Source organism: Flavobacterium hydrophilum, from assembly GCF_003202405.1.
GTDB lineage: Bacteria > Bacteroidota > Bacteroidia > Flavobacteriales > Flavobacteriaceae > Flavobacterium > Flavobacterium hydrophilum.
Genome location: NZ_QJHL01000001.1, coordinates 172,871 through 403,556 on the forward strand (window position 1 = coordinate 172,871; position 230,686 = coordinate 403,556).

The following is a 230,686-nucleotide window of genomic DNA, read 5'->3' on the forward strand; positions in this document are numbered from 1 at the left end:
TTTCCTGAGAATGTGATATGCTGACAGTTAGTCCTGTTATAAGTAGGATAAGTATTTTTTTCATTTTTAATTGAGTTTAATATGTATTCAGATACGCTGAAGAAAGAAATTGTTACCTTCTTCCTCCGCCTCCGCCACCGTATGATCTTCCTCCGCCGCCGCCGCCAGATGATCTCATACTTCCACTGCTGCTTCCGCTGTTGTATGAACGGGAAGATGAAGAGCTTGGTGTTGAGTAGCTTCTTGATGAGTTGTTGTTGCTACTATTATTGTAAGTTCTGTTATTAGTAGTAGTGGTGCTTGATCTTCTGTTAGAGTAATCAGTGCTATTACTTTGAGTTGTAGTGTTTCTTCGATTCGTAAAATTCGGGCTTGAATTATAAGTTCTTCAATTTACAGAAGAATTTCGTCTGTAGTCTGAATAGCTGTTTTGTCTGCTTGTAGAACTTCTATTGGTTGTGTAGTTTCTGTTAGAAGTATAATTTCTTCCCGAGTTATAGTTTCTTCCGGTACTGTAGTTTCTGTTAGAGGCATAATTTCTTCCTCCATAATAAACAGCAGATCCTCTTCTTCCGTAGTTGTAAGAGTAGTTATTGTAGCCATAGCCGCCTCCCCAGTATCCGTAACCTGGTCCCCAATATCCAGAATAACCCCATCCAGGTCCCCAATACCCTGGGTATCCCCAGAAACCACCACCGTAGCCCCATCCATAATAAGGACTTCCCCATCCAAATCCGTAGCCCATAGACCAGTAAGGATCTGAGTAAAAGTTTACTGAAATCTCTGAGTTGGAGCTTCCCCATGAAGGATATGCAGTGGCTGTAGAAGTAGTTTGTGTACTGTCGCTTTCTGCATAGTTGCCGTAGCTGTCTACATCTGTAAAGATTTCTGTAGGCATATTGTCATCTTGTAATGACTTGAAATAATCTTGATATTGGTTATTAGCAGTACTAGTATTTGATGATTGAGCATAAGTGCGGTTGCCATAAACTCCATCATTGTCATTATATGAAGTGTTTTGGTAAGAGCCACACGATGTCAGTAGAAAACTCAGTATTCCTATTGCATAAAAATAAACTGAGTTTTGGTGAAGGTATATAGAAGTTTTCATATCTGTGGTGTTTTTTATTGTTGCACATTACAAAAATAGTTAGTTTTGTCAAACTATTTAGTTAAAAAAAATAAAACAAAATTTGTGCCAAACTATTCAATATGAGTAAGAACCTCACTACAAGATCAGAAGATTATTCGAAATGGTATAACGAACTGGTTGTTAAAGCAGATTTAGCCGAAAATTCAGGAGTAAGAGGATGTATGGTAATTAAGCCATACGGATATGCTATTTGGGAAAAAATGCAGGCTGAGTTAGACAGGATGTTTAAAGAAACCGGACATCAAAATGCTTACTTTCCTTTATTTGTGCCTAAAAGCATGTTTGAAGCTGAAGAAAAAAATGCAGAAGGATTTGCGAAAGAATGTGCTATCGTGACACACTACAGGTTAAAAAACGATCCTGATAAACCCGGAAAACTAATGGTTGACCCGAATGCTAAACTTGAAGAGGAGCTTATTGTTCGTCCAACAAGTGAGGCAATTATCTGGTCTACATATAAAGGATGGGTGCAGTCCTATAGAGATTTGCCTTTATTGATTAACCAATGGGCAAATGTGGTGCGTTGGGAAATGCGTACCCGTTTGTTTTTAAGAACGGCTGAATTTTTATGGCAGGAAGGACATACTGCACACGCTACAAAAACAGAAGCATTAGAAGAGTCTGAAAAAATGATGAATGTTTATGCTGATTTTGTAGAAAACTTTATGGCAATTCCGGTTGTAAAAGGTGTAAAAACCGAAACAGAACGTTTTGCCGGAGCTGATGAAACATATTGTATTGAGGCTTTGATGCAGGACGGAAAAGCATTACAGGCAGGGACATCACACTTTTTAGGGCAGAATTTTGCAAAAGCATTTGATGTAAAGTTTGCTAATGCCGAAGGAAAACAAGAGCATGTATGGGGTACTTCATGGGGAGTTTCGACACGTTTGATGGGAGCTTTGGTTATGACACATTCTGATGATCAGGGATTGGTTTTGCCTCCAAATCTAGCGCCAATACAAGTTGTTATTGTTCCAATTTATAAAACCGATGAACAATTAGCCGAAATTACAGCTGCGGTTAATGATTTAACAGCTAAACTTAGAAAATTAAGAATCTCGGTTAAATATGATGACAGAACGACGCAAAAACCAGGATTCAAGTTTGCTGAGTGGGAATTGAAAGGAGTTCCTGTTCGAATTGCTGTCGGTCCAAAAGATTTAGAAAACGGAACTTTTGAGGTTGCAAGACGTGATACATTATCAAAAGAAACGGTTTCTGGTGAAGGAATCGTGAATTATATAAATGACCTCTTAGAACAGATTCAGGCGGATTTATTTAACAAAGCATTAGACTATCGCAATGCTCATATTACGGAAGTAAATAGTTTTGAAGAGTTTAAAGAAGTCTTGGATGGTAAAGGCGGATTTGTTTCGGCTCATTGGGACGGTACAGCTGCTACTGAAGAAAAAATAAAAGACTTGACAAAAGCAACAATTAGATGCATTCCTTTGAGTCATGTAGAGGAGGCGGGAACCTGCGTTTTTACTGGGAATTCGTCTATGAAAAGAGTGTTGTTTGCTAAGGCTTATTAAAAAAAAAATATTTTTTTTGCATCAGGTATTGTACATCTTAAAAATAGTTGTATTTTTGCATCCGCATTAGAGAAACACACGGTCCGTTCGTCTATCGGTTAGGACGCCAGGTTTTCATCCTGGTAAGGGGGGTTCGATTCCCCCACGGACTACTTTTTTTATGCAGATGTTATTACACTTGATGTTAATGGTCCGTTCGTCTATCGGTTAGGACGCCAGGTTTTCATCCTGGTAAGGGGGGTTCGATTCCCCCACGGACTACAATTTCAATTTTATTTTAAATTGAAAAGAACTTAGAAGAAATTGGTCTGTTCGTCTAGGGGTTAGGACTCCAGGCTTTCGTCCTGGTAACAGGGGTTCGATTCCCTTACAGACTACAAAAATTAGTTGTAAATAAGTTTTGTGAAATAAAAATTGGTGTCTCTGTTTTTATTTTATTAGTTAAAACCAAAGTGATTGTTTTACAATTGTGGGAGGTTTTTCTTTTTTAACTAGTATTTATAATAATTATTACATCTAAAAATTTAAAGAAAATGGCAAATCATAAGTCAGCATTAAAAAGAATCAGAAGTAACGAAAAAAGAAGAGTTCTTAACAGATACCAGCATAAGACTACTCGTAATGCTATCAAAGCGTTAAGATTAGCTACTGACAAATCTGATGCTACTGCAAAATTATCAACTGTAATTTCTATGATTGATAAATTAGCTAAAAAGAACATCATTCATGATAATAAAGCTTCTAACCTGAAGTCTAAATTAACTAAACATGTTGCTAAATTGTAATTAATTGCAATTTACTAAAAATATAAAGTCCTCTAATGAGGACTTTTTTTGTTTTAATAAGTTTGAATTGAAACGTAATTGAAATTAAAACAGAAGAAATAGAAAACAGATTGACTTAATTGTTAATTTTGCATTCTAAAACAAATTCAGATGAAACCTGTTTTGCACACAGATAGTCCATTTAAAACTATCATCTCTTTTCATAAATTAATCGAGTCTTTTGAAGAAATCGCTTTGTCGGATGTTGATTATCGGTCAAATTATGCAAAAGCTATTTTAAAGCAAATAGAATCAATTCCGGAATTCAGAACCGGGATAGAAGATTACAGTCTTATTAAAAATCATGAGGCTTTAATCAAAAATATAATGGCTGACTTGTTTCCAACAGCTTTAACTAATAATGAGATAAAGGCAGTAACAATCCCTTTTCAAAACATTTCTTTTAATTATACCGAACGTTTTAAGAAAATTTTGCGCAATGCGGGCGATGAATTTTATATGGAAATCCGTGATTTTGATGATCACCAATTCTATATCAGTAATTGTTGCTTGATTTTGAGTAGCTATTATAAACAAAACATAGAATTTAATAAAATCTTTTTTTATGATATTCCGGATGAGAGTGGAATTGAAAAGCATTATCGTATTATGTACAATGCCGATTTTATGGAGATTACTCCAACATCTAATTCGGTAAGACTCTCACAAGACGATATTGATTTATTAATAGATAATTACAGTGACATTGATCTCTGGAAAGCTAAATTTCCACCGGGAAGCTGGGTATTAAAAGGCTTTGGAATTGTTTCTTTATTTGATGCCACTACAGAAAGTGCTATTTCAAATTTGAAAAGTAATTTGCTAAAACCGGATACAAAAACAGTGGCATCAAATGATATTATCGAAAATATCTTTAAATCAATCTTTAAAATTCCGGATCTACAAGTCGGTTTTATCATCTATAATCCTGAGGAGGAAAAATTTATCAGACCTGTTAAGTTTGATAATCAGCTGCAGAGTTTCCTGCTTTCTACGAATCAGGAAGTAGAATGCAAAAATGCTTTTTTTGGATGTTCTTTTGAAAATTTATTAGACAATAAAGAACCTTTTGTTATTTCTAATGTTCAAAAATTTAAAGAAGAATCTACAAACAAACATCTTGGGGAACATTTATTAAAGCAAAATATTCAAAGCTGTGTATTTGCTCCGGTTATTAAGGACGGACATTTGTTAGGGGTAGTGGAATTGGTTTCAAAAGTTCCAAGAGCTTTAAACACAGTAAACGCTACAAAACTGGATTTGGTTTTACCTTATCTTACCGATACAATTGACCGATATAATACCGATATGCAGCATCAGGTTGAAGCGATTATTCAGCGTGAGTATACTACAATTCACCCTAGTGTATATTGGAAATTTAAAAAGGAATCTCAAAATTATTTTCAAAATACAAATCCGGCGAAAGATTATATTTTCAAGGAAATTGTGTTTAAAAATGTATTTCCTCTATATGGGCAAATTGATATTAAAGGTTCTTCTGAACATAGGAATGATACCGTGAGAAGGGATTTGAAAAATCAGCTGAATACTATTTTACAGATTTTCGAAAATCAGAAACCAAACAGCAATCTGATGCTTTTGGAGCAGCGTAAGTTTGAATTGGAATCGTTGCGTGATGAATTGGATCAGCCTTTAAAAGCGGATACTGAACAATATATTCAACGTTATATAGAAGAAGAAATTCATCCAATTTTAAAAAATACAAAAGATACGGCTATCAATAAAAAACTGGAAGAACAATACTTTGAAAGTCTGGATGAAAAAACAGGAATGTTTTATCAGGAAAGAAAGAAGTTTGATAATGCAATGTCTATTATAAACAAAAAGCTGGCTTCTGTTCTGGATAAAAAACAAGTAGAAGCTCAGCAAATATATCCGCATTATTATGAACGTTTTAAAACTGACGGTGTTGAACATAACTTATATATAGGAGCTTCAATTTCGCCTACAAAACCTTTTGATATTATGTATCTGCATAATCTGCGTTTATGGCAATTGCAGACTTTATGTGAAATGGAGCTGGAACATCATCAGCTTAAGGAATCTCTTCCTTATGAATTGGATGTTACTTCGCTTATTTTAGTTTTTAGTTCTGCTCTTTCAATCCGTTTTAGGATGGATGAAAAACGTTTTGATGTAGACGGAACATACAACGCCAGATACGAAGTTGTTAAAAAACGTATTGATAAAGCACATATAAAAGGCAGTATAGAGAGAATTACCGAGAAAGAAAAAATAACAATCGTATATTCTCAAAATAGTGAAGAAGCTGAATATTTAAAATATATCAAATATTTACAGCATAAAAAAATACTGGAACCTGCGATAGAACAATTTGAAGTTGAAGATCTTCAGGGTGTTTCGGGTCTGAGAGCAATTCGCGTTAAAGTAATTAATAATGTTACCAGCGCTGCGACAAAGAAAATTACTTATCAGGATTTATTAGATGAGCTCAACTAAATTTGTTGAGCTTTTTTAAATGCTTTTAAAAGCGATTACAAATGCAATTACCGTAATGATAATTCCGACCATAAAAAAGTTATAGGCAATTCGGAGTAAATTGTATTTTCGCTGTAAAACCAATCCAAGATAATACAAATCTTTGATCATTGTAGAATATAGATAATCACGGTCTTTCATCATTTCATTCATTGCCCAGTCGTAATCTTCAAGAGGCATTTTGTAAAAATTCCCAAAGAACATCAAATTTACTTTTTTGGCTTCGACATCACCTCTGGTAAAAAATCCTGAAGTCACTTTAGGTCTTGTTGATAAAATAGCAAAAATGATAGTGATTACGCTCGAAATCAGCATTATGAAGGTAGGTAGAACCAAGTGAGCATTTTTTGGGCTATCTAATTTTGGAATGATAGAAGAAAGTGCAATTGAAATAATAATAGCATTTACAGATAGTAAAATATTTGCTTTGCTGTCTGCAATTCCACTTAAACGTGTATGATTTCCTAAAGTGACACGAAACAAAGTGTCAACACCACGCTCTGTTTTTTCTGATTTTTCCTTTTTTTTGTTTTCTTCTTCAATAGTAATGGCTTCTTTTATTTCCTGTTTGTTTATTTTTTTCTGAATTTTAACCAGGTTTTTTTCTTTTAAGGGCTGCCATTTTTTTTGAGCATAATCCGTGTAAAAACGATGTTTGGTCATTAAAAATTTGAAATTTTCTGTAGCCCATTCCAAATTAGAAAATTCAACAATTCCGGTATTTTTTAATTCAAGACGCAATAATTCACATGTGCTTGTATATTCAGGACTAATGATGTGAATGAAGTCAGCATCTTTAATTATTTTTTCTAAATGATTCTTCGGAACATATTCTTTAGCCGTAGCAGCTATAAGCTCTCCTGTTTTTTTTATAAAATCATCTGATTGATTTCTCTCTTTTAGGAATTCTGTAGCAATCTTTATGCTTTCATTTTCGTGATTTTCATAACCTTTTGTGTATCCAGTGTCATGAAACCATGCAGCAACCAAAAGTAATTCCTTTTCATCAGCATTTATTTTCTCTTTCTCGCACAATTCTTTTGTTGCATTTACCACACTTTGAGTATGGTTAAAATTGTGGTAAGAATATAAATTAGATAGTTTATCTTTGAGTAAATTACTGACGAAATCTTCGGATTGTTCTACTAGATTCATATAGAATATTTTTATACCACTAAATTATGAAATTGTTTTTTGATAATCATTTTATTGCTAAGATTAAAAATTTTTCTTTCGCAATATTCACAGCCTTAGTTATAATTTCCTGTGCAACGCATAAAGCGCAATACGGAAAAAATGTAAGTGCAGGTGAAACACAAAACGCAACTGATACCATAAAAATTGCACACACGTTTTATTTAGTTGGTGATGCCGGAAATGCCGATCAAGTGCAGGCTCAGCAAACTCTGGAACTACTACATCAAAAACTTAAAAAGTCAAATAAAAAAGCGACTTTATTGTTTTTAGGAGATAATATTTATCCAAAAGGTTTTCCTGCAAATGGCGAAGCTTCAGAAATAGCTTTAGCAGAAGAAAAACTTATAAATCAATTAAAGTTAACCAAAGGATTTAAGGGAAAAACAATTGTAATTCCGGGCAATCACGATTGGTACAGCGGAATCAAAGGCCTGGAACGTCAAGCCGATTTTGTAACCAAATATTTAAACGATAAAAAAGCGTTTCTGCCTAGAAAATCGTGCGCGATTGAAGATGTGAAAATTGACAGTACTATAACATTAGTAACTGTAGACAGTGAATGGTTTCTGGAAGATTGGGATGATCATCCTACTATAAATGACAATTGTGATATTAAAACCAGAGAAGATTTTTTTGATGAACTGGAAAATGTTTTGAATAAAAATCAGGAAAAAACGGTCGTTTTAGCTATTCATCATCCTTTAATGAGCAACGGATCGCATGGTGGTCAGTTTTCATTAGAAAAACAATTGTTTCCTTTAGAAAAAAAGATCCCGCTTCCGGTAATTGGATCATTTATCAATCTACTTAGAAAAACTTCAGGAGCGAGTCCCCAGGATCTTCAGAATAAACAATATACTATTTATTCAAAACGCATTAAAACACTATTGCAAAAACAAAAGAATGTGATTGTTGTTTCGGGGCATGATCATAATCTGCAATATATCAGTAAAGAGAATATCAGGCAAATTATTAGCGGTGCAGGTTCAAAATCTGAAGCAGCAAGGGCTATTAACTCAACTGATTTTTCATACGGAGGAAATGGTTACGCAACCCTGACTTTATACAAAAGCGGTGATGCAAAAGTGGCTTTTTTCGGAAATGAAAATAATAAGGAAAAGATGCTTTTTGAGCAGGAAATTATAAAAGCCAAAGAATTTAACTGGGCTTCAGAGGCTTCTAATAAATTTCCGTCAACCATTCAAACTTCGATTTACACTCCTGAAATGACAGATAAAAGTAAGTTTCATAAATTCTTATTCGGAAAACATTACAGAACGTATTACAGTATGCCCATTGAAGCCAGAATAGCGACAACTGATACTTTAATGGGAGGTCTGAAACCTATTCGGGAAGGAGGAGGTCATCAGTCTGTTTCCTTAAGAATGTCTGACTCAAAAGGGAGAGAATATGTGATGCGCGGGATGAAAAAAAGTGCAACAGTTTTTTTGCAATCTGTTGCTTTTAAAGATCAGTATGTTGTGAATGATTTTCAAAATACATATACTGAGAATTTTTTACTGGATTTTTACACTACGTCTCATCCGTATGCACCTTTTGTAACAGCCAGTATGTCGGATCAGATAGGGCTTTCGCATACTAATCCAATCTTGTATTATATTCCGAAACAGGAAGGTTTAAAAGAGTTTAATTCAAACTTCGGAAATCAGTTGTACATGGTTGAAGAACGTCCTGCGGATAACCATCTGGATGCGAAAAATTTTGGAAATCCATCTAATATTATCAGTACTGATGATATGATGAAAAATCTTCATAAGGATGAGAAATACACCGTTGATGAAAAGGAATACATAAAAGCAAGGTTGTTTGATATATTGATTGGCGATTGGGACAGACACAGTGATCAATGGCGCTGGGGCGAATATAAAAAAGGAGATAAAATTATTTACAAACCAATTCCGCGTGATCGTGATCAGGCTTTTGCAAAATATGACGGAGCTTTACTTTCTCTTTTAATGAATATTCCGGCGCTTCGTCATATGCGTACTTTTAAAGGTGATAAAATCAATGTAAAATGGCTTGGAAGAGAACCTTATCCAATGGATTTGGCTTTTTTGAGAACGGCAGAAGAAAAGGACTGGATTACACAGGCTAAATTTATTCAGGAAAATTTATCAGATGCTGATATTGATACTGCTTTCAAAAACATGCCCAAAGAAGTTCAGGATGAAACGGTTGAGGACATCAAAAATAAATTGAAAAACAGAAAAAAAGACCTTCAAAAATATGCTTCCAGGTATTTTGATGTATTAAGTCGCACGGTAATGATTGCAGGAACTGATAAAAAAGACAAGTTTGTGATCAATCATAATGCGAAAAAATCTATTGAAGTACAGGTTTTCAGAGTGAAAAAAGAAGGGGATGAGTTAGTTTATACCAAAACAGTAGCTGATGCGAAAACCAAAAATTTGTGGGTCTATGGGCTTGATGATAATGATATATTTCAGGTAATTGGTAATCAAAAATCAAAAATCAAGATTCGTTTGATCGGCGGTCAAAACAATGATACTTATACTATCGAAAATGGTAAAAAAGTTATTGTGTATGATTTTAAATCAAAAGAAAATACTTATAACTTAGATTCAAAAACCAAAACGCAGCTTACAGATGATTATGATACCAATTTGTACAATTATGAAAGGCCAAAGTATAATGTAATTGCCGGACTTCCAAATATTGGGTTTAATCCGGATGATGGTGTAAAAGTTGGGATAAATTTAAATTATACGGTTAATAATTTTAAGCAGAACCCCTATACGCAAAAACATACTTTTAACGGGTTCTATTATTTTGCAACCGGAGGATTAGAATTTAATTATGCTGCACATTTCCCGGGATTGTTAGGGAAATGGGTTATTGATGTAGATTCTCAATATACAACGCCAAATTTTGCTATGAATTATTTTGGATATGGAAATGAAACGGAGAACGATGATAAAGACTTTGGGATGGATTATAACCGGGTTCGCATTAGAAAGTTTAGTGCTGCAGCTGCAATTAGACACGTAGGGCGTTATGGAAGCGAATTTAGTGTACAGCCGATTTTTCAAAGAATGACAGTTGAAGAAACAGATGACAGATTTATTGATTTGCCGGGAATAGTAAATCCAAAAGTATTTGATAGTCAGAATTACGGAAGTTTAAAAGTAAAATATGTTTTTAAAAACGCTGATTTTGTTGCTAAACCAACCTTAGGAATACATTTTATGATTTCGGGTATGTGGACAACGAACTTAACCGATACAGAGCAAAATTTTCCAACATTAGAAAGTATTTTAGGTTTTACACATAAAATTGATCACAACGGAAAATTAGTTTTGGCAACTTATTTTAAAGGTAAAGCCGTTTTAAACAATAATTTTAATTTTTATCACGGTGCTTTTTTAGGAGGGGACACTGATTTACGCGGTTATAGAAACGAGCGCTTTTTAGGAGATTCATACTTTTCTCAAAGTACAGATTTAAGATTGAGCATTGGTAAAATTCATCGTACGGTTGCTCCGTTAACATATGGAATTCTTGGAGGTTTTGATTACGGAAGAATTTGGCTTGACGGAGAAAATTCTAAAAAATGGCATCAGGATTATGGTGGTGGATTATGGTTAAATGCAATAAACATACTGACTGCGAGAATCTCTTATTTTCAGTCGCCGGATGAGCGTGGAAGAGTGGTTTTTGGAGCGGCATATAGCTTCTAAGAGAATCAACGCAACAAAGATTTTTCCACATCTTACATAGAACTATTTCAGTTTAAACTCATAGACATTCCCGCCTACTTTGTTTGTTTTTTCATCGGCGATTAATAAAGTATTATTGTCTTTAAAAACAATGGCTTCTTTTTGCGAAAAATGATCTAAACTAATTTCTGTCTGAGTTCCTTTATGATATAAATCACCGGAGAAATCTTTAAACAAAACTATTTTATCGTGGCTTAATAGAACAACTTTTTTTCCATCCGGGCTAATGGTAGCACTTGTTAAAACACAATGATTGTAGTTGTTGCAGGTTTTAAATTCGCCTATTTTTACCGCTTTTTGAGTTCCTGAAGCGTTTTTAATTTTGTATATAAAAGCGGTACCGTCAAAACCTTTACTTCTGTTTTTGGTAAAAAGATAAAAGTAACCACCTTGTTCAAAAAAACTTTCAACATCATAGAATAGCTCTTTTTTCTTTGGCGGAAATTCAGTTTGTTCAGGATATGAAAAAGAAACTTTATATTCTGAAACGGCATTTTCTTTATTTAACTCGCCTTTGGCTACTTTGTAAATACATAAATCCTGACGTTCATTATCGTTATTGCCGAAATCGCCAATATAGATATTTCCTTCCTTGTCTTTCGTAATATCTTCCCAGTCTGTATTGACAGCATTGGTAATTGCAATGGTTTTTTCTAATTTTCCTTCTGAATTTATGGCGTAAATTTCATTTTTGTTACCACTATCCTCCAAGGTATAAATCAAATTGGTTTCCGGAAAATATGTTATTCCTGAAACTTCTTTTAACTTTTTCGGAAGTGAATAAAGCGTTTTTAAATCAGTATCAGTATTGGATTGTTGCTGGCAAGCTAATAAAGCAACAGAGGTTCCAAGTAAAAAAAACTTTTTCATAAGATTATATTTTATTTAAACCAGATTAGTGTTTTTAAAATTACGTGTTATGAATTCAAATGCTGCATACATAATATGTCCCATTGATTTGGCATTTTTAAATTTCATATCATTAGTATAACGGTATAATTCCATTTTTAGCTGATTCAGATGTTCTTCTGTTGAAATGGTATCGTGACACATTATGTTTAATAATTTTTTAATTCTGTTTTCGGCAGAGTGAATACGCTTTGCCAAAATAGCGCGCTCTTCATCTTTATACTGAAAAATAGAACGTTCTTCAAGCTTATCCTTTATCAGTTTTATCATTGGATAATTTTCCTTGAAAAACTGCGGGCGATATACCTTAAAATTGCCTTCATAACATTGCTGATCAAAATCTATTGGACGGATTTTGTAAACCACCTGATCAAAATCATGAATCGGGACAATTACATAATTATAGGCTCTCATGTCGCCCAATAACCGAATCATGCAACGCTCATTAAATTTCACAAACTCTTTTGCAATTTGTGCTTTTTCAGTTTCAGTACATTTTTCCAGCAAAGTATCCATAAAAACATCACCCGGAATCCCGATAATATGTTCTTCGATTAAAGTATCGTTGTAAACCAGAAAATTGATTTTGTCAGGAGACAGAATGTCTTCTAATTCCAGTCCGTAAATTCTGGAAGCATCCGCTTTTTTGATGTAAAAGTGAACATAATTGTCGTTAAGGATGTTTCGGACCTTAATTCGGAAAGGTTTTGAGTTTCCAAAAGTGCAATAGTCAATTGCATCAACATTGAGATACTGAATAATTTCACTGTTTCCATCAGAATGCAGAAGCGAATAGATTTTTTTGAGGTTCAGGTCAATTTCATTTCTTTCAAATTCATTGTAATAAACCCTGATCCATAAAGTGTCAACATCATGCTTATCATATACGTTTACAGAGCCCGAAAAACGCAATAAATCATCATAAAACACAGAAACTTTTGAGATCCGTTCATATCGTTCCAGATAACTTAAAAGGGATTGTGTTAAAGGGTAGGAGGGCTTTTTTAACAGCATTAATGGCTCGCTCATTTTCAATATCTTTAATGCAAATTTACATTAATTTATATTCAGGAGTAACAAAAAGAAAGTTGAAACGTCTTACTAAAAACTAAAACCGAAATAAATTTGGAAACCATACTTACAATTGAGAATCTTCATAAAAGATATGGGCGGATTCAGGCCCTGAAAAATATATCTTTTGAAATACAAAAAGGACGCGTTTATGGGATTTTAGGCCCAAACGGAAGCGGAAAATCAACAACTTTAGGAATTGTTCTGAATGTTGTGAACCGGACATCTGGTAATTATAGCTGGTTTGGCGGAAAAATGCAGACTCACGACGCCTTGAAAAAAGTGGGTGCTATAATTGAAAGACCTAATTTTTATCCTTACATGACTGCTGAAGAAAACCTGAAGCTGGTGTGCAAAATAAAAAGCATTGATTATTCTAAAATTAGTGAAAAGCTTGATTTAGTTGGTTTGACAGAAAGAAAGAATAGTAAGTTCAGTACTTTTTCACTGGGAATGAAGCAGCGTTTGGCAATTGCTTCGGCACTTTTAAATGATCCTGAAATTTTAATTTTAGATGAGCCAACGAATGGTTTGGATCCACAGGGAATTCATCAGATTCGCGATATTATTAGAAAAATCGCTTCGTTGGGAACTACCATTTTATTGGCTTCCCATTTATTGGATGAAGTCGAGAAAGTATGTTCGCATGTGGTTGTTTTGCGAAAAGGAGAGATGCTGTATTCGGGTTCTGTAGACGGGATGTCTGCAAATGAAGGTTTCTTTGAAGTTCAGTCTGAAGATAATGAAGCTTTGAAATCCGTTTTAAATGAACATTCGGCTGTTGACAGGATTACTGAAGAAGAAGGAAAAGTTTTGGTTTATTTAAAATCAGAGTTATCAGCTTCAGAACTAAATCAGTTTTTATTTTCCAGAAATATTGTACTGAGTCATTTAGTAAGACGAAAAAACAGTTTAGAAGCCCAATTTTTAGAATTAACCAAAAACGCCAGCGTTCAAAATAATTAACCATGAACAGACTTATCTCTATAGAATTTCAAAAAATCTGGAAAAATAAAGCCAGTAAAGTATTAACATTAACTTATTTCATTTTACTTTCATTTATCGCTTTAATTGCGTCAATAAAATTTGATTTGGGAATTTTTAAATTCCATTTAGCTGAAATGGGGATTTTTAATTTTCCGTTTATTTGGCATTTTAATACGTATGTTGCTGCCTGGCTGAAATTTTTTCTGGCGATTGTAATCGTTTCTATGATGGCAAATGAATATAGTTATGGAACTTTGAAGCAAAATTTGATTGATGGTTTAAGCAAAAAAGAATTTGTATTGTCTAAATTCTTTACGGTTGTCGTTTTTGCTTTTTGCTCTACAATTTTCGTTTTTGTAATGAGTCTCATTTTAGGACTTTGTTTCTCATCTTATACAGAATTCGGAATTATTTTCACGGATTTGGATTATCTCTTAGCCTTTTTTATAAAACTAACAGGATTCTTTTCTTTCTGTTTGTTTTTAGGAATTTTAGTAAAAAGATCCGCTTTTGCATTAGGTTTTCTTTTGGTTTGGAGCATACTTGAAGGGATTGCAAAAGGGCTTTTAATATTTAAAATCTTCCCGGAAAGTACTATTGGCTATACAATTATGAAATTCTTTCCATTAGAGGCAATGTCAAATTTAATTGTTGAACCATTCACAAGATTGTCTGTGATCAAAACCATTGGTACCCAAATGGGTGTTGAAAATGTTAAAGATTATAGTGTTGACTATTTTTCAGTTTTAATTGTAATGGTCTGGACTTTCTTATTTGTTTACTTTTCATATAAGTTGTTGAAAAAAAGAGATTTGTAGCGTTATTGATAATGTAGTTTTTTTCAGATTATTTGAATATATTTAGAGAAATAACTTTGTAAAAAGGGGTAAAAAAATATTTTGATTTTAAAAGTAATCTAAAAATTATTACTTTTAAAATATGCTAAAAAATATACTTTTATATCTTTCATTGCTGTTATTACCATTTTTGAGTTTTTCACAATTTAGTAAAACTCATTATATCCCACCAGTGGTGGCTTCCAGTGGTGTGCCAGTAGGTGAGCAGTATATTTATATTTCAACCCCAAGTTTAACTCCGGTTAATTTTAGTATAAACGAAATTGGAGGAGTAACTACTAAAGGAATAGTTTCCAGGGATACTCCTTATATCTTTGATATTAACGCACACAATGCGAATCAGCTTGTTCTTGAAGAATTTGAAGTAAGCAATATTCAATCTAATCGTGGCTATACTATTGAGGCAGGAGATGTTGTGTATGCGACAGTTAGAGTTATTGACAGAACAGGGAATCAGGCAAGTGAAATAGTTTCTAAAGGGTTAGCTGCATTAGGAACTCAGTTTAGAATTAGTGGTCTTACCAATAAATTAAACGAAGGTTATTCAGACAGACATTTAACATTTGCATCTGTTTTAGCAACTGAAAATAATACAGTAGTCAGTTTTAAAGATATCAAAACAGGTGCGGTTTTGATAAATAATGTTCTTACAGGAAACTCACTACCAAATATTACTTTAAATAGTGGAGAAAGTTATACTATTGCAGTCCAGGGCCCTACACCAATTAATAATGATGCGCTGATTGGAGCGTTAATTACTTCGAATAAACCTATTGCTGTCAATTGTGGTTCGTTTGCCGGATCTAATGGAGAGGTAAGGAATAATATTGACTTAGGTATTGATCAAATTGTTTCTGCAGAAAGAACCGGAACTGAGTATGTATTTATTAAAAGTACAGGTTCAGAAAACGTAGAAAAAGTGATTTTAATAGCCCATGAAGATGATACCGAAATATTTTTGAATGGCTCTGCAACTCCGGATTACTCTATTGATGCGGGTGAATATGTTTCGCTTTTAGGTTCATATTATAATGTTCAGGGTAATTTATATGTACGTTCCAGCAAAAATATTTTTGCCTATCAAAGTATTGGCGATGCTGTAAGAGGAGATGAAGCTAATCAGGAAATGTTTTTTGTACCGCCCTTAAGCTGCCAGACTCCAAAATCCATAGATAATATTCCTTCGATTGAGTCAGTGGGGAATCGTGTTTTTAAAGGCAGGGTTACGATTACAACAAAAAAAGGTTCAGATTTAAATTTTATAATTGATAAGGTTCCATACACTTTAGCTTCACTACTTCCAGAAGTAAAGGTTTTTGGACCAAGTGCCGTTACAGGCAATACAGAATATGAATGCTATGTTCTAACGGGGCTAAAAGGAAATGTCTCGGTGTTTTCGACTTCACAATTGTATTTGGCAGCTTATGGAAGTGATGATGCAGCAACATTTGGGGGATACTACTCAGGTTTTACTTTTAAACCGGAAATTAATTTTCAACAATTAAGTGTAACCCAATCAGGCTGTATTCCTAATGTCAGACTTAATGTAAGTTCCGTGGCTGGATTTGATGTATTTGAGTGGTATTTTAATGATGTCAAAATTCCAGAAGCAGTTTCAAATTCATATTCACCAACGCAACCCGGATATTACAAAGTAAAAGCGACGTTGTCCGCCTGTGGTACAGATTTCTTCTCTGATGAAATTCCGGTTAGTGATTGCCCGACAGACATGGATAATGATAAAGCAAATGATAATATAGATCAGGATAATGATGGGGATGGGATAACGAATTGTACTGAATCGTTTGGAAATAATCCTGTAGATATTTCTACTCCAAGTTCTAAAAATATTTCTATTGGTACATATACTAATTCATTCACAGGATCTGTTACCACTTCAATGACAGCCAGCAGTATTCCTTTTTTAGGAAATACTGACGGAAGTTTTATTAGTGAAGTACCTGCAGGAAAAACCAATTGGGTAAAGTACACGATGAATTTTGCTCAACCGGTCTCAGTTGGACTGGATTATATTACTGCAGGAAATACTGCTGATTTGCTGAATTCTACTGCTGAATATATTGTGAATTCAGAAATCAACAAAACAATAACCGTATTAAATCCAAACAATCAATTATTGATTGATACCAATTATGACGGTTTTTATGAAAGCGGTGTAACTGAGTTTTCATCCTTTGAAATCCGTTTCAGGTTAAATGGTGCTGTTCCATTAGCACCCGGAACCGGAACTTTTAAGTTTTTAACGAATCAGTCTAAAATGATTAGTTTTAAACATCAAAATTTATCCGACACAGCTGCAAATAAAACATCCTTAAAGTTTTATTTAGCTTGTGTTCCTAAAGATTCCGATGGCGATGGAATTTCAGATCAGTTAGATTTGGATAGTGATAATGATGGTATCCCGGATTCAGTTGAAGCACAGGCTACAAACTTAAAAGTGGTATCTAATGTAGATGCCAATCACGATGGAATTGATGATGTTTATGGAAACGGGATAACACCAGTGGATTTCGACAATGATACTATTCCTGATTATTTAGATTTGGATAGTGATAATGATGGAATTTACGATTTGACAGAATCAGGAAGTAATGCCGTAGATACAAATTTTAATGGTGCAATTGACGGGAATAATTTTGGAAGAAACGGATTAGCAGATTCTGTAGAAACTACTCCTGAAAGTGGAAAACTAAATTACAGTATAACAGATACTGATTCAGATGGTGTTTATAATTATTTCGAACTTGATAGCGATGATGATTTATGTCCGGACGTTATAGAAGCTGGATTTATTGATGTTAATAATGATCGTTTTTTGGGAGCAGTTTCTCCTGTAGTAAATAGAAATGGGATTGTTACAAGTGGAATTGGTTATACAGCTCCAAATTTAAATTATGTGATTGCAGCCCCAATTATTATTGACAAGCAACCAGAAAATAAATCGGTTTGTGAACTACAGAATACAGTTTTTACAATCACGGCTGCATCGGTCACAGGTTATCAATGGCAGGTTTCAAGAAACAATGGTGCGATCTGGACTGATTTAGTTAATAATGTAACTTATTCAGGTGTGAATTCGGCATCCTTAACAGTATCTGATGTTTTGAAATCGATGAATACTTATCAATACAGAGTGTTCTTGAACCGAGCAGGAAATTCATGCGGATTATATTCTAATACTGCAACTTTGACAATATTAGCATTACCAATAATCAATTCACCGATAACTTTAGTGCAGTGCGATGATGATACAGACGGTATTTCGACATTTAATCTGACACAGAAAAATAATAGTATTTCATTAAATTCGGCTTTAGAAAGTTTTAGTTATTATAATACTAAGGTAGCTGCCGAATCAAAAGATAATTCATTATTAATTGCAAATCCTTTAGCTTATAATACTTCTGATAAAACAATTTACGTGCGTATTGAAAATGCAAATGGCTGTTTTACTGTATCACAATTGAATCTTGTTATTTCTGTGACTCAAATTCCGAATAGCTTTAAAATTGCAGATTTTCAGGTATGTGATGATTTTGTAAATGGAATTAGTACAGATACAGATGGTATTTCGGGGTTTGATTTTAGTAATGTAACACAGCAAATCAAAAATACTCTTCCGGCTTCTGCATCAAATTATACTGTAAGTTATTATAAAAATGAAACTGATTTTCTTGCGGAAACAGATGCTTTGGGAAAATCATTAGAGATTACAGATATTTCAAATTATCGAAACACCGGATATCCAAACAATCAAAAAATTTGGGTAAGAGTAGAAAATTCTTTATCTAATGATTGTTTTGGATTTACAACTTTTAATTTAATCGTAAATCCATTTCCAAGTATAGATTTAAACACTGACGGACTGGAAAATGAAATTGTCTGTAACAATCTGCCGGAATTTATGGTGAAGCTTGAAGCAGGGATTAATGATGGTACACCAATAAATAATTACACATATCAATGGTATTTGAATGGAGATGTAATTTCTGGAGCAACAACTTATTTTGTAGAAGTTAATAAAGAAGGAACCTATACTGTTGAAGTGAAAAATACAAATAATTGTTCCAGAACCCGAACAATAAAAGTCGTGGCATCAAATATTGCTGATATTACAGCTGTTAAAGTTAAGGACCTAAGCGAGTATAATTCGGTTTCAATAGATGTAGCAGGACCTGGGGAATATGTTTATAGTATTGCAGATTCAAACGGACCATATCAGGATTCAAATTTATTCGAAAATGTTCCTGTTGGTTTTCATACCGTTTACATTAAAGACTTGAATGGATGCGGAATTGCTGAAAAAGAAATTGCAGTTCTTGGAGTTCCAAAATTTTTTACTCCAAATGGAGACAGGCATAATGATGTATGGAAAATCGAAGGAGTAAGCGCGGATTTCTTTTCAAAATCTATCATTTATATTTTTGACAGGTATGGTAAAATGATCACGCAAATTTCTGGCTCTGGTTCAGGTTGGGATGGCACATTTCAGGGAACTCCGCTTCCGGCAGATGATTATTGGTACACTGCAAAATTTGAAGATGGCCGTGAAGCAAAAGGACATTTTACTTTAAAAAGATAACATTTTAGATTCAATAAATGGTGTAAAAAAAAATCCCAAATTCCATTTTAGATTGGAATTTGGGATTTATTATATTGAACTTTAGAAATTAGAATTTAAATCTTTTTCTGTCAGTTTCTGTTAAATAGATTTTTCTCAAACGAATAGATTTTGGTGTAACCTCTACATATTCATCTTTTTGAATGTATTCTAAAGCTTCTTCTAAAGAGAAAATGATTGGAGGAATAATTCTCGCTTTTTCATCAGCTCCTGAAGAACGAACGTTAGATTGTTTTTTCTCTTTAGTTACGTTTACACACATATCATCAGCACGAGAGTTTTCTCCAATTACCTGACCTTCGTAAATTTCAGTATTTGGTTCAACAAAAAACTTACCACGATCTTGTAATTTATCGATAGAATAAGGAATTGCTTTTCCTTTTTCCATAGAAATCAATGAACCTTTGTTACGTCCGGCAATTTCTCCTTTGTAAGGCTCATATCCTATAAAACGGTGTGCCATAATAGCCTCACCAGCTGTTGCAGTAAGTAATTGGTTACGCAATCCAATAATTCCACGTGATGGTATATTGAATTTTACAATCATACGCTCACCTTTAGTTTCCATACTCAACATTTCGCCTTTGCGAAGTGTCACGAATTCAACCGCTCTTCCTGAAAGATTTTCTGGTAAATCGATTGTTAATTCCTCAATTGGCTCACATTTAACACCATCAACTTCTTTGATGATAACCTGTGGCTGACCGATTTGTAATTCGTAACCTTCTCTTCTCATTGTTTCAATAAGAACAGATAAGTGAAGTACACCACGACCAAAAACCATGAATTTATCAGCAGAATCAGTTTCACCCAGCTTCATAGCTAAGTTTTTCTCTAATTCTTTTGTTAATCTTTCTCTAATATGACGTGAAGTTACAAATTTACCTTCTTTACCAAAGAATGGAGAGTCGTTAATAGTAAACAACATACTCATTGTCGGCTCATCAATAGCAATAGATGCTAAACCTTCAGGGTTTTCATGATCAGAGATGGTGTCACCAATTTCAAAACCTTCAACTCCAACAATAGCACAAATATCTCCGGCAATTACTTCTGTAACTTTTTTACGTCCAAGACCTTCAAAAGTATGTAATTCTTTAATTCTTGATTTTGTTATAGTACCATCTCTTTTTACTAAAGATATTGGCATACCTTCTTTAAGAACACCTCTTTCAAGACGACCAATAGCAATACGACCTGTAAAAGCTGAGAAGTCTAAAGATGTAATCAACATTTGAGGAGTTCCTTCAGAAACTTTAGGCGCAGGTACATTGTCAACAACCATATCTAATAATGCTTCAACATTATCAGTTACATTTTCCCAATGATCAGACATCCAGTTGTTTTTAGCAGAACCATAAACTGTTGGGAAATCCAACTGCCATTCTTCAGCTCCTAATTCAAACATTAAGTCAAAAACTTTTTCGTGAACTTCTTCAGGAGTACAGTTTTCTTTATCAACTTTATTGATAACTACACAAGGCTTAAGACCTAAATCAATTGCTTTTTGTAATACGAAACGCGTTTGTGGCATCGGACCTTCAAAGGCATCCACTAGCAAACATACACCATCGGCCATGTTCAATACACGTTCTACTTCACCTCCAAAATCGGCGTGGCCAGGAGTGTCAATAATATTGATTTTTGTTCCTTTATATTGAACAGAAACGTTTTTAGAAGTAATAGTAATACCTCTCTCACGCTCTAAATCGTTATTATCAAGAATTAAATCACCTGTATTTTCGTTGTCACGAAATAATTGACAGTGATACATAATTTTATCAACCAAAGTGGTTTTACCGTGATCGACGTGGGCAATAATTGCAATGTTTCTAATAGATTCCATCTGTGATTTTTAATGGGTGCAAAGGTACACTTTATTTTGATATAAAAAACGTTTTGGAGATAGTTTACGTAATGCCAATGAATTAGTTTAACGAAATGGTAATAATTCTATCGATTTAAAAGTATTTCTACTTGGTTGAATTTGGTTTATTTGCCTATATTTGAGTAATGAAAAGTAAACCCAAACAAATTACACTGATATATATTATCACTTCGTTATTTATGGCTATCTTATGTCATAAATTTCTAGTTTACTACGCTTTAAAAACAGAGTTTTTTTATTTTAGTTTTATAAAGGATATCTTTTTTATCTTTTTTACAGGGCTTATTTTTAATTATATTTTATCCAAAAATGAAAGTAGAAATATTTCCATTTTAAAGAAAATGCAATTAACTAATCAAGAGATTAAGGAATCTAATGAGAAGTATGATATAGTTGCAAAAGCTACAAGTGATACTATATGGGACTGGAGAATTCAGGAAGATTACATCACATGGAATAAAGGAATCGAAAATGTTTTTGGATATAAGCAGGGAGATGTAGGCGCAACTTCCAAATGGTGGTTTGATAAAATACATCCCGAAGACAGCATCAAAATGTCTGTTAAATTATATTCTTTTATTGAACAAAAGACCGAAAAATGGCAGGATCAATATCGTTTCAGATGTGCTGATGGTACTTATAAATATGTTTTAGACAGAGGTTTTCTTTTAAAAGATGAAAACGGTAAAGCTGTCCGAATGATTGGTGCTATTCAGGATATAACAAAACAAAAAGAAGAAGAACAGAGACTTAAGCTCTTAGAAACAGTAATTACACAATCTAAAGATTCAATTTTAATTACCGAAGCAAATTCGACAGATGGAAAAATTCCAAGGATTGTTTACGTAAATCCCGCATTCACGAAGATGTCCGGATACGAATCTGATGAGATTTTGGGACAATCCCCCAATTTATTTAAAGGACCTAATTCTGATTCTGAAGCCTTAAAAAAAGTATTAAAAGCAATTAAGGATGAAAAAGAATGTTTAATTGAAACGGTAAGTTACAGTAAAAGCAAAACAGAATATTGGGTCCGGTTTTCAATGATTCCAATTTTTACTGCTGAGGGTGTTTTGTCACATTGGATATCAATTCAGCAGGACATTACTGAAGAAAGAAAATTAGAAACCGAAAAAGAACATTTAATCCGTGAATTGACCCAAAACAATAAAGATTTAAAACAATTCTCTTATATAACTTCTCATAATTTAAGAGCTCCGTTATCTAATTTAATGGGATTGTTAAATTTAATAGAGGATATTCCTGTCGAAAATACGGAGATGGAGGAAATATTGAGTGGTTTTTATAAGTCTACTCATCTCCTTAATGAAACAATTAATGATTTAGTAAAAGTTATCATTATAAAAGATAATCCCTCAATGCAGAAAGAAATGGTTTCTTTGGCTGAAGTTTTTGAAAATGTATTTGGTCAGTTATCCTTTCAAATAGAAGCACATAAGCCAATCATAAAACTTAAATTGGATAAAGTTCCTTTACTTAACACAAATAAGGCATATATTGAAAGTATATTACTAAATTTGTTGACCAATTCTATAAAATATAAATCGGAGAATCGAAAACTAAAAATTTCTATAACCGCTGAACAAATTGATCGCAGCGTTTTTTTAACATTTACTGATAATGGAATTGGTATTGATTTAGAAAGAAACGGTGATAAAGTTTTTGGATTATATCAAAGATTTCATAATTATCCTGATAGTAAAGGTCTTGGTTTGTATCTTGTGAAATCCCAGGTTGAAACTATGGGAGGAACAATTAGTGTTGAAAGCGAGGTAAACAAAGGAACCTCATTTATGATAACATTTAAAAATTAATTTATGCTGAAACAAATTTTATGTATTGATGATGATCCTATTACATTAATGCTGTCTAAAAAAGTAATTGCAAAGGCAGGGTTTTCTGAATTAATCATTACAGCTCAAAATGGTGAAGAAGCATTATCGTATTTTAATACTTTAAAATATAGTAAAGATCAGTCTGTAGAAAAGCCACAATTAATTTTTCTGGATTTAAATATGCCTGTCATGGGAGGCTGGGAGTTTTTAGATCATTTTATAACTCCTGATTATGATGAATTCAATACTATAAATGTTGTTGTTTTGTCTTCTACAATTAACCCTGAAGATTTAGCCAAAGCAAAAAAATATTCTATTATTATTGACTTTCTTTCCAAGCCTATAACGTTACAAATGCTTGAATACCTGAAAAATAAGATTGAACTATAAAAAAACGGCAATTAGTAAGTAATTGCCGTTTTTTTGTTTAAGTAAGTAATAGAAAATGAATGACTTCTTAGCTTTTTTCTTCTTTATTGAAATACACTAAGTAGTAATACATTTGTTTTTCTTCGTCCCATCCTTTTTCAACAAATTTCTCTGCGCTTTCAGGATTGATAAAATCCATTTTAATCTGAATATGGGTATCCAGATTGATGACGTTTTTAATCGATTTTCTGGCGTCAGAAACTGCTGCATTTGCAATAGGGAATGAGGTTACATCTTCGATGCTGTATTTTTCTCCTTTATCGACTTTATAGTTTTTAAATTCAGGAATTAAGTCAGGGTTATCTAATACTTCATTCAGGAAATTTTGCTCTTCGAACTGATCATTTTTAGCGAAATAGTTCACTGATCGGTTCATGAACATTACTTCTTCTTTCTTGTCTTCTGCAGGCAAAACAACGTCTTTTGCGAAGTTTTGACAGAATTTCAAATATTTTTTAGTAATGAAATTTTCATCTTCAAAAGCATCAACAGATAAAAAATGCTCTAACCAATAACGGGCATCATAGCGGTTGCTGTCGACGGTAAGGATTTTGTATCCTTCTTCTTTTTTGTAGTTGAAAATCAGGCAGCCTTTATCTAATTTACTCAGGTTGATACCCTGTTGCAAAATCATTTCAAGATTACTGTCTTTTTCTTCAAATTGTAAAAAGTCAGCCTGTAATTCACTTTTAAAGATTCCGATTGCATCTACAACATTATTGTCGATACTTAAATTAGTCAAATAGGTTATATAAACCTCTCCATTTTTAATGTGCGGATGATTAGATTGTTCAAATAAATGCGTAGTAATTTTTTTTGAAATTTCCTGTAAATTTCCAGGATTAGTAAAAATCTCAGTAGCATATTTAAACATGTCGTTATAGTCCAAATCGACTTCGTGCGCAAACTGATAATAGTTTTCTTCTTTCTCTCTAAAAGGTTTGAAAAAATACTCTTTTATCAAGGGTACAATTTCATCATTTAAATTAAAAGGCTGTTCCGATAAAAAAATCGCTTCGTTTCGGCTTTTGTTTCCTACGCGATGTATCGCAAGCGTCTCGATGTGGGTATTGAATAAGTTGATCATTTATTTTAAGTTGGGAGTGACATAGTAACAAAGAGAGAAAGGGTTATTTGCGTTCTTTTAATTTTTTTATAAAAGCACTTAACATTCGCTCTAATTCTCTGCTTTCTCCGTTTGTTTTACTGAATTGATACTCGGTTATATATTTTAGATTGAATGAAATTTCAAGCTGAGTCTGCATTTCGAATAAGGATGAAATAGAAATATTTAAGAATCTTAATAATTCAGAATTTCCATTTCTGCCATATCCTTCAGCAATATTACTTGGTATTGATATTGAACTTCTTCGAATTTGTGAAGATAATCCATAAATTTCTTCTTTCGGAAATGAATTTGTTATTTGATAAATCTCAGTTACGAGATTCATAGATTTTTGCCAGATCAAAAGGTCGCGAAAAGTTTTCATATTTTACATTTAAAAAAAAATATAAAAATAATAAAAATCCTATAAAAATAATATTCGCATTCAAAGGAAAACCTTTGCAACTTTGTCACTCTGTATCTTTGTCACTAAAAAAAATTAATTCCAATTCTCCTCAAAACCAAAATCTTCAAAGCTGTCGTCACCTTCGAACATGTCTAGATCGTCTTCGTCAAGATCATCTTCAAATTCGCCATAGATATCGTCATGCATATCCGCTTCAAAGCTTTTTTCTCCAGCTTCATCTGGCATTTCTCCGTGCGAAAACAAAGTTTCAGGGTAAGTTGCGCCAACAGTTTCTTCTTCAACAGCTGCTAATTCTACTAAGAAAGTCCACATACTGATGAAATCGTAAACGTATATAATTTTAGTATTTTCTTTGTCTAAAATACTAGACAATGGATAATCATTCATAGTTCTCATTTCACCCGGAACATCACCGGTATCAAAAAGCGGAATTTCATCCTCCTGATTCCAGGTGTCATCGCAAGTGTAAAAGGAAGCTACTTCTGACCCGTCAAAACCAAAAGCATTGAAGATTGCATTGTGTAAATCTTCAAGTGTATCGTCTTCAAGAATGGCGATGTCTCTGAATATATCTTCTTCGGCGTCCAGGATTACTCTAAATTTATAAACCATAATCTTTGTTTTTATTGAGAGGTCAAAGGTAAAATATAAAAAACGAAATACGAATTAGGAATTGCGATTTGTTGAAAAGATTTTTATAGTAAGACAGAGTTAAGTTGAGGCCCTCATTAGATTGGTGTCTCAGGCTTGGTTCAGCATGAATTTAGGTTTATTTGAATTTATTTTCTGCTCAGTCTCTTTCGAATCTTATGATAATGTTTATGGTAGGTACTATGACTGGGATATGTTCTGCTGGATGTCATGTTGTTGAAAATTAATGCTGTGAATAGCAAAATAAGAACACCAATTAGCACAGGAGAAAGCACATACATATAGCCCAAATCTTTTATTTTATCAGAGCCAATAACAGCAATAAGAGCTGTTGCGCCTCCGGGTGGATGTAGTGTTTTGGTAATCTGCATTAAAATGATGGCAAGCGAAACAGCAAGCGGAGCGGCAATCCAGATAATATCCGGGGCAAGTTTATGAACAGTAACACCAATAAATGCTGAAACTAAATGGCCGCCAACCAAATTTCGGGGCTGAGAGAACGGACTCTGAATAATTCCGTAAACCAAAACACTCGATGCTCCAAAAGAACCTATTAAATAAACCGCATCATTTCCTGAAAAGTGAATAGACTGAATGTAAGCCAAAAGTCCAATCCCGACAAAGGATCCTAAAAATGACCAAAAATGTTCTTTATAATCAATTAAAGTTTCTTTATAAAGAATATAACGTGTTTTACGATATCCCCTTTTTATTTTTTGAACAGGCATGTTTTGAACTATTAATTTGCTTAAAATTTAGCGTTATGTTTTTTAATACATTTTGCTGAATATTGTAAATCTTTTAACCTTCAGAATTTGTATTATTTTATTAGACTTGGTGAATAACTATAAACTGTATAAGGATAAATCGTTTTTGCGGTGTATTTAGAAATTAAGCAAACAACTAAAATTGGGAAAAATAAAGTGTAATCATTTGTTAATCCGCAAACTAAAAATATTGCTGTAAAAGGAGCATGAATACTGGCACTTAGAACAGCTGCCATTCCGATAATCATAAAGTTAACAGGAATTACATGAACCTGAAAAAAAGTATTTAAAACTGAAGCTAATAATAATCCTAAAAAAGCACCGATAAAAAGACTTGGTGCAAAAACTCCTCCATCACCCCCTGATGCTAATGTTATAGAAGTGACAATTGGTTTAAGAAGTAATATTCCAAGAAAAGTTAAAGCCAAAGTGAGTGTCATTATTTGATTTGGGGCAATGAAACTGGTTTTAATAGCGTGATAACCTTCGCCGTATAATTGCGGAAAAATAAATAACGAGATGCTTAAAACCGCAGATCCTATTATGATTTTGTAATAATGAGTATCTATTTTTCCAAATTGAGATTTAAAAAATAAAACGCATCGGGTTAAATAAACCGAATTCATTCCGGCCAAAATTCCCAAAAGAATAAAATAAGGGATTGCTTTTAGATGCCAGGTAACAATTGAAACGGCAAATAAAGGCTGTTCTTTTAAAATTGTAAGCAAACCAAATGCAACTGAAACCGCAATTAAATTTGAAATGATAAAAGCCCGTGTCACTTTTCTGGAAATCACTTCAAGTGCAAATAAAATTCCGGCAATCGGGCTGCTAAAAAGCGCCGTAACTCCCGCAGCAACACCTGCGCAGATTAATTCTGTTTTGTATTGACGGAAAACATTTTCTTTTTCGTGAGCTACAGAGCCAATTGTTGCTGTGGCTACTACTGTAGAAACTTCAATTCCAGTAGAACCTCCAAAAATAACCGTTAATAATCCGTTTATAAAGTGGGACGGAATTTTATAAGAAGGAAGGTTTTTTGATTTAGAACCTGTACTTTCAAAAACCTCCTTAATGCCTTTGTTTTCCTTTTTCTTAAAAAGATATTGTCTCAGAAAATAAATTACTGATAAGCCGAAAACCGGAAAAATGATATAAAAAACCGGATTTACAGATACTTCGTGAAAGAAGATTTCTTCATAATATTCAGTGATTCTTTTAAGTGAAATTCCGAGGAAGGCAGAAAGAAAGCCAATTAATACAGAAACAATAACTAATTTTCGAAACTTAATAAATTGATGATTTTTTTTGATTTGCGCCGTTTTGTTCATCAGAGTATAAATTTTTTGTAGATCGCATTTTTTATGCGGATTACAAAATTAGAGAATCAAATTGGGTTTTAAATAAAAAATACTCACTATATTATGTTAAAATTACGAATATAGGAAAAATCTTTCAGTGTGTTTTTGTTAGCATAGCGATGAAATATCTCACATGAATATATGCTTTTGAAGAGAATTATCTTTCATAAAATTCAATCGGCAGTAAATCGGGATCCGTAATAAAAGTAAAACGTTTTTCAGTCGTTTCATCAATTCTTACAGGTTCTGATGATATGTTTTTGGAATTTAAAAAAGCAATTGTTTCATTTAAATTAATTACTTCAAAAGCCAAATGGCGTAATCCAACGGACTCAGGCCGTGAAGGTCTTTTTGGCGGGTTTGGAAATGAAAATAATTCGACAATATAAGTGCCGTTGAGGGCTAAATCGAGTTTATAGGATTGACGCTCCTCGCGGTATATTTCTCTAATTATGGTTAAGCCCAAAACTTCGGTATAAAAAGTTTTAGATTTTTGATAATCAGAGCATAAAATAGCAATGTGATGGACTTTATTTAAGGTAAGCATTATATTTTTGATTCAGATTTTTGATTTAATTTACGAATAACCTTAGCCGGGTTTCCTACAGCTAATGAATTGTCCGGAATATTTTTGGTAACAACCGATCCGGCTCCAATAACACAACCTTTTCCGATAGTTACGCCTGGACAGATTACAGAATTACCGCCAATCCAGCAATCATCACCGATTGTAACCGGATAAGCATTTTCCAATGTTTTTCTTAATTCAGCATCAAGTGGGTGAGATGCAGTGTAAATCTGGACGTTTGGTGCAATAAATACATTTGACCCGATATTTACAGGTGCACAGTCCAAAACAACGCAATTCACATTGAAATAAACATTTTCTCCACAGAAAATATTATAACCGTAATCGCAATGAAAAGGAGGTTCTATATATAATCCAGCTCCAGCATTAGGAATCAGTGCTGCCAAAATTTCTTTGGCTTTTTTAGTAACCCGATATTCTTTTACATTTAAACTGTGCAAAAGATTTTTTGCGGCGCGACGACCTTTAAGTAATTCCGGATCAAAAGCGTTGTAGTATTCACCAGAGATCATTTTTTCTTTTTCTGTTTTCATAATTACATTTTCGTTCTGGCAATTTTGTCATGAATTTTTAAAGTTTCCTGTAACGCTGCGGTAGCATACCAAGGCGTTAATTCGGCTTCCAGTAAATTGGCTTTTATGGCCGGATCTGTTTCTACTAAGGCTTTTGCTTCTTCAATTGTTTCTACATTAAAAACATAAATACCACGATAATTTCGGTCGTTTTTCATAAAAGGCCCGGCTACTACCAGTTTTCCTTCTTTTGCTAATTTATTGATGTTAGCCATATGGCCTTCAAACAACTTTTTGCTTTCTTCTTTAGATGCCGTTTTATTGGTTCCCGATTTTAAAAGACAAAAAACGTATTTCTTCATTCCGTATTCGTCTGCATTCAGGGATTTGGCAAGCTTCTCATCAAACTTAACCTCAGTTTCTTGTGAAAAACTAATTAAGGCGAATAGAAAAAATACTAAAATAAAAAGTGAATTTTTCATGATGTTATTTAACGATTAAAGCATTTTCTTCAAAATAACAATCTGCCCCAAATGATAAACATCATGCTGAATAATTCCGTGAATGTGTTCGTAATAGGTATGGCCATTATTCGGATATATTTTTGCTAAATCTTCATCGTTAAAATCTTCAAAAAAAGTATTCCATGCTTCTTGTGATTTTGCCAGCGTTTGAAGTGATTGTGCCCACGCAGCTTCAGACGGATCTATAACCGGAACAAAATAATTATGGTCTGGTGTTACAATGGTTTCTCCCTGCATACGCTGCAAAATGTTTCTTCTCCATTGAATCAAATGATTGACAATTTCCCAAATCGTATTAAGATTAGGATTTATTTTTCTGTAAGCCTGCTCGGCAGTTAGGTTTTCTAATGTATGGGACAAAGTAACTTCCAGCCACGGATTTCCGTTATAAATGGATTGATACAGATTTGAAATTCTCTTACTTTCTGACATAATTGAAGGTTTTTGCTATTCTTAGCTAAGATACAAATAAGTATTTTACAACTCATCCCCAAAATTCTACAATTGGGTTATTATATATTTTTTAACAGGAATAGTTGAAATACATTTGCTTCATCAAAAATCAAAAATGATATGAAAACCAAATTACTTTTTTTAATAAGCTTTTTATTTTTTACAACTTTATTTTTTGCACAGAATACGATTTCCGGAAGAGTAGTCGATCAAAAAGGAAAACCGGTTGCAGGAGCTAATATTTATTTAGAAGGAACTTACGATGGTGCAACAAGTTCTGAAACCGGTGAGTTTTCTTTTGAAACAACTGAAACCGGCAATAAGTTTTTAGTAGTAAGCTTTCTGCTTTTCGAAACATTCAAAAAAGAAATTGATGTGGCAAATTTCAAAGATCAGACAGTTAAATTAAGAGAAAATATAAATGCTCTTGACGCTGTAGTAATTACTGCAGGAACTTTAGAATCCGGGGATAAAGCCAGAGTTTCAGTTTTAAAACCTTTAGATATTGTAACTACAGCCGGTTCTGCCGGAAATATTATAGCAGCCTTACAGACTTTGCCGGGAACACAAAGTGTAGGCGAAGATGGGAGATTGTTTGTACGCGGGGGAGAAGCCAGCGAAACGCAAACTTTTGTTGACGGAATAAGAGTTGCACAGCCTTATGGGGCAACCACAAATAATTTACCAACCCGAAGCCGGTTTTCTCCTTTTTTGTTTAGCGGAATTGCTTTTTCTACCGGAGGTTACTCTGCAGAATACGGTGAAGCTTTATCGAGTGTTTTACTTTTGAATACGCAGGACGAAGCTGATCACGATAAAACGGACATCGGGTTAATGACTGTTGGGTTAAGTTTAGGAAACACGCAAAAGTGGAAAAAAAGTTCTTTGAGCGTCAATATGGCTTATATTAATTTAGCACCTTATCAGGCAGCGATTCCTCAAAATGTTGACTGGAACAGCCCTTATCAGTCACTTGGCGGCGAAACGGTTTACCGATATAATTTCACTAACGGGATTTTCAAATTATATGCTTCTTTTGATTCTGAAAAATTCGATTTGAACCAGAAGAATATCAATTTTGAAAATCCGGTCAGAACAGATATGAACAATAATAACTTCTATCTGAATTCGTCTTACAAAGGAACTTTTGGAACTGGCTGGCAGATCACTTCAGGAATTAGTTATGGTTACAGCAAGAATAAATTGAAATATGATGTAAACGATATTGATAATGATGAAAATGCAGCACAGTTGAAATTAAAACTGAGCAAAAAAGTTTCAAACCATTTCAAATTGTCTTTTGGTACTGACTATTTCATCACAAAATTTAATGAAGATTTTGATGATAATGTATCACTTCAGGCTTCAAACGGTTACAATTCTAATATTGCAGCATTTTATACAGAAGGTGACATTCAGTTTTCTAAAAATCTGGCGGCAAAAGTAGGTTTTAGGATTTCTAATAACAGTTTGTTAGATGAAACTGCGATTGCGCCAAGAGCTTCATTGGCATACAAAGTTTCAAAAAGCAGTCAGTTTTCTTTTGCTTATGGAGATTTCTCTCAGGCTCCTGTTGTCAATTATATCAAATATTCAAAATACCATCAGTTCGAAAGTGAAAAAGCAAAACATTACATTTTGAACTACCAATTTACAAAACCAGGACAGACTTTCAGAGCCGAAGCCTATTATAAAGATTATAGTAATTTGGTTCAGTATGATACAAAAGACATTCAATACAATTCGGTTTTTAATAATAACGGATCCGGTTACGCAAAAGGATTGGATTTATTTTGGAGAGACAGCAATTTATACAAAAACCTGGAATATTGGATATCCTATTCTTACATCGATTCTGAAAGACAATATAAAAATTTCCCGACTATGTCTACCCCTAATTTTATTGCCAATCATACTTTATCTATAGTTACTAAATATTTCATCACCGACTGGAAATCACAAATTGGTTTTACAAATAGTTACAGCTCCGGACGTCCGTATAATGATCCAAACCAAACGCAATTTATGAATGGAAAGACAAAAGCATACAATAGTTTGAGTTTCAACTGGGCTTATTTATTGACCACACAAAAGATTCTTTATTTTTCTGTTTCAAACATTTTAGGAACACAAAATGTTTTTGGATACGATTATGCCAGAACACCAGATGTAAACGGAGTTTATCAAAGACAAGCTGTAGTACCAACTGCAGACAGATTTTTCTTCTTAGGATTCTTCTGGACAATCAGTAAGGACAAAAACGAGAATCAGTTGAAGAATCTTTAGGAAAAGGACAAATGGGCAAAGGTTGAGAGAAACAAAGCTTTTCTAAAGTCAAAAAAACTTTGTCGCCCGAACCTTTGCATCTTAAAAAAAACAATTCAGTCATTAAAATCAACAACTCGGTATGATTTAATTTTAAAACAGTAAAATACAGCATACTTTTGAAGTATAAATTAATAATCAGAGTTTTAATCATCAATAAAAAATTAACCTAAAAAAAAGAAATCATGACCAAAATTATCACCGCTATTACATTATTTATCTGCAGTTTATTATCTGCTCAGACACAATTTGAACAAGGAATGGGAAAAGCTTTCGGGCTTTGGAAAGAAGGGAAAAATGCTGAAGCTTCGGCAATGTTTGAAAGAATTGCTGCAGCCGATAAAAACAGCTATTTGCCAAATTATTACGTAGCTTTAATTAATACAACTGCAGCTTTTACAGAAAAAGACAAAACCAAAATCGATTTGATGCTGACAAAAGCTCAGGATGCTTTAGATGTTGAGTTGATAAAAGATCAAAACAATGCAGAATTGCATGTTTTACAAGCCTTGATCTATACGGCTTATGTAGTGGCTGACCCAATGACAAACGGAATGAAATATTCAGCAAAAGTAATGGAAGCTTACGCAAAAGCAAAAGCTATAGATCCAAATAATCCGAGAGCTGTTTTTGGAGAGGCTGATTATCAGTTAGGAGGAGCAAAATGGACAGGAGTTGATACAAAGCCACTTTGTGCGCAGGTTGATAAAGCTATTGAACTTTTTGCTACTTTTAAACCTGAAACCCCTTTTTCTCCAAAATGGGGATTAGACAGAGCATTGGAAGCACAAAAAAATTGCAAAAAATAAAAGAGTACTCAGATAATTGTAATTCAAATAACAATATTTTTTATGATAACAGTAAATCCATATTTGTATTTTAACGGCAATTGTGAAGAAGCTTTTAATTTTTATAAATCTGTTTTTGAAGTCGAATTCCAATATGTGGCACGTTATAAAGATGTTCCGCAAACAGAAAGGCATATTTTTCAGGAACAAGACAATAAAATTATGCATGTTTCCCTTCCAATTAGCAAGGAAACAATACTCATGGGTTCTGATAATTTGCAGGCACATAAACAGGCAATATCCTATACTGATTTTTCTTTATCAATTAATACAGATAAAAAAGAAGAGGCCGATAAACTGTTTGAAAAACTTTCAAAAGGGGGTAAAATTAAATTAGCAATGAATGAAACGTTTTGGGGATCCTATTATGGAATTGTCAATGATAAATTTGGAATTAACTGGAAGATTAGTTTTGAAGTAAATTAAAAGGTACTACAACAAAGAAGTAAATTGTTAATAATGAACGACTATAGAAATACATTTGGAGAATTGAGAAGCGGAACTATTATGTGTTTCAAGATTTCTATGGTCTTTACAGTGATATTTTCTGCTTTTTTAGGAGATGATTTAAATGTCAAAAACGTATTGCTTACGTTTGTTCTAAGCTGTATGTATTCTTTCGGACTTGGTTTTGGAAATGGTTTTTTAAATATTCTTTTGGATAGAAAATGGGATTGGCTGGAACAAACTAATTTGCGTGTTTATTACGGTATTTTAGTTACAATATTATATACCATACCAGTAGTTTTAGGAATTAACTATTTTATTTTTATTGTCTTGCGAAAAATGCCTTTAGATGAGTTTTTTAATCAGAACATGATATGGACACATCTTTTTTACATCATCTTATCATTAGGAGTTTCGACTTTCATGCAGGCCAGAAGTTTTATGGTGAAATGGAAACAGGCATCAAAATTTGAAATCACACAGCAAAAGATCATTGCAGGAACGGCTAATGCCAAATTTGAAAGTTTGAAAAATCAAATTGACCCGCATTTTCTTTTTAACAGCCTTAATGTATTAAGCTCTTTGATTGAAGAAAATCCGGATAATGCACAGCGGTTTACCACTTCGTTATCTAAAATCTACCGTTATGTTTTAGAACAAAAAGATAAAGAACTGGTTTCTGTTGAAGATGAATTGTCATTTGCAAAAACCTACATGAACCTGCTGAAAATGCGTTTTGAAAACAGTTTGTTTTACGAATTACCAACTACGGAAATCAATCCCGACGCAAAAGTAGTTCCGTTGTCGTTACAGCTTTTACTTGAAAATACAGTAAAACACAATGTAGTAAGTGAACAAAAACCCCTGCATATTCGAATTTTTATTAATGGAGATTGTCTGGCTATCCAAAATGATTTTCAGAAGAAAGAAGTTTTGCAGGACAGGCAAGGGGTGGGATTACAAAATATCGTAAATCGATACGCAATTATAACCAACAGAAAGGTTTTGATTGAACAAAATGAACAAACATTCACAGTTAAGATTCCGATTTTAACGAAACAAATAGCAGTTATGGAAACAAATGCAGACTATAGTGATGAAAGCAAGGCGTATTTCAGAGCTAAAAAAAGAGTGGAAGAATTAAAAGGATTTTACGCAAATGTAATTTCGTATTGCTGTATTATTCCCTTTTTAATTTTTATAAATCTTACTTTTTCTCCTGGTTTTCAGTGGTTTTGGTTCTCGGCTATAGGCTGGGGATTTGGAGTTGTAATGCATGCTTTTAAAGTTTTTGGATACAGTTCAGACTGGGAAGAACGTAAGATTAGAGAGATTCTGGAAAAAGAGAATAACAGACAAACCTGGAAATAAGTATGGAAACAAAGTATAGTGAAGCAGAACGCTATTATCAGGCTCAGGAAAAGGTAAAAGAAATTAGAAAATTTTATGAGCATCTTGCTGTATATGTTCTTTGCAATCCGATTGTAATAATTGTAAACTTTATGACTTCGCCGGGTTATTTATATTTTTGGTATTCCTTGCTTGGCTGGGGAGTTGCAATTATTCTGCACGGATTGAAAGCCTTTGATCGTTTCCCTTTTTTAAATAAGGAATGGGAAAAAAGAAAAATTGATGAAATTCTGGAAAAAGAGAACAATAAACAAAAATGGGAGTAATCATGGAAATAAATTATAACGAAGAGGACAGATACTACCTGGCAAAAAAGAAGGTAGAGAATATAAAAGGGTTTTATGGTAATTTAATCTCATATATAGGTGTTAACATATTTTTGATTTTTATTAATTTATATACAACACCTAATCATTTATGGTTTTATTGGCCGCTAATATGGTGGGGACTGGGAGTTGTTTTTCATGGTTTAAAAGTTTTCGAAGTGTTTCCTGTTTTAGGAAAAGACTGGGAAGAGCGAAAAATCAAAGAAATCATGGAGAAAGAAAAGGAGAACAGAAACAAATGGCAATAACTTTTAAATCAAAGTAAAAAATGGGACGTTTTAGAACACGTATGTACGAAGAATACCGACAAGAGTTTAATAATGATGAACACTTTGAAATAGCCTACAAAAAAGTAAAAAGAATCAAAGGTTTTTACTCGCATTTGAAAGTTTATATTATCGTTAATGCTATTATGATTATTTCAAATCTGAATCGCGATTTTATAGGAAGCAGATTTGAAGTCAATGGCTTACTGGATTGGCATACTTATTCTACAGCATTATATTGGGGTATTGCATTAGTGATTCATGCATTTACAGTATTTGGACCTGATTTATTTTTTAATAGTGATTGGGAGCAAAAGAAAATCCGGAAATACATGGAAAAAGAATCTCAAAATACTAATAAATGGGAGTAATCTTTAATCTGAATTTTTAACATTTCAAGCCAAAAAATGACCACATTAATTATAGAAGACGAAAAACCGGCTGCAAGATTGCTACAGCGAAAGCTTGAAAAAATGGAAATTGCCGTAGAAACAATGCTACATTCTGTTGAAGAATCTATAGATTGGTTTGGCAATAACGAACATCCCGATTTGATATTTTTGGATATTCAATTATCAGATGGGTTATCGTTTGAAATTTTTGAAAAAATAGATATCAAAAGCGCTATTATTTTTACAACAGCCTATGATGAGTATGCGCTAAAAGCATTTAAACTGAACAGTATCGATTATCTTCTAAAGCCAATTGATGAAGATGAATTAGAAATGGCAGTTACCAAATTTAAAGCACGTTTGCCGAAATCAAATTCAGAAAATCAAAATCTTCAGCTTGATTTTGAACAAATACGCCGAATGCTTTCAAATCCTTTTGAGAAAAATTACAAAAAGCGATTTACCGTTAAAATAGGCCAGCACTTAAAGGTCATCACTACTGATGAAATCGAATGTTTTTTTAGTGAAAACAAAGGAACTTACATTCATACTTTTGACAATCGAAATTATTTAATCGATTCGACTTTAGAAATTTTGGAGCAGGAATTAGATATGAAGGAATTCTTTCGCGTAAGCAGGAAATACATTGTTCCACTTCATGCTATTAAGGAAATTCAGCTGTATACCAACTCCCGTCTAAAAGTAATTTTGCCGAGTTATAAAGAAGATGAGGTTATTGTAAGCCGTGAAAAAGTTCAGGATTTTAAGGGCTGGTTAGGATAAAAGGCTTACTTAAAAATTAATAAAGCACAGAAAAGATAAATAAAAAAGAGCCATATAGATTTGGCTCTTTTCTGTTTGTAAATGATTCTTATTTACTCAATCGGTGCAAGGTATACGTCATAGCACTCAAAAGGAAAAACGCCATAATTTGGTGAATTAGACCTAAAGCCAATGGCACACTGTATAATAATGTGAAAACACCAAGAGCAAACTGAACAAAAACAAAAATCACCAAAATATTAATTCCGTTTGATTGTGTTGAGGTAAGTGAATATTTTTTGCTTTTGAAATACAGGAAAAGAATAATCGCAACCACAACATAAGCAAAAGTCCTGTGTACAAACTGGACACCACTTTTTCCTTCAATCAAATTCTTCATTAAAGTAGATTGTTCAATAAAAACCGATTCGTGAATAAATTCTCCGTCACTCATCATAGGCCAGTGATTGTGAATTAAACCGGCATTTAACCCTGCTACAAAACCTCCGTAAATAATCTGGATTAATAAAGCTGCTAAAGCATATCTGGCGATTTTACGAAGCGGCAGAATCTTATTGATGTTTCTTTCAGGATAAATCAAATCTAAAGCAACCCAAAGCGTATATGCGAATGTGATAAAAGCAAAAGTTAAGTGTAATGAAAGCCTGAAGTGGCTTACATCCGGATTGTCAATTAATCCGCTGCGAACCATAAACCATCCAAGAAATCCCTGAAAACCTCCCATAGCTAAAAGAACAATACATTTTTTGATGGTTGCAGTATCTAATTTCTTTTTGATTAAAAAGTAAACAAACGGAATAAAAAATACCAAGCCAATGATACGCCCGATGAAACGGTGAAACCATTCCCAGAAATAAATAAATTTATAATCTGCTAATTGAAAATCGTTGTGAATATTGATTTTTTGGTACTCTGGAAATTTCTTGTATTGCTCAAAAGCTTCGTTCCATTTTGCTTCTGTTAAAGGCGGAAAAGTATCCGTTACCAAATGCCAGTCGGTCATGGATAAACCTGAATTGGTCAAACGGGTGATACCGCCCACGACAACCATTAAAAACAATAAAACACAACCTGATAGTAACCAGATGATTACTGATTTATTTTCTTTTTTCATTTTATAAAGTACTTATTTCTCTATTTTTTTTAAGCCTAACTTTTCAGCTCTTTTAATCACAAAATCATAAGCCGCCTGATATTCATTCGGAATATCTCCTTCTAAAATTGCTTCTTTTACCGCTTCTTTTAAAACTCCAATTTCTCTTGAAGGTTTTAAATCAAACATTTCCATAATTTCTTCTCCTGTAATGGGTGGCTGAAAATTACGCACCTGATCGCGTTCTTCAACTTCAACAATTTTTCTGCGGACAACCTCAAAGTTTTTATGGTATTTTTTGAATTTTGCCGGATTCTTTGTTGTAATATCAGCTTCGCACAAAGTCATTAAGTTCTCCACATCTTCACCCGCGTCAAAAACCAAACGACGAACAGCACTGTCGGTTACAATATCTTCTGCCAAAACAATTGGACGTGAACTCATCACAACCATTTTTTGGACAAATTTCATTTTATGGTTCAAAGGCATATGAAGACGTTCGAATATTTTCTTAGCCATTTTTCCACCCAGAAATTCATGTCCGTGAAAAGTCCAGCCTTGTTTTTTGTTAAAACGTTTGGTTGGTGCTTTTCCTATATCATGTAACAATGCTGACCAGCGCAACCACACATCATCTGTATTTGGACAAATATTATCGACAACTTCAAGCGTATGATAAAAGTTGTTTTTATGCGTATGGCCTTCAATTTCTTCTACCTGATTCAATGCTGTCAATTCAGGTAAAATTAGATCTAAAAGTCCCGTTTGGTATAAAAGCAAAAAGCCTGTTGAAGGTTTTGGGGTAGAAAGAATTTTATTCAATTCATCTACAATTCTTTCACCTGAAATAATTTTGATGCGATCAGCATTTTTTGTGATCGCATTCAGTGAGTTTTCTTCAATTTCGAAATTCAATTGAGTAGCAAACCGAATTGCACGAAGCATTCGCAATGGGTCATCAGAATAGGTAATATCCGAATCCAAAGGCGTTTTTATTATTTTGTTTTCTAAATCTTCCAAACCATTGAAAGGATCCAGAAGATTGCCGAAATTATTTTCGTTTAATGAAAGAGCAAATGCATTGATAGTAAAATCACGACGATTTTGATCATCCTGAAGTGTACCGTTTTCTACAATAGGATTTCGACTGTCACGGCTATAAGATTCTTTTCGTGCGCCTACAAATTCAATATCAGTATCTTCAAAACGAAGCATAGCTGTTCCGTAGGATTTAAAAACCTGAACTTTTGGTTTGTTGGGAAGTAATTCCGAAACTTTTAGTGCTAATTCGATACCGCTTCCAACGGCTACAACATCAATATCTTTTTTAGAACCTCTGTTTAAAAGCAAATCACGAACGAAGCCGCCAATTACATAAGAGTCAACGTTTAATTCCCGAGAAGCTTTCGAAATGATGTCGAAGATTTTGTTTTGTAAAGCTGCTTTATAATTTGTTTGTATAGCCACGAATTCACTGATTTTGATAATACGATATTCCTGAAGAGAATGAACGCGTGCAAATTTACAACATAGAAAATGCCTTTTATAATCTATGGTTGACTTTTTTGAATAATTTCACAATTTTTCAATTGAATTTTATTAAAATAATATAGTGAAGCTGAATTGCACGAATTCATTCGAAGTAATACTCAAAAATTTTAAAAATAAATTCGTGAATTCGTGGCGAAAAAAAAACTATTCCACAATAAAACAAATCAATTGTGATAATCTGTTTTTAAAAATTCAATTTGTATTTTTGAATCACTTAAAAATGCACAAATGAAAATTGTTATATCGCCTGCGAAGTCATTAAATTTCGAAAAAGAATTACCTACAAATAAACATACAGAGCCTTCATTTTTAAAAGAAGCAAGAATCGTTCATAAAGTAGTAAAAACTAAAAAGCCGGCTGAATTATCTGAATTAATGTCAATCTCAGATAAACTAGCGGATTTGAACTGGAAACGCAATCAAGACTGGAAAACACCTTTTACTGCTCAAAATGCACGTCCGGCAGTTTATACTTTTGATGGAGATGTCTACACAGGCTTGGATGCATATACAATTCCGTTAGAAAAACTGGATGCATTACAGGATAAATTAAGAATTTTATCCGGACTTTATGGTCTTCTAAAACCACTGGATTTAATGCAGGCGTATCGTTTGGAAATGGGGACTAAAATGCCTGTTGCTGAATCTAAAAACCTGCACGAATTCTGGAAACCAACGGTCACAAAAGCTTTAAACAAAGAATTGAAAAAAGACGAATTATTCGTGAATTTAGCCAGTAACGAATACTTTTCTGCAGTTGATGTAAAAGGGTTGAAAGTTCCTGTAATTACTCCGGATTTTAAAGATTATAAAGACGGAAAATTAAAAATGATCAGTTTCTTTGCTAAAAAAGCAAGAGGAATGATGGTACGTTATATCATCGATACCAATGCAGAAACTATTGACGATTTAAAAGGTTTCAATTACGAAGGTTATCAATTCGATGCGAATCTTTCAAAAGGAAATCATTTGGTTTTTACGAGATAAATTTTAAATCACTAAGATTCTGAGGTATTAAGTTTTCTTTTCTTTGTGTTAATTTTACCGCAATGAACGCTAAGATTTACGCAAGGTTCGCAAAGTTTTAAAAACTTGAAACTTGAAACTTGAAACTTGAAACTTGAAACAATAAAAAATCCGTGTCACAGGAAAACTGACACGGATTTTTCGTATTATAAATAATTACTAAATATTAATGCATCGCATCTGCGGGATTAATCTTGTTCTTTCCTCTTTTGATAAAAAAGATGATCGGAATACAACATAAAAACATCACTCCTAAGTACATAAAAATGTCCATGTATGATAAGACGGTACTTTGTTTTAGAATAGAATAATCTATAGCCTGATAGGCTTTTTTCATGGCTTCATCTGCGGTAAATCCTTTTGCCATAAAGGCTTTCTGCATTCCTGCAAGACGCTGCTGAACTTCAAATTTTGCAGGATCTAAATTATTGATCAAATTTACCCGGTGTTCCTGGCTGAAACGAGTAATGAAAGTCGTAATGATAGCAATACCAAATGATCCTCCTAATTGTCTCATCATTCCGGTAAAAGCGGCTCCTTCTCCAATTTGTTTCCCTTTAAGTGTGGAAAGCGAAAGTGTTGTAATCGGAACGAAAAGTAGTCCCAAACCGATTCCCCTTAAAATTAATGGCCAGAATAAATGTTCTACTCCGGTATCGGGTGTCATTCGGTCATGCATTAAGAGTGTAAAGAAAAAGAAAACTAAAAATCCAACTGCCACCATATAACCCTGAGGAACACCTTTCTGAATCATATTACCAACAAAAGGCATCATAATCGCAGTTGTAATAGATCCCGGAATCAAAAGCAATCCGGCATCCATTGCAGTCCATCCTAAAATTGACTGGGTGTAAATTGGGATAATTAAAGTCGATCCGTACAAACCGAAGCCAAGTATAAAACACATTATAGTTCCAATTCGTAAGTTTCCATCTTTTAGAACACTTAAATTTACAATAGGATGTTTGTACGTGAGTTCTCTCCAAATAAATAAGACTAAACCAAGAACTGTTACAACACTTAAGGTTACAATGAGTGAATCGTTAAACCAATCATCCTGCTGACCGTGCTCTAAAACGAATTGTAAGGACCCGATAAAAGAGGTTAATAATATAATTCCCCACCAGTCAACCTGATTGGCTTTTAATTTTTCTCCATATTTTGGACTCCTAACAAAACTTATTGCCAAAATAGTAGCGATAATTCCCAGAGGAATATTAATATAAAAAATATAAGGCCAGGAATAGGTATCTACCAAATATCCCCCTAATGGCGGACCTAAAGTAGGACCAACAATTACACCCATTCCGTAAATAGCCTGTGCCATACCACGTTTTGCAACCGGATAACTTTCTGTAATAATAGTTTGAGCCGTTACAAGTAATGCTCCTCCGCCCATACCCTGTACGAATCGGAAAGCAACGAGTTCCCATATATTAGTAGCGTTACCGCATAAAAAGGAACAGACTGTAAATATGATGATAGAGGCCACAAAATAATTTCGTCTTCCAAATTGCTGCGATAGCCAGCTCGTCATCGGAATTACAATAACATTCGCAATTGCGTATGCTGTAATTACCCACGCCACATCGGTCAGGGTAGCCCCAAGGCTCCCTCGCATGTGCGTTAGTGCTACGTTTACAATTGTGGTATCTACAATTTCCAGCAGTGCACAAAGTACTGCGGTAATCGTAATGATAACACGTCTATAACCGTATTCTACTAAATCATCATCTGATTGTACTGCTGCTGCCATTTATTTTATTTCAAGTGTACATCTACATCAACATTCATTCCCGGACGTAATAATTTTACTTTTTCAGGATCGTTTGAAGGGTCTAAACTGATTTTTACCGGTAATCTCTGAATTGTTTTTACGAAATTTCCTGTAGCATTGTCAGGAGGCAATAGAGAGAAACGTGATCCTGTAGCAGGAGAAAAAGATGTTAAAGTACCTTTAAACTCATAATTAGGATAAGCATCTACTTTCAGGCTTACTTTTTGACCTACAACCATTTTATTCAATTGCGTTTCTTTGAAGTTAGCAACAACCCATGCTTCATTATTATTGATAATGTAGAATAAAGATTGTCCTGGCTGAACCAATTGTCCAGGCTGAATATCCACTTTAGAAACCTGTCCGTCAATCGCAGCGGTTACAACAGTGTAAGATAGATTCAAATATGCTACATCAAGCATTGTTTTTGCTTTTTTGATGTTAGCTGCAGCAACCTCTGTTTGTTTATCAGAAACTTTAGATTTTGACTGAATCACTGATTTTTGGAAAGAGCTTGCTCTTTGTTGCTGCTCTAAAACACGTACCTGATTTTCAGCTTCATCTTTTGCGGTTTGTGCCTGCTCAAATTGCTGTTTTGTAATGGTATGTGTTTTATATAAGTTGTTGTAACGATTAAAATCGTTTGTTGCTTGTCTTAATCTGATTTTTGCACTTTCGATAGAACCTCCTGCAGATCTCATTTGAGCGTCAGAAACATTAATGCTTGCGTATGCGCTTCCAATATCTGCTTTTGCGGCTTCGTATTGACCTTCAGCACCTAATAAAGCAGCATGCGCTTCATCAATTTTTAACTGATAATCTCTCTTGTCAATTGTAAACAGAGTATCTCCTTTTTTTACAAAGTCATTATCTTTTACAAATACTTTGCTAATATATCCTGAAACCCTCGGGATAATCGGATTCATTTTTTTCTCGATTTGAGCATCATCCGTTTCTTCGTGACCTTGTGAGTGAAGGTATTTTGATATTCCGTAAGTTCCGCCCACTAAAATCAAAACGGTTAATATGATGATGAATTTTTTATTTGTCTTTTTCTTTTCCATGAGAGCTATCGATTATATTTTAGAAAGATTGAATGATTGAGATAATTGTCCTGATACTGAAAGCAGTTCGTAATATTTTTGAATAATAGTGGCTTTTGATAAAGCAGTATTGATTTTAGCACTAAGATTTTCAACATCTGCCTCCACCAAATCATTAGTGTCTGATAAACCATTATCAAATTTATCTTTTACCAGTCTGTAGTTTTCAGTTGCCTGTTGAAGTGCTTCATCATAAACCACACTTTGATTAATTGCCAAGTCATAATCTTCAATAGATTTCTGAACTTCAATTTTAATATGATCTGTCATGATTGCTTCCGTATTTTTTACTTCCAAAGCTTTACTTTCGGCTTCTTTTACATGAGCGCTGTTTTTATAAATCCCGGATAAATCATAAGATAAGCCTATTCCAAAATTCATAGCATACTTTACTGTAATAAAATCTTTTAAGTCTAAAGCAGTATAACCTCCTAACAGAGCCAGAGAAGGATAATAAGCTGCTTTTGCAACTCTAATATTTGCTTCACTAGCTTTTGACTGCAAGCGAACTGCCTCTAAATCCTTTCTGTTTTCAAGTGCTGAAGCATCAGATGTTGGAATATTATTTGTTTTCAAATTAAAGAAATCCTGCTCGTTCACCTGAATTTTAACCGATGGTTCTAATTTAAGCAATGTCGTAAGATAAAAATTGATATTATTGAGGTTATTGTTCGCCTCGTCAATAGATAATTGCGTTTTAGAAACCAATAATTGTGCTTTCAATAAATCATTTCTTGGTATGATTCCATTTTTTTCTAATTCGGTAAAATCGGTGACACGCTGTTTCGCCTGTTTTTGATTTTCGCTTAAAAGATCTAATGTTTTTTGTGCTTTGTATAAGGCAGTGTAATAGGTAATCACACGCAAGGCAACATCTTCTTTTGTTTTTGCAGCATTAGCAGTTTCGGCTTCATATAAATTGTCATAGGCTTCAATGCTGTTTTGAATTTTAAAACCTGAAAAGATTGGCATACTTAAGTTCGCCATACCAAGCATTACACGATCAGGAGATGCCATTGACTCATTGCTTGCTTCATCATTGTGCATGTCGATTGAAGCTTTTGTTAAGCGTTGATATTGTCCGGAAATTTTTAAATCAGGATATTGATTATTTTTTACCGTAGACAATTCGTATTTTTTTGTGTTTACCTTAGTATTGGCCAGCGTAACTTCGTTACTTTTTTCCCAGGCCAGTTTAACGGCTTCATCTAAGGTTAAACTTGTTTTTTCTTGTGCTTCTGTTGAAGATATTCCGATAAAGAAAACTCCAAAGAGCATTAATTGACTAATTTTCATAAACAAGTAGTGCTTTTATAGTTTGTTGAATGTGCTTTTTAAGAGTAGTTTTGATATAATTGTTATACAATTCTTCTGTATTTAAATTCAGCAGTTCTACGAAGAAAGGTTTATTCATATGAAAATGAAAAAATGTTCCAATTATTGTAGGCGTGATGAGCGGAATGATAACATCTTTTCTAAAAACGCCTTTTGCCTGGCCTTGCGAAATAATACTTTCAACTGATTTAAGATTTCCTTTTTTTAATTCGGTAAAGGCGGTCATGCTTTTTTCTCTTTCTTTTGAATTGAGCTCAAAATGTAAAACTCTGAAAATGCCTTTGTTGCAATTAATTCTGGTAATATAAATTTCAATTAACTTATTGATTTTCTCGAGAGGTTCGATATTTTCGTGCAATAAGTTTTCAAGTTTTAATTTTAAATCTGAAGTTTTGTAGATAATCAGTGATTCCAGCAGCCGGTCTTTTGAACCAAAATAATACGAAATCATGGCAACATTAATTTTTGCCATTTTTGAGATATCCCGTATCGAGGTGCCTTCAAATCCTTTATCAGAAAAAAGCTTTTCTGCTACTTCCAGAATCTGAATTTTTTTGTCATTTAATTCGATGTGTGACATGGTAATGTTTTCTAATCGAATACAAAATTAAACACTTGTTTAAATTAAACACTTGTTTAATTTTTGTTTAACATAAAATTAACATAAAACGGTTTCGCAATTTTGATCATAAAAAAAGCTGAAACATTAACGTTTCAGCTTTTTTTATGTCAATCTAAAGTAGAAAATTGGATAAATCTATATTTTTATCTATCGAATTCCTCCAACAAACTCCTTAATCTTCCCACTTCCGCTTTCAGATAAATGTTTAATAAAAGCACTTCCAATAATCGCCCCTTTTGCATATTTTGTAGCCTGACTGAAGGTTTCTTTATTAGAAATTCCAAAACCAACGATTTGAGGATTTTTCAGGTTTAAGTTTGAAATTCTCTCAAAATAGGTTTCCTGAGTGTTTCCAAAACCTGCCTGAGAACCTGTCACACTTGCCGAACTTACCATATAAATAAATCCGTTTGAAACGCTGTCGATAAAACGAATACGTTCGTCTGAAGTCTGTGGTGTAATTAAAAACACATTGATCAAACCGTATTTTTCGAAAATGGCTTTGTACTGATCTGCGTAAACATCAACCGGAAGATCCGGAATAATTAAACCATCGATACCAATTTCAGCACATTTTTTACAAAAAGTCTCAACTCCGTATTGGAGCATTGGGTTAAAATAGCCCATGATAATCAACGGAATTGTTACGCTTTTGCGGATGTTTGCCAGCTGATCAAATAGAATCTGAGTTGTCATTCCGTTATGAAGCGCTGTTGTTGAACTCGCCTGAATGGTTGGTCCGTCTGCCAAAGGATCACTGAAAGGCAAACCAATTTCGATTAAGTCTACCCCATTTTTTTCTAAATCCTGAATGATTTGAACTGTGTCATTTAGGTTTGGATATCCTGCAGAGAAATAGATAGAAAGGATTTTTTTATCTTCTTGTAATTTTTGAGTTATTCTGTTCATTGTAATGTCTTTTATACTCCTGCAAGGTTGTCAAAACTTAGAGGAGTTTTATCTAAAGTAAATTTTTTATATTTTAAAGCTTTTAAAACCTGAAACAAATTATAATCTTTTGAAGATTAATTCTCAATGTAAATCCACGCAACAATTCCTGATTTCAGAGTAATTTCTACTCTTTTATAAGCATTAGACTCGAATTGATCTGCTTTGGCAAGATCTGCGCTGGAAATGCTGTAAACGATTCCGTCAACGGCATCCGATGGATTTTCGCTTGGTGTTGCTACAAAATAGTCTTCAATTCCAAATTCTTCTTCTATCTGAAGATCTTTTAGTTTGTAACCTGCCAACTGGTCCGGTGTTCCGATTAACAGCTTATTAAAAACCTGCATCTGAATTTCTTTTGACTGTAATGTTCCGTATGAGAATATCTGTTCCATAAATTTATTTTCTCGTTATTTTTTGCGTTAGGGATAGCAACGGTATCTCCCGATTTAGAAAAACAAGGCTTTTTAGGCGTAGTTTTTGTTAAGCTGGAATTTAGCGGATAGCCTCCCGATAGCTATCGGGATTGGGAACGCCTAAATTACGATTTTTATTACAATTTAAAATAATCTATGTAATTATCTAAATCTTTATCACCACGACCCGAAAGGCTGATCACCACAATATCAGTTGGTTTGAATTTCTTTTGATCTAAAACCGCAAAAGCATGCGCGCTCTCTATTGCGGGAATGATACCTTCTAATTTTGTAAGCTGTAAGCCTGCGTTCATTGCATCGTCATCGGTTACGGAGAAAAACTCTCCACGGCCTGATTGTGCTAAATGCGCATGCATAGGTCCAACTCCAGGGTAATCAAGGCCAGCAGAAATTGAGTACGGTTCTGTAATTTGTCCGTCAGCGGTTTGCATTAAAAGGGTTTTGCAGCCGTGAATAACGCCTACTTTTCCTAATTTACTGGTAGCGGCACTATGACCGCTATCTACGCCTTTTCCGGCTGCTTCTACTGCGATAATACCCACTTCAGGCTCATGTAAAAAATGATAATAAGTCCCTGCAGCGTTACTTCCTCCACCGATACAGGCTACTACATAATCAGGGTTTTCACGTCCTTCTTTTTCTTTTAACTGCCATTTAATTTCTTCGGAAATTATACTCTGAAAACGGGTTACCATATCCGGATAAGGATGAGGTCCAATAGCAGAACCAATAATATAATGTGTATCAACCGGATTGTTGATCCAGTCACGGATAGCTTCGTTCGTAGCATCTTTTAAGGTTCTTGAACCCGAAAGTGCCGGACGAACTTCGGCGCCTAACATTTTCATACGGGCTACGTTTGGAGCCTGACGGGCAATGTCGATTTCACCCATATACACGATGCATTCCATTCCCATCAATGCACAAACAGTAGCTGTTGCCACACCATGCTGACCAGCACCGGTTTCGGCAATAATTCTTTTTTTGCCTAAACGTTTTGCAACTAATATTTGCCCGATTGTATTGTTAACTTTATGTGCTCCTGTATGGTTTAAGTCTTCTCTTTTTAAGTAGACTTTTGTATTGTATTTTTCAGATAAACGTTTAGCAAAATATAATGGGCTAGGGCGGCCAACGTAATCTTTGAGCAATTGGTCAAATTCTGCTTTAAAATCAGGTTCAGCTGTAATTTTTAAATAATTCTGGCGTAATTCTTCTACATTTGGATAGAGCATTTCAGGAATATAAGCTCCACCAAATTCTCCGTAATATCCTTTTTCGTCTACGTTAAAATTCATTTTGTTTTAAAGTTTAAATGTTGACAATTTCAAATTTTCGTTTGAAATTGCTTAATAGATTTTTATTCTTTAGCCCTGGTTCGATTTCAAATTTACTATTTATATCCACAGCATAAATAGGTAAATTGCTTTTTGAAATTTCTTCAATGGCTTTTAATTCATTCATTCCGATTCCGCCGCTTAAAAAGAAAGGCTTCTTCGAATTGTATTTTTTTAATATTGTCCAGTCAAAAGTGGTTCCGTTGCCGCCGGGTAATTTTCCTTTGGTATCAAACAAAAAATAATCAGATACACTTTCAAAAGGCTTTATGATTTCAAAATCAAAATTTTCATCGGCAGAAAATACTTTTATGATTTCGGTTTTTTTTGGTAATTGTTTTTTAAGTTCCGAGCAAAATTCTATTGATTCATTTCCGTGTAACTGAACGGCTTGTAAATGGTATTTTTCGACTTTTTCCAGAATTTCTTCCTGGCTCTGGTTAACAAATACGCCTGTTTTTTTAATTGTTTTTATAAGTTCCGGAATGTTTCCATCACAATATCTTGCGGATTTATCCCAGAAAATAAACCCCATATAATCGGGCAGGAGTGAACCTACTTCGAGAATGTTGTCGGGATATTTCATGCCGCATATTTTGAGTTTCATTTTTGTTGGCTTTGGGCTTTGGACTTTGAGCAATGGGCTTTGTGCGGTGGGCCGATAACCCATCGCTGATTGCCCACAACTGAAGGCTTATAGCTGTTTAATAAATTCTGTTGCAGCTTCTCCGGCGTTATCGGTTTTCATGAAGTTTTCTCCAATTAAAAATCCTTTGTAACCAAAAGGCTTTAATTCCGAAATAGCTTCGACAGATGAAATCCCGCTTTCAGAAACTTTTACAAACTCATCCGGGATTTGAGAAGCCAGCTGTTTGCTGTAATCCAGGCTTACTTCGAAAGTTTTCAAATTTCTGTTGTTTACACCAATCATATCTAAACTTGGCATAATTGATTTTTGCAGTTCTTCAAGATTGTGAACTTCCAGTAAAACTTCTAATCCTAATTTTTTGGCAAATTCGGATAAGGATTTGATCTCTTCACGGGTCAAAACTGCTGCGATCAATAAAATCAAATCGGCTCCATGGGCTTTTGCTTCTAAAATCTGGTATTCGTCTACAATAAATTCTTTTCGCAATAGCGGAATATTTACACTCGCTCTTGCTAAAAGCAAATCGTCTAAAGAACCGCCAAAATATTTTCCATCGGTTAAAACTGAAATTCCACACGCTCCTGCATCTTCGTAACCTTTAACAACTTCTTCAACCGTGAAATTGTTGTTGATGATTGATTTTGAAGGCGAACGACGCTTATGTTCTGCTATAATTCCGGAATTACTTTCTCTTAATTTCTGACTTAGAGAAATTATTTCTCTTTCAAAAAACACTGAACTTTCCAATTGTGAAATCGGAATGATGGATTTTTTAAGAACGACTTCACGTTGTTTATCGAAGATTATTTTATCTAATATATTCATTTTAATTCTTTGTCTAATTTAGTTTGTCTTTTAAAGCCTCAATCCATATTTTATATCCTTCATCATTCATGTGTAGATTATCGGAACTAAATATATCTTTTTTAGGATTGCCATTTTCGTCGAGCATTTTACTCCAGATATTTACAAAAACGATGTTTCTTTTTTTATTTATGAAAGCTTCGATTAGTTTATTGGTTTGAATTTGTCTTTCTTTCATTTTCCATCTGGAAATGCTTGGTTTTATCGAAACATAAACTATAGGAACTTTTGGCTGCTGTTTTCTAATGTTTTCATATAAAATTTTAAAGCGATTGAAAACTTCTGCAGGTGTAATCTTTTCAGAACTTGCTAAATCATTTTCTCCACAATAAATAACTATTTTTCTAGCCTGGTATTTAAAAATAACTTCTTTTTCAAAACGAATTATATCTAATAAATCAGAACCTCCAAAAGCACGGTTTAAAACAGGAATCGTTGGGAAATCCTGCTGTAAACTAGTCCATTTTGTGAAAGAGGAACTGCCAATAAAAAGAACAGGATTCTTTACAGGAGCCTTTAAACTATCTTCTTTTTTGAAAGCCTGAATATCATTATAAAACGGAACTTTTTGAGCAAAAGAATGAATCGACAAAAAGAGTGCGAACGCAAAAATAAATTTTTTAAGCATCATAATTTTATTTGAATTGTTGAATTTTAAAGACTCAATTCTTGTAATTTTTTCAAAGAAGCCAATCCTTTTCCGGAGAATAGACTCTCTTTTGCTAATTCAAATCCTTCGAGGTGTGAACATTTTGTAACAGTTGAAATGGCCATTGCCGCATTAGCTAAAACGACATTATTTTGAGCTTCTGTCCCTTTTCCTGAAATGATATTGGTAAAGATTTCTGCCGATTCTTCGATAGTTTTTCCACCTTCAATTTCATCTTGTGATAAAAGACGAACACCAAAATCTTCCGGTTTCAACATTCCTTCCATGTTGCTGGTAATGATTTTGGTTGGACCAGTTAATGAAATTTCGTCATAACCGTCAAGCGAATGTAGGATGGTGAAATTCACATTGGTGTTTTGGTACAAATAAGCATACATTCTTGCCAATTCTAAGTTGAAAACCCCTACTAATTGATTTTGTGGAAACGCTGGATTTACCATTGGTCCCAACATATTAAAGAATGTTTTTACAGCCAGTTCTTTACGGATTGGCCCAACATGTTTCATGGCAGGATGGAATAGGGGAGCGTGCAAAACACAAATTCCGGCCTGATCGATACATTTTTCTAAAAAGGAAGGATCATTGCTGAATTTGATACCCATTTTTTCCATCACGTTGCTTGATCCTGAAATAGATGATACTCCGTAATTTCCGTGTTTAGCCACTTTTATTCCGGCACCCGCGGATACAAAAGAAGCTAAAGTTGAAATGTTGAAAGTATCTTTTCCGTCACCGCCTGTTCCGCACAAATCGATTGTATTGTAAGCTGATAAATCAACGCGGATGCATAATTCTAACAAAGCTTCACGAAATCCTGAAAGTTCGTCAATTGTAATGCTTCGCATCATAAATACGGTCAAAAAAGCCGAAATCTGACTTGGATTGTATTGACCGCTTGAAATATTAATCAATACATTTTTAGCTTCTTCTTTCGTAAGCACTTCGTGATTGATTAATTTGTTTAATATAGTTTTCATTTTTTTACTTTTAGTTTTTTTTGTTTCAAGTTTCAGGTTCTGTGCGAACTTGAAACTTATAACTTGAAACCTGAGACTTTTTTAATGTTCATTTCCCTGATAAATCCACATAGGTTCTGTTTTTCCGGCTCTTTCAAAACCATTTTTCCTGTAGAAATCAACTGATCTTCCGTCTGCCGTTAACATCTGCATGTGAAAATGACTGTATTTTTCCTGCATTTTATTCATAATCAATTTTCCGATTCCTTTTCCCTGATATTCAGGAAGAATCAATAAATGGGGATAATAAACAGTTAAAAAGCCATCAGAAATTGCATTACCTAATCCGACTAGTTTTTTTCCTTCCCAGGCAGTCACTAAAGTTTCAGAATTTAAAAGGCCATTATACAGCTCATTTGGTTTGCTGGCTGAACTCCATTCATTGGCTTTGTATAAAACCAAAATATCTTCGATATTGATTTCCCGGGTTTCTAAAATTGTTATTTCCATTGATTTTGATTTTTGTTTCAAGTTTCAGGTTTGCTTCTCCAATTCGGCTAAAGCCTCGTGTCACGCTCCAACAACTTGAAACTTTAAACCTGAAACAAAAATTAATCCTTAATCCAGTTTTCTAAAATCCTTTTTCCGTTTGGCGTTAATACACTTTCAGGGTGAAATTGTACACCGCGTACATCATAAGTTTTGTGGCGTAGAGACATTACCTGACCATGTTCTTCGAAAGAAGTTGCTTCTAAAACATCCGGTAAATCAGCATTCACAACCCATGAGTGATAACGTCCTACTTCAAATTCATCTTCAAGACCTTCAAATAAGGATTCGTCTGTAACTGCTTTTTTTACATTGGTAGCAACACCGTGATATACTTTATCCAGATTTGAAAGCGTTCCTCCAAAAACTTCTCCAATGGCCTGTTGTCCTAAGCAAACTCCTAAAATACTTTTTGTTGGAGCATATTTCCGAATAACATCTTTTAGTAAACCCGCTTCATCCGGTATTCCGGGTCCTGGAGAAAGCAATATTTTGTCGAAAGAACCAATTTCGTCAATATCAAATTCATCGTTTCTGTAAACGGTTACTTCACAGTTTAAATCTTCCAGATAGTGTACTAAGTTGTAAGTGAAACTATCGTAATTGTCTATAACTAAAATCTTTTTCATTGTGTTTGTTTTTTTGTTTCAGGTTTCAAGTTTCAGGTTTTCACGTTGCAGTTAACCTGAAACTTGAAACAAAGAAAACTTGAAACTAAATTTTTATTTTTCCCGAACGTATTTTTCAGTAATGATTCGGTTAATTCCTAATTTTTCTAATTTTTCGATTCCTTCCTGAATTAGGGTATCGTTTTGGATTTTTACTACAAATTCAAATTTGTTGTTCTCCCATGGGCGGTTATTGAAATATTCAAGGTTTTCGGTGTAAATACTGTCTTTTAAAGTATATTTTCCGCCTCCGCCAAAGAATACGGCATTTATTGAATCTTTACCATTATTCAGATCATGATTGAAAAAAGCAAAATGAGTATCATTTATAATTTTGATCATTTTTGTCTTTGGATTGAAAGTTGAAAAAGTCGAATCTTTTTCGGTCGTTTCTGCTGAAATAAGACGCCAGGTTCCTTCAATTGAATTTTGCTTTTTCTCTGAATTGCAGGAAGAAAGGATAATGATTAAAATTAAAATTGAGATTGCATTTTTCATGGTTTTTATGGTTTTTTGTTAACTGTTTCAAGTTTCAGGTTTGATTCGTATTCCAATTAAAATTGAAACTTGAAACAAAACAAACTTGTAACTAAATTTTTTCAGCCATTTCTAAAGCGGTATTCAACGCTCTTAATTTATTGTAAACTTCCTGCATTTCGCTTTCTTCGTCTGAACTGGCAACAATTCCGGCTCCGGCCTGACAGTGTAACTGATGATTTTTTGAAAGGAAAGTACGAATCATAATCGCATGGTTGAAATTGCCTTCAAAATCCATAAATCCGATTGCTCCTCCGTAGAAATTACGGTTTGTTTTTTCGTAATCTTCAATCAATTGCATTGCTCGGTGTTTTGGAGCACCGCTTAAAGTTCCTGCCGGGAAAGTGTCGGCAACCACCTGCATTGTTGTCGCTTTATCGTGTAAATGACCAGTAACTTTTGAAACCAGATGAATCACGTGTGAGAAAAACTGAACTTCTCTGTATCTTTCAACGTTCACATCATGACCGTTTCGGCTTAAATCGTTTCGCGCCAAGTCAACTAACATTACGTGCTCGCTGTTTTCTTTTTTATCTTCGGATAATTTTTTGGCCAATTCGGCATCTTTTTCATCATTTCCAGTTCTTCTGAAAGTTCCGGCAATTGGATGAATTTCGGCTTTTCTGTCTTTTACGATAATTTGTGCTTCGGGTGAAGAACCAAATATTTTAAAATCGCCATAATCAAAAAAGAATAAATACGGAGATGGATTGATGCTTCGTAAAGCACGATATACATTGAATTCATCACCTTTAAAACCCTGTGTGAAACGACGGGATAAAACCAATTGAAAAACATCGCCTCTAAAACAGTGTTTTTTAGCCAAAGCTACATTGTGTTTGAATTCTTCATCAGTTAAATTAGAGAAACCTTCGCCTTCTTTAGTGAATTTATAAGAAGCTATATTTCTGGATTGTAATAATTGTTCAATTTCTGAGATATTGTTTCTTCCGTCAACGCTATGGCAAAAAATATAGGCTTCGTTTTTGAAGTGATTGATGGCAATAATGTTTTGGTAAACGGCGTAAAAAACATCCGGGATTAAGGTTGCCGAATCTTTTTTGGCAATTTCTACCTTTTCGAAATATCGAACGGCATCGTAAGATATATATCCGAATAAACCGTTATTGATGAATTTGAAATCGTTTTTCTCTGACTTAAACTGACCCGAAAATTCCTGAATTACTTCCGGAATGTTAGTTGACGCATCAATTGAAATTTGCTCAGTTGTTCCGTCAGGGAAAGTTTTCGAAATAAGTTCGTTTTCGATTTTGATCGTGGCAATCGGATTGCAGCAGATGTATGAGAAACTATTGTCATTTCCGTGGTAGTCACTACTTTCTAATAATAAACTATTTGGGAATTTGTCTCTGATTTTAAAATAAATACTTACCGGCGTAATCGTGTCTGCCAGAATTTGTTTGTAGTGTGTGTTGAGTATAAAAGGTTTCAATGTATTTCGTTTTTTAATTTTTATATTTTCTGTTAATTAGATTTCGGCCAAAAAAAAAGGCTTGTCGTGATGACAAGCCTTTTTATATTTATAGTTTACAATACCATAGGAAGCTTTGTTCACGACGTCTGACGTAAATTCTTCCACCACCAAGTATTGTTCATTGTAATTTTCATAATCTTATTTTGATATGGCAAATATATAAATGTAATTTGAATTAGAATGCATTGAAAGTAAAAAAAAACTTTCCTTAATTTAGAAATTTGTTAAATATGTAAAAATATCAGTAGCTTTTAACGGCTTATTTTCCACTTGCAACCGCATTGTTAAATTTTGTTCTAAAGTCCGGATTTCCTTTAATATTAGGAGTTAAGAATAATTCGTCGCTTTTTATTTTTGTAGATTCTATTGCAAATTCAGGATTGCTGTACCAGTTTTTAATTCCTGCATCATTGCTTGAAGATTCGCTTGTGATTCCACCATTACAATTGTTAGCCATCACGTTTTTTAATGTAATTTTTGATAAATTTTCGTTGCCATTTCCAATATTTCCATTCAGAAGTATGAAAGGAGTGAACCCTGAAACAACACTATTAGTTAAATTGAAAAAGGTATTTTCTCCAATATGGGCAGATTCGCGCACCAGTCCCTGATTGTTTTCTTCCAGATTTACAAGTGTGATATTGCTGGCATTTATTTTGGTCATTTTTTTGGTCATATCGGTATTTTCTATTTTGTCGTACGAATCTACTTCAAAACATCTGGATCCTGAAATATCAGATGAGAAAGGATGACGAATAGCAATACTGTTGCTGATATTTATTTGTGCTCCTTGTGTAAAATCAAAATCATCATCTGTAGTTCGGTATGAAATTAAGTTGTTCATATTCAGGTCACCACCATAGCATTCAAAAGAATCATCATTAGAATAACTGATTTGAATATTGCTTAAAACTGTTTTTCTTCCAACCCCGGCTAATGAAAGTCCGTTAAGTTCTTTTAAAGCACTTAATTTTCTGCCTGAATATTCAATACGAACATATTTCAAAATTCCTGAATTGTCTTCTGCATCCTGTCCTCCGTAATGATTCAATATTTCATCTAAGTTGAAAGGCAGGGTTGCAATGCCCCCCAATTTATTGATAGGCGCTTTTCCAAGAATAATGATACCACCCCAGTCTCCTGGCTTTCTTTCGGTTGTTCCTTTATTTGAAGTAAAAATTATAGGATCAGTTTCTAAACCTTCGGCCATAATTTTTGCACCGTTTGAAATTACTAAAGTACCACAGGTTTTGTCATCGCCCCTGATAACTGTTCCGGGTTCAATTGTAAGTACAGCATTATTGGTTACATATACAATACCCACTAACTGATAGGTATTTCGTTTGGTTAGTCTGGTATCTTTGTCAATTGTTCCTGCAATAATATTTGTAGCTTCATTGTACTCAACAGCTCCTGGCTTAAAATTGGTCCAGTTGTTCATCCAGTTTGACGTTCCTATGATTCCTTTTTGTTGTTGTGCCTGAAGAAAAAAAGTGCTTAAAATTGTTATAATTGTAATCTGTATTGTAGTTTTCATAACTATCATTTTGATTTTCTAGTTTTGGATTTTTATTGTTTTTTAACAATGTCAAAATTAGAAGCCGAATGTTAATCAAAATATGTGAGCTTGTTACGAAAGGGTTATTTAAATATTAAGAACGTTATTTTTATGTTTTTATAAAAAAGAAACCCCAACAATTTAAACTGTTGGGGCTTCCTGATTCCAAATTAGTAAGTTTGAAATATTAGAATTTTAAAGATACTGCCAATTCGAAATCATCATTGATCGTTTTGTCTCCTAAGTTTTGGAAGAAGTTACCGGAATTGTATTTGATATCGTATTTAGTTCTGTCAACTTTAAATGCTGTTGTAGCAGTATTTCCATTTACAGCGATGTCAAAAGTTACAGGTTTAGTGATTCCTTTGATAGTTAAATCAGCAGTTACAGTATAAACATCTGTAGATTTAGCTCCGATAGTTTTGAAAACTAATTTTGCAGTTGGATATTTATCAGTTCCGAAGAAATCGTCAGCTTTTAAGTGACCGTTTAGTTTTCCCTGGTATTCTCCAGTTAAATCAGTTGCAGTTAATGAAGTCATATCAACTGTGAAACTACCACCAGTTAATTTTTTTCCTTTGAAAACTACTGCTCCTTCTTTGAAGTTTACTGTTCCTGAGTGTTCTCCGGTTACTTTTTTACCTACCCATTTGATAGTAGATGCTTTTACGTCGATTTTTTTAGTTTGAGCGTTTACTGAAACTGACGCTGCTGCTACGAATAATGCTATTGCAATTGTTTTTAAATTTTTCATGTTGTGAAATTAATTTTGATTGTTATTAAATAATTATAGTGTGATAAATAATTCTTCCTGAGATTTTCTGACTTTTTTGTAATGTTGAGAATCATCCTCATCATGTCTGTAACCGATAGTGGCTACAACTACTGCGTTTAATCCTAATTTGTCAAAGCCCAGAATTTCGTTGAATGCTGCAGGGCTAAAACCTTCCATAGGCGTAGTATCGATTTTTAATTCAGCTGCTGCACTTAATAATGTTCCTAAGGCAATGTAAGTTTGTTTTGAAGTCCAGATGTTTTTAGCTTCGTTTGATAAATTAGAAATAACGTTATTCATCATGTCGCTAAAACCGCCTAAAGCATCTGTAGGAACTCCTCTGGTTTCGCTTATATTTTTGATGTATGCTTCAACTGATTTTGAATCAAGATTAAGATCATTTGCAAAAATGAACAGGTGAGAAGCATCTGTAATTTGAGTTTGTCCCCATGCTTCAGCTTTTAATTTTTCTCTTAATTCCGGGTTTTCTACGATAACCACTTTAAATGGCTGTAATCCGTATGAAGAAGCAGCTAATCTAACAGCTTCTTTTAATGTATTTAAATCTGATTCAGAGATTTTTTTGGTTGCATCAAATTTTTTGGTTGCATATCTCCAGTTTAAATTTTCTAATAGTGTACTCATGATATTAATTTTGTTGGGTTCGGTATTTTTCTAATAATTGGTTTAATAATTCTAATTCTTCTGGGCTTATATTGGCAGCAAATAAACGCTCGTGTTCATCTACCTTTGGGTCTAATTCTTTTAAAACGTCTAATCCTTTTTGGGTAATTAAAACTTCAATTTTTCTTCTGTTTCCCGGACATACATTTCGGGTTACATACTCTTTTAATAATAGTTTGTCAACCAATCGTGTTGTGTTGCTGGTTTTGGCCAGCATACGTTCCTGTATCACACACATATTAGCAGGATTTCCTTTTTGTCCTCTTAATATACGCAGTACATTATATTGTTCTCCGGACAGATCATACGGTTTTATCAACTCGTTAAAATGATCCTGAATCACATTTTGTGTGTACATGATATTTAGAATAACTTTTTTCGCATTATCCATCTTAACAGTACTTTTTATAACCTCTTCAATTGTCATAGTTGTAAGTGTATAATTTGTATATACAAATGTATAGCTTTTGATTGTTGTATATACAAATGTTCTGTTAATTTTTCGTTAATTAAATTAAGCTGTTTTATTGTATACAAACCCTATGTAATTAGTATAAAAGTAATGCAATTTTTTTAATATAAAATATTGATTAAAGATAATTAATAAATATTTTATATTGAGAGAGAGTATATGCTCTATAGATACGTTGCCGGGTGCTTTCTTATTGAAATTCAGATAAGAGGTAGCATTTGGAGATTTTTTTAAAATCTGAAATTTCTTTGGTTATCCAGATTTCATCATGTCCGAGTTCTTTGGCAATTAGGCGTGCTGTTTTTTCAGAAGACTCAATTGCAGCCCTGGCGTCTAAGAATAACAAACGAACACGTCTGGCCAGAACATCATCAACAGTTCTTGCCATTTCATAACGAACAGCCCAGGCTACTTCTGCCATTGTGAATTCGTGATTGGGATGTAATTTTTCGTTTAATTCAGGTTCGCTTTTTTGTAATTCGGTTATTTTAGGAATATCAGAACCATAGATATAAAGGTGATTTTCGCGATCAGCAGTAGTGGTGGGTTTGTTTCCATGAATAGCAAGATGTTCAGTATTACATTGTTTTTTTGGCAGCTTACCGGTACTGATTGCCTTGTCTATAATATCTTCGGCAATTTTTCTGTAGGTTGTCCACTTTCCTCCGGTAATAGTGATTAAGCCGGTTTTAGAAACTAGAATTTTATGACTTCTGGAAACTTCTTTAGTACTTTTTCCTTCTTCTTTTGGCGCAGCAAGCGGACGTAAACCTGCAAAAACAGATAATACATCTGCTCTGGTTGGTTTTTTTGCTAAGAAGCGTTGCGCTGTTTCCAAAACAAATTGGATTTCACTTTCCAGTGCAACAGGCTCTAAGCTATGGCTTTTAATTAACGTGTCAGTTGTTCCCACCACCACACGGTTATGCCACGGAACTGCAAATAAAACTCTTCCGTCTTTTGTTTTCGGAATCATCAGTGCATGATCGCCGGGTAAAAAAGATTTGTCAAACACCAAATGGATTCCCTGACTCGGAACGATATATTTTTTATACACTTTATCATTGAGTTTCATTATGGCATTTGTAAAAACACCTGTAGCATTTATAATGGCTGATCCTTTAATGTCGTATTTAATTGCGGTTTCCTGATCGATTGCCTGTACGCCAAGAACAGTTTCTTTGTTGTCTTTTATTAGATTAACAACCTTTATATAGTTAATGACACAAGCACCTTTTTCTACCGCGGTCTGCGCCAGATTGATGGCTAAGCGTGAATCATCGAATTGCCCGTCGTGATAAATAACACCGTTTGCTAAACCACTTTCTTGCACATTCGGAAGCATTTCGATTGTTTTTTCTTTTGAAATATATTTTGAAGCGCCTAAACTTAAGCTGCCTGCCAATAAATCATAAATTTTTAAGCCGATAGTATAGAAATAACCGCTCCAGCGATTGTAATTCGGAATAACAAAGGATTGATTTTTGACCAAATGACCTGCATTTTGAGCTAGTAAACCTCTTTCTTTTAATGCTTCACGTACCAGATGCACATCGCCTTGTGCCAGATAACGTACACCGCCATGAACTAATTTGGTACTTCTGCTTGAAGTTCCTTTTGCAAAATCGACTGCTTCCAGTAATATGGTTTTGTAACCACGACTTGCTGCATCAAGAGAAGTTCCGAGTCCGCTTGCGCCCCCGCCAATGATTATTACGTCCCAATTTTGTGTGTTTTGTAGTTTTGATAATTGTTCAGAACGATTCATGCTTGTTTTTAATATTTACTTTTTGCGGAAGTGCTGTTAAAAGCAAACTTAACGAAATGAAATTAAAAATCGATGAAGAAAAGATGTTGTTATATTTTATTTCTGGCTTCTCCAGAAATCCCGGGATCAGGCTGATTAACTTTGAGCATATTTAACCGCAAAGTGCGCAAGGTTTATTTGTAAATAAAGCTTTTATAATGCACAAAGTTCGCAAAGCTATGTAAATAAACTTTGGGAACTTTGTGTATATCTTAGCGTGCTTTGCGGTTAAATCATTAAATCTGGAACAAATTTTAGTGTGGAAGCTTGTCTTTTATTAAACCGTAAACCCACGTTCCGGCAATTGCACTTACTAAAGTCACAACAATTACAGTGGCACCAGTACCAATTTGGGCGAACAATGGACCGGGACATGCGCCGGTAATCGCCCACCCGAAACCGAATAATAGTCCTCCGTAGATTTGTCCTTTGTTGAACGTTTTGGGTTGGATTTCGATTTTTTCGCCCTGAAGTGTTTTGATATTGAATTTTTTAATCAATTGCACTGATAGTAATCCGACAGCAACGGCACTTCCAATTACGCCATACATGTGAAATGACTCCAGATGGAACATTTCCTGAATGCGGAACCAGCTGATGATTTCGGCTTTTACGAATACAATTCCGAAAAAGATGCCGACGATTAAATATTTTAGGTTTCCGAAAGCTGATTCATTTTGCTGACTTGCATTGATTCCTTCGCCGTCTGTATTTTTATTTTCTAAATTCATTTTTGAAATTTTAAAGTGAAAGAATATAAGGCAGAATTAAAAGTGCCATTATAAAACCGCCAATCATAAAACAGATTGTGGCTACCAGAGAAGGCCATTGCAGGTTTGATAATCCCATAATCGCATGCCCGCTTGTGCATCCGCCGGCATAACGCGTTCCGAAACCTACTAAAAATCCGCCCACGACAATCATAATAAATCCGCGAAGTGTAAATAAACTTTCCCATGAAAATAATTGTGCTGGGACTAAACCGGTGTGATCTGTGATTCCGTAAGTGGCTAATTTCTCTGCTAATTCGGGTGTTATTACAACTTCATTTGGATTGGAAAGGAAATAAGCTGTGATAACTCCCCCGAGAAAAATTCCGAATACGAAGAATAAATTCCAGCTTTCTTTTTTCCAGTCGTATTTAAAAAAGGAAATATTAGCAGGAATACAAGCTGCACAAATGTGTCGCAACGACGAACTGATTCCGAAAGATTTATTTCCGATAATTAATAAAATTGGAACAGTTAATCCAATCAACGGACCTGCAACGTACCAAGGCCAAGGTTCTTTTATTATTTCAAGTATACTCATGTTTATTTTTAAGAATTAAAGTTTTTTCACCATATAAGTGATGTAAGAATTATAAGCTCGATTTTAGATTGAGCCAAACTTATATGAACTTATATAATAAGTTTAACTAGCTTATAGTTAAAACCCACCGAAATTAAATGAACTTATATAATTTATATAGTGAAAAAAAATATGTTTATTATGTTTTTAAAACCTTACTTTGACAAACGAAATCTGATTTTGGGATATTGGTTTTTACAATCGCTCCAAATCCGCCCTCAATTTCGGAAAAATTTCTGAAACCGCGTGCCTGTAAAATCGAAGCGGCAATCATACTGCGGTAACCTCCTGCGCAATGCAGATAAAAATGCTCATTCGGGTCAATGTCTTTTACCCAGTCATTAATATAAGCCAAAGGCTTGCTGTAGGCATCTTCAATATGTTCTGCCTCGTATTCTGTTTCTTTTCGAATGTCGATTATTTTGTCTTTTTGAATGTCTACTTCGCCTGCAAATTGTTCAGCTGAAATTCGGTTTACAGCATCTGTTTCGAAACCTGCTTTTTGCCAGGCTTCAAAACCGCCATCTAAATGTCCGATAATCGCGTCAAAACCAACACGGCTTAAGCGCGTTACGGTTTCTTCTTCCATACCAAGTTCTGTAACTAATATAATAGGCTGTTTTACATTAGCGATTAAAGTTCCAACCCAGGGCGCAAAATCACCATTGATACCAATATTGATAGATTGCGGGATATATCCTTTGCTGAAATCTGCGGCACTTCTCGTGTCCAGAATCAAAGCTCCGGTTTCCTCAGCTACAGCTTCAAAATCTTTAACATCAATCGCTTTCATTCCGTTATGGAGAACCGTTTCAAAGCTTTCATAGCCTTTTTTGTTCATTGCCACATTCATACTAAAATAGGCAGGAGGAGGTAATAATCCATCAGTTACTTCTTTAATGAATTCAGCTTCCGTCATATTGCCGCGTAAGGCATAATTAGTTTCCTTTTGATTTCCAATTGTCGAAACCGTCTCTTTGCTCATGTTTTTTCCGCAGGCGCTTCCGGCACCGTGGGCGGGATAAACGATTACATCATCGGCCAGTGTCATTATTTTATTTCGTAAAGAATGATATAAAATTCCGGCGAGTTCGTCCTGTGTCATATTGGCTGCTTTTTGAGCCAGATCCGGACGGCCTACATCGCCGATGAATAAAGTATCTCCTGAGAAAATCGCATGATCTTTTCCGTTTCCATCAATTAACAGATATGTTGTACTTTCCATGGTATGCCCCGGAGTATGCAGGGCTTTTATAGTAATATCACCAATTTTAAATCCCTGTCCGTCTGTGGCAACGATACATTCAAATTCAGGTTTAGCATTTGGTCCATATACGATTGGAGCCTGAGTTTCTTTGCTTAAATCGAGATGTCCTGAAACAAAATCAGCGTGGAAATGCGTTTCAAAAATATACTTCAATTTTACATTATCGCGTTGCAGACGATCCAGATAAGGCTGGATTTCCCTAAGCGGGTCAATAATGGCTGCTTCTCCGTTTGATGTAATATAGTAGGCACCTTGAGCGAGGCATCCGGTGTAAATTTGTTCGATTTTCATAATTCTGTTATAAATAATAGGATAACAAAGATAAGCTTGTTTCAGGCTAAAGTAAGTGACTAATGTTACAGAAATTTGTTTTTTTGAGATAAAAATCAAAGAAATTTTTATTAGGGAAGGAGAAGCATTTCGTAATTTTACATTTTTCCTAAAATCATTGCTATGTACACAGAAGATTTATTGAATCAGATTGCTTTTATAAAAGAAATTGATAAGGTAAAATACATTCAGCGCAAAACGAAGCTGTTTAACAGTGACCGTTGCGAAAATGATGCAGAACACAGCTGGCATTTAGCTTTGATGGCGATTGTACTGGCAGAACATTCAGATGAACCGATAGATGTTTTAAAAGTCGTAAAAATGGTATTGATACATGATATCGTTGAAATTGATGCAGGAGATGTGTTTATTTATGATACAGTAAAAAATCATTCTAACACCGATGAAGAACGATTGGCTGCAAATCGAATTTTTGGCTTACTTCCAAAAAATCAGGCCGAAGAACTAATCGCAATCTGGGAAGAATTTGAAGCAGGAGAAACCAATGAAGCCAAATTTGCAAAATCGATGGACAGATTAGAACCATTGTTGCAAAACACTTCTAACAACGGCGGAACGTGGAAAGAGTTTGGGGTCAATTATGATAAAGTTTACGAAAAGAAAAGTGTCATAAAAGAAGGTTCAAAATCAATATGGAATTACGCTGAAGGTTTGATAAATGAAAGTGTCGCAAAAGGAATTCTGAAAAAGGAGTGATTTTATTTATAATCTTGTCATTTCGACTGGAGGGAGAAATCACATCCAATATCCGACAAAGATTGGCGATTTTGATTATGGAATTTCTCGTGTGATTTCTCCTTCGTCGAAATGACAAACTTAGAGCAAATTTCCAAAAATTAAGTTTGAATTTTACTTTTTTATAATTGTTGAAAAGTTTCACAAAAATCAAGCGATAAACTTTTTTTACAGGACAGCAATTCGGGTTATAATCGGTAAATTTGTGGAACTTCATAAACAAATTACCTTATGGAAGAAATGCTCTTTTATGACCGAATGCAATTTGCCTTCACCATTACTTTTCATTATCTTTTTCCGCAGCTTACAATGGGTCTTTCGCTCATCATTGTCTACTTCAAGTGGAAATATCTCAAAACCAGTAACGAACAATACAATCACGCCACCCATTTCTGGATGAAAATTTTCGCCCTGAATTTTGCGATGGGTGTTGTAACCGGAATCCCGATGGAGTTTCAGTTTGGAACCAACTGGGCAAAATTCTCCGAATTAACCGGAGGAATCATTGGTCAGACGCTGGCTATGGAAGGAATGTTTTCGTTCTTTCTCGAATCTTCTTTTCTGGGAATCTTTTTATTTGGAGAAAAACTCCTCGGACATAAATGGCATTTTGTAACCGGAGTATTAATTATGATTGGTTCCTGGGCAAGTGGTTATTTAATTATTGCTACACATTCATGGATGCAGAATCCCGTGGGTTATGAGATTTTAGAAAACGGAAAATTTGTACTGACGAATTTTAAAGCATTGTTCTTAAATCCGTGGTTGTGGCCTTCTTATTTACACAATCAGGCGGCTTCTCTGGTAACGAGCTCATTTGTAGTGGCCGGAATTGGGGCTTTTTATATTTTAAGCAGAAAGAATGTTTCTTTTGGCAAACTGTTCCTAAAAACCGGAGTCATATTCGGATTGATTTCTAGTCTTGTTGTGGCAGTTCCAACAGGAGATTTACTGGCTAAAAACGTTGTAAAATACCAGCCGGTCACTTTTGCGGCTATGGAAGGAATTTTTCATACCGAAAAGAAAGGTTCTGAAATTGTTTTGATTGGGCAGCCCGACGTGAAAGATAAAAAACTGGACAATAAAATCGCCGTTCCCAATATCCTGAGTTTCCTGACCTATGGAAACTGGAATCAGGAAATCCAGGGATTAGATCAGTTTGAAGAAGACCTGCATCCAACCAATATTTCAGGATTGTATTATGCGTATCATATTATGGTAGGACTCGGAACCGTATTTATCGGTTTGATGGTTATTTCGCTTTTTCAATTAATCAGAGGAAAATTATTCGAAACCAAATGGATTTTATGGTCGCTTATGTTTATGATGCCGTTTCCGTATATTGCCAATACGACTGGCTGGTATACTGCCGAATTAGGTAGGCAGCCATGGTTGGTTTATAATTTGATGCGAACAGCTTCGGGTGCATCGCCAACGGTTTCTTCCGGAAATACCTTATTTACCTTATTGGGTTTTATAGGATTGTATCTGTTACTCGGAATGCTGTTTTTGCTTTTGGTTGGAAAAATTATCAATAAAGGCCCACATCATGTGGAACTTTCAACAGAAAAAATATAAGTATGGAATTTTTTTGGTACGTAGTTTTAATGGGAATCCTGGCTGTCTATCTGGTATTGGACGGTTACGATTTTGGAGCAGGAATTATTCATTTGTTTTTTGCGAAAGAAGAAAAAGATAAAAAAGCAATTACAAGCGCTATTGGACCTTTTTGGGATGCCAATGAGGTTTGGCTGATTGCAGCGGGAGGTGTTTTGTTTTTCGCTTTTCCAACTTTGTACGCCTCATCATTCAGCGGATTTTATCTGCCTTTGATTATGATTTTATGGCTGTTGATTTTCCGTGCGATTGGACTTGAAATGCGCGGACAGGTACACAATCATATGTGGGAAGCGATTTGGGACAAAGCTTTCGGAATTGCGAGTTTGCTTTTAGCGCTGTTTTTCGGAATGGCACTTGGAAATATCGTTCGCGGTGTTAATCTCGGAATGGTTCAAAATGGCGTTTCAACTCAGGAAGCACATTATTTCTTTCTGCCTTTATGGAATCCGACTTTTAGCCCGCAAGCGAATGAATTAGGAATTATCGATTGGTTTACGCTTTTCCTTGGAGTTGTAAGTGTAGTGGCACTGACGATACACGGAGCCAACTGGATTATTTACAAAACCAATTCAGCGCTGAATACACAGCTTAAAAATGTGGTTTTTAAACTAAATATCGTTTTGTTGGTTTTGGTTTTTATTTCGCTGCAGGTATGGCATTTTATTGAGCCTAAACCATTTCATAATTTTGTAGAAAACCCGATTTTGTGGTTTTTTCCTCTATTGACATTTGTTGGGATTTTAGGATTGTTTAAAGTACGCTCGTTTAAAAAAGACGGTTACGGATTTCTGTTCTCGACTTTGTTTTTAGTGGGAGGATTTGCCTCAACAGCGGTTTCGATTTTTCCGAATGTTTTGCCTTCAACTAATAATGTAAATCCGTCATTGACGATTTATAATACTGCAGCAGGCGAATATGGTTTAAATGCAGGTTTGAGCTGGTTTTTTATTGCTTTGTTTTTGGTGATTGTTTATTTTATTATTCAGTATCGTGTTTTTAGCGGGAAGATGGATGATATTGGGTATGGGGAGCATTGATTTTTTTTTAATTTATTAGACGGATAGCCCGGCCGTAGGAAATGCCCAAAACACCTTTTTTATTTATCAAATTGATAGTGACTAAATGTAAATATTTTTGTTACTACTCAATTCGTTAATGAATTACGCGATTCCTACTGCCAAACTGTTATTGCAATCCGCACCTCTCACTACCAAAGAGATTGTGTACTCAAACTGGTATGCCAGAACCCGTCAAAGTATTTCAGACCTGTACCGATGGCTCTGTCCATTGTTGAATGGGCCATCAAAATTATCCCGATGAGTATCAGTTTTCGATTTTCTTTTGCCAGTCCATACAGTCCAATGATTACAGCAGTTCCTTTAAAATGAATGAGGTTGTAAGTAATTGCACCTGCTGTCGAATTAAAAGCATAGCCTATCATGGCCAAATCGGGCACGAGCAAAAGAGCAGGAAACCACCACCATTTTAAGTTTAGACGTGAAAATAAATAGATGCATCCGAGAAACATAATTAGTTCTTCAATTTGAATTAAAATTTCCATAATATTGATTTTTAAAAGTTTATAAATAGGGATTAATAAGCGTTTTTGATTTGGTTGGTCCAGTTTTCCAGATGTTCTGAAACGGGGCTGTCTGCCTTGTCGAAAAAGAGATGTTCTGCAACCTCCAGTCCTGAGTAAGTGTAAATTCCTTTGTCTGATGTCAGCAGCAAGGCCTTATCCATTCCGATTGCTTCATATTCTGCTTTTGATTTTCCGTGGGTATTGATAATGACAGCCTTTTTGCCAGCCAGTAGTCCTTTCTGAATGCCCTGATCGTAACGGTAAGCAAATCCATAACTGAAAACGCGGTCGATATAACCTTTTAGAATAGCAGGTAATCCTGTCCACCAAATTGGGTGAATGAAGGTGATGCAGTCTGCCCAGGTAATGAAGTCTTGTTCTCGTTTTACATCTTCGGATACCAATCCGCTTCGTTGTCCTGCCAGATCCTCTAATGAAAGAACAGGGTTGAAATTCAGTGCGTATAAATCCCGAATTACGACTTCGTGATTGTTTTCCTGAAGATGTGCTGCCGTAGTGTTTTTTAAGTAGCTGTTTAAACTGTTTGGATTGGGATGGGAATAAATAATAAGATGTTTCATCGTTTTATATTTTATAATTTGATGAAACAAATGTAGGATGTGCTTATGGGCTAAAATTGTAAGAAAACGAAATCAGGATATCGGATTGCAGATATCCTGCTGGAATTTTAGGTATTGGGTAGGAGTAAGATTGATGTAATGTTTAAAGTCTTTTATGAGTTGACTTTGGTCATAATAGCCACATTCGGTTACAATTTCGAACCAATCTATTTTTGAAGTTGAGCTAGCCAGGTTTTGTATGAGTTCGATAGTTTTTAAAAATCTTTCGTACCGGTTGTACTCTTTTGCAGAATAACCAAAGTATTTTTTATGCTGAAGCTGCATATTACGTTCGGTCTGGCTGTTTTGACTCGCAACAGACTTTATAGAATTTAAAGATTGTTCCCTGAAATTGGACAGCTGTTCGGCAATTTTATTTCTGTTTGCCAGGTAAGATTCACTAAATTCAAGAATACGGTTAACTCTTCTGTCAATATTTTGTATTTGGCTAAGTTCATGGCACAGCATCCCAAAACAATCGTCGTTTACTAAATCGTCAGGACTGATGGGCAAATGTTCTGAAATAGCAGCATTGCCAAAAAAACGTGAAAAAGCATCATCTTTAAAATTGACGGTTAACATTTCGGTATCAGGAGGTAAAACGTAATCAAAAGCCTGTTTTATTGGGCCAATTATGAGGTATTTATCTACTTCTATTTTTGTGTTTTGTTTGGAAAGTAAATAGGGTTTTGCTCCGAAATTAAAAATTAATATAGTTTGATAAGAAGGCAATAAGGTTTTGGAAATGAGTTTTTCTGATTTATTTTCTGCAAAATAAAAATGAGTAAATACTTCTTCAAATCGGGATGGTATCGGTATTCTGAAGTTGTTGTATTCAGGATTTTCTTTTGTCATTTCTTTTAACTTTTACGCTTTATAAATGATTTATCAAGTTCCGGACTATCGGGTTTGTCTTTTAACTTGCCGTAGGTGTTATGGTACGTTTTTCCTTTTTTAGGATGAGTGAACTTTAATCCTGACCAGATTTCGTTAACGCTAAGACAAGTGCTTTCTACCAATCCAAAATCATAGCCCAGTTTGATTACGGTTTTGATGTTGAGGTCTGTTTCCAGTTTTTTGCCTTTTGGCCAGGAAACCCAAAGCATCCCGGTGGGTTTTAAGTGCTCTTTTAGTTTTGGAAAGAGTTTTGTAAATTCTGATTGCTTTTTTACAAAGAGATGAATGTAATCGAACTCACTGTCTAATTTGTCGGAAATATCCAGAGCAGGAAGCTTAATGTTTTTGATAGCTTCCTCATCTGAATTGAATAAAATTGCTTTGTTATTTTCTTTGATGCCCATTTTTTCGGCTACTGTTCTTTCCATTTTGTTTCATTTTTTAAGTTTATGAGTTTTTCGATTTTCCGGATTTGATACTATTTTACTTTTTCTAAAAGTAAGGGAAGAGAAAATATAATCGCTCCTATTAAAAAAATGAAAGTCAAAAGATGTATTTTGTAGTGGTTGGCTCTCAGGAAAATAAATTGCTGAATGGTACGGATTAACCAAAATAGAGAAGTTCCTGCCAAGAAATAATTTCCAAATTTAGTGTTTGCAAGTTCCGTTGGAAAAACAAAACAAACTACAGCTGTAAAAATAAAATAATAAATGATTTGAATGTTTAGGATTTGCATAATCGCCTTATTTGCAAAACTTAATTTTTTTAAATCAGTATTCCAATGAAATATTTTCCAAAAGCCAATGTGGAAAAGTGCAAATGCAATGTTATAAAAGCCGCATATAAATACTATAGTTTTCATGTAATTGTTGATTTAGATTATTCTGCATTGTAAGTTAAATGCATTCGAAAGTATTTGTAAGAACGATTTTTTCTTACACGAATATAACCAATTTATTTTTTTGATCTGTTATTATGGGGTCTCTGCGTTTGAAATAAAAGTTTAATTTTAAAATCCCAAAGCAGATTTAAATTCCTGATCCACTTCAAATTGAAAGTTTTATTTGTTGGTGTAGGTTGGTGGTACAGGTTTACTTAAAACTATATTTTAAAGTCTAATATTACCTTATAAAAAAGTAAATTTGGTTTTAATAGTAAAGAACAAAAGAGCTTCTTATGATTCGGCAATCAGTTTTATTAATATCTAGTCTTTTTATAGTTTCAGGTTTTATTGTTCCTGCAACAATTTTAAAGTCAGATACAGATCTTGTTCAGTCAAACATTTGGCATATTGCAGGGCCTGTAAATGAAAATTATGAAACAATTAATGCTGTCCGACAAAAGGAAGGTATTGTTCGGGTAACCGCTAAAGACAATCCTGTAGGCGAAATTGAACTGAATGTCCTGATTACATCGTCAGCGTCGAATGATGGAGTTCCGACTAACTTACCAGATAATTCACGTTTTGTAAAGATTACCTATAAATCGACCCAGCTGATTAAATTGCAGGCACGTGAAGGAAACGAAGCAGGAACAGACTGTGTGCATGGTGGATCTCACCCAAGAGCTGATTTGCCGGCATCTCCCAATACATTCAAAACCATAAAAATTCCATGGACCCATTTCAGGCAGGACGGATTGCCAAATGGAAAACTTTTGGATATCCACAATCTTTGCAAATTCAATTTTGTCAATTATAATCCGGTCTCAGGAGCATTGCTGGAAATAAAATCTGTTGTAATTGAAAATTGATATTTACTATAATTAAAATAAAAAAAAACAAAAACGTCATTTTACCTAAGTTTGCGTTAGGGATTACTTCACAATGATTTTATTTTTCATCGGAGTTCAGTGAACTTCGTTTGTAGCGGTATCTCCCGATTTAGAAAAACAAGGCTTTTTCAGCCGTAGTTTTTGTTGATCGGGAATTTAGCGGATAGCTTCCCGATAGCTATCGGGTAGGTAACGCCCAAAAGAATATTCTCTTTAGTAAATAAAATAAAAAAGTAAAGGCATTTTGCGTAGTATTTTTCTAAGGATTTAATTACAACTATTCGTTATATTCTATAATTTAAGTTGTAAGAAAAAAAAGAAGTTAATGCTTAATATTGCGTATCTAAAAAATTTTCCTGAAGAATCCTGAAAGAAGATTTTTGCGTAAACCTTTATTTTCTAATTATTATGTTCATAACTATTTTTACAGACACGATTAAATTTCACTACAAATCTAAAAACTGGCAGTATCATTTTAATGAAATTAAAGAACTCGGACTGCTCAAAAAAAAGAAAAAATATTTTCTTGAAAACGGTGCTTTTATTGCCGTAACCGTGGTAGCTTATTATTGTATGATTTTTTCAGACCTGATCGACTTATACTATATTATTCCGACACTTTTATGTTACACTTTTATCATAATCTTAAGATTTGATAACGCTTCAGAATTTGTGTATTTCGTATTTGTAAAAGATATTTACAGAAAAGAAATAAAGATTAAAATTGCAGCAAAGGACCGACCACTGATCGGCGAACAGATAGATCATTTTCTGGATCATCAGTTTGAAAGAAGTATAAAAAAGACTGCTTAAAAAAAATCAAAGATGTATTTACTTGGAATTTCCTATTATGATTTCATTTTCATAACGGCAGCTTTGATATATGGTTGTTTTATTACTATCAAAAAAAAATAATGAAAAACTGCATTTATCATTCCTACAATAATGCAGTTTTAGAATACCCTAAATAAGGTTTAGTTATGCTGTTAAAAAGTTTAATAGCGGGCTGTTTTAGCTATACCTGACCCCAAATTAAAAATTATGGCCACAACAATTAAAAACAAAATCAAAAACATTAGAGAGTTAAAAAATTACACTCAGGAATATATGGCAGAAAAATTAGGTGTAACTCAGGCCGGTTATAGTAAAATTGAAAAAGGAAAAACTTCTTTGAGTTACGAAAAACTGGTCGAAATAGGAAAAATTCTTGATGTAAGTGTTGAAGATATCATCAGTTTTGATTACGACAGGTACTTTAATAGTTTTAATAAAATCAGCGGAAATAATAATGGGAGTATTTTGATTAACACAGAAAATACTTCTACGATCAAAGAACTTTATGAAGACAAAATCCAGCTATTAGAAAAGCTTTTAAACAGGACAGAAATTGAGCTTGGACGTTATAAACAAAAATTTGGGGAAATTTGAAGTAACTCCAATTGAATTGCGTTCTGTTTTGGCCCAAAATTCACTTTTGGGCTAAAGCTTTTTTAGAAACGGATAAATACAATTATATATAGTGTGCGTTAGGGATTACTTCAAAATGCTTTTAGTTTTTCATCGGAGTTCAGTGAACTTCGTTTGAACCAGCGCCATTTTTCTTGTGTTTCTTTAGCAAGAAAAGATACGATCGGATAGTCTGGTCGAAGAGAACTCCAAAAAAAAATAAATTCTTAATCGAAAAAAACTTTCAAATCGCCATAGATTCCCCAATTTTCAATAATAATTGATCTTTCGTATGGTCTCTCTATTAGTATAGGGCCAAAAAGAGCATCTTTGTTTGTAGACAAAATTTGGTCATTGTTATCGACAACTATAGTGTTTCCATGAAAATCTTTTTTTTGTTTTGCCAGTATCCGGTCGTGTTTGTCTACAATTTTAATATCACCAAATATATCTTTTACTTCTTTCGCTATGATTTCTCCTTTTCCATTTTCAATCATAACATTTTTGAAAATATCTTTAACCTGTTTGGCTATAATTTTTTCGAATGGGTCTGTAATGATAATATTACCAAAGATATCTTTCTTTAAAATTACGAGTGTTCTTCCATAAGCATCTTCAATAATAGTGTTGCCAAATAAGTCGGTTTTGTAATTTACTTCCATTTTGTCATCAGTCTGGATTACAGTATGATTTAAAGAATTTGTTCTGTAAATGATATTCTGGCTGTAAGTAAAGTTAGAGAAGTATAAAAAGAGTAAAATGAGAGTAATTTTGTTCATTTGTCAGATTGTTTCACCAAGAAACACAAACTTAGTGCCAAAAGTAATTGGATAAAATGAAAGATTCGAAGCAGCTTTGTTTGAAATTTAGGCTAATTTTTAGTGTAGTTTCATCTTTGTCAAAATTCAGCACTTTGACAAAGACTACTCTACAAGTGAAACTAAATTCAAAATATTTAATGTGCGTGAAAGCCTTAAAACAAAACTTCTTTCGTAATAATATAAAGTCCCATTGCGAGGACAAACCAGCCAAAAAGAGGTTTTAACTTTGTTCCGTCTATCCTTTTGGAAAGCTGGCTTCCAATCAGCATTCCTAAAAGTGCCATTGCTGTAATACTGAATAAAAAAGGATAATTTATAGGTGTTCCGATGTATAAATCGCCTGCAAAGCCTATTGAAGAATTGATAGTAATGATCAATAATGAGGTTCCGACGGCTTGTTTCATGGGCAATTTGGCGAAAAATAATAGAGCAGGAATAATTAAAAATCCGCCTCCGGCACCCAGAAATCCGGTTATGATTCCGACTATGAAACCTATAAAAGCTAATTGAAGATAATTGGTTTCGGTACTTTTTATTTGTGGCTGTTCTTTTCGAATCATCGAAATAGCTGCTGTAATCATCAACAGTGAAAAGACAGTCATGATCAGAAAGTCTTTTGAAACGGTATAAGAAGCTACAGAAAAAAGGGTAGCCGCAATTTTTTGAAAAATAACTTCGCGGATAATTAAAATGGATATTACAGACGGAATCGCAAAATACAATGCCGATTTGAGCTTCAGATTCCCCATTTTGTAATGGCTGTAACTTCCGGACAATGCTGTTAGCCCAACAATAAACAAGGAATACGAAGTTGCCTGATCGGGATTTACTTTGAAGAGATATACTAAAATTGGAATAGTCAGTATAGAACCGCCACCGCCAATTAAGCCCAGTGAGATTCCGATAATGATAGATGCAAAATAACCTATATATTCCATTGCAATTGTTTTGCTGCAAAGGTGGTTTGTAAATTAGAAAACTACAGTAACATTTATCACATAAGGTGATTTTTGGCTACAGATTAAAAGAATTTTGGCGCTAGTACTAGCGTATGTCAATTCGAGCGGAGTCGAAAATCTATAAAGCATTTCGACTTCGCTCAATGTGACAAAATATAATTCGTGCTAATTTGTGAAATTAGTGTTTAATAGCTCGATTTGATTTCGGTTTAGTTTGACCAGGCCGCGCTGTTCCATTTTTTTGAGTAATCTCGAAACCACTTCTCTGGAGGTGTTTAATTCGGATGCAATTTCCTGATGTGATAATTTGACTTCAGAACAGCCACAGGCATCAGAATGTCTTTTCAGATAAAACTCCAAACGCTCATCCATAGAGCGGAATGCGATATTATCTACCACTTCAAGAACTTCTTCAAAACGACTTCGGTAGGTTTCAATGACAAATTCGTACCAGGATCTGTGTTCCATCATCCATTTGTCCATCATTTGCAGCGGAATCATCATAACCGTAACATCTTCTACCACTTTAGCCATAATTTTGCTTTTTTCGCTTTTTGCAGTACAGATCATCGAAATAGCACAGGCTTGTCCCGGCTGTAAATAATACATTAAAAACTCCCCCCCGTCTTCGCCTTCACGATAAATTTTTATTTTTCCTTTGGTAATCAAAACCGTGTTTTTAATGTATTGTCCGGTTCGCATCAGGATAGTTCCGGCTTTAAAATCCTGCAGGCTTCCGTTTTCTTCAATAGTCGCAATAAGTTCGCCGGAGAAATTAGGGAATATGTTTTTTAATGAATTTTGCATTGAGAATGATTTTAACACATCAGGAGGATGGAATCTTAAAAGGTTCTCCGACTCTGACATACATTAATTTTGCCTCTTAATTTTATCAAAAGGTTAAAAAAATATAATTTTTTGTAAAGATAAGAGATTGAAATGGTATAAAAATGTCAGAAAACTATTTTTAAGAACAGAATTACTAAAATGAAAAAATCCTATTTTCTATTAACATTCCAGTATGTTTTTTTGAAAATAGTGAGTAAATTTGTAAAACGCTGACAATTTTACGTTCTCTAAAACGTTTTCTCTGAATAATAATCGAAAACGTATTTTGAACGTATTTTATGTAGTAAAAACTTTTAATTTTACAAAAAACACAATACTATGAATTTATCACAAGAAGATTGGGTTGCACAATTAGAGTCTGATGAAAATGCAGTTATACTTGACGTAAGAACTGAAGACGAATTTAACGACGGCTATATTGAAAATGCTGTAAATATTGACATCAATAAAGGTCAGGCTTTTATTTATGACATAGAAGAACTGGATAAAAATAAAAATTATTACGTGTATTGCCGTTCAGGAGCGAGAAGTGCAAAAGCATGTCAGATTATGAATGAATTAGGTTTTGAGAATGCCTATAATCTGCTTGGTGGAATCCTGGATTGGGAAGGCGAAACCGTAAATCCATAAAAAAGACTAAGAGAGGCAAAAAAATGCCTCTTTTTTCTTTTAAAAAATATTAAATAACCAAAACTAAAATTACCAGATTATGAGTTTTATACCCGAAGAGTATCAAATTAAAGACCTTCTGAATCAGGATACGTATCTTGTAGACGGAGAATTAAAAAAATGGACAGGTCAGACAACCCCAGTGTTTTCAACTATTTCTTCTACAGAAAAATATACGCCTACATTATTAGGGTCTATTCCGTTTATGGCAGAAAAAGAAGCTGCTGAGGTAGTAGAAGCTGCGACTGCTGCTTATAATAAAGGTCAGGGATTATGGCCAACCATGAAAGTAATTGACCGTATTAAATGTATGGAAAATTTCGTGAGACAAATGAAGGAAACCCGTGAAGATGTGGTGAAACTTTTGATGTGGGAAATTGGAAAAAACCTTGGAGATTCGCAAAAAGAATTTGACAGAACGGTAGAATATATTCAGGATACTATTGACAGTTACAAAGAATTAAATGGGCGCAGTTCTCACTTTTCTAAAGTCCAGGGCGTAAATGCAATGATTCGTCGTGGACCTTTAGGAGTTGTATTATGTCTTGGACCTTACAATTATCCGCTTAACGAAACTTTCTCATTATTGATTCCTGCATTAATTATGGGTAATGCCGTGATTTTTAAACCGGCAAAATATGGTGTTTTATGTATTTCTCCATTATTGGAAGCTTTCAGAAGCAGTTTTCCAAAAGGGGTTATCAATATTGTATACGGAAGAGGTCGTGAAGTAGCTTCTCCAATTATGAAGTCAGGAAAAATTGATGTTTTGGCATTGATTGGAAACAGTAAGTCTGCGATTGCTTTACAAGATCAGCATCCAAACAAAAACAGACTTCGTTTGATTTTAGGTCTGGAAGCTAAAAATCCAGCGATTATTTTACCGGATGCTGACTTAGATTTGGCTATCCAGGAGTGTATTACAGGATCATTGTCTTTTAATGGTCAGCGTTGTACAGCTTTAAAAGTATTATATGTTCATGAGTCTATCGCTGAGGAATTTAACAAACGTTTTTCTGAAAAAGTAGATGCTTTGGTATTTGGAAATCCATGGGAAAAAGGAGTTTCTTTAACTCCACTTCCGGAAGAAGATAAACCAGCTTACATTCAGGGATTAATTGACGATGCTACAAGTAAAGGAGCGAAAATATTAAATGAAAAAGGAGGGAAACATTCTGAAAATTATATTTTTCCGGCCGTTTTATATCCTGTAAATAAAGACATGAGAGTGTATCACGAAGAGCAATTTGGACCAGTAGTGCCGATTATTTCTTTCAAGGATATTAACGAACCGCTTGACGATATGGCCGAATCAAATTACGGTCAGCAGGTAAGTTTGTTCGGAAAAGACATCAAAACTCTGGCTCCGCTTATCGATGCTTTGGTAAACTTAGTTTGCAGGGTGAACCTGAACAGTTCTTGCCAGAGAGGTCCGGATGCGTTCCCGTTTACAGGACGTAAAGATTCTGCAGTAGGTACATTGAGTATTCCGGATGCATTGCGTTCGTTCTCTATTCGTACGTTTGTGGCTTCAAAAGACATTGCTTATAACAATGAAATCCTTCAGGAATTATTAAACAGTAAAGAATCCAATTTCATCAATACTGATTATATTTTATAATTTTCAGGTTATATATTAATTTCAAAACCGCCTTATTCTTGTGAATTTGGCGGTTTTTTGCATTTTTGTTTTCTTCCTAAAAATGGATAGTACACAGTAAAAGTTGTGTAAAATAGATAAGAATGGGTAAAATTTACACACTGACTTCTCCCTTGTATTATGCTAATTCGTTCATTATCTGAATGAAACCTTATTGGCATGGCGCTTGTAAAATGAAATAGAACAACGTTTAGATAAACGCCATCGGAAATTAATACAAGCATAATATGGAAAGCGAAACAATTATTTCAAAACAATTTTATTCAACAGATAAAACAAATAAAAAAGAACACACTTTACAAAGTTCTATTTTTAAAATTAATCAGGAATCTTCAAAAATCAGCATAGATAAAACTTCAAATTCACTACCGATTTTTGTTCTCATAGGTACTTTTGCCGTACTATTTGCAGGTGCTTTTTTAGTTTATAAATTTCAGTCAGATTTTGAGCAGTTTCAACTGGAAAGAATAGAATCTATGATAGGTTTTCCATTTTTGATTCTGGCTACTATTTTATTTCTTTTTAAAGCCGGAGTTTTTCTGTATAAGTCATTTCTTTATTTCAAATACAAGCCTATAGAATCTGTTTCAGATGATTTACTGCCTACCTGTACAGTTATAGTTCCGGCTTATAATGAAGGCAAATTGGTTTGGGATACTTTACTAAGTTTGGCAGACAGTGATTATCCGCAGGAAAAAATGCAGCTTTTGGCTATTGACGACGGAAGCAAAGATGATACCTGGTATTGGATTCAACAGGCTAAAATAAAACTTGGAGATCGATTGTCAATCTATCAGCAGCCACAAAATAAAGGAAAACGTCACGCACTTTACAGAGGATTCAAACTGGGAACAGGCGAAATTTTTGTAACAGTAGACAGTGATTCGATTGTGAAAAAGGATACTTTAAGAAATCTCGTAAGCCCTTTCGTAAACAATGAAAAATGCGGAGCTGTTGCAGGAAATGTTCATGTGCTAAACAATAAAAAAGCGATGCTTCCTAAAATGTTGAACGTGAGTTTTGTAATGAGTTTTGAATTTGTACGATCTGCAGAAAGTGTGTTGGGATCTGTAATGTGTACTCCCGGAGCTCTGGCAGCATATCGCAATACTTCGGTTTTTGCCTGCCTTGAAGAATGGATCAACCAGACTTTTATGGGAGAACCTTCGGATATTGGTGAAGATCGTGCCATGACTAATATGATTTTGAAACAGGGTTACAAGGTATTATTTCAAAGAAATTCGGTTGTATTGACCAATGTTCCTGAAGAATATACGGGATTATATAAAATGTTTATCAGATGGGGAAGAAGCAATGTTCGCGAAAACCTAATGATGGCAAAATATGTTTTCAAAAACTTCAGAACCGAATCAAAATTAGGAACCAGAATTTTGTATTTGGATCAGACTGCGAAAATTATAATGTCTTTTCCATTCTTAATTTTCATGTTCTTCTTTATTGCAACACATCCGCTGTTATTTTTTAGCTCAACACTTTTAAGTATATTGATTATATCCAGTTTTTCAGCGTTCTTTTATGGTAAAAAACATGGTTTTTCTGAATCAATTTGGGCGTATTCCTATAGTGTTTTTTATACCTTCAGTCTGTTTTGGATTACTCCGTATGCGATTGTTACAGCTCATAAAAAAGGATGGCTCACACGTGGTTTGTCTGAAAAGAAAATAGAAGAATATGTTACTCTGGAACAATATAGCCAGATAGCCAAATAAAATAAAAAATTAGATTATTTTAGAACCGTCTTTTCCTTTGTGGATTAAGACGGTTTTTATTTTTTATATGATGATAATAAAATCAATCAAAGCTTCGGATACTTGGAAAATCAGGCATGAAGTAATGTGGCCCGATCAGCCTTTGGAATTTGTTCAGTTGGAAGAAGATGAATTTGGCTTGCATTTTGGCGTTTTTATAGATGAAAAACTGATTTCAATTGTATCCTGTTTTATTTCAGATGATGAAATGCAGTTTAGAAAACTCGCAACTTTACCCGAATATCAGGGTCAGGGAATCGCATCTGAACTTTTAAAACATATTTTTGAATTGGCCTGCAAAAAGAATTTAAAGAGAATTTGGTGCAATGCCAGATCCGGTAAAAAATCGTTTTATGAAAAACTCGGGATGAAAGATACTTTTCAAACGTTTAGCAAAGCAGGTCAGGAATTTACAATTATGGAGATTTGTTTTTGATTTCTGAAATGTGAAAAAAATCCTAATTGAGCCTGATTTATAGAAAACTTCAATTAATTATCTTAATTTAACCACAGACAAATTAATACTTTAGTTTACCATGGAGAATTCAAAAATTAAGGCTTTTATACCACTTTTATACCTTGTTTGGTCAGACGATCTTTTAACGCCAAAAGAGTTTTCGACGCTGCAGGAATTTATTACTTCTCTAACGCTACTTTCTCCTGAAGAGATACAATTTCTTCTTTCGAAAGTGGATATTTCGAATCCGCCTTCGCGAAATGAACTCACAGAATGGAAATCGGATATTGAGAAAAGTATTAAAGATAAATCGTCTATAAAGTCCATTTTTGATATCGTTGTAGCACTTTCTGATAAAGATTTGAATATTTCAGGATTAGAATTAAAATTCACAAAACTGGAAAATGATCTTGGGGTTTTAGGCGAAGAATTGATTCAGAACTTTAAAACCAAGGCAGATTCTTTTACAGCCAGTTCCCAAACCAATACTAATTTCGATGTACAGAAAATTACAGAAATTTTGGATGGTACAGAAGCCGCAATTATCAAAAAAGTAAAATCGGTTATTTCCAGACCTGAATTTGCTTATGAAACTTCTACTGATATTAATGTCTATCGCCAGACGGTTTACAATTGGTGCAAAATTTTAGCCGATGAAAACCTCGGAAATATGGCGTATCCAAAACAATACGGAGGTGGAGAAAACATAGCAGATTATTTTGCTATTATGGAAACATTGAGTTATCATGATTTAAGTCTGGTGATTAAATTTGGAGTACAGTTCGGGCTTTGGGGAATGAGCGTTCAGTCATTGGGAACCGAGAAACATTATGCAAAATATTTAAAAGATATTGGTTCATTAAAGATTCCGGGTTGTTTTGCGATGACTGAAACACATCATGGTTCAAATGTAAAAGGACTTGAAACCACAGCAACTTACAATCATAACGATCAGACTTTTACAATCCATACGCCGCACGAAAAAGCACAAAAAGAATATATTGGCAATGCTGCTGTTCACGGACAAATGGCGACCGTTTTTGCCAAACTGATTATTGACGGCCACGATTATGGCGTAAATGCTTTTGTAGTACCGTTGCGTGATACCAATGGAAATGTTTTAAACGGAATTACAATAGGCGATTGCGGTCATAAAATGGGGCTTAACGGAGTAGATAACGGAACCATCCGTTTTGACAATGTTGTGATTCCGAAAGAAAATATGCTCGACCGCTTTGCTTCTGTAAATGATAAAGGCGAATTCGAAAGTCCGATTCCGAGTGATAACAGACGTTTTTTTACGATGTTAGGCACTTTGGTTGGAGGCCGAATCGGGATTCCGCGTTCTGCTTTGGCGGCTGCGAAATCCGGTCTTACGATTGCCATTCGTTACAGCGATCAAAGAAGACAGTTCGGACCCGAAGGCGGTTCAGAAGTTCCGATTTTAAATTACAGAATGCATCAGCGCAGATTGCTTCCACATTTGGCAAAAACCTATGCGGTGCATTTTGGACTGCAATATCTCACCAGTCGTTTTTTAAACAGAACAGAATCTGAAATGCAGGATATCGAAGCTTTGGCAGCTGGTATGAAATCGTATTCGACCTGGAGCACCAGAGATATTTTACAGGAATGCCGTGAAGCTTGTGGAGGAAAAGGGTATTTGTCGGAAAACAGAATAAACGCCTTAAAAAACGATACAGAAATTTATACCACTTTTGAAGGTGATAATACCGTTTTGATGCAATTGGTCGCCAAAAACCGTCTGGCTGAATTCAGAAAGTCATTTGGCGAAATGGGATCTTTTGGCATTATCAATTATGTGTATGAAAATGCCAGAACCGCAATCGCAGAAAAAAATCCAATCATAACCCGCAAAACTGATGATGAACATTTGCTGGATAATCAGTTTCATCTGCAGGCCTTTGTACACAGAGAAAAAACAATTTTAGCATCGGCAGCAAGACGTATCAAAAAACTCATTGATGAAGGTTTAGAAGCGTATGATGCTTTTAATGTGGTTCAACACCAAATGATTGATGTTGCTGAAGCGTATTTGGAAAGAGTGGTTTTGGAACAATTTCAAATTACAATAGAAAAAGTTGAAGATGTAAAAACTAAAGAAATATTGCTGAAATTAAATCAGTTATATGCCCTTTCACAAATAGAAAAAAACAAAGGCTGGTATCTGGAAGATGGTTATATGGAAGCGGTAAAAACCAAAGCCATTCGTAAAATGGTCAATCAGCTTTGTTGGGATATCAGGCCGGATGCGGTTTCTCTGGTAAATGCTTTTGATATTCCGGAGAGTTGCCTTGCGGCTCCAATTGCGGTGTAATTATAAATCTTATTTTTTATCACTTGAAAAATTATTTTCTGTTTTTTATAACTCTTTTGGTTTCCTTTTTTGGTTATTCATCGAATAGTACAGATACTATTTTGGATAAGCTAAACGATGCCGTGAAAAATAAACAGTATTATGTCCGGCTAAAAGAAGAACGCATTTTAAATTTCAAAAAAATAAAATCAGAAGAGCTGTCAAAAGAACAAGAGTATAATTATAATCAGGCTTTATATGAAGAATATCAGAAATTCAAATCAGATTCCGCCATTTTTTATATAAAGAAAAACCTGAAAATTGCTGAAGAACTTCATAAAAAAGAGCTGCTGAATCTGGCACAATTGCAATTGGCAAACCTGTATTCATCAACAGGAAAATACAGAGAATCAGAAGCTATTATAAAAAGCATCAATAAAAAAGAATTAGAAAAATCATTACTGCCTAATTATTATGTTACCTATCGCGAATTTTATGAGCATTATAACGCAAACAGTCCTAATTGGGGATTTATTGAGCAAATAGGGAAATATCGTGATTCGTTGCTGGGCGTTTTAAACCCTAATTCTTTAGATTATAAAATCAATAAAATTCAGAAGGATATTTACCATAAGAAATTTGATGTTGCTGAAAAAGAATTACTAAGTCTGTTGAAAGGAATGAAAGACGATAATCCACAATTTGCAATGATTACCTATCTTTTGGGGAACATTTCAGAAAAGACCAATAAGATCAATTTAGTAAAAAAATATTACGCTCTTTCGGCAACTTCAGATATTAAACAAGCCATAAAAGATAATGCTTCACAACAGGAACTGGCTATGGTTTTTTATGAATTGGGAGATGTTGATATGGCATATAAACTCACACAATCTGCTATTGAAGACGCATTATATTGCAACGTGCAATTTCGAACACTTCTGATGTCACAACTTTATTCGATTATCAATACTGCTTATTTAGAACGTGAAGCCCAGCGAAAAACAGAACTCCAGGTTTATCTTTTGTGTATTAGTTTGTTATCGTTGTTTTTAATTGTCGCTGTAATTTACGTTTATAAGCAGATGGAAAAAGTATCCAGAATTCGTGGAGAACTTTATGAAACCAGTCAGAAATTAGCGGAATTAAACAAAGATATTACAGAGGCAAATAATCAGCTTCAGGAACGTAATGCTCAATTATCAGAATCCAATCATATTAAGGAGGAGTATATTGCAAATTTCTTTAGTCTGTGTTCAGCCTACATCAATAAGCTCGAAAATTATCGCGTTATCTTAAACAAAAAGGCAACAGCCAAACAGTTTGATGAAATTTACAAAATGTTGAAATCAACTACTTTGGTTGATAATGAACTGGAAGAATTATACAGAAATTTTGATACTATCTTTTTAAGTCTGTATCCTACTTTCGTAAAAGACTTCAATGCTTTGCTTATCCCCGAAGAACAAATTATAGTAAAACATGGAGAATTGCTCAATACAGAACTTCGAATTTTTGCACTTATCAGACTTGGAATAACGGATAGCGTAAAAATTGCTGCTTTTCTTCGCTACTCTTTAAGCACTATTTATAATTATCGTACCAGAGGAAGAAATAAGGCTATTGTTTCCCGAAATGACTTCGAGGAAATGGTTATAAAAATTGGTTTACTTTCTCAAAAAGCCTAATTCTTTATTTTAAAATCACTACTTTTTTTAAGGTTCATTTTAGTTTAAGGTTTTGATTTTTAGTTGTTTATTTTTTAAAATTACTACTTTTTTTTATTCAGAATTTTTACGAAGACGATATCGTTATAGCTTTACCATATTATTTAGAAAGCATTTTAAAGGGCAGATCTAAAATAGTATAGTAATGATTAATAAATAAAAAGGTATGTTTAAAAACGTTAAAGTAATAGTTGTTTTACTGTTACTGAATTCATTTGGAATTAATTCACAAAATAAAATTCCAATTTATCTTGATGATAAAAAACCTCTTAATGATCGTGTCGAAGATGCGCTTTCGCGAATGACAACTGATGAAAAAATTGCCATGATTCATGCGCAGTCCAAATTTAGTTCACCGGGTGTGCCGCGTTTAGGAATCCCTGAAAACTGGATGACCGATGGACCACACGGAATCCGTACCGAAGTAAAGTGGGACGAATGGGATCAGGCAGGCTGGACTAACGACTCTTGTATTGCATTTCCGGCACTTACCGCCTTATCTGCGACATGGAACAAAGAATTAGCCTCATTATATGGTAAATCATTGGGAGAAGAAGCACGTTATCGTAATAAAAATGTACTCTTAGGACCTGGTGTAAATATTTACAGAAGCCCATTAAACGGACGTAACTTTGAATATATGGGAGAAGATCCCTTTCTAACCTCTAAAATGGTTGTTCCTTATATTAAAGGAGTTCAGTCAATTGGTGTGGCTGCCTGTGTAAAACATTTTGCATTGAACAATCAGGAAACTAATCGTAATTCGGTAAATGTAATTGTTGATGATCGTGCCTTGTACGAAATCTATTTGCCGGCCTTTAAAGCTGCTGTTCAGGAAGGTGATGCGTGGGCCATTATGGGGTCTTACAATAAATATAAAGGACAACAATGCTGTCATAATGAGTTTTTGCTAAATGACATTCTTCGTGGTGAATGGGGTTTCAAGGGAGTTGTTGTTTCAGATTGGGGAGGAGTTCATGACACAAAACAATCAATTTTCAATGGGTTGGATATGGAGTTTGGTTCCTGGACCAACGGTCTTTCATGGGGAACTAGTAACGCGTATGATAATTATTATCTGGCAAAACCATATTCAGAAATGATTAAAAAAGGTGAAGTAGGTACTAAAGAATTAGACGAAAAAGTGCGTCGTATTCTGCGTTTGTCTTTCCTTACTAATATGAATAAAGACAGACCTTTTGGATCATTTGGAACAGAAGAACATGCAAAAGCTGGTTTGAAAATTGCTGAAGAAGGAATTGTATTGCTTCAAAATAACAACAATATTTTGCCAATCAATCTTTCCAAAACTAAAAAAATCGCTGTTATTGGTGAAAATGCCATCAAAATGATGACAGTTGGAGGAGGAAGTTCATCATTAAAAGCAAAATATGAAATCACTCCGCTGGAAGGTCTGAAGAAAAGAATCGGTAATCAGGCTGAGATTGTTTATGCACGCGGATATGTTGGAGATCCGACAAGTAATTATAATGGTGTAATAGCAAAAGTGAGTTTAGAAGACAAACGTTCACCTGCTGAATTGACTGCCGAAGCTTTGAGGGTAGCCAAAGACGCTGATGTAGTCCTTTTTATTGGAGGATTAAACAAAAGTGATAATCAGGATGCCGAAGGAGCAGACCGTAAAGATTTAGGACTTCCATACAACCAGGATAAATTAATCAGTGAGTTAGTTAAGGTAAATAAAAATATTGTTTACGTAAATATTTCAGGAAATGCTGTAGCAATGCCGTGGGTAAAAGAAGTTCCGGGAATTTTGCAGGGATGGTTTTTAGGTACAGAAGCAGGAAATGCACTGGCAAATGTTTTAGTTGGAGATGTGAATCCATCGGGAAAATTAACCTTTACTTTTCCTGTAAAATTATCTGATAACGGAGCACATGCATTAGGCGAATTTCCGGGAGGTGATGAGGTTAAATATAACGAAAGCATTTTTGTAGGGTATCGTTATGCAGATAAACAAAAAGCAAAACCATTATTTTCTTTTGGGCACGGATTAAGTTACACCACTTTTGAATACGGAAAAGTAACTGCTGATAAGAAACAAATGTCTGCTAATGATCAGATTACATTTTCTGTAAAAGTAAAAAACACAGGAAGCAGGGAAGGATCAGAAATTGTTCAGTTATATATCAGTGATTTAAAATCTTCATTGCCTCGTCCAATAAAAGAATTAAAAGGTTTTGAAAAAATTTCGCTTAAAGCGGGAGAAGAAAAAACAGTAGCTTTTACAATCGATAAAACGGCTTTGAGCTTTTTTGACGATAAAAAACACGACTGGATTGCAGAAGCGGGAGCTTTTGAAGCGATTGTTGGTGCATCTTCAACCGATATAAAATCTAAAGTGATTTTTTCGCTTCAATAATTTCATTAATTTTCTAAATTGGTTGGTTGAAAAGCTGTAATCGTAAAAAGTTACAGCTTTGCTTTTTGAAAAATAGTCAGATATAAAATGTTTAACTTTTATAAAAAAAAATAATTATGAAACGAATAGCTTTATTTGCAGCAGTATTCTTTTTAGTACAAAACCTTTCGGCGCAAAGCCTGAACAAAATGCAATGGTTTAATGAACCTGAAAAGTGGGAAATTAAAAACAATGCCTTAATTATGAACGTGACCGCTGGTAGTGATTATTGGCGTATTTCGCATTACGGTTTTACGGTTGATGATGCCCCTTTTTATTATGCAACTTATGGAGGTGAGTTTGAAGCCAAAGTAAAATTAACCGGAAATTATATTGCACGCTTTGATCAAATGGGTCTGATGATTCGAATAGATGAAAAAAACTATATTAAAACAGGAGTTGAATTTGTTGATGGAAAATTCAACATAAGTACTGTTGTAACACATGATAAAAGTGACTGGAGCGTAACAACGCTTGAAAAAGCGCCGCCATTTATATGGATAAAAGTGGTAAGAAGATTAGATGCTGTTGAGGTATTTTACTCTTTCGATGACAAAAATTATATAATGACAAGAAACGCACCATTGCAGGATAATACACCGGTGATGGTAGGTCTGATGGCCGCTTCACCTGACGGAAAAGGGTTTGAAGCTAAATTCGAGAATTTCAAAGTAACTCATTTACCGGATCAGCGCAGGTTAGAATGGTTAAAGAATCATCAAGATTAATTATCAATTATTAATTGTTGATTGTAAATAAAAAAACGAATGATAGTGTAATTAAACTTTATATTTACAATTAATAATTAACCATTAACAACTAATTACTAACCCATTGACCATTTTATGACCGACATTAAACCAAAAAAACATTATGAAATTTTAGACGGCTTACGTGGTGTAGCTGCAATTATAGTAGTCGCTTTTCATATTTTTGAAGCCTTTACTGGCGGAAACCGTTTTAAGCAAATTATCAATCACGGTTATCTTGCCGTAGATTTCTTTTTTCTTTTATCAGGATTTGTTGTAGCCTATGCTTATGATGACCGCTGGGGGAAAATGACCCAATTGGAATTTTACAAACGTCGTTTGATTCGCCTGCAGCCTATGGTTATTATGGGAATGATTATTGGCGCCATATTCTATTACTTTCAGGCTTCGGATATTTTGTTTCCGATGATTGCCGGGATGGAAGTGTGGAAGGTAATTTTAACCATGATTATTGGTTTTACATTACTTCCTGTTCCGCCATCAATGGAGATTAGGGGATGGGGTGAAATGCATCCGCTTGACGGACCTGCCTGGTCACTTTTTTTCGAATATATAGCGAATATTCTTTACGCTTTAATCTTTCGAAAATTCTCTAATAAAGTTTTAGGAATCTTTGTGTTGCTGTTTGCAGGCATGTTGATTAATTATACAGTTTTTGGTCCAAAAGGAGACGTTATCGGAGGATGGTCACTGAATCTGGAGCAAATGAATGTTGGATTTACACGTTTACTGTATCCTTTTTTCGCCGGAATTTTGCTTTCCCGATTAGGAAAATTAATTCATATAAAAGGTGCTTTCTGGGTATGCAGTTTATTGATAGCAATTGTGCTGATGATGCCAAGAATTGGAGATAAAAACAGTCTTTGGATGAACGGATTATATGAATCGTTTTGTATTATCCTGATATTTCCTTTGATAGTGTCAATTGGAGCAGGAGGTGAAACAAAAAATCCGTTTTCACTTAAAATCTGCAAAGTTTTAGGTGATATTTCGTACCCGATTTATATCACGCATTATCCGTTGATCTATTGGTACACAGCCTGGGTTGTAGATAATAAAATTTCTTTAGAGGACGGATACATAGTAGGAATTGGAGTTTTAGTTGCCAGTATTGTACTCGCTTATTTATGTCTGAAATTGTATGATGAACCCGTTCGTAACTGGCTGCAGAGTAAATTTCAAAAGCGCAAAGTTGTTGCTGCTGAATAATTTTTGAGGATAAAAATAATTTAAAAAGGGATGAACTGTTTAAAAGTTTATCCCTTTCTATTTGATCGTTGAGATGCATTTTACATCTGAATTTAAGACATAAATTGTTATTGTAAAACCAATTCTGCTAAAGCTTCTTTACTGAAACCTTTTAATTGATCCGTTTTTCCTGCTTTAATTTTTGCAACCCAATTCGGATCTGATAATAAAGGCCTTCCAACGGCAGCCAAATCAAAATCGCCTCTGTCGAAACGTCTGTTTAATTCTTCCAAAGAAGTTGGCTCAGAACTTTCTCCTGCAAAAGCTCCGAAGAAATCACTTGATAATCCGATTGAACCTACTGTTATTGTTGGTGCTCCGGTAACTTTTTTAGCCCAGCCGGCAAAGTTCAGATCCGAATCTTCAAATTCAGGTTCCCAGAATCTTCTTTGTGAACAGTGTAAAATATCTACTCCTGCATCAACAATTGGAGTAAGCCAGGCTTCTAATTCCTGAGGGTTTTTAGCCAGTTTGTAATTGTAGTCAGAAGGCTTGAATTGAGAGAATCGCATAATTACAGCAAAATCTTCACCAACTTGTTTTCTGATTTCTTTTACAACTTCAATAGCAAAACGATTACGTTCCGGAAGTGTTTTTCCTCCATAAATATCGTCACGGAGATTGGTTTCGGCTCTAAAAAACTGATCAATTAAATATCCATGCGCACCGTGAATTTCGATAGTATCGAAACCTAATCTTTTTGCATCAGCAGCCGCTTTTCCAAAAGCTAAAATAGTGTTTTCAATATCTTTTTCAGACATGGCAATACCATTTCTAAAATCAGGACGATTAAACCCGGAAGGTCCTTCAAAAGGAACAGGAGGTACCCATCCCGAGTGATGATTGTCCATGATTCCCATATGCCAGATTTGCGGTCCCATCTGACCTCCGGCTGCATGAACTTCATCAATGACTTTTTTCCATCCTTTTAAAGCCTCATTGCCGTAAAAATGCGGTACATTGGCATCGTTTGATGATGAGGGTCTGTCAATAACAGTTCCTTCAGATAATATAAGTCCCACTTCGCCTTCAGCTCTTTTTTGATAGTATGAAGCAACATGTTCGGTTGGAGTTCCGTTTGGAGAAAAGGATCGCGTCATTGGCGCCATCACAATTCTGTTTTTAAGATGTAGTGTTTTCAGATCGAATGGCGAAAACAAACTGTTTGTACTCATAATAATTTACAAATTAGATTCAATTAATTTACTGAGTGCTTCAAAGGCACTTTCGTTGCGTTTGTAGTATGTCCATTGTCCAACTCGCGTAGATTCTATAAGACCTGCACGTTGTAAAATCGACAAATATTCAGAAACTGTAGATTGAGTAAGGCCTGCTTTGGCTTGTATCTGACCAACACAAACGCCATGTTCAAATCCTGCAGTGATTTGATCCGGGAAGTTGAGTTCGGGTTCTTTTAGCCATTCCAGCATTTGTAATCTTGACTTATTAGACAATGCCTTAAAAATTTCTACTTGTTCCATACTGCAAATATATCGACTTTTCCCGATATGTAAATTAATTAAAAATAATTTTAGATAAATTTTATGATAAGCGATTAGTTTTTAGAAAATATAATGATTGATTTTGAGCCATTCTTTACAGTCATTGCTCCAAAACTGACTGGTGTCTTTTACTCCTAAGCCAAATCCATGACCGCCTTTTTCGTAAATATGCAATTCGGCTGAAATATTGTTTTTCTTTAATGCTAAATAATAATTAATGCTATTTTCAGGTATCACAGCACCATCATCTGAAGCATGCACTAAAAATGTCGGAGGCGTTTGTGAAGTGACTTTTTTTTCATTAGAAAAATTATCAATAAGAAGCTGAGATGGATTTTGACCTAATAAGCTCGTCTGTGAACCTTTATGTGTAATACCGTTTTCCATAGATATCACCGGGTAAATTAAAATTGAAAAGTCTGGCCGGGCACTCATGTTAAATTTTGATTCATATACTTTATCATCAAAATGTGTTGCTAGTGTTGATGCTAAATGCCCTCCGGCGGAAAAGCCTATCGTGCCAATTTTATTCGGATCAATATTCCATTTGGATGCATTGGATCTAACATAACGAATTGCTTCCTGAGCATCTTGCAAAGGTCCAACGGATTTATTTTTCATAATTAAATCACTGGGTAATCGATATTTTAAAACAAAAGCCACAATTCCTAAGCTATTTAGCCACTCTGCTACTTTAGTTCCTTCCTTATCCATTGATAAATGCGAATATCCGCCACCCGGAAAAATAAGAACTGCAGTTTGATCAGGCTTTGTTTCTTTAGGAATGAACACACTTAATGTTGTGACACTAACTAAGCTTGTACTTTGGATTTTGCCTTCTTTTAAAACTTCTTTTTCTTTGTAATCGGGAGCATTTATTTCATCCGGTATTTTATTCCAAAGAGATAAAATTTCAATTTGAGAATGTAAATTAGGGATGATTCCAAATAAAAAAAGGAATAAATAAAATGTTTCTTTGAAATTAGTTGCTGTAAATGTTTTCAAATTTTAAACGAATTAGATTTAAATACTTAGTACTCTACGAGTATTATGTTATTGGTTGGTAAATAATTTAAAGGACAGATTGTTTAATGAGAAATCAATAATAAAACTTTATAAAAACAAGTTTTATTTGGTATTATATCAATGTTTTATGTATTGTTTGATTTAACAAAAGTATTATTTATTATGTAATTTTACATCTGTTTTTTTACTATATATGTTTAATTTGTTGGATGAAATAATTTTATAAGTAATTTATTTGGAATATAAGTATTTAAACTTATATTTGTGCAATCGATTACATTTTTAGGTTTCTATTATAATTAATTATACTTTTGAAACTTTATAAATAATCAACGAAATCGATTTACATAAAATTGAAAATATCAGTTTTTAAAATTAATTTAAAGGTTTTATAACCAAAACAAACATAGTTACTATGAGTCAAACCAACAAATCTATTGGAAATTATCGCTGGAGTATATGCGCATTGTTGTTTTTTGCAACAACCATTAATTATTTAGACAGACAAGTTCTTTCGTTAACATGGAGTGATTTTATTGCACCGGAATTTCATTGGACCAACAATGATTATGGTAACATTACTGCGTTGTTTTCTATTTTTTATGCTGTCTCTTTATTGTTCGCAGGTAGATTTGTAGACTGGTTAGATACAAAAAAAGGATTTTTATGGGCTATTGGAATTTGGTCTTTGGGAGCTTGTTTGCATGCTTTTTGCGGTATAGCGACATCTGGAATTATTACAGGAGACTGGTTTGTAGGTTTTGAAGGAGCAAAAGACGCTATTCATACAGTTAACGATACTGCATTGGTAATTAATGTGAGTGTTACCTTGTTTATTTTTGCCCGTTTTGTCCTGGCAGTTGGTGAAGCCGGAAACTTTCCTGCGGCAATCAAAACAACAGCAGAATATTTTCCTAAAAAAGACAGAGCATTTTCAACCAGTATTTTTAATGCCGGGGCAACCGTTGGGGCTTTAGCTGCACCGATTACTATTCCGTTTATTGCTAAGGCTTTCGGATGGGAAATGGCATTTATTATCATTGGGGCCTTAGGTTTTGTATGGATGGGTTTCTGGGTTTTTATGTATGATAAACCAGAAAAACACCCAAGAGTTAGTGCTGAAGAATTAGCTTATATACAACAGGATGATATTGCGGATAGTAAATTAGAAGGCTATGTAGCTGAAACTAAAACAAAAGTTTCTCTTGCAGATTGTTTTAAATACAAACAAACCTGGGCTTTTGCTTTTGGTAAATTTATGACAGATGGTGTTTGGTGGTTCTTTTTATTCTGGACTCCGGCTTATTTAAGTTCTGTTTACGGAATGGATTCAACTGAAGCGGCATTGCCATTATTTGTATTGTACATGATTACTTTATTGTCAATTATTGGTGGATGGCTTCCAACTTATTTCGTAGAAAAGAAAGGGATGAATCCATATGAGGGAAGAATGAGAGCGATGCTGATTTTTGCTTTTTTTCCTTTGTTAGCTTTGATTGCACAGCCATTAGGGTATATCAGTTACTGGGTGCCGGTAATTATTATAGGAATCGCAGGTGCGGCTCACCAATCATGGTCGGCTAATATTTTTACAACAGTTGGGGATATGTTTCCTAAAAAAGCAATTGCAACCATTACTGGAATTGGAGGTTTAGCAGGGGGTATTGGTTCTACTTTAATTAATAAAGGTTCAGGATTATTATTCGATTACAGTAAAGATACAAACATGTCTTTTATGGGATTCCAGGGAATTGAGGCTGGGTATTTTATCATTTTTTCAATTTGCGCAGTATGTTATTTGACAGGCTGGATTGTTATGAAATCTTTGGTTCCTAAATATGCTCCGATTACTGATCTTTAAAAGATTAACACAAGCTAACTAATTAACCAACCAAACCAAACCAGATTATGAACCAAACCAACGCAGCGATAGGAAAATATCGCTGGACAATATGTAGCTTAGTTTTCTTTGCTACAACCGTAAATTATTTAGATCGAAATGTAATCAGTTATTTAAGACCTTTTCTTGCAGAAGCTTTTCATTGGACTCCGGAACAGGAAGTAATCGATTACTCTAATATAGAAATAGCTTTTAAAATCGCCTATGCATTAGGTATGCTGGTTGCAGGAGGGATTATTGATAAATTAGGTACAAAATTAGGTTATGCATTAGCAACCGGTTTATGGAGTTTAGCAGCAGTTGGTCATGCTTTAGCAACGGGTACAGGGGGATTTATAATTGCGCGTGTATTTTTAGGGATTACAGAAGCAGGAAATTTTCCTGCCGCTATCAAAGCAACAGCCGAGTGGTTTCCTCAAAAAGAGCGTGCTTTAGCAACTGGTATTTTTAACTCAGGAAGTAATATTGGAGCTATCATTGTTCCTTTATCGGTACCATTTATAGCTGAAAATTATGGTTGGCAATGGGCTTTGATTGCAACTGGCGTCATAGGGTTTATATGGCTGATTTTGTGGTTTGTTTTTTATGAAGTGCCTCAAAAACAAAAGAGATTATCACAAGCGGAGCTCGAATATATAAATGCTGATAAAGTTGATGTGATTGAAGCAGAGGATACTGAAAAAGTTTCCTGGTTGAAATTATTGAGTTTTCGTCAGACCTGGGCCTTTGCAATTGGAAAATTGCTAACAGATCCGGTTTGGTGGTTTTATTTATTTTGGTTGCCTGATTTTCTGATGAAACAATATAAGCTTTCGACTACCGAAATTATTTGGCCATGTGCTTTAGTTTATGTTATTGGAAGCGTTGGAAGTATTTTTGGAGGCTGGCTTCCGTTAAAATTAATTGAAAAAAACTGGCCAGCTTATAAAGCTCGTAAAACAAGTATGCTGCTTTATGCATTTGCAGTTTTACCGGTGTTATTTTCGCAATATTTAGGAACGATAAATATGTGGTGGGCTATTTTGGTAATTGGTTTAGCAGTTTCGGCTCATCAGGCCTGGAGTGCTAATATTTTTACAACTGTGTCCGATATGTTTCCTAAAAAAGCAACTGCTTCGGTTACAGGGATAGGGGGGATGTTTGGAGCTGTTGGTGGAATTTTATTAACCGCGGTAGTTCAAAAAAATATGTTTGTTTATTTTACTAAAATCGGTAAAATTGAAACAGGATACTTTATAATGTTCTGTATTTGTGGAGGTGCTTATTTATTAGCTTGGCTTATCATGCATATTTTAGTTCCAAAAATGAAAAAAGTAGAAGTGTAATAATTACACAAATAAATTTTCATTTGTATTATGATATTTAAATATAAAAATATAATTTTGTGCAATCGATTACATTAAAAATAAAAATATGACAAAATATAGTTCCAGATACGCATCAAGCCCAGAAGCTGTTAAAAAATATGATACTCAGGAATTGAGAAATGAATTCCTGATTGATGATTTGATGCAGGAAGATGAAGTAGTATTGGTTTATTCTCATTATGACAGATATATTACAGGTTCTGCTGTTCCTGTAAAAGGAGATTTAGTTTTAGAAACCATTGATCCCCTAAAAGCTCCATATTTTTTAGAAAGAAGAGAAATAGGGATTATTAATGTTGGAGGAAATGGTTCTGTAATTGTTGAAGGAAATGTATATGAATTAGGATTTAAAGATGCCTTATATATCGGTAGCGGTAACAAAGAGGTTATTTTTAAAAGTGATGACAGTAATAATCCGGCTAAATTTTACATCAACTCTGCACCGGCACATACAACTTACCCAACGGTAAAAGTAAGTCTGGCAGAAGCGAATAAATTACAATTGGGTACTATGGAAACTGCAAATCACCGTACCGTAAACCAAATGATTATTGGAAGTGTAGTTACTACTTGTCAATTACAAATGGGAATGACAGAATTACGTCCGGGAAGTGTTTGGAATACAATGCCGGCACACGTTCATGATCGTCGTATGGAGGTTTATTTCTATCTTGACATTCCGGAAAATCAGGCGGTATGCCATTTTATGGGACAGCCTCAGGAAACAAGACATATCTGGATGAACAATCATCAGGCAGTAATTTCTCCGCCCTGGTCTATTCACTCGGGTTCCGGAACAAGTAATTATACTTTTATCTGGGGAATGGCTGGTGAGAACTTAGATTACGGAGATATGGATGTTTGTAAAATCACTGATTTAAGATAAGAATCATGACAAATTTATTTGATATAAAAGGAAAAGTTGCCCTTATCACAGGAAGTACTCATGGTCTGGGAATGGCAATGGCAAAAGGATTAGGTCAGGCCGGAGCAACAATTGTTGTAAACGGAAATTCTTCTCAGGAAAAAATTGATGCTGCAGTAAAAGAACTTCAAAGTGAAGGAATCAATGCTGTTGGATATAAATTTAATGTAACAGAGGAAGAACAAGTTAAAAACGCTGTCCAAAAAATTGAAGGTGAAGTTGGACCTATTGATGTTCTAATTAACAACGCCGGAATTATTAAAAGAATCCCACTAATCGATATGGAAGTTGCTGACTTCAGAGAAGTAATTGATATAGATTTAGTGAGTCCATTTATTGTTTCTAAGCATGTTGCTAAAGGAATGATCGAAAGAAGGCAAGGGAAAATCATCAATATTTGCTCTATGATGAGTGAATTAGGAAGAAATACTGTTTCTGCTTATGCTGCTGCAAAAGGAGGTTTGAAAATGCTGACTAAAAATATGGCGACAGAATGGGCTAAATACAATGTTCAGATTAACGGAATCGGGCCTGGTTATTTTGCTACTGAGCAAACTAAGCCAATACGAGTTGATGGACATCCTTTTAACGATTTTATCATCAGCAGAACACCTGCTGCTAAATGGGGAGATCCAAGTGATTTAGCCGGTGCAGCAATATTTTTGTCATCAAAAGCCAGCGATTTTGTTAATGGTCACATTTTGTATGTTGATGGAGGAATTCTTGCAACAATCGGAAAACCATCCAACGAAGAATAATTTTCAAATTATATTTTAAAATAAGACATGAGCTCTAATAAAACATTCATAAACGATAATTTTTTACTTGAAAATAAATACGCTGAAGAATTATATCATAATTATTCAAAAAATCAGCCAATTATTGATTATCACAATCACTTAAATCCACAGTTTATTACCGAAGATAAAATTTTTGATAATATCACAAATGTGTGGATAAACGGAGATCACTACAAATGGCGTGCAATGCGTACATTAGGTGTTAATGAGCAGTTTATTACAGGTAATGGTTCAGATAAAGATAAATTCTTAAACTGGGCAAAAACAGTTCCGTATACAATGCGTAATCCTTTGTATCACTGGACTCACTTAGAATTAGCACGTTATTTTGATATCTACGATTTGCTGAATGAAAAATCAGCTGAAAGAATATATGAGGAAGCTTCTGCAAAAGTAAATTCAGCAGAATATAGTACACGCAATTTGCTTAAAAAAGTAAATGCTGAACTGGTTTGTACTACTGAAGATCCAATTGATACTTTAGAGTTTCACCAAAAATTAAACAGTAATCCTTTTGAAACTAAAATGAGCACGGCTTTCAGGCCTGATAAAGCTATTTTGATTTCAAATGACGGTTACAATGCTTATCTGGACACATTGGGGGATGTGTCCGGAGTAGCAATCAATACTTATGCTGATTTACTTTCGGCATTAAGAAAAAGAATTGATTTCTTTAGTGCAAACGGATGTAAGTTAAGTGATCACGGTTTAGATCAGATTTATTTTGAGAACTTTACTGAATCTGAAGTAAATGCAATTTTCAAAAAGAAAAGAGAAAATCAAACAATAACTCCGGAAGAAGCGTTGAAATTCCAAAGTGCTGTATTGTTGTTTTTGTCTGAAACATACCATGAATTAGGATGGGTTCAGCAGTTTCACTTAGGAGCTTTGCGAAATAACAATGCGCGTATGCACAGAATTTTAGGACCGGATACTGGTTGGGATTCTATTGGAGATTATCCACAAGCTCAAAAATTATCTGCTTTCTTAAATGCATTAGACAGTAAAGATAAATTAACAAAAACGATTATTTATAACTTAAATCCTGCTGATAACGAAGTGATGGCTACCATGATTGGTAACTTTAACGACGGAAGTGTTAGAGGAAAAGTACAGTTTGGATCAGGATGGTGGTTTTTGGATCAGAAAGACGGAATGACTAAACAATTAAACGCCCTATCAAACATGGGATTAATTAGCTGTTTTGTTGGAATGTTGACAGATTCAAGAAGTTTCTTATCTTTCCCAAGACATGAATATTTCAGACGTATTCTTTGTAATCTTCTTGGAGACGAAATTCAAAGAGGTGAACTTCCTGCAGATATGGAATGGATTGGAAAAATGGTTTCTGATATTTCATATAATAATGCAAAAGAATATTTTAAATTTTAATTAAATATTGATAATGAGTAAAGTAGTTGCATTCGGCGAAATAATGTTGCGTTTTTCTACAGAAAGGCATTTGCGTTTTTCTCAGGCTAAAGCGTTTACAGCGTCTTATGGCGGAGGTGAATTTAACGTTTGTGTTTCTTTGGCGAATTACGGAATTAATGCAGAGTTTGTTACCAGATTGCCTGAAAACGAAATTGGTTACTGTGCAGTGCAGGAAATGCGTAAAATGAATGTTGAATCTAAAAGTATTGTTTACGGCGGAGAACGTTTAGGGACTTACTATTTAGAAACAGGAGCAGGAACCAGAGGAAGCAATGTGGTGTACGATCGCGCGCATAGCTCGATGGCAACGATTCAAAAAGGAGATATTGATTGGAAGAAAGTACTTGAAGGTGCTACCTGGTTCCACTTTAGCGGAATTTCAGCTGCAATTTCTCAAAGTGCTGCAGAAGCTTGTCTGGAAGCAGTTCAGATAGCGCATGAATTAGGATTGACCATTTCATGTGATTTGAATTATAGATCAAAATTATGGCAATATGGCAAAACACCAAGCGAGGTTATGCCTGAGTTATTAAAATACAGTCACGTTATTTTAGGAGACATTGATACAGCTTATTTTATGTTGGGAATCCCTAAAGTAAACCCGGATTATCAAGACGAAAAATCATTACCGGCTTTATATTCTAAGTTATATGAGCTTTGTCCGAACTTAAAAACTGTGGCAACTACATTACGTTATTCCGTTAGTGCTTCTCATCAAAGAATCGGAGGTGTTTTATTTGACGGGAAAACCATTTTTAATGCTGCTGTACAGGAAGTAACTCCTGTAATTGACAGGGTAGGTAGCGGTGATGCATTTATGGGAGGATTAATCTACGGATTAGTTGAGTATAAAGAGGATAAACAAAAGGCATTAGATTTTGCAGTAGCTGCTTGTTGCTTGAAACATACAATTGCCGGAGATTACAATTTAGTTACATTAAAAGAAGTTGAAAACATGGCAGGAGGAAACTCTGCCGGATTAGTATCAAGATAAATAAAGTATGGCAAAGTATTCAAGAATTGAAGTAGCTCAGACGATGAAAGACAACGGGATGGTTCCTTTGTTTTTTCATTCGGATATTGAAATCAGTAAAAAAGTATTAAAAGCCTGTTATGATGGAGGTTCCAGATTAATGGAATTTACAAGCAGAGGTGATTTTGCTTTTGAGGTTTTTGGAGCATTAAATAAATACGCCCTGGCTGAATTGCCTGGAATGATGCTAGGTGTTGGTTCTGTTACTGATGCTGCTGCAGCTTCATTATACATGCAGCTTGGGGCTAATTTTATTGTAACTCCTGTGTTTAGAGAAGATATTGCAATAGCGTGTAATCGTAGAAAAGTGTTATGGTCTCCTGGTTGTGGAACTCTTTCAGAAATTGCAAGAGCAGAAGAATTAGGCTGTGAAGTGGTAAAATTGTTTCCTGCTGATATTTACGGACCTGAGTTTATTAAAGCAATAAAAGGACCTTGCCCTTGGACGACTATTATGCCAACAGGAGGTGTTTATCCAACTGTAGAAAGTTTATCTTCATGGTTAAATGCGGGTGCTACCTGTGTGGGTCTTGGATCACAATTGATTTCAAAGGATTTGCTGGATAAGCAGGATTTTGAAGGATTAAAAAATAAAGTAAGTGATGTGTTGAACATCATAAAAGATATCAGAAAAAAATAAATAAGGAATAATTAGTTTGTTCCTTATTGTAAAGCAGTTTTTTTTAGAGTTTTAAAGGTTGTAATTGAACATTACGCTTGAAAAATAAAGCTTGTCACTCCTCACAGCAAGCTTTATTTTAATCTTTACAAGTGTAATGTTTCTTTTACAATAAAAAACGGATAAGGGATTAATGAGGTTATTTATAACACTTTTAAGAGAAGATTTAAAATGAAAAAATTAAATAGAGTAAATACAGGATTAGAAAAATTAAATCCAATTAAAGTAGTTCAGTTTGGAGAAGGTAACTTTTTAAGAGCTTTCGTTGATTATGCTTTTCAAAGATTAAACAATGAAGTTGATTTCAATGCCGGTATTGCAATTGTTCAGCCATTGAAAGATGGTATGGTAAACATGATTAACGATCAGGATGGTCTTTATACTTTGTTTATGAACGGCATTAAAAAAGGGGAAAAAATACAAGATATTCAGTTAATTTCTAATATTGTAAAATCTATAAATCCATATAATGATTTTGCAGATTATTTAGCATTAGCAAAAGAAGAAGAACTTCAATTTATTGTTTCAAATACTACTGAAGCTGGAATTGAATTTCTTGATACAGATATTCCGGATATGCAACCGCCAGCAGCATTCCCTGCAAAGTTGACGGTTTTGTTACACGAAAGATTTAAACATTTCAATGGAGATGCTTCAAAAGGACTGACTATCATTCCATGTGAATTGATTGATTATAACTCAGAAACGCTGAAAAAATGTATCTTACAATATTGTGATTTATGGAAATTAGAGGATTCATTTAAAACATGGGTTTCAGAAGCGTGTACGTATCACAGTACTTTAGTTGACAGAATTGTACCAGGATATCCAAGAGCTGAAATTGAAGATTACAACAGCAAATTAGATTATCAGGATAATTTAATTGTTGCTGCTGAACCATTTTTCCTTTGGGCTATCGAAGGTGGTGAAGATTTAAAACAAAAGCTTCCTTTTCATAAAACGGATTTGAATGTGAAAATCGTTGATGATATACGTCCTTTCAAAATGATCAAAGTTCGTATTTTGAATGGTGCACATACCGCAATGGTTCCTACTTCACTTTTACACGGTAACAAACTAGTAATGGAAACCGTTAACGGAGATTTTACCGGGAAATTTGTAGACAATGTTATCAGTGAAATCAGCGAAACCCTTGCTATGGACAAAAATGAAATCACGGCCTATTCTGAAGAAGTAATGGATCGTTTTAAAAATCCATTTATCAAACACGCATTGGCTGATATTGCTTTAAATTCTATCTCAAAGTTCAAAGTAAGAGTTTTACCTAGTTTATTAGGATATTATAATACAAACAAAAAACTGCCTGTAAGTCTGACTTTTTCATTAGCTTCTTTAATCCAGTTTTACAAAGGAACATGGAACGGTGAAGTATTGCCTGTAAAAGATACTCCGGAATTAGTTGAAGCATTTAAAAATGCATGGCAATTAGGAGCTTTAGATTCTGTTGTAGCTGCTGTTTTAGCTAACACAGATTTTTGGGGTGAAGATTTAACAAAAATTAACGGTCTGTCTGAAGCATTAGTAGTAGCTTTAACTGAAATTGAAGCTAACGGAATTGAAAAAGGTTATGCTAATTTCAGCGCTAAAAACTAATTAAAACCTTTTTAAAATTATTATCATGCAAAAGAAATTAATAAAAGTAAATCCAATAGATAACGTAATTGTCGCTTTAACCGATTTGGTACAAAACGAACAAATTACATTTGAAGGAACTACAGTTTCACCAACAACTGATGTTAAAGCAAAACATAAAATCGCAGAGAAAGATTTTGCAATTGGTGATGAAATTATAATGTATGGCGTTTTGGTAGGAAAAGCTGTAGAACCTGTAAAAAAAGGAGAAGTAATTACCACCGAAAATGTAAAACATCAAAGTGAAAAAGTTTTTCGTAAAACTGGAAGTTTAGGTTGGACTCCACCAAATATAGATCGTTGGAAAGATAAAACTTTCAACGGATACCACCGTGCTGATGGACAAGTTGGGACCAAAAATGTATGGTTGTTTATTCCATTGGTTTTTTGTGAAAACAAAAATATCGAAAAACTGAAAGATATTTTTGAAAACGAATTATTGCCAAAAAAAGAAGTTTCTTATAAAAATTTATTACGTTCTTTAATTGAAGAAAAAAGCGTAGAAGAAGTTGCTGATAGAAAATCAAATGAAAATCTTTTAGATAATGTTGAAGTTAAATTCATTAATCATCAAGGTGGTTGTGGTGGAATTCGACAAGATTCGGAGTTGTTGGCAAAACTGCTTGCTGGATATGTAAACAATCCAAATGTTGCCGGTGCAACTGTTTTAAGTTTAGGTTGCCAAAATTTGCAAGTAGAGATTTTCAAAAACGCATTGAAAGAAATAAGTCCGAATTGTGATAAAGAAATTTTGATCTATGAGCAACAACAAATTGGTACTACCGATAAAATGTTTCAAATGGTGATTAAAGATTCTTATGAAGCCATTAAAAGAGCTAACAAAATCGAACGTAAACCTGCTCCTGTTTCAAAAATAAGTATTGGTTTGGAATGTGGTGGATCTGATGGATTTTCAGGAATTTCTGCTAATCCGGCATTAGGAGTTGTTTCCGATATTTTCGCAGCTTTAGGAGGGAAAACTATTTTGGCAGAGTTTCCGGAATTATGTGGCGTTGAACAAGAATTGATGAACCGATGTGTGGATGAAGAAAAGGCAGACAAGTTTTTATCTTTGATGAAAGCTTTTGAAAAATCAGTTGTAGATGCAGGTTCAGGGTTTGATATGAACCCGTCTCCAGGAAATATTAAAGACGGATTAATTACCGATGCCATGAAATCTGCCGGTGCATCTAAAAAAGGTGGAACTGCACCTATCGTAGATGTTTTAGATTACGGCGAATATATTTCAAAACCAGGGTTAAATCTTCTAAATACACCAGGAAATGACGCCGAATGTACCACAGGATTAGTTGGAGCGGGAGCAACAGTTGTTTTGTTTACCACAGGTTTAGGAAATCCGATGGGTAATCCAGTTGCACCCGTTGTGAAAATTGCTTCAAACACGGCATTAACTAACAGAATGTCGGATATCATCGATTTCAATGCTGGAACTGTGATTACTGGTGAAAAAAACATTACCGAAGTTGGAGCAGAAATCGTAGATTATATTATAGAATTGGCAAGCGGAAACGTAGAAACAAAAGCAGATCAACTGAAACAAGATGTATTTATTCCTTGGAAAAGAGGAGTTTCTTTATAAAATTTTCTCACCATATAAGTTATATAAGTAAATTTTATATACTATTATATTCAAAAACTAAAAGGCAGCTCATTTAAGAGCTGCCTTTTAGTTTTTGAAAACAACTTAAGTGTACTTTTTAAGCAGGATTGTATTACGAGCAAAAGTAAAATGAACTTATATAGCTTATATGTTAAAAAGAATTAAAAGGTAATTCTTGTAGAAGACTTTCGAATGTGTAATTCTGGTGCAAGGACTACCTTTTTTTCGATTTTAATAGTATCTGTTTTGTTTAATTGCTCTAAGAAAACCTTGGCAGCCATTTTTCCCATTTCAAGAGGCGACTGGTCTACTGAAGTTATGGAGAGTTCCATAAATTTAGTAAAAGGCTCGTTACTGAATCCTGCAACACAAAATTCGTCAGGAATGCTTATATTTCTTTCCTTTAATTCCTGAATAGCCCCTAAAGCAGCAAAATCACTTGAAGAAAATATGGCATCTGGAGGAGTTTCCAGTTGTAACAAAATGTCTACTGCTTCTTTTCCTGATTCTAAGCTACTTTTAATCGGAATAACATATTCTTCTTTAAAAGGTATTCCGCTATCTAATAGTGCTTGTTTGTAACCTAAAAACCTATTTTTAAAAATATCAAGAGACTGGTCACGGGAGAAGTGGGCAATATGCCTGCAGCCTTCATTAATTAAGTGTTTTGTTGTAAGGTATCCCCCTTTAAAATCATTAATTGTTACAGAACTTACCCCATCAATATGTCTGGTTCTGTCAAAGAAAATCAAGGGAACATTTTTTTGTAGTACGTTTTGAAAAGCATCATAGTTTTGATCGGTAACATCAGTAACAGACATTAGGATGCCATCTACCTGTGCGTCAATTAGAGCATAAAGATTTTCATTTTCTCTTTTTGCATCATCATGAGTTTGAGAAATAATAACATGATAGCCGTGAGGGTAAAGTTCTTCTTCAATTCCTCTAATAACTGTTCCGAAAAAATTATTATCTACGCGAGGTACTATAATACCTATATTGTTGCTTTTTCCACTTTTTAAAGCCAAAGCTAACTTGTTTGGTTTGTAGCCCATTAAATCAGCTGTTTCCTGAACTATTTCACGTGTGCTTTTTTTTATTTTTGGGCTGTTATTTAAGGCTCTGGAGACAGTGGCTGCAGTGATATTAAGTCTTTTAGCAATGTCGTAAATGGTGGTTTTTTCGCTCATTCAAAAAAAATTATTTTAGCAAAAATACCTTTTTTTTGAATAATCCAATGTAAAATGTTATCGATTGCTAAAATGATATTTTTATGCTTTTAAATCCTGTAATTATAAAGCATTTTCCTTGTTATTATGCAATAAATGCAATTATTTTACATTGAAGATAAATGATGAAAATACACTTAATTAGAGTAATTAGGAGAAAATTGCAAAATAAAGTTATTTCTCTCTGGATGTAGACTTACGAATATGTAATTCTGGTGCTAATACTACCTTTTTTTCGATTTTGATACTATCCGTTTTGGCAACTTGCTCTAAGAAGACACGTGCAGACATTTTTCCCATTTCGAGCGGGGACTGATCAACAGAAGTTATTGAAAGTTCCATGAATTTGGTAAAAGGTTCATTACTAAAACCAGCAACGCAAAACTCCTGTGGAATATTGATGTTTCGGTCTCTTAATTCCTCAATTGCCCCTAAAGCAGCAAAGTCACTGGAAGAAAATATGGCATCTGGAGGTGTTTCAAGTTCTAATAGGATATTAATTGCATTCTTTCCTGCTTCAACACTACTTTTAGACTGAATCACATATTTTTCATTAAACGTAATTCCATTATCGAGTAAAGCCTGTTTATATCCTAAAAATCTATTTTTGAAAATCTCCAATGATTGATCTCCGGATAAATGAGCAATACATTTACAGCCCTGATCGATTAATTGTTTTGTTGCGATGTAGCCTCCTTTAAAGTCGTTGATAGTAACTGAGCTTACACCGTTAATATGTTTGCTTCTGTCAAAGAAAATCAAAGGCACATTCTTTTCTAATACATTATGGAAAGCCTTGTCATTCTCATTAGTTACAGCAGTAACCGACATTAAAATACCATCAACCTGGGCATCAATTAATGTATAAAGGTTTTCATTTTCTCTTTTAGGATTTTCGTGAGTCTGACAAATAATAACCTGATAACCATGTGGGTAAAGTTCTTCTTCTATACCCCTAATTACTGATGCGAAAAAATTGCTGTCAATACGGGGAACTATAACACCAATGTTATTGCTTCTTCCGCTTTTTAGTGCCAGAGCTAATTTATTTTGTTTGTAGTTCATTGAAGCAGCTGTTTCAAGGACTAATTCTCTTGTGCTTTCTTTTATCTTTGGATTGTTATTTAAAGCTCTGGATACCGTTGCAGCTGTGATATTTAATTTTTTTGCAATATCATAAATGGTTATTTTTTCGCTCATTCAAAAATCTTATTTTGATTATTTTAACACAAAAATACATTTTTTTTAAATATACCTGTATAAAATGTTATCGATTACCTAAAATACTTTACTTGTTAAATAAAATAGGACAATAATAAAAAATTATGTTTTTTTTTAAGTTAAGTGCAATTATGTTTTATAATAAAAATTAAAAGTACAATCTTTTTTTAAATAAATTTGTTGAATTCAATCAATTTATCTATTTTCGTGTAATCGATTACATAACCTATAAAGGTGTGAATTTAATAATAAATGCTACAAAAAATGAGTGTATATAAGGTTTTAAAAAAACTTGGTACTTTTTTGGCCATGATTTCTGTTGTCTTTTTGATATCGTGTGCCACTAAGCAATCAAATGTGGCAGATGATCCATGGAATAAGATGGATTTAATTGTTAAAAGTATTCCTGAAGTTAATTTTTCTAATAAAACTTATAACGTCAAGGATTATGGGGCAGTTTCTGATGGAATAACATTTAATACAGCAGCTTTTGAGAAAGCAATAAAAGCCTGTACTGAAAATGGTGGAGGAAAAGTAATAGTGCCAAATGGTAAATATCTAACCGGTCCTATACATTTAGAGAATAATGTGAACTTACATTTAGAAGATGATGCTGAAATTCTTTTTAGTACAAATTCTAAAGATTATCCGATAGTTCATACTTCTTTTGAAGGAACGGAATTAATGAATTATTCACCACTTATATATGCCAAAAATAAAACGAATGTAGCTATAACAGGTAAAGGTACTTTAAACGGTCAGGCAAATAATAGTAATTGGTGGCCATGGTCCGGAGGGAAAGGCTACGGTTGGGAAAAAGGGAATCCTTCACAAAATGATCCGAAGAATCGTGAAGTTTTGGTAGATATGGCAGAAAAAAATGTTCCGGTTGCAGAAAGAATCTTTGGTGAAGGACGTTATTTGAGGCCTAATTTTATTGAGTTTTTTGAATGTAATACGGTTTTAATAAAAGACATTAAGGTGATTAATGCACCTTTCTGGATTTTACATCCCATAAAATCTAATAATATAATCATTGACGGAGTTACAGTAAATAGTCATGGCCCTAATAACGATGGCTGTGATCCTGAATATTCGCAAAACTTAATTATAAAGAATTGTGTATTTAATACCGGAGATGATTGTATTGCCATAAAATCGGGAAGAGATGCTGATGGAAGACGAGTAGCAATACCAAGTAAAAATATTATTGTACAGAATTGTAAAATGATAGATGGCCATGGAGGTGTGGTAATTGGCAGCGAAATATCTGCAGGTGTGAATAATGTTTTTGTTGAGAATTGTGTCATGGATAGTCCAAATCTGGATAGAGCGATTCGTATTAAAACAAATTCTAAAAGAGGGGGCATTATTGAAAACGTATATGTGAGAAATTTAGAAGTAGGAACAGTTAAAGAATGTGTTTTAAAACTAAACATGTTTTATAACGTATACGGATCTCAAACAGGTAATTTCATTCCAGTTATCAGAAATGTAAGTCTGGAGAATGTAAAAGTGAAAGAAGCTGGAAAATATGGTGTGTGGGCTGAGGGCTATAAAGAATCTCCTGTTGAAAATATCACTCTTAAAAACGTTGTTATCGAAAAAGCAGATTCCATTTATTTATTAAAAAATATCAAAAATTTTAATTTTATAGATACTTATATCAATAAAAAGAAAATAGAATCAATTAAAAACTAAAACTAATTTGTGTCTATGTCTGATGATATAAAATATTGCCCGACTCAGTTTTTGCTATACTAAAAAATAAAATATAAAAGCTAAAATATAATTTTTATGATTAAGACACTGTCTCTGGGAACTAATTTTTATAAATACGCAAGTATTTTGCTGCTTCTTTGTTGTGGTAAAACAATTGCTCAGACTCAGATTATTTCGGATAAATTAAAATGGTCAGAAAGAATGGCTCTGTCTATAATTAAAAGACATCCTGAAGCATGGAAAATTGATAATCACGAAGCACCAAAATGGGATTATAAAATAGGTATGATTTTAACGGCCTATCAGAAATTATATACCAAGACAAACGATTCTAAATATTATGATTACATAAAAGGATATGCCGATGTGTTTGTTGATGAAAGGGGTACAATTAAAAAGTTTGATACTCAAAATCATAGTCTTGACAATATAAACGGAGGAAAAATACTTTTTGATTTGTATTACAAAACAAAAGAAGAAAAATATCTGACAGCTTTAAAAATATTAAGAAATAATTTTGAGGACTATCCAAGAACCCAATCGGGTGGTTTTTGGCATAAAAAAATCTATCCTAATCAAATGTGGTTAGACGGTCTTTATATGGGAGAACCTTTTTATGCAAGATATACCTCTGAATTTGAGGGAGGAGAAAAATTAAATGATGTTGCTCATCAATTCGAACTTCTTCACGAGCATACATTTGATCAAAAAACTGACTTGTATTTTCATGCATGGGATGAAAGTAAACAAATGGCCTGGGCAAATAAAGAAACAGGAACGTCGCCCAATATTTGGTTGAGAGCACTTGGCTGGTACGGAATGGCATTAGTAGATGTATTGGATTATTTTCCAAAAGACCATCCAAAACGAAATGAATTGATTAGCTATTTGAATGAATTAGCCGTTGCAGTGACTAAATATCAGGACAAATCGGGTTTATGGTATCAAATTCCGAATTTACAAAAGCAAATAGGAAATTATTTAGAATCTTCCGGTTCTTCCATGTTGGTATATTTTCTTGCGAAGGGAGTTCATAAAGGGTATTTGCCTGCGAAATTTGAAAAAGTTGCCAACAAAGGTTTTAATGGATTAGTTACAAATGTTATTAAGGCTGATAAAAATGGTGAAATACACATTACTCAAGTATGTGGCAGTGCGGGATTAGGAGGAAATCCTTACCGGGATGGTTCTTTTGAATATTATATGAACGAAAAAATTGTAACCGATAATTCTCACGGATTAGGTGCTTTTTTGCTGGCGGCAATAGAATTAGATAAATAGAATTTCAATAAAGTCAAAATAAATCACTATGTTAAAAAACACTCTGAACACTTTAAAAGTTGCAATACTTTTTGTTTCATTCACTTTTTTTAGTTGTAAAACGGCTTCTCCAAAACCCGTAAAAACTGCTGATTCACAGAATCAAGCTATAATTTCAAAGGACTTAAAGTGGTCTGATAAAATGGCTTTAACTTTAATGAAACGTCATCCGGAATCCTGGCAGATTGACGATTCTAAAGCTGCAAAATGGGACTATGTTCACGGTCTTGTTTTATATTCATTCGAGCAATTGTATAAAAAAAATCCAGATGCAAGATACGCTTCTTATGTGCAGGGATATTTAGATGCGTTGATTCAAAATGACGGAACAATCAAAACGTATGAAATACAAAAACACAATATTGATATGATTGTTGCTGGTCGTTTGCTTTTTAATGCTTATGATAAAACAAAAGAAGACAAATACTTAAAAGCGATGCAATTATTGCGTCAGCAATTAACAGAGCAGCCAAGAACGCAATCCGGAGGATTTTGGCATAAAAAAATCTACCCTAACCAAATGTGGTTGGATGGTTTGTATATGGGAGAGCCTTTCTACGCTCATTATACAGTAACTTTTGAAAATGGAAAAAATCTGGATGATGTTGCGCATCAATTCGAACAAATTCAATTACATGCAACAGACCCGGCAACAGGCTTGTTATATCACGGTTGGGATGAAAGTAAACAAATGCCATGGGCTAATAAAGAAACCGGAAATTCACCAAACTTCTGGTCAAGAGCTCTGGGATGGTATGTAATGGCTTTAGTTGATGCATTGGATTATTTCCCAAAAGATCATCCAAAACAAAAAGAACTGGTTGGTTATCTGAACAATGTTTCAGAAAGTTTAGCGAAGTTTCAGGATAAATCCGGTTTATGGTATCAGGTAACAGACAAAATGGGTAAAGAAGGAAATTATTTAGAAGCTTCCGGTTCTTCTATGTTTGCTTATGCATTTGCAAAAGGAGTAAACAAAGGTTATTTGCCTTCAAAATTCAAAAAAATAGCAAACAAAGCTTTTGACGGATTGACAACTCAATTAATGAAAGTGGATGCTGATGGAACTATTACTTTAACTCAGGCTTGTCAGGTAGCCGGACTTGGCGGAACTCCATACAGAGACGGTTCGTATGAATATTATGTGAATGAAAAAAAGAAAGACAATGATCCTAAAGCTACAGGACCATTCATATTAGCGGCACTGGAATTAAACAGATAAAAGCAGAATATCTTCAAATGAAATTTATAAAAATAACATGTCTTTTATTGTGCTGTGTAGCAATACAAAGCTTAACTGCGCAGGAAAAAAGCGAAAATAATTTTTCAAAAGTCTGGGTTGCAGATCAGGGAGACGGAACGTATAAAAATCCTGTTTTGTATGCCGATTATTCAGATCCGGATGCTGTCAGGGTTGGTGATGATTATTACATGACAGCTTCATCATTCAATTGTATTCCGGGATTGCCGATTCTTCATTCAAAAGATTTGGTAAACTGGAAATTAATTGGACATGCACTTTCGAAACAAAAACCTTTGGATGTTTACAATAAAGCCCAGCACGGAAACGGAGTCTGGGCTCCATGTATTCGTTTTCATAAGAATGAATTTTATATTTATTATCCTGATCCCGATTTTGGAATTTATGTTGTTAAAGCCAAAAAAGCAGAAGGCCCTTGGTCAGAACCGGTTATGGTAAAAGAAGGCAAAGGATTAATTGATCCAACTCCATTATGGGACGAAGATGGTAAGGCATATTTAGGTTATGCATTTGCAGGAAGCCGGGCAGGAGTGAAAAGTGTTTTGACAGTTTGTTCAATGAATCCTGATGGTTTGTCTGCAAATAATGATGACGTTATGGTAATTGACGGACATGCAGATGAGGCTACTATTGAAGGCCCTAAGTTTTACAAGCGAAATGGCTATTATTACATATTTGCTCCGGCCGGAGGAGTTGCAACAGGATGGCAAACTGTTATGAGGTCTAAAAATGTTTATGGCCCTTATGAAAAAAGAAAAGTTATGGATCAGGGAAAATCGGCTGTAAATGGTCCTCATCAGGGAGCGTGGGTTCAGACGCAAACCGGTGAAGACTGGTTTATTCATTTTCAGGATCAGTTTGCTTACGGAAGGGTAGTTCATTTACAGCCAATGAAATGGAAAAATGATTGGCCGATAATCGGGAATGATGAAAATAATGACGGTATTGGTGAACCTGTTATGGTTTATAAAAAGCCGAATGTGGGCAAAAAATCATTTCCTATTGAAACCCCACCCGAAAGTGATGAATTTAATAGTCCTAAACTTGGACTTCAGTGGCAATGGCATGCGAACCCACAAATCGTTTGGGGGCTTCCGACTGCAATGGGATATTATAATTTAAATTGTATTCCTGTTCCCAAAGACTATAATAATTTGTTTGATGCTCCAAATCTGCTTTTGCAAAAGTTACCTGCGAATGAGTTCACTGCTACGGCAAAAATTACATTCAATTCCAGATTTGATGGTGAGTATACCGGATTGGTAATTATGGGACTGGATTATAGTTTTTTATGTTTAAAACAAGAAGATGGAAAATTGTATCTTTCACAAAAAACAGCTTTAAAGGCTGATAAAAAAGGAGTAGAATCTGAAAGCAGGAGAATTGCAATAACCGATAAAACAATATATCTGCAGGTAAAAGTAAAAGCGGGCGGAATTTGTAATTTTTTCTATAGTGAAGATGGACAAAAATTCAGCCCTGTAGGTAATATTTTTACTGCAAGGGAAGGTAAATGGATTGGCGCTAAAATAGGATTTCTGGCACTTAGAGAAGGAATTATAAATGATGCCGGAAGTGTAGCAATAGACTGGTTCAGGATAACAAACTAAAACTAAATAATTAAATAACTAAACTAAACCAATTAAATGAATCAACTTAAAAAAACAGCATTATTACTTTTAACCATTACCAGCTGTTATGTTAATGCACAGGACAAAGCCAAAAAATGGCCGGATTTAATCATAAAAAGTTACTCCGCCTGGTTTGGTTCTGAGGAAGGTAAAAAAATAGGCGAAAATGTCCTGCTTTACCAAAGAGATATCGGAGGATGGCCAAAAAATATTCCGATGCTGAACGAATTGACAGAAGATGAAAAATCTAAGTTATTGGCGCTTAAACCTGTAGGTAAAGATTGTACTATAGATAACAGAGCTACGACTCAGGAAATACTTTTCGTATCAAAAATGTATGCGCAGACAAAAGACGAAAGATATAAAGATTCATTTTTAAGAGCAGTCGATTATTTACTTTCAGCACAATATCCTAATGGTGGATGGCCTCAATATTTTCCATTAAAAAAAGGGTATTATTCACATATTACCTATAATGACAATTCAATGGTGGATGTTTTGAATGTATTGAAAGAAATAGCAAATGAAACACCATATTACAGTATTAAGCCATCGCAGGAAGTTATTGATAAAGCTAAAATTGCAGTCACTAAAGGAATTGAGTGTATTTTAAAAACACAATACAAACAAAATGGTGTCCTGACAGTTTGGTGTGCACAACATGATGAAGTTACTTTTGCTCCGGCGGATGCAAGGGCTTATGAGCTTGCTTCATTAAGCGGAAAAGAATCAGCTAAAGTTACGTTGTTCCTAATGTCTGTTGACAATCCTTCGCCGGAAATTAAAACGGCAGTTAAAAGTGCTTATGACTGGTTTGAAAAAACAAAAATCACCAATCTTAAAGAGGAACGTATTTATGATGAAAATGGAAAAGTAATCGGAAAAAAAATGTATCCTATGGAAGATGTTGCACCAATCTGGCCAAGATTTGCTGAACTTGATACAAACGAAGCCTTCTTTTGTGATCGTGACGGAATTAAAAAGAAATATATAACCGATATTGGTGAAGAGAGAAGAAACGGATATTCCTGGTATTCTAATGAGCCTAAAGAAGTTTTGAAAAAATACAAAAAGTGGGCTAAAAAAAATAATTTAGAAAAAACGGATTCAGAGTAATTTCTTTATCAGTATTGACTCTATCGGATTTCCTTATTCACTGAAAAGTGAATAAGGATTTGGATGTAAAAATAAAATTATGAATATCAGACTTCTTTTTTTTGTATTGTTTTCGGTAGTTGGTTTTGCTCAGAATAATGAATTTCCGAACGCAAAAGTAGATTCGATTGTAAATGCTATTCAATTGCCAAAATTTCAGTCTTATCAGGTCAATGTAGCAAAATTAGGAGCCAAAGGTGATTCTATTTCTAATAGTAAGCCTTTTTTTGATAAAGCAATGGCATTGTGTAAAAAGAATAACGGAGGAACTATTGTGGTTCCAAAAGGAGTTTATCTCTTAAACGGTCCAATTCATTTTGTAAGCAATGTCAATTTAAAGATTGAAAAAGGGGCAAAAATAAAATTCAGTGATAAACCCGAGGATTATTTGCCAATGGTCTTAACCAGCTGGGAAGGTACAATGCTTTATAATTACAGTCCGTTGATTTATGCCTATGATTGTACAAATATTGCTTTAACCGGTGAAGGGACTATTGATGGAGAAGGAGGTAAGACATGGAAAAGTTTTAAGGCAAAAGAAGGAAAAGGCAAAGAGCTCAGTCGTGAAATGAATCATACTAATGTCTCTTTAAAAGACAGAAAGTTTGGAACAGATTACTTCTTGCGTCCGCAAATGATCCAGTTTTTTAATTGTAAAAATATTTTAGTTGAAAATATTCGCATTGAAAATTCTCCTTTTTGGTGTTTGCATTTACTAAAATCAGAAAGTATAACTGTTAGAGGAATAAGTTATAAATCATTAAACTACAATAATGACGGTATAGATCCTGAATATGCTAAAAATGTTTTGATTGAAAATGTAAATTTCAATAACGGTGATGATAATGTGGCTATAAAAGCAGGAAGGGATCATGAAGGAAGGGCTAATGCAGCTACGCCAAGTGAAAATATCATTATTAGAAACTGTAATTTTAAAGGACTTCACGGTGTAGTAATCGGAAGTGAAATGTCAGCCGGTGTACAAAATGTATATGTCGAAAATTGTAAAACAGTTGGATATTTAAAAAGAGGTATTTATTTAAAAACCAATGCAGACCGGGGTGGTTTTATAAAAAATGTTTTTGTTAAAAATATTCAATTAGATGAAGTAGAGGACTGTCTTTACATCACCGCCAATTATCACGGAGAAGGTAAGGGATTTCAGTCTGAAATATCAAATGTGTCTTTTTCTGATATTACATGTAACAAAGCATCGGCTTCAGGAATCGTTATTCAGGGATTTGCAGATAAAAAAATCAAAAATATCTCTTTAAATAATATCGAAATTAAATGGGCTAAAAATGCCATATCAAGTACAAATGCTGAGAATGTAATCATGAATGAAGTTTTCATTGGCGAAAAAGCCACTGTTCCTTCAACAGCAAAATAGTTTAATAAAAATCAAAAATGAAACATTATATTTTAATTCTTTGGCTGGTTTCGGCCACTTGCTTTGCGCAAAAAACTACTGTTTATACAATAGGTGATTCTACAATGGCAAACAAAAAAGACCCTGATAAAAATCCGGAACATGGCTGGGCCCAGGTGTTACAGTCATTTTTCAAAGATAATATCGTTATCGACAACAGAGCTTTAAACGGAAGAAGTACAAGGAGTTTTATAGCAGAAAAACAATGGGATGCTGTATATCAAAATTTGAAAAAAGGAGATTATGTTTTTATTGAATTTGGGCACAATGACGAAAAAGATAAGGATTCATTGCGTTATACAAACCCACATACAGCTTATAGACATAATCTGATTCGGTTTGTAAAAGAAAGCCGTGCAAAAGGGGCAATTCCAATTTTATTGACGTCAATTGCAAGAAGAAATTTTAATGAAAAAGGAGTACTAATCGGAACGCACGGAGATTATCCTTTAGAGACAAGATTAGTTGCACAGGAATATAAAGTTCCGTTTATAGATTTAGAATATTATACGGAATTACTAGAGCAGTCTTACGGACCTGAAAAATCAAAACAATTGCATTTACATTTTAAAGCCGGAGAAAATCCTTTTTATAAAGAAGATAAAAATGACGACACACATCTTTCTTTGAAAGGTGCAACTGAAATTGCACAGATAGTGGTTGATCAAATAAAACTTTTAGAAGATCCTTCTGTTGAAAAACTAAAAAAAGGAATCAAATAGCTTAAATAAATTTTGCTGAAAATAAAAATCGTATCTGGATAATTATTCCGGATACGATTTTTTCGTTAGATAAGAGAATGATTTAATCTCTAATTATTTCTTTTGCAAAGGGCTAATGATTTGGACATTCTGAAAAACAATTGCTCCTTTTACCACGCCGGCAATAGTGCTTCTTAAAGCATCAATAATTTGCATTTTTAATTCACTTTTCGGATAAATTAAGCTAACCTCACGTGCTGGTTTTGGCTCCTTGAAGTTACGCAGTTTTAGTTTGTCAGATTCCTTTAAATCCATAGTATGCAAATAAGGAAGTAATGTTGTGCCTAAGCCTTCATCAGCTAATTTTATCAGTGTTTCGAAACTTCCGCTTTGGATCTGGAAGTTGTTTTGTTCAATATCTGTCCCGTTTTTGCACAGGTTCAAAATACCATCTCTAAAACAGTGCCCGTCCTGTAAAAGCAAAATTTCATTGATATTTAAATCAGAAACTTCAATTTCTTCTTTTTGAAAAACAGAATGATGCTCCGGAATATAAGCTACAAAAGGTTCAAAGTATAAAACAATTTCCTTGATTTTCTCATCTTCAAGTGGTGTCGCGGCAATGGCAGCGTCCAAATGACCATTTTTTAATTTTACAATAATCTCATCTGTATTGAGCTCTTCAATCAAAAGCTTGACTTTTGGATATTTTTTTATAAAATTATTTAAAAACATTGGTAAAAGTGTAGGCATGATGGTTGGAATTATTCCCAAACGAAATTCACCTCCAATAAAACCTTTTTGCTGCTCAACAATATCCTGAATACGATTTGCTTCGTTTACAATATTTTTAGCCTGATTTACAATTTTATGGCCAATATCAGTAAGCTGGATAGGTTTTTTGCTTCTGTCGAAAATTAAAATGCTGAGTTCTTCTTCAATTTTCTGAATCTGCATACTTAAAGTTGGCTGGGTAACGAAGCATTTTTCTGCAGCAAGTGTAAAATTCTTATGTTCGGCTACTGCTAAAACATATTGCAATTGAGTAATAGTCATTTGATAGTATTTTGTGATGCAAAAATAAGAAAATATAATTTTTAACTATAATTTTTTCAAAGAAGTTATTTTAAATTTGTAAAAAACATACTATAAAATTGAATAAAATGAAAACAAATATTTTAGGGTTACCGGTTAAAGAATCAGAATTGTTAGTAAAAGAACTAAATGTTTTGCTTGCTAATTTTCAGGTTTACTATCAAAATTTGAGAGGAATTCATTGGAATATCCGTGGAAAAAGATTCTTTGATTTACATGTGAAATTTGAAGAATTGTATACCGATTCGCAATTAAAAATCGATATGATAGCGGAAAGAGTTTTGACAATTGGAGGAACTCCGTTACATACTTTTGAAGATTATATAAAGAATAATAAATTGACAGTTGGAAAAAATATCTCAAACGATGAAAAAGCGGTTCAGTTAATTGTGAATTCCCTTTCAGATTTATTGAAAATCGAACGTGAAATTTTGAATAAATCGAATGAAATTAACGATGAAGGCACGAATTCGATGATGAGTGACTTTATTTCCGAGCAGGAAAAAACAATTTGGATGATGAATGCATGGCTTGATGAATCGCTGTAATGAGTTGTATATTAGAAAAGTAAAAAGCAGAATATTTGTCCATAAATATTCTGCTTTTTTATTTATGTTAAAATTCTATAAAAATTTTAACCAGTAGCTTTGATTTTATTTGTTTAACGCTATTTTTGTTTCGATGAAACTATTAGCCCGCATATTATTATTCATATTTATTGCTTTCTTATCGACCCCGACAATTGTTCAGGCGTTAAAGAAAAGCAATAGTGCGACTATGTCTTGTAGTTTTTCAGAAGAAGAGGTACATAAAGAGCTTAAATCTTTAGTACATCCTGTAGCATTGGAACATGAAGTTTTAATGACGGTATATATAGAGAAAAAAACGATTATATCTGAAAATATTGTAAAACTGGACAATATTTCTCCGAGCATATTTGCTCCACCTCCCAACTTGGTATAATACTTCCGATTATTTTAAACTAACTGTATTTGTAGTAAATACAGTAGATCTTTAATGTATCAATTTTTTAGTATTGTATTATGTCAAAAAAAATTAATCTTTTTGCAAACCTTAAATCTGATTTTGCTTCAGGTTTAGTGGTTTTCTTGGTGGCTCTTCCATTGTGTTTAGGTATTGCAATGGCTTCCGGAGCACCGTTATTTTCTGGAATTATCGCAGGTGTTATTGGAGGTATTGTGATAGGTTCTTTAAGTCAGTCTCATATTAGTGTATCTGGTCCTGCAGCTGGTTTGACAGCTATTATTTTAACAGCGATCACTGATTTTGGTGCCTTCGATGTATTTTTAATGTCTGTTTTTATTGCTGGATTAATTCAATTAGCATTGGGATTTTTAAAAGCCGGAAGTATTTCAAATTATTTTCCAACAAATGTTATTGAAGGAATGTTAGCGGGTATTGGTATCATCATTATCCTAAAACAAATACCGCATGCATTTGGCTATGATGCGGATTTCGAAGGGGATCAGGCTTTTATCCAAAATGATGGAAGTAATTCATTTTCTTTTCTTTTTGATGTTGTGAATCACATTCACTTAGGTGCTGTAGTTATATCATTAATTTCACTCGTAGTTTTAATTTCGTGGGATAAAGTTCCGTTTTTAAAGAGATTAAAATTAGTGCCGGGCGCTTTGGTAGCAGTTATTCTGGGAGTTTTATTAAATGAATTCTTTACAACGACAGGAAGTTCACTAGCCATCGCAAAGGAACATTTAGTTTCGTTGCCCGTCCCAAAATCTTTTGATGACTTTAAATCTATTATTATTACGCCAAATTTTGGTGCAGTTACAAATCCTCAGGTTTGGGTTGTGGGTATAACAATTGCTATTGTAGCTTCTATAGAAACATTGTTGTGTATTGAGGCTTCTGACAGAATGGATGTGCAAAAGCGTTATACCGATACAAATGTTGAATTGAGAGCTCAGGGTATTGGTAACATGATCAGCTCACTTTTAGGAGGATTACCAATGACATCTGTTGTTGTGAGATCATCTGCAAATAATAATGCAGGAGCAAAATCTAAAATGTCATCTATTATTCACGGTGTTCTTTTGTTAATCAGTGTTTTGTCAATTCCGGCAATTTTAAACAAGATTCCATTGGCAACTTTAGCAACTGTTTTAATTTTGGTGGGATATAAATTAGCAAAACCGGCAACTTTCATGCATTTCTGGGAAAAGGGAAAATACCAATTTGTACCTTTTATAGCAACATTAGTCTTTGTTGTTGCTACAGATTTGCTGAAAGGTGTTGCGTTAGGAATTATAATTAGTATCATTTTTGTTTTGAGAGGAAACTTAAAAAGAGCGTACATCTTCAAAAAAGAAGAATACGAAGATGGAGATATTATCCACATCGATTTAGCTCAGGAAGTATCATTTTTAAATAAAGCTGCCATCAAGCAAACATTAAGCGAAATTCCTGAAAACTCTAAAGTTATCATCAATGCACATGATACAGAATATATTGCACATGATGTGTTGGATTTAATTAGAGAATTTAAAGAAACACGTGCAATTGATGAAAATATCAAAGTAAAATTGAAAGGTTTTAAAGAAGCTTATGAATTAGAAAATACTCCGGATAATAATAATCATGTTTCCATCGAACATTATTATGATGTAGCAAAGAGAGTGTTAGTGAAAAATGAATCAGCAAAAGAAAAATTTTAAAACAAAATAAATTAATTAAAGTATTTCTATGACATGGGAACTATCAAATTTTAGGTAACTTTACATAGAAATACCATTCAAAAAATAGAAAAATGAGAGAATTTTATAAGCAATTATTAGAAAACAATAAAGTTTGGGTTGAAACATCATTGGCAAAAGATCCAAATTATTTTGCTGATTTGGCAAAAGGACAGTCTCCTCCGGTATTATGGATTGGATGTTCTGACAGCCGTGTTCCTGCAAATGAAATTATTGGAGCAAAACCGGGAGAGGTTTTTGTACACAGAAATATTGCCAACATGGTAGTACATTCAGATATGAATATGCTTAGTGTTTTAGATTATGCAGTAAACGTGTTAAAAATAAAACATGTTATTGTTTGTGGACATTACGGATGTGGTGGTGTAAAAGCTGCAATGGGTAACCAATCTGTAGGTATTATCGATAACTGGCTTCGTCATATTAAGGATGAATACCGTTTGCATGATAAATATCTAAATTCAATTGAAGACGAAGAGGCACGTTTTAATGCTTTTGTTGAAATCAATGCTAAAGAACAGGTTTATAACCTTGCTAAGACTTCAATCGTTCAGGGAGCCTGGAAAAGTGGCCAGGACTTAATGCTTCACGGTTGGGTTTACGGATTAAATTCAGGTTTTGTAACCGATTTGAATGTAACAATAAGTTCAAATGAGGAACTGGATCAGGTTTATCAATTAGATCTTTAATCAAACATAAAAAAAATCGCTCTGAAAAGAGCGATTTTTTTTATTCGTTTTCATCCAGATTTTCATTAAAAGCAGATGGTAGCATTGTTGGAATAAACTTTATTAAAATCGGCAGTAATAAACTTCCGCCGGGAAGTAAAAAGATCGTCAGTGACGGAATTGTTTTACAGATGTCTAAAAGCTGTTTTTTTACTTTTTTCTTTTCTTTTGCATCTAAATCCCTGGTTGTAGAATAAGCCAGAAGAATCATTAATTCTTTACTCTGAACAATTTCCTTAACCAGTCTGTTTTTGTTTCTAATAATCAATTTTACGACCGAATGTGTCATCTGATCATAAAAGTGTTTTACCGGATTTGAATAATTGAAATAAGGAATTTTGTTTTTATGAGTGGTTATAAATGTATGAGTCGTTTCGATACTATTTGTTACAAATTCATCCGAAACCTCCATCATGGAGCCTAACGAATATAAAAAATAAGCTTCTTCATTTTCGACAACACCATCACTCCATAAAGCCATTCCCGCCATGTCGATTAAATAATACTGCTCCAATTTATTGCTAAAATGGCTGAGTGGTAAAGTTTCTAAAGTATCAACAGTAACTTTTGAAAATTTAGAATAGCGTATTGAAGCTTCAAAAAGTTTAATTAATAAGTCGTCATGCTGTGATTTGACAGTTTTTGTTTTTAACGCAAGTCCAACAATTCCTAAAACAGTTTCTTCAATTCGCTTGAGATATTTTTCCGGAATTGCACCATGTTCTAAATATTGTCTAAAAGCCAGAACATCTATAAATAACAAGGCATTCGTTACGAGATGAGAAAAGTTTTTACTAATAATGCTGTCATTAGTTTGTACTCTCTGATCAATTATATTTTCTAACGATAATGAAGGTGTGTCTTTTGGAAGTAAAATTTTAAACAAATTAAACCCTTCTGGATTCATTTCGTTATAGAATTTTAGAACTTCGGAAATAAAGTTATGGGGTTCAGAATTTCTTTTTTCCAAACAAAATACATGATACAAAGTGTTGAGTAAGGCAATTTTTGAAATCTCGGTCTTGAACCAGCCTTTTATATGGATTGGAATTTTAGAATCAATAGAAATGATATGACCGTAAATAAAACCAGTTTCTCTGACTTTATAGTAAAAGGAATCCGTAGTTTCAAAAGGAATAGCTTCTGAAAACTTTTGTTCGCTAAAAAACTTATCTATCCAGCCTGGTGCCGATGGGTTAATCATTAACTTTAGTTTGAGGATACAAAGCTATATCTTTTTCTTGTGCTAAGATTAATTTTTAAATGAAATAACCACTAGATTTTGTGAAAAATAGTGGTTATTAAGTTTTATTATTTAATGATTCCTGCACAGGCTACGCGACCACCTGCATTTCCGGTTGGTTGTGTTGTAAAATCATCAGCTCCCTGATGAACAATCAATCCTTTTCCTAAGATGTTTTTTGTTTCGTCATCACCGCCAATGGCCCATTCGTCTGTAGTCAAAGTGATAGTTCCGTTTCCTTTAGCATCAGCAGTGAAATTTCCAATATCACCTTTATGATATTCGCCAACTCCCCATTTACCATGTTTTTTGAAAGTTGGGTTCCAGTGTCCGCCAGCAGAACTTCCGTCAGCAGCAGTACAATCTGATTTTTCATGAATGTGGATAGCATGAACTCCCGGCTGTAAACCTGCTATTTTTGCTGTAAAAGTTACTTTGCCATTTTTTTCTGTAAAAGTAGCAGTTCCCGTAACGGTACTATTGCTTTTTGGTTCTAAATTTATGGTTAAAGTTTTAGCATCGTTTGATTTTGTACTGGTCTTACAACCAATTATTAAGGCAGTAATTATAGCGAAGGAAGCAATTATTTTTTTCATATGTCAGGCTTTTTAAATTATTGATTAAGTAAATTTAACATAAAACAGACGATATTGTTTAAGGATTTACGTTAAAAAAATCTAAAACTATTGGTTGTGATTTGATTCACTTTAAATACAAAACTCAAAAATATTATGTAAATTCGTATAGGTTTTTAATGAAAAAAAAGCTTCTTCCTTTGTTTCTAATTCATTAATATTTAAAATTTTAAGATTATGATTAAGAATATTTTTATACTTATTTTATTTAGTTTCCTGTTAACTTCCTGTAATGTTTTCAAATGTAAAAAAAAGGATGCAGTTTCTAAGCTTGAAGGAGCATGGGAACTCACTTACATTACCGGTCCAAGAATCGCATTTGAGGGTTTGTATCCAAATAAAAAGCCCAATATAAATTTCAATACAAAAGAAAATGTGGTTTCCGGAAACAATAGTTGTAATTCTTATACAGGCAAACTTGAGGTGAAAGAAAACAAAATTGACTTTACAGGTCCTATGGTGTCAACAAAAATGATGTGTTTAGATGGTCAGGGTGAACAGGTTTTTATGAATACATTATCAAAAGTAACTTCTTATACTATTTCTGATGATGGTAAAACGCTAAATCTTATTTCAGGAGATATTGAGACTATGCGTTTCAATAAAAAATAATTTTTCTTTTTTACAGTAATTAATATTTATTCCATGAAAAGTAAATTCCTCATTTTAGTAATGATATCATGCTTTTTAAGTTGTACAATTTTGGCACAGGATAAAAATAAGAAACAACTGAAAGCGGAAAGAGAATTACAAAAACAGAAAGAAATACAAACTTTAATTGATTCTAAAAATTTTGTTTTTGAAGTGCAAAAAGTTATTCCGCAAGGTGGAAGAATTCTCAACTTAGATTTTAATGGTTATTTCTTAAAATTCAATGAAACCAAAACAATAAGTGATTTGCCTTTTTTTGGCCGTGCGTTTAGAGTTCCTTATGGAGGAGGCGACGGAGGAATTAAATTTGAAGGTATTCCTGAGGATATACAGATTAAAAAAGACAAAAAATCTTATACTATAAAAGCAGTTGTAAAAGGGAAAGATGATGTTTACAATCTTTTCTTTACTGTTTTTTTTAATGGAGGAGCATCTCTTTCAGTCAATAGTAATAACAGGGCATCGATTTCTTATGATGGGGAAATTGAGGCGCCAAAACCTGAGGAAGTTAAAAAGTAGAGTTAGTAGTTTTGGTAAAAAAAAATAAAAGCCGCATTTGTTTCGGGACAAATGCGGCTTTAACAAATTAAAAGCTAAAAAACTATTTTTGAATTAGAAGCAGTATGAATTTTCTGCAACTAATTTTTCTGCGATTTTTTCTCTTAGCGCTACTACGTTTGGCAGATTGGTGTATTTTGTAAAACGTTTTAATCCCATTAACATCATACGTTGTTCGTCACCTTCAGCGAAAGAAGCGATTCCTTCTTTTCCTCTTGAGTTTACGATATCTACTGCTTTATATAAGTATAATTTTGCCATAGCAATTTGCTCTTGTGCTTTATCTTCACCTTCTTTCTTCGCTAATTTTTCAGTTCTAAGAATAGTACTTTCAGCCATGTAGATTTCGATTAAGATATCAGAAGCAGCCATTAATAATTGTTGGTGAGAATCTAAATCCGGTCCGTATTTTTGAACAGCACTTCCTGCAACCATTAAGAAAACTTTTTTCAGGTTAGCAACGATTCCTTTTTCTTCTGCAAATAATTCAGAGAAATCCGGAGTATCAAAAGAAGGAATTCCCATTAATTCTTCCTGAACTTTCATTGCAGGACCTAATAAATCAACGTGACCTTTCATTGCTTTTTTGATCAGCATACCTACAGAAAGCATTCTGTTGATCTCGTTTGTTCCTTCGTAAATACGAGCGATACGGGCATCTCTCCATGCACTTTCCATTGGAGTGTCTTCAGAGAATCCCATTCCGCCAAAAATCTGAATTCCTTCATCAGCACAGTTTTGAACATCTTCAGAAACCGCTACCTTCAATATTGAACATTCAATAGCGTATTCTTCGACACCTTTTAATTCTGATTCCTGATGACTTGTTCCTTCTGCTTCACGAGCAGCGATTCTGTCTTCAATGTCTTTTGCAGCACGGTAAGAAGCACTTTCTCCAGCGTAAGCGCTAGTTGCCATTTCAGCTAATTTAGAACGAATAGCTCCAAAAGATGAAATAGAAGTATTGAACTGAATTCTTTCGTTCGCATATTTTACAGCTCCTGTAGTAACTCTTCTTTGAGCATCAAGACAAGCAGCTGCCAATTTAATACGACCAACATTTAAAGCATTCATTGCAATTTTAAAACCGTTTCCTCTTTCAGACAACATGTTTTCAACAGGAACTTTTGTTTCGTTGAAAAAAACCTGACGAGTAGAGGAAGCTCTGATTCCTAATTTATGTTCTTCTTCATTCATAGAAATTCCGTTAGACGGATCGTTTTCTACGATGAAACCTGTAATGTTTTTATCATCTCCAATACGGGCAAAAACGATGAATAAACTGCAGAAACCTGCATTCGAAATCCACATTTTTTGACCAGTAATTGAGTAGTATTTTCCATCTTCAGATAAAACAGCTTTTGTTTTTCCTGAGTTCGCATCAGATCCTGCTCCTGGCTCAGTTAAACAGTAAGCACCAAACCATTCTCCAGAAGCTAATTTCGGAACATATTTTTTCTTTTGTTCCTCAGTTCCATAAAGTGTAATTGGCATAGTTCCAATTCCGGTATGAGCACCAAAAGCAGTAGAGAAAGATCCTGTAGCACCAGAAATATAATCGCAAACCAACATGGTAGAAACAAATCCCATTCCTAATCCGCCGTATTCTTCCGGAACCGCAACTCCTAAAAGTCCCAATTCACCTGCTTTACGCATACTTTCTTCTGTAAAAGCGTAATCTTTGTTCTCGAAGCGATTTTTGTTAGGCCAAATTTCTTTGTCAACAAACTCCTTTACAGAGTCACGCATCATTACTTGCTCTTCTGAGAAATCTTCAGGTGTAAAGATATCCTCGCACTTTGTTTCTTTAACTAGGAATTGACCTCCTCTTGTTTTGTCGCTCATGACTTTATTATTTTAAATTTTGAATTATAAATTTTAAATTATTTTACTTCTTATGATGTTTTAATAATTTTCGTTATGATATTGATGATGTGTTCAACTTCAATTAAATAATTAGTAATCTCAATTGAGGTTAAATTTGATTTATCTAATAATCGTAACCAATATTTTGTTTCTCTTGCTTCTTTTGAAGTGATAGACATTTTGTGAATAAAATCCTTTCTGGATTGAGCAGCAATTGCTTCTTCAACATTTGCTCCAATGCTAGTGGCAGATCTTAAAATTTGTTTAGAAATTATGAATTCATTTTATTTTTTAAGTTGAACAAAAAGATTTACTATTGACAGAGCAAAATCAAAAGTTTTTGTAGCAATAATATTTTCTTTCATGTGCATTTAAAATTTATAATTCAAAATTTAAAATAATTAAAGAACCTCGTAAATCCCCGCGCTTCCTTGTCCAGTCCCCACACACATCGAAACAATTCCGTACTTATTACCTCTGCGTTTCATCTCATCAAATAACTGAACAGAAAGTTTAGCTCCTGTACATCCCAGGGGGTGACCTAAAGCTATGGCTCCACCGTTTACGTTTACGATATCTGGATTTAAACCTAACTCGCGAATTACAGCCAAAGACTGAGAAGCGAAAGCTTCGTTTAGTTCTACCAAGTCAATATCTTTCAATTCTAAACCTGCTTGTTTCAATGCTTTCGGAATAGCTTTTACCGGACCGATACCCATAATTCTTGGCTCAACACCAGAAGAAGCAAAATTTACTAATCTGGCAATTGGCTCAAGATTCAATTCTTTAACCATGTCCTCACTCATGATTAAAACAAAAGCAGCGCCATCACTCATTTGAGATGAGTTACCTGCTGTAACACTACCATCCGCAGCAAAAACGGGTTTCAGTCCAGCTAAAGCAGCAACAGAAGTTCCGGCTCTTGGACCTTCGTCTTGTTTTACAACGTATGATTTAGTTTCTTTTTTACCATTTTCATTGATGAAAGTCTGCTCAACAGTAATGGGAACGATTTGTTTGTCGAATTTTCCTTCTGCCTGTGCTTTCAAGGCTTTCATGTGAGAGTTGTAAGCAAACTCATCCTGATCTTCTCTTGAAATTTTATATTGATTGGCAACCGCTTCAGCAGTTAAACCCATTCCCCAGTAGTAATCTTCGTGACCTGCAGCAGCAACTTTATAATCCGGAGTTGGTTTGTAACCGCCCATCGGAATATAACTCATACTTTCAGCTCCACCAGCGATGATACAATCTGCCATTCCTGATTGAATTTTAGCAGTTGCCATTCCGATAGTTTCTAATCCAGATGCACAGTAACGGTTTACCGTTACACCAGGAACATCTTCAACTTTTAATCCCATAAGAGAGATTAAACGTCCAACGTTAAGTCCTTGTTCTGCTTCCGGCATGGCATTTCCTACCATAACGTCATCGATACGTTTTTTGTCAAAATCAGGCAGTTCATCCATCATAAACTGAATGGTTTCTGCAGCTAATTCATCGGGTCTTTTAAATCTAAAAACACCTTTTGGAGCTTTTCCAACTGCTGTTCTATATGCTTTTACTATATATGCTGTTTTCATAATTATTATTTTGAATTCTGAATTTTAAATTTTGAATTAATTCCAAAGCATTTAAAATTCATAATTTATAATTTAAAATTAGTTGCGAAGTGGTTTTCCTTTAGTTAACATATACTGAATTCTTTCTAAAGTCTTACGTTCAGTACATAAACTTAAAAATGCTTCACGTTCGATATCTAATAAATATTGTTCCGATACTAAAGTAGCTTCAGATAAATCTCCACCAGCCATTACGTAAGCCAGTTTGTTTGCGATTTTTTTATCGTGCTCAGAAATGTATTTTCCAGCTTGCATCTGATCTGTTCCAACTAAGAACATTCCAAGAGCTTGTTTTCCTAATACTTTCACATCTGTTCTTCTGATAGGTTGTGTATAACCAGCTTCTGCTAATAACAAAGCATGTTTTTTAGCTTCAGCAATCTGACGATCTTTGTTTACTACAATAACATCTTTTCCATGTTGAAGAAGTCCTGTATCAAAAGCTTCGTAACCAGAAGTCGAAACTTTTGCCATAGCGATGGTTAAGAAATACTCTTGAAGAACATTTAATTCCACATCATTTTTGCGGAACAAATCAGAAGCTCTCAAAGCCATTTCTTTAGATCCACCACCACCAGGAAGTACACCAACACCAAACTCAACTAATCCCATGTAGGTTTCTGCAGCAGCAACCACTTTATCCGCGTGTAAGCTCATTTCGCATCCACCGCCAAAAGTCATTCCGTGAGGCGCAACCACAACTGGAATAGAAGAATAACGAACGCGCATCATCGTGTCCTGGAACAATTTAATTGCCATGTTCAATTCGTCGTATTCCTGCTCAACCGCCATCATGAAAATCATTCCGATATTAGCACCAACAGAGAAATTCGCTGCTTGATTACCAATAACTAAACCTTGATATTCTTTTTCAGATAAGTCGATTGCTTTATTGATAGCCTGTAGAACGTCACCACCAATGGTATTCATTTTAGATTGGAATTCTAAGTTCAAAATTCCATCTCCTAAATCCTGAATGATTGCACCACTGTTGCTCCAAACTTTTTTGCTTTCGCGAATGTTGTTTAGGATAATGAATGAATCTTGTCCAGGAACTTTTGCTTGTGATTTTGTTGGAATGTTATAGAAATAAGTTGCTCCTTCTTTTACAGAGTAGAAACTTTCGCTTCCGGAAGCTAACATTTCGTTTACCCACGCAGCTGGTTCTAAACCTTCCGCTTTCATAATTTCGATTCCGTTGGCAACACCAATCGCATCCCAAATTTCGAATGGACCATTTTCCCATCCAAAACCGGCTTTCATTGCATCATCAATTTTATATAATTCGTCTGAGATTTCAGGAATTCTGTTTGAAACATAAGCAAACATTCCAGAGAAACTCTTACGGTAAAATTCTCCCGCTTTGTCTTTTCCTTTAACTAAAACTTTGAAACGATCAATTGGTTTATCGATAGTTTTAGTCAATTCAAGAGTTGCAAAACTTGCTTTTTTAGCAGCTCGGTATTCTAATGTATCTAAGTCTAAAGAAAGAATGTCTTTGTCTACTTTTTTATAAAAACCTTGACCTGTTTTGCTTCCTAACCAATTATTCTCCATCATTTTGTTGATGAAATCAGGAAGTTTGAACAATTCGTGTTGTTCATCAGTTGGGCAGTTTTCATAAATACCGTTGGCAACGTGTACCAAAGTATCCAAACCAACAACGTCAACCGTACGGAAAGTAGCCGATTTTGGACGACCGATAACCGGACCAGTCAATTTATCAACTTCTTCAATTGTTAATCCCATTTCTTTAACCAAGTGGAATAAACTCTGGATTCCGTAAATACCAATTCTGTTTCCAATAAACGCCGGAGTATCTTTAGCAACAACCGAAGTTTTTCCTAAAAATTTAGATCCGTATTCGTTTAAGAAATCCAATACTTCATTTGAAGTTTTTGGACCAGGAATAATTTCAAATAATTTTAAGTAACGCGCAGGGTTAAAAAAGTGTGTTCCGCAGAAGTGTTGTTGAAAATCTTCGCTTCTTCCTTCACTCATAAAATGAATTGGAATACCAGAAGTATTAGAAGTAACCAAAGTTCCTGGTTTACGGAATTTTTCAATTTGTTCGAATACTAATTTCTTGATATCCAAACGTTCCACTACAACTTCGATAATCCAGTCAACATTAGCAATTTTTGCCATGTCATCTGTCGTATTTCCCGTCGTAATTCGGCTTGCAAATTTCTGACTGTAAATAGGAGAGGGTTTCGATTTTAATGAGTTCGCCAAATGGTCATTTACCAAACGGTTTCGAACGGCTTTGCTTTCAAGTGTTAATCCTTTTTTAGCTTCAGCTTCTGTCAACTCGCGAGGCACGATGTCAAGCAGTAAAACTTCAACACCAATATTGGCAAAATGACAAGCTATACCTGAACCCATTATTCCGGATCCAATTACAGCAACTTTTTTAATTGTGCGTTTCATAAGTATTATTTGTTTGTATATGAATTTGAATAATTTTTAAGGTTATTCTTTTTCCGTATTTTCTGTTTGCTTCGCCAGTTCGCTGGCGCTCGGGTGATTAAATATATTTTTATCGTGAATGAGTTCATTTATAATTTCCGAAACTTCGATAAAATGTTGTAGTTTTTCGTCTGAAACATGTTTCCGAACGGTCTCATTAAATTTTAGAACTGTATTTTTAGATAATTCTCTTTTTTCTTTTCCAAATTCGGTCAGGTAGATTAAAACACCTCTTCCGTCGGTCGGATTTTTTTTGCGAACAATCAAACCTTTGTCTTCCATAGATTTTAATGTTCTTGTAAGGCTTGTAGCTTCCATTCCCATTCTTGGCCCCAAGGCTGTCGATGGTGTTCCTTCTTCCTTGTCAATACTTAAAAGTGCAAATCCGGTTGCCATTGTGGCATCGTACTTTGCAGCTTCTTCATTGTACATTCTGGAAACAGCCTGCCAGGTTGCTCGTAAAATATAATCTATCGTTTTATCTTTCATAAGTAACTATATCGATTTCAAATATAATCAAAAAATACTATGCATGCATATTATTTTAAGATAAATTTTTGGTTATTTAAAAAAAATCTCTGAATAAGAGGAGTTTGAGGTTAATTTTTAATTGAAATATACTATTCTTTTTTTATGTTTTAACAAATTTGAAGCCCTAAAAATTATTATTGTATTAAAAAAGCGTGCTCAAATTCTTAATTCTATAAATGAAATCCGGCTTAAGTTGGTTCTTCGTATTTTTGTAATGCTTTTTGAAGCGTATTTTTCATTCGCTTTCGTAAACTTTCCGGTCTCAGGATTTCAATTCCGCAGCCAAAGCCTAATAATAGCCGCTCCATCTCATAATTGGGAGCAATGAACAAATGAACGATAACACTTTTGTCTTCATTTTCCTGAATCAGTCTTTGCGTATGATGTAGCGGTTTTGTCAATACATAAGGCGCATTTTCAGCATCAATCCAAAGTTCGATTCGTCTGGGCTGCAAACCCGAATTAACCGTTACCCCAATCACATTCTTGTAAAAAAGTTCGGCATCAAAATCTTCTTCCAGATAAGGAAGATTAAAATCATAATCAATCGAAATGATCCGGTCCAAAGCGAGATTGGTAATAGGTTGGGAACCTTTTTTCTTTCCCACCAAAAACCAGCGGTTGTTAAATTCCTTTAATATAAAAGGATGGAAATGAAATTTGGTTTCCTCTCTCGATTTAAATGATTTATAAGTAATGATCAAAACCATCTTTTTAATAATCGCTTGATAAATCTCATCCAGATAATGCAAGCCTTTCAGATTTTCATTTTTATCCAGATAAATAACGGGTTTCGTATGCGACTTTTCGGCATAGATTTTATCTTCCAATCGCTGTAAAATATCCGATACATCATTAAAAAGAGAGAAATCTTTAAACTGTTTCAGCATTGATACCGTTTCGGTCAAAACATTCATATCCGTTTCTGTCAAAGGAATATCCGTAATCGAAAAATCTTCGTCTTCGTATTTATAATACTTTTTGTCGTAAACTACGATTGGCGCATTGTAACCCAACTTTTCACTCCGCATCATCTGAATATCCATCTGAATCGTTCGTTTACTAATTGGAATTTGTCTCCCTTCATATTCTTCCAATGCATGTGAACAGCATTCAATTAAATCTTCTAAAGTCCATTGTCTGTATTTATTCTGCAGACATTTATCAATGGTTTTGTACCGAATTAAGGCGTTTTTATTTTGTGACATATTATAGTTTTTTGGGCGTGTCCCTCCGGGTCGGGCTGTGCACTGTATCTTTTGTGGCGAACCCCGCCACAAAAGGATGCCGTTCCCATCCCTCACGCATTTACGTTAATAAAGAAATTTTATTTTCAATATTGGTTCTTGCTTTTTTATATAACTAATCGACTATTTAATCCACAGATAAAGACATTTAAAATCTGCTAAATCTGCCAGATCTGCGAGAAAAAAAATGTCTCTCAGCATCTTGAGAGATTATAAATTTATCAATTCAAGTTAGCAGTAAAATCTCCTTTTCAATATTTTTCCTGGCTTTTTCTTCATATAAATTCCTAAAATCATCGGTTTGAAAAATAAATTCATTTTCCAGAAAATGCTTCAAAGCTTTTGCTCTCCCGGGTTTATAAAGAAAATCAGGGTAAATTCGATATTCTTTTCTGATCTGTTCAAAATAGGTTTTATAATCCTCCCAATCTTTCGTCAGGATTTTCAAATCAAAATCAATTAACCAGTTGATATCTTCGATTGAATTGTACGAATGAAGTTGTGTTGCACAAATAGCGTCAAAAACCAATTGTCTGTTAAGGTTTGTGTTTTCGGGTAAAATAGACAATGCTAATTCGGCACTTTTGAGTTCATTGTCTTTTTTAGAACTTACATATACATAATCATGATAGAAAATAGAGAATAATATTTCGTTTGGAAACTGCAATTTGTCAAAATACGTTTCATAACTGTCAATCATTTCTTCTAAATGCGTCAGATTATGATAATACCTTGATTTTTTAGAATATATTTTTTCCAAATCAACCCAGTTTTGCTGAATCTCTTTTTCACTAAAGCCAATATTCAAAAGCAGTTCGGAATATTTATGTTTAAGGTTCATGATGTTTTTTCTCAAAAATAAGATTTCTTTTTTTACTGCGTAAAACAATTGCGTAGAAGATGATCGCAGAAATACTATTAATCATTAAAAATGATGATTTTAATAGTAGGGAAAATTTGTATTATTGCGTGTTACTTAACCTACAGAAAAACCATGAAAAAAATAATTCTATTTTTAATACTTACCCAATCGATTATTTCCTGTTCAAATTCAGATGACTCCGCTGATGACAATCCGATAAGTAGCGGAAACTACTATGCGGTGGGCAGTACATACGGAAAAAATAAAGACAATAATTTTACACAGCTTGCTTCGGTCTGGATAGATGGTGCTCCAACTATTTTATCAAATACAGCAATCTCATCTGTAGCTAATGCTGTTGCTTCCTATAATAATGATATCTATGTTGCAGGAACTGAATCGGTGAATAATGGCAATACCATACTAAAAGTTTGGAAAAACAATAGCGGTGAAAATGTAACTGACGGAAACCATCTGGTAGAGGCAACTGATCTGACTGTTAATGAGGGAAATATTTACATAGCCGGAAATGAATTTATTGGCCCCTTGAATTCCTCAATCGCAACGGTCTGGAAAAACGGACAAGCCATTCGCCTAAGTGATAAAATTTCAGAAGCGAATGCTGTTTATGTACTTAACAATGATGTCTATGTGACAGGTTACAAAGTAATCAATGATAAAAAAACAGCAATTGTATGGAAAAATGGCGTTGAAACTGTTTTAACTTCAGAAGAAGATGATTTGGAGAGTATAGCGACAGATATTTATGTGAATGCTGAAAATATTTATGTAATAGGATATTTAAGAAATTCATTTAAATCCCGGGCCATTCTTTGGAAAAATAATAGTCCTTTTATATTATCTAATGAAAATGATTTTTCACAAGCTAATGCCTTATTTGTGTACAACACAGATGTATATGTTGTCGGTTGTGATATTGATACACATAAATATGACTTTGTTGGTAAAGTTTGGAAAAACGGAACTCTTGTTAAGGAAATTAATGGGGCTAATCCTAAAAGCATCGATATTAAAAACAATAAAATTTATATTGCCGGATCCGGATTAGATGAAAGAGGAATGCATGATGAAGGCAAAATTTGGGAATCAGACTTAAACAATTTAAATTTTGTTGCTAAATACAAATTTCCCAATAATAAAGTAAATGCTATTTTGGTAAAATAATACTGAAGCAGAAAAAGAATTGATTTAGTGCATATTAGTTAATTTTGAATTGAATTTAGTGTTTGAAAAAGCGTCCGGATCCGGACGCTTTTTTTGTTTTAAAAATAATTTATTTTACTACGCAAAATAATTGCGTACTAGTTTTAAAATCTTTGTTCAAGAAATAAAAACAAACGTTCATAGAAATAAAAAAGAATAAACAGGTCAAGTTTGAGTTACTTCGAAACACTTTCCACGTACTACTTACACAATTACCTTATTATTCAAAAATTTGAAGCAGTAGCTCAGCGGTAGAGCAGGTAGTTTTGAAATTATCCTGAAAAGGTCAATCCAAACTTACTTCGTACACTTCTAATGTCCGGGTCGTGGGTTCGAATCCTATCTGCTTCACTATTAATGGTCAATTAAAAATTACTTCGGGAAATTGGTTTTTCCGGTTCGAGTCCGGCAAGTTTTAAAATAATCATTAATAAAAAACGAGGGTCAAGATTAACTTACTTCTCGGGGAAACCCACCAGATAAAATAGTTCATCAATTACACTCGAATTTAAGGTCAAGTGCTTCTTACTTCAAACACTCTTTTAGGTAGAACTCAGAAGCACCATTATCTAAATTTTAAAATTTTAAAAAAAATGAAAACAACAGCATTATTAAAAATCAGTTTACGTCAGAACGCTATTTTCATTCCATCAGAAATGATTACGAATGACGTTAAAAATTTATCAGGAACAACATCCGTTTTGTTAGCCAATGTTTCAAAACTCGGATTTACATTTTCTGAATCATTGTTGCATGTTTTAAACAATGTGAGTCTGACTTATAAAATCGAGGTTTTAGAAGTTCTAAGAGAAGTTTTAGGAACCGATAAAAACTGGACACCTTTGATAAAAGAATGGAATATTCCAACTGGAGAATCTGTTTTGGATCATATTCTAACCTATTTCTGGAATGTTTTAGGTGTGAAAAACGGAACAACTTTACAATGCGGTCATATTATCCCGGATAATACTTTCCAATTAGAAAGATACAATGGTTGTCCGTTTTGCGGAACTCCGTTTGAATTTGGAAAACTGGAAAATATCGGTCAGGGAAGCAAATTGAAAACACTTGAATTGTGGACAGAAAAAGATTTAAATGATTTCTATATATCCTTATTGCAATCAAAAACAGCTTTAGACGCTACGCAAGTTGATAGTTTAAAATTGGCTATGAAATATTTGGCTTTACCTAAAACTGAAATCGCAATGAAGGAAACTTTAATGCTGGTTATCGATCTTTTGATTGAAAATGGCACTGAAGATCTGGCTTCGCAGTTTTTGAAAACGCCAACCGATATTTTACGTTATTTATGGTATAAAAATACCGGAATGCTGCAGATTATCGAGCCAAAAACGATTATTAAAAGAGCGGCTAAAAACGGTCAGCATTTTCATAATTCATTAGATACAAGCGCTCAGGCAAGAATTGCTTCTAAAAAAGATTTGAAACTAAAATATTCCCGAAAAGAATGTTTGATGGTCGCCAATTGGTTAAATAATATGAATTTGGATGTAGAAGCAATGTGCGAAATCATGCACCCAAAAAGAGGAATGTGGGTTCGTTTTATCAGAGCATTGCGTTTGGCAGAATACAGCAAAAGAAAAGGATTTGAGAAATTGAACTTTTTAATGGATGTATTCTACAACCAGGTTTATGATGTTTGGCAAAGTAAAGTGAATTCGTCAAGATTGAAATTTGATGCCGATAAGACATTTGCTTTATTGAAGCAGCGTCCGGGTTTGTTTGCACGGTCGTTATTTTCGAATATGCTTTGGTTTGGAGCCGATGAAACCATCGTTCATTTTGAAGAAATCATCGATAAAGTTCCGGCAAGACTGGTGTTTACATTAAACATGTATGCGCAGAATTACTTTGATGTAAACATGCAGAGAAGTGTGAAACCTTTGGGTGGAACAAACAAACGTGTTGGATCAAATCCGTTGTTGAAGTTGTATGAAGATTTTATGCTGACAGATATGAAAAATCAAATCGAAGATCTGACTATTTTGGCAATGAAAAAACGATTTGCAGCGGTTTCAAACACAAACAAAACGATCTATATCGATCCGCAATTGTACAATATGCCAGTTTCGATTGGTGATAGAAGCGATACGGTTCAGGATCTGCCGGTTGCTTTGATGGGAACACGTTTTCCAATCGAAGGAAACGAAGTGCGATTGTTTATGCAATGGGGTAAAGACTTGCCGGCTCAGCATTTAGATATGGATTTAAGCTGTCATATCGCTTATGAAGATAAAGCCGATATTTGTTCTTTCAGCCGATTGACGACTACGGGTTGTCAGCATAGTGGAGATATCCGAAGCATTCCGAATAAAATCGGAACGGCTGAATACATCAACATCAACATCGACCAATTGGCGAAAGCCAACGCAAAATTTGTAACTTTTACCTGCAATGCTTACAGCAATGGAAGTATAACGCCAAATTTGGTTGTAGGTTGGATGAACAGTAAATATCCGATGAAAATTTCAGAGAAAACAGGTGTTGCGTACGATCCGTCGTGTGTAGATCATCAGGTTCGTGTGACGCAGAATGTTGCCAAAGGTTTGGTCTTTGGAGTGTTGGATGTAGCCAAAAGAGAAATCGTATGGTTAGAGATGACTTTCGGAGGTCAGGTTGTTGGAGGTTTGGATTTTAAAGGAGTTCAGTCTCTATTGGCAAAATTGACCAGCAAATTGAATATTGGTAATTTATTACAGCTTAAAGCGGAAGCTCAAGGCTTAACGATTACCGAAAATGAAATAGCTGATGAGGTGTATACAGCGCAATGGGCGATTAACCCAGCGGTTGTGACACTATTATTAATAGATTAAGTTGCAAAGGTTCATAGTAACAAAGTGACAAAGGTTTTGTAGAGGCGCACTGCTGTGCGTCTCCGCAAAGTTTGGTAAATTTAATCTCGCAAAGTCGCAGAGTCGCTAAAATTTTCTTTTTTAAAGCCACAGATTAAAGGATTAAAATAATTAAAAAGAATCTCCTTAATCTGCTCAATCTGCGAGAGAAAAAACTTAGCGATTCTGCGACTTTGAGAGAAATAAAAAAAACTACGCAAAATAACTGCGCAGTACTAAAGCAACCTTTGTACTATCAAAAAACAAAAAAAATGAAAACACAAATAAGCGGTACAGATATATTAGAATTAGGATTTCCGGAAGGAAAAATAATTGGGATTGCCTTAAAAATAAACAGCAAAAGAAACGGATTTACAAGAGACGAAATGATAACAAATTTCAAAAACGTCTTAGAAACTCCAGAGAATTATATAGACGATAAAATCTTCAGTAAACTGGCTGTGGCTTTAATCGAAAAATCGAATGAAAAACCAGAAGATTTCATTGCTTTAAATGAAAACCCAAATGCATATTCGGCTTACGGATTAGATCATATCGAAGACGGAGCCAGAAAACAAATGGAAGTTGCCATGAAACTGCCAGTTACGGTTGCAGGAGCTTTAATGCCAGACGCGCATCAAGGTTACGGATTACCGATTGGCGGAGTTTTAGCCACAAAAAATGCCATTATTCCGTATGGTGTTGGAGTTGATATTGGGTGTAGAATGGCGTTGTCAGTTTATGATATTCCTGCAGCTTTTTACTTTGAAAACGAAGCTAAATTTAAAAAAGAATTAATAGCGAATTCTATTTTTGGAGCAGGTCACGGATTTCACGGTCAATACAAATCAGATCATGCCATTTTGGAGAACGAGACATTTAATATGAATCCGTTTGTGAAGAATTTAAAAGATAAAGCCTGGTCGCAATTAGGATCTTCAGGTGGTGGAAATCACTTTGTCGAATTCGGAATCATGGAATTCGCCAAAGACGATTCAGTTCTGAATATTCCAAAAGGTAAATACGTAGCTTTGCTAACACACTCCGGTTCACGCGGAATGGGCGCCACAATTGCCGGACATTATACCAAAATTGCTAAAGACGAATGTAAACTTCCTGAAGTGGCGAGAAATTTAGCCTATTTGGATATGAATTCACAATTAGGTCAGGAATATTGGCTGGCGATGAATCTTGCGGGAGATTACGCTTCGGCTTGTCACGAGATTATCCACAACAAAATGGAGAAAGCTTTGGGCGCAGCGATTTTAGCCAAAGTCGAAAACCACCATAATTTTGCATGGAAAGAAATCTGGAATGGCGAAGAAGTAATCGTGCATAGAAAAGGCGCAACTCCGGCCGGAAAAGGCGTGATGGGAATCATTCCAGGAAGTATGACCGCGCCTGGATTTTTGGTGAGAGGAAAAGGCGAGGAGAACGCGATAAATTCTGCTTCACACGGAGCAGGAAGACAAATGAGTCGAACCCAGGCGATAAAAAACATTACAAAATCCGAGATGAAATCGATCCTGAAAGATCACGGCGTAACGCTTATCGGTGCAGGTTTGGATGAAGCCCCAATGGCATATAAAGATATCAATCAGGTAATGGAAGCACAGCAGGATTTAGTGGATGTGGTTGCCAAATTTACACCGAAACTGGTTAGAATGGCAGATGATGGAAGTCGTGAAGATTAATGGTCAGTGATCAGTTTTTTAGTGTTCAGTGTACAGACGCACTGCAGTGCGTCTAACACAACGTTTCCTAATTTTATGTCATTTCGAGGAATGAGAAATCTTCGCAAGTAACTCCGCAACGAAAGTTCAAGCTTTGTCGAGCTTCTTACGGAGATTTCTCCTCCGTCGAAATGACAAACGTTACGCAAAAAAACAAAATAATAATTCAAGGTAACTGAGAGGAAAAAACTTAGAATCTCAGCCTCTCAGAACCTTAGCAACTTTTAAAAAAATATGAAAACATACATAGACATAGGAATCAACCTAACCAACAAACAATTTCAAAACGACATAGACGATGTTGTACAAGACGCAGTCGACGCCGACGTATCGCAGATGATCCTCACGGGCACAAGCGTACGAAATAGTGAAGAATCCGCAAAGATTGCCAGGCAATATCCGGGTGTGTTATATGCGACGGCAGGAATACATCCACATGATGCGAAGAGTTTCGACGTACAGAGCATTTCGAAACTAAAGAATTTATTACAGCAGAAACAAGTCGTTTCGGTAGGCGAATGCGGACTCGATTTTGATCGTGATTTTTCGCCCCGAAACAAACAGGAAGAATGTTACAGAGCTGAGTTAGAATTGGCGATTGAAGTTCAGAAACCTTTGTTTTTGCATGAAAGAGCCGCTTTTACAAGATTTATGGACATCACAAAAGACTATCTGCCGAAACTGCCAAAAGGTGTTGTGCATTGTTTTACAGGAACACTGCAAGAAGCCAAAACCTATCTCGATAACGGATTGTATCTTGGTTTTACGGGAGCGATTTCAGATGCAAAACGTTTCAGTCATTTAAAAGAAGTAATTCAGTATGTACCGCTAGACCGAATGATGATCGAAACCGATGCGCCGTTTATGCTGCCAAAAAATGTTCCGAACAGCCTTTTGAAAAAATACCACGAACGCCGTTGCGAACCTGCTTTTTTACCTTTTGTTGCCGGAACAGTGGCACAATTTAAAGGAATTCCTTTGGATAAGGTGGCGGAGGAAACGACTAGAAATGTTAAAGTCTTTTTTGGGATTTAAGATTTTTCTAATAGGTTTTGAAATAGAATACAGCTGTCCCAACGGCAGGATGAATCACAATAGCATTTTATTATTTGTAATAAATGAGTTTAGGAAATGTAATATTTGTTTAATTTGCCTAAAAAATTTTTGAATGAAATTTATAACCAACAGAACCATAATTCTAAAATCATTTATTGCAGCAATAGCTATATTAGGAATTAAAAACTTTGTCTTTAAACACCTTTCGCTTTACGGGCAGGACTTTCACGATTTGATTGAACTGGCTGATATTTCGATTATTTTTACCGGAGCTTTTTTTGTTTTCGGATTACTGTTGGCAGCAACGATGACCGATTTTAAGGAAAGTGAAAAAATCCCCGGTGAAATAGCTTCTAATCTCGAAGCGATCAAAGATTGGATTTATCTGGCTTTCAGGGCACCCAGAACAGGAACTTCTGATTTGTGCAGGCAAGAATTAAACCCCGTTTTTTTGCGTCAGGAAATGATTGCCATTACGAATGGCATTGTGGAATGGATCAATTCTAACGGAAAAGATTCTAATGTTATCTTTCCCTTAATTCGGAAATCAAATGAGATCGCCTATTATTTTGCCGAAAGAGGTGTCGATAAAGAAGCCATAAAAGGCATACAGGAAAATACCAATGCGATGCGAAAACAGCTCACGCGTGCCTATTCGATTTCGAGAAACAACTTCATCAAGCCGGCGTATACCTTGCTCCACAGTATTTTGTTTATCGTAATGTCGCTGTTGCTGATTACCAAATTCAAAAGCCCTTCAGCGGATTATCTGGTAACTTCTGCCATCACCTATTTGTTTTGCTATTTGTACTTACTGATTAGCGGTCTGGATGATCCTTTTGATATTTTCAATGGTGATACCAATGTCGATTTGAAACCCATTGACCGATTCAGGCAGCGATTATTGTCGGATTTTTTGGTGTGAAAAAAAAGTAAGAATGGAATTTGTTTCAATAAATAATTTACATCGGATAAGTAACAAATAAACAGGTTCCTTTTAGGATAGGAAAAATTTCAAAAGTGCCGCCTATGGCTTCCATTCGTAAAGACATATTGGTGATTCCATTTCCTTTTTGAACCGTATCTGTTAGTCCAATGCCGTCATCGGTGATTGTAATTTGAAAATAAGTATCAGTTTGCTCAAATCGGATAATGATGTTATGCGCTTCACTGTGTTTGTAAACATTATGAACTGCTTCTTTAACCACTAAAAAAAGATTACGTCTTTCTTTTACAGATAAATTTGTTTGTTTTTCAAAAATATTTGAGCTGAATTGTGAATCAATTGAGGTTTTGCTTAAAAAACGTTTTACATACAAAACGGTGTATTCGATAAAATTAGCAATAGTATCATTTTTCGAGTTCAGGCTCCAGAGAATTTCCCGCATGGCCAGATTCATATCTTCAGAAGTAGTTATAATAGCTTCTAAGTCTTCGGAATAACTTTCCTGGGGCATTTTATATTTCAAAAACTCAGCCTGGAGTTTTATGGCCGAAATTCCGGCACCCAGGTCATCATGCATATCCTGCGAAATGCGTTCTCTTTCTAACTGAATCGCTTTTTGGCGTTCTAATTCCTTTTGCAGCAATTGGTTCTGGAATTCGCTTTCTTTTATTTGGCTTTCCTGTTGCTGAATAAGCTGTTTTTTGTTGTAAATAAAAACCATCATGATAATAAAGCATACAAACAACAGCATTATCAGCATAGCAATAATAAAGGTTAGTTTTATAGCTGGGTTCATTTGTCTGATTTTTTTATATTTTTTAAGATCGTCTCGTATTTAAGTAACGCTTTAAAAAATAAAAGATACATAATGCAATTGATAGCAAATAAAAATTCTATAAGTAATTCTAAAAAAGGGTTGTCTTTAATTTTTAAGAAATATCTTGGAATAACTCTAAATATAAAAAAGCAGCTCCAGAGTAGTAAGCCTGTTGAAATCCAAAAGTTTGGGTCGTCTGTAATTTTAGTTTCAGATGGAGAATTAATTTTTTGATAAAACCACATCATCGTATCTAGAATATAAAAAATTGGTAAAACGATGAATAATTCTGATTCTAAATCTTTTCCTAAAAATATTACTGAGATTAAAATATAAATCAAAGGAATTAATGATAATAAGCTGATTTTGTTTCTTAGATTTTTGTCGAATAATCTGGAATAATAAAACAAAAAAAATAAAATGCAAAATATACTATAAACAAAATAATGGAAACTATATTGGGATTTTTGATTTCTAAAAAGAATTATCTCTGATATTAGTTCTACAAGAAAAGTAGCAAGAAGATATGCAAACAAATAGTTTTGGCTAGAAAGACCAAATTTTCTAACCAAAACCATTGATTTTAAAAGGAGTAAAAGTAATATTATTTCATAGATGTAATTCATTAAGGCTTAAGGTTTCCTAGATCGTAACCGGCACTTTCTCCATAAAGGTGTTTCTTTTTACCAAATAGGACATGAACACAGAAAGCAATTCTTTTATCTCTTTCTATAAAATGGGCTGAAAGTTCTTGATCTATATTAGTAGGGGAGTACTGAAACATGTTGAATTTTAAGGCATAAATATCATGGTGTAAATTTTTCATGTCTTCTAAGTAAGAAGTAATTTCGCCTAATTTATATGAAATTAATGTATCTTTTTTGTTTTCAGGATGAGTAGGTAATTTAGCTCCTATGCCATTTACAAAATCAGTTTTCATTTCTCTGAAATCTTTCGGTGTTATAGTATCATTTTCTAAGACGTATAAAACATCATCATCAAAAAGATTGTCTCTTTTAATTGGACAATCTTCATTATTTGAAAAAGATAAGCCTAGATTTAAAGAACCATCTTTTTGAATAAGATAAAATTTGCAAAATGACTTGTTTATATTGTTTGAAATTACCTTTTCAAATATTTCTAAGTCTATAAGAAAGCTTTTAGTTAATTCTTTAATACCTAATTTATTGTAGTTCTCAATAAAAATTTCTTCAATTTCTTTTTTAATTTCTTTGATAAAAAAGTTTTTTTTATAAGTTTTTTCTTGGTTTAATTTTTCTAATTCCATAATTTCTAGTTTTTAGTGTTAAACTTATTAATAGCTTCAATTTTGTTGCTTACTTGTAGTTTTCTGTAAATATTGCCAATGTGTTTTTTGACCGTATCAATCGTCACATTTTTTTTATCGGCAATTTCCTTGTAAAGCAGTCCCTGCGCCAGCAGTTCAAGGACTTCTTTTTCAGTTACTGTAAGTAAGGCAAGACTTTGTACTTGTACTTTTGATTCCTGAAAATGTTGTAAAACGCGTTTTGCAATAGTAAAACTCATTGGTGCGCCTCCGTTATGAGCTTCAAGAATGGCCTGAATAATTTTATCAAGTGGATCGCCTTTTACGAGATAACCGCTCGCACCTGCACGCAATGCCGAAAAGATTTTTTCATCGTTTTCAAAACTGGTGCACATTATAAAATGAGTTCCGGGCATAAGTTCTCTTAATTCAAAAACAATATCAATTCCTGATAAATCCTGCAGGTTTATGTCCATTAGAACCACGTCGGGTTCTAGGGCTTCCAGTTTTTGCAACGCATTTTTACCATTAAAAAATTGGGCTGTACATTCCATGTCTTTCTGAAAATCAATAATGTTTTTCAGAGCCTGACTATAATTTTTATCGTCTTCTACTATGGCAACTTTTATTTTCATGGTTTAACATTTTCATCACAAAGTTGTACAATATCCCAGCTGCTCACAATTACCCTTTTGGGTGATATTTCAGATTTAAGCTTAACGTGGATAAACTTACAAAAAAAAGATATAGGATTTGATGAAAAAATATCACCCAAAAGTGTAATTGATTGATATAGTGTTCTCAGAATACATTTGAAGTGTTAACTAAAAACATTAGAAATCATGAAAACAATTAATTTAAAAGTTAGAATTAGTGGTGGATTAGCACCCGATTCAATTAGAGTTGAAATCAAAAACATGGATACTCGTAAAGAAATTGAGTATGAATCTCCAACTTCTTTTAATCAAGATTTTAATATAGAAAGCGGTCGATATACCCTTCAACTATTTGGAATGAACTCTATAAATGGAAAGACAGAAATTGAGGTATTGGGTAGTTTTACCAGAGGACCATTTCATAATGCAAAAAGAGTGACAACGAAGCCATTCATTACGGAATTATTTTATTTCGAAATTTAAATAAACAGATCATGAAAAAATATTTTATAAGCTTGCTACTTTTAATGTCTGTCCATGTTGTGTTAGCGCAAGACAAAGAAGTACAAAAATTCAGAGAAGCTACAGATGATTCAAAATCAGGAAATTACAAAGAGGTTTTGTCTAATTTATTTCAATTAGGAACTAGTAATTTAACAGGTCCAAACAAAAGTGTCGAATTTAATTCTACCTTATACGGTATTAAATCTATTTTTTGCGAGAATATCACGACAGATAAAGTTTTTTCTGAACAGAAATTTTCAAGAAATTTAGAGTTCAATACGAAGCTTAATTTTGATGAACAATTTAAGTATAAAGGATTTTCTGGCGGAATTACTTACGCTTTAATTAATCAGAGAGATAAAGATGTTGCCAATTTCAAAGATACAGATCTATACAAAAATTTACAATTTTTAGATAATGAATTATCTGAAATACAGTTTGGTTTTGTTGAGCAATTAACTAAAACAGATGACAAGGAGTTAAGTGCAAAAATAGAAGCGATAAATTTAGCAACCTCTATACTTATAAATAAAGAATTTGATAAAATAGATGAATTAAGTAAATCAAATATTTATTTTGATAAAATCATTACTGAGTTTGAAAACCGAAACAAATCGATAAAATTGGTAGATCATATTACGAAAATTCATGAATTAAGAGACAAAGAATATTCAGATCTTGAGAAAAAAGCATTATGGACGGTTTCTTTAAATGGAACTACTAACGATAAGGGAAATAATAAGAAACTTACTTTCGGGACTGTTTTTTTACAGGGTTTTAAGCACCTGGAATTAGATATTAGATCAAATTTAATTTACTCCGACACTTTAATAGAGAAGAGTGTTCAAAGATTAGAATCGCGAAATTCTGCTGGTCTTAACTATAAAATGTTTAAAAGAAATGATCAAAGTGTATTTGAAATAAAATTATATATGGAGTATAATTCGATTTTGAAAAATCAATTAGCTGATGAAAAAAAGAATACCTTTTTAGCAAGTTCCGATTTCAGACTTCGTGTAACCAAAGATATTTGGGTTCCTTTAACGATCAAGTATGATATTGAGAAATCTAATTTTCTTGGTTTTTTGAATATTACTTATAATTTTGGAAAAGAGGACGAAGATAAACTCGTCTTAAATGAATAAATCTTATAGTTTTTCATTGGCTAAACCACTGCTGCGCAAAATAATTGCGCAGCAGTGGTTTTATTTTGAAACTTCAAATTCAAATCACGTATTATTACCTGTTCTCAAACATTCCCGATTAATTACATTTGAAACCAGCCATGAAAGAAAAAATACTCCAAAAATTAAAACAAATAGAACTCGAAAAAGAAGTAGAAATACTCTTTGCCGTAGAATCAGGAAGCCGTGCCTGGGGATTTGCTTCTCCCGACAGCGACTACGATATTCGTTTTATCTACAAGCACAAACCCGAGTATTATTTGTCACTTTGGGAACAACCAGACGTAATTGAATTCATGACCGAAGACGATCTTGACGGTTCCGGCTGGGATTTACGGAAAGCCATAAAATTATTAGCGAAATCTAATGCACCTTTGATTGAGTGGTTGTTCTCGCCAATCGTATATTATGCAAATGATAATTTTGCAAAACAAATGCAGGAGATAGCCACGGAATGTTTTTCGCCAATAGCGGTTTTGCACCATTATTTAGGAACGACAAAAAATTTCATGGGAGTCTGCGAAATGGAAGAAGTAAAACTAAAAAGTTATTTCTACGCCTTACGCACCGCTTTAGCCGGAAAATGGATTATAGAAAACAATACCTTTCCGCCCGTAGCTTTTGCTGATTTGTTGCCAATTGCACCGAAAAACATACAAGAAAAAATACTGGAATTACAACAAATAAAAGCTACTCAGAACGAAAAATACTTACATTCAAAAGAAACTTTAATAACTGATTTTTTACTGAAAACGGTACAATTTAATCAGGAAAATGCGAGTAAGTTGGGAAGCAGGAAGAAGATGGCTGAGGAGTTGGATTTGTTTTTTAGGGGTATGATAAAATAAATAATTATGAGTACAGATGCTACACCGAGTTGGTCAGGATATATCTTTCAGGGAGAAGTCGCTTTATGTAAAGCAATAGAAAAAATTAATGAATTAGGTGATAATATACCTAATAATTGTTGCTTAAAACTAGAAGCAGATGAAGATTTCTCTTTGTTAATTAACAACATTTTAGAAGTTTTTCAAGTAAAAGCTTATTTAACTAATGATGCAAATAGAATTAGTAAGTATAAAAACGTAATTGAAGAGTTAATCAATAAATATTATTATTCAATAGATATTATTCCAGATCCCTTAGATGGGAGAAAAAGAACAACTACATATTCGATATATAAAAGAGATATACCAATTAAATGCAATTTGATAACAGATAAAACAATCATTGATTATAATATTAATTTGACAGATTTTCATTCAAGATTCAGTTGTGTCGACTTAGAATATTTTGATTTACAACATGGAATTTATACTCTTGAAAATATTACTAAAAAAACTGATGTTGCTTTAAAAGTATTATTTCCGGATTTAAATGACAGTGATATTGAGCTAAAAAGAAACTTTTGCAATTATAAAATATTATCAGCTATTAAAGAAAGGCATAGAACAGGAACTGTTAAATCTTTTCCTTTAAATGAAATAAAAGAGTGGATTTTAGATTCTGACATAGCTTTTAATGAAGAAATAGCTTGGTATGAAATAAATAAAATATTTCTTGAAGCTATAACTGAAGGGTTAGAAGAATATGATTTGGAAAGCCCTGAAGATTTATCAGTGTATAATAAAATACAATCTTTTGTTTTTGAAGTAGAACAGCTAGAATTTAACGAAATAATAAAGTTGATAGATTACTATTTAACACCACATAAAAAAATTGACAAAAACAATTTGAGAAATTCTTTTGCCAATTATATTGATCAGCCAACAATTAGAAATGTAATTCTTAGAGCTATTAAGGAAATAAACGAGAATCCAAGTTTTAATTCATTGCAATATTACATAAATGGGCAAAGAAATCAATTATTAATCCATAACAATGAGTATGATATGAATGATAATGCAGAAAAAAGATTATTTCAAAAACATTGCGAGACTATATTTAACCAACCTAATTCTAAAGATATAGATTGCTTTGTTACGAGAGGATTAAGTGCAAATTTAGATGAAATAAAATCGAGATTATATCCAATAATAAATTCAGATCTTGAAGATGATTATTTTGAGTTTATAAATATTAATGAATTTGTAAATAAGTTAAAACAATGATTAGTTTAATAGAAAATATTATTGAACAAAGTGAATTATCACTAATTAATATTAAAAAATTCAAATTTGCTTATTTTAAAGATAGAGATGATTTTTTTATTATTTATAACGCAGATAAAGAAACACTTTTAAAGGAAAATAATAATACAATTTCGGATTTAGAATTCTTAATTAATGCATTAATTGTAGATTTTAAAAATGAATCAGAGGTTACAGGTTTTAAAGAAAGATTTTTAGATGAAAATTTGTCATTTATTTTGTTATTAAATATTGGAAATGAAGAAGATGAAAACTTCACAAAAGAACTTCACAAAGTTGAAGAAAATTATAGAGTTGCTAAAAAATATATTTTACCCTATAAAAATAATGATTTTAGGGTTTTAGAAGAAAAAATATCAATTTCTGAAAATATCATTCACGAATTAAATAGAATTGCTATAGAGTATAGTAATTTACTAAACAATAAGAATGAAACTTGGTATAGGCTTTTAATGAGTTTGTTTATTAAAGTTCCTTTTCTCAATTATGTGCCTTTGGGAAATAATCAGCAATTAAGAAATATTAAGAATGAGATTGATAATGTTTTGAATGAACCTCAAAAATTATTTACGGATAAAATTTTAAACGATTATATTGAAAATTCAAATATTGAAGAATTTTTGCTAACTAACAATTTATTTATAGATGAAACAGATGAATAGATATAAAATTAGTCGGTTGAAAATTAAAAACTTCAAATGCATTAGTGAAGCTGAGTTTGATTTTGAATCAAATAATTTAATTGTTTTTGATGGGCCAAATGGATATGGTAAAACTACAGTTTTTGAAGCAATTGAAATATTGTTTACAGAATGGCCAAGAAGGTTTAGAGAAGTAAAATTAGATGCAAGATATACCTTTTTTGATAGTCCAATACATAAAAATAATGATTCAAAAATTGAATTAGAATTAATTTTAAATGATGGTATTGATATACACTCAATTAAAAGAATTTTTCCAAAAAATAATGGAAAATCTAAGCTTAATAATATAAGTCAAATTTTTAGAGATTCAGTACTACTTATAGACGATGCAGTTTCAGAATACAAAGATTTAGAAACAGTAATTGACTATCCAAATTTATATAAACTTTATTCTGTTTTAAATTATGTTGAACAAGACGAAAATACTTATTTTCTAAAAAAAGATCCTAAGGATAGATATGATTCTTTTCTTGAATCTCTGCTAGGAGGAGAAGATGAGAAAAGTGAATTAGTAAAAATCAAATTATTTAATAGTGAAGTCTATAAAAAGAGGGAGGAATATAAAGCAAGGATTGATGAAATTAAGAATTCAAATAATGATTTTTCTGGGCTAGATATTAATTTAAATTATAAGAAATTAATAGAAAATAAGGATTTTGATTGGGATAAAAATGAAGTTAAAAATACAGTTTTAGATGTTAAAAATTCATATTTAAATGAATTAGAAAAAATAAGCTATCTTTTTAAAAACAAGTCTCTACTTAGAGATGTTGAATTAATTAGCAAATTAAACAGTTACTCGAATTTTTCATTTGCAGAGGAGTTTTCAAAAAATTATTGGAGTATAACCAATTTTCAATTCCTTGAAGATGAATACTCATTAAGGAATAAGAATGATAGACAAATTAATGAAAATAAATTAAAGCTAGAAGATATTGAAAAACAAATATTTAAAAATTTAAGTATTGAATCTTTTAAAGATTTTTTAGAAAAAAAAGAAGGTTTAAAAATTGATATAAATAGTTATTTTATAAAAATTAAACTGGTAATAAACTTACTTGATAGTTTATCTATTCAAAATACTGTTTTATCAAATTTTAAAGTTAGAAGACAAGAATTAATTGATTTTAGTAAGGAACATAAAAAGCATATACATTTAAGTGATAGTGAATGTCCAACTTGTGGATTTGATTGGCAAACAAATGAAGAATTAATTAAACAAATAACCAATACTGAAGAGAAAATATTTAAAGATTATTTAATAAATAATAAAACTCTTGAAGAACAAAAAGAGTTTCTTAAAAAAGAATTTTTAGAACCAATTAAATCATTTTTACAAAAAGAAAATGAATCTTTAGAAGATGAAAATAAAAAATTTATTGAAAATACTGAATTCCAACAACTAAAAGAAAGATTTGAAAAACTTAAAAGTAAGTTTGACCATTTTTTAGAGCTATTTGAAGAAACTAAAAAAGATGAATTGATTAGTATAGTTAACAAAAGAGTTGTTGAAAATATTGAAGAAAAAACACAATCCATTTATGATCTTATAAATAATTATAAACCTAAAATTTCAGAAGAAATTGAGATTGATAATGTTCTAAATGATTTTCAAAATTATTTCGATAAATCATTAGATTTATTAGAAGTGATTTCAAATGAAGAAATTACTAATAAAAAAAGATATATTGAATTAGAATACTCAAAAGCAATTAATTCCGAATTACAAAGTTTTAAAGAAAAAAATGATAAACTGAAAGTTGTTGAAAAAAAATTAAATAAAATAATTGGTGTTTATGAAAAAAAAATAAAAGATTACACCGAAGAAATTATTAATAAAATAAGTATTCCTTTTCATATTTATACTGGTAAAATATTGCAGAATCATAGTTTAGGTTCTGGTTTGTGCATTAATTTTGAAACAGAAAAACAAAAACAAGTTTATATTAGACCAACATATAAAGACCAAGAAGTTGCTTATTTATTAAGTTCGGGTCAGTTATCTGCAACAGTTATTTCATTAATGTTAGTTTTAAATAAAGTATTCAATCAATCTAAATTAGGAACTATATTAATTGATGATCCATTACAAACTTTAGATGAGATTAACACTCATTCATTGGTTGAATTACTTAAATATAACTTTAGTGATCAACAGCTAATTCTTTCAACTCATGAAGAAAGATATTCAAAATTTATTCGTTATAAATATGAAAAATTTGGTTTAACTGGAAAAGCAATTAATATGAAAAATGAAATTTAAATGACCATCCAAACCCTAAAATCCCAAAACCTAATCCTCTTCGAAGTCATTTCGGGGAGTAAATCTTTTGGGTTAAATACACCAACATCAGATACCGATATCAAAGGCGTTTATTATCTACCAAAAGAAAAATTCTTTGGGTTGGATTATATTCCGCAGATCAGTAATGAAACCAATGATGAGGTGTATTACGAAATTGGTCGTTTTGTAGAATTACTGCTCAAAAACAATCCTAATATTCTCGAAATTCTCGCTTCGCCAGAAGATTGTATTTTGTACAAACATCCGTTAATGGAGCATTTGCAACTGGAAGATTTTCTGTCCAAACTCTGCAAAGATTCTTTTGCCGGTTATGCCGTAACGCAAATCAAAAAGGCGAGAGGTTTAAACAAGAAAATCGTAAATCCGCTGCCAAAGGAAAAGAAAAGCCTTTTGGATTTTTGTTATGTTTTAGAAGATTATAAAACCGTTTCGGTATTAGAATTTCTGACGGAAAATGATTTAAAGCAGGAACAAATTGGTTTAGTCGATCTTCCAAATTCAAAAGGAATGTTTGCAATGTTTTACGATTCCGGGAAAACATTGGGTTATAAAGGCATTATTCAAAAAGAAAACTCAAATGAAGTTTCGCTTTCATCGATTCCAAAAGGGGAAAAACTAATTGGTTATTTGTCGTGCAATCAGGACGGGTATTCCAAATACTGCAAAGAATACACCGAATACTGGAACTGGATCGAAAAACGCAACGAAGACCGCTACAACACCAACCAGCAGCACGGAAAAAATTACGACAGTAAAAATATGATGCACACCATCAGGCTTTTGCAAACCGCAGAACAAATTCTTTCGACGGGAAAATTAAATATCAGGGTTTCAAACCGCGATGAACTGCTGGACATCAAAGCCGGAAACAGAGAATACGATGATTTACTGGAAATGGCAGATAATCTAATTGCTTCAATTGAAAATCATTATACAACATCAACGCTTCCTGAAAAACCGGATGAAGAAAAAGCTATTCAGAATTTGATCAAAATTAGAGAAGAGTTATATTCGTAATAACAGCAGCCAAAGAGGTAAATATCTTAATATTAAAATCTTTATATTTGCATTATAAATTTCATGAAACATGAACTACAAAATATCATTTCAGGAAAGGGCCAGGTTAGGCATGGAGATACTATCCAAACAATCTCCAACTACCTTAGAAAAAGCAAGAGCCCAAGCGGAACGTTTGAGTCAGGCAAGCAAATCAAAAGAGAAGAAACAGCGTTAATAAAACAATTCTGTAATCGAAATAGCTTCTGGATTACTTCGATAAATATCAATGCTTTCATTTCTTCGGGAGCTGAGCAAAAAGTTTATCTTCAAAACAAGCTTAAAGTTGTTAAGTTAAATGATAGTATTTATTACGAATGCTGGGAAGATTATTTAAATAATTTATTGCTAAATAATTATTTTTTCCCCGATACCGCATATCAATTAATCGGTTTTTATGAACATGCTGATATACTTTTTGCAGTAGTTGAACAGAAATTTGTTGAATCTGATTGTGATACAGAATTAGAAAATGTAAAACATTTTTTGACTTCAAATGGCTTTGTCAACACTAGAAATAATGATTATTTTAATCCTGAATTAGGTATTATTCTTGAAGATTTGCATGATGAAAATGTTTTGACTTTTAAGCAAGGTTTATTTTTTATCGACACCGTTTTCTACATCACAGAGCAGTTTTACAAACCGTGAACATCCCTCAATAATAAATTCCCAATAAAAACCCAAACCCTGCCAATACCAATTGGCGGGGTATTTTTTTGGAATCAAAGACTACTTTTATAGTCAGGTTGTAAGCATTATTTTTAACATTAAAATAAGGTTATCTCAGTATAATCCTATTTTTTAATTTAGTATTTTACATCTTTCAAAATAAAAGCCGGTATTAATGAATATAAGCATCTCAGTTAAACAATTAGGAAAAAAACATCCGCTCCTGCAGGAAAAAAGTATAGCGCTGGCAATAGAAAATCCTGTAATTACCACACAACAACTCATAGAATCGATTGTAGATCATCAGGTACAATTATTCCATGAGTCTTCATTTGAGTTTGAAGACGAAGACAAAATCCATCTTCCAAAAGAAAATTACCTTCCCATCTTAACTGATACGGGAAAAGCAGGTTTCGGGGCAATTTACAACCACAACAAAGTCAATCTGGCAAAAGCACAGGAAACAGCGATTCAGGCTTTCGAAGACGGTTTATATGCTGTTTTCTATGGTGACGATCAACTGGAAACCCTAACGGAACAAATTGATTTGTCTCAAAATAAAGCGATTACGTTTATCAGGCTGACGTTTTTGGCTGGAAGCTATTTTTACTTGTAAAAGGTTATTTGTAAAATGTAAAAAGTTATTTGTAAGTCGTAATAAGTAAAACATAAAACATTTTGTAAACTCGATTTAAACAATCTACTTCACATATCTCACATTTTACATTTGACACAAAACAAACCACATTTCACATCTAACATCTAACATTTCACTTTTCACAAAAAAAATAAAAATATATGACAATAGAAGATCTTTTAAAAAGTAAAGTAATTGAAAATCCAATTAAGAGATTTAAAAAAGAACTGGAAGAAATCGTAAACAGCAGTCTGCTTTCGAAGTTGCTTTCAAAAACAAAACTGAAAAAAGAAGTGGCGGAGTTCGGTCTCGAACTGCTGAAACTTAAGGACAATTATTACAGTAATTATATTTCTTTAGGATCAAAAGAAGCCGAAAAGTTTGCTGCTTTGATACAAGAGAATTTGTGGGAAGACAAAAAATACTACGATTTACTGCTTTATTTTTTTGGTGAAGAAAACGCTGCTTATGTAAAAGAAGCCTGGAACAGATTGCCGCAAAAAATGTATCAGGATGGGTATACAAGACGTTCTTTTAGAGCGCCTAACCATAAAAATTATTTGTTGGTTAATCAGGTCAATTTTCTACGCTCTTTATTAAACGGACCGAGTAAATACAATTATCAGGACAGCACTACTTTTTATTATGATTTGAGTATCGAAGATGAAATTCGTTATGATACGGAGATTTCAAATTCGGTTAATAAGTTCATGGTTTGGTCGGCAGCGCTGGATGCTGGTAAAGAAGGTCTTTTTCAATTATTCGAAGACATAATCTTCAATAAAGAGCCACACGGAAAAGTGTCCAGAAATATCATCAAAGCCCTTTTAAACAGCGAAAAGCAGGAAAACTGGGAATTGGTAGAAAAATTATTGCTTGCTGCACAGCGTCAGGAAGGCTTGCGTCAGACGGTTTTAGAAGCCTTAGACGAAACGAGTATCGGAGCTTTGAAATACATGATTAAAGTGCTGATAGATAATAAGCTGACCCGTTTTTCATCGGTTGTGAGAGCAATTGATACGTGGACAGGTTTAGGCTGGGAATCTGAAAAAGAAACTACGGTTCGAAACATTATCGAATTGGCTCATGGATATTTTACCAATCCGGAAACGATTCCGAATGGTGTAAAAAGCAAAAATAATAACGAAGTGTATATGGCACTTTGGGTTCAGGGCGTTTTTGATGTAGAGAAAACAGTTCCGTATCTGAATGAATTACTACAAAACGGTACGGTTGAAAAGAAATCGCTGGCACTGAAATTTGCCGGAGAAACTAATGATCCGTATATCGAAATGCCGCTGTATTTTAAAGCATTAGAAGATGATAACCTACAGGTTTTGGCATTTGCAGTTCCAAGAATGAATGCTTTGCTGGAAGCGAACACAAAATCGAAGTTTTATATCGAAAATACAGATTATCCGAATTTCTTCGATAAAGTGTATCATCTTGCGCAAACTATTACCGAAAAAGAAAAAACGTTTGAAGGGAAAGTTTTTTCGTGGCTGAATATCAAGTTCGAAAGAGATACGCTTTTCTCCTCAGCTATTAATTTGGTGGGCGATAACAACGAAAGATTAGAAACGGTTTTAAATCATTTTGAAGGCTTTTCAATCCACTTAAGAGAAAACCTGACCAGAAATTTATTAGGCAGTTTTTACAGTTATTCTTTCAACAGCCATCAAAACAATAGAGATAAAAAAGAACCAACCGATTTTCAGAGGAGTTTTGCGCTGCGAATTCTAAAGGACAGAGGGGAATCTCTTGTGGCTTCGGCGGTTAATGTTTTGAATAATCTGAGTTTAACGGAAGAGGAATTAGCCGGTTTTCAGGAATTGTTTAAACGTAAAAATTCGAATTTAAAGAAGAATTTAACGGCAATTCTGATAAAGCAGGAAGATCAAAAAGTGATCAATTTTGTTCATCAGACTTTAGAAAAAGGCGATTTAGAACAGCGTATGTCGGTTTTGGATTTGATGCTCCAGCTTCAGAAAAATAACAAACTGACAGACAAAGTAAACGACTGGGTAAAAGAATATCAGCAAAGACCGAAAATTACCGAGAAAGAAACCAAATTTATCGAGCAATTAGAACCTTCTAAAAAGAAAGATCTTTTAAGTGCAGAAAATGGTTATGGGTTTTTTACGCCAAATGAATTTTCTCCCTACGAACTGCCAAAACCAAAAACAGATTCTTTGTATGCTAAATCAGTAAAAGCAGAACAATACGGTTTCTCCAAATCGATGTCGCATATTAAAACTGAGATTGCGAAGCTTTATAAATTGTATGAAGCGAACAGAAACTACGAATATGAAATTGAGAACTACGATAACAGCAAAACTACGGTTTTACTAGGTAATACCTTTAGAGAAATAAAATATCTGAAAGACGAAAAAGACCAGGAAGTAGCTGCAACCAATTATCCGTTGTATGAGGTTTGGGCGGACTGGTTTGAAAATTCAGGTTTAGCCGAAAGAGATTTGTTTTTAATGACGCTGGTAAGCAATTGTGATCGAAAAATCTGGAGGGATTTTCTGGAAAAACATGTTTTTTATTATAAAGAATTATTGCCGCACCAAAACAAAAGAGGTTACGATTGGGACAATGCTATTTTGCAGATTTTAAATGCTTTACAATTAAAATATTCCTTTGAAGAAAAAGCCGATTTCCTAATCGACGCCTGCAGTACTTTGTATGCTGATCTTCCGAAATCGGTAATCGAGTTTGAGTACAAACCTGCTAAAGACGAATATTACTACAATAATAACAACGGGAACGGCTGGCAGAGTCAGGGCTTTTTTGATATCTACCTGAACAAAATCGATTTACTTGATTTAACAGAAGAACAAAATACTAAAGTGTGGAATCTGCACAGGTGGAGACAATTAAACGGTTTAGAAAAAAACAGGCCTTTTGCCAAACCACCAATTCATTTGTATTGTGTTGCATTTGAGCAAAAATTAATTACCGAAGGAGAATTGTACGAAGGAATTTTAGAAAGCGAAAGAATTTCTGTTTTAACAGGCGAAGGCAAACATTACAGACATTTTGGAAGTGAAGATTTAGCGAAGAGATTTCCATTTTTGGTTCCGATGATCAATAAAATCAGGGAAACATTTTTGGATGTTGAGGTAAAAAGAGGCGATTCTAATACTTCGGTAACACATTTGGTGCAGAGTTTCCAGAAGATTTTTGGCGCCAACCGTTTGGTCGAACTAATTACAGCACTCGGAAAAGCAAGTTTGTACAAAGGTTATATCTATTCGTGGGGTTATACCGATTTAACGAAACAGAAATTATTCAGTTTCTTATTGAAAAGATGTTATCCGTTGGAGACCGATACGCAGGAAAGTTTTAACGCTTTAATTAAAAAAGCCAAAATCTCTGAAGAAAGACTCATTCAGACTGCGATTTACGCGCCACAATGGCAAAAGTTTATCAGCAGTTATTTAGACTGGAAGGGTCTGGATGAAGGAATCTGGTGGTTTCATGCGCACACCAAAACAGCGTCTTACAGTGCTACTAATTCAGAACTGGAAAGTGAAGCAGCAAGATTTTCGACTTTAGATTTACAGGATTTTAAAGATGGTGCTGTAGATAAAGACTGGTTTACATCGGCTTACAAAAAATTAGGAAGAGCAAAATGGGAACTTTTATACGAATCTGCCAAATACGTAACAGACGGAAATGGTCACAGACGTGCGAGATTGTATGCTGATACGATTACGGGAGATTTGAAAATCAGGGAAGTGACGGCCAAAGTAAAAGACAAACGCGATCAGGATTATTTAAGAGTTTACGGATTAGTTCCTTTGAGTAAGGCAAGTCCGGAAAAAGATATTTTGGCGCGTTACGAATATTTACAGCAGTTTAAAAAAGAAAGCAAAGAATTTGGTTCGATGAAGCAGGCGAGTGAAGCTTTGGCCATTCGTGTAGCTTTAGAAAATTTAGCGAGAAATGCCGGTTACCCGGATCCGGTTCGTCTGACCTGGGCAATGGAAACGAAGCAAGTTCAGAATATCTTATCAAAAGAAACTGAAGTGGTTTTAGATGATGTCACAATTAGTTTGGTCATTAACAAAGAAGGAAAAGCTGATTTGGTTACGTATAAAGGTGGGAAAGAATTAAAATCAATTCCGCCGAAATATAAAAAAGACAAAGACATTCTGGAATTAACGAATTATAGAAAAACCATGCGCGAGCAATGGACACGTTCCAGAAAAGGTTTGGAAGAAAGTATGATTCGTGGTGACGAGTTTTTATTCGCAGAAATGCAGAATCTTTTTGAACATCCAATTATTTCGAAACATTTAGAAAAATTAGTTTTTATTTCAAACGATGATCAAATTGGTTTTTATGTTGATGGAAGTTTGGTAACTGGTTTAGGAGAAATGATTTCATTAAATGAAAAGCAGACTTTTAGAATTGCACACTGTTTTGATTTGCATAAAAATAACGTTTGGACAGATTATCAGAAATATTGTTTTGATACTAAATTACAACAGCCATTTAAGCAGGTTTTCAGGGAATTGTATGTTCCAACTCCAGACGAATTGAAAGAGAAATCAATTTCAAGACGTTACGCAGGACATCAGGTTCAGCCGAATCAAACTTTAGCTTTGTTGAAAACAAGAGGCTGGAAAGTAGATTACGAAGAAGGCTTGCAGAAAGTTTTCCATAAAGAAGGTTATCAGGTAAAAATGTATGCCATGGCAGATTGGTTTTCGCCAGCAGATGTTGAGAGTCCAACTTTAGAAACAATCGAATTTCATTCTTTAAAAGATTATAAAAACATTGCTTTTGAAGATATCAATTCGAGGATTTTTTCAGAAGTAATGCGAGATATCGATTTGGTTGTAAGTGTCGCTCATGTTGGAGGAGTTGATCCTGAAGCAAGTCATTCTTCTATCGAAATGAGAGGTGTTTTATTGAGAGAAACACTTCGACTGTTTAAAGTGAAAAATGTTGAAGTCAAAGAAAACCACGCTATCATAAAAGGAAAAATGGCGGATTACAGTGTACATTTAGGCAGTGCGGTGGTGCATCAGCTTCCAGGTAAATATTTATCGATCCTGCCAATTCATTCGCAGCACAGAGGGCGTTTATTCCTTCCATTTGCAGATGATGATCCGAAATCGGCTGAAGTAATGTCAAAAGTTTTATTATTTGCGAAAGATAATGAAATTCAGGACCCAACTATTTTACGTCAGATTGATAAAACCTATGCTTAGTAGCAGTTCATTTTTGAAATTGAATTTTAAAATTTTTATCAAATTTTGTTAAATTAAGAAAGAAAGACCTACTTTTGCGCTTAAATAAAACAAAAGAAATACATATGAAACTTTCAGTAGCACAAAATTTTGACCATTTAGCAGGATATCTTCCGGCTGGAGAATCAGGATGTAATATGTATTTTTATGAAATTGAAATGTAAATTTTAGAGTTAAAACTCAACATAAAATATAAAAAGCGTCCACAAAGCAGGGCGCTTTTTTTGTTTTTCGACATTTAGATTTCGATATATAGAATCAAAAAGCATTTAGATTTTGCTTAGTATGATACAAAAATGATTAAAAATAACGCTTAACTAAAAATAAACTAAAAAATAAAAGACCAAATGTTTAATGCATAACCTAAATATTGAAATATAATCTTGAAAAGTAATCTAATGAGAGACAGTCATTTGATACAAAAAGGGATCTGCACCAGTATGCGGACAGGATTTTTATTTTTAAAATTTAAAATATAAGTCATTGATAATCAATGAAATAATTTAAAAAAATAATTTGGATAATTGATTTTTTCGACTTTATCTTTGCCGAAGAAAAATCGCAATAAAAATTGCTGACTTTTAAAAATGATTTTAAATAATACAACATATAAAATGAATTTAGAACATAACATATATAACAAACAACTGGCAAACCCGAGACTGGATCTTGGATGTTTGATAGTACAGGTGCATAGCTATAGGCGGTAGGATAATTATATCTTATTAAATCTTATGAAGCACCTTTAACCGGGTGCTTTTTTTTATGCCCAAAAAGAAATGATTTTGTAGCTCAGCTGGATAGAGCGTCTGCCTTCTAAGCAGATGGTCGAAGGTTCGAACCCTTCCAAAATCACTCGTTCTCTAGAAGGAACTGGCTCATTGGGGTTACTGGCTAACCTTCCCGACTGTCTCTCGGGAGAAACGGGTTCGACTCCCGTATGAGCCGCTGTAAAAAAGAAAAGTTTAATTAAAAAAATAAACAATGAAAAAGATAAGTACATTATTTGCTAAAAACCCTACTGATTTAGGAAGGGTAATTAATAAAATCAATATAGAAAGCAATTGGGTTTTTGATGGAGATGCCATTGCCACGAGAAAATTTGACGGTACATCTGCTGCCATTATTGGCGGAGAAATCTTTAAAAGATTCGATGCCAAAAAGGGAAGGCAAATTCCAGATGGAGCAATTCCGTGCCAGGAAGCAGATCCAATTTCAGGACATCACCCGCACTGGCTAAAATGTGACCGGTCCAAATCTGAAGACAAACATTTCTTTGAAGCTTTCGACCGTTTAGAAAACAAAGCCGATGCAACCTACGAATTGTGTGGGCCTAAAGTACAGGGAAACCCTGAAAAGTTTGAGAAACATACTTTGGTAAAACATGGTTCTGAAATAATCGATTTAGAAAATGTTGCCTTTGAAGATTTAAAAATCTTCTTAATGAATGATGAAACGGATATGGAAGGTATTGTTTTCCATCATAAATCAGATGGTAGAATGTGTAAGTTAAGAAAGTCTGATTTTGGTGTTAAGCGATTGGAAATGGTGCTTAATGAATAGTAATAGTAAAGAGTTATTAGAGAATTAGCAGTCCGTGAGTTCGGGTATTTTTATGAGATGCGAACAGCAATTTTAAAAAAAGAAAGTATCGGGGAACCTTGTGTATTTATTTAAAAATAATTAAGAATTTAGAAATCATGGTGTTATATGATAAAATTATAGTGATTGATATTGAAGCAACTTGTTGGGAAACTAAGGAGGAAACACTCTTAAATCAGAGAGAAATTATCGAAATAGGAGTATGTAAGTTAATCTTATCGTCGGGAAAAATAGAAAATAAACAAAGTTTTTATATCAAACCGGAAATTTCTCAGGTTTCTTCTTTTTGTAGCCAATTAACTGGAATTACAAATGAAAAACTACAGATAGAGGGGACTTCTCTTGAGAAAGCATTAAAGAAAATTAATTCCAGGTATTCGGCAAAGTATAGAACATTTGCAGGTTATGGCGATTTTGATCAAGAAATATTAGAACAAGAATGTAAAGCAAAAGCAATTGAAAACCCATTTAGAAATGACTATTTGAATATAAAGACACTTTTTAATTTAGTTTACCTTCAGGAGAAACCTCAGGGATTATTGAAAGAGCTAGAGCTAATAGGAGAATCTTTTGAAGGAAAGAATCATAATGGAGCCGATGACGCTTACAATGCAGCCAAATTGCTGTATAAAGTTTTACAGAGATAACAATTAAAAAAATAAAAATGAAAACTGCGCAAAATAACCGCGCAGTTGTTTTAAATCTTTGTTCAGGAAATAAAAAAAGAATAAACTTCAATAAAGAAGTTATTGAATAATTGAAGAAGGAAAACGAAATTATTTTACAAATTGGAAAATGGAGTTTTGCAAATCACTGATTTTGGGAATCATGATTAAGAGCAACACATTATCAGTCAGCTAAAAGAGATTTTCGTTAAATGAGGAAAACCGCCAGTTTATGGCTGGTGGTTTTAGAATTTAAAAATTAAAATTAAAATGAATCAAAAAATATTTTTTACGTCTGATCATCACTTTGGTCATACGAATATTATTAAGTTTAGTGAGCGTCCGTTTGCTTCGGTCGAAGAGATGGATGCAGAGCTCATTAAACAATGGAATGAAAAGGTAAGTCCGCGGGATACTGTCTATCACTTAGGTGATATTTCGCTGGCAAGACCGGAACGAACAAAAGAAATTTTGGACCAGTTAAACGGTTCTATATTTCTGGTAAAAGGCAATCACGATAAATCGGCACTGAGTTATGCGAAACGATTTGAATGGATCAAAGATTACTATGAATTAAGTGTTCCTGATGAAGAAGCGCCAAATGGAAGGCAGAAGATTATTCTTTTTCACTATGCCATGAAAGTATGGAGAAGTTTTTTTAGAGGAACCTGGCACTTATACGGTCACTCTCACGGTCATCTGTTTGATGACGAGACTTCACGCTCTTTTGACGTAGGTGTAGACTGCCATAATTATGAACCGCTTTCGTATGATGAGGTTAAAGCCCGCATTTTACAGAAAGACTGGAAAGCTCCTTTTGGAGACAGAGAATTGTAAAATTTTTTAAAAATTAGAAAAATGAAAACTACAGATAAAATTATTATTATCGATTTAGAAGCCACATGCTGGCAGGGCGAAGTCCCGAAAGGGCAGCAAAATGAAATTATTGAGATTGGTTTAGCAGTCTTAGATTCGCAAACCGGAGAAATTACCCAAAACAAAGGTATTTTAATAAAACCGCAGCGTTCAACGGTGAGTCCGTTTTGTACGGAGCTCACGACGATTACTCAGGATTTACTGGACAAAAACGGAGTGAGTTTTGAAGAAGCGATTAATCAACTGACAGATGAATACCAACCCGATTTATACACTTGGGCAAGTTACGGTCAGTACGATCTGAACATGCTGCAGAAACAATGTAGATTGTTTGGAATTCCTTATCCAATGGCCGAGGAGCATATTAATGTCAAAACCTGGTTTGCGGAAAAGTTTGGTTTAAAAAAGCCAACCGGTATGAATGGGGCTTTGCATCTGTTAAATATTCCGTTGGAAGGAACACATCACCGCGGAATTGATGATGCCAAAAACATTGCAAAAATTATGCACTGGTGTCTGCGTAATTAATTTGTTAAATTAAAACGGCTGTCTTATTAGGACAGCCGTTTTCGGTTATTATATTTTGATTAATTATTGGTTTCCGTAGATTTTTGTGTAAAGATCTTTGTAAATTTCTTTTATGATTTTACGTTTTAGCTTTAGGGTAGGAGTCAGTTGTCCTCCATCAATCGACCAGACATCCGGGGTTAATTCAAAACGTTTGATTTGCTCCCAATGCCCAAATTTCTTGTTTACTTCTTCAATTTCGCTATCAATGCGTTTAATAACATCAGGGTTTGTAGCAATTTCAGCATTCGTGCCTCCCAGAGTTATCTTGTGAATTTTCGCCCATTCTTTTACAAATTCAAAATTAGGCTGAATAAAAGCAGCAGGCATTTTTTCGCCTTCACCAATTACCATAATCTGTTCTACAAAACGGGATTGTTTCATAGCATTTTCAATAAGCTGAGGTGCAATGTATTTTCCGCCCGAGGTTTTGAACATTTCTTTTTTACGGTCGGTAATTTTTAGGAAGCCTTCACTGTCGATTTCACCAATATCTCCTGTGTGAAAATAACCGTCTTTTAAAGCTTCAGCTGTTTTTTCTTCATCTTTGTAATAGCCCAGCATGACGTTAGGTCCTTTACATAAAATTTCACCGTCTTCAGCAATTTTAACTTCAATATTACGAATTGGTTTTCCAACAGTTCCAATCTTAAAACCTTTATTTCTTTGGTCATTTACGGCAATTACAGGAGAAGTTTCAGATAAACCGTAACCTTCCATAACCGGAATTTCGGCAGCGGCAAAAACTCTTGATAAACGTGGCTGTAAGGCAGCACTTCCGGAGACCATCAAATCCAGATTTCCTCCTAAACCTTCTTTCCATTTACTGAAAATCAGTTTTCGGGCAATTTTTAACTGAAACTCATACCAGAAACCATTAGCTCCGTATGGCTCGTATTTTAAGCCTAAATCAATCGCCCAGAAAAACAGTTTTTTCTTGATACCGGTCAAATCAGATCCTTTTGCGTAAATTTTATCGTAAACTTTCTCTAAAAGTCTTGGTACCGCTGTAATTACAGTAGGGCGGACTTCTTTTAAGTTATCACTGATTTTTTCAATGGATTCTCCAAAATAAACCGAAACACCATAATATTGATAGATATATAAAATCATTCTCTCAAAAATATGGCAGATAGGTAAAAAGCTCAGAGCTGTACTTTTTCCTGCATCAAACGGAATTCTTGGCGCACTGTCCAAAACGTTTGAAACAATATTTTTATGCGAAAGCATTACACCTTTTGGCCTTCCTGTAGTTCCGGAAGTATAAATAATGGTGGCCAGATCATCCTCTTTGATACTGTCTTTTCTGGCTTCAACTTCTTCCTGATTACTTTCGTCTTCGCCAAGATGTAGCAAATCCGACCAGTGTTTACAACCTGCAATTTCGTTAAAAGAATATACTTCCTTTAATGTCGGGACATTTGCTTTTATGGCATTTACTTTCTGAAGTACTTCTTCATCAGAAACAAAACAATATATACTGCCGCTGTGGTTTAAAATATATTCATAATCTTCTTCAGAAATCGTTGGGTAAATCGGCACATTTTGCGCACCGGTCTGCTGGATACCAATATCCATGATATTCCACTCCGTACGATTGTTAGAAGTTATTAAGGCAATTTTATCGTCTTTTTGAACGCCCATTCGCAATAATGCCCTTGAAACAGCATTTGCTTTAGCAATATAGTCACTACTGGATGTTTTTTCCCAAACCCCGTTTTTTTTGGTAGCCAATGCAACCGGAAGGTTGTAAGTTTCTTGTTGATAATAAGGAAAATCAAAAAGGCGTGTGATTGTAACCATTTTATATGATATATTGAAGTTTACTGCAAATTAAATAAAAATAAGGTATGATTTTAATTTTATGAAATAAAAAACCGAAATTTTTAGGCAGGTTTATAAACCCAGCGAAAACGTTTTCATTTTGCTGTGGCTAAATATAAAAAAAACAATATTTAATTAGATTCAGGATTCTTCACTTCGGTAGTGTCTCCATAGTCTTTTACACGATCTCCCATAAGGTACATTTTTTTCTTGTTTGGAAGAATCAAAAATTGTGTATAAAGCCATTCACCGGTTCCTTTTAATTTGTACCAAAATGTATAAGCAGAACTGTCGAACCCTTCTTTATAGATAGGTATACCTTCATCACTGCATTTGATTCCCCAGACCATCTCTTTTTTAGACAGATTCTCTAATTGAAAAATACCCGTTCCATCAGCATTAATCTGGATAATCGGTTTTTTTGTTCCTTCAATTAAATAAATACCGGCTACAGGCTGACCAATGTCTGTAGTCATAAAATGTTCGTGGAATTTGTAGATGATAGAAGTAACTTTAGCTTGTGCATGCAATTGTGTGGCACCAATAAAAAGGGTAATAATGAGTAATTTTAATATTTTCATGGATGTAGGGATTTAATATTTTTTTTTGGGTATTATTTTCTGCGAATATAGTTTAAATTGGAAAAGTTATTCAATAAAATTATAAAGCTTTTTAAAATTTTATTGAATTTTAAAAAAGTGTTTTATTTTGCGCTTATTATTGTTTTTTTAGTGGTAAAATAAATATGTTTCTGTTTAATGGTTATACATTTGCAATACTAAAAAGCAATATTTGTTGTTGTATAGAAAAAGGAAATATGAAAAATTTTTTGATTTTGTTTTTAATAAGCGCTACTTGTTTTGCGCAGGATTTTAATAAAGTAGATGCCAACGGGAAAAAAGACGGTGTATGGAAAGGAATTTATGAAGTTTCTAAAAGACCCCGTTATGAAGGTACATTCAGCCACGGAAAAGAAACTGGAGTTTTTAAGTTTTTTGACGATACTAAAAAGGGAGATGTTGTAGCAACCCGTGATTTTACCGCAAATGACGGAAGTGCCTATACTATTTTTTATGACCAGAAAAAAAATATAGTAAGTGAAGGAAAAGTTGTTGGTAAAAATTATGAAGGAGAATGGAAATATTACCATAAGGCTTCTAAAGTTTTAATGACAGTTGAAAATTATAAAAACGGAAAACTGGAAGGACAAAGAACCGTTTATTATCCAAACGCAAAAGTTGCTGAAGAAATGACATATAAAAACGGACTTAAAGAAGGCGTTTATAAAAAGTTTGGACAAAACGGAATTATTTTAGAACAAACGACATATTCCAATAATGAATTTAATGGAGATGCTGTTTTTTATGATTTAGATGGAGTAGTGGCTTCCAAAGGAAAATTCCTAAAGGGTAAAAAAGTCGGAATGTGGCAATTTTATCTGAGAGGAAAATTAACTAAAGAAGTCAATATGAGTGATCCTAAAAGTAATTATAAGGCCGATTCAAAACCCAAAATGGAATAGGTTTTTTCTTTAATTTTTTTTAATTTTTTTAAACTTAAATATAGTAAGTTTATAACCTAAATATTTAATTATGAGAGTTAAAACTTTACTATTATTTTTCTTTTTCTCAGCTGCTTATGCTCAAAACAAAACCGAAGCAGATAAATTGGTAGACGAAGGTGTTGTTTTGCACGATAAAGGTGATTACGCCGGAGCAATCAATAACTATAATAAAGCTTTAGAAATCGATAAAGACAACCTGCTGGCATTGATAGAAAAAGCCATGTCTTTAAATACATCCGGTAATTATGATGAATCGATAAAAGTTGCTAAACAGGCTATCTCATCCCATCCTAAAGAAGATTTGAGTACTTTATATGTTAGTTATGCAAACTCATTAGATCATCTTCACAAACTTGATGAGGCTCTAAAAATATATGATGAAGGAATTCAGAAATTTCCGGATTATTATCAATTATACTTTAATAAGGGTATTTGTTATGCTAATTCCACGACGCCCAATGAAGCTATTGCTTACTTCCAAAAAGCACTTTTGCTGAATCCTAACCACCCGGGCTCATTAAATGCGATTGGATTTATGGAATCAGGCAGCAACAGAATTCCTGCTATTTTAGCTTTTTCAAGATTTTTAATCCTGGAACCACAAACAGCGAGGGCTAAAAAAAATCTGGAAAGCTTGCAAAATTTGCTGATGCAGGGAGTGAAAAAGTCGGGCGAAGGAATTACTATAAATATTAATTCGGATGTGATTGCCGATTCAAAAGGAAAAAAGAAAGAAAATGATTTTTCTCAGGCAGATTTGATTTTATCAATGGCTGCAGGTTTGGAATTTGATGAAAAGAATGTAAACAAAACTGATGTTGAAAAATTTATAGGAAAATTTGAAACAATCTGTGCTTCACTTGATGAAACAAAAAAAGGGAATTCCGGTTTTTATTGGGAAAACTTAACCCCTTATTTTATCGAAATGAAGAAGAAAAAATTACTTGAACCTTTCGCCTACATCGCATTTGCAAATTCCGGAAACGAAGAGGTTTCGAAATGGCTTAAAAAAAACCAGCAAGAACTGGAGAAGTTTTATACTTGGTCTACGGATTATAATTGGAAAAAATAATTAAAATATTCCGTCAGAATAATCATTCTGACGGAATATTTTAAAACGATAATTTATTTAAATTTGATTTGCTAATACTTTGATCAAATGGATTTAAACGAACTTTCAGGAAGATTTTTTTTATTGTTTTTTTCGATTTTAGTTTTGTATTTTTTCTCCAACCGAAAAGATAACGAAACCATAAATCCCTTAATGGTCATTGTTGGACTTTGTACTTTCTCTCTTTGTTATTTGTTTACCAAGATTGAAATTGGGGTAGGAATTGGTTTTGGCTTGTTTGCCATTTTCTCTATTTTAAGATTCCGAACACAATCTTTTACAGTAAATGCTATTATCTTTCTTTTTGCCACGATTACACTATCTATTTTAGACATTATGTATCCATACGAAAAAATAGAGATTCTGCTGTTTTTTCAATTGATTATAATAGGATTCTATATAGCAGCTTCAATAATAGTGAACAGAAAAGCATCCAGATATTTGAATACTGTGGATGTTAAAATTGCATTAGCCGTTGACTTTTCTTTAGACAATAAAACCATTCGACAAGCTATTCAGGATAAAATCAATATTCAGGATTTCGACTTTAAGATCATTAATATAAATACAGTTGTAAACGAAATAGATGTTTTGGTTTTTTATTGATTATTCATTAAAAGGTCTGACCTGTTTGATATATAAATCCCGGTTTTCTCCCACAATTTTGAATTCAATATCGACAGGATGGTATCGGTTTTTCTTCCAATAACGATACATTTTTTCTTCAATTTTTCTACTGACTGTAAAAAGATTATTGATTTCTTTTCTGTTTAATATTGGTTCATTATTATTAAGATTTGAATTAGAAGTATAATCTACATCAAAATCAGTATCGCTGGTTCCGGTATTAAAATGATAAATAATAAACTGTTCGCAAACTTCTCCTTTTTCAGGCTTGACAACTGAATTTTCTCCTTTTTGAACATTAACGGTAATTCCGGAAAAATTAGTTCTGAAAATATTTTTGGTTATCACAACGCCATTTGCCAACTCATCGGGGAAAGACCGATGGACCAAAACGCCCATTGCAATATTTTGCTGATCAATGCCAAAAAGTTCTCTTTCGTTATATGAAGCTTCATTCCATACACTTGCCCAAACCTGTTTGATGGCTTTTTCAAATGTTTTGATGCTGTCACCCAAAATTCCGGTTTTGGAATCGTACAAACCGGCGCCGTTAAAATCATCTAAATCTTCCGCATTTGTAGAAGACCGGAATCTGAAATTTTTGAAAGCTTTGTTTTCAAAGGTTTTATGCAGTGTGGCAATTAATTTGCTATCAACGGGTTCTTTTTTAATAGCGTCCCTGATTTTTTTGAGCTGTTGATTTACCCATTGTGCAGAATCTTTATTTTGATAGGCTAAAAGTTCTTTTATCAGAGGCGAAATACTTTTCTTTTGAATATGTTTTATGTAGAAATAAAAGGGAATTGTATGTGCGTCTTCAGGTGTTTTAAAAGAAAACTCTTTTGAAATTGCAATCAAATATGCCATATTTTGCGCCTTTGATCCAATATAATTCACACCCTTTTTAGGGATTTTTGATAAATCTATTAATTGGGTAACGCTGCTGTCAATGGTTAGTTTTTTCTTTTTCAGATTGATTTTCTGAACTATTTTTTTGTTGCTTTCTTTTATAAAAAAAGTATCGACCTTAATTTTTAATTCTACTTTTTTTGAAAGCAATCTTTTAATATTACTGTCTTTATCAACGGTTGTGTAAGCCATTATCGGAATTTTTCTGTTTTTACCCAAAAGCACTAAATGGCTTAATGGAGTTTGAAGTTCATTTACAATAATTCCTCTTACATTTGGTAAAATATCAGGGGTGCCGTCGAGAATTATAATCTCATCAGGATTTGGTTTTATTTTTTCTAAATCCTTTATTTTGTATTGTTTCAGAATACCGGTATTACTTCCTGAAACTACTTCCTGATAGGTAACTTCATTAAAAATATAATCTGATTTTACACATGGAATCTTAAATTTTTGCTGTTGAAACCACTCAATTTGCTCAGGATTATTGAGGTAGAATTTTAAATCTTTGCCAATAAAAGAAGAATGTACTATTAAATTATAAAAGCGTTCAATTAGCAGAATGGGCATATGGTCTGAAGCTGCCAGTTCAAAAATCCATTTGTCGGTTCCTTTAATATGATTCAGGTTTCCCAGTAAAAATTCCCTGCCTTTATCTGTATTACTGTAATTGTTATCATTAAAAATGTCCAGATCTTTCGGGTATCCTAAATAATTGGTCACAAAATCATAATGAAGACGTATGAGAGTGCTGTTGAAATAATACATCTTTTGCTTTTTCAAATCATAAATCACCTTTACCGATTCGATATTAGAGAATTTGTCAGATAAGGGTTTGCCTCTAAACGCTTTGTAAGCCTCGTAATCTGGTAATGAAGAACGATAACTTTGGGCACTTGAAACGGTTAAAATGATAAAGAAAATAAAAGTAAAAATGGGTTTTAGCATGATATTTTAATTGATGATTAAAAGTAATTAAAAAAGCTATAGCTTTTATCTACTCTTTCATTGCATAAACTAATCAAAAGGCGCATAATTATCTATAATTTGATTTATCTTTGCACCCTTGTAAAAATATAAACGATTTAGAATGAAACGTGTAGTTGTTGGACTTTCCGGTGGAGTAGATTCGAGTGTTGCAGCCTATTTATTGCAGCAGCAGGGATACGAAGTTATTGGCCTTTTTATGAAAAACTGGCACGATGACTCTGTAACTATTTCAAATGAATGCCCATGGCTGGAAGACAGCAATGACGCTCTTTTAGTTGCTGAAAAACTCGGAATACCGTTTCAGACTGTCGATTTAAGCGAAGAATACAAAGAAAAAATTGTTGACTACATGTTCAACGAATACGAAAAAGGAAGAACTCCAAATCCTGATGTGCTTTGTAACCGCGAAATCAAATTTGATGTTTTCATGAAAATTGCCTTAAGCCTTGGCGCTGATTATGTGGCAACAGGACATTATTGTCAAAAAAATGAAACTGAAGTTGATGGAAAAACCGTTTATCAGTTAATTGCCGGGGCAGACAATAATAAAGATCAGTCATACTTTTTATGCCAGTTATCTCAGGAGCAGTTATCTAAAGCTTTGTTTCCAATTGGAGCTTTGACTAAACCTGAAGTTCGTGAAATTGCTGCAGAAATGGAATTGGTAACTGCTGAAAAGAAAGATTCTCAAGGGCTTTGTTTCATTGGAAAAGTACGTTTGCCTGAATTTTTACAGCAAAAACTACAGCCTAAAGAAGGCAAAATTGTTCAGATTGATAAAAATGATCCAATTTATGCCATTGAAAAACCTGTTGGATTATCTTTGGAACAAGAATTGAAAATTGAAGCTCAAAAATTGAATTATCGTCCGGAGATGGGGAAATTTATGGGTAAACATCAGGGAGCACATTATTTTACTGTTGGACAAAGAAAAGGACTTAATGTTGGAGGAACAACCGATCCTTTATTTGTAATTGCTACAGATGTTGAAACCAATACGATTTATACAGGATTAACAAGTAATCATCCCGGATTGTTTAAAAAAGCATTGTTTATTGAAAAATCTGAAGTACATTGGATTCGAACTGATCTCATTTTGAATGTTGGAGAAACGATGGAAGTAATGGCAAGAATTCGTTATCGCCAGCCTTTGCAAAAAGCAATTCTGCACCAGTTTGAAGACGGAATGTATGTTCGTTTTGAAGATCCGCAATCTGCAATTACTGAAGGACAATTTGTGGCTTGGTATTTAGAAAATGAATTAGTTGGTTCGGGAGTAATTTCATAGCTTTATACTTTTTTATAAAGGTTTTCACCTTAAAAAGTATATATTATGAAAATACATTACGCTATTATACTCTTATTGATTTCCTCTGTGATGTTTTCACAGGAGGATGCGTGGGTTTATTTTAATTCAAAACCTAATTCACAGACTTATCTGAATTCTCCTTTGTTAATACTTTCACAACGGGCTATAGATCGCAGGACGAATCAAAATATTGCTTTAAATTTTACTGATGCTCCTTTGGAAATAACTTATGTCAATCAGATAAAAGCAAGTACGGGAATTACCGTTATGGCAAAATCAAAGTGGCTTAATGCTCTTCATATCAGAGGAACACAGGCTAATATTTCGGCCTTGACAGCGTTGGCCTTTGTTAATAAAGTAGTCTTCGCAAATAAATCACTCAATTTAACCGGAAAAACAGTTTCGCAAAATAAAGTTTCAGAAACAAAAAACAAGCTTGAGGCGGCAGTAAATTATAACTACGGAACTTCAGCAAATCAAATCCAGATGCTTAACGGGCATGTTTTACATCAGCAAAATTACACAGGTTCAGGAAAAATAATAGCTGTTATGGATACCGGTTTTCCTGGAGTTAATACAGCGCAGCCTTTTCAAAAACTCAGGGATAATAATCAAATTCTGGGCGGGTATGATTATGTTTCGCGAAATGCTAATTTTTATGCAGGAGGAAGTCACGGAACTTCGGTGCTTTCTACAATGGGTGGGTATAAGGAAAATGCTTTGGTAGGAACAGCGCCGGATGCTTCTTATTATCTTTTCAGAACCGAAATTGATGCCAATGAAAATCCTGTCGAAGAATCACTCTGGGTAGAAGCAGCAGAAAAGGCAGATAGTTTAGGTGTTGATATTATAAACACTTCATTAGGATATTTTGGGCAACGGGATAATTCAAATTATAATTATACTTATAGTGACATGAATGGAAGTACTACTTTTATTTCGCGTGGAGCAGAGATTGCATTTAGTAAAGGTATTATTGTAGTAGCCTCAGCAGGAAATGAAGGAGATGCAACTGAAAAACATATTGGAGCACCTGCGGATGCTGTATCTGTTATTGCAGTTGGAGCTGTTACGGCCTCCAAAGTAAGATCCAGTTTTAGTTCTATAGGGCCAAGTTATGACGGAAGAATAAAACCTGATGTTATGGCGCAAGGATCAGCAGCTGTAATATCTGATGTTTCAGGTAATATAGTTACCTCAAATGGGACATCGTTTTCAGGCCCTATTATGGCAGGAATGATTGCTTGTTTATGGCAGGCTTATCCTGAAAAAACAAATCAGCAAATTAGAAATATGGTCATTCAGTCTGCTGATAAATATTTGACTCCGGATAATAATTACGGTTACGGAATTCCAAATTTTGGTACAGCATTGGCAGTTGATAGTTTTGTAAATCACGATTTCGTTGTTTATCCCAATCCTGCTCAAACCAACATTACATTTTCTTTTTCAAATGAAATTAATAATGCTTCAGTTATTATTTATTCGATTTTAGGCCAAAAAGTACTTGACAAAAAGATAACAGGTCAAAATCCAAATCTTTCAGTTGAATCATTAAAAAGCGGAACCTATTTTTATACTTTAAAGGGAGATGGTTTGCATAAAACAGGAAAGATTATAAAACAATAATAGTTTTTGAATGAATAAAATAACTCAGCTTTTTAATATAAAATACCCAATTATTCAGGGCGGTATGATTTGGAACAGCGGTTATAAATTAGCTTCTGCAGTCAGTAATGCTGGTGGTTTAGGGCTTATAGGAGCTGGTTCCATGTATCCTGAAGTTTTACGGGAGCACATCCAGAAATGCAAAAACGCTACTGATAGACCGTTTGGTGTCAATATTCCGATGTTGTATCCAAATATTGAAGAAATCATGAATATTGTGGTTGATGAAGGTGTAAAAATAGTTTTTACTTCGGCAGGTAATCCTAAAACCTGGACTTCATTTTTAAAATCAAAAGGAATTACGGTTGTTCATGTGGTCAGCAGCAGTATTTTTGCTTTAAAAGCACAAGAAGCCGGAGTTGACGCTATTGTAGCAGAAGGTTTTGAAGCCGGCGGGCACAATGGTCGTGATGAAACCACAACATTGACCTTGATTCCGATGGTAAAAGAAAAAATTGAAATTCCAATTATTGCAGCTGGTGGTATCGCGACCGGAAAAGGAATGTTGGCAGTGATGGTATTAGGTGCAGATGGAGTTCAGGTTGGAAGCCGTTTCGCGGCCTCTACAGAATCATCTTCACACAACAATTTCAAGCAAAAGATAGTTGATATAGGAGAAGGTGATACAAAATTGACACTGAAGGAATTAGCGCCTGTACGTTTGATTAAAAATAAATTTTATGAAGATGTTCAGGATTTATATAAAAAGTGCCCTTCAAAAGAAGATTTAATACAGCTTTTAGGAAGAGCAAGGGCGAAAAAAGGAATGTTTGAAGGAGATCTTGAAGAAGGAGAACTTGAAATAGGACAAATAGCGGGATTAATTCATGAAATTTTGCCTGTAGAGCAAATTATTCAGCAAATTATTTCTGATTTTGTAATTGCGTGTCAGGAAAAAAGTAAATTTGAATTTTAATAGCCCCATAAATACACTATGAATATTTTTCGTAACTATATATTACTTTTTTTTCTCGGAATTGGAATTCAGCAATCCTATTGCCAGTCCTATCGTTTTAAGACTTCAGGCTTTAGTGTTTTAGAAAAAAATGACAAAGGAAAATGGGGCGAATGGTCAAAACTTGATCTAGTGAATCTTTCTGTAGTATTGGATACCGAAAAACACAGGATTGTGGTGTATTCGCAGGAAATACAGCTTTTTAATATCATTGAATATATCGAGCGGGAAGAAAATGACACTGATATTGTCTATTCATTTGTATGTAAAGACAATAGTGGCGTTGACTGCAAAATTTCAATTATTACCCGCAAAAAGCAAGATTACCGTAAACAGTTATATATCAATTATGATGAGCATATTATTGTGTATAATATTTTTAATGTGTAGTTATTCAAACATTTTAATAAGTAATAAAAAACAAACCCGACAGTTTCAAAACTGTCGGGTTTGTTTTCATGTAACTTTAGTTATTTACTTTGCAACAATAACTACTATTTTATTAAAATCAGCAGCGGCATTAATAACTGCTTTGTATTGTTCAAAACTGGTTAAAGGATAATTTATAAGGTTATAAAATTCGGTATTTTCAACCGTAATTTCATTCTTGTTTTGAGTATAGTTGCTGGTAAAAGCAGCCTCAGTTTTACCGTTAAGGTCTGTTTTGAAATCCATTATAAATTTATCCAGATTTTTAATTGTTGCCCCATCCGGTAATATAATTTTAATTTTTCTGGTGTAGTAATGAGGATAATGAATTTCTATAGGGAGTATACGTTTGTCTTTTTGATAAAGTTCCATTTGTTTTCCAATAGTCTGTCCTACAGAAAATAAGTAATTTTCCCCTGCTTTCTGGATCATCTCTTTTCCGTCAAAAGTCAGGTTTAGTTTATAAGGTTTTTTACCAATGAACTCAGTTCCGTCATTTTCGGTTGTAAGTGTTTTGTATTCGCCTTGTAAAGTATAATTTTCAGAAATATTTTTCAACATTGTTTTGTATTGATCAGCAGAAACAAAATCTTTCATTGGCTGAAAATTTAATCCGGAATAACCTCCGTATGTCATGTTGCTCGTAACCAAAGGGTTTTCAATGTCTTTTGTGAAATCGACTGTAATATCCATGTAGTCATGGGTGATTTCAGTACCAGGAATTTCAATAAAATTTACTTCTCCAATTCCCATGGAAACACCGGCAAAAACTTTTTCTTTTATAAATAACCCATTGTTGTTTCCTAAATAATTTGGAAAAAGTGGCAAGCGATATTCAATCTCAGTTGGAGTAAGGTACTTTTTAATACCTGGGAAATAAAATAAAAACTCGCTCAGATTTTCGTGACTTTCAAAATCTTTGTCAAAAGGAATTTTATAACGATTTGAAGTGAAAACAATGTTTTGGTCTATTTTGAAATATTTAAAAACCGCTGTATATAATTTTATAATATCGAGGCTATTTGCCTGCTTTGTACTAATTACATCGCTCAATGATTGTTTTGAGTCTGTATATTTGTCATAAATGATTGTTTTCTTGATCTTGTTCTCAATATTCCAAATTTGCTCCTGAAGATCTTTAGATTCAGGAATAGATTTGCAGAATGTTGCAATAACTTTTTCTTGTTTTTTATCTAAAACCGGATTAATTCGCTCATAAGTGTTGGTAGCGTATTCTTTAAAGTTATTCAGGTTTTTAGCACCGGAGTATAAATTTTGATCTAATTTGTAACGGAAAAGTTTTAATCTTACATCCCAGTTTGAATATTCTTCGTCATCTTTTAAAGCCAGTATATCTTTTTCAGAGATGCTCAGCACTTTTTTGTTTTCTAACTTTTTTTCGTCTAAAACGGGTTCACTTAGGCCATTGTACGATTTAGTCTTGAAAATTAGGTGTGCAGGAGTAATTAAATCAAAATTTAATTCAGCAATTGGGTATTCATCCTGCATTTTAATAGTGTTGCCGTTTAAATCCGGAGCTTCTTCTATTACGTAGAGTTTTTCTATTACAGCTCCTTTTTCAAGACCATTAAGAGCAAAATAATTGTATTTCATGCCTTTTTCCTCATCTACTTCTTCTTTAATATCTTTTTTGTCCAAAGTAATGACTTTTCCATTTTTTAGAATCACACGTACTTTGGTAATCAGAATATTTTCCTGATTGCCAAACGGAATGTAAACTTTATTGCTGCGTTCTATAGCATCATCAGAGTTGATGTATTTTTTTTCGTGTATTAAGCGGTACTGAGTCGCCGTATTTTTATCTACTACAACTTCTATTTTTATAGTACGGTTCAGAAAAATTTCTTTTTCGTCTTCATATTTTTTTGGAATGTCGATTTTAGTATCATTTTCGTTCCAGTCATATGTTTTAAAACTATAATCCTGTGCAAAAAAAGCGGATGTGCTTAGGATTGCAGCAAGTGTCAGGAACTTTTTGAGGAATTGTTTTTTCATTATTTTTCGAGTAAAATTATAGTTTCGTTATAATTGGTTTTTAGTTTTTTGATTGCTTCGTTCCAAGGTTCAAAATCGTTTTTATAGAGTAATAATTTTTTTTGCTTAAGGCTGATATCCAGATACAGAATGTTATTTTTTAGTTCGTAGGTAAAATGAGCTTTTATATAATCATTATCCATATCGAAGTTTTTAGGAAGGTATTTTATAGTGTGGTTTTTAGGAATTTCTAAAGTATATTGTGTTGTAAATTGAGTCAGATATTCAAATTCATATTGTGAAACACGGTCTTTTGCAATAATTGCTTTTTCTAAAAATTTATCTAAAAACAAATTCACATAAATTTCCTTATCTACTTTTATGATATAATTATCCAGATCAAAACTATAATCAATTACATAAGGTAAATCTTTGTCAGTCAGGTTTTCTTCTTTGAAATTTTTTAAGTCGAATTTATTATTTCCTTTTAAAACTAAAGATTTGATCATTTCCTGGCGCGCTTTACTGGTCGCATCACCAATCTGCATCAGGATATGGCTTCGATTGTAGCCATAACGTATCATTTTTGCAGTTCCGGTCAGTTTGCTGTTTTCGATTTTTAAATTTATCGTTTCCTTAACTTCATTCAGATTAGCCGGAACAATGGGTACCGGGTAGATTTTATATTGATTGTTTTCAGTGAATAAAACTTCTTTTCCTTGTATAAAAGCGGTTGGAATTCCGTAACGTGTTTCTTTATCCGTGCCGTCTAAAAAGACATAATCATCCCCTTTTTTGAAAACGGCAATCATATGATTATCTACTGAAGGTGTTGCCAAATCATTATATGAGTACGGAATACTTCGGGTTCCAATCCAGGCAATCGTAACATTTTTTACATTGGCATACTGAGCCATACACGAAATCATATTGCCCATGTCTTTACAGTCTCCAAACTTTCTTTCGAATACAAAACTGGCTTCACGTGGGATAAAACCTTCGTATCCGTTTTCAAAAGCAATGTATTTTATGTTTTCTTTTACCCAGTAAAAAATGCTTTTAACCTTTTCTTCATCCGTTTTTTTGTCTTTGGTAATTTCTAAAGACAGTGCTTTCAGGTCGGGATCTTCTTTTTTGTTTAGATTTTTTACAAACTGCTGATAATAATTATACAATTCAGGAATACTTCCTAAAACCGGAGTTGTTTTGCCGTTTATGGTGTATTCTTTTATATAGAAATTGATATGTGGTACTATATACAAATATCCCGGTGCATTTTCTTCATATTTAGCAGGTTTTATATCAGTCAAGATCCATTTATGAATCCATTTTCCTTTTTTTTCAGTCTTTGAATATAAAATGGATTGATTAGGATCATTGAATATCTTATAATCAATAACAATATTTTTGTCTGTTCTGATTTCCAAAGATGAATTTTGTATGGGTAAAGCATCTCCAAATATGAATTTGTGAAGCAGATGCGGATCTAAAAATTGTACCTGATAGTTGTATACTTTTTTTGCCCCGGTTTCTATGTTCGGAAACGTAAGCTGTCTCTCTTTTACGTCATTATAAAAGATGGAACTTTGCTGTGACTGCTTTTCAATACTCTGAGTTACCTTTATCTTTTTATCTTTTCCATTTTCATTGATGATTGTGTAAGCATCATAGTTTTTTAATAAAATCAAATCCGAATAAGAAAAAGATTCTTTATTATTAAAGATTCCGTTTTGGGTCAGAACCATTGACTCATGGTGATTGTCCTGTATAATTTTTAAGCCGTTATTTTCAATAGAAATATCATACACTTCAGAATTTTCCAAAATGATTTCATTGTAATCAGGATACAATGTTTTAATGTTCTGAAAAGATTTTTGTGCAATTGCCAAAATAGAATTTAAAGCGAAAAATAATGTCAGAGTAAAGGTTTTATTTGATAATTTCGACCAGTTCATCTGAATCATATTTTTTGGTTTGTGTAAGTTTTCCGGCTGTGTAAATCAAAGTGTTTCCGTGTAATTCGTCATTACTAAAAGATAAATCGGCGATAAGCATCCCATCTTCTTTAAAGTACAATTGTTTACCATCATATTCATTATTGATAAAGTTTTCTTTTTTAGATGGTTTGCCATTTGCATAATATTCAGTTCTTTCGCCTTCTAAATTGTTGTTTTTATAATTGCATTCATATTCAGGTTTTCCTTCGATATTATTGATAATAAATTTACCGTTTGTGTTTCCTTTGTCTAAAGTAAACTGAATTGCAATTTTCCCGTTAGGATAAGAAGACAAAATTTCTGAAGTCTGATTTTCTATTGTTACTTTTTCATTCAACTCTCCTGCTTTGTTTTTTCGTATAAAATACCTTGGTATATTGTCTTGATAGCCAATGATTACTAAAGCTTCTCCTTTTTGATTGTAATAAATGGCTTCTCCTTCAATAGATCCGTTTACAGCTGAGTATTCCATCATTTTTGATTTGGTGGTATAGTAACGAATCGTTTTTCCATTTTCAACTCCAAAAAGATATTCTTCAGTCAGTTTTAGATTTCCGGCATAATCGTAATATTTGCTAGTACCGTTTAATTTACCGCAATAAAAGTTTCTCTCTGAAACAGGAACTCCAAGTGGACTGTATTTTTTATATAAGTTATGGTATTTTCCGTTCAGGTATTCAGCTTCGGTTATTTTCGTTTTAAATTTATCTAATGCACTGAATTTACCATTTAAAAGACCGTTGGTCATTTCATAATTTTTGCTGTAAGTCCCATTTTGAAATGATAAACTAAATTTTCCGTTTTTGTTCTTATAATCAATTTCATTTTCGAGTTTTCCGTTTGTATCGAATGTTTTTCGATTTACCATATAACCATCTATGTAGTGCTCAATAATGGAGATGTTGCCGTTTTGAGTATAAATAAATTTGTCATAGGCAACGTCATTAGCAACCATAAATCCTTCAACACTGACTTTGCCGTTAGCATAAAAAGTTTGAAACGGTCCGTTTTGTTCTCCTTTTTCGTAATTGTAAATTTGATTTACTTTATTTCCGTCATAAGTTTCGTAGCGTCCGCTTATTGTATCGTTTGTGTAATTATATTTACTTGATAAATCACCATTTAAATAGTAATTTGTGCTGATACCACTTGTTTTTCCATTAACATATGATTCATTCAGTCTGGTGATTCCGGTAGGATATAAATAATTCCATTCTCCCGTTCTTTTTCCTTTTTCAAAAGCACCTTTTACTTTTACAGAACCATTAAAATTTTTTGTTTCAAAACTTTTTTTGGTCAAATTTACTTCTGTCCCTTTTGGTGAGGCTGAAGTAAATTGCAAACCTGATTTTAACTCTCCTGCTTTATATTTTTCTTCAAAATATTTATTTCCGTCATTATCAAAACAGCTGTATGTTTCTAATTCTCCTTTGTCATTATAAAGACTTTCATATGCTTTTTTACCATTTTCAAAATAATCTGTTGATTTGGAAATATTACCTGAAGCGTAAATGTTTTCTTTCTCTAAAGAGGTATTCGGATTGTAAGACTTGTAAGTTCCCTCAATAACTCCATTCTTATAAACGGCTTCAGATTTCACAAGTTTACCATCAAAATATTGTAGATAGTTGCCTTCAATTTTGTCGTTCAGACAATTATACGTTTCTGTTAAAGCACCCGACTCGTCATAGGAGTTATACTTTCCACTCAGTTTTCCATCCGTAAAATCAATCTCGGTTTTTTTGGTTCCAATTTCGTATAAACAAATAAAAGAACCGTTACGTTCACCATTAGTAAAATTTACTTCACAGTTTTTACCTCCATTTGGATAGTATGAAGTACTGATTCCATTGAGTTTATCATCTTTATAATTTTCTATTAATGCTAAATTTCCATTTTCATAATAGGTAGTTCTTTTTCCATCTAATTTTCCGGCAGTAAAATTTTTCTCTTCTGTCAACAGCCCTTTCTCATTATAATATTTTTGTAGCCCGTCAAGAAGTCCATTTTTAAAATTTAATTCTCCATTTAAATTTCCGTAGGCATTTAAATATTTGCATTTACCATTGAATTCCCCATTTATTTGAGGCCCAATTATAAAAGGTTTTTCATTTCTGATGGTGACAACTACATCTTCTGTGTTTCCAAAAAGATCCAGTTTTCTTTTTGCAAAAACGGACCAAAAATCTTTTAGCAAATAATCATCACGAAAAGAAGTAATTTTTTTCTTTTGTTTATTCAATTCTTTTGCAAGTTTATCTTCCATAGAGAGTAAACTGTAGTAAGAGTAACCTTCCAGCTGATTTTTCTCAACAAGATTCTTTACCCAGGGAATATAAGTTGTTTCAAAAAAGCCATCGCCCATTTTGTGTTCTGTAGCGGCATATTCTGCAATCGCCTGTACCTGACGCGTTATCTTGTCGTCGATACTCGACTTAATTTTATAAACTTTTTTTAAGGGTAGTTGATTTCTGAGGATTGTTTCAATATCTTCAAAATTATCCCCGGATTTTGAAAAAATTAATTTGTTTTCGGTAAGATAATTTTGCCCGAAATTGGCATTCAGATTTACAATTGCCTGATCAGCAAATTGTCCGGTAGGTGCTATAGCAAGATAACTCATTAATGCCAGTGTACCTTCTGTTATTTTTCCGTTTTCAAAAGCCATTATCCCTAATAAATAATGCGATAGTGCATGATTGGGATCATTTGTAATGTTTCTTTGAAGAAGATCGACTGCTTTTTGGTTTTCCTTTTTACGGATATATAGTACGGCGTAATTATACAGAAATGTAGATGAATTGGATAAATACTTTTCACCTTCTTTAAATATTTTTTCAGAGGCATCAAATTCTTTCTCATCGCTTAAAAATATAGCGTACATCCGGTATAAATCCGGATATTCAGCCATTTTTCCTTTCGAATATAAATCTTCTAAAAATGTTTTGAGTTCGCTTTTTTTATTCTGGGCACTGAGTGTTAAACCTATCTCGTATTGAGCATTTAGATATTTAGGATCTGTTTTGCTGATTTTGTAGTATTCTTTTAAGGCTTCGTCGTATTTTTCATTATCGTAGAAACTTACTCCTTTATTGATTATTGACTCGCTATTGTAAACAGATGCGTAATCAGTTTGGGAATAGTTTTTTGAAAATGAAACTAAAAAAAACACCAATAAAAGTTTTTTCATTATAGATTTAGGTTTTTCAAATATAAAAAAATTGATCAAATCCGTATCTATTATAGGTATTTCTTTATTAATTATTTTTATTTAATCTTAAGACGTAGTAATACTGGCAATAAAAGATTAAAAATGCTGAATATTTTTAGTTTTTCAGATTCAAGGATTGGTTAAAAAACGAACCCTTATAAGTCTTACAAGGGTTGTCCATAAATGATTTAGAAATAAGTTTACTCTATATCCTTAATAAACTCATCATATTCCAAATAAAACATTTCTAAGGCATTCATTTTTTCAAAAAAGAAATCAAAAATAGCATCCCAATTATTGCGATTGCTAAATCCAACCCCAGATTTTTCAACCCAGATCCGGCTGATGGTTTTGCCGCTTTCGATAGTATAATTTTTTTCAAAAACTAAATCTTTTATGAACTCTTCGTCTAAAATATTTTTTAAAGATTCTAATTTTTCAAAATAAGCAATTCGTTTTTCGTCGCTTCTGTGTTCGATGTCAATTAAGATTTGCGCTTTTTTATTATCTACATAAAATTTAAAAGAAAAATCTTTGATCTTAGTGTCGTAAAGAACCCATTTTCTGGGATATTTCTCGGCAAAAGCCACCCAGAATTCTCTTTTTAGTTTTTGTGATTCTTCTCTGCTGTACATTTTCAGGGTTTTGATTTTAGAAAACTTGTGCAACCGCGTTTTCTGGACTATATTTATATTTTATTTGAGATTCAGTTTAATTTTTTTTTTTGAGATTTAAACGGACTCTGAAAGTACAAAAATAAACTTTGATTATGGATTTTCAAGATTTTTTGCAACATGTTCCTAATTTAATTCCGATTGAACTTCCGGCTGAGAAAGCACATGTAAAAATGGCTCCTTTAGAAAGGATTCAGTTAATGAAAAACCTTGATTTATCAACTAAAAATCCAAGAATTGCTGCAGTGATGATGCTACTGTATCCTAAAAACAATAAAACACATTTAGTTTTAATTGTTCGTAATGCCTATAATGGGGTACATTCCTCTCAAATTGCTTTTCCGGGTGGGAAGTATGAAATTTCAGATGCTGATTTTCGGGAAACGGCTTTACGGGAAACTCATGAAGAAGTTGGAATCTCATCTGAAAAAATAGAAATTATAAAGGAATTTACACCAATGTACATTCCGCCAAGTAATTTTTTAGTGCATCCCTTTTTAGGAATTTCATCACAAGAGCTTTCATTTTATCCTGACATCAGAGAAGTAGCTGATATTATTGAACTTCCGCTTTCCGTTTTTTTAAATGATGAAATTATAATTGAAGCTACACTGTCTACTTCTTATGCAGCTAATATTTCGGTTCCGGCATTTAACATTCAAAATCATGTAGTTTGGGGTGCAACTGCGATGATATTAAGTGAATTAAGAGAAGTTTTGAAAATTACTTTTGAAGAAAGGATTTAAAAACGTAAATTTAATGATTTGATATTCATTACGATAACTGTTTCTTTTGGGGATTGTTTATAATAATTGCCGAAAAAATAATTTTTGTATGTTTGCGGCTCAACAAAAACACATAATTCATTGCTATGGGATTGTTTAAACGAAATCCTTTCGGACATATATTATTCATAAAAAAATGGCTGATCCGCATTTTGGGCGCCATGACGCATAGACGATATAGAGGTTTTAACGATTTACAGATTGACGGATCTGAAATAATTAAAACATTGCCGGATACCAATGTTTTGTTTATATCCAACCATCAGACTTATTTTGCTGATGTTGTGGCTATGTTTCATGTTTTTAATGCAAGTTTAAGTGGTCGTCAGGATAATATTAAAAATATCGGCTATTTATGGCAGCCAAAGATGAATATTTATTATGTGGCCGCCAAAGAAACCATGCAGGCAGGTTTGCTGCCGAGGATTTTGGCCTATGTAGGTGCTATTACAGTCGAAAGAACCTGGCGTTCCAAGGGTGTTGATGTTACAGAAAAACGTGATGTTAATCCAAATGATACTGAAAATATCAGAATTGCCTTAGAAGATGGCTGGGTAATTACATTTCCACAAGGTACCACAAAATCGTTTAAACCTGTCAGAAAAGGAACTGCACATATCATTAAACAACATAAACCTATTGTTGTTCCTATAGTTATTGACGGTTTTCGCCGTTCATTTGATAAAAAGGGGCTGCGAATGAAAAAGAAAAATATTCTCCAGTCATTTATTATTAAAGAACCTCTTGAAATTGATTATGAAAATGATACGATAGAAGAAATTGTTGAAAAAGTAGAATATGCGATAGAGCAGCATCCTTCATTTTTGAAAGTGATTCCGGCTGAAGAAATCAAACTTGAAGAAGAACTTAATGAAATGAGAAGATGGAGTTACAAGGCTCCTGAAAATGAAAATTAGATTTATAAATTAATAACTTCAAAGTAAATCTTAGAACTTTTCACTTAGTCTTCTTAGAAATCTATCTTCTTAAGTTCCTTATAATTGACATATAATCGGCGCAATAAAGTTCCGTATAGTAGTCTGTAAAAACACCAGAATATTCCAAAGAAACCTAATATTACCAGAATTAAAATACCAATAGTAAGAAACATTGCTTTTCCGTTTTCGGCTATTTTTTCTTTTAAAAATGCCATGTCAGGATTGTAAACAAAAGCAACAAAGAAACTTAGTATTGTTGTTATAACAATCATTCCTAGATTATACCAAACATAATATTGAACTGTTTTACGGGTTTTTAAAATGGCACTCATTAGGGATTTTGTCGCTACTGTCGTTGAAATGGTTTTATAATTTTTATAAAAGATAATAACAAAAATAAATACGACGATATAATTAAAGTAGGTAAGAAGTTCTAATGCTAATACAATTTCAGGATGATTTATTTTTTGTAAAACATCATCGGTATTTATAAATATATTTGAAAAAGTCCAGAAAGAAATTTCGAAAATGCTTATAATCAAAATCCACTTCACAATAGAAGATGATTTTTTATGAATCATGTTGTAAATTTCTATTTCTGAAATTTGTTGAAAAGAATCCGAGTTCTTTTTCCAGTCTTTTTTTAATAAATCCAGTTCTTTCATGGTGGTATTTTAAGGATTTAATATTTTTTTAAGTTTCCCTTTAATTCGGTTCATTTTCACACGTGCATTCACTTCGCTGATTCCTAAAGTTTCGGCTATTTCCTGATAATCTTTGTCTTCCAGATACATAAAAACCAAAGCTTTTTCAATATCATTTAGCTGATATACGGCTTTATACATCAATTTAATCTGCTCTTCTTCTTCATAATTATAGTCAACATCTTTTACAAAATGCTGATGATTTTCATATTCTACAGTCGATACGGTTCGTTTGGTTTTTCGGTATAAGGTAATGGCAGTATTTAAGGCAACACGATAGGCCCAGGTCGAAAATTTACTGTCACCTCTAAATTTAGGATACGCTTTCCAGAGCTGAATAGTGATTTCCTGAAACAAGTCTTTATGTGCATCTTCGCCGGCAGTATATAATCTACAAATCTTGTGGATTATATTCTGATTTGCCTGCAATTGCGTAACAAATGACTGTTCTAAATTTTCGCTCATAATGTATTAGTAGAGAATAAAAGTATTTTGTTACAGTGTACAAATAAAAATATTTTAGATTAAAATACAATTTTAGTAGTAATCGTAATAATTTTTAATTTTCTTTCCAACCTTTTAGCCAGAATCATACTCTATATATAAAAGCCAACTTTATGAAACCACTATTACTATTAGCCTTTCTTTTTTTAACAGTATCCGGATTTTCACAATATATATATTATGGTAATGTAAGCGATGGCGGTATTCCAGTTCCCGGTGCTTCGATTTGTGTAATCAATTCTTCAAGATGCACTACCTCAGATTTTGATGGCAATTACTCCATCGAAGTTAAAATAGGTGAACAATTGAAAATTTCTTTTATCGGAATGAAAACTAAAATCATTAGAATTACGAATCTTAATGTTCAAAAAAACGATCAAACTGTTGAATACATTTTAAGTGATGATTATAGCAAGAAATTAAAGAAACCTACAGATTCGCTAAAAATTTCTGAGCCTTCGGGAACTTTTAATTTCAATCTTTTGGACGGAATGGAGGAGGATTATCTAATGAAAATTGACAGAAGTACTGATCACGTTTATAGTTTGAGATATAAAAATGAATATCATAAATTGTCTTTTGAAGCGAGTCAGGAAATGGTTATTTCATCGCCAATGCGAATGGCTCATTATCAAAAAACATATGCACAGGGAAAAAGCGAAAACGGCAAATTAATTTATCAATCTCCTGAAACAAATCAAATTTTCAGCTGGGGTCCAAATGTTAATACTTTAGAATATTCAGCAAATTCATCTGAATATTATCCACAGGGAAATATTGTAAACAAGAAATTTGGTAATGGAAATTCAGTTCAACTTTATAATCCGAATAATTTCTTCAAAAATACAGTGGATAATAAATATTTGATAAACACTCAAATTGAAGGTCCAAAAGGAAATTTTCTAAAAATAAATTTTGCTTATAAAACAGGAAGAATCTCAATTCCAACAAGCAGAAATAATGAATTAGCGACATCGGTCAAATACTTTAGAAATGTTTCACAAAATAGCAAAATAGAAACTATTTTATCTTATGATGATTTCGAAAATAACCTTCCTAATTCAAATTTTATAGTCAATAAAATTGTTTTTGCCAATGCGGTTACGCCCATTCATTTTGATAATCGTTTTGCTTCGATATTATCAAATGGTTTACAGCGAAGTTATGCCGGGTTTGAGAATAATCCTTATTATTTAATTCAGCATAATGTGGACAAAAATAAAAGCAAAACAATCTCATTTAATTTTAATCATAAATATGCTAAACAGGATAATTCGAATACTATAAATACCAGTTTTCAATCTTCTGAAATAACAAATACAAACGGTCAGTATTTTTATTTTGCAGGAATTGCTGAACCTAATTTTAATATGAGAATAGAAAGATTTACAAATTTTTCGATTTCGGATGTTTTCAATCATACTATTGATAGCCATGGTCTTGTAGAATCAAAAATTGATTTCAGGTTTCAGGAAAGAAATTTAGCAAGAAATTATTTTACAGAATTTGCATCTCCAAATGATTTCCCTGAAGATAGCTTGAATCAAAATAAATTAAATGTTTTACAGCAGCGATTTGAAGTTTTTTTTAATGCTAATGCATTTTATACTTTTCAGGACATTCTTTCTTATTATGATGGATTGGTTTTAAAAGCCAATACCAACCTCAATTATTCTTCAACTGTTAAAGGAAAATTTATGCCCAATTTTCTTGCTTCTGCAGAAATAAGAAGGCTTTTTGATGAGCAGCTTTCGCTTACTTTCAGTCAGTCTTATAATCAGGTCGAGCCTTCTCTGCAGAACAACAATTTGAATTTTAATTCTTTGCGTTATAAAGTGGAACAGTTTAAACAACTTCAAAATAATTTAGAACTAATAACCCCTAAAAATGCCATTCCAACAGAGGAAATCAATACAAACTTAGGTCTTGCTTACAACTTAAACTACCAATGGAATTTTAATTTCACTTTCTACCATAAAAGAGTTGAAAACTTATACGTTCCCAATTTTAATCAGAATATTGTTAATTGGTCGCCTGATGTAAATTATAAACAGAATGGCGTTGAATTTGAAATACAAAAAACATTTAACGACAGAGATCTTACCTATAATTTCAATTTCAATTTTACTCATTATAAAAATAAAGTAGTAAGTCTGAATAATAATCTTAGCCGAATTCCATTTGCCGGTTTTAAAGATGTAAACAAAAATTATATTGTTGGACAGCCGCTTGGAGTTATTGTAGGGAGTAGTTATTTAAGAGATAATAATCAAAATATAATAATTGATGATGATGGTTTCCCGATGGAAGATTCAGACCCGAAAATTTTGGGAGATCCAAATCCGGATTTTGTTGTTGGCTTTTTCAATACATTTAAATATAAAAATTTAACACTAAATCTTTCTTTCGATTGGAGTCAGGGTGGCCAAATGTGGAACGGAACCCAACAGACCTTAAATTATTACGGCAAATCTGAAGTAACCGAAAAACAGCGAAATAATGCCAATTATGTTTTTAAAGGGGTTACTCAGGACGGCTCGAAGAATACAAAAGCAGTTTCTTTTTATGATGTCAGCCTTCCGGTAGAACAAAATCGCTGGACCAGATACGGAATTGAAGGTGTTGCAGAAGACGCTATCGAAGATGCCACCTATTTTAGGTTGAATTCCATCAGTTTGTCTTATTCCAACAACTCATATTATTCACCGAAAAAATTAAATTATACCCTTTCATTTTTTGTAAACAACGTATTTGTTTTGTCTAAAAGCAAGACAGCCTTTAGTAGTAATTCGATGTTTAATTCTTTAGATTCTGGCGGATTAGATTATTTCAATGCGCCCATGATGAGAAGTTTCGGTTCATCTTTAACCATTAAATTTTAGTACGATGAAAAACTTAAAATACATAATGTTTTTACTTTTATTCCAGGCTGTAAAAGCGCAAACAACAGAAAGTGACTGGAATGCTGTTTATCAAAAATCAATTACAGAGAAAGTTTATCTTCAGCTCAATAATGTGTTATATGTTCCAGGAGAAACTGTTTATTTTAAAGCATATATTGCTGAAAATGATAACAGTCCAACCACTTTGAGCGATTATCTTTATATCGATTTGTTTGACGGAGCCAATAAAAAAATAACAACTCAAAACTATGCAATAGAGCATGGAAATGTAACAGGCTCTTATAAAATTCGCGAAAATGGAGCTGCAGGAATGTACAAAATCAAGGCATATACGAGAATTCAGAATCAGACTTCGGAAAATATTTTTGAAAAGACCTTTTTTGTGCAGAAGGTCGTTTCACCCAGAATTTTGATGACACTCGATTTTAAGAAAAAAGCGTATGGAAAAGGTGAAATTTGTGAAGCTGATTTTGAACTTAAAAATTTAGAAAGTCAGCCCATACGGAATTATGCTTTTAACTATGATATTTTCATTGCCGGAAAAAAGATAGATTCGCTTCATGGAAAAACGGATGAATCAGGAAAAGCAGTGGTACGATTCAGACTTCCAGATGACTTAAAATCTAATGACGGAATACTTAATGTAATGCTGGATTATGATAATTTCAAAGAATCGGTAACGCGTTCAATTCCTATAAATTTAAATTTTATAGATCTGCAATTTTTACCCGAAAGTGGAAATTTTGTTTTAAACCAGGCTTCGACATTGTTTTTTATAACCAAAAACGAATTTGGGCGGCCAATGGATTGTGCCGGTTTTATCGAAGATGAAAAGGGGAATAAAATCACCGGTTTTAAAAGCCTTCATGATGGAATGGGGAATGTGATTTTAAAAACAGAAGAAAACAAAAAATATTTTGCAGTGGTTACTTCGCCATTTAAATCCGAAGAAAAAATAGAATTGCCATTAGCTAAAAAAAGTGCTTTTGTCATAAATGCAATGAAGAATACCGAAAGTGTTGCTCTGAAAATTTATGCACCATTAGCGATTGATGCTAAAGTCTTAATTCGAAATATAGCTAAGGTTCATCAGTCAGTCGGTTTAAATTTGAAACCGGGATGGAACTCATTAGATATTAAAACAAAAGATTTTCCTGTTGGCATTCAGTCATTTTCGTTACTCGTTGAAAACAAAATCGTAGCAGAAAGACTTGTTTTTTTAAATTATCAGGATGGCCTCAGAATAGAAATAAAAACAGATAAACAAACTTATGTATCAAGAGAAAAAGTAAAGGTTTCAATTGTTACAAAAGATAAAAACAATGTCCCAATTGCATCGAACATCTCAGTTTCGGTAGTCGATTCAAAACTCCTTACTTATATGGATGACAAGCAGGATAATATCTTGTCATGGCTGTTTCTTGGGACCGAGTTAAAAGGAAGGATTTATGAGCCAAGATTTTATTTTGATGTTAATAAAGACCTGAAGGTAAAAGAGCAGGTGATTGATTTGCTATTAAATACACATGGCTGGAGAAAATACAATCAGGAAAATCTTGAGAAATTACTTTCTGAAAGAAAAAACTTTGCACCTGAAAAAGGGAATGTAATTGAAGGTTTTGTGCAAAATAATAAACAAAAACCTGTTTCTGCAAAGGTTCTGTTTTTTACAGATAAAGGAAGAGTTTATGAGACAAAAAGCAATTCAAGCGGTTATTTTATGTTCAATCGAATTCCGTTTACAGATTTGGCTTATTTGGCAGTTGAAAGTAAAAATAGTCGTCAATATACTATAACAAACTCAATTTCAAACGAAACTGCTTTTCTTATAATGAAGGACACACTTTCGAATAAAGATATTCTGGAAGTAAGTTATAATGATTTTAAACCTAAAAAAGAGTCAGTAAATACAAAACCAATTGTAAATACAATTTTATTGGATCAGGAAAATAATTCTCTTAATGAAGTTGTGGTTGTAGGATACGGTTACCAAAGAAAATCATCATTAACAGGATCAATGTCAGTTATTATGCGTCAGGATATTTCTTCCTCGTTGAATGGCAGAGCCGCAGGCCTTCAAATTACATCTACATCCGGGCAGCCAGGCGGAGCTAATGCAGTTAGAATTCGTGGCGCATCATCAATTTATGGAAGCCGGTCAGCAAGCCAGCCCTTGATTGTTGTAGATGGAATTCCATATGCAAACAATGAAAATTCTTCTATTTTAGGAACATTGTCACCTAATTCAATCGAATCAATTGTAGTATTGAAAGACGCTTCTGCGACATCCTTGTATGGTTCAGGCGGTGCGTATGGTGTTATTTTGGTGACAACAAAAAATAAATTGCTGAACGGAAATATTATTTTAGGAAAAAAGCATCATTATACTTTTCAGAATATTTTAAAATCGGTTAAAAAACCGCTCAATGAGGCAGATTATTTTTATGTGCCAAAATACACATCAACAATTATTGAAGAAAAAAATGATTTTAGAAGCTGTATATACTGGAATCCCATTGTGCAGACAAATAATAAAGGTGAGGCCAATTTTGAATTTTACAATTCTGATGATAACACATCTTTCAGGATAGTGGCAGAAGGAACTTCTTATAAAGGAGATATCGGAAGATCAGAAGTATCCTATGCTGTAAAAGAATTGATTCAGAGTGATGTAAAAGTTCCCGTTTATGCTTCACAGGAAGATATTATTCGCATACCAATTTGGTTAAAAAATAATTCTGAGAACAATTTGAAACTAAATTGCAAAGTTGATTTTGATAAAATAGCATACAATAATCCATTTATAGAATTAAAATCAAATGAAACCAAAACGATTTATATTTCAATAACCGCTAATAAAATTGGAAAAAAACTTCCTTTAGAAATTACGTTGGAAGGGGAAAATTACAAAACTAAAATCCTAAAGTCTATTGATGTCTATGCAAAAGGTTTTCCGATGAATATTGACATTGCCGGAACTAAATCACATAATGCAGATTTTATAATTACAAATCCGTTGCCTGATTCTGTTGATGCAGGCTTTAAACTATTGTATAATCCATTTTCTTCAATTTTTGACGGATTGCAAAGTACGATGCTGGAGCCTTCAGGATGTTTTGAGCAGGTTTCATCATCAAATTATCCTAATATCATGGCAATGCAATTATTGAAATTCAGAAATACATCACCTGAATTTAAAGAAAAAGCTTTGAAATACTTAGAGACAGGATACAATAAGTTAAGAAATTATGAATCAAAAGAAGGAGGTTACGAATGGTACGGCGGAAATCCGGGCAATGAAGCTTTAACGGCTTATGGCTTATTACAGTTTAATGAAATGAAGGAATTTATCAATATAGATAAAAATTTAATTGAAGGAAATTTAAAGTGGCTGAACTCCAGAAAAGACAATAAAGGCGGTTTTAATCAAAATCCGGCAAAATATGGCTTCTCGGGAATTAAGTATGTAGTAAATAATGCTTACATAGTATATGTTTTATCTGAAGTAGGTCAAAAAGATTTTCATAAACAATATGAAACTGCTTTTAATGAAGCTTTAGAAAGCAAAGATCTGTACCGAATGGAATTGATGGCTTTGACTTCTTTTAATTTGAATAAAATGCAGGAATATAAACAATTGATGAAATTAATTAAAGCTGCAATTGAGAAACAGAAATTCAAAGATTTAAAAGCAGAGCAATCAATCATCAATAGTTATGGAAGATCGATGAGTACAGAGATTGCCTCACTCTATGCGCTGGCTTTACTGAAAGAGGGGCAAATTACAAGAGAGGTTTCTGATGCGTTAGATTATATTCAGTCTTCTAAAAGTGTTTATGGGTTTGGATCCACGCAAGCTACAGCACTGGCTTTGAAAGCGATTACAGAATATACTAAAATTGCTTCTTATACAGCACCTTTGAGGGATGCAATGCTGAATCTGAACAATCAGCCAATTGATGTTTCTCAGAAAGAAAAAGATGGAAATGTCATTTTGAAAAATCTCAATGTGAATGCAGGAAATAATAATTTTTCCATTCAAATTCCAGATGAAGCTTCAGTGCCTTATTTGTTTTATGTGCAATATCAAACATATATCCCAAATAATTCTAACAATTGTAAGTTAGCTTTAAAAACAAAGATTGCAAACAATGCAGTAAAAATAAGTGAAACAGCAAGAGTTGAAATTGAAATACAAAATAAAAGTACTCTACAGCTTTCGAATCCAATTGCAAGAATAGGAATTCCGGGAGGATTGACACCAGAGCCTTGGCAATTAAAAGAATTGGTAGAGAAAAACATAGTCGATTATTACGAAATATTTGATAGCGAATTGGTATTGTATTTCAGAAAATTAGACGGTAGGGAAAACAGAAAAGTGAACATAGATTTAAAAGCTATTATTCCCGGAAAGTACAAAGGAGTCGCTTCATCTGTGTATTTATATTATGAAAATGAAAATAAAAACTGGAATTCAGGAATAGAAGTTGAAGTTGTTCCTTAGTTTTATTTAGAATTATCCTAACAGGTTTTAAAACCTGTTAGGTGTTTTCTTAATACATGAAAAAATTAAAATTCTTTTGTTTTATAATAATTCACCATCAAATCTACAAATTTACTATAGCCTTCCATTCCGTCTTTTTGATTATTTGTTTTTAAGAAATTATCATAGACAAAATGAAAGCCTTTATCTATGAAAGTGTCGTATTGTCTCCAGAAATCATGACTTTCTTTGTAATTTTTCAAAATACCTTTATGAGTTTGTTTCTTTAATTGTTTGAAAATTTCCTCATTTTTAACCTGCCAGATTCCTAAACAATAACGCAGTGCAAAACTATAACCTGAGTATTGATAATACAAGTTTTCATTCTTAACAGATGCGAGAACGCCAATGAAATTACACTCACTTTCGCTTGCAAAACCCATTTGATGTGCCATTTCATGTGAACTTGTCATAGGGAAGTTATACATAGGTAATAAATCATTTACTTGTGCTTCATTGGTAAAAGGATTCAGATACCCTCCAAAACCCATATAAGTCAGTGGAATGCTGAATAAAGATTTTTTAACACTTAAAATTTCATATTTAAAATACGGATGTTCCTTGGCTAAATTGTTATAGCCGTTTAAATTCATTTGAAAAACCTCTTTTTGAGAATAAGGGAAAGCTACTTTTAAGCTGTCGTTTTTGGTAATCTGTAACTGAATTTCATTCGTTTTGACAATTAATCTTTTGGTAAAAGCTAACAATTCAGCATCCGTATATTCTTTTTTAATATTCATTTTTAGAAAAAGCGGTTCACGGTAATAGTTAAAAGCCCATAAAAGATGAAAGAAAAAGTAGAAAATAGATATTTTGCCTAAGATTGTTAGAAGATGATCTTTCCAGTCTGCCTTCCACGTTTTTCTGATTTTCCAAAACCAGCAGATGATAGAAAGAATTAAAATCGCATAAATGCAGTCGCCAACAGAAAACGGAATTTTTCCTAAAAGTGTTCTGGAGAAATGTGAAATTCTGATATATAAATTATTGCTGTAAGCGCCTTCAACAAAATCCGGAAAAAACGGCAGGATTTTTAAAAAGAGAATCTGTACAAGAAGAAAAAGAGGTAAAATGTATTTTGATTTCACAGTGTAATTTTTGGATACGTAAATATAAATACAATATTAGTATTAAAAAATATTGCATTCAGGGGATTTGGTTTTAAGTGCTAATTCGTGAAATTTGTAGCAAAAAAGAATTTAAACTTTGTAACTTTGGAGCTCTTAATTGTTAAACATCAAACAAAATATATGAGTCAGGAAATAAGAAATCTGGAGCCAAAAGCACTTTGGAATAAATTTGCAGATTTAAATGCCGTTCCACGTCCGTCAAAAAAGGAAGAACGTGTAATTGAGTTTATGAAAAACTTTGGAAAAAGCTTAGGTTTAGAAACTTTTGAAGACGAAATCAGAAACGTAATCATAAGAAAACCGGCAACCCCGGGAATGGAAAATCGCAAACCAATCGTAATGCAGGGGCACCTTGATATGGTACACCAAAAAAATGCCGATACCGTTTTTGATTTTGATACTCAGGGGATCGATATGTATGTCGATGGTGACTGGGTGCGTGCTCGAGGAACTACACTTGGGGCTGACAATGGGCTGGGAGTAGCCACGATTATGGCGATTCTGGAAAGCAAGGATATTCCGCATCCTGCAATTGAAGCTTTGTTTACAATTGATGAAGAAACCGGAATGACAGGCGCATTAAATTTGAAAGGCGGAATTTTGCAAGGTCAGATTTTGTTGAATCTGGATACTGAAGAAGACGATGAAATTGATATAGGCTGTGCCGGAGGAATAGATGTAACGGCAACAAGAACCTATCACGAAGAAGAAGTTCCGGAAGGTTCTGTAGGATATACCATTACAGTAAAAGGATTAAATGGTGGACATTCAGGAATGGATATTCATAAAGGGTTAGGTAATGCCAACAAAATCATGAACCGTCTGTTATTTGATGCTTTTGAAAACTTTGGATTGCAGGTTGCTGAGATTAACGGAGGAAGTTTGCGAAATGCGATTCCGAGGGAAAGTGTTGCAAAAGTCATTATTTCTGAAATGTTCGATGAAGCCTATATTTTTGATATGCAGGAAATCATCAACGATATTAAAACAGAATATAAAACCACAGAGCCAAACTTGTCTATTGAAATTGTAAAAGGGGATCTGCCTGAAAAAGTAATGGATTTAGGAGTTCAGGAAGGAATTATCAGAGCAATTTATGCCGCTCATAACGGTGTTTACAGAATGAGCGCTGATATGGCTGATTTAGTAGAAACTTCAAATAATATAGCCCGTATTATCATCAAAGATGGCGAAATTTTAGTGGGATGCCTGACACGTTCTTCTGTTGAAACTTCAAAATTTGATCTGGCGAATTCATTGCGTTCAGCTTTTGAATTAGTAGGCTGTGAAGTGGAGCTTTCAGGTTCTTATCCAGGTTGGACACCAAACGTAAATTCTGAAATATTAGAGGTTTTAAAGGATATTTACGAAAAACAAAATGGAGAAAAACCTAAAGTGGTGGCTTGTCATGCTGGCTTGGAGTGTGGAATTTTAGGAACTAATTATCCTGATATGGATATGATTTCTTTCGGACCGACAATTCACGGGGCACATTCTCCTGATGAAAGAGCCAGTATTTCATCTGCTCAGAAATACTGGAAATTTGTTTTGGCAATTCTTTCGAATATACCGGTTAAATAATAAAACTTTAGTGTTCAGTTTTTTAGTTTTCAGTTAAAACCTGCCAACTAAAAAACTGAGCACTTCTACTTCTTTAATCTCTTTTCGGAGTGTTTTTCTTCTCTCTCTTTTCTTCTTTTTTTTCTTTAGCCGTTTTTAGTGGTTCTTTTTTTGCTGTTTTTTTAGCATCCTGACTCTTTGCCATAATATATTTATTTTAATTTAAATTATTTATATACAGGTAAATGTATGCTTTTTAAAATCTTAAAAGCACAAAAAAATCCCCAATTTCAAAAATTGAGGATTAGTATGTGTTTTATAATTGAAATTAATTTCGTTTCAATACCTTATATTGCTCATAACAGGCGCTTATAGCATCCATAATCTGTAAATCATTTGCTTCCTGAATAAAAGCTTCTGAGTAGCTGCAACGCTCTAAAATTTGAGGAATTTCATCTTTGCTTATCCCTAAAAGAACAGCTACTGTTTCACGATCATATTTTGATTCTAATAAATTCCGAACAGTATCATCTTTTCTCATTTCTTTGAGTTTTTTGAGTTCTCTTCCGTTTTTGCCAAAGAAATTATATAACATATCAGCGGGATTAAAAATAGAACCCAAAACTTTTCCGAAAGCGTTTGGAGAATATTCACCTGCTTCGTAACCTTGTGTAAGGCCGGAAATGCTGTAACGGTAGTTTTCTTTTGTTGGAATTAATTTCGAATCAACTTCAAGGTAACCGGTTAAATTAAAAGGAGCAATAACAACTTCTTCAAGAGCAATTGCTTTTTCTGTAAGCTGAATTCTTGTAACTTTATTTTTTACCCAGTCGTTTGTTACTCTGATTCTTAAAGATTGAAAACCTAAAATAGAAAAATGAAGTGTATCATTAACCTGAACATCTATTTCAAAATACCCTTTTCCATCAGACATAGCACCACGCACTTTATTGGTGTTAATGACATTTACATTAGGAATAGGCTCTTTACTATTATCGTTATAAATGTAACCAGAAACCCTTTGAGGAACTGTAGATACAGTTTCTTGTGCGAAACCGATGGTTGATAATAGTGTAAAAAAGAAAACTGCGAAATATTTCATATCCTGATTTAAAGCACTAAAAGTAGTAAATCGGGATTAAATATTTCGCAGTATCATAATATAATTATCAGAAAATTAACAAAGACAGTAATAGGATTCTTAGATGTAAGAAAAAATCCCAAATTCCAATTATATCTGGAATTTGGGATTTGTATTTTTAAGATATTAAATTATTTAATCTCTTCTTGGTCTTCTTGGTCTTGGCGAATCACCAAAGCTTTCTGAACGTCTTGGAGCTCTGTCTGAACCTCCTTCGTTTCTTTTGAAACCTCCTTCTCTTGGTGCAGAATTTCTTTCACTTCTAAATCCTCCTCCAGAACCTTCGCGTCTTGGAGCTGAACTTCTTTCACTTCTGAATCCACCACCGGAACCTTCACGTCTTGGAGCAAAGTTTCCTTCTCTTCTTGGTCCGCCAGAACTACGTCCGCCGCCACGGTTATTGTGGTCACGTCTTCCGCCACCGTCATTTTTAGAAATTTCAACATTAATGCGACGTCCTTCTAGTTGTACGTTGTTTAATACTTCCATTACTTTGTCAGTGTGTTCCGGATCAGTATTGAAGAATGAGAATCCTTCTTTTACATCTACTTTAAAAACGTCATCACGACCTAAGTCTAATGTTTCTTTTAAGTAATCTTTTAGCGTCATCCAGTCAAAATTATCTCTTGAACCGATGTTTACAAAATAACGAACTGCTCCGTTATTATTGAATTCTCTTGGCTCAGAATCATTTCTTTCGCGTCTTTCACCAGATTGAGAAGATAAATCTCTGTTTTTCTTGTAATAAGCAATGAAACGATTAAATTCTACTGAAACCATTTTCTTAATCAGTTCTTCTTTAGATAAATCTTCAAGAACATTGTTGATTGCTGGTAAGTAGTTGTCAATTTCGTGATCAACCTCAGTATCTTTAATTTTGTTTGCTAAGTGTAACAACTGAATTTCGCAGATTTCGATTCCCGATGGAATAGATTTTTCTTCGAATTTTTGTTTGATAATTCTTTCAATAGAAGAAATTTTACGCAATTCACTTTTAGTAACAATTACGATTGAAGTTCCTAATCTTCCGGCTCTACCGGTACGTCCTGAACGGTGGTTGTAAGTTTCAATTTCGTCAGGTAACTGATAGTTTACTACGTGAGTAATATTATCAACGTCAATTCCACGTGCAGCAACGTCAGTAGCTACAAGCATCTGAATTTGTCTTCCACGGAAAGATTTCATAACCCCGTCACGCTGTGCCTGAGATAAATCTCCGTGCAAAGCAGCAGCACTATATCCATCTTCTATTAATTTTTCAGCTACAGCTTGTGTGTCACGTTTTGTTCTACAGAAAACTACTGAGAAAATATCCGGATTAGCATCGGCGATACGTTTTAAAGCTTCGTAACGATCACGTGCATTCACTAAATAAAATTCGTGAGAAACTGTTGCAGATCCTGAATTCTTTGTCCCAACTGTAATTTCTAATGGGTCACTCATAAATTGTTTTGCAATTCTGGCAACCTCTTGTGGCATAGTTGCAGAGAACAACCATGTACTTTTTTCATCCGGAGTATCGGATAAAATGGATACGATATCCTCATAAAATCCCATGTTCAACATTTCGTCAGCCTCATCAAGAACACAGTAATCTATGTTTTTAATGTTTACCAATCCTCTGTTGATCATGTCCTGCATTCTTCCCGGAGTAGCCACAATAATTTGTGCTCCTCTCTTAATGTCCCTAGCTTGCTCTGTAATACTAGCCCCGCCGTAAACTGCTACCACATTAATACCTTTCTCGTACTTTGAGTAGTTTTTAAGTTCGTTGGTAATCTGTAAACAAAGTTCTCTTGTTGGCGATAAAACTAATGCCTGTGTATTTTTGTTGTCAGCATCAATTTTTTGAATTAGCGGAAAACCGAAAGCTGCCGTTTTCCCTGTCCCTGTCTGAGCCAACGCAACCATATCTGTATCTTTTTCCAATAATAGGGGAATCGCTTTCTCCTGTACTTCTGACGGATTCTCAAATCCTAGATCTAAAATCGCCTTCAGTAACGATTCATTCAATCCTAATTGTTCAAATTTATTCATATGTATTTTTAAAATAGGGTGCAAAATTACTGTTAATTATTCAGATAAACTAATGCAATTTTAAGATTTGTGTTTTTGTTATGATTTGATTATCAAAAAGTTATGTTTGAGATAGGAAATGTTTTGGCAAGAAATCAAAAAATACACGTCAGAAAATATAAATTTTACCTATTTAAATGTTGTATTTTAAACAATTATTTTGTTGAATTCAGAAAATCAATTAGTTGCTGAGTCGCTTTTGCACGATGACTGATTTTATTCTTTATTTCAGAAGCAAGCTCAGCAAATGTTTCGGTATAATTTTCAGGCTGAAAAACGGGATCATACCCAAAGCCATGATTTCCGGTTTTATCGAAAGTGATATTTCCTTTTGCAATTCCGGTAAATAAATGTTGAGAACCATTTAAATTTAATGCAATAACGGTCTTGAACTGTGCGCTTCTGTCTGACTCCTCTTTTAATGCCTCCAAAAGCTTATTCATATTGTCATTGGAATCTTTGTGTTCTCCGGCATACCTCGCAGAATAAACACCAGGCTCTCCGTTTAAAGCGGTCACTTCTAAACCGGTATCATCTGCAAAGCAATCATAACCGTATTTCTCAGTTACATAATTTGCTTTTAGAACAGCATTTCCTTCAATTGTATCTGCAGTTTCAGGAATTTCTTCGTAACAGCCAATTTCTTCCAGACTTAATATTTGTATAGATCCGTTTAGAATGCTTTGAATTTCTCTGATTTTATTTTTATTGTTTGATGCGAAAACGAGTTTCATAGGATGATTTTTTTAAAATAATTTTTTCAGTGATAAAGATGAAACTAATGCCAATGGTGTAAGCCATAATATCTGTCCATAAAAAGCCTTGTCCTAAAATATACTTTCCAAAAAGTGTTTTTCGAACTGCAATAATCCAGTCTTCCTGATAAAGCTGAAAGAATTCAATACTGTAGCAGATAAGTAATGAAATAAATGCACTTCGAATCGATTTATGTTTAATGAGAAAGATTCTTGTCAAAATATAAATCATAACAGCATAAAGAAAATCTCCAAAACATAAAGGAATGAAATCAATTTTTCGTGAAATAATTCCAAGAAAAATGATCCCCAGGAATAGGAGAAAATAATATAGTCTGTATTTTTTCAAATCGGATTTTAGTGAAAACAAAAATACAAAGATTCTCATAGGTTTGCTTTATTTTATAAATTTATCAATTCTATAAAACTATCCATTTAAAAAACAACCTTATGAGTTCAAAATTTTCTGTTTTATTTTTAATGATTTTAAACTTATTTATTACTGATAATAAAGTTTATTCTCAAAATAACGTTAAGAAACAGCTCGAATATTGTGCAGCACAAGCTTCAAAAACCTTAAAAATAATTCCGGATGACGGTACTTTGCCCAGAGCTGTTCTAAATGGTAATAAAGAATGGAAATTTATAACTTATAAAGACTGGACAAGTGGCTTCTGGCCTGGAGAACTGTGGTATTTGTATGAAGCAACCGGAGATAAGAAATGGAAAACAGAAGCAGATAAATTCAGCAGGTTTTTAACGCCTTTATCAGTAAGTAAAGCAAATGATCATGATTTGGGCTTTCAGATTTTTAATAGTTTTGGAAACGGATATAGGTTAACAAAAAATAAGGAATATAAAGATATTATTCTGAAAACGGCAGATACTTTAGCGACGCTTTTTAATCCCAAAGTGGGTACAATTCTATCATGGCCTCATCATAAATCTGAGGGTCATAATACAATCATCGATAATATGATGAATCTGGAACTGCTTTTCTGGGCTTCTAAAAACGGAGAAAATAAAAAATTATATGATATTGCCGTTAAACATGCCGAAACGACAATGCAAAATCATTTCAGACCTGATTTTTCTTCATATCATGTCCTTATATATGATTATGAAACCGGGAAAAAAATAAAAGGAATTACGGCCCAGGGGTATCGTGATGACAGTATGTGGGCACGTGGTCAGGCTTGGGCTATTTATGGATTTACAATGGTTTACAGAGAGACAAGAGAGGAAAGATTCTTAGATTTTGCGCACAAATTAGCAAGAATATATCTGGATAGATTAACCACAGAAGATTTAATTCCGTATTGGGATTTTAATGCGCCCGGAATTCCCAATGAGCCAAGAGATGCATCTGCTGCTGCAATAGTTTCTTCGGCACTTATTGAATTGAGTTCGTTTACAAAAGATGAAAAATTAAAAACAGAATATTTGACAAAATCTAAAAAGATGGTACAGTCGCTTTCAGATAGTTATCAAAGTGGAGATGTCAATTCGGCATTCCTGCTTCATGCTACCGGTCATAAACCTGCCGGAAGTGAAATTGACTGTTCTATCAATTATGCAGACTATTATTATTTGGAAGCGCTTTTAAGACTTCAAAAGTTGAAATAATTTGTTTTATTTTTACAAAAAAAATACATTAAATTACAATAGAATATGATTATAGATTCGTTAGAGAATGCGGCAAAATATGAAGTTTTGCATCCATCATTCAAAAAGGCTTTTGATTATTTACGTGAAAATGACCTGCAAAATCTTTCAGCCGATTTTAAGCATGAAACGGAAGGAGTGAAATTTTTTGGATTTCAGGGTAAAGGAAAAACAACAGAAGAGAGCATGGCAACTTTTGAGTGTCATGATAAAAATATTGATATTCAGTTTTGTATTAGTGAAACTGAAACTTTTGCATGGAAACCAAGAGCAAATTGTAAAACACCAAACGGAGGTTATAATGAAGACAAAGATGTACGTTTTTTTAGTGATGCACCGGATATGTTTTTTCAACTAAAACCAAACCAGTTTGTAATTCTTTTTCCGGAAGATGTTCATGCTCCTATGATAACTGATGGAATGCTGAATAAAATTGTAATAAAAGTTGAAATATAATTGGGTTCAGTTTGAAGAAATACCTTAACAGCTAATCTAAACCAAAAAGATGATAAAGAAAATAACCAAAATTTCATTTTTACTGCTTACCGTAGTATTATTGATAAGTTGTAAAAATACAAAGCAAAAACTTCAGGAATATGTTAGCACTTATAATAATGAAGCGTCTAATTTTAAAAGTGATAATGTAACGCTTACAACGGCAAGAGGATATATAAACGACAATAAAATTGAATTAAGGTTTGAAACAGATTTAGAGCAGAACAAATCAAACAAAAAAACGGCTGAAGAAAATTTTCCACTTTTATTGAAAAAAAAACTTAAGAAGGATCAGGCTTTGATGGAATTAATTGAAGAAGGTGTTGTATTTCATGTTTATTTTTTGGCTGACGATAATACAGTTTTCTCAAAAGAGGTAATCAATAAGAAAGAAATAAATAAATTTCTATAATTTTTAGAAATATAAAAACAAGATTTTAAAAAGAAAAAAACAGCCTCTTTAATTGCTATTACTGAGGCTGTTTTTTTTATATGTTTTTACCTTTCAAAGGTTGTTAGTCCTATTCTTACATAATTAATTTGTTTTCAATTGGTTAGCTAATTTTGATTTTCGATTAATGTTGTTTTTGTGTTAATATTTTATTATGTTTGAGTTAAAAATCAAGCAAATTAACCTAAAACCTAAAAAATTATGATTAAAATTACTCAAATCGCATTTGCTTTTGCCGTTGTATTATTGCTGGTAAGCTGTAAAAATACTAAGCAAAAAATCCAGGAACACGTAACAACCTACAATACTTCGAGTTCTATAAAAGGGTCAAATATTACCAGTACGAGCGCTAAAGCATTTTTAAATGATAATAAAATTGAAATAAGAATTGAGACAAATCTGGAAGAAACAGATGAAAACAAAAAAACGTACAGCGATTCATTTCCTGATTTGCTGAAAGTAATGATTGAAAATAATCAAATTTCTAAAGAATTAATAGAAGAAGGGGTGAAGTTTGATGTTTATTTTTTAGCTTACAATAATTCTATTATAGCAAAACAAGTAATTGGCCAGGAAGAATTAGCTGCTTTAACAGGTTCTGGTGGCACAACAGATAAAAAAGTGACAGCAAAGCTTTAATTTAGTTCGGACAGCTAAAATATAACGAAGCCTCTTTTGGAATTAACAAAAGAGGCTTTTTGTATTTAATTTCGTTTGATAACATTTTTTAAGTTATCGGGGAAATATAATTCTGAAAGATTAGTGAATTCATCGCCTCTCATGAATATATTGATATCAACATTTGCAAAAGAAGTTTTTCCGGCTGCAGCCAAAAGTTCGTTAGCGGCATGAAGTGTATTTTTATGAAAATGATATACGCGTTCAGATTTATCGGTAACAACCAAACCTTTCATAAGCATTTTGTTCTGAGTAGCAACGCCTGTAGGACATTCATTATTATGACAGCGTAAAGCCTGAATGCATCCAAGTGAAAACATAAAGCCACGCGCGCTGTTACACATATCCGCACCTAAAGCAATCGCATGCAGTATAGAATATCCGGATATGATTTTTCCGCTTCCAATAATGCGTATTTTATCACGAATGTTTAATCCGGCCAAAGTTTTGTTTACGAAAATTAAAGCTGGTTCAAAAGGCATTCCAACACCATCTGCAAATTCTAACGGAGCGGCTCCGGTTCCGCCTTCGGCGCCATCAACGGTAATGAAATCCGGATAAATATCTTCGGCAATCATTTCATGACAGATAGCTTCAAATTCTGCGGTGTTTCCAATACATAATTTAAATCCGATTGGTTTTCCGTTTGATAAATCTCGTAATTGTTTGATGAAATGAATTAATCCTTTTGTATCAGAAAAAGCATGATGGCCGGGAGGAGAAAGAATCATTGTATGAGGTTCTACACCTCTGATTTTGGCAATCTGTACTGTGTTTTTAGCAGCAGGAAGAACGCCTCCGTGACCTGGTTTTGCACCTTGTGAAAGCTTAATTTCAATCATTTTTACGTTTGGGAGATTGGCTTTTTCAGAGAATTTTTCAGGACTGAAATTTCCATTTGCATCACGGCATCCAAAATATCCCGTACCAATTTGCCAGGTGATATCGCCGCCTCCGGCAAGGTGAAACTCAGTTAATCCTCCTTCTCCTGTATTTTGATAAAAATTACCTTTTTTAGCACCAATATTGATGGCACGAACTGCATTTTCGCTTAGCGAACCAAAACTCATTGCAGAAACATTAAACAAAGAAGCTGAATATGGTTGCTTGCAGTCTTTTCCGCCAACTAAAACACGAGGTAATTCTTCGTTAACTTTTGCCGGAAAAATAGAATGTTTAATTCCTTCGTAACTATCTGTGTTTAAATTTTGTTGTGTTCCAAAAGGCGTACTGGAATCTATATTTTTAGCTCTTTGATAGACTAATGAACGCTGGTTTCTTGAAAAAGGTTTTCCATCTGTAGATCTTTCAATAAAATATTGCTGGATTTCAGGTGCAATCATTTCAAATAAATATCTGAAATAACCAAGAACAGGAAAGTTTCTTAGAATAGCATGTTTTTTCTGAACCGAATTAAAAATTCCGAGAACTAATAAAATAGGTAAAATAATTAATAACAAAAAGCCAAGTTTGAAATAATAATAAATGGCTGCAACAATTAGAAACAATAAGAAGCCGTAGATAAAGAATTTTTTTCTCATGTTTATAAATCTTTAAAAATGTAATAATTTGAAATTAGTTGAATCTTAACCGTACATAAACATGTTTTATGCCTTTTTTGTCTGATTCTCTTTCATCTATTTCGAGAATGTCGGTTAACGATTTAAGCATCGGGGTGAGTTTTGAGAAACCATAATTTCGAGGGTCGAATTCGGGTTTTTTCTTTACAATTAAGTTTCCAACATCACCTAGAAATGCCCAGCCATCATCATCTTCAATGTCTTCAATCGTGGCTTCAATAAGTTCGATAGTAGCAGCATCGATTTTTGCCAAAGCTTTAGCAGCTGGTTTTTCGACAGGTTTTTTAGAATCTGTTGCTGTAGCAGGTTTTGGTTTTTTCTTTTGAATTGCACCATCCAAAACCTCGATATATATAAAACGGTCGCAGGCCACAATAAATGAGTTTGGGGTTTTCTTTTCGCCAATGCCAATTACTTTCATGCCGGATTCTCTAAGGCGAATAGCTAATCTCGTAAAATCACTATCGCTGGAAACGATACAAAAACCATCTAATTTTCCAGAATATAGCAAATCCATAGCATCAATAATCAATGCTGAATCAGATGAGTTTTTTCCAACCGTGTAACTGTATTGCTGAATAGGTGTTATAGCGTGCTCGAGTAAAACGGCTTTCCATCCGTTAGAATTTGGTTTAGTCCAATCGGCGTAAATTCTTTTTGTTGTTGGGGTTCCAAATTTTGCAATTTCTTCCATCATGCCTTTTACATTGCTATAGGGAACGTTGTCGGCATCAATAAGAACGGCTAGTTTAAGCTCTTTAGTATTCGTTAAAGCCATTATATCAGGTATTAAGATTTTTTGTATAAAGTGTTTTAAAATTAATAAAAAATAAACAATTAAGAGGGGTAGTTCAGAATTTATAACAACTTTAATTTGTTAGTCTATTTAAAATAAAACTTATATTTTACGAGGAATTTACTTCAACTCTGAGAACTTTACCTTAAAAGTTTATTAAAGAGACGTTTTGAATCCGAATCATGTTTTAAATTATTATGATACCATAGAATAAATTTTTATTTTTGCTCGCTGATTAAATTAAAATTATTACTACACTATTATATTATGGTAAAAGATTTATTCGAAAGAATTCAGAACAATAAAGGACCATTAGGAAAATGGGCTTCACAGGCAGAAGGGTATTTTGTATTTCCAAAATTAGAAGGGGATTTAGGACCAAGAATGAAATTTCAGGGGAAAGAGGTTTTGAACTGGAGTCTAAACGATTATTTAGGTCTTGCAAACCATCCGGAAGTTCGTAAAGCAGATGCAGATGCTGCGTTACAATTTGGTGCTGCAGCTCCGATGGGTGCGCGTATGATGAGTGGACATACTAATTATCATGAACAACTAGAAAATGAACTGGCTGCCTTTGTAATGAAAGAATCTGCTTATTTACTGAATTTTGGTTATCAGGGAATGGTTTCGATCATTGACGCATTGGTTACCAGAAATGATGTTATTGTATATGATGTAGATGGTCACGCTTGTATCATTGATGGAGTTCGTTTGCACAGTGGAAAACGTTTTACGTACAAACACAATGATATTGAAAGTATGGAGAAAAACCTGCAGCGTGCTACCAAAATAGCTACAGAAACAGGTGGAGGAATTCTTTTTATTACCGAAGGTGTTTTTGGAATGCGCGGTCAGCAAGGAAAGCTGAAAGAAATTGTAGAAATGAAAAAGAAATACAATTTCCGTTTACTTGTAGATGATGCACATGGTTTTGGTACTCTTGGAAAAACAGGAGCAGGAGCAGGCGAGGAGCAGGGATGTCAGGACGGAATCGATGTTTATTTTTCTACATTTGCGAAATCGATGGCTAATATTGGTGCTTTTGTAGCTGCTGATAAAGATATTATCGATTATTTAAAGTATAATTTACGCTCTCAAATGTTTGCTAAGGCATTGCCAATGATTCAGACTATTGGTTCTTTGAAACGTTTGCAATTATTGCGTGATAACCCGGGATTGAAAGATAAATTATGGGAAAATGTAAATACTTTGCAAGGTGGTTTGAGAAGTAAAGGATTTAATATTGGAGATACAAATACGTGTGTTACTCCGGTTTACCTTGAAGGAAGTGTGCCAGAAGCAATGGTAATGGTGAATGATTTAAGAGAGAATTATGGTATTTTCTTATCGATTGTAATTTATCCTGTTATTCCAAAAGGAATGATTTTATTACGTGTTATTCCTACAGCCTCACATACATTAGATGACATTGCTGAAACATTGACTGCTTTTGAAGCGATTCGTGAAAAATTAGTAAATGGGACATACAAAGAAATTGCCAGCAGAACTACAGTTGACTTAGATGCTTAAGTTATATTGTTATATGGGAATTATATAAAAAAATCCACTCCTGATACGAGTGGATTTTTTTTTATTCAACTAATTTTATAGGAGTAAACAGTAAAAATAAAAAAATCATGAAAAAAGTATCAGCAATATTAATCGTTATGGTTAGTGTTTTGTCCTGTAAAAAAGAAACAACACTACCGCCTCCACAAATAACTCCAAGTGCTCCTAAAGAAGCTGAAATTGTAGAACCTGCCGGAGATCAGTGTTATACCTGGAATGCACAAGGAAGTGTTGTTAAAATGAGTTTTAATGTAAATTCTCATCAAGAAGTAAACGGAAAACTAAGTTATAACATAGCAGGAAAAGATAAAAACGAAGGTACTTTGATTGGTAATATGAAAGGGGATACATTAATTGCTGATTATACTTTTGCATCGGAAGGCACAACTTCTGTGAGGGAAGTCGCTTTTCTACAAAAAGACGGAACATTTATCGAAGGATACGGGCCATCTACGGAAGCAAATGGCAAAGTCAGTTTTACAGATAAAAAGACCTTAAAATTTGATGCAAAAAATACGCTTCTAAAAGTTGATTGTGCGGAATAAATTATAATTCTAAAATAAGTAACAAAACGCCCGAAAGATTCGGGCGTTTTTGTATTATAAATATTCTGATGTAGTTTTAATTCTACATAAACGGTAATATTATTCGGCTGAAAAGTGTCTGCTTTTTGTGGTATAAAAATTAAATTTGCATCTGTTAAAGCAATGTAAATTAAGCATTGGCGGAAATTTAATATGGATAAATTAAATGATGTATATGAGATTACCTCTGATGATTTTGACTCGGTAAAAGATATCATTTATGAATCTAAACTAATTGATGAGAAACTCCTTAATTTAGAAAATGCTGTGTTGTTTATTAAAGATAAATTAAGCCGGAATAAAGCAAAAATTTTTGTCAAAAAACATCAGGATATAGTAGTTGCTTTTGCCGTATTGCATTATAAAATAAATCCATTGGCTATTCTCGAATACAATTGGCATATCTCATATCTCTATGTTAAAACAGATTTCAGAAGAAAATCGATTGGAAGAGAAATCATGACGGAATGTTTTGAAAATGCACGGATAAACAATGTTAAGCATATTTCATTAAATACTGATACCGAAAATTTTGCGGCACACCAGCTTTACGAAAGTTTCGGTTTCATCAGAAAAAGTTTTATTTCAAATTATTATTACTATGAAATTAAATTATGACAATATGATGTTTCATAAATGGAAAACATTCAATTAAAATTAAGAATAAAATAAGTTTCAGACTAAATGATAATAAAATTACTTAAAAATTATATTAAAAATTTCACCCAGTTTTCTGTCGAAGTAAAAGTTCTGGCTGTGACCACATTTGTTAACAGGCTTGGAGCAATGGTTGTACCATTTCTTTCTAAATATATGCTCGAAGAATTGCACTTTAGTTATAGTCAGATTGGTTGGGTTATGGTTTTTTTTGGTACTGGTTCATTTATAGGAACCTGGATTAGTGGTAAATTATCAGACAAAATAGGTTTTTATAAAGTAATGGTTTTTAGTCTTTTTACGAGTGGTCTGCTATTTATTCTGCTTCAGTTTCTAACTACTTTTTACAGTTTTTGTTTTGGAGTTTTGCTTCTCACAACAATTTCGGATATGTACAGGCCGGCAATGTTGGTTTCATTAGATACATACGCAGATAAAAAAGAGCGAACAAAAGCAATATCCTTAATTCGTTCTTCGGTTAATTTAGGTTTTATGTTTGGGCCTTTGATTGGTGGAATTATTATTACACTTTCAAATTATAGTTTTTTATTTTATATAGACGGTCTTACCTGCATTTTCAGTATTTTATTATTTTCTTTTTTTGTAAAAGAGAGAAAGCTTCTTTATAAACTTAATGCATTCAAATACTTAAAAGAAGAAAATTCATTACTGGAAGACAAACCTTTTTTAATGCATCTGGTAGTTACACTCATAACCGGTATATTATTTTTTCAAATGTTTACAACCTTGTCTCTTTATTACAAAGAGGTTTTTAACTTTACCAGTATCGAAAGCGGCTTGTTTTTAGCTTTAAACGGAGTGATAATATTACTTTTTGAACTCTCAATAGTATCTTTTGTAGAATCACGAAATATCAATAAACTTTTAATGGTTTCTTACGGTATTCTTGCGATGAGCATTAGTTATTTATTTTTATTGATTGATCATAGTGTACCGGCCTTAATTGTAATGATGATATTTATGACAATTGGTATCATGCTGACTTTTCCGTTTGCAAATTCATTTGTAAAAAAGAGATCTCTTAAAAAACAGGAAGGTAAATTCATGGCTGCTTTTACAATGAGTTATAGTGTTGCTCATATATTAAGTACCAAATCGGGGATGGCAATTATTGAGCAGTATGGTTATAAAGTAAACTGGATATTTTTATCCTGTCTTGGCTTTGCAGGTTTTATTTTGGCATATCGACTGATCTTTATTGTAAAAAAAGAAAAAGAGCAAATTAAAGCTAAAATTATTCAATCGTTATTTTCTGAATCTAAAGTAGATTAAGGTAAAAAATAAATAAATTAAAGGCATTTAATATTCAAATCAGAAGACAAATGCAATAAAATAAAAAGCTTATTGAAATTTACTTCAATAAGCTTTTTTATCAAGAAGATTTACACCGCAGGGTTATAAAATTATAATTTGCCTGAAATCTCTTTTTTGTATTTGTTTAGTAAAGCTCTGGTCAATCCTAAATTTGCTTTAGTAGAATCTACTGCTAAATAGATAAAATATTCATTATTTTCTGAGATATCAATGATGTGAAATTGATCTGTAAGCGAAATCATGATTTCGTCAATTGTCTGAGATAATCCTAATGCATTTATTGCATTTAGCTTTGCTTTAACTACCTCAAGATTAAAGGCAGAAGCCAATTCAGGATCAAAACCTGCAACAGCAGAATTGCTGTAATAAGAAATACCACTTTTAATTTCGGTTATGGCAATTGCGATATAACCAGGGACGTTTTTTTTGATTTCATCCCCAAACTGTTGTAAAAAATCTGACATGCTAAAATTGTTTTTAAATTATTATTTATTGAATTTTAAAGCTTCTAAATGCTAAAAAACACTTTTAATCTTTTTTGAACGATCCACTACATAAGAAACTAACCATGCAATTTGACCTTCTTTGGCGAAATATATTTTTTTTGATTTTAAATTCGGTATACTTTCCAGACTGGCTATCAAAATAGTATTAGCAGCAATTAAATGCCTTTGACTGTAGGTGTTTATAACTTTATCAGCATTTTTATTGGTTTTAGCTAAGTTTTCGTATACAGTAAAATTGTTTTTCAAAATGGCATCATAGTCAATAATATCTTGTAATTCTAATGGAACAAAGTGAGTATCCTCATTATTTTTGTTATAAAAAAGCGTAGTAAAAGCCCAAAGAGCACCGCCGGATAAATAAATTTTCTTTTTATTTAGTGACATGGGTTTAGAGTTTAATACATCCTTTATCTTTTCTCTTAAAACAGGAGCGTATTCGAATGCTTTCTCTTTATAAACAGATAAACTATTGATTTGACTAGGAATTACAATAGTCTTATTTATGGTTTCTGTCAATGTAATTGTTCCGTATTCCAGATTTAAAGGGAAGAATTTAAATTTATTTTCCAATACATTTACATATCCTCCTTTTGTATTACCTCCTCCAATATCCAGAATTAGGGCATCACCATATTCCGTTGGTGGTATTGATCCTTTTAAGAGCATTTTTCCTTCAGTGTCAGCATCAATAAAATCAAGATCTTTGTTGGTTAGAGATTTTACTTTATTTATTAAGACCTCAGTATTATTTGCCATCGCTACTCCGGAAGAGCCAACAATAAAAATATTTTCATCAGAAACATTGTATTTCTTTTTGATGGTCAGTAGATTTCCGTATACTACATTTACGGCATTGTTAATATCCTCTTGAGCAAGACTGCCGTCGATAGAAATATTTTTTGCTATACCAATATTTTCAGTCCAAAAAGCGAGTATGGTATAATCTCCCTTTTTGATATTATTTACATCAATTACTGAAAACTTTATTCCTTTACTTCCAATTTCTATTCCTGCATAAATATCTTTTTGGGCAAAAGATTTTAAAGAGAAAAAAAGAATCGTGATTAATAGATAATATAATGACCTTGTGTGCATTGTACTTTTTGTTAAATACTTATTTATTGAGTTTTTTTAAATGCAGGATATCAGTTAGTCAAGTAGTATTAAAAATGCAAATTTCACTATTAATAGCAGAGAAATTTGTAGTCGATCAATTAATCTTATGTAGAATTAATTCTACAATCGTTTGCTTTCTTTATTTTGTAGTTTTGATAAGTAAAATGATTCTAAATAATATGTCTGATTTTAGAATTGGATTCTACCTTGCTTTATTAAGCTGATGGGATTCATTTGAATTAAATATTTATTTTATAATTCAAGAATCCTTGTATCTAAAGTAAATCCTCAGATTTTTTAAACATAAAAAAATATAAAACGATTTTGAAAACTTAAAACCCGAAAATTCCGTATATGTAACAAAATTCAATTACTGTAAATGTTTATGCTGAAATCCATTAGTAATAAATAAAATTTTTATTAATGATTAATTAAAATTATCGTAACAGACTTAGTAATTAAATTGATGATTTATAATAGAAATTTGCCAGATTAAATCAATTAAAATTTTGAGATCGTAAATATAAATTAAGACAAATTTGCGCTTCAAAATTATTTTAGCCCCATGAAAAATAAATTTAAAGTTTTATTAGTTGACGATCATAGCGTAGTGAGGCATGGCCTTTCTTTGTTATTACAAAGCATTTGCAAAGAGGTAGAAATCACTCATGCTGATAGTTTTGAAGATCTTATAAATAAATTAAAAGAAAGTCAGGATTTGATTTTTTTAGATATCAGTATTCCAGGTGGCAATAGTACAAAAATGGTTGAAGAGATCAGGTTAAATTATCCTGACTTATTGATTATGATGTTTTCCGCTTATGATGAATCGCATTATGCATTACGTTATATTCATGCCGGAGCCAATGGCTTTTTAAATAAATATAGCAAAGATGAAGAAATTATTCAGGCTATAGAATCTGTACTTAAAACGGGTAAATATATAAGCAACGTTGTAAAGAATAAAATTGTTGAAAATGCTTTATATAATCTCCCTGTAAATCCGTTAGAAAAATTGTCGGAGAGAGAAATCGAAGTAGCGGAACTTCTGGTAAGCGGTGATGGAAATATCGAAATATCGAATAAGCTAAATATTCAAATGACAACTGTCAGCACTTTTAAAAGTAGAATTTTTGAGAAACTCGGAATCAATAATGTTGTTAAATTAATTGAGATTTTAAAAGTCTATAATAATTAATTTTGTATTACTATTATTGAAAAAATACACATTTAATATCTTGTTTGGATTTTATGAAACCATCTGTAAAGATAATTTTACTGTCAATTCAAAAAGCGAATAATCAATAATATAGTTATTTGAAGTGGACGAAGCCGTTATTGTACATTGTAATCCTCGTAAAATTTTATTCTTTCGCCCATTAGAAACATTTTTTTCTTAAGAAAATGAATAGAAAACTGGCTGTACATCCATTCTTCGCTGTCTTGTGTTCTGTACCAAAATGTATACGAAGCACTGTTGAAACCTTCTTTACGGATGGCAACACCTTCCCAATTGCATTCTATTCCCCAATTTATTTTTTTCTTGGTCATATCATCATATTGTATCACTCCAGTTCCGTCTTCATTTAAAACGGTGCTTGGCTCTTTTTTGTCTGGAGGCAGGAATGTACCGGTAATATGGTAAGGAAGGGTAGTGGTAATATAATGTTCTTTTGATTTATACATTATTTGATCAACCTGAACTTGTGAATGTGATTTTATAGTAACAAAAAATAAGATAAAAAGGAATGCTTTTAGGATTTTCATTTTACGTAGATTTTAGGTTTTGGAACTTTTTATAAAAATGGGCATTTCTTTGGCTAATATACTTTAATTTTTACAAGAAAATAAGCATTCATTTTTGAATTTAACTTAAACGTTAAACTCAAAAAAATAATTATTTGAAAAGAGACAATCATAAAAAAGCCTCAGCAATATCTGTTGCTGAGGCTGTCTGTATAATGAAAACTAAATTTAATTCTTCTCAATCCATTTTCTGGCATTGATAAAAGCTTCATGCCAAGGAGTATATTCGTCGTTTCTGTCTTTTGGATAATGAGCCCAGTTCCATTGGAAAGTCGAACGCTCGATATGAGGCATAGTAACCAAATGTCTTCCGGTCTTGTCACATAGCATTGCTACATCGTAGTGAGAACCATTAGGGTTTGCAGGATATCCTTCGTAAGCATATTTTGAAACGATATTGTAGTTTTCTTCACCCATTGGCAAATTGAATTTACCTTCTCCGTGCGAAACCCAAACGCCTAAAGTTGTTCCTGCTAATGTAGACAACATTACCGAATTATTCTCCTGAACTTTTACAGAAGTAAAAATACTTTCGTGTTTTCTACTATCGTTGTGAAGCATTTTTCCGTGAACTTCGTGTTCCGGATTAATTACTTCCAATTCCATAAACAACTGGCATCCGTTACAGATTCCGACAGATAAAGTATCTTCTCTTTTAAAGAATTTATCCAAAGCTGTTTTTGCTTTTTCGTTGTATAAAAATGCTCCCGCCCAACCTTTTGCAGAACCTAAAACGTCTGAGTTAGAGAATCCTCCAACAGCACCGATAAACTGAATATCTTCCAAAGTTTCACGGCCTGAAATTAAATCCGTCATGTGAACGTCTTTTACATCAAATCCTGCCAGGTACATAGCGTTTGCCATTTCACGCTCAGAATTACTCCCTTTTTCACGGATAATAGCTGCTTTTGGTCGCGGTTTAGAATTGTCAATTACAGGCGCTTTTCCAGTAAAATGTGCAGGGAAAATATAATTTAAAGCCTGATTTTTATAGTTTTCAAAACGTGCTTTAGCAGTTCCGTTTTTAGATTGTTTTTGGTCTAATAAATAAGAAGTTTCAAACCAAACATCTCTGTAGGTTGGAATATCCAATTTATAAATTCCAAATTCCAAAACTGCTGTATTTTGTACAGAACCTAATTTGAAAAATTCGATATTATTAGCATTCAATTTAGCTTCAACAACTGCATCAGATTTCGCCTGGAACACAATTCCGATGTTTTCTGAGAAAAGAATTTTTAACAAATCTTTTTCCGCGAAAGCGCTGAAATCAATTTTTGCTCCAAGATTTACATCAGCAAAACACAATTCTAATAAAGTTGTGATTAAACCACCGCTTCCGATATCGTGACCTGCTAAAATTTGGCTTTCGCCGATTAGTTCCTGAATAGTATTGAATGCATTTTTGAAGAAAGAAGCGTCTTTAATTGTAGAAGTTTCTTTTCCGATTGTATTTCTAATTTGTGCAAAAGAAGAACCTCCTAATTTGAAATCATCCTGAGACAAATTGATATAATAAATTGAATCTCCGTTTTTCTGTAAAACAGGTTCAACTACTTTTCTAATATCTGTACAGTTTCCTCCAGCTGAAATAATAACCGTTCCCGGCGCAATTACTTCGTCATTTGGATATTTTTGTTTCATCGAAAGTGAATCTTTTCCTGTCGGAATATTGATTCCCAATTCGATTGCAAATTCTGAACAACCTTCAACTGCAGCGTACAAGCGAGCGTCTTCACCTTCGTTTTTACAAGCCCACATCCAGTTGGCAGACAATGAAATTCCTTTCATTCCGTCTTTAATTGGCGCCCAGATAATGTTTGATAAAGATTCTGCGATTGCATTTCTAGAACCGGCAACTGGATCAATCAAGGCCGCGATAGGGGCGTGCCCGATAGAAGTTGCAATTCCTTCTTTTCCTAAGAAATCCAAAGCCATCACACCAACATTGTTCAACGGCAATTGTAATGGTCCGACATTTTGCTGTTTCGCTACTTTTCCTCCAACACAACGGTCAACTTTATTGGTCAACCAGTCTTTTGAAGCAACCGCTTCTAAACGTAAAACGTCTTTTAAATATGATTCAAAATCTGCTGTATTGTAAGCAACATCAGCATATTTTCTGTCGATTGTTTTGTCGTTCATAACCGTTTTTGGAGAACTTCCGAAGAAATCTTCCAAAGCATAATCCATCGGTTTTGAACCATTTGATTTTGATTGGAAAGTAAAACGGTGATCTCCCGTTACATCTCCAACCTGATACATTGGCGAACGCTCTCTGTCGGCGATTCTTTGTAATATATCAATATCTTTTTGACCAATAACCAATCCCATTCTTTCCTGAGATTCGTTACCGATAATTTCTTTTGCAGAAAGTGTTGGGTCTCCAACTGGTAATTTGTCCAGATCGATCAAACCTCCAGTTTCTTCAACCAACTCAGAAAGACAGTTTAAGTGTCCACCCGCACCGTGATCGTGAATAGAAACAATTGGATTATTGTCACTTTCTACTAAACCACGAATTGCATTTGCAGCACGTTTTTGCATTTCCGGGTTTGAACGCTGAATCGCATTCAACTCAATTCCTGAACCGAAAGCTCCTGTATCTGCAGATGAAACCGCAGCACCACCCATTCCGATTCTATAATTTTCTCCACCAAGAATTACGATTTTATCGCCCTCTTGCGGTTTGTTTTTTATTGCCTGATTTAATTTTCCGTAACCAATTCCACCCGCTTGCATGATTACTTTATCGTAACCAATTTTACGGTCGTTTTCTGAATGTTCAAAAGTTAAAACAGAACCCGTAATAAGCGGCTGCCCGAATTTATTTCCAAAATCAGAAGCTCCGTTTGAAGCTTTGATCAAAATATCCATTGGAGTTTGGTACAACCATTTTCTTTCTGCAACAGCATTTTCCCATTTTCTGTCATCCTTCAAACGAGAATAAGAAGTCATGTAAACCGCAGTTCCAGCCAATGGCAATGAACCTTGACCTCCTGCTAAACGGTCACGAATTTCTCCTCCGGAACCTGTTGCAGCTCCGTTGAAAGGCTCAACAGTGGTTGGGAAATTGTGTGTTTCGGCTTTTAAAGATAAAACAGAATCAAATTCTTTTATTTCGTAAAAATCAGGTTTATCTGCCGATTTCGGTGCAAATTGCTGCACTTTTGGTCCTTTTACAAAAGCAACGTTGTCTTTGTAAGCAGACACAATATCGTTAGGATTTTCCTGAGATGTTTTTTTGATTAATTTGAAAAGAGAAGTTTCTTTTTCTTCACCATCGATTACAAAAGTTCCGTTGAAAATTTTGTGACGGCAGTGCTCTGAATTCGCTTGAGAGAAAGCAAAAATCTCAGAATCCGTTAATTTTCGGCCTAATTTAGTCGAAAGATTGTTTAAGTAATCAACTTCTTCTTCGCTTAAAGCTAAACCTTCTACTTTGTTGTAAGTCGCAATATCTTCAATCTCCAAAATTGGTTCCGGCTGAATGTTGATAGTGAAGATTTCCTGATCTAATTCGTTGAATTTTTGAGAAAGCATAGGATCAAAATCAGTAAAATCCTCCGTTGCCGGGTGAAATTCTTCAATTCTGATAATGCCCGGAACACCCATGTTTTGTGTGATTTCTACAGCATTTGTACTCCAGGGTGTGATCATAGTGGCGCGTGGACCAACAAAAAAACCCGTCAGTGCGGATTTTTCGATCTTATTCGAGTCGGCAAAAAGCCAGTTTAATTTTGAAATGTCTTGAGCTGAAATTTCGTTTTGCGTTTGTACGGCAAAAACAGTTTTGCTTTGGTTTTCAAAGAAATGGATCATTGTGATGTGTAGTTTGTTGTATTGAGGTGCAAATTTAGTTTAAATAAATAGTAAGCGCAAATTTGATAACAAACTCTTTTGAAAAAAAAAGACGGGTATTTTTTAACATAATGTAAAGGCACACAGCAGTGCGTCTTTTCGTATGCAAAGTTTTTTTGTTTCACGCAGATTCAGCAGATTGAGCAGATTTTTTTTGGGTAGAGTTATCAATGAATCTGGGTCAATATTTGTTAAATTTTTAATCTGCTGTATCTGCCAAATCTGAGTGAACAAAAATATTTAGTTGATTATTATCTTTTTAATTATAGTTTTTGAATCTCTTGTAATTTTAGCAATATAAATTCCGCTTGAAAGATGACTTACTGAAATTACAGTATCTGTTGCGTTTTGTTTTTCGAAAACTTTTTGACCAGAAAACGAAAGGATTTCTATCGAATAAGGAGAATCAGAATTGTCTAAAACAATATTGAAAACTCCATTTGATGGATTTGGAAAAACCACAATTTCATCTGAAAGTTCCACAACTTCTTCTTCGATTGGTTTTGCCATTTTGCTCGCTAAATTGTTACAGGTGTCTTGAGAGAACGAATCCCATTGTGAACTCAAATTGAAAGTAGTGCTCGGAGAAGTTACAGTCGATTTTCTTCTTAAAGTAACATCTATAGCAAAATTGGCTGTTCCTCCGTTAAAAGTTCCGATGATATCGATTAAAACTCCGTTTTTAAATAAACCTACAGCGTCATTTCCGTTAAAAGTTAATTCAGTTGCCGTTGTTGAAATATTGGCTGAACTTGGAGAAAAACAGCTTGAAGAAATAGAACTGTTTACAATTACAAATTTGCTTCCTGTTGCTAAAGTTCCGCTTAAAGCTAGACCTGTACTCCATGAACCAGCACCATTGGTTTGTTTTTTTATAGTGTAAGCCGATAAACTAACAGAACTTCCGGTGTTGTTGGCGATTTCCAAAGCTTTATTATTTCCTGAACCTTCAATGTATTCAGAGAAAAGCAAATCAGTAGCAGTTCCTGTTCCGCTGCTGTTGGTTGTAACCGAAATTGTATTACTTGAAGCAGAAGTATTTCCGGCTGCATCTTTTGCCTTTACATAAATTGAATAAGTTGTTGAAGCTGTTAAACTCGTAATCGTAGCTGTTGTTCCTGATACACTTGTTTTTAAAACACTATTTGCATAAACATCATAACTAGTAACACCTACATTATCTGCAGATGCGGTCCAGCTTAAAGAAATAGACGTTGCGGTTTTGGTCGTTGAAGCTAAACTTGCAGGAGTACTTGGAGCTGTAGTATCTCCGGATCCGGAAGTTCCGCCCCAAATTTGGTTCACATATTCAGGATGATCGATATATGGATTTCGGTTGTTTTGGCGTGCATAAATCGCATTATTTCTTGCAATTTCTCTCGCGCTTACAGGATCTTGCGTATGCCACGCTAAAAGAACATTTAAGAAAGCGGTCGTAAAAACTTTATTGCCTGAACCGTCAAACATGGCATAAGAATATCCGGCAACGGTATTTTCGTATCGTGTTGCGAAATAAAAATACATTCTGGCAATATCTCCTTTAAAAGCGTTTACCGGTTCAAAAACAGTTCCTGAATATCCGGATACAGAACTTGAACCTAATTTGCTTCCGTTTTGAGAAGTATAAGTTGCTGAATTCACAGTTCCATGTGGATAATTAGAACGTATACCATTTACTTTTCCATCTGTTGGAGTAATAAAATGTGCATCCGCAACCATTGGTGATTGTTCATTAAAAACAGATTGTGGAATGATATGTTCTCTGTTATAGCAATCACCCTCCACTGAATAGTTTCCACATCTTTGAGTCGTTCCGGTTGTATAGTTGTACGGATCTGTTCCTGATGGATTTTCAGAATACATGTCTAATATTGTTCCGTCGTTTTCATAGAAATTATCAACGTCAGAAGTTAAATAAGTGGTGTAAAGACCTGCGTAACCGTTATTAGTATGATCTTTAATAATGTTATACAATTGCGTTTTTAAGGTATAACCGGTTCCTGTTGCCGTGCTGTAATAACCAGAAGGTATTTGAGCAAAACCAATTGTAACAAACATCAATAACAGTAAAAAGTAGTTTTTTTTCATAATTAATAGCTTTAAGATTGGCTTGAATTTGTGTTTTCAAACAATTGAATTTCAATGTTTTAAAATTTTTTATAACAAATCTACTACTTTTATGAATCGAAAACGTTAAGTGATGTTTAATTTTAGATATATTTTCTTACTATTGATTTTTAAAACTAAGTGCTTTTGAGAGATAATATTTTCTTAATCGCTTTTTTATAGTCTTTGTCAAAATTTTTACTGTGATCGTCTTTTACCTGAATTCCGTAATTAAATACACGATTTTTTTTAAGGCCATAAAATAATACCCAATCTTCTCCTGAAACAATGTAACTTTCAATAATATTATATTTGGCATTATATCTCGGATTTTTAATTTCGTCAAAACCAATTATTCGTTTGAAATTATTTGTTTTTGAATTGTAGAGATACAGATTGTAAGTCCAGTTACTTCGTACATCAGAAATATTTTGCACCAAAACATCTTTTATTCCATCATTGTTAAAATCTTTGAATTCAACCTTTTGAACAAGACTAAAAATCGAGTCTTTTATTAAAATTGAGGATTTGTTTTTTACTTTTTGGCTGATAATTAAAATTGAGTTTTTTTCATCGTTGTAGCCATCTGTTTCGGTGTCAAAATTCTTTAGTTTTATTGTAATTCCTTTGTTTTTATAAATAGAATCACATTTAATTGTTTTTGTATTCTGAGCAAATGCATTAATAAAAAATACATTGCAAATGATTAGTGCAAAAGTTAATTTCATAAATCTCAAACTACTTCGGAAAATCTTTACTTTGATAAGCACCCAAATCCGGCGGTGAAGTTCTTGTGTTTCCAATAATATCAAATGGAATGGTATATGCCTGATTCCCTTTCGCAAAAGCGGCAGAAGTTTTATCTATGTTAAGTTTGTTCAGGTTGAGGTTAAAAAACTTCGGATTTTCATTTAAAATAATAGCGTTATAATGCGCTGTATCTGTGCCGAATTGATAGTCAGGATTTGATGTGCTTCCGAATTTCAGCAAACAATTATTTAACTGATAAATAAAAGCTGTGTTAGTATTTTTATCTAAATTGAATTCATTGGTATTCGAACCATAAATGATACAATTGTTAAAAGTAGCCTGAGTCAGCGGATTGGTTTCAGGTGTTGCTCCAGCCAGTTTGTTGCTTAAATTAACAGCAAATTGCTGACCGCCGGACCAGGTGTTGTTAAATGTGCAGTGTGTAAATTTATAATCGCCTCCGTAAACGCAGGATAAAGCTGCTAAGCCGGCATAATTAATAATGATGTTCTCTCCGTTAATTTTTGCATTTTGAGCCAGAATTCCATAATTGGAACAATCGTAAATCTGTGTGTTTTTAATTTGAAAAGTGCTGGCATCCTGATTTCGTATATCCAGACCAATTTTAGCATTCTTTAAGGTGAGGTGATTTATTGAATGATTCGTACTTCCGTCAGCGAAAATAATGGAATTCCATTGTCCGGGAACATCAGAATATTCAGGTTCTAAACGATCGCCTTCAAAAATTACTTCATTCTCTAAGTTTTTAGTTGTTGAAACATTTCCATTAATTTGAAGTTCAGCATTGTTACTTACAAAAAGCCCCGAATTATCATGAAAATGTACTCTCGATCCGGCTTCAAAAGCCACCGTTTTATTTTCAGGAACCCCTGCGTATCCATAAATTACATAAGGTTTGTCATTTGTAAAAAGCAATTGATTTCCGTTTGTTTCGTCATTTTCATCCAGATAAAATCCGTCCACATCTTTACCATCAATCTCAATTTTTTCTTTGGTTCCGTCAGGATTTTGTTTCGGATATAAAAAAACAGCGTCCTGAATCAACGTTACCAGAGCTACCTTTTGGAGATTGGAGCCGCTGTCAAACTGAATTTCATCGGTATATAAAAAATCAACAGGGTTAGCATCTGTAATATCAGCGGTGGTTTCAATAAAAATGTATAAACTGTCTTTGGCTAAAAGCGTAACATTATTAAAAATTTTGCCATTATTACCGTTCATTCCGTCAACGGTCATTCTGTATTTTGAGTTTAATCCGTTCTTAAGTTGAATGGTTGGAATATTAATATCTTCTTTGCTTCGGTTGTAAACTTTTAGGTTGTAAGTACTCGATCCGATATTTTTAAAAACAGTATCTAAATAAACGGTGTCTTTTGAGAATTTTAAATCTCCGGAACTGGCAACGGTATCAAAATCAGTTCGGCACGAACTGGCAGCTAAAAGGATTCCGAAAAGAAAGAGCACAAAATAATGACGCATTTGAATTGTTTTTTTGTAAAAATAACAAAAAACTTACATGGAAAAAGGGATTTTTAATTTTAGAATTGCTTTTTCTAAATTGTGTCTCATCTTTTTATTTAATTTTACGATTTTAAAGCTGATTTTAATGAATTATACAAAAGAACAGATTATAGCGTATTGCAATGAGTTTTCGAAAAATACCTTAATGGAAACGCTAAAAATTGAATACATAGACGCTGGAGAAGATTTTTTGACCGCTAAAATGCCGGTAAATCCTTCTGTTCATCAGCCAATGGGATTGCTGCATGGAGGTGCTTCGGTTGCCCTGGCCGAAAGTGTCGGCAGTGCTGCATCGCATTTTTTTATCAATCCAAAAGAACAGGAAGTACGCGGAATAGAAATTTCTGCCAACCATTTAAAAAGCATTCGCGAAGGAGTAGTTTTTGGAACAGCTCGTATTATTCATAAAGGCAGAAGTCTTCATCTTTGGGAGATTAAAATTACCGATGAAGCCGGAAACCTGATTTCGCTTTGCAAACTGACGAATATGGTTTTAGAGAAAAAGAAAACAGAATAAAATATGAATGACTTTTTTTCTACAATAAGAAAACACCAGGCACAAAATTTACCTTTTGTTATTTATTCCAAACCTGATTCCGGCAGTATTTTTGCTTTTTTGCAGCAAAATGATAAATTGTATAAAGTATCGGATTACAGCGAAAAAGGTTTTGTTCTTGCTTCATTTGATGAAAAACAACTCATTTTAATTCCTGAAAAGCAATCTAAAATCATTAGTGCGAAACAGACGGGAGTAAGTTTTAATGCTATTGAAAGTGATGAAGTAAATTTGGATTTGGAAGCCCAAAAACAATACAAGGATTTGGTTTCAAAAGGAATTGAAGCGATTCAAAACGACGAATTCAAAAAAGTAGTTTTGTCCAGATGTGAATCGGTTGATTTAGTCAATTTTGATTTTATAACGACTTTTCAAAGATTGATTCATTTATATCCGACCACCTTTACATATTGCTTTTTTCATCCAAAAATTGGCCTTTGGATTGGTGCAACACCCGAACAACTGTTGAAAGCAAATGGAAACGTTTTTCAAACAACCGCTTTGGCAGGAACACAAAAAGCAAATTTAGAAACTGAAATTCGGTGGGAGCAAAAAGAAAAGGATGAACAGCAATATGTGACTGATTTTATTGTAAAGCGATTGAGAGAAGTTGCAAATTCAGTTGTGATTACGGAACCGTATAGTATCAAGGCGGGATCAATCTGGCATATTAAAACAGATATTTCGGGAGTTCTAAATGAAGATTCAACTTTAAAAGAAGTAATCGATACGCTTCATCCAACACCTGCAGTTTGTGGTTTGCCAAAGAAAAAAGCAAAAGCATTTATTTTGGAAAATGAAAATTATGACAGAACTTTTTATACTGGTTTTCTGGGTGAGCTAAATAGCAGTTTTGCAAATGATAGTGTAAGCTCTGATTTATTTGTAAATTTACGAAGCATGCAAATTCAGGAAAACAAAGCCATTTTGTACATGGGTTGCGGAATTACAAAAGAAAGTATTCCTGAAAAAGAGTGGGAGGAAAGTGTCAACAAATCGATGACGATGAAAAGAGTTTTGAGGGCAGAAAATAGAGTAAAGAAAATAGACTAAAGAATATTAGGTAAAAAATCAATTTTAAGTTTTTCAAAATTGAGATTGAATTTGTTTTTTGAAATTGCCATTGCGATTGATTTTTGCCATTGAATTTGATAATTATGAAATTAGACATATTAGCCTTTGGGGCGCATCCGGACGATGTAGAATTGGGATGTGCTGGAACCATTTTAAAAGAGGTATCACTTGGAAAAAAAGTAGGTATTGTTGATTTAACACGAGGAGAATTAGGTACGCGAGGAACAGCAGAAACCAGAGATCAGGAGGCAAAAGATGCGGCAAAGATTTTAGGAGTTGTCGTGCGTGAAAATTTAGCGATGCGTGATGCTTTTTTTGTAAATGATGAAAAACATCAACTCGAAATTATTAAAATGATTCGGAAATATAAGCCTGAAATTGTTTTATGCAATGCAATTGATGATCGCCATATTGATCATGGAAGAGCAAGTAAATTAGTTTCCGACTCTTGTTTTTTATCCGGATTGATGAAAATTGAAACTTCAATAGATGGAGAAAAACAAGATGCATGGAGACCAAAAGTTGTCTATCATTATATTCAGTGGAAGAATATCGAACCTGATTTTGTTGTAGATATTACCGGTTTTGAAGAAAAGAAAGTAGAAGCAATTCTGGCTTATAAAACGCAATTTTATGATCCAAATTCTAAAGAGCCTGCAACACCAATTACAAGCAAAAATTTTCTGGAAAGTTTAAATTACAGAGCACAGGACTTAGGAAGGCTGGTTGGTAAGGATTTTGCAGAAGGTTTTACTGTTGAAAGATGTTTGGCTGTCAATAGCTTAGAGGATTTGATATAAAAAGTTGGATTTTTTTTTAATTTTTTCTTTGTAGAAGTAAACCTTTGTCATATATTTGCAACCGCTAAGCGAAAGCTTAGGTAAATGGTGGTTGTAGCTCAGTTGGTTAGAGTAGCGGTTTGTGGTGCCGCGGGTCGCCGGTTCGAACCCGGTCAGCCACCCAGAAATTTAAAGCCTTGAAGAAATTCAGGGCTTTTTTTGTGGATTAAATTTACTGATAATTCACGTATCATATTGAGATAAAAACTCCTTTCCCAAATATTGAGATTAGTTTTAAAGGTGAAACTAAAAAAAAAACATTGTTACAAAAAAAAGACTGCCATTTATGACAGTCTCTTATTCTTTATACTTTAACTAATAGTAAACATTCTTTTAATTCAGGTTTTTCGACTATGAAGTTTAATAACCATTCTTGCAATTGTTCCATTTCGTAAGGTAACAGTGTTTTGATAGCTTTTTCTAATTCTTTACAAAAAAGCACCGGGTCGAAACTTACTCTTTCAAGTATTGATTTCGTGTAATCAAACATCATTTTTGACATAATAAATAAGATTTTGGGGGGTTATCTTTATTTTTAAACTCGAGCCAAATTTAAACAAATATCACATATAAAAGATCTTTTTAACTTATTTTTTTAAAAATATTAGCAACGAATACGTTTTCTTAATGAATATAAATCAATATAGATTTGTTCTAAATAGCAGTGTATGAATTATTTTACAGCTCTAAACATTTCTCTTTTTCCTGGAGGGCCTGCTAATTTTTCAACGGTAAATCCAACTTCAATCATGCTTCTTTTAACAACTCCCCGTGCTGCATAAGTTACCAAAACGCCATTTGGTTTTAAACTATTATACATTTTCTGAAAAATTTCTGTACTCCATAACTCAGGTTGTACTCTGTATCCAAAGGCGTCAAAGTAAATTAAATCAAAAATTTCAAAATCGTCTATTTCATCAAAAAATTGTTTTCTTTTTGTTAATGAATAATTAGGACTGATTTCAGTTTTTAAGTTCCATTCTGATTCATGCATTTTTTTAAAAATATTTTCAAACGAATCGGCTTCTAACTCTGATACATAATTCATGGCTAACACTTCTTCAGCATTAACAGGATAAGCTTCAACACCAGTGTAATCAATGTGTTGTTTTTTTTGATTTGCTTCAAGAAAAGTTATAAAAGCATTTAATCCTGTTCCAAAGCCAATTTCAAGAATGCTAACCGGTTTATCATTAAAGAGGTGTAGACCATTTTTTATAAAAACGTGTTTAGCTTCCTGAATCGCACCGTGTTTTGAATGGTAGCATTCATCCCATTCCTGCAAACGAATTGTAGTTGAACCGTCTGACGTTTTAATAATTTCTCTTTTCATTAAATTTTGAATTTTGCAATACGTTTTTATACTTCTAAAAGGGTGTTGTATGCCAAATTTAATCAAAACAAATGCGTAAAGCCTTAAAAAATCAAGGTTTTTTCATAAAATCCATATAAAAATCAGTTAAATTTTTAAGTTTATTGTAAGATAAATAAATCGCAGTTAAATGAGGTAATTAATGGTTTTTTAGCAAGGAAATTATATATTTTTACTTAATTTTGCATTCAATAAATTCTATTTTATATCAAATTATCACTTTAAGAAGTCTCTCATGTGATAAAAATTACGTAAAACTTACATTATTATGAGTACAACTCAAACAAGCAAAATTGAAATCAGAAAAGCCACTTCTTCTAAGATTAGCAGTGTAGACTTTGAAAACTTAAGCTTTGGTGCTGTATTTACAGACCATTTATTTGAATGTGATTTTAAAAATGGGGAATGGCAAACACCGGTCATTAAGCCGTATGCTCCTATTTTAATGGATCCTTCTTCTAAAGTCTTTCATTATGGTCAGGCGATTTTTGAAGGGATGAAAGCTTACAAAGATGACAATAATGATGTTTGGTTGTTCAGACCTGATGAGAACTACAAACGTTTCAATAATTCAGCAGTTCGTATGGCAATGCCCGAAGTTCCTGAATCCGTTTTTATAGATGGTTTGAATGAATTATTAAAAATTGACAAAGACTGGATTCAAAAAGGAAACGGAAGCAGTATGTATATTCGTCCTTTTATGATCGCTACAGGTCCCGGAGTTGTGGCTAATCCATCTGATGAATATAAATTTATGATTTTACTTTCTCCTGCAAAATCATATTATTCAGGTGAAGTAAAAGTAATTATTGCAGAGCATTACAGCAGAGCTGCTAATGGTGGAATTGGAGCTGCAAAAGCTGCGGGTAACTATGCTGCGCAGTTTTATCCAACAAATCTGGCTAATAAAGACGGTTTTCAGCAGGTAATCTGGACTGATGATGCGACTCATACAAAACTGGAAGAAGCCGGTACAATGAATGTATTCTTTAGAATTAATGATACATTATTAACTGCGCCTACAAGTGAAAGAATTTTGGATGGTATTACCAGAAAAAGTTTGATTGCTATGGCTGAAAAAGAAGGCTTAAATGTAGAAGTTCGTCCTGTTATTGTTTCAGAGTTGGTAGAAGCTGCTAAAAATGGATCTTTAAAAGAGATTTTTGGTGCAGGAACTGCGGCAGTTGTAAGTGTTATTAAAGGATTCTCTTATCAGGATGTTTATTATGAAATGACTTCAATCGAAAATTCATACGCTTCACTTTTAAAAGAAAAACTAACAAATCTTCAAAATAAACTTGCAGAAGATACTTTTGGATGGACAGTAAAAGTTCAGTAATTCAAAAAAAATTAGATAAAAAGAAACCCGACAAATTAAAATTGTCGGGTTTTGTTTTTATAACAGTTTTGAAAAATCCGGCTTGAAATAATTCGGTCCCTTCATTACTTTTCCATCTTCACGATAAATAGGCTGTCCGTCTTCTCCTAATTTACTCATATTGCTGCGTTGGATTTCATCAAAAACTGCTTCAATTTTGTCTTGTAGGCCATGTTCGATAATTGTTCCGCACAAAATATACATCATGTCTCCAAGAGCATCAGCAATTTCCACTAAGTCATTGTTTTGAACAGCTTCAAGATATTCTTCATTTTCTTCTTTCATTAAATTATAACGTAGCTGTTTTTTGGTTTCGCCTAAATCGGCAATGGGAGTTTCGCTGTGTCCTATTTTAAAAGCAGTATGAAATTCTTTTACTGCATCAATTTGTTTCTTCATTTTTTATTTGATTAAATGGAGTGCCAAATTAGCAACTATTCGTGTACAATTCTCTAAATTTGTCAAAAATAATTTTCAACTATGTTTAGTCAGGGACAATTAATATTCGCTGTTTGTTTTTTTATTGCATTTGTAATCGTAATGGTTTTTGCTTATCGAAAAGATCTTGCCTTGCATAAGATTTTCTATAAAGGAAATTACAAAGTCTTAATTGGTTTTTTGCTATTTATTTTTATTTTGTTCTTAATCAAATTCTTTTTTAAAAGATAAATGGAAAATTTATTTCTATATTTAAAAAAGGAAAATTAGAAAAAATATACTTTTGAATCTTCAATGTCGTTTTGTTAGTGTGCTTTTTAATATGGTATAATTTTAAAGAAGCATTTTTATTTTTTTTGTTATTCGTAACACCGTAATAAATTTATAACTTTACGACACCAAAACAACCTACACAATGAAAATCCTAAAATATCTATTCCTTTTATTAATACTAAGTTTTGTTGCTTTAAGTGTTTTTGTGGCTACACAAAAAGGTCTTTTTACTGTTGAGAGAAGTAAGGTGATCAATTCACCGAGAGCTACGGTATATCATTATGTAAATGATTTTAGAAATTTTGAAGATTTTGAATCCTGGGCAGTTGAAGATCCAACAATAAAAATGTCATTTCCTGAAAAAACAGCAGGTAATGGGGCTTCATTTTCCTGGGAGGGTAGCGAAGGAAAAGGAAATGGTTTAACGCTTCAGTCGAAAGAGGGTGAAAGTATTCGTCAAAAAATGAATTTTGACGGAACTGAGGCTGATGTTCAGTGGGTCTTTAAAGATACTCTTAACGGAAAAACGAAGGTTACCTGGAAAGCCAAAGGTGAGATGAGTTTTTTATTTAAAATTTATACTGTTTTGAATGGTGGTTCCGATAAAATAATAGGGACTATGTATGAAAAAACGCTTGTGAATATTGATAAAAATCTGGATTATGAAACTAAGACCTATGCAATAGAAGTAAATGGTGTTGTAAGGAAAACGGAAAGTTTTTATATTAAACAAACTTTTACAAGTGAAATTCAAAAAGTCAATAAAAATGCCAGAGTAGTTATTCCAAAGTTGATTGAGTTTAGTAAAACAAATAATTTATATACAAACGGAAAGCCTTTTATTATTTATCATACCTATGATGTAAAAACTAATTTGGCGAAAATTTCAATCTGTTTGCCAATAAATAAAGAAATTTCGACAAGTGCAGGAAGCGATATTCTGGCAGGAAAATTAAACAGTTTTGATGCTGTAAAAACTACTTTAAAAGGGGATTATTCCCATACTAACGAAGCAATTTCAAAAACAACAGCTTTTATTAATAAGGAGAAAATTGTCTCTGATTTGAGCTGGTCGCATCTTGAAATTTTAACGGCCGGTAAATTAGATGTTAAAAGTTCGTCGAAATTAGTAACTGAAATTTATTATCCAATTATACCAAAAGTAGTGCCTGTTGTTGAGGCGGCTCCTGTATACTCTGATGCTGATCAGCCGGTAGCTAAAAAAACTACAACTGATCCGGTAGTTAAAAAACCTGCAGCAACAACACCTCCGGCTAAAACAACTACAACGGAAGAGGAAGATTCAGAATTTTAAAAAAAAATAGAAAAGCTGATTAAACCTTTTGTAATAAATTCATTCAAATAACAAGATAACTAAAAAAACTTGACAGACGAGAAGGAATTTATAGCACAGTTATTAAATCCTAAAACGCAAAATGCTGCGTTTCAGATACTCTTGTCGCAATATCAAAAACCATTGTATTCTCATATTCGGAATATTGTTTTGAATCATGACGATGCTGATGATGTTTTACAGAATACTTTTGTAAAAGTATTTCAATATTTGAAAAATTTTAAAGGCGAAAGCAAGCTTTTTTCATGGATGTATAGAATTGCAACCAATGAAGCTCTGACTTTTTTGAGTCAAAAAGCAAAATTAAACGGTTTAACATCTGAAGCTTTACAAAATAAAACAATTGATAATTTAAAAGCCGATACTTATTTTGATGGTGATGAAATTCAGATCAAGCTTCAAAAAGCACTTGTTACATTGCCGGAGAAACAACAATTGGTTTTTAAAATGAAATATTTTGAAGAATTAAAGTACGAAGAAATTTCTGAAATTCTGGGAACTTCTGTAGGAGCATTGAAGGCTTCTTATCATCACGCGGTAAAAAAAATTGAATTATATGTTACATCAAATTAAACCTTTTGTTATAAAACATATCTTATAGGCATTATGGAGACATTTAAATTAGAAAACGAGCCGAAAATAAAAACTGGATTTAAAACTCCGGATTCTTATTTTGATGATTTTTCGGCAAAAGTTTTAGGACAGATCAATGAAAAGGAAATAAAAGTAATTCCGATTTACAAACGTAAAGAGGTTATTGCAATGTTTGTTGCTGCGGTAATTGTTATTGCATTAATGATTCCGATAGTAAATAATTACACTAAATCAAAAGAACTTGATGAGGCAACTTTGGAAACCTATTTATCGTATCAGTCTAATATAAACCAATATGATTTGATTAGGGAATTAGACACTAAAGATATTGAGGCAATTAATAAGAACGTTGTACTGGAACAGGAAACCCTTGAAGATGTTTTGTCTTCAAGCCCAAATATTGAAAATTTAATTTCTGAATAAAAATAAAAAACAATAAAGATGAAAATCAAAAATATACTACCCATATTGCTGTTCTTAGTTAGTTTTTCATTTTATGCACAAGGTGAGAAAACAGATGAAAAGCGTGAAAAGATAAAAGCTTACAAAGTCTCTTTTTTAACTACAGAATTAGAACTTACCTCTAGTGAAGCTGAGAAATTCTGGCCAATTTATAATGCTTTTGATGATAAGCAATATGAATTGCGACATGAGAAAATGAAGACCTATTTACGTAAGCTAAATGATGATAATATTAGTTCTGTTTCAGAAAAAGAGGCATGCACACTTTTATCACAAATTGAAAGCACGGATAAAGAATTATTTGTTCTGAAAGAAAAATACATGGCTAATCTTAAAAAAGTGCTTTCGGCAAAAAAAATATTGAAGCTGAAAAAATCAGAGGATGATTTTAATCGAAAATTGTTAAAGCAATATAAGGAAAAAGCAGGTAAAAATTAAGTATTACAAATACTAATACCTGTGTCACAAATACCACAAGAGGCAAAAAAAACACATAACAACAGCGATAAGGCCCCTATATAATAATACTTACTTTATTATTTAGGGGTTTTATTATTTTTTTTTTTTGAGTTATTTGAAGCGAAGTCTTAGTACTTTATTGTGACCTGCTGCAATTGCTGTATTTCTGTTGATAAAACGAATTGTAAAAAGTTTTGAATCAGTTGATAATTGTGTCCAGTTTGCACCTCCATTTTGAGAATATTGGATTCCTTCTGAACCTACACAAATAATTTCTTTGCCGTTACCTCCTGGAACATACTGTACACATGAGGCATATCCAAAACCCATTCCCTGGCCGATTAATTCCCAGGTTTTGCCGCCATCTGTTGTAAAAGCCTTATTGTCATTTTTTTGGTTTGGAAGTTCATAATCGCCTCCGGCAATAAATCCATGTTTAGAATCATAAAAATCAGCTGTAAAAATACCAGTCATTGTTTTGCCCTGAACGATAGGAGTTTCAATTACTTTCCAGGTTTTAGCTTTATCCGGAGAATAAAAAACGCGTGATTTTTTTCCTCCTGAAACCAGCCAGGTGTCATCTCCTTTTGTAATAATGTTAGAATTACTGGCTGCAAAAGCTGTTTCGCCTTTAGCATTTGTAGGTAATTTATCTGATAATAATTTTGTCCAGGTTTCACCTCCATCACGGGTTATGATAATTGAAAAAGTGTCTTCTGTTGGATCGCCAATAGCAATTCCTTCTTTGTCGTTCCAGAATTGCATACTATCATAAAACACTCTTTCGTGGATTTCTTTGTAAACTAATTTTACTTTTTGTGTTTTTTTAGATACAGAATAAAGTAATGCAGGATTTCCAACACTTAATAAAAAAATATCTTTCGAAGTTTGAGCGATACTTCGGAATTCTAATTTTAAAGTATCACGATAAATATGCTCTTCAAACTTTTCTTTTTTATCTAAATCATAGTATCCAAAACGAGAATTATCAGCACCATACCACACCTTATTTTTATCAATTGAAATAGCCCTAATGCTAATTTTATCCTGAAACAAAGTATCTGTTTCCATTGATGTGAAACCGCCATAAAAAAATGTTTTGGCATTGTTGTTCAATGGTTTAAAAGAAATGAATAAAATAAAAACGCCACAAAATAACATTACTTTTTTCATATAGGTTAAGATTTAGGTATTGCTAAAATACAATTATTTATAACATGTAAAATATATTTTGTTTTTTTTCTGGCACAGTAATTGGATACTCCAGAATATTAATCTTAATATGATTTGCCATGAAAGCGAAAATACTTTTTTTAGCGTTAGTAACTATAGGTTTGAGTTCTTGTGCAGTACAAAGCCAGACTACTGTTTATGCAAAAAACTCAGATATCAGTGATAATTTGGACTTAAGAGCTGTTGCTTCTATTTTTGGAGAATCAGCCAATCTTCAGGATTTCGAAAGAAGGCTAAATGATCCAAAATATCAAATTTCAAATCTTGACTTAAATAATGATGATCAGGTTGATTATTTACGTGTTATCGAAACTGTTGAAGACAGGACTCACGTAGTGATAATCCAGTCAGTTCTTGATCGAGATGTTTACCAGGATATTGCAACCATCGATGTAGAAAGAGATAATTACAATAAAGTAAGTGTTCAGATTGTAGGTAACAGTTATTTATATGGGGCTAATTATATTTATGAGCCTGTTTATAATGTATCTCCGGTTATTTATTCATCATTCTGGGTTACAAACTACAGACCTTATTATTCTACATGGACCTGGAATTTTTTCCCAACCTATTATGTAGCTTGGAGACCTTATCCGATTTACAGATATAGAAGTAATATCAATATTTGTATTAATGTAAACAATCGTTATAATTATGTAAACCACAGAAGAAGCTATAGAGCTCCGGTGATATATGAAACAAGACGTTCTTATGGTTACGAAAGACAATATCCTAACCGTAGTTTTTCGCAGAGACATGCGAACGTTAATAACAGATATGAGTTAGATCGTAGACGTGTTGCAAGTAGAGAATCTAGTAGAAATCAAAATGTTTACAATAATAACAGGTCAAATTCAGGAAGATCTTCAGGTACAGGATATGGAACTCCAAACAGAAATTATGCTGAAAACAGAAATGCATCATCTAATAGAAGCTATAATTCAAATCGAGCTGGTTCTGACAGAGATAATACATCCAAAGCAAATAATCCTGTAAGAGTTGAAAATAATTCCAGAACAGAATCAAGAGGGTATTCTAATGAAAACAGAACGAATGGATCCAGAGAAAATTCTGAAAACAAAATGAATGAAAACAGATCAGTTTATAGTCCAAGAACAGAATCCAGAGGGAATTCTGAGAATAGAACGAATGAAACCAGATCCGTTTCAACTCCAAGAACAGAATCTTCCAGAGGGAATTTTGAAAACAGGATCAATATGAATAGAGCTGCTTCATCCTCTACAAGGACTGAATCTCAAAGAACAGCATCTGAAAACAGATCTTCGAGACCGCAAGCATCACAACGTTCAGAAGCTCCACGAGGAAATCAGGAAGCCAGAGGTGGTGGTCAGTCACAAAGACAAAATAATTCAGAATCAAGAGGTGGAGGAAGAAGAGGTTAGTCTTAAAAAAAGGTTTTTAAATTAAAAAGAACACAATCTAACGATTGTGTTTTTTTTGTTGTTTATAATTGATGCTAATTTGTTTTAAAACAGTAAATTTGCAACCGTCTTTTATAAAAACATACATGAGCGCATCGCATAAAAACTTACACAGTAAGTTGTCTATTGGGGGTTTATTGATCACATTAGGAATTATTTATGGAGATATTGGTACTTCTCCATTATATGTAATGAAGGCCATACTTGGTGAGCACAGTATTAATGCTGATATTGTTTTAGGAGGTATTTCCTGCGTTTTCTGGACGTTAACGCTCCAAACTACAATTAAATATGTGCTTATAACCTTAAGTGCTGACAATCACGGTGAAGGTGGGATTTTTGCTTTGTATGCTTTAGTCAAGAAAACAAAAATATCATGGCTTATCGTGCCTGCTATTATTGGCGGTAGCGCCTTGTTAGCTGACGGAATTATAACACCGCCAATTTCCGTTTCTTCTGCAGTAGAAGGTATAAAAACATATTATCCTGAAATAAATACAATCCCAATTGTTATTGGAATTCTTTTTATTTTATTTACAATTCAACAATTTGGGACTAAACTCGTTGGTAAATTTTTTGCACCAATGATGCTTATATGGTTCGCAATGCTGGGTACTTTAGGTGTTATTCAGATTATGCAGCATCCAGAAGTTATAAAAGCGATAAATCCATATTATGCATATCATTTATTGCAAATACATCCTGAAGGATTTTTTGTTCTTGGATTTGTATTTTTATGTACCACAGGAGCAGAAGCATTGTACTCTGATATGGGGCACTGCGGAAGAAAAAATATTAGAATCAGCTGGGTCTTTGTAAAACTGACTTTAGTACTAAATTATTTTGGCCAGGCTGCTTACTTAATTCATCATGAAGGTTCGACATTACAGGAATTAGGTGGTGAAAATGGTAATCCCTTTTATTTAATCATGCCGGATTGGTTTCAACCGGCAGGAATTGTAATTGCGACTTTAGCGGCTGTAATTGCTTCTCAGGCATTAATTAGTGGTTCTTTTACTTTGATAAATGAAGCGATGCGATTAAATTTCTGGCCAAAAGTAAGAATCAAATATCCTACCGAAGTAAAAGGTCAATTATATATTCCGTCGATCAACTGGTTATTGTTTTTTGGTTGCGTCGGAATCGTTTTGCACTTTGAAAAGTCGAGTAATATGGAGCACGCTTATGGTTTGGCAATTGTACTTTGTATGATTATGACCACAATTTTATTAAATTATTACTTAATCATGAAAAGGGTTAAGCTGTATTTTATGGTTCCCCTGATCACTATTTATTTAGTTATTGAAGGTTGTTTTTTAATTGCCAATATTACCAAATTTGCAGATGGTGGTTACGTAACCTTAATCATAGCAATTATGTTAATTTCAGTAATGACAGTATGGTATGTGGCTAAGAAAATTAACAAAAGCTATACTAAAATTGTCAAAATTGACGATTACAAGAAAGTTCTGATGGAGTTGAGCGAAGATTTATCCATTCCAAAATATGCAACTCATTTGGTTTACATGACAAATGCAAATCGTGTTGATGAATTAGAGCAAAAAGTAATGTATTCTATTTTACAAAAGCGTCCTAAACGAGCTGATATCTACTGGTTTGTACATGTAAATATTTTAACTGAACCTTATAAAACGCAATATAAAGTAACAGAAATTGCTAAAGATGACATTTATAGAATTGATTTTAATTTAGGATTCAGAGAGCCAACCAAAATCAATCTAATGTTTAGGGAAGTTATTCGCGACATGGTGAAAAATGGAGAAGTTGATATTACCAGCCGTTACGAATCATTAAATAAAAACAATATTGTTGGGGATTTCAAATTTGTCTTGTCTGAAAAATTCCTGTCTAATGATTCCGACTTATTGTGGCATGAAAAAATAATCATGAACTCTTATTTCTTAATCAAAAAATTAAGTTTGTCTGAAGAAAGTGCTTTTGGATTAGACAGCAGTTCAGTTAAAATAGAGAAATTTCCAATGGTGCTTCATGCTCCTGAGAATATTGGATTAACAAGGATTATAAAGTAAATCATTTTTCAAAATACATTCAAAAACACTCTTTTATGCTTTATTAGAGTGTTTTTTTTCTTTTTAATGAAAGTCAAAATAACAATCAAAATTAAAAATTTAACTTTCAATCAATTAATAGTACCTTTGCAACTCAAATAATTAAAATGAGATTACACAGAAATTTAGTTTATACTACCATCGATTCTTTGAATGCTATTTTCAATGAAGGAGAATATGCAGACAAAGTGGTAGCAAGAGCCTTAAAAAAAGACAAACGTTGGGGAAGTTCTGACAGGAAGTTTGTTGCTGAAACCATATACGAAATTGTTCGTTGGAAAAGATTATATGCTGAAATTGCAGAAGTTAAAGAGCCTTATGACAGGGATAACTTATGGAGAATGTTTGCGGTTTGGGCAGTTTTAAGAGGCTATCCAATTCCGGATTGGAGACAATTAGAAGGCACTCCTGAAAGAAAGATAAAAGGCCGTTTTGATGAGCTTTCAAAAGTTAGAGCTTTAAAAGAATCTATCCCGGACTGGATGGACGAATTAGGAGTAAAAGAATTGGGAGAAAAGGTTTGGGCAAAAGAGATTACGGCGCAAAACCAGCCTGCAAAAGTTATTCTTAGAACAAATACTTTAAAAGGTACCAAAGAAAGTCTTCGAAATACGTTGATGGATTTAAATATTGAAACAGAATATTTAAAAGATCAGCCAGAGGCTTTGGTTTTGAAAGAAAGAGCCAATGTCTTTTTGACAGATGCTTTTAAACAGGGACTTTTTGAAGTTCAGGATGCAAACTCGCAATTGGTTGCCGGTTTTCTTGATGTAAAGCCAGGTATGCGTGTTGTTGACACCTGTGCAGGAGCTGGCGGAAAAACATTGCATATTGCTTCTTTAATGGAGAATAAGGGGCAATTGATTGCAATGGATTTATACGAAAGTAAACTCAAGCAATTGAAATTAAGAGCCAAAAGAAATGGTGCTTTTAATATTGAATATCGTATTATTGATACAACCAAAGTGATCAAAAAGCTGCATGAAAAAGCAGATCGTGTTTTAATAGATGCGCCTTGCAGCGGTTTAGGAGTTTTAAAAAGAAACCCTGACTCTAAATGGAAATTACAACCTGAATTTATTGATAATATCCGTAAAGTTCAGTCGGAAGTTTTAGAAAGTTATTCTAAAATTGTAAAACCGGGCGGAAAATTGGTATATGCAACGTGTTCTGTTTTACCATCAGAAAATCAGGAGCAGGTAGAGAAATTCCTTAAAACTGAAATTGGTAAACAATTTACATTTATAAAAGATCGTAAAATACTGGCTTCAGAATCTGGTTTTGACGGATTTTATATGGCACTCCTAGAACGTAAAATATAATAAAAATCCCAATATTTAAAAATCCAAATTCCAATCACTACATTGGGATTTGGATTTTTTTATTGGATTTTAAGTTTGTAAGCTTGGTTTACGTAGCAGTTTTCCGTTTTCATTTTCTTTAAATTTGGGCACAAAAACGATTTTTTTTGGTTTTTCATATTTATCTAAGATGTCAAAAAAATCAACTGGAAAATTTTGTTTCTCTCCCTCAATTACCAAAATTAATTTTTCGCCTAAAAGAGAATCAGGAATTCCGGTTACAAAAAATCTGGAATTGATTTTTCCGATTAGTTTTGCTTCAATTTGTTCCGGAATTAATTTTAGACCGCCACTATTAATTACATTGTCAATTCTT

Annotated in this window: 200 protein-coding genes, 7 tRNA genes and 1 pseudogene (2 of these 208 cut by a window edge); 114 read left to right on the forward strand and 94 right to left on the reverse strand. The window is 33.5% G+C overall.

Going from position 1 to position 230,686, the window contains the following annotated elements:
- Both DMB68_RS00800 and DMB68_RS00805 read right to left on the reverse strand, forming a co-directional pair.
- Positions 1–64, reverse strand: partial view of an OmpP1/FadL family transporter gene (locus tag DMB68_RS00800; RefSeq protein WP_110344790.1) — the beginning only. 1,445 nt of this gene lie to the left of the window's left edge; only the first 64 of its 1,509 coding nucleotides appear in the window; the start codon lies at positions 62–64; its stop codon lies beyond the left edge, outside the window.
- Positions 65–388: 324 nt separating this feature from the next.
- Complete coding sequence (locus tag DMB68_RS00805; protein ID WP_231131555.1) at positions 389–1,111, reverse strand: hypothetical protein; 723 nt, start codon at positions 1,109–1,111, stop codon at positions 389–391.
- Positions 1,112–1,212: 101 nt separating this feature from the next.
- On the opposite strand from DMB68_RS00805, the gene proS reads away from it, so the two are divergent.
- From proS to DMB68_RS00835, 6 genes are all read left to right on the forward strand, one after another.
- Positions 1,213–2,691, forward strand: a complete 1,479-nt coding sequence (proS, locus tag DMB68_RS00810; protein WP_110344791.1) for a proline--tRNA ligase — start codon at positions 1,213–1,215, stop codon at positions 2,689–2,691.
- An 80-nt stretch (positions 2,692–2,771) separates the two neighbouring features.
- Positions 2,772–2,843 (forward strand) — tRNA-Glu (locus DMB68_RS00815).
- A 37-nt stretch (positions 2,844–2,880) separates the two neighbouring features.
- Positions 2,881–2,952: transfer RNA gene (locus DMB68_RS00820), tRNA-Glu, on the forward strand.
- 44 nt (positions 2,953–2,996) lie between these two features.
- Positions 2,997–3,068: transfer RNA gene (locus tag DMB68_RS00825), tRNA-Glu, on the forward strand.
- A 156-nt stretch (positions 3,069–3,224) separates the two neighbouring features.
- Positions 3,225–3,476, forward strand: a complete 252-nt coding sequence (gene rpsT / locus DMB68_RS00830) for a 30S ribosomal protein S20 (RefSeq protein WP_089052957.1) — start codon at positions 3,225–3,227, stop codon at positions 3,474–3,476.
- 150 nt (positions 3,477–3,626) lie between these two features.
- On the forward strand, positions 3,627–5,996 hold the full coding sequence (locus DMB68_RS00835) for a GAF domain-containing protein (protein WP_110344792.1): 2,370 nt from the start codon (positions 3,627–3,629) through the stop codon (positions 5,994–5,996).
- Positions 5,997–6,011: 15 nt separating this feature from the next.
- Here the strand turns inward: DMB68_RS00835 and DMB68_RS00840 are convergent, their stop codons facing one another.
- Positions 6,012–7,190 carry a Pycsar system effector family protein gene (locus DMB68_RS00840; protein WP_110344793.1) on the reverse strand — a complete coding sequence of 393 codons (1,179 nt, stop codon included), beginning with the start codon at positions 7,188–7,190 and terminating at the stop codon, positions 6,012–6,014.
- 26 nt (positions 7,191–7,216) lie between these two features.
- On the opposite strand from DMB68_RS00840, the gene DMB68_RS00845 reads away from it, so the two are divergent.
- Positions 7,217–10,951 carry a metallophosphoesterase gene (locus tag DMB68_RS00845; protein WP_110344794.1) on the forward strand — a complete coding sequence of 1,245 codons (3,735 nt, stop codon included), beginning with the start codon at positions 7,217–7,219 and terminating at the stop codon, positions 10,949–10,951.
- A 42-nt stretch (positions 10,952–10,993) separates the two neighbouring features.
- On the opposite strand, the gene DMB68_RS00850 is transcribed toward DMB68_RS00845, so the two are convergent.
- Both DMB68_RS00850 and DMB68_RS00855 read right to left on the reverse strand, forming a co-directional pair.
- Positions 10,994–11,860, reverse strand: a complete 867-nt coding sequence (locus DMB68_RS00850; protein WP_110344795.1) for an SdiA-regulated/phytase-like domain-containing protein — start codon at positions 11,858–11,860, stop codon at positions 10,994–10,996.
- 15 nt (positions 11,861–11,875) lie between these two features.
- Complete coding sequence (locus DMB68_RS00855; protein WP_110344796.1) at positions 11,876–12,928, reverse strand: hypothetical protein; 1,053 nt, start codon at positions 12,926–12,928, stop codon at positions 11,876–11,878.
- A 96-nt stretch (positions 12,929–13,024) separates the two neighbouring features.
- Here DMB68_RS00855 and DMB68_RS00860 point away from each other — a divergent pair, with 96 nt between their 5' ends.
- The 3 genes from DMB68_RS00860 (at position 13,025) to DMB68_RS00870 (ending at position 19,417) form a co-directional block, all read left to right on the forward strand.
- Entirely contained in the window at positions 13,025–13,936 is a 912-nt protein-coding gene (locus DMB68_RS00860; protein WP_110344797.1) for an ABC transporter ATP-binding protein, read from the forward strand.
- Between the two features lie 2 nt (positions 13,937–13,938).
- Positions 13,939–14,775: an ABC transporter permease gene (locus DMB68_RS00865; RefSeq protein ID WP_110344798.1), complete on the forward strand. Its 837-nt coding sequence runs from the start codon at positions 13,939–13,941 to the stop codon at positions 14,773–14,775.
- Positions 14,776–14,896: 121 nt separating this feature from the next.
- A complete protein-coding gene (locus tag DMB68_RS00870; protein WP_110344799.1) occupies positions 14,897–19,417 on the forward strand; it encodes a T9SS type B sorting domain-containing protein in 4,521 nt (1,506 codons plus the stop codon).
- 88 nt (positions 19,418–19,505) lie between these two features.
- On the opposite strand, the gene typA is transcribed toward DMB68_RS00870, so the two are convergent.
- Complete coding sequence (gene typA, locus DMB68_RS00875; RefSeq protein ID WP_110344800.1) at positions 19,506–21,302, reverse strand: translational GTPase TypA; 1,797 nt, start codon at positions 21,300–21,302, stop codon at positions 19,506–19,508.
- Between the two features lie 383 nt (positions 21,303–21,685).
- On the opposite strand from typA, the gene DMB68_RS00880 reads away from it, so the two are divergent.
- Both DMB68_RS00880 and DMB68_RS00885 read left to right on the forward strand, forming a co-directional pair.
- Positions 21,686–23,179 carry a PAS domain-containing sensor histidine kinase gene (locus DMB68_RS00880; RefSeq protein ID WP_231131556.1) on the forward strand — a complete coding sequence of 498 codons (1,494 nt, stop codon included), beginning with the start codon at positions 21,686–21,688 and terminating at the stop codon, positions 23,177–23,179.
- A gap of 3 nt (positions 23,180–23,182) precedes the next feature.
- Complete coding sequence (locus tag DMB68_RS00885) at positions 23,183–23,590, forward strand: response regulator (RefSeq protein WP_110344802.1); 408 nt, start codon at positions 23,183–23,185, stop codon at positions 23,588–23,590.
- Between the two features lie 67 nt (positions 23,591–23,657).
- Here DMB68_RS00885 and DMB68_RS00890 read toward each other — a convergent pair whose 3' ends face one another.
- From DMB68_RS00890 to DMB68_RS00930, 9 genes are all read right to left on the reverse strand, one after another.
- Complete coding sequence (locus DMB68_RS00890; RefSeq protein ID WP_110344803.1) at positions 23,658–24,716, reverse strand: nucleoid-associated protein; 1,059 nt, start codon at positions 24,714–24,716, stop codon at positions 23,658–23,660.
- 43 nt (positions 24,717–24,759) lie between these two features.
- Positions 24,760–25,119, reverse strand: a complete 360-nt coding sequence (locus DMB68_RS00895; protein WP_110344804.1) for a four helix bundle protein — start codon at positions 25,117–25,119, stop codon at positions 24,760–24,762.
- 114 nt (positions 25,120–25,233) lie between these two features.
- Positions 25,234–25,773 (reverse strand): IS1096 element passenger TnpR family protein, encoded by a 540-nt coding sequence (locus DMB68_RS00900; RefSeq protein WP_110344805.1) that lies wholly within the window; start codon positions 25,771–25,773, stop codon positions 25,234–25,236.
- 167 nt (positions 25,774–25,940) lie between these two features.
- Entirely contained in the window at positions 25,941–26,540 is a 600-nt protein-coding gene (locus DMB68_RS00905) for an HPP family protein (protein ID WP_110344806.1), read from the reverse strand.
- 92 nt (positions 26,541–26,632) lie between these two features.
- Positions 26,633–27,910: a chloride channel protein gene (locus DMB68_RS00910; protein ID WP_110344807.1), complete on the reverse strand. Its 1,278-nt coding sequence runs from the start codon at positions 27,908–27,910 to the stop codon at positions 26,633–26,635.
- 187 nt (positions 27,911–28,097) lie between these two features.
- The gene (gloA2, locus tag DMB68_RS00915; protein WP_110344808.1) at positions 28,098–28,487 is read right to left on the reverse strand and encodes an SMU1112c/YaeR family gloxylase I-like metalloprotein; all 390 of its coding nucleotides are present in this window, start codon (positions 28,485–28,487) and stop codon (positions 28,098–28,100) included.
- The gene (locus tag DMB68_RS00920; RefSeq protein WP_110344809.1) at positions 28,487–29,062 is read right to left on the reverse strand and encodes a sugar O-acetyltransferase; all 576 of its coding nucleotides are present in this window, start codon (positions 29,060–29,062) and stop codon (positions 28,487–28,489) included. Before DMB68_RS00920 ends, gloA2 begins: the two co-directional genes overlap by 1 nt.
- A gap of 2 nt (positions 29,063–29,064) precedes the next feature.
- A complete protein-coding gene (locus DMB68_RS00925; RefSeq protein WP_110344810.1) occupies positions 29,065–29,523 on the reverse strand; it encodes a YciI family protein in 459 nt (152 codons plus the stop codon).
- Between the two features lie 15 nt (positions 29,524–29,538).
- Positions 29,539–29,997, reverse strand: a complete 459-nt coding sequence (locus DMB68_RS00930) for a DinB family protein (RefSeq protein ID WP_110344811.1) — start codon at positions 29,995–29,997, stop codon at positions 29,539–29,541.
- Between the two features lie 141 nt (positions 29,998–30,138).
- On the opposite strand from DMB68_RS00930, the gene DMB68_RS00935 reads away from it, so the two are divergent.
- The 8 genes from DMB68_RS00935 (at position 30,139) to DMB68_RS00970 (ending at position 36,815) form a co-directional block, all read left to right on the forward strand.
- Positions 30,139–32,304, forward strand: a complete 2,166-nt coding sequence (locus DMB68_RS00935; RefSeq protein WP_110344812.1) for a TonB-dependent receptor — start codon at positions 30,139–30,141, stop codon at positions 32,302–32,304.
- Positions 32,305–32,528: 224 nt separating this feature from the next.
- Positions 32,529–33,152, forward strand: coding sequence for a hypothetical protein (locus DMB68_RS00940; protein WP_110344813.1), 624 nt, complete (start codon positions 32,529–32,531; stop codon positions 33,150–33,152).
- Positions 33,153–33,194: 42 nt separating this feature from the next.
- Entirely contained in the window at positions 33,195–33,617 is a 423-nt protein-coding gene (locus tag DMB68_RS00945; protein ID WP_110344814.1) for a VOC family protein, read from the forward strand.
- 33 nt (positions 33,618–33,650) lie between these two features.
- On the forward strand, positions 33,651–35,009 hold the full coding sequence (locus DMB68_RS00950; RefSeq protein ID WP_110344815.1) for a histidine kinase: 1,359 nt from the start codon (positions 33,651–33,653) through the stop codon (positions 35,007–35,009).
- Between the two features lie 2 nt (positions 35,010–35,011).
- Positions 35,012–35,314, forward strand: coding sequence for a 2TM domain-containing protein (locus tag DMB68_RS00955; protein WP_110344816.1), 303 nt, complete (start codon positions 35,012–35,014; stop codon positions 35,312–35,314).
- On the forward strand, positions 35,305–35,622 hold the full coding sequence (locus DMB68_RS00960) for a 2TM domain-containing protein (protein WP_110344817.1): 318 nt from the start codon (positions 35,305–35,307) through the stop codon (positions 35,620–35,622). Before DMB68_RS00955 ends, DMB68_RS00960 begins: the two co-directional genes overlap by 10 nt.
- A 20-nt stretch (positions 35,623–35,642) precedes the next feature.
- Complete coding sequence (locus DMB68_RS00965; RefSeq protein WP_110344818.1) at positions 35,643–36,011, forward strand: 2TM domain-containing protein; 369 nt, start codon at positions 35,643–35,645, stop codon at positions 36,009–36,011.
- A 36-nt stretch (positions 36,012–36,047) separates the two neighbouring features.
- Entirely contained in the window at positions 36,048–36,815 is a 768-nt protein-coding gene (locus DMB68_RS00970) for a LytR/AlgR family response regulator transcription factor (RefSeq protein ID WP_110344819.1), read from the forward strand.
- Between the two features lie 88 nt (positions 36,816–36,903).
- On the opposite strand, the gene DMB68_RS00975 is transcribed toward DMB68_RS00970, so the two are convergent.
- Complete coding sequence (locus tag DMB68_RS00975) at positions 36,904–37,929, reverse strand: COX15/CtaA family protein (RefSeq protein ID WP_110344820.1); 1,026 nt, start codon at positions 37,927–37,929, stop codon at positions 36,904–36,906.
- Positions 37,930–37,941: 12 nt separating this feature from the next.
- Positions 37,942–39,375 (reverse strand): CCA tRNA nucleotidyltransferase, encoded by a 1,434-nt coding sequence (locus tag DMB68_RS00980; protein WP_165830071.1) that lies wholly within the window; start codon positions 39,373–39,375, stop codon positions 37,942–37,944.
- 312 nt (positions 39,376–39,687) lie between these two features.
- On the opposite strand from DMB68_RS00980, the gene yaaA reads away from it, so the two are divergent.
- Positions 39,688–40,446 (forward strand): peroxide stress protein YaaA, encoded by a 759-nt coding sequence (yaaA, locus tag DMB68_RS00985; RefSeq protein ID WP_110344821.1) that lies wholly within the window; start codon positions 39,688–39,690, stop codon positions 40,444–40,446.
- Between the two features lie 205 nt (positions 40,447–40,651).
- On the opposite strand, the gene DMB68_RS00990 is transcribed toward yaaA, so the two are convergent.
- From DMB68_RS00990 to DMB68_RS01100, 23 genes are all read right to left on the reverse strand, one after another.
- Positions 40,652–42,241, reverse strand: coding sequence for a DHA2 family efflux MFS transporter permease subunit (locus DMB68_RS00990; protein WP_110344822.1), 1,590 nt, complete (start codon positions 42,239–42,241; stop codon positions 40,652–40,654).
- A gap of 5 nt (positions 42,242–42,246) precedes the next feature.
- Complete coding sequence (locus DMB68_RS00995; RefSeq protein WP_110344823.1) at positions 42,247–43,326, reverse strand: HlyD family secretion protein; 1,080 nt, start codon at positions 43,324–43,326, stop codon at positions 42,247–42,249.
- A 12-nt stretch (positions 43,327–43,338) separates the two neighbouring features.
- Positions 43,339–44,661 carry a TolC family protein gene (locus tag DMB68_RS01000; RefSeq protein ID WP_110344824.1) on the reverse strand — a complete coding sequence of 441 codons (1,323 nt, stop codon included), beginning with the start codon at positions 44,659–44,661 and terminating at the stop codon, positions 43,339–43,341.
- A complete protein-coding gene (locus DMB68_RS01005) occupies positions 44,651–45,280 on the reverse strand; it encodes a TetR/AcrR family transcriptional regulator (RefSeq protein ID WP_110344825.1) in 630 nt (209 codons plus the stop codon). Before DMB68_RS01005 ends, DMB68_RS01000 begins: the two co-directional genes overlap by 11 nt.
- 189 nt (positions 45,281–45,469) lie before the next feature.
- Positions 45,470–46,231 (reverse strand): tryptophan synthase subunit alpha, encoded by a 762-nt coding sequence (trpA, locus tag DMB68_RS01010; protein ID WP_110344826.1) that lies wholly within the window; start codon positions 46,229–46,231, stop codon positions 45,470–45,472.
- A gap of 116 nt (positions 46,232–46,347) precedes the next feature.
- Entirely contained in the window at positions 46,348–46,665 is a 318-nt protein-coding gene (locus DMB68_RS01015) for a gamma-glutamylcyclotransferase family protein (protein ID WP_110344827.1), read from the reverse strand.
- Positions 46,666–46,823: 158 nt separating this feature from the next.
- Positions 46,824–48,005 carry a tryptophan synthase subunit beta gene (gene trpB, locus DMB68_RS01020; protein WP_110344828.1) on the reverse strand — a complete coding sequence of 394 codons (1,182 nt, stop codon included), beginning with the start codon at positions 48,003–48,005 and terminating at the stop codon, positions 46,824–46,826.
- Positions 48,006–48,018: 13 nt separating this feature from the next.
- Positions 48,019–48,651, reverse strand: a complete 633-nt coding sequence (locus tag DMB68_RS01025) for a phosphoribosylanthranilate isomerase (RefSeq protein ID WP_110344829.1) — start codon at positions 48,649–48,651, stop codon at positions 48,019–48,021.
- Positions 48,652–48,738: 87 nt separating this feature from the next.
- Complete coding sequence (trpC, locus tag DMB68_RS01030) at positions 48,739–49,518, reverse strand: indole-3-glycerol phosphate synthase TrpC (RefSeq protein WP_110344830.1); 780 nt, start codon at positions 49,516–49,518, stop codon at positions 48,739–48,741.
- Positions 49,519–49,531: 13 nt separating this feature from the next.
- Complete coding sequence (locus DMB68_RS01035) at positions 49,532–50,188, reverse strand: GDSL-type esterase/lipase family protein (RefSeq protein ID WP_110344831.1); 657 nt, start codon at positions 50,186–50,188, stop codon at positions 49,532–49,534.
- Between the two features lie 23 nt (positions 50,189–50,211).
- Positions 50,212–51,204 carry an anthranilate phosphoribosyltransferase gene (gene trpD / locus DMB68_RS01040; RefSeq protein ID WP_110344832.1) on the reverse strand — a complete coding sequence of 331 codons (993 nt, stop codon included), beginning with the start codon at positions 51,202–51,204 and terminating at the stop codon, positions 50,212–50,214.
- An 81-nt stretch (positions 51,205–51,285) separates the two neighbouring features.
- Positions 51,286–51,693 carry a GNAT family N-acetyltransferase gene (locus DMB68_RS01045; RefSeq protein ID WP_110344833.1) on the reverse strand — a complete coding sequence of 136 codons (408 nt, stop codon included), beginning with the start codon at positions 51,691–51,693 and terminating at the stop codon, positions 51,286–51,288.
- Between the two features lie 101 nt (positions 51,694–51,794).
- Complete coding sequence (locus DMB68_RS01050) at positions 51,795–52,361, reverse strand: anthranilate synthase component II (RefSeq protein ID WP_110344834.1); 567 nt, start codon at positions 52,359–52,361, stop codon at positions 51,795–51,797.
- Between the two features lie 93 nt (positions 52,362–52,454).
- Entirely contained in the window at positions 52,455–52,898 is a 444-nt protein-coding gene (locus DMB68_RS01055) for a hypothetical protein (RefSeq protein ID WP_110344835.1), read from the reverse strand.
- A 91-nt stretch (positions 52,899–52,989) separates the two neighbouring features.
- The gene (locus DMB68_RS01060) at positions 52,990–54,390 is read right to left on the reverse strand and encodes an anthranilate synthase component I family protein (RefSeq protein WP_110344836.1); all 1,401 of its coding nucleotides are present in this window, start codon (positions 54,388–54,390) and stop codon (positions 52,990–52,992) included.
- A 301-nt stretch (positions 54,391–54,691) separates the two neighbouring features.
- Positions 54,692–55,969, reverse strand: a complete 1,278-nt coding sequence (locus DMB68_RS01065) for a hypothetical protein (RefSeq protein WP_110346306.1) — start codon at positions 55,967–55,969, stop codon at positions 54,692–54,694.
- Positions 55,970–56,177: 208 nt separating this feature from the next.
- On the reverse strand, positions 56,178–56,744 hold the full coding sequence (locus tag DMB68_RS01070; RefSeq protein WP_110344837.1) for a YceI family protein: 567 nt from the start codon (positions 56,742–56,744) through the stop codon (positions 56,178–56,180).
- 33 nt (positions 56,745–56,777) lie between these two features.
- Positions 56,778–57,410 carry an NAD(P)H-dependent oxidoreductase gene (locus DMB68_RS01075; protein ID WP_110344838.1) on the reverse strand — a complete coding sequence of 211 codons (633 nt, stop codon included), beginning with the start codon at positions 57,408–57,410 and terminating at the stop codon, positions 56,778–56,780.
- 4 nt (positions 57,411–57,414) lie between these two features.
- The gene (locus DMB68_RS01080; RefSeq protein WP_110344839.1) at positions 57,415–57,876 is read right to left on the reverse strand and encodes a MarR family winged helix-turn-helix transcriptional regulator; all 462 of its coding nucleotides are present in this window, start codon (positions 57,874–57,876) and stop codon (positions 57,415–57,417) included.
- A gap of 235 nt (positions 57,877–58,111) precedes the next feature.
- Positions 58,112–59,689, reverse strand: coding sequence for a glycerol-3-phosphate dehydrogenase/oxidase (locus tag DMB68_RS01085; protein ID WP_110344840.1), 1,578 nt, complete (start codon positions 59,687–59,689; stop codon positions 58,112–58,114).
- 293 nt (positions 59,690–59,982) lie between these two features.
- Positions 59,983–60,459 (reverse strand): DUF6691 family protein, encoded by a 477-nt coding sequence (locus DMB68_RS01090; RefSeq protein ID WP_110344841.1) that lies wholly within the window; start codon positions 60,457–60,459, stop codon positions 59,983–59,985.
- 10 nt (positions 60,460–60,469) lie between these two features.
- Entirely contained in the window at positions 60,470–61,033 is a 564-nt protein-coding gene (locus DMB68_RS01095; RefSeq protein ID WP_110346307.1) for a YeeE/YedE family protein, read from the reverse strand.
- Positions 61,034–61,217: 184 nt separating this feature from the next.
- Complete coding sequence (locus tag DMB68_RS01100) at positions 61,218–62,636, reverse strand: MBL fold metallo-hydrolase (protein ID WP_110344842.1); 1,419 nt, start codon at positions 62,634–62,636, stop codon at positions 61,218–61,220.
- Between the two features lie 162 nt (positions 62,637–62,798).
- On the opposite strand from DMB68_RS01100, the gene DMB68_RS01105 reads away from it, so the two are divergent.
- The 3 genes from DMB68_RS01105 (at position 62,799) to cydB (ending at position 66,088) form a co-directional block, all read left to right on the forward strand.
- Complete coding sequence (locus DMB68_RS01105; RefSeq protein ID WP_110344843.1) at positions 62,799–63,392, forward strand: HD domain-containing protein; 594 nt, start codon at positions 62,799–62,801, stop codon at positions 63,390–63,392.
- Between the two features lie 270 nt (positions 63,393–63,662).
- Positions 63,663–65,009, forward strand: a complete 1,347-nt coding sequence (locus tag DMB68_RS01110) for a cytochrome ubiquinol oxidase subunit I (protein WP_110344844.1) — start codon at positions 63,663–63,665, stop codon at positions 65,007–65,009.
- A gap of 2 nt (positions 65,010–65,011) precedes the next feature.
- Positions 65,012–66,088 carry a cytochrome d ubiquinol oxidase subunit II gene (cydB, locus tag DMB68_RS01115; RefSeq protein WP_110344845.1) on the forward strand — a complete coding sequence of 359 codons (1,077 nt, stop codon included), beginning with the start codon at positions 65,012–65,014 and terminating at the stop codon, positions 66,086–66,088.
- A 170-nt stretch (positions 66,089–66,258) separates the two neighbouring features.
- On the opposite strand, the gene DMB68_RS01120 is transcribed toward cydB, so the two are convergent.
- From DMB68_RS01120 to DMB68_RS01140, 5 genes are all read right to left on the reverse strand, one after another.
- Complete coding sequence (locus tag DMB68_RS01120; RefSeq protein ID WP_110344846.1) at positions 66,259–66,612, reverse strand: DUF4260 domain-containing protein; 354 nt, start codon at positions 66,610–66,612, stop codon at positions 66,259–66,261.
- A gap of 32 nt (positions 66,613–66,644) precedes the next feature.
- On the reverse strand, positions 66,645–67,214 hold the full coding sequence (locus tag DMB68_RS01125; protein WP_110344847.1) for an NAD(P)H-dependent oxidoreductase: 570 nt from the start codon (positions 67,212–67,214) through the stop codon (positions 66,645–66,647).
- Positions 67,215–67,286: 72 nt separating this feature from the next.
- Positions 67,287–68,108: a helix-turn-helix domain-containing protein gene (locus DMB68_RS01130; protein WP_110344848.1), complete on the reverse strand. Its 822-nt coding sequence runs from the start codon at positions 68,106–68,108 to the stop codon at positions 67,287–67,289.
- 5 nt (positions 68,109–68,113) lie between these two features.
- A complete protein-coding gene (locus tag DMB68_RS01135; protein WP_196783668.1) occupies positions 68,114–68,578 on the reverse strand; it encodes a DUF3052 domain-containing protein in 465 nt (154 codons plus the stop codon).
- A gap of 50 nt (positions 68,579–68,628) precedes the next feature.
- Positions 68,629–69,012, reverse strand: coding sequence for a hypothetical protein (locus DMB68_RS01140; RefSeq protein WP_110344849.1), 384 nt, complete (start codon positions 69,010–69,012; stop codon positions 68,629–68,631).
- Positions 69,013–69,326: 314 nt separating this feature from the next.
- On the opposite strand from DMB68_RS01140, the gene DMB68_RS01145 reads away from it, so the two are divergent.
- The 3 genes from DMB68_RS01145 to DMB68_RS01155 all read left to right on the forward strand — a co-directional run bounded on the left by DMB68_RS01145 (position 69,327) and on the right by DMB68_RS01155 (position 71,351).
- Positions 69,327–69,902 (forward strand): hypothetical protein, encoded by a 576-nt coding sequence (locus tag DMB68_RS01145; protein WP_110344850.1) that lies wholly within the window; start codon positions 69,327–69,329, stop codon positions 69,900–69,902.
- Between the two features lie 429 nt (positions 69,903–70,331).
- On the forward strand, positions 70,332–70,736 hold the full coding sequence (locus tag DMB68_RS01150) for a hypothetical protein (RefSeq protein WP_110344851.1): 405 nt from the start codon (positions 70,332–70,334) through the stop codon (positions 70,734–70,736).
- A gap of 228 nt (positions 70,737–70,964) precedes the next feature.
- A complete protein-coding gene (locus DMB68_RS01155) occupies positions 70,965–71,351 on the forward strand; it encodes a helix-turn-helix transcriptional regulator (protein WP_110344852.1) in 387 nt (128 codons plus the stop codon).
- A 245-nt stretch (positions 71,352–71,596) separates the two neighbouring features.
- Here the strand turns inward: DMB68_RS01155 and DMB68_RS01160 are convergent, their stop codons facing one another.
- The 3 genes from DMB68_RS01160 to DMB68_RS01170 all read right to left on the reverse strand — a co-directional run bounded on the left by DMB68_RS01160 (position 71,597) and on the right by DMB68_RS01170 (position 73,956).
- Positions 71,597–72,148 carry a hypothetical protein gene (locus DMB68_RS01160; protein WP_110344853.1) on the reverse strand — a complete coding sequence of 184 codons (552 nt, stop codon included), beginning with the start codon at positions 72,146–72,148 and terminating at the stop codon, positions 71,597–71,599.
- Between the two features lie 194 nt (positions 72,149–72,342).
- Positions 72,343–73,128, reverse strand: coding sequence for a sulfite exporter TauE/SafE family protein (locus DMB68_RS01165; RefSeq protein WP_110344854.1), 786 nt, complete (start codon positions 73,126–73,128; stop codon positions 72,343–72,345).
- Between the two features lie 186 nt (positions 73,129–73,314).
- Complete coding sequence (locus tag DMB68_RS01170) at positions 73,315–73,956, reverse strand: Crp/Fnr family transcriptional regulator (RefSeq protein WP_110346309.1); 642 nt, start codon at positions 73,954–73,956, stop codon at positions 73,315–73,317.
- A gap of 360 nt (positions 73,957–74,316) precedes the next feature.
- On the opposite strand from DMB68_RS01170, the gene DMB68_RS01175 reads away from it, so the two are divergent.
- From DMB68_RS01175 to DMB68_RS01215, 9 genes are all read left to right on the forward strand, one after another.
- Entirely contained in the window at positions 74,317–74,628 is a 312-nt protein-coding gene (locus tag DMB68_RS01175; protein WP_110344855.1) for a rhodanese-like domain-containing protein, read from the forward strand.
- A 79-nt stretch (positions 74,629–74,707) separates the two neighbouring features.
- Entirely contained in the window at positions 74,708–76,288 is a 1,581-nt protein-coding gene (locus DMB68_RS01180; protein ID WP_110344856.1) for an NADP-dependent glyceraldehyde-3-phosphate dehydrogenase, read from the forward strand.
- A gap of 266 nt (positions 76,289–76,554) precedes the next feature.
- Entirely contained in the window at positions 76,555–78,057 is a 1,503-nt protein-coding gene (locus DMB68_RS01185) for a glycosyltransferase (protein ID WP_110344857.1), read from the forward strand.
- A 70-nt stretch (positions 78,058–78,127) separates the two neighbouring features.
- The gene (locus DMB68_RS01190; RefSeq protein WP_110344858.1) at positions 78,128–78,532 is read left to right on the forward strand and encodes a GNAT family N-acetyltransferase; all 405 of its coding nucleotides are present in this window, start codon (positions 78,128–78,130) and stop codon (positions 78,530–78,532) included.
- Between the two features lie 100 nt (positions 78,533–78,632).
- Positions 78,633–80,891 (forward strand): acyl-CoA dehydrogenase family protein, encoded by a 2,259-nt coding sequence (locus DMB68_RS01195; RefSeq protein WP_110344859.1) that lies wholly within the window; start codon positions 78,633–78,635, stop codon positions 80,889–80,891.
- A 23-nt stretch (positions 80,892–80,914) separates the two neighbouring features.
- Positions 80,915–82,558 (forward strand): DUF6377 domain-containing protein, encoded by a 1,644-nt coding sequence (locus DMB68_RS01200; RefSeq protein ID WP_110344860.1) that lies wholly within the window; start codon positions 80,915–80,917, stop codon positions 82,556–82,558.
- A 205-nt stretch (positions 82,559–82,763) separates the two neighbouring features.
- On the forward strand, positions 82,764–84,980 hold the full coding sequence (locus DMB68_RS01205) for a glycoside hydrolase family 3 C-terminal domain-containing protein (RefSeq protein ID WP_110344861.1): 2,217 nt from the start codon (positions 82,764–82,766) through the stop codon (positions 84,978–84,980).
- A gap of 116 nt (positions 84,981–85,096) precedes the next feature.
- Positions 85,097–85,747: a DUF1349 domain-containing protein gene (locus DMB68_RS01210; protein WP_110344862.1), complete on the forward strand. Its 651-nt coding sequence runs from the start codon at positions 85,097–85,099 to the stop codon at positions 85,745–85,747.
- Between the two features lie 117 nt (positions 85,748–85,864).
- Positions 85,865–86,998 carry an acyltransferase family protein gene (locus DMB68_RS01215; protein WP_110344863.1) on the forward strand — a complete coding sequence of 378 codons (1,134 nt, stop codon included), beginning with the start codon at positions 85,865–85,867 and terminating at the stop codon, positions 86,996–86,998.
- 107 nt (positions 86,999–87,105) lie between these two features.
- Here the strand turns inward: DMB68_RS01215 and DMB68_RS01220 are convergent, their stop codons facing one another.
- The 3 genes from DMB68_RS01220 to DMB68_RS01230 all read right to left on the reverse strand — a co-directional run bounded on the left by DMB68_RS01220 (position 87,106) and on the right by DMB68_RS01230 (position 89,544).
- Positions 87,106–88,212 (reverse strand): NADH:flavin oxidoreductase, encoded by a 1,107-nt coding sequence (locus DMB68_RS01220; protein ID WP_110344864.1) that lies wholly within the window; start codon positions 88,210–88,212, stop codon positions 87,106–87,108.
- Positions 88,213–88,218: 6 nt separating this feature from the next.
- Entirely contained in the window at positions 88,219–88,518 is a 300-nt protein-coding gene (locus tag DMB68_RS01225; RefSeq protein ID WP_110344865.1) for an ArsR/SmtB family transcription factor, read from the reverse strand.
- Positions 88,519–88,599: 81 nt separating this feature from the next.
- Positions 88,600–89,544, reverse strand: a complete 945-nt coding sequence (locus tag DMB68_RS01230; RefSeq protein ID WP_110344866.1) for an alpha/beta hydrolase — start codon at positions 89,542–89,544, stop codon at positions 88,600–88,602.
- 436 nt (positions 89,545–89,980) lie between these two features.
- On the opposite strand from DMB68_RS01230, the gene DMB68_RS01235 reads away from it, so the two are divergent.
- The 9 genes from DMB68_RS01235 to DMB68_RS01275 all read left to right on the forward strand — a co-directional run bounded on the left by DMB68_RS01235 (position 89,981) and on the right by DMB68_RS01275 (position 100,956).
- The gene (locus DMB68_RS01235) at positions 89,981–91,426 is read left to right on the forward strand and encodes an MFS transporter (RefSeq protein WP_031456304.1); all 1,446 of its coding nucleotides are present in this window, start codon (positions 89,981–89,983) and stop codon (positions 91,424–91,426) included.
- A gap of 47 nt (positions 91,427–91,473) precedes the next feature.
- Positions 91,474–92,790, forward strand: a complete 1,317-nt coding sequence (locus DMB68_RS01240; RefSeq protein WP_110344867.1) for an MFS transporter — start codon at positions 91,474–91,476, stop codon at positions 92,788–92,790.
- An 88-nt stretch (positions 92,791–92,878) separates the two neighbouring features.
- On the forward strand, positions 92,879–93,718 hold the full coding sequence (gene kduI / locus DMB68_RS01245) for a 5-dehydro-4-deoxy-D-glucuronate isomerase (RefSeq protein ID WP_031456302.1): 840 nt from the start codon (positions 92,879–92,881) through the stop codon (positions 93,716–93,718).
- A gap of 5 nt (positions 93,719–93,723) precedes the next feature.
- Complete coding sequence (locus DMB68_RS01250; protein ID WP_110344868.1) at positions 93,724–94,515, forward strand: gluconate 5-dehydrogenase; 792 nt, start codon at positions 93,724–93,726, stop codon at positions 94,513–94,515.
- A gap of 27 nt (positions 94,516–94,542) precedes the next feature.
- Entirely contained in the window at positions 94,543–95,949 is a 1,407-nt protein-coding gene (gene uxaC, locus DMB68_RS01255; RefSeq protein WP_031456300.1) for a glucuronate isomerase, read from the forward strand.
- 13 nt (positions 95,950–95,962) lie between these two features.
- Positions 95,963–96,985 (forward strand): sugar kinase, encoded by a 1,023-nt coding sequence (locus tag DMB68_RS01260; RefSeq protein WP_031456299.1) that lies wholly within the window; start codon positions 95,963–95,965, stop codon positions 96,983–96,985.
- A gap of 7 nt (positions 96,986–96,992) precedes the next feature.
- A complete protein-coding gene (locus tag DMB68_RS01265) occupies positions 96,993–97,664 on the forward strand; it encodes a bifunctional 4-hydroxy-2-oxoglutarate aldolase/2-dehydro-3-deoxy-phosphogluconate aldolase (RefSeq protein ID WP_110344869.1) in 672 nt (223 codons plus the stop codon).
- A 210-nt stretch (positions 97,665–97,874) separates the two neighbouring features.
- On the forward strand, positions 97,875–99,317 hold the full coding sequence (locus DMB68_RS01270; protein WP_110344870.1) for a tagaturonate reductase: 1,443 nt from the start codon (positions 97,875–97,877) through the stop codon (positions 99,315–99,317).
- Positions 99,318–99,342: 25 nt separating this feature from the next.
- Positions 99,343–100,956: a UxaA family hydrolase gene (locus DMB68_RS01275; protein WP_031456296.1), complete on the forward strand. Its 1,614-nt coding sequence runs from the start codon at positions 99,343–99,345 to the stop codon at positions 100,954–100,956.
- Positions 100,957–101,138: 182 nt separating this feature from the next.
- Here DMB68_RS01275 and DMB68_RS01280 read toward each other — a convergent pair whose 3' ends face one another.
- Positions 101,139–102,167 carry a LacI family DNA-binding transcriptional regulator gene (locus DMB68_RS01280; RefSeq protein ID WP_110344871.1) on the reverse strand — a complete coding sequence of 343 codons (1,029 nt, stop codon included), beginning with the start codon at positions 102,165–102,167 and terminating at the stop codon, positions 101,139–101,141.
- Positions 102,168–102,380: 213 nt separating this feature from the next.
- Positions 102,381–103,406 carry a LacI family DNA-binding transcriptional regulator gene (locus DMB68_RS01285; RefSeq protein ID WP_110344872.1) on the reverse strand — a complete coding sequence of 342 codons (1,026 nt, stop codon included), beginning with the start codon at positions 103,404–103,406 and terminating at the stop codon, positions 102,381–102,383.
- A gap of 330 nt (positions 103,407–103,736) precedes the next feature.
- Here DMB68_RS01285 and DMB68_RS01290 point away from each other — a divergent pair, with 330 nt between their 5' ends.
- The 7 genes from DMB68_RS01290 to DMB68_RS01320 all read left to right on the forward strand — a co-directional run bounded on the left by DMB68_RS01290 (position 103,737) and on the right by DMB68_RS01320 (position 112,667).
- Positions 103,737–105,128 (forward strand): glycoside hydrolase family 28 protein, encoded by a 1,392-nt coding sequence (locus DMB68_RS01290; protein WP_394335918.1) that lies wholly within the window; start codon positions 103,737–103,739, stop codon positions 105,126–105,128.
- A gap of 96 nt (positions 105,129–105,224) precedes the next feature.
- On the forward strand, positions 105,225–106,430 hold the full coding sequence (locus tag DMB68_RS01295) for a glycoside hydrolase family 88/105 protein (RefSeq protein ID WP_110344874.1): 1,206 nt from the start codon (positions 105,225–105,227) through the stop codon (positions 106,428–106,430).
- A gap of 28 nt (positions 106,431–106,458) precedes the next feature.
- Positions 106,459–107,691, forward strand: coding sequence for a glycoside hydrolase family 88/105 protein (locus tag DMB68_RS01300; RefSeq protein ID WP_110344875.1), 1,233 nt, complete (start codon positions 106,459–106,461; stop codon positions 107,689–107,691).
- Between the two features lie 17 nt (positions 107,692–107,708).
- Positions 107,709–109,340, forward strand: coding sequence for a glycoside hydrolase family 43 protein (locus tag DMB68_RS01305; RefSeq protein WP_110344876.1), 1,632 nt, complete (start codon positions 107,709–107,711; stop codon positions 109,338–109,340).
- A 36-nt stretch (positions 109,341–109,376) separates the two neighbouring features.
- The gene (gene pelA / locus DMB68_RS01310) at positions 109,377–110,477 is read left to right on the forward strand and encodes a pectate lyase (RefSeq protein ID WP_110344877.1); all 1,101 of its coding nucleotides are present in this window, start codon (positions 109,377–109,379) and stop codon (positions 110,475–110,477) included.
- Positions 110,478–110,556: 79 nt separating this feature from the next.
- Positions 110,557–111,906: a glycoside hydrolase family 28 protein gene (locus DMB68_RS01315; RefSeq protein WP_110344878.1), complete on the forward strand. Its 1,350-nt coding sequence runs from the start codon at positions 110,557–110,559 to the stop codon at positions 111,904–111,906.
- 17 nt (positions 111,907–111,923) lie between these two features.
- Positions 111,924–112,667, forward strand: coding sequence for a rhamnogalacturonan acetylesterase (locus DMB68_RS01320; protein ID WP_110344879.1), 744 nt, complete (start codon positions 111,924–111,926; stop codon positions 112,665–112,667).
- A 93-nt stretch (positions 112,668–112,760) separates the two neighbouring features.
- Here the strand turns inward: DMB68_RS01320 and DMB68_RS01325 are convergent, their stop codons facing one another.
- The gene (locus DMB68_RS01325; protein WP_110344880.1) at positions 112,761–113,702 is read right to left on the reverse strand and encodes a LysR substrate-binding domain-containing protein; all 942 of its coding nucleotides are present in this window, start codon (positions 113,700–113,702) and stop codon (positions 112,761–112,763) included.
- A 107-nt stretch (positions 113,703–113,809) separates the two neighbouring features.
- On the opposite strand from DMB68_RS01325, the gene DMB68_RS01330 reads away from it, so the two are divergent.
- From DMB68_RS01330 to can, 4 genes are all read left to right on the forward strand, one after another.
- Complete coding sequence (locus DMB68_RS01330; protein ID WP_110344881.1) at positions 113,810–114,289, forward strand: Dps family protein; 480 nt, start codon at positions 113,810–113,812, stop codon at positions 114,287–114,289.
- A gap of 229 nt (positions 114,290–114,518) precedes the next feature.
- Entirely contained in the window at positions 114,519–114,704 is a 186-nt protein-coding gene (locus DMB68_RS23575) for a hypothetical protein (protein WP_231131558.1), read from the forward strand.
- 80 nt (positions 114,705–114,784) lie between these two features.
- Positions 114,785–116,434, forward strand: a complete 1,650-nt coding sequence (locus DMB68_RS01340; protein WP_110344883.1) for a SulP family inorganic anion transporter — start codon at positions 114,785–114,787, stop codon at positions 116,432–116,434.
- A gap of 92 nt (positions 116,435–116,526) precedes the next feature.
- Positions 116,527–117,162, forward strand: a complete 636-nt coding sequence (gene can, locus DMB68_RS01345; protein WP_110344884.1) for a carbonate dehydratase — start codon at positions 116,527–116,529, stop codon at positions 117,160–117,162.
- 40 nt (positions 117,163–117,202) lie between these two features.
- Here can and DMB68_RS01350 read toward each other — a convergent pair whose 3' ends face one another.
- Both DMB68_RS01350 and DMB68_RS01355 read right to left on the reverse strand, forming a co-directional pair.
- Positions 117,203–118,405: an LETM1-related biofilm-associated protein gene (locus DMB68_RS01350; protein WP_110344885.1), complete on the reverse strand. Its 1,203-nt coding sequence runs from the start codon at positions 118,403–118,405 to the stop codon at positions 117,203–117,205.
- Between the two features lie 107 nt (positions 118,406–118,512).
- Positions 118,513–119,040: a superoxide dismutase family protein gene (locus DMB68_RS01355; RefSeq protein WP_110344886.1), complete on the reverse strand. Its 528-nt coding sequence runs from the start codon at positions 119,038–119,040 to the stop codon at positions 118,513–118,515.
- 216 nt (positions 119,041–119,256) lie between these two features.
- Here DMB68_RS01355 and DMB68_RS01360 point away from each other — a divergent pair, with 216 nt between their 5' ends.
- The gene (locus DMB68_RS01360) at positions 119,257–119,691 is read left to right on the forward strand and encodes an META domain-containing protein (RefSeq protein WP_110344887.1); all 435 of its coding nucleotides are present in this window, start codon (positions 119,257–119,259) and stop codon (positions 119,689–119,691) included.
- A gap of 33 nt (positions 119,692–119,724) precedes the next feature.
- Complete coding sequence (locus DMB68_RS01365; RefSeq protein ID WP_110344888.1) at positions 119,725–120,249, forward strand: DUF4251 domain-containing protein; 525 nt, start codon at positions 119,725–119,727, stop codon at positions 120,247–120,249.
- Between the two features lie 93 nt (positions 120,250–120,342).
- On the opposite strand, the gene DMB68_RS01370 is transcribed toward DMB68_RS01365, so the two are convergent.
- The 7 genes and pseudogenes from DMB68_RS01370 to DMB68_RS01400 all read right to left on the reverse strand — a co-directional run bounded on the left by DMB68_RS01370 (position 120,343) and on the right by DMB68_RS01400 (position 128,864).
- The gene (locus DMB68_RS01370; protein WP_110344889.1) at positions 120,343–122,133 is read right to left on the reverse strand and encodes an acyl-CoA dehydrogenase family protein; all 1,791 of its coding nucleotides are present in this window, start codon (positions 122,131–122,133) and stop codon (positions 120,343–120,345) included.
- A gap of 50 nt (positions 122,134–122,183) precedes the next feature.
- Positions 122,184–122,519, reverse strand: a pseudogene (locus DMB68_RS01375) (four helix bundle protein).
- A 36-nt stretch (positions 122,520–122,555) separates the two neighbouring features.
- Positions 122,556–123,737, reverse strand: coding sequence for a thiolase family protein (locus tag DMB68_RS01380; RefSeq protein ID WP_110344890.1), 1,182 nt, complete (start codon positions 123,735–123,737; stop codon positions 122,556–122,558).
- A 78-nt stretch (positions 123,738–123,815) separates the two neighbouring features.
- Positions 123,816–126,206, reverse strand: coding sequence for a 3-hydroxyacyl-CoA dehydrogenase/enoyl-CoA hydratase family protein (locus DMB68_RS01385; protein ID WP_110344891.1), 2,391 nt, complete (start codon positions 126,204–126,206; stop codon positions 123,816–123,818).
- Between the two features lie 42 nt (positions 126,207–126,248).
- On the reverse strand, positions 126,249–126,734 hold the full coding sequence (locus DMB68_RS01390) for a MarR family winged helix-turn-helix transcriptional regulator (protein ID WP_110344892.1): 486 nt from the start codon (positions 126,732–126,734) through the stop codon (positions 126,249–126,251).
- Positions 126,735–126,964: 230 nt separating this feature from the next.
- Positions 126,965–127,984 carry a helix-turn-helix transcriptional regulator gene (locus DMB68_RS01395; protein WP_110344893.1) on the reverse strand — a complete coding sequence of 340 codons (1,020 nt, stop codon included), beginning with the start codon at positions 127,982–127,984 and terminating at the stop codon, positions 126,965–126,967.
- A 265-nt stretch (positions 127,985–128,249) separates the two neighbouring features.
- The gene (locus DMB68_RS01400) at positions 128,250–128,864 is read right to left on the reverse strand and encodes an HD domain-containing protein (RefSeq protein ID WP_110344894.1); all 615 of its coding nucleotides are present in this window, start codon (positions 128,862–128,864) and stop codon (positions 128,250–128,252) included.
- Between the two features lie 153 nt (positions 128,865–129,017).
- Between DMB68_RS01400 and DMB68_RS01405 the strand changes: the two genes are divergently transcribed.
- The 6 genes from DMB68_RS01405 to DMB68_RS01425 all read left to right on the forward strand — a co-directional run bounded on the left by DMB68_RS01405 (position 129,018) and on the right by DMB68_RS01425 (position 136,675).
- Entirely contained in the window at positions 129,018–130,070 is a 1,053-nt protein-coding gene (locus tag DMB68_RS01405; RefSeq protein ID WP_110344895.1) for a hypothetical protein, read from the forward strand.
- Between the two features lie 273 nt (positions 130,071–130,343).
- Positions 130,344–130,460: transfer RNA gene (locus DMB68_RS23255), tRNA-OTHER, on the forward strand.
- 242 nt (positions 130,461–130,702) lie between these two features.
- The gene (locus tag DMB68_RS01410; RefSeq protein ID WP_110344896.1) at positions 130,703–132,943 is read left to right on the forward strand and encodes a hypothetical protein; all 2,241 of its coding nucleotides are present in this window, start codon (positions 130,703–130,705) and stop codon (positions 132,941–132,943) included.
- Between the two features lie 290 nt (positions 132,944–133,233).
- Complete coding sequence (locus DMB68_RS01415) at positions 133,234–134,655, forward strand: RtcB family protein (protein ID WP_110344897.1); 1,422 nt, start codon at positions 133,234–133,236, stop codon at positions 134,653–134,655.
- A 273-nt stretch (positions 134,656–134,928) separates the two neighbouring features.
- Positions 134,929–135,729: a TatD family hydrolase gene (locus tag DMB68_RS01420; protein WP_110344898.1), complete on the forward strand. Its 801-nt coding sequence runs from the start codon at positions 134,929–134,931 to the stop codon at positions 135,727–135,729.
- A 133-nt stretch (positions 135,730–135,862) separates the two neighbouring features.
- Positions 135,863–136,675, forward strand: a complete 813-nt coding sequence (locus DMB68_RS01425; protein ID WP_110344899.1) for a hypothetical protein — start codon at positions 135,863–135,865, stop codon at positions 136,673–136,675.
- A 37-nt stretch (positions 136,676–136,712) separates the two neighbouring features.
- On the opposite strand, the gene DMB68_RS01430 is transcribed toward DMB68_RS01425, so the two are convergent.
- The 3 genes from DMB68_RS01430 to DMB68_RS01445 all read right to left on the reverse strand — a co-directional run bounded on the left by DMB68_RS01430 (position 136,713) and on the right by DMB68_RS01445 (position 139,436).
- A complete protein-coding gene (locus DMB68_RS01430; protein WP_110344900.1) occupies positions 136,713–137,492 on the reverse strand; it encodes a sensor histidine kinase in 780 nt (259 codons plus the stop codon).
- 646 nt (positions 137,493–138,138) lie between these two features.
- Positions 138,139–138,801 (reverse strand): hypothetical protein, encoded by a 663-nt coding sequence (locus DMB68_RS01440; protein ID WP_110344902.1) that lies wholly within the window; start codon positions 138,799–138,801, stop codon positions 138,139–138,141.
- 5 nt (positions 138,802–138,806) lie between these two features.
- Positions 138,807–139,436, reverse strand: a complete 630-nt coding sequence (locus tag DMB68_RS01445) for a response regulator transcription factor (protein WP_110344903.1) — start codon at positions 139,434–139,436, stop codon at positions 138,807–138,809.
- 207 nt (positions 139,437–139,643) lie between these two features.
- On the opposite strand from DMB68_RS01445, the gene DMB68_RS01450 reads away from it, so the two are divergent.
- From DMB68_RS01450 to DMB68_RS01520, 16 genes are all read left to right on the forward strand, one after another.
- A complete protein-coding gene (locus DMB68_RS01450; RefSeq protein WP_110344904.1) occupies positions 139,644–139,940 on the forward strand; it encodes a hypothetical protein in 297 nt (98 codons plus the stop codon).
- Between the two features lie 11 nt (positions 139,941–139,951).
- Positions 139,952–141,106, forward strand: a complete 1,155-nt coding sequence (locus DMB68_RS01455) for a hypothetical protein (protein WP_124019379.1) — start codon at positions 139,952–139,954, stop codon at positions 141,104–141,106.
- A 140-nt stretch (positions 141,107–141,246) separates the two neighbouring features.
- A complete protein-coding gene (locus DMB68_RS01460) occupies positions 141,247–141,993 on the forward strand; it encodes a nucleotidyltransferase domain-containing protein (protein ID WP_110344906.1) in 747 nt (248 codons plus the stop codon).
- A gap of 6 nt (positions 141,994–141,999) precedes the next feature.
- Positions 142,000–143,256 (forward strand): ABC-three component system protein, encoded by a 1,257-nt coding sequence (locus DMB68_RS01465; protein WP_110344907.1) that lies wholly within the window; start codon positions 142,000–142,002, stop codon positions 143,254–143,256.
- The gene (locus DMB68_RS01470) at positions 143,253–143,957 is read left to right on the forward strand and encodes an ABC-three component system middle component 1 (protein ID WP_110344908.1); all 705 of its coding nucleotides are present in this window, start codon (positions 143,253–143,255) and stop codon (positions 143,955–143,957) included. Before DMB68_RS01465 ends, DMB68_RS01470 begins: the two co-directional genes overlap by 4 nt.
- The gene (locus tag DMB68_RS01475; RefSeq protein ID WP_165830072.1) at positions 143,950–146,262 is read left to right on the forward strand and encodes an AAA family ATPase; all 2,313 of its coding nucleotides are present in this window, start codon (positions 143,950–143,952) and stop codon (positions 146,260–146,262) included. The genes DMB68_RS01470 and DMB68_RS01475 overlap by 8 nt, the downstream gene beginning before the upstream one ends.
- Entirely contained in the window at positions 146,263–147,321 is a 1,059-nt protein-coding gene (locus tag DMB68_RS01480) for a nucleotidyltransferase domain-containing protein (protein WP_110344910.1), read from the forward strand.
- 63 nt (positions 147,322–147,384) lie between these two features.
- Positions 147,385–148,011 (forward strand): putative polyvalent protein kinase domain-containing protein, encoded by a 627-nt coding sequence (locus tag DMB68_RS01485; RefSeq protein WP_110344911.1) that lies wholly within the window; start codon positions 147,385–147,387, stop codon positions 148,009–148,011.
- Between the two features lie 196 nt (positions 148,012–148,207).
- Complete coding sequence (locus DMB68_RS01490; protein WP_110344912.1) at positions 148,208–148,648, forward strand: hypothetical protein; 441 nt, start codon at positions 148,208–148,210, stop codon at positions 148,646–148,648.
- 182 nt (positions 148,649–148,830) lie between these two features.
- Complete coding sequence (locus DMB68_RS01495) at positions 148,831–153,897, forward strand: DUF4132 domain-containing protein (RefSeq protein ID WP_110344913.1); 5,067 nt, start codon at positions 148,831–148,833, stop codon at positions 153,895–153,897.
- Positions 153,898–154,717: 820 nt separating this feature from the next.
- Positions 154,718–154,791, forward strand: a tRNA-Arg gene (locus DMB68_RS01500).
- Positions 154,792–154,811: 20 nt separating this feature from the next.
- Positions 154,812–154,884: transfer RNA gene (locus DMB68_RS23260), tRNA-Asp, on the forward strand.
- A gap of 36 nt (positions 154,885–154,920) precedes the next feature.
- Positions 154,921–155,499, forward strand: coding sequence for an RNA ligase 1 family protein (locus tag DMB68_RS01505; protein WP_110344914.1), 579 nt, complete (start codon positions 154,921–154,923; stop codon positions 155,497–155,499).
- A gap of 137 nt (positions 155,500–155,636) precedes the next feature.
- A complete protein-coding gene (locus DMB68_RS01510; protein WP_110344915.1) occupies positions 155,637–156,185 on the forward strand; it encodes a 3'-5' exonuclease in 549 nt (182 codons plus the stop codon).
- A gap of 288 nt (positions 156,186–156,473) precedes the next feature.
- A complete protein-coding gene (locus DMB68_RS01515) occupies positions 156,474–157,040 on the forward strand; it encodes a metallophosphoesterase family protein (protein ID WP_110344916.1) in 567 nt (188 codons plus the stop codon).
- A gap of 21 nt (positions 157,041–157,061) precedes the next feature.
- Positions 157,062–157,607 (forward strand): 3'-5' exonuclease, encoded by a 546-nt coding sequence (locus DMB68_RS01520; protein ID WP_110344917.1) that lies wholly within the window; start codon positions 157,062–157,064, stop codon positions 157,605–157,607.
- A 63-nt stretch (positions 157,608–157,670) separates the two neighbouring features.
- On the opposite strand, the gene DMB68_RS01525 is transcribed toward DMB68_RS01520, so the two are convergent.
- Positions 157,671–159,449, reverse strand: coding sequence for an AMP-dependent synthetase/ligase (locus DMB68_RS01525; RefSeq protein WP_110344918.1), 1,779 nt, complete (start codon positions 159,447–159,449; stop codon positions 157,671–157,673).
- Between the two features lie 152 nt (positions 159,450–159,601).
- Entirely contained in the window at positions 159,602–160,051 is a 450-nt protein-coding gene (locus tag DMB68_RS01530; protein ID WP_110344919.1) for a hypothetical protein, read from the reverse strand.
- Positions 160,052–160,287: 236 nt separating this feature from the next.
- Between DMB68_RS01530 and DMB68_RS01535 the strand changes: the two genes are divergently transcribed.
- From DMB68_RS01535 to DMB68_RS01545, 3 genes are all read left to right on the forward strand, one after another.
- Positions 160,288–160,992, forward strand: coding sequence for a toxin-antitoxin system YwqK family antitoxin (locus DMB68_RS01535; RefSeq protein WP_110346310.1), 705 nt, complete (start codon positions 160,288–160,290; stop codon positions 160,990–160,992).
- 70 nt (positions 160,993–161,062) lie between these two features.
- Positions 161,063–162,106 carry a tetratricopeptide repeat protein gene (locus tag DMB68_RS01540; protein ID WP_110344920.1) on the forward strand — a complete coding sequence of 348 codons (1,044 nt, stop codon included), beginning with the start codon at positions 161,063–161,065 and terminating at the stop codon, positions 162,104–162,106.
- A gap of 87 nt (positions 162,107–162,193) precedes the next feature.
- Positions 162,194–162,751: a DUF4956 domain-containing protein gene (locus DMB68_RS01545; protein ID WP_110344921.1), complete on the forward strand. Its 558-nt coding sequence runs from the start codon at positions 162,194–162,196 to the stop codon at positions 162,749–162,751.
- Here DMB68_RS01545 and DMB68_RS01550 read toward each other — a convergent pair whose 3' ends face one another.
- On the reverse strand, positions 162,752–164,629 hold the full coding sequence (locus DMB68_RS01550; RefSeq protein WP_110344922.1) for a PEP/pyruvate-binding domain-containing protein: 1,878 nt from the start codon (positions 164,627–164,629) through the stop codon (positions 162,752–162,754).
- A gap of 142 nt (positions 164,630–164,771) precedes the next feature.
- On the opposite strand from DMB68_RS01550, the gene mnmA reads away from it, so the two are divergent.
- Genes mnmA through DMB68_RS01570 form a run of 4 tightly spaced genes read left to right on the forward strand, consistent with a single transcriptional unit; the run spans position 164,772 to position 168,993 of the window.
- Positions 164,772–165,959, forward strand: a complete 1,188-nt coding sequence (mnmA, locus tag DMB68_RS01555) for a tRNA 2-thiouridine(34) synthase MnmA (RefSeq protein WP_110344923.1) — start codon at positions 164,772–164,774, stop codon at positions 165,957–165,959.
- A 45-nt stretch (positions 165,960–166,004) separates the two neighbouring features.
- Positions 166,005–167,609, forward strand: a complete 1,605-nt coding sequence (locus DMB68_RS01560) for a S8 family serine peptidase (RefSeq protein ID WP_110344924.1) — start codon at positions 166,005–166,007, stop codon at positions 167,607–167,609.
- A 10-nt stretch (positions 167,610–167,619) separates the two neighbouring features.
- Positions 167,620–168,564 carry an NAD(P)H-dependent flavin oxidoreductase gene (locus DMB68_RS01565; protein WP_110344925.1) on the forward strand — a complete coding sequence of 315 codons (945 nt, stop codon included), beginning with the start codon at positions 167,620–167,622 and terminating at the stop codon, positions 168,562–168,564.
- Positions 168,565–168,582: 18 nt separating this feature from the next.
- On the forward strand, positions 168,583–168,993 hold the full coding sequence (locus tag DMB68_RS01570) for a hypothetical protein (RefSeq protein WP_110344926.1): 411 nt from the start codon (positions 168,583–168,585) through the stop codon (positions 168,991–168,993).
- 84 nt (positions 168,994–169,077) lie between these two features.
- Here DMB68_RS01570 and DMB68_RS01575 read toward each other — a convergent pair whose 3' ends face one another.
- From DMB68_RS01575 to DMB68_RS01590, 4 genes are all read right to left on the reverse strand, one after another.
- Entirely contained in the window at positions 169,078–171,048 is a 1,971-nt protein-coding gene (locus DMB68_RS01575; RefSeq protein WP_110344927.1) for a DUF3857 domain-containing protein, read from the reverse strand.
- Entirely contained in the window at positions 171,048–172,982 is a 1,935-nt protein-coding gene (locus DMB68_RS01580) for a DUF3857 domain-containing protein (protein ID WP_165830073.1), read from the reverse strand. Before DMB68_RS01580 ends, DMB68_RS01575 begins: the two co-directional genes overlap by 1 nt.
- The gene (locus tag DMB68_RS01585; RefSeq protein WP_110344929.1) at positions 172,957–176,214 is read right to left on the reverse strand and encodes a toxin-antitoxin system YwqK family antitoxin; all 3,258 of its coding nucleotides are present in this window, start codon (positions 176,212–176,214) and stop codon (positions 172,957–172,959) included. The genes DMB68_RS01580 and DMB68_RS01585 overlap by 26 nt, the downstream gene beginning before the upstream one ends.
- Before the next feature lie 221 nt (positions 176,215–176,435).
- Positions 176,436–176,870: a DUF4268 domain-containing protein gene (locus DMB68_RS01590; protein ID WP_110344930.1), complete on the reverse strand. Its 435-nt coding sequence runs from the start codon at positions 176,868–176,870 to the stop codon at positions 176,436–176,438.
- Between the two features lie 134 nt (positions 176,871–177,004).
- Between DMB68_RS01590 and DMB68_RS01595 the strand changes: the two genes are divergently transcribed.
- Entirely contained in the window at positions 177,005–177,655 is a 651-nt protein-coding gene (locus DMB68_RS01595) for an NUDIX hydrolase (protein ID WP_110344931.1), read from the forward strand.
- A gap of 125 nt (positions 177,656–177,780) precedes the next feature.
- A complete protein-coding gene (locus DMB68_RS01600) occupies positions 177,781–178,611 on the forward strand; it encodes a lysophospholipid acyltransferase family protein (RefSeq protein WP_110344932.1) in 831 nt (276 codons plus the stop codon).
- A 53-nt stretch (positions 178,612–178,664) separates the two neighbouring features.
- On the opposite strand, the gene DMB68_RS01605 is transcribed toward DMB68_RS01600, so the two are convergent.
- Entirely contained in the window at positions 178,665–179,297 is a 633-nt protein-coding gene (locus tag DMB68_RS01605) for a hypothetical protein (protein ID WP_110344933.1), read from the reverse strand.
- A 9-nt stretch (positions 179,298–179,306) separates the two neighbouring features.
- A complete protein-coding gene (locus DMB68_RS01610; RefSeq protein ID WP_110344934.1) occupies positions 179,307–179,801 on the reverse strand; it encodes an RNA polymerase sigma factor in 495 nt (164 codons plus the stop codon).
- Between the two features lie 152 nt (positions 179,802–179,953).
- Here DMB68_RS01610 and DMB68_RS01615 point away from each other — a divergent pair, with 152 nt between their 5' ends.
- Positions 179,954–182,722 carry a carboxypeptidase-like regulatory domain-containing protein gene (locus DMB68_RS01615; RefSeq protein WP_110344935.1) on the forward strand — a complete coding sequence of 923 codons (2,769 nt, stop codon included), beginning with the start codon at positions 179,954–179,956 and terminating at the stop codon, positions 182,720–182,722.
- Positions 182,723–182,726: 4 nt separating this feature from the next.
- On the forward strand, positions 182,727–187,247 hold the full coding sequence (locus tag DMB68_RS01620; RefSeq protein ID WP_110344936.1) for a TonB-dependent receptor plug domain-containing protein: 4,521 nt from the start codon (positions 182,727–182,729) through the stop codon (positions 187,245–187,247).
- Positions 187,248–187,312: 65 nt separating this feature from the next.
- Here DMB68_RS01620 and DMB68_RS01625 read toward each other — a convergent pair whose 3' ends face one another.
- On the reverse strand, positions 187,313–188,374 hold the full coding sequence (locus DMB68_RS01625) for a DUF3810 domain-containing protein (RefSeq protein WP_110344937.1): 1,062 nt from the start codon (positions 188,372–188,374) through the stop codon (positions 187,313–187,315).
- Between the two features lie 162 nt (positions 188,375–188,536).
- Between DMB68_RS01625 and DMB68_RS01630 the strand changes: the two genes are divergently transcribed.
- Positions 188,537–189,997 (forward strand): aminoacyl-histidine dipeptidase, encoded by a 1,461-nt coding sequence (locus tag DMB68_RS01630; RefSeq protein ID WP_110346311.1) that lies wholly within the window; start codon positions 188,537–188,539, stop codon positions 189,995–189,997.
- A 307-nt stretch (positions 189,998–190,304) separates the two neighbouring features.
- Here DMB68_RS01630 and DMB68_RS01640 read toward each other — a convergent pair whose 3' ends face one another.
- The 4 genes from DMB68_RS01640 to DMB68_RS01655 form a co-directional block, all read right to left on the reverse strand.
- On the reverse strand, positions 190,305–191,078 hold the full coding sequence (locus DMB68_RS01640) for a carboxypeptidase-like regulatory domain-containing protein (RefSeq protein WP_110344938.1): 774 nt from the start codon (positions 191,076–191,078) through the stop codon (positions 190,305–190,307).
- 174 nt (positions 191,079–191,252) lie between these two features.
- Positions 191,253–193,154, reverse strand: a complete 1,902-nt coding sequence (locus tag DMB68_RS01645; RefSeq protein WP_110344939.1) for a DEAD/DEAH box helicase — start codon at positions 193,152–193,154, stop codon at positions 191,253–191,255.
- Between the two features lie 194 nt (positions 193,155–193,348).
- Entirely contained in the window at positions 193,349–193,927 is a 579-nt protein-coding gene (locus DMB68_RS01650) for a non-canonical purine NTP diphosphatase (RefSeq protein WP_110344940.1), read from the reverse strand.
- Complete coding sequence (locus tag DMB68_RS01655) at positions 193,899–194,336, reverse strand: ribosomal maturation YjgA family protein (protein WP_110344941.1); 438 nt, start codon at positions 194,334–194,336, stop codon at positions 193,899–193,901. The genes DMB68_RS01650 and DMB68_RS01655 overlap by 29 nt, the downstream gene beginning before the upstream one ends.
- 62 nt (positions 194,337–194,398) lie before the next feature.
- On the opposite strand from DMB68_RS01655, the gene DMB68_RS01660 reads away from it, so the two are divergent.
- From DMB68_RS01660 to DMB68_RS01675, 4 genes are all read left to right on the forward strand, one after another.
- On the forward strand, positions 194,399–195,574 hold the full coding sequence (locus DMB68_RS01660) for a glycoside hydrolase family 88 protein (RefSeq protein WP_110344942.1): 1,176 nt from the start codon (positions 194,399–194,401) through the stop codon (positions 195,572–195,574).
- A gap of 45 nt (positions 195,575–195,619) precedes the next feature.
- On the forward strand, positions 195,620–196,069 hold the full coding sequence (locus DMB68_RS01665; RefSeq protein ID WP_110344943.1) for a YhcH/YjgK/YiaL family protein: 450 nt from the start codon (positions 195,620–195,622) through the stop codon (positions 196,067–196,069).
- A 49-nt stretch (positions 196,070–196,118) separates the two neighbouring features.
- Positions 196,119–196,520, forward strand: a complete 402-nt coding sequence (locus DMB68_RS01670) for a hypothetical protein (protein WP_110344944.1) — start codon at positions 196,119–196,121, stop codon at positions 196,518–196,520.
- Between the two features lie 240 nt (positions 196,521–196,760).
- Positions 196,761–197,198 (forward strand): hypothetical protein, encoded by a 438-nt coding sequence (locus DMB68_RS01675; RefSeq protein WP_110344945.1) that lies wholly within the window; start codon positions 196,761–196,763, stop codon positions 197,196–197,198.
- Between the two features lie 65 nt (positions 197,199–197,263).
- Here the strand turns inward: DMB68_RS01675 and DMB68_RS01680 are convergent, their stop codons facing one another.
- Together DMB68_RS01680 and DMB68_RS01685 are read right to left on the reverse strand one after the other, a co-directional pair.
- Positions 197,264–198,778, reverse strand: a complete 1,515-nt coding sequence (locus DMB68_RS01680) for an FMN-binding glutamate synthase family protein (protein WP_110344946.1) — start codon at positions 198,776–198,778, stop codon at positions 197,264–197,266.
- Between the two features lie 34 nt (positions 198,779–198,812).
- A complete protein-coding gene (locus DMB68_RS01685; RefSeq protein ID WP_110344947.1) occupies positions 198,813–199,595 on the reverse strand; it encodes an NYN domain-containing protein in 783 nt (260 codons plus the stop codon).
- Between the two features lie 285 nt (positions 199,596–199,880).
- Between DMB68_RS01685 and DMB68_RS01690 the strand changes: the two genes are divergently transcribed.
- From DMB68_RS01690 to DMB68_RS01705, 4 genes are all read left to right on the forward strand, one after another.
- Positions 199,881–201,143 (forward strand): aminotransferase class I/II-fold pyridoxal phosphate-dependent enzyme, encoded by a 1,263-nt coding sequence (locus tag DMB68_RS01690; RefSeq protein WP_110344948.1) that lies wholly within the window; start codon positions 199,881–199,883, stop codon positions 201,141–201,143.
- Between the two features lie 107 nt (positions 201,144–201,250).
- Positions 201,251–201,727 carry a hypothetical protein gene (locus DMB68_RS01695; RefSeq protein WP_110344949.1) on the forward strand — a complete coding sequence of 159 codons (477 nt, stop codon included), beginning with the start codon at positions 201,251–201,253 and terminating at the stop codon, positions 201,725–201,727.
- A gap of 192 nt (positions 201,728–201,919) precedes the next feature.
- On the forward strand, positions 201,920–202,384 hold the full coding sequence (locus DMB68_RS01700) for a GNAT family N-acetyltransferase (RefSeq protein ID WP_110344950.1): 465 nt from the start codon (positions 201,920–201,922) through the stop codon (positions 202,382–202,384).
- Positions 202,385–202,450: 66 nt separating this feature from the next.
- Positions 202,451–203,716, forward strand: a complete 1,266-nt coding sequence (locus DMB68_RS01705) for an MFS transporter (RefSeq protein WP_110344951.1) — start codon at positions 202,451–202,453, stop codon at positions 203,714–203,716.
- 131 nt (positions 203,717–203,847) lie between these two features.
- Here the strand turns inward: DMB68_RS01705 and DMB68_RS01710 are convergent, their stop codons facing one another.
- Positions 203,848–204,222 (reverse strand): hypothetical protein, encoded by a 375-nt coding sequence (locus DMB68_RS01710; RefSeq protein WP_110344952.1) that lies wholly within the window; start codon positions 204,220–204,222, stop codon positions 203,848–203,850.
- A 51-nt stretch (positions 204,223–204,273) separates the two neighbouring features.
- Positions 204,274–205,359, reverse strand: a complete 1,086-nt coding sequence (locus DMB68_RS01715) for a Ppx/GppA phosphatase family protein (protein ID WP_110344953.1) — start codon at positions 205,357–205,359, stop codon at positions 204,274–204,276.
- 586 nt (positions 205,360–205,945) lie between these two features.
- Between DMB68_RS01715 and DMB68_RS01720 the strand changes: the two genes are divergently transcribed.
- On the forward strand, positions 205,946–206,578 hold the full coding sequence (locus tag DMB68_RS01720) for a response regulator transcription factor (RefSeq protein WP_110344954.1): 633 nt from the start codon (positions 205,946–205,948) through the stop codon (positions 206,576–206,578).
- A gap of 137 nt (positions 206,579–206,715) precedes the next feature.
- Here DMB68_RS01720 and DMB68_RS01725 read toward each other — a convergent pair whose 3' ends face one another.
- The 5 genes from DMB68_RS01725 to DMB68_RS01745 all read right to left on the reverse strand — a co-directional run bounded on the left by DMB68_RS01725 (position 206,716) and on the right by DMB68_RS01745 (position 215,403).
- Complete coding sequence (locus DMB68_RS01725; RefSeq protein WP_110344955.1) at positions 206,716–207,147, reverse strand: hypothetical protein; 432 nt, start codon at positions 207,145–207,147, stop codon at positions 206,716–206,718.
- A 207-nt stretch (positions 207,148–207,354) separates the two neighbouring features.
- Positions 207,355–211,008 (reverse strand): phosphoribosylformylglycinamidine synthase, encoded by a 3,654-nt coding sequence (gene purL / locus DMB68_RS01730; RefSeq protein ID WP_110344956.1) that lies wholly within the window; start codon positions 211,006–211,008, stop codon positions 207,355–207,357.
- Positions 211,009–211,287: 279 nt separating this feature from the next.
- The gene (locus DMB68_RS01735; protein WP_110344957.1) at positions 211,288–213,135 is read right to left on the reverse strand and encodes an endonuclease; all 1,848 of its coding nucleotides are present in this window, start codon (positions 213,133–213,135) and stop codon (positions 211,288–211,290) included.
- Between the two features lie 155 nt (positions 213,136–213,290).
- Positions 213,291–213,881 carry an XAC2610-related protein gene (locus DMB68_RS01740; protein WP_110344958.1) on the reverse strand — a complete coding sequence of 197 codons (591 nt, stop codon included), beginning with the start codon at positions 213,879–213,881 and terminating at the stop codon, positions 213,291–213,293.
- 10 nt (positions 213,882–213,891) lie between these two features.
- A complete protein-coding gene (locus DMB68_RS01745; RefSeq protein ID WP_110344959.1) occupies positions 213,892–215,403 on the reverse strand; it encodes a hypothetical protein in 1,512 nt (503 codons plus the stop codon).
- Between the two features lie 127 nt (positions 215,404–215,530).
- Between DMB68_RS01745 and DMB68_RS01750 the strand changes: the two genes are divergently transcribed.
- From DMB68_RS01750 to DMB68_RS01765, 4 genes are all read left to right on the forward strand, one after another.
- Positions 215,531–215,962, forward strand: coding sequence for a PaaI family thioesterase (locus DMB68_RS01750; RefSeq protein ID WP_110346312.1), 432 nt, complete (start codon positions 215,531–215,533; stop codon positions 215,960–215,962).
- A gap of 3 nt (positions 215,963–215,965) precedes the next feature.
- The gene (locus DMB68_RS01755; RefSeq protein ID WP_110344960.1) at positions 215,966–217,054 is read left to right on the forward strand and encodes a chorismate-binding protein; all 1,089 of its coding nucleotides are present in this window, start codon (positions 215,966–215,968) and stop codon (positions 217,052–217,054) included.
- 104 nt (positions 217,055–217,158) lie between these two features.
- Positions 217,159–217,875 (forward strand): bacillithiol biosynthesis deacetylase BshB1, encoded by a 717-nt coding sequence (gene bshB1 / locus DMB68_RS01760; RefSeq protein WP_110344961.1) that lies wholly within the window; start codon positions 217,159–217,161, stop codon positions 217,873–217,875.
- Between the two features lie 87 nt (positions 217,876–217,962).
- Positions 217,963–218,036 (forward strand) — tRNA-His (locus DMB68_RS01765).
- 182 nt (positions 218,037–218,218) lie between these two features.
- Here the strand turns inward: DMB68_RS01765 and DMB68_RS01770 are convergent.
- Complete coding sequence (locus DMB68_RS01770; RefSeq protein ID WP_031457182.1) at positions 218,219–218,416, reverse strand: hypothetical protein; 198 nt, start codon at positions 218,414–218,416, stop codon at positions 218,219–218,221.
- Positions 218,417–218,587: 171 nt separating this feature from the next.
- Positions 218,588–219,247, reverse strand: coding sequence for a tRNA (5-methylaminomethyl-2-thiouridine)(34)-methyltransferase MnmD (mnmD, locus tag DMB68_RS01775; protein WP_110344962.1), 660 nt, complete (start codon positions 219,245–219,247; stop codon positions 218,588–218,590).
- Between the two features lie 307 nt (positions 219,248–219,554).
- Here mnmD and DMB68_RS01780 point away from each other — a divergent pair, with 307 nt between their 5' ends.
- The gene (locus DMB68_RS01780) at positions 219,555–220,625 is read left to right on the forward strand and encodes a branched-chain amino acid aminotransferase (protein WP_110344963.1); all 1,071 of its coding nucleotides are present in this window, start codon (positions 219,555–219,557) and stop codon (positions 220,623–220,625) included.
- A gap of 57 nt (positions 220,626–220,682) precedes the next feature.
- On the opposite strand, the gene DMB68_RS01785 is transcribed toward DMB68_RS01780, so the two are convergent.
- Entirely contained in the window at positions 220,683–221,063 is a 381-nt protein-coding gene (locus DMB68_RS01785; RefSeq protein ID WP_110344964.1) for a pyrophosphohydrolase domain-containing protein, read from the reverse strand.
- Between the two features lie 81 nt (positions 221,064–221,144).
- Between DMB68_RS01785 and DMB68_RS23580 the strand changes: the two genes are divergently transcribed.
- The 5 genes from DMB68_RS23580 (at position 221,145) to DMB68_RS01810 (ending at position 224,223) form a co-directional block, all read left to right on the forward strand.
- A complete protein-coding gene (locus tag DMB68_RS23580) occupies positions 221,145–221,333 on the forward strand; it encodes a hypothetical protein (RefSeq protein ID WP_110344965.1) in 189 nt (62 codons plus the stop codon).
- A 184-nt stretch (positions 221,334–221,517) separates the two neighbouring features.
- A complete protein-coding gene (locus tag DMB68_RS01795) occupies positions 221,518–222,690 on the forward strand; it encodes an SRPBCC family protein (RefSeq protein ID WP_110344966.1) in 1,173 nt (390 codons plus the stop codon).
- Between the two features lie 69 nt (positions 222,691–222,759).
- Positions 222,760–223,302: an RNA polymerase sigma factor gene (locus tag DMB68_RS01800; protein WP_110344967.1), complete on the forward strand. Its 543-nt coding sequence runs from the start codon at positions 222,760–222,762 to the stop codon at positions 223,300–223,302.
- A 33-nt stretch (positions 223,303–223,335) separates the two neighbouring features.
- The gene (locus tag DMB68_RS01805; RefSeq protein ID WP_110344968.1) at positions 223,336–223,746 is read left to right on the forward strand and encodes a hypothetical protein; all 411 of its coding nucleotides are present in this window, start codon (positions 223,336–223,338) and stop codon (positions 223,744–223,746) included.
- Between the two features lie 18 nt (positions 223,747–223,764).
- Positions 223,765–224,223 carry a sensor of ECF-type sigma factor gene (locus DMB68_RS01810; protein WP_110344969.1) on the forward strand — a complete coding sequence of 153 codons (459 nt, stop codon included), beginning with the start codon at positions 223,765–223,767 and terminating at the stop codon, positions 224,221–224,223.
- 132 nt (positions 224,224–224,355) lie between these two features.
- On the opposite strand, the gene DMB68_RS01815 is transcribed toward DMB68_RS01810, so the two are convergent.
- The gene (locus tag DMB68_RS01815) at positions 224,356–225,417 is read right to left on the reverse strand and encodes a beta propeller repeat protein (RefSeq protein ID WP_110344970.1); all 1,062 of its coding nucleotides are present in this window, start codon (positions 225,415–225,417) and stop codon (positions 224,356–224,358) included.
- 119 nt (positions 225,418–225,536) lie between these two features.
- Here DMB68_RS01815 and DMB68_RS01820 point away from each other — a divergent pair, with 119 nt between their 5' ends.
- The 3 genes from DMB68_RS01820 to DMB68_RS01830 all read left to right on the forward strand — a co-directional run bounded on the left by DMB68_RS01820 (position 225,537) and on the right by DMB68_RS01830 (position 230,331).
- Positions 225,537–226,880, forward strand: coding sequence for a hypothetical protein (locus tag DMB68_RS01820; RefSeq protein WP_110344971.1), 1,344 nt, complete (start codon positions 225,537–225,539; stop codon positions 226,878–226,880).
- Positions 226,881–227,005: 125 nt separating this feature from the next.
- Entirely contained in the window at positions 227,006–228,970 is a 1,965-nt protein-coding gene (locus DMB68_RS01825) for a KUP/HAK/KT family potassium transporter (protein WP_110344972.1), read from the forward strand.
- A 146-nt stretch (positions 228,971–229,116) separates the two neighbouring features.
- Positions 229,117–230,331, forward strand: a complete 1,215-nt coding sequence (locus DMB68_RS01830; protein WP_110344973.1) for an RsmB/NOP family class I SAM-dependent RNA methyltransferase — start codon at positions 229,117–229,119, stop codon at positions 230,329–230,331.
- Between the two features lie 69 nt (positions 230,332–230,400).
- On the opposite strand, the gene DMB68_RS01835 is transcribed toward DMB68_RS01830, so the two are convergent.
- Positions 230,401–230,686: the end of an AMP-binding protein gene (locus DMB68_RS01835; RefSeq protein WP_110344974.1), read on the reverse strand. It continues 758 nt past the right edge of the window; 286 of the gene's 1,044 nt are visible here — the last part of the coding sequence; its start codon lies beyond the right edge, outside the window — the gene reads right to left on this strand; its stop codon occupies positions 230,401–230,403.

What these genes read in the sequence shown, in the direction of transcription:
- DMB68_RS00805 (WP_231131555.1), bottom strand. Translation starts at nt 1,111, where the DNA reads ATGAAAACTTCTATATACCTTCACCAAAACTCAGTTTATTTTTATGCA.
- proS (WP_110344791.1), top strand. Translation starts at nt 1,213, where the DNA reads ATGAGTAAGAACCTCACTACAAGATCAGAAGATTATTCGAAATGGTAT.
- rpsT (WP_089052957.1), top strand. Translation starts at nt 3,225, where the DNA reads ATGGCAAATCATAAGTCAGCATTAAAAAGAATCAGAAGTAACGAAAAA.
- DMB68_RS00835 (WP_110344792.1), top strand. Translation starts at nt 3,627, where the DNA reads ATGAAACCTGTTTTGCACACAGATAGTCCATTTAAAACTATCATCTCT.
- DMB68_RS00840 (WP_110344793.1), bottom strand. Translation starts at nt 7,190, where the DNA reads ATGAATCTAGTAGAACAATCCGAAGATTTCGTCAGTAATTTACTCAAA.
- DMB68_RS00845 (WP_110344794.1), top strand. Translation starts at nt 7,217, where the DNA reads ATGAAATTGTTTTTTGATAATCATTTTATTGCTAAGATTAAAAATTTT.
- DMB68_RS00850 (WP_110344795.1), bottom strand. Translation starts at nt 11,860, where the DNA reads ATGAAAAAGTTTTTTTTACTTGGAACCTCTGTTGCTTTATTAGCTTGC.
- DMB68_RS00855 (WP_110344796.1), bottom strand. Translation starts at nt 12,928, where the DNA reads ATGAGCGAGCCATTAATGCTGTTAAAAAAGCCCTCCTACCCTTTAACA.
- DMB68_RS00865 (WP_110344798.1), top strand. Translation starts at nt 13,939, where the DNA reads ATGAACAGACTTATCTCTATAGAATTTCAAAAAATCTGGAAAAATAAA.
- DMB68_RS00870 (WP_110344799.1), top strand. Translation starts at nt 14,897, where the DNA reads ATGCTAAAAAATATACTTTTATATCTTTCATTGCTGTTATTACCATTT.
- typA (WP_110344800.1), bottom strand. Translation starts at nt 21,302, where the DNA reads ATGGAATCTATTAGAAACATTGCAATTATTGCCCACGTCGATCACGGT.
- DMB68_RS00880 (WP_231131556.1), top strand. Translation starts at nt 21,686, where the DNA reads ATGCAATTAACTAATCAAGAGATTAAGGAATCTAATGAGAAGTATGAT.
- DMB68_RS00885 (WP_110344802.1), top strand. Translation starts at nt 23,183, where the DNA reads ATGCTGAAACAAATTTTATGTATTGATGATGATCCTATTACATTAATG.
- DMB68_RS00890 (WP_110344803.1), bottom strand. Translation starts at nt 24,716, where the DNA reads ATGATCAACTTATTCAATACCCACATCGAGACGCTTGCGATACATCGC.
- DMB68_RS00895 (WP_110344804.1), bottom strand. Translation starts at nt 25,119, where the DNA reads ATGAAAACTTTTCGCGACCTTTTGATCTGGCAAAAATCTATGAATCTC.
- DMB68_RS00900 (WP_110344805.1), bottom strand. Translation starts at nt 25,773, where the DNA reads ATGGTTTATAAATTTAGAGTAATCCTGGACGCCGAAGAAGATATATTC.
- DMB68_RS00905 (WP_110344806.1), bottom strand. Translation starts at nt 26,540, where the DNA reads ATGCCTGTTCAAAAAATAAAAAGGGGATATCGTAAAACACGTTATATT.
- DMB68_RS00910 (WP_110344807.1), bottom strand. Translation starts at nt 27,910, where the DNA reads ATGAACAAAACGGCGCAAATCAAAAAAAATCATCAATTTATTAAGTTT.
- gloA2 (WP_110344808.1), bottom strand. Translation starts at nt 28,487, where the DNA reads ATGCTTACCTTAAATAAAGTCCATCACATTGCTATTTTATGCTCTGAT.
- DMB68_RS00920 (WP_110344809.1), bottom strand. Translation starts at nt 29,062, where the DNA reads ATGAAAACAGAAAAAGAAAAAATGATCTCTGGTGAATACTACAACGCT.
- DMB68_RS00925 (WP_110344810.1), bottom strand. Translation starts at nt 29,523, where the DNA reads ATGAAAAATTCACTTTTTATTTTAGTATTTTTTCTATTCGCCTTAATT.
- DMB68_RS00930 (WP_110344811.1), bottom strand. Translation starts at nt 29,997, where the DNA reads ATGTCAGAAAGTAAGAGAATTTCAAATCTGTATCAATCCATTTATAAC.
- DMB68_RS00935 (WP_110344812.1), top strand. Translation starts at nt 30,139, where the DNA reads ATGAAAACCAAATTACTTTTTTTAATAAGCTTTTTATTTTTTACAACT.
- DMB68_RS00940 (WP_110344813.1), top strand. Translation starts at nt 32,529, where the DNA reads ATGACCAAAATTATCACCGCTATTACATTATTTATCTGCAGTTTATTA.
- DMB68_RS00945 (WP_110344814.1), top strand. Translation starts at nt 33,195, where the DNA reads ATGATAACAGTAAATCCATATTTGTATTTTAACGGCAATTGTGAAGAA.
- DMB68_RS00950 (WP_110344815.1), top strand. Translation starts at nt 33,651, where the DNA reads ATGAACGACTATAGAAATACATTTGGAGAATTGAGAAGCGGAACTATT.
- DMB68_RS00955 (WP_110344816.1), top strand. Translation starts at nt 35,012, where the DNA reads ATGGAAACAAAGTATAGTGAAGCAGAACGCTATTATCAGGCTCAGGAA.
- DMB68_RS00960 (WP_110344817.1), top strand. Translation starts at nt 35,305, where the DNA reads ATGGGAGTAATCATGGAAATAAATTATAACGAAGAGGACAGATACTAC.
- DMB68_RS00965 (WP_110344818.1), top strand. Translation starts at nt 35,643, where the DNA reads ATGGGACGTTTTAGAACACGTATGTACGAAGAATACCGACAAGAGTTT.
- DMB68_RS00970 (WP_110344819.1), top strand. Translation starts at nt 36,048, where the DNA reads ATGACCACATTAATTATAGAAGACGAAAAACCGGCTGCAAGATTGCTA.
- DMB68_RS00975 (WP_110344820.1), bottom strand. Translation starts at nt 37,929, where the DNA reads ATGAAAAAAGAAAATAAATCAGTAATCATCTGGTTACTATCAGGTTGT.
- yaaA (WP_110344821.1), top strand. Translation starts at nt 39,688, where the DNA reads ATGAAAATTGTTATATCGCCTGCGAAGTCATTAAATTTCGAAAAAGAA.
- DMB68_RS00990 (WP_110344822.1), bottom strand. Translation starts at nt 42,241, where the DNA reads ATGGCAGCAGCAGTACAATCAGATGATGATTTAGTAGAATACGGTTAT.
- DMB68_RS00995 (WP_110344823.1), bottom strand. Translation starts at nt 43,326, where the DNA reads ATGGAAAAGAAAAAGACAAATAAAAAATTCATCATCATATTAACCGTT.
- DMB68_RS01000 (WP_110344824.1), bottom strand. Translation starts at nt 44,661, where the DNA reads ATGAAAATTAGTCAATTAATGCTCTTTGGAGTTTTCTTTATCGGAATA.
- DMB68_RS01005 (WP_110344825.1), bottom strand. Translation starts at nt 45,280, where the DNA reads ATGTCACACATCGAATTAAATGACAAAAAAATTCAGATTCTGGAAGTA.
- trpA (WP_110344826.1), bottom strand. Translation starts at nt 46,231, where the DNA reads ATGAACAGAATAACTCAAAAATTACAAGAAGATAAAAAAATCCTTTCT.
- DMB68_RS01015 (WP_110344827.1), bottom strand. Translation starts at nt 46,665, where the DNA reads ATGGAACAGATATTCTCATACGGAACATTACAGTCAAAAGAAATTCAG.
- trpB (WP_110344828.1), bottom strand. Translation starts at nt 48,005, where the DNA reads ATGAATTTTAACGTAGACGAAAAAGGATATTACGGAGAATTTGGTGGA.
- DMB68_RS01025 (WP_110344829.1), bottom strand. Translation starts at nt 48,651, where the DNA reads ATGAAACTCAAAATATGCGGCATGAAATATCCCGACAACATTCTCGAA.
- trpC (WP_110344830.1), bottom strand. Translation starts at nt 49,518, where the DNA reads ATGAATATATTAGATAAAATAATCTTCGATAAACAACGTGAAGTCGTT.
- DMB68_RS01035 (WP_110344831.1), bottom strand. Translation starts at nt 50,188, where the DNA reads ATGATGCTTAAAAAATTTATTTTTGCGTTCGCACTCTTTTTGTCGATT.
- trpD (WP_110344832.1), bottom strand. Translation starts at nt 51,204, where the DNA reads ATGAAAACTATATTAAACAAATTAATCAATCACGAAGTGCTTACGAAA.
- DMB68_RS01045 (WP_110344833.1), bottom strand. Translation starts at nt 51,693, where the DNA reads ATGGAAATAACAATTTTAGAAACCCGGGAAATCAATATCGAAGATATT.
- DMB68_RS01050 (WP_110344834.1), bottom strand. Translation starts at nt 52,361, where the DNA reads ATGAAAAAGATTTTAGTTATAGACAATTACGATAGTTTCACTTACAAC.
- DMB68_RS01055 (WP_110344835.1), bottom strand. Translation starts at nt 52,898, where the DNA reads ATGAAAAATGCAATCTCAATTTTAATTTTAATCATTATCCTTTCTTCC.
- DMB68_RS01065 (WP_110346306.1), bottom strand. Translation starts at nt 55,969, where the DNA reads ATGAAAACTACAATACAGATTACAATTATAACAATTTTAAGCACTTTT.
- DMB68_RS01070 (WP_110344837.1), bottom strand. Translation starts at nt 56,744, where the DNA reads ATGAAAAATTTAAAAACAATTGCAATAGCATTATTCGTAGCAGCAGCG.
- DMB68_RS01075 (WP_110344838.1), bottom strand. Translation starts at nt 57,410, where the DNA reads ATGAGTACACTATTAGAAAATTTAAACTGGAGATATGCAACCAAAAAA.
- DMB68_RS01080 (WP_110344839.1), bottom strand. Translation starts at nt 57,876, where the DNA reads ATGACAATTGAAGAGGTTATAAAAAGTACTGTTAAGATGGATAATGCG.
- DMB68_RS01085 (WP_110344840.1), bottom strand. Translation starts at nt 59,689, where the DNA reads ATGAATCGTTCTGAACAATTATCAAAACTACAAAACACACAAAATTGG.
- DMB68_RS01090 (WP_110344841.1), bottom strand. Translation starts at nt 60,459, where the DNA reads ATGAATTTAGAAAATAAAAATACAGACGGCGAAGGAATCAATGCAAGT.
- DMB68_RS01100 (WP_110344842.1), bottom strand. Translation starts at nt 62,636, where the DNA reads ATGAAAATCGAACAAATTTACACCGGATGCCTCGCTCAAGGTGCCTAC.
- DMB68_RS01105 (WP_110344843.1), top strand. Translation starts at nt 62,799, where the DNA reads ATGTACACAGAAGATTTATTGAATCAGATTGCTTTTATAAAAGAAATT.
- DMB68_RS01110 (WP_110344844.1), top strand. Translation starts at nt 63,663, where the DNA reads ATGGAAGAAATGCTCTTTTATGACCGAATGCAATTTGCCTTCACCATT.
- cydB (WP_110344845.1), top strand. Translation starts at nt 65,012, where the DNA reads ATGGAATTTTTTTGGTACGTAGTTTTAATGGGAATCCTGGCTGTCTAT.
- DMB68_RS01120 (WP_110344846.1), bottom strand. Translation starts at nt 66,612, where the DNA reads ATGGAAATTTTAATTCAAATTGAAGAACTAATTATGTTTCTCGGATGC.
- DMB68_RS01125 (WP_110344847.1), bottom strand. Translation starts at nt 67,214, where the DNA reads ATGAAACATCTTATTATTTATTCCCATCCCAATCCAAACAGTTTAAAC.
- DMB68_RS01130 (WP_110344848.1), bottom strand. Translation starts at nt 68,108, where the DNA reads ATGACAAAAGAAAATCCTGAATACAACAACTTCAGAATACCGATACCA.
- DMB68_RS01135 (WP_196783668.1), bottom strand. Translation starts at nt 68,578, where the DNA reads ATGGAAAGAACAGTAGCCGAAAAAATGGGCATCAAAGAAAATAACAAA.
- DMB68_RS01140 (WP_110344849.1), bottom strand. Translation starts at nt 69,012, where the DNA reads ATGAAAACTATAGTATTTATATGCGGCTTTTATAACATTGCATTTGCA.
- DMB68_RS01145 (WP_110344850.1), top strand. Translation starts at nt 69,327, where the DNA reads ATGATTCGGCAATCAGTTTTATTAATATCTAGTCTTTTTATAGTTTCA.
- DMB68_RS01150 (WP_110344851.1), top strand. Translation starts at nt 70,332, where the DNA reads ATGTTCATAACTATTTTTACAGACACGATTAAATTTCACTACAAATCT.
- DMB68_RS01155 (WP_110344852.1), top strand. Translation starts at nt 70,965, where the DNA reads ATGGCCACAACAATTAAAAACAAAATCAAAAACATTAGAGAGTTAAAA.
- DMB68_RS01160 (WP_110344853.1), bottom strand. Translation starts at nt 72,148, where the DNA reads ATGAACAAAATTACTCTCATTTTACTCTTTTTATACTTCTCTAACTTT.
- DMB68_RS01165 (WP_110344854.1), bottom strand. Translation starts at nt 73,128, where the DNA reads ATGGAATATATAGGTTATTTTGCATCTATCATTATCGGAATCTCACTG.
- DMB68_RS01170 (WP_110346309.1), bottom strand. Translation starts at nt 73,956, where the DNA reads ATGCAAAATTCATTAAAAAACATATTCCCTAATTTCTCCGGCGAACTT.
- DMB68_RS01175 (WP_110344855.1), top strand. Translation starts at nt 74,317, where the DNA reads ATGAATTTATCACAAGAAGATTGGGTTGCACAATTAGAGTCTGATGAA.
- DMB68_RS01180 (WP_110344856.1), top strand. Translation starts at nt 74,708, where the DNA reads ATGAGTTTTATACCCGAAGAGTATCAAATTAAAGACCTTCTGAATCAG.
- DMB68_RS01185 (WP_110344857.1), top strand. Translation starts at nt 76,555, where the DNA reads ATGGAAAGCGAAACAATTATTTCAAAACAATTTTATTCAACAGATAAA.
- DMB68_RS01190 (WP_110344858.1), top strand. Translation starts at nt 78,128, where the DNA reads ATGATAATAAAATCAATCAAAGCTTCGGATACTTGGAAAATCAGGCAT.
- DMB68_RS01195 (WP_110344859.1), top strand. Translation starts at nt 78,633, where the DNA reads ATGGAGAATTCAAAAATTAAGGCTTTTATACCACTTTTATACCTTGTT.
- DMB68_RS01205 (WP_110344861.1), top strand. Translation starts at nt 82,764, where the DNA reads ATGTTTAAAAACGTTAAAGTAATAGTTGTTTTACTGTTACTGAATTCA.
- DMB68_RS01210 (WP_110344862.1), top strand. Translation starts at nt 85,097, where the DNA reads ATGAAACGAATAGCTTTATTTGCAGCAGTATTCTTTTTAGTACAAAAC.
- DMB68_RS01215 (WP_110344863.1), top strand. Translation starts at nt 85,865, where the DNA reads ATGACCGACATTAAACCAAAAAAACATTATGAAATTTTAGACGGCTTA.
- DMB68_RS01220 (WP_110344864.1), bottom strand. Translation starts at nt 88,212, where the DNA reads ATGAGTACAAACAGTTTGTTTTCGCCATTCGATCTGAAAACACTACAT.
- DMB68_RS01225 (WP_110344865.1), bottom strand. Translation starts at nt 88,518, where the DNA reads ATGGAACAAGTAGAAATTTTTAAGGCATTGTCTAATAAGTCAAGATTA.
- DMB68_RS01235 (WP_031456304.1), top strand. Translation starts at nt 89,981, where the DNA reads ATGAGTCAAACCAACAAATCTATTGGAAATTATCGCTGGAGTATATGC.
- DMB68_RS01240 (WP_110344867.1), top strand. Translation starts at nt 91,474, where the DNA reads ATGAACCAAACCAACGCAGCGATAGGAAAATATCGCTGGACAATATGT.
- kduI (WP_031456302.1), top strand. Translation starts at nt 92,879, where the DNA reads ATGACAAAATATAGTTCCAGATACGCATCAAGCCCAGAAGCTGTTAAA.
- DMB68_RS01250 (WP_110344868.1), top strand. Translation starts at nt 93,724, where the DNA reads ATGACAAATTTATTTGATATAAAAGGAAAAGTTGCCCTTATCACAGGA.
- uxaC (WP_031456300.1), top strand. Translation starts at nt 94,543, where the DNA reads ATGAGCTCTAATAAAACATTCATAAACGATAATTTTTTACTTGAAAAT.
- DMB68_RS01260 (WP_031456299.1), top strand. Translation starts at nt 95,963, where the DNA reads ATGAGTAAAGTAGTTGCATTCGGCGAAATAATGTTGCGTTTTTCTACA.
- DMB68_RS01265 (WP_110344869.1), top strand. Translation starts at nt 96,993, where the DNA reads ATGGCAAAGTATTCAAGAATTGAAGTAGCTCAGACGATGAAAGACAAC.
- DMB68_RS01270 (WP_110344870.1), top strand. Translation starts at nt 97,875, where the DNA reads ATGAAAAAATTAAATAGAGTAAATACAGGATTAGAAAAATTAAATCCA.
- DMB68_RS01275 (WP_031456296.1), top strand. Translation starts at nt 99,343, where the DNA reads ATGCAAAAGAAATTAATAAAAGTAAATCCAATAGATAACGTAATTGTC.
- DMB68_RS01280 (WP_110344871.1), bottom strand. Translation starts at nt 102,167, where the DNA reads ATGAGCGAAAAAACCACCATTTACGACATTGCTAAAAGACTTAATATC.
- DMB68_RS01285 (WP_110344872.1), bottom strand. Translation starts at nt 103,406, where the DNA reads ATGAGCGAAAAAATAACCATTTATGATATTGCAAAAAAATTAAATATC.
- DMB68_RS01290 (WP_394335918.1), top strand. Translation starts at nt 103,737, where the DNA reads ATGATTTCTGTTGTCTTTTTGATATCGTGTGCCACTAAGCAATCAAAT.
- DMB68_RS01295 (WP_110344874.1), top strand. Translation starts at nt 105,225, where the DNA reads ATGATTAAGACACTGTCTCTGGGAACTAATTTTTATAAATACGCAAGT.
- DMB68_RS01300 (WP_110344875.1), top strand. Translation starts at nt 106,459, where the DNA reads ATGTTAAAAAACACTCTGAACACTTTAAAAGTTGCAATACTTTTTGTT.
- DMB68_RS01305 (WP_110344876.1), top strand. Translation starts at nt 107,709, where the DNA reads ATGAAATTTATAAAAATAACATGTCTTTTATTGTGCTGTGTAGCAATA.
- pelA (WP_110344877.1), top strand. Translation starts at nt 109,377, where the DNA reads ATGAATCAACTTAAAAAAACAGCATTATTACTTTTAACCATTACCAGC.
- DMB68_RS01315 (WP_110344878.1), top strand. Translation starts at nt 110,557, where the DNA reads ATGAATATCAGACTTCTTTTTTTTGTATTGTTTTCGGTAGTTGGTTTT.
- DMB68_RS01320 (WP_110344879.1), top strand. Translation starts at nt 111,924, where the DNA reads ATGAAACATTATATTTTAATTCTTTGGCTGGTTTCGGCCACTTGCTTT.
- DMB68_RS01325 (WP_110344880.1), bottom strand. Translation starts at nt 113,702, where the DNA reads ATGACTATTACTCAATTGCAATATGTTTTAGCAGTAGCCGAACATAAG.
- DMB68_RS01330 (WP_110344881.1), top strand. Translation starts at nt 113,810, where the DNA reads ATGAAAACAAATATTTTAGGGTTACCGGTTAAAGAATCAGAATTGTTA.
- DMB68_RS23575 (WP_231131558.1), top strand. Translation starts at nt 114,519, where the DNA reads ATGTCTTGTAGTTTTTCAGAAGAAGAGGTACATAAAGAGCTTAAATCT.
- DMB68_RS01340 (WP_110344883.1), top strand. Translation starts at nt 114,785, where the DNA reads ATGTCAAAAAAAATTAATCTTTTTGCAAACCTTAAATCTGATTTTGCT.
- can (WP_110344884.1), top strand. Translation starts at nt 116,527, where the DNA reads ATGAGAGAATTTTATAAGCAATTATTAGAAAACAATAAAGTTTGGGTT.
- DMB68_RS01350 (WP_110344885.1), bottom strand. Translation starts at nt 118,405, where the DNA reads ATGATTAACCCATCGGCACCAGGCTGGATAGATAAGTTTTTTAGCGAA.
- DMB68_RS01355 (WP_110344886.1), bottom strand. Translation starts at nt 119,040, where the DNA reads ATGAAAAAAATAATTGCTTCCTTCGCTATAATTACTGCCTTAATAATT.
- DMB68_RS01360 (WP_110344887.1), top strand. Translation starts at nt 119,257, where the DNA reads ATGATTAAGAATATTTTTATACTTATTTTATTTAGTTTCCTGTTAACT.
- DMB68_RS01365 (WP_110344888.1), top strand. Translation starts at nt 119,725, where the DNA reads ATGAAAAGTAAATTCCTCATTTTAGTAATGATATCATGCTTTTTAAGT.
- DMB68_RS01370 (WP_110344889.1), bottom strand. Translation starts at nt 122,133, where the DNA reads ATGAGCGACAAAACAAGAGGAGGTCAATTCCTAGTTAAAGAAACAAAG.
- DMB68_RS01380 (WP_110344890.1), bottom strand. Translation starts at nt 123,737, where the DNA reads ATGAAAACAGCATATATAGTAAAAGCATATAGAACAGCAGTTGGAAAA.
- DMB68_RS01385 (WP_110344891.1), bottom strand. Translation starts at nt 126,206, where the DNA reads ATGAAACGCACAATTAAAAAAGTTGCTGTAATTGGATCCGGAATAATG.
- DMB68_RS01390 (WP_110344892.1), bottom strand. Translation starts at nt 126,734, where the DNA reads ATGAAAGATAAAACGATAGATTATATTTTACGAGCAACCTGGCAGGCT.
- DMB68_RS01395 (WP_110344893.1), bottom strand. Translation starts at nt 127,984, where the DNA reads ATGTCACAAAATAAAAACGCCTTAATTCGGTACAAAACCATTGATAAA.
- DMB68_RS01400 (WP_110344894.1), bottom strand. Translation starts at nt 128,864, where the DNA reads ATGAACCTTAAACATAAATATTCCGAACTGCTTTTGAATATTGGCTTT.
- DMB68_RS01405 (WP_110344895.1), top strand. Translation starts at nt 129,018, where the DNA reads ATGAAAAAAATAATTCTATTTTTAATACTTACCCAATCGATTATTTCC.
- DMB68_RS01410 (WP_110344896.1), top strand. Translation starts at nt 130,703, where the DNA reads ATGAAAACAACAGCATTATTAAAAATCAGTTTACGTCAGAACGCTATT.
- DMB68_RS01415 (WP_110344897.1), top strand. Translation starts at nt 133,234, where the DNA reads ATGAAAACACAAATAAGCGGTACAGATATATTAGAATTAGGATTTCCG.
- DMB68_RS01420 (WP_110344898.1), top strand. Translation starts at nt 134,929, where the DNA reads ATGAAAACATACATAGACATAGGAATCAACCTAACCAACAAACAATTT.
- DMB68_RS01425 (WP_110344899.1), top strand. Translation starts at nt 135,863, where the DNA reads ATGAAATTTATAACCAACAGAACCATAATTCTAAAATCATTTATTGCA.
- DMB68_RS01430 (WP_110344900.1), bottom strand. Translation starts at nt 137,492, where the DNA reads ATGAACCCAGCTATAAAACTAACCTTTATTATTGCTATGCTGATAATG.
- DMB68_RS01440 (WP_110344902.1), bottom strand. Translation starts at nt 138,801, where the DNA reads ATGGAATTAGAAAAATTAAACCAAGAAAAAACTTATAAAAAAAACTTT.
- DMB68_RS01445 (WP_110344903.1), bottom strand. Translation starts at nt 139,436, where the DNA reads ATGAAAATAAAAGTTGCCATAGTAGAAGACGATAAAAATTATAGTCAG.
- DMB68_RS01450 (WP_110344904.1), top strand. Translation starts at nt 139,644, where the DNA reads ATGAAAACAATTAATTTAAAAGTTAGAATTAGTGGTGGATTAGCACCC.
- DMB68_RS01455 (WP_124019379.1), top strand. Translation starts at nt 139,952, where the DNA reads ATGAAAAAATATTTTATAAGCTTGCTACTTTTAATGTCTGTCCATGTT.
- DMB68_RS01460 (WP_110344906.1), top strand. Translation starts at nt 141,247, where the DNA reads ATGAAAGAAAAAATACTCCAAAAATTAAAACAAATAGAACTCGAAAAA.
- DMB68_RS01465 (WP_110344907.1), top strand. Translation starts at nt 142,000, where the DNA reads ATGAGTACAGATGCTACACCGAGTTGGTCAGGATATATCTTTCAGGGA.
- DMB68_RS01470 (WP_110344908.1), top strand. Translation starts at nt 143,253, where the DNA reads ATGATTAGTTTAATAGAAAATATTATTGAACAAAGTGAATTATCACTA.
- DMB68_RS01475 (WP_165830072.1), top strand. Translation starts at nt 143,950, where the DNA reads ATGAATAGATATAAAATTAGTCGGTTGAAAATTAAAAACTTCAAATGC.
- DMB68_RS01480 (WP_110344910.1), top strand. Translation starts at nt 146,263, where the DNA reads ATGACCATCCAAACCCTAAAATCCCAAAACCTAATCCTCTTCGAAGTC.
- DMB68_RS01485 (WP_110344911.1), top strand. Translation starts at nt 147,385, where the DNA reads ATGAAACATGAACTACAAAATATCATTTCAGGAAAGGGCCAGGTTAGG.
- DMB68_RS01490 (WP_110344912.1), top strand. Translation starts at nt 148,208, where the DNA reads ATGAATATAAGCATCTCAGTTAAACAATTAGGAAAAAAACATCCGCTC.
- DMB68_RS01495 (WP_110344913.1), top strand. Translation starts at nt 148,831, where the DNA reads ATGACAATAGAAGATCTTTTAAAAAGTAAAGTAATTGAAAATCCAATT.
- DMB68_RS01505 (WP_110344914.1), top strand. Translation starts at nt 154,921, where the DNA reads ATGAAAAAGATAAGTACATTATTTGCTAAAAACCCTACTGATTTAGGA.
- DMB68_RS01510 (WP_110344915.1), top strand. Translation starts at nt 155,637, where the DNA reads ATGGTGTTATATGATAAAATTATAGTGATTGATATTGAAGCAACTTGT.
- DMB68_RS01515 (WP_110344916.1), top strand. Translation starts at nt 156,474, where the DNA reads ATGAATCAAAAAATATTTTTTACGTCTGATCATCACTTTGGTCATACG.
- DMB68_RS01520 (WP_110344917.1), top strand. Translation starts at nt 157,062, where the DNA reads ATGAAAACTACAGATAAAATTATTATTATCGATTTAGAAGCCACATGC.
- DMB68_RS01525 (WP_110344918.1), bottom strand. Translation starts at nt 159,449, where the DNA reads ATGGTTACAATCACACGCCTTTTTGATTTTCCTTATTATCAACAAGAA.
- DMB68_RS01530 (WP_110344919.1), bottom strand. Translation starts at nt 160,051, where the DNA reads ATGAAAATATTAAAATTACTCATTATTACCCTTTTTATTGGTGCCACA.
- DMB68_RS01535 (WP_110346310.1), top strand. Translation starts at nt 160,288, where the DNA reads ATGAAAAATTTTTTGATTTTGTTTTTAATAAGCGCTACTTGTTTTGCG.
- DMB68_RS01540 (WP_110344920.1), top strand. Translation starts at nt 161,063, where the DNA reads ATGAGAGTTAAAACTTTACTATTATTTTTCTTTTTCTCAGCTGCTTAT.
- DMB68_RS01545 (WP_110344921.1), top strand. Translation starts at nt 162,194, where the DNA reads ATGGATTTAAACGAACTTTCAGGAAGATTTTTTTTATTGTTTTTTTCG.
- DMB68_RS01550 (WP_110344922.1), bottom strand. Translation starts at nt 164,629, where the DNA reads ATGCTAAAACCCATTTTTACTTTTATTTTCTTTATCATTTTAACCGTT.
- mnmA (WP_110344923.1), top strand. Translation starts at nt 164,772, where the DNA reads ATGAAACGTGTAGTTGTTGGACTTTCCGGTGGAGTAGATTCGAGTGTT.
- DMB68_RS01560 (WP_110344924.1), top strand. Translation starts at nt 166,005, where the DNA reads ATGAAAATACATTACGCTATTATACTCTTATTGATTTCCTCTGTGATG.
- DMB68_RS01565 (WP_110344925.1), top strand. Translation starts at nt 167,620, where the DNA reads ATGAATAAAATAACTCAGCTTTTTAATATAAAATACCCAATTATTCAG.
- DMB68_RS01570 (WP_110344926.1), top strand. Translation starts at nt 168,583, where the DNA reads ATGAATATTTTTCGTAACTATATATTACTTTTTTTTCTCGGAATTGGA.
- DMB68_RS01575 (WP_110344927.1), bottom strand. Translation starts at nt 171,048, where the DNA reads ATGAAAAAACAATTCCTCAAAAAGTTCCTGACACTTGCTGCAATCCTA.
- DMB68_RS01580 (WP_165830073.1), bottom strand. Translation starts at nt 172,982, where the DNA reads ATGAACTGGTCGAAATTATCAAATAAAACCTTTACTCTGACATTATTT.
- DMB68_RS01585 (WP_110344929.1), bottom strand. Translation starts at nt 176,214, where the DNA reads ATGAAAAAACTTTTATTGGTGTTTTTTTTAGTTTCATTTTCAAAAAAC.
- DMB68_RS01590 (WP_110344930.1), bottom strand. Translation starts at nt 176,870, where the DNA reads ATGTACAGCAGAGAAGAATCACAAAAACTAAAAAGAGAATTCTGGGTG.
- DMB68_RS01595 (WP_110344931.1), top strand. Translation starts at nt 177,005, where the DNA reads ATGGATTTTCAAGATTTTTTGCAACATGTTCCTAATTTAATTCCGATT.
- DMB68_RS01600 (WP_110344932.1), top strand. Translation starts at nt 177,781, where the DNA reads ATGGGATTGTTTAAACGAAATCCTTTCGGACATATATTATTCATAAAA.
- DMB68_RS01605 (WP_110344933.1), bottom strand. Translation starts at nt 179,297, where the DNA reads ATGAAAGAACTGGATTTATTAAAAAAAGACTGGAAAAAGAACTCGGAT.
- DMB68_RS01610 (WP_110344934.1), bottom strand. Translation starts at nt 179,801, where the DNA reads ATGAGCGAAAATTTAGAACAGTCATTTGTTACGCAATTGCAGGCAAAT.
- DMB68_RS01615 (WP_110344935.1), top strand. Translation starts at nt 179,954, where the DNA reads ATGAAACCACTATTACTATTAGCCTTTCTTTTTTTAACAGTATCCGGA.
- DMB68_RS01620 (WP_110344936.1), top strand. Translation starts at nt 182,727, where the DNA reads ATGAAAAACTTAAAATACATAATGTTTTTACTTTTATTCCAGGCTGTA.
- DMB68_RS01630 (WP_110346311.1), top strand. Translation starts at nt 188,537, where the DNA reads ATGAGTCAGGAAATAAGAAATCTGGAGCCAAAAGCACTTTGGAATAAA.
- DMB68_RS01640 (WP_110344938.1), bottom strand. Translation starts at nt 191,078, where the DNA reads ATGAAATATTTCGCAGTTTTCTTTTTTACACTATTATCAACCATCGGT.
- DMB68_RS01645 (WP_110344939.1), bottom strand. Translation starts at nt 193,154, where the DNA reads ATGAATAAATTTGAACAATTAGGATTGAATGAATCGTTACTGAAGGCG.
- DMB68_RS01650 (WP_110344940.1), bottom strand. Translation starts at nt 193,927, where the DNA reads ATGAAACTCGTTTTCGCATCAAACAATAAAAATAAAATCAGAGAAATT.
- DMB68_RS01655 (WP_110344941.1), bottom strand. Translation starts at nt 194,336, where the DNA reads ATGAGAATCTTTGTATTTTTGTTTTCACTAAAATCCGATTTGAAAAAA.
- DMB68_RS01660 (WP_110344942.1), top strand. Translation starts at nt 194,399, where the DNA reads ATGAGTTCAAAATTTTCTGTTTTATTTTTAATGATTTTAAACTTATTT.
- DMB68_RS01665 (WP_110344943.1), top strand. Translation starts at nt 195,620, where the DNA reads ATGATTATAGATTCGTTAGAGAATGCGGCAAAATATGAAGTTTTGCAT.
- DMB68_RS01670 (WP_110344944.1), top strand. Translation starts at nt 196,119, where the DNA reads ATGATAAAGAAAATAACCAAAATTTCATTTTTACTGCTTACCGTAGTA.
- DMB68_RS01675 (WP_110344945.1), top strand. Translation starts at nt 196,761, where the DNA reads ATGATTAAAATTACTCAAATCGCATTTGCTTTTGCCGTTGTATTATTG.
- DMB68_RS01680 (WP_110344946.1), bottom strand. Translation starts at nt 198,778, where the DNA reads ATGAGAAAAAAATTCTTTATCTACGGCTTCTTATTGTTTCTAATTGTT.
- DMB68_RS01685 (WP_110344947.1), bottom strand. Translation starts at nt 199,595, where the DNA reads ATGGCTTTAACGAATACTAAAGAGCTTAAACTAGCCGTTCTTATTGAT.
- DMB68_RS01690 (WP_110344948.1), top strand. Translation starts at nt 199,881, where the DNA reads ATGGTAAAAGATTTATTCGAAAGAATTCAGAACAATAAAGGACCATTA.
- DMB68_RS01695 (WP_110344949.1), top strand. Translation starts at nt 201,251, where the DNA reads ATGAAAAAAGTATCAGCAATATTAATCGTTATGGTTAGTGTTTTGTCC.
- DMB68_RS01700 (WP_110344950.1), top strand. Translation starts at nt 201,920, where the DNA reads ATGGATAAATTAAATGATGTATATGAGATTACCTCTGATGATTTTGAC.
- DMB68_RS01705 (WP_110344951.1), top strand. Translation starts at nt 202,451, where the DNA reads ATGATAATAAAATTACTTAAAAATTATATTAAAAATTTCACCCAGTTT.
- DMB68_RS01710 (WP_110344952.1), bottom strand. Translation starts at nt 204,222, where the DNA reads ATGTCAGATTTTTTACAACAGTTTGGGGATGAAATCAAAAAAAACGTC.
- DMB68_RS01715 (WP_110344953.1), bottom strand. Translation starts at nt 205,359, where the DNA reads ATGCACACAAGGTCATTATATTATCTATTAATCACGATTCTTTTTTTC.
- DMB68_RS01720 (WP_110344954.1), top strand. Translation starts at nt 205,946, where the DNA reads ATGAAAAATAAATTTAAAGTTTTATTAGTTGACGATCATAGCGTAGTG.
- DMB68_RS01725 (WP_110344955.1), bottom strand. Translation starts at nt 207,147, where the DNA reads ATGAAAATCCTAAAAGCATTCCTTTTTATCTTATTTTTTGTTACTATA.
- purL (WP_110344956.1), bottom strand. Translation starts at nt 211,008, where the DNA reads ATGATCCATTTCTTTGAAAACCAAAGCAAAACTGTTTTTGCCGTACAA.
- DMB68_RS01735 (WP_110344957.1), bottom strand. Translation starts at nt 213,135, where the DNA reads ATGAAAAAAAACTACTTTTTACTGTTATTGATGTTTGTTACAATTGGT.
- DMB68_RS01740 (WP_110344958.1), bottom strand. Translation starts at nt 213,881, where the DNA reads ATGAAATTAACTTTTGCACTAATCATTTGCAATGTATTTTTTATTAAT.
- DMB68_RS01745 (WP_110344959.1), bottom strand. Translation starts at nt 215,403, where the DNA reads ATGCGTCATTATTTTGTGCTCTTTCTTTTCGGAATCCTTTTAGCTGCC.
- DMB68_RS01750 (WP_110346312.1), top strand. Translation starts at nt 215,531, where the DNA reads ATGAATTATACAAAAGAACAGATTATAGCGTATTGCAATGAGTTTTCG.
- DMB68_RS01755 (WP_110344960.1), top strand. Translation starts at nt 215,966, where the DNA reads ATGAATGACTTTTTTTCTACAATAAGAAAACACCAGGCACAAAATTTA.
- bshB1 (WP_110344961.1), top strand. Translation starts at nt 217,159, where the DNA reads ATGAAATTAGACATATTAGCCTTTGGGGCGCATCCGGACGATGTAGAA.
- DMB68_RS01770 (WP_031457182.1), bottom strand. Translation starts at nt 218,416, where the DNA reads ATGTCAAAAATGATGTTTGATTACACGAAATCAATACTTGAAAGAGTA.
- mnmD (WP_110344962.1), bottom strand. Translation starts at nt 219,247, where the DNA reads ATGAAAAGAGAAATTATTAAAACGTCAGACGGTTCAACTACAATTCGT.
- DMB68_RS01780 (WP_110344963.1), top strand. Translation starts at nt 219,555, where the DNA reads ATGAGTACAACTCAAACAAGCAAAATTGAAATCAGAAAAGCCACTTCT.
- DMB68_RS01785 (WP_110344964.1), bottom strand. Translation starts at nt 221,063, where the DNA reads ATGAAGAAACAAATTGATGCAGTAAAAGAATTTCATACTGCTTTTAAA.
- DMB68_RS23580 (WP_110344965.1), top strand. Translation starts at nt 221,145, where the DNA reads ATGTTTAGTCAGGGACAATTAATATTCGCTGTTTGTTTTTTTATTGCA.
- DMB68_RS01795 (WP_110344966.1), top strand. Translation starts at nt 221,518, where the DNA reads ATGAAAATCCTAAAATATCTATTCCTTTTATTAATACTAAGTTTTGTT.
- DMB68_RS01805 (WP_110344968.1), top strand. Translation starts at nt 223,336, where the DNA reads ATGGAGACATTTAAATTAGAAAACGAGCCGAAAATAAAAACTGGATTT.
- DMB68_RS01810 (WP_110344969.1), top strand. Translation starts at nt 223,765, where the DNA reads ATGAAAATCAAAAATATACTACCCATATTGCTGTTCTTAGTTAGTTTT.
- DMB68_RS01815 (WP_110344970.1), bottom strand. Translation starts at nt 225,417, where the DNA reads ATGAAAAAAGTAATGTTATTTTGTGGCGTTTTTATTTTATTCATTTCT.
- DMB68_RS01820 (WP_110344971.1), top strand. Translation starts at nt 225,537, where the DNA reads ATGAAAGCGAAAATACTTTTTTTAGCGTTAGTAACTATAGGTTTGAGT.
- DMB68_RS01825 (WP_110344972.1), top strand. Translation starts at nt 227,006, where the DNA reads ATGAGCGCATCGCATAAAAACTTACACAGTAAGTTGTCTATTGGGGGT.
- DMB68_RS01830 (WP_110344973.1), top strand. Translation starts at nt 229,117, where the DNA reads ATGAGATTACACAGAAATTTAGTTTATACTACCATCGATTCTTTGAAT.